General features: G+C 68.1%; 227 protein-coding genes and 1 tRNA gene (2 of these 228 only partly in view). 127 read left to right on the forward strand and 101 right to left on the reverse strand.

The window, feature by feature from the left end:
- The 10 genes from LTA6_RS06695 to pucL all read left to right on the forward strand — a co-directional run.
- Window positions 1-354, forward strand: partial view of a DUF6986 family protein gene (locus tag LTA6_RS06695; protein ID WP_407359002.1) — the 3' portion only. The gene continues 900 nt to the left of window position 1, outside the view; 354 of the gene's 1,254 nt are visible here — the last part of the coding sequence; its start codon lies off the left edge, out of view; the stop codon is at window positions 352-354.
- Window positions 355-384: 30 nt separating this feature from the next.
- Window positions 385-1,212 carry a bifunctional allantoicase/(S)-ureidoglycine aminohydrolase gene (locus LTA6_RS06700; protein WP_407359003.1) on the forward strand — a complete coding sequence of 276 codons (828 nt, stop codon included), beginning with the start codon at window positions 385-387 and terminating at the stop codon, window positions 1,210-1,212.
- Between the two features lie 190 nt (window positions 1,213-1,402).
- Entirely contained in the window at window positions 1,403-2,206 is an 804-nt protein-coding gene (locus LTA6_RS06705; protein WP_407359004.1) for a hydroxypyruvate isomerase family protein, read from the forward strand.
- A gap of 56 nt (window positions 2,207-2,262) precedes the next feature.
- Window positions 2,263-3,141: a 2-hydroxy-3-oxopropionate reductase gene (locus tag LTA6_RS06710; protein ID WP_407359005.1), complete on the forward strand. Its 879-nt coding sequence runs from the start codon at window positions 2,263-2,265 to the stop codon at window positions 3,139-3,141.
- A gap of 23 nt (window positions 3,142-3,164) precedes the next feature.
- Window positions 3,165-4,961 carry a glyoxylate carboligase gene (gene gcl / locus LTA6_RS06715; protein WP_407359006.1) on the forward strand — a complete coding sequence of 599 codons (1,797 nt, stop codon included), beginning with the start codon at window positions 3,165-3,167 and terminating at the stop codon, window positions 4,959-4,961.
- A gap of 1 nt (window position 4,962) precedes the next feature.
- On the forward strand, window positions 4,963-7,443 hold the full coding sequence (allB, locus tag LTA6_RS06720) for an allantoinase AllB (RefSeq protein ID WP_407359007.1): 2,481 nt from the start codon (window positions 4,963-4,965) through the stop codon (window positions 7,441-7,443).
- On the forward strand, window positions 7,440-7,928 hold the full coding sequence (gene bcp / locus LTA6_RS06725; protein ID WP_407359008.1) for a thioredoxin-dependent thiol peroxidase: 489 nt from the start codon (window positions 7,440-7,442) through the stop codon (window positions 7,926-7,928). The genes allB and bcp overlap by 4 nt, the downstream gene beginning before the upstream one ends.
- A gap of 3 nt (window positions 7,929-7,931) precedes the next feature.
- The gene (uraD, locus tag LTA6_RS06730; protein ID WP_407359009.1) at window positions 7,932-8,429 is read left to right on the forward strand and encodes a 2-oxo-4-hydroxy-4-carboxy-5-ureidoimidazoline decarboxylase; all 498 of its coding nucleotides are present in this window, start codon (window positions 7,932-7,934) and stop codon (window positions 8,427-8,429) included.
- Window positions 8,426-8,779, forward strand: a complete 354-nt coding sequence (uraH, locus tag LTA6_RS06735; protein ID WP_407359010.1) for a hydroxyisourate hydrolase — start codon at window positions 8,426-8,428, stop codon at window positions 8,777-8,779. Before uraD ends, uraH begins: the two co-directional genes overlap by 4 nt.
- Before the next feature lie 45 nt (window positions 8,780-8,824).
- On the forward strand, window positions 8,825-9,739 hold the full coding sequence (gene pucL / locus LTA6_RS06740; RefSeq protein ID WP_407359252.1) for a factor-independent urate hydroxylase: 915 nt from the start codon (window positions 8,825-8,827) through the stop codon (window positions 9,737-9,739).
- Window positions 9,740-9,755: 16 nt separating this feature from the next.
- On the opposite strand, the gene LTA6_RS06745 is transcribed toward pucL, so the two are convergent.
- Window positions 9,756-10,673 carry a DUF808 domain-containing protein gene (locus tag LTA6_RS06745; RefSeq protein ID WP_407359011.1) on the reverse strand — a complete coding sequence of 306 codons (918 nt, stop codon included), beginning with the start codon at window positions 10,671-10,673 and terminating at the stop codon, window positions 9,756-9,758.
- Between the two features lie 195 nt (window positions 10,674-10,868).
- Here LTA6_RS06745 and msrA point away from each other — a divergent pair, with 195 nt between their 5' ends.
- On the forward strand, window positions 10,869-11,402 hold the full coding sequence (msrA, locus tag LTA6_RS06750) for a peptide-methionine (S)-S-oxide reductase MsrA (protein ID WP_407359012.1): 534 nt from the start codon (window positions 10,869-10,871) through the stop codon (window positions 11,400-11,402).
- 18 nt (window positions 11,403-11,420) lie between these two features.
- On the opposite strand, the gene LTA6_RS06755 is transcribed toward msrA, so the two are convergent.
- A complete protein-coding gene (locus LTA6_RS06755; protein ID WP_407359013.1) occupies window positions 11,421-12,233 on the reverse strand; it encodes an alpha/beta fold hydrolase in 813 nt (270 codons plus the stop codon).
- A 22-nt stretch (window positions 12,234-12,255) separates the two neighbouring features.
- Window positions 12,256-12,621, reverse strand: coding sequence for a DoxX family protein (locus LTA6_RS06760; RefSeq protein WP_407359014.1), 366 nt, complete (start codon window positions 12,619-12,621; stop codon window positions 12,256-12,258).
- Window positions 12,622-12,682: 61 nt separating this feature from the next.
- Between LTA6_RS06760 and LTA6_RS06765 the strand changes: the two genes are divergently transcribed.
- Window positions 12,683-13,126, forward strand: a complete 444-nt coding sequence (locus LTA6_RS06765) for a helix-turn-helix domain-containing protein (protein ID WP_363549777.1) — start codon at window positions 12,683-12,685, stop codon at window positions 13,124-13,126.
- Window positions 13,127-13,167: 41 nt separating this feature from the next.
- Here LTA6_RS06765 and gnd read toward each other — a convergent pair whose 3' ends face one another.
- Genes gnd through LTA6_RS06780 form a run of 3 tightly spaced genes read right to left on the reverse strand, consistent with a single transcriptional unit; the run spans window position 13,168 to window position 16,226 of the window.
- Window positions 13,168-14,217: a phosphogluconate dehydrogenase (NAD(+)-dependent, decarboxylating) gene (gene gnd, locus LTA6_RS06770; protein WP_407359015.1), complete on the reverse strand. Its 1,050-nt coding sequence runs from the start codon at window positions 14,215-14,217 to the stop codon at window positions 13,168-13,170.
- Window positions 14,218-14,232: 15 nt separating this feature from the next.
- Entirely contained in the window at window positions 14,233-14,820 is a 588-nt protein-coding gene (locus tag LTA6_RS06775; protein ID WP_407359016.1) for a gluconokinase, read from the reverse strand.
- Window positions 14,821-14,822: 2 nt separating this feature from the next.
- Complete coding sequence (locus tag LTA6_RS06780) at window positions 14,823-16,226, reverse strand: GntP family permease (protein WP_407359017.1); 1,404 nt, start codon at window positions 16,224-16,226, stop codon at window positions 14,823-14,825.
- A gap of 168 nt (window positions 16,227-16,394) precedes the next feature.
- Between LTA6_RS06780 and LTA6_RS06785 the strand changes: the two genes are divergently transcribed.
- Window positions 16,395-17,105: an FCD domain-containing protein gene (locus LTA6_RS06785; RefSeq protein ID WP_363549769.1), complete on the forward strand. Its 711-nt coding sequence runs from the start codon at window positions 16,395-16,397 to the stop codon at window positions 17,103-17,105.
- Window positions 17,106-17,195: 90 nt separating this feature from the next.
- Here the strand turns inward: LTA6_RS06785 and LTA6_RS06790 are convergent, their stop codons facing one another.
- From LTA6_RS06790 to LTA6_RS06810, 5 genes are all read right to left on the reverse strand, one after another.
- Window positions 17,196-18,647 carry a catalase gene (locus LTA6_RS06790; RefSeq protein ID WP_407359018.1) on the reverse strand — a complete coding sequence of 484 codons (1,452 nt, stop codon included), beginning with the start codon at window positions 18,645-18,647 and terminating at the stop codon, window positions 17,196-17,198.
- Window positions 18,648-18,714: 67 nt separating this feature from the next.
- Window positions 18,715-19,137 carry a Fur family transcriptional regulator gene (locus LTA6_RS06795; protein ID WP_341976789.1) on the reverse strand — a complete coding sequence of 141 codons (423 nt, stop codon included), beginning with the start codon at window positions 19,135-19,137 and terminating at the stop codon, window positions 18,715-18,717.
- Window positions 19,138-19,198: 61 nt separating this feature from the next.
- Complete coding sequence (locus tag LTA6_RS06800) at window positions 19,199-20,113, reverse strand: DnaJ domain-containing protein (protein ID WP_341976790.1); 915 nt, start codon at window positions 20,111-20,113, stop codon at window positions 19,199-19,201.
- 103 nt (window positions 20,114-20,216) lie between these two features.
- Window positions 20,217-21,203: an aldo/keto reductase gene (locus tag LTA6_RS06805; protein ID WP_407359019.1), complete on the reverse strand. Its 987-nt coding sequence runs from the start codon at window positions 21,201-21,203 to the stop codon at window positions 20,217-20,219.
- Window positions 21,095-21,940 (reverse strand): IMPACT family protein, encoded by an 846-nt coding sequence (locus tag LTA6_RS06810; protein WP_407359020.1) that lies wholly within the window; start codon window positions 21,938-21,940, stop codon window positions 21,095-21,097. The genes LTA6_RS06805 and LTA6_RS06810 overlap by 109 nt, the downstream gene beginning before the upstream one ends.
- Before the next feature lie 118 nt (window positions 21,941-22,058).
- Here LTA6_RS06810 and LTA6_RS06815 point away from each other — a divergent pair, with 118 nt between their 5' ends.
- The 6 genes from LTA6_RS06815 (at window position 22,059) to LTA6_RS06840 (ending at window position 28,694) form a co-directional block, all read left to right on the forward strand.
- Window positions 22,059-24,203, forward strand: a complete 2,145-nt coding sequence (locus tag LTA6_RS06815) for an MMPL family transporter (RefSeq protein ID WP_407359021.1) — start codon at window positions 22,059-22,061, stop codon at window positions 24,201-24,203.
- A complete protein-coding gene (locus LTA6_RS06820; RefSeq protein WP_407359022.1) occupies window positions 24,166-25,431 on the forward strand; it encodes a sensor histidine kinase in 1,266 nt (421 codons plus the stop codon). Before LTA6_RS06815 ends, LTA6_RS06820 begins: the two co-directional genes overlap by 38 nt.
- Window positions 25,428-26,051 carry a response regulator gene (locus LTA6_RS06825; RefSeq protein ID WP_407359023.1) on the forward strand — a complete coding sequence of 208 codons (624 nt, stop codon included), beginning with the start codon at window positions 25,428-25,430 and terminating at the stop codon, window positions 26,049-26,051. The genes LTA6_RS06820 and LTA6_RS06825 overlap by 4 nt, the downstream gene beginning before the upstream one ends.
- Before the next feature lie 75 nt (window positions 26,052-26,126).
- Entirely contained in the window at window positions 26,127-26,558 is a 432-nt protein-coding gene (locus LTA6_RS06830) for a DUF2871 domain-containing protein (protein WP_407359024.1), read from the forward strand.
- 128 nt (window positions 26,559-26,686) lie between these two features.
- Window positions 26,687-28,159, forward strand: a complete 1,473-nt coding sequence (locus LTA6_RS06835) for an MATE family efflux transporter (RefSeq protein WP_407359025.1) — start codon at window positions 26,687-26,689, stop codon at window positions 28,157-28,159.
- Window positions 28,160-28,283: 124 nt separating this feature from the next.
- Window positions 28,284-28,694 carry a hypothetical protein gene (locus LTA6_RS06840; RefSeq protein ID WP_341976799.1) on the forward strand — a complete coding sequence of 137 codons (411 nt, stop codon included), beginning with the start codon at window positions 28,284-28,286 and terminating at the stop codon, window positions 28,692-28,694.
- Window positions 28,695-28,705: 11 nt separating this feature from the next.
- Here the strand turns inward: LTA6_RS06840 and LTA6_RS06845 are convergent, their stop codons facing one another.
- The gene (locus LTA6_RS06845; RefSeq protein ID WP_407359026.1) at window positions 28,706-29,185 is read right to left on the reverse strand and encodes an Lrp/AsnC family transcriptional regulator; all 480 of its coding nucleotides are present in this window, start codon (window positions 29,183-29,185) and stop codon (window positions 28,706-28,708) included.
- Between the two features lie 115 nt (window positions 29,186-29,300).
- Here LTA6_RS06845 and LTA6_RS06850 point away from each other — a divergent pair, with 115 nt between their 5' ends.
- Window positions 29,301-30,530 (forward strand): trans-sulfuration enzyme family protein, encoded by a 1,230-nt coding sequence (locus LTA6_RS06850; protein WP_407359027.1) that lies wholly within the window; start codon window positions 29,301-29,303, stop codon window positions 30,528-30,530.
- A gap of 155 nt (window positions 30,531-30,685) precedes the next feature.
- Window positions 30,686-32,236, forward strand: a complete 1,551-nt coding sequence (locus LTA6_RS06855; RefSeq protein ID WP_341976805.1) for a hypothetical protein — start codon at window positions 30,686-30,688, stop codon at window positions 32,234-32,236.
- A 72-nt stretch (window positions 32,237-32,308) separates the two neighbouring features.
- Here the strand turns inward: LTA6_RS06855 and LTA6_RS06860 are convergent, their stop codons facing one another.
- Genes LTA6_RS06860 through LTA6_RS06870 form a run of 3 tightly spaced genes read right to left on the reverse strand, consistent with a single transcriptional unit; the run spans window position 32,309 to window position 34,823 of the window.
- The gene (locus LTA6_RS06860; RefSeq protein ID WP_363549740.1) at window positions 32,309-33,163 is read right to left on the reverse strand and encodes a metal ABC transporter permease; all 855 of its coding nucleotides are present in this window, start codon (window positions 33,161-33,163) and stop codon (window positions 32,309-32,311) included.
- Window positions 33,160-33,903 carry a metal ABC transporter ATP-binding protein gene (locus tag LTA6_RS06865; protein ID WP_407359028.1) on the reverse strand — a complete coding sequence of 248 codons (744 nt, stop codon included), beginning with the start codon at window positions 33,901-33,903 and terminating at the stop codon, window positions 33,160-33,162. The genes LTA6_RS06860 and LTA6_RS06865 overlap by 4 nt, the downstream gene beginning before the upstream one ends.
- A complete protein-coding gene (locus LTA6_RS06870) occupies window positions 33,900-34,823 on the reverse strand; it encodes a metal ABC transporter substrate-binding protein (protein ID WP_407359253.1) in 924 nt (307 codons plus the stop codon). The genes LTA6_RS06865 and LTA6_RS06870 overlap by 4 nt, the downstream gene beginning before the upstream one ends.
- Before the next feature lie 108 nt (window positions 34,824-34,931).
- Between LTA6_RS06870 and LTA6_RS06875 the strand changes: the two genes are divergently transcribed.
- Window positions 34,932-35,576 carry a ClpP family protease gene (locus LTA6_RS06875; protein WP_407359029.1) on the forward strand — a complete coding sequence of 215 codons (645 nt, stop codon included), beginning with the start codon at window positions 34,932-34,934 and terminating at the stop codon, window positions 35,574-35,576.
- The gene (locus tag LTA6_RS06880) at window positions 35,573-36,169 is read left to right on the forward strand and encodes a ClpP family protease (RefSeq protein ID WP_407359030.1); all 597 of its coding nucleotides are present in this window, start codon (window positions 35,573-35,575) and stop codon (window positions 36,167-36,169) included. Before LTA6_RS06875 ends, LTA6_RS06880 begins: the two co-directional genes overlap by 4 nt.
- A 140-nt stretch (window positions 36,170-36,309) precedes the next feature.
- Here the strand turns inward: LTA6_RS06880 and LTA6_RS06885 are convergent, their stop codons facing one another.
- Both LTA6_RS06885 and LTA6_RS06890 read right to left on the reverse strand, forming a co-directional pair.
- Complete coding sequence (locus tag LTA6_RS06885) at window positions 36,310-36,648, reverse strand: helix-turn-helix transcriptional regulator (protein ID WP_341976815.1); 339 nt, start codon at window positions 36,646-36,648, stop codon at window positions 36,310-36,312.
- A gap of 213 nt (window positions 36,649-36,861) precedes the next feature.
- A complete protein-coding gene (locus tag LTA6_RS06890; protein ID WP_407359031.1) occupies window positions 36,862-37,734 on the reverse strand; it encodes a helix-turn-helix transcriptional regulator in 873 nt (290 codons plus the stop codon).
- Between the two features lie 191 nt (window positions 37,735-37,925).
- On the opposite strand from LTA6_RS06890, the gene LTA6_RS06895 reads away from it, so the two are divergent.
- The 3 genes from LTA6_RS06895 to LTA6_RS06905 all read left to right on the forward strand — a co-directional run bounded on the left by LTA6_RS06895 (window position 37,926) and on the right by LTA6_RS06905 (window position 40,548).
- Window positions 37,926-38,945 carry a zinc-dependent alcohol dehydrogenase family protein gene (locus LTA6_RS06895; RefSeq protein ID WP_407359032.1) on the forward strand — a complete coding sequence of 340 codons (1,020 nt, stop codon included), beginning with the start codon at window positions 37,926-37,928 and terminating at the stop codon, window positions 38,943-38,945.
- A 62-nt stretch (window positions 38,946-39,007) separates the two neighbouring features.
- Window positions 39,008-39,715 carry an HAD family hydrolase gene (locus tag LTA6_RS06900; protein WP_407359033.1) on the forward strand — a complete coding sequence of 236 codons (708 nt, stop codon included), beginning with the start codon at window positions 39,008-39,010 and terminating at the stop codon, window positions 39,713-39,715.
- Window positions 39,712-40,548, forward strand: a complete 837-nt coding sequence (locus LTA6_RS06905) for a sulfurtransferase (RefSeq protein WP_407359034.1) — start codon at window positions 39,712-39,714, stop codon at window positions 40,546-40,548. Before LTA6_RS06900 ends, LTA6_RS06905 begins: the two co-directional genes overlap by 4 nt.
- A 10-nt stretch (window positions 40,549-40,558) precedes the next feature.
- Here LTA6_RS06905 and LTA6_RS06910 read toward each other — a convergent pair whose 3' ends face one another.
- The gene (locus LTA6_RS06910; protein WP_341976822.1) at window positions 40,559-41,470 is read right to left on the reverse strand and encodes a hypothetical protein; all 912 of its coding nucleotides are present in this window, start codon (window positions 41,468-41,470) and stop codon (window positions 40,559-40,561) included.
- A gap of 332 nt (window positions 41,471-41,802) precedes the next feature.
- Between LTA6_RS06910 and LTA6_RS06915 the strand changes: the two genes are divergently transcribed.
- Both LTA6_RS06915 and LTA6_RS06920 read left to right on the forward strand, forming a co-directional pair.
- Complete coding sequence (locus tag LTA6_RS06915; protein ID WP_407359035.1) at window positions 41,803-42,465, forward strand: acyl-CoA synthetase; 663 nt, start codon at window positions 41,803-41,805, stop codon at window positions 42,463-42,465.
- Entirely contained in the window at window positions 42,462-42,815 is a 354-nt protein-coding gene (locus tag LTA6_RS06920) for a hypothetical protein (protein ID WP_341976826.1), read from the forward strand. Before LTA6_RS06915 ends, LTA6_RS06920 begins: the two co-directional genes overlap by 4 nt.
- A gap of 165 nt (window positions 42,816-42,980) precedes the next feature.
- Here the strand turns inward: LTA6_RS06920 and purB are convergent, their stop codons facing one another.
- On the reverse strand, window positions 42,981-44,390 hold the full coding sequence (purB, locus tag LTA6_RS06925) for an adenylosuccinate lyase (protein WP_341976828.1): 1,410 nt from the start codon (window positions 44,388-44,390) through the stop codon (window positions 42,981-42,983).
- The gene (locus tag LTA6_RS06930; protein ID WP_341976829.1) at window positions 44,387-44,908 is read right to left on the reverse strand and encodes a low molecular weight protein-tyrosine-phosphatase; all 522 of its coding nucleotides are present in this window, start codon (window positions 44,906-44,908) and stop codon (window positions 44,387-44,389) included. The genes purB and LTA6_RS06930 overlap by 4 nt, the downstream gene beginning before the upstream one ends.
- Before the next feature lie 133 nt (window positions 44,909-45,041).
- Here LTA6_RS06930 and LTA6_RS06935 point away from each other — a divergent pair, with 133 nt between their 5' ends.
- Complete coding sequence (locus tag LTA6_RS06935; RefSeq protein WP_341976831.1) at window positions 45,042-45,305, forward strand: hypothetical protein; 264 nt, start codon at window positions 45,042-45,044, stop codon at window positions 45,303-45,305.
- Window positions 45,302-46,591, forward strand: a complete 1,290-nt coding sequence (locus tag LTA6_RS06940; RefSeq protein WP_407359036.1) for a hypothetical protein — start codon at window positions 45,302-45,304, stop codon at window positions 46,589-46,591. The genes LTA6_RS06935 and LTA6_RS06940 overlap by 4 nt, the downstream gene beginning before the upstream one ends.
- 11 nt (window positions 46,592-46,602) lie before the next feature.
- Here LTA6_RS06940 and LTA6_RS06945 read toward each other — a convergent pair whose 3' ends face one another.
- Complete coding sequence (locus LTA6_RS06945; RefSeq protein ID WP_341976835.1) at window positions 46,603-47,007, reverse strand: phage holin family protein; 405 nt, start codon at window positions 47,005-47,007, stop codon at window positions 46,603-46,605.
- Window positions 47,008-47,100: 93 nt separating this feature from the next.
- Here LTA6_RS06945 and LTA6_RS06950 point away from each other — a divergent pair, with 93 nt between their 5' ends.
- The 4 genes from LTA6_RS06950 (at window position 47,101) to LTA6_RS06965 (ending at window position 51,713) form a co-directional block, all read left to right on the forward strand.
- Window positions 47,101-48,168 (forward strand): histidinol-phosphate transaminase, encoded by a 1,068-nt coding sequence (locus LTA6_RS06950; protein ID WP_407359037.1) that lies wholly within the window; start codon window positions 47,101-47,103, stop codon window positions 48,166-48,168.
- Between the two features lie 87 nt (window positions 48,169-48,255).
- The gene (locus LTA6_RS06955) at window positions 48,256-49,383 is read left to right on the forward strand and encodes a thiamine pyrophosphate-dependent dehydrogenase E1 component subunit alpha (RefSeq protein ID WP_407359038.1); all 1,128 of its coding nucleotides are present in this window, start codon (window positions 48,256-48,258) and stop codon (window positions 49,381-49,383) included.
- A gap of 11 nt (window positions 49,384-49,394) precedes the next feature.
- The gene (locus tag LTA6_RS06960) at window positions 49,395-50,360 is read left to right on the forward strand and encodes an alpha-ketoacid dehydrogenase subunit beta (protein WP_363551371.1); all 966 of its coding nucleotides are present in this window, start codon (window positions 49,395-49,397) and stop codon (window positions 50,358-50,360) included.
- Between the two features lie 24 nt (window positions 50,361-50,384).
- Entirely contained in the window at window positions 50,385-51,713 is a 1,329-nt protein-coding gene (locus LTA6_RS06965) for a dihydrolipoamide acetyltransferase family protein (RefSeq protein ID WP_407359039.1), read from the forward strand.
- Between the two features lie 208 nt (window positions 51,714-51,921).
- On the opposite strand, the gene LTA6_RS06970 is transcribed toward LTA6_RS06965, so the two are convergent.
- Window positions 51,922-53,142 carry an ROK family protein gene (locus tag LTA6_RS06970; protein WP_407359040.1) on the reverse strand — a complete coding sequence of 407 codons (1,221 nt, stop codon included), beginning with the start codon at window positions 53,140-53,142 and terminating at the stop codon, window positions 51,922-51,924.
- A gap of 98 nt (window positions 53,143-53,240) precedes the next feature.
- Here LTA6_RS06970 and LTA6_RS06975 point away from each other — a divergent pair, with 98 nt between their 5' ends.
- The 7 genes from LTA6_RS06975 to LTA6_RS07005 all read left to right on the forward strand — a co-directional run bounded on the left by LTA6_RS06975 (window position 53,241) and on the right by LTA6_RS07005 (window position 60,842).
- Window positions 53,241-54,548 (forward strand): ABC transporter substrate-binding protein, encoded by a 1,308-nt coding sequence (locus LTA6_RS06975; protein WP_407359041.1) that lies wholly within the window; start codon window positions 53,241-53,243, stop codon window positions 54,546-54,548.
- On the forward strand, window positions 54,545-55,456 hold the full coding sequence (locus LTA6_RS06980; protein ID WP_341976865.1) for a sugar ABC transporter permease: 912 nt from the start codon (window positions 54,545-54,547) through the stop codon (window positions 55,454-55,456). The genes LTA6_RS06975 and LTA6_RS06980 overlap by 4 nt, the downstream gene beginning before the upstream one ends.
- A complete protein-coding gene (locus tag LTA6_RS06985; protein ID WP_341976867.1) occupies window positions 55,456-56,334 on the forward strand; it encodes a carbohydrate ABC transporter permease in 879 nt (292 codons plus the stop codon). The genes LTA6_RS06980 and LTA6_RS06985 overlap by 1 nt, the downstream gene beginning before the upstream one ends.
- A gap of 59 nt (window positions 56,335-56,393) precedes the next feature.
- Entirely contained in the window at window positions 56,394-58,079 is a 1,686-nt protein-coding gene (locus LTA6_RS06990) for a glycoside hydrolase family 13 protein (protein ID WP_407359042.1), read from the forward strand.
- Window positions 58,080-58,159: 80 nt separating this feature from the next.
- Window positions 58,160-59,155: a metal ABC transporter solute-binding protein, Zn/Mn family gene (locus LTA6_RS06995; protein WP_341976870.1), complete on the forward strand. Its 996-nt coding sequence runs from the start codon at window positions 58,160-58,162 to the stop codon at window positions 59,153-59,155.
- Window positions 59,152-59,982, forward strand: coding sequence for a metal ABC transporter ATP-binding protein (locus tag LTA6_RS07000; protein ID WP_407359043.1), 831 nt, complete (start codon window positions 59,152-59,154; stop codon window positions 59,980-59,982). Before LTA6_RS06995 ends, LTA6_RS07000 begins: the two co-directional genes overlap by 4 nt.
- Window positions 59,979-60,842, forward strand: a complete 864-nt coding sequence (locus tag LTA6_RS07005) for a metal ABC transporter permease (RefSeq protein ID WP_363549699.1) — start codon at window positions 59,979-59,981, stop codon at window positions 60,840-60,842. Before LTA6_RS07000 ends, LTA6_RS07005 begins: the two co-directional genes overlap by 4 nt.
- Window positions 60,843-60,848: 6 nt before the next feature.
- On the opposite strand, the gene LTA6_RS07010 is transcribed toward LTA6_RS07005, so the two are convergent.
- Entirely contained in the window at window positions 60,849-62,135 is a 1,287-nt protein-coding gene (locus LTA6_RS07010; RefSeq protein WP_407359044.1) for an ATP-binding protein, read from the reverse strand.
- 215 nt (window positions 62,136-62,350) lie between these two features.
- On the opposite strand from LTA6_RS07010, the gene LTA6_RS07015 reads away from it, so the two are divergent.
- The 10 genes from LTA6_RS07015 (at window position 62,351) to rpsN (ending at window position 69,685) form a co-directional block, all read left to right on the forward strand.
- Window positions 62,351-62,719: a YciI family protein gene (locus tag LTA6_RS07015; protein ID WP_341976878.1), complete on the forward strand. Its 369-nt coding sequence runs from the start codon at window positions 62,351-62,353 to the stop codon at window positions 62,717-62,719.
- 32 nt (window positions 62,720-62,751) lie between these two features.
- A complete protein-coding gene (locus LTA6_RS07020; protein ID WP_407359045.1) occupies window positions 62,752-63,936 on the forward strand; it encodes an RNA polymerase sigma factor in 1,185 nt (394 codons plus the stop codon).
- Between the two features lie 55 nt (window positions 63,937-63,991).
- Window positions 63,992-64,408 carry a transcriptional repressor gene (locus LTA6_RS07025; protein ID WP_341976879.1) on the forward strand — a complete coding sequence of 139 codons (417 nt, stop codon included), beginning with the start codon at window positions 63,992-63,994 and terminating at the stop codon, window positions 64,406-64,408.
- Complete coding sequence (locus LTA6_RS07030; RefSeq protein ID WP_407359046.1) at window positions 64,405-65,433, forward strand: permease; 1,029 nt, start codon at window positions 64,405-64,407, stop codon at window positions 65,431-65,433. Before LTA6_RS07025 ends, LTA6_RS07030 begins: the two co-directional genes overlap by 4 nt.
- Entirely contained in the window at window positions 65,426-66,205 is a 780-nt protein-coding gene (locus LTA6_RS07035) for a TIGR03943 family putative permease subunit (RefSeq protein ID WP_341976881.1), read from the forward strand. The genes LTA6_RS07030 and LTA6_RS07035 overlap by 8 nt, the downstream gene beginning before the upstream one ends.
- Entirely contained in the window at window positions 66,195-68,003 is a 1,809-nt protein-coding gene (locus tag LTA6_RS07040) for a hypothetical protein (RefSeq protein WP_407359047.1), read from the forward strand. Before LTA6_RS07035 ends, LTA6_RS07040 begins: the two co-directional genes overlap by 11 nt.
- Window positions 68,003-68,707, forward strand: a complete 705-nt coding sequence (locus LTA6_RS07045) for a DNA-3-methyladenine glycosylase (protein WP_407359254.1) — start codon at window positions 68,003-68,005, stop codon at window positions 68,705-68,707. The genes LTA6_RS07040 and LTA6_RS07045 overlap by 1 nt, the downstream gene beginning before the upstream one ends.
- Before the next feature lie 263 nt (window positions 68,708-68,970).
- Window positions 68,971-69,207, forward strand: a complete 237-nt coding sequence (gene rpmB, locus LTA6_RS07050; RefSeq protein WP_341976884.1) for a 50S ribosomal protein L28 — start codon at window positions 68,971-68,973, stop codon at window positions 69,205-69,207.
- Window positions 69,207-69,377: a 50S ribosomal protein L33 gene (gene rpmG, locus LTA6_RS07055; protein ID WP_102193483.1), complete on the forward strand. Its 171-nt coding sequence runs from the start codon at window positions 69,207-69,209 to the stop codon at window positions 69,375-69,377. Before rpmB ends, rpmG begins: the two co-directional genes overlap by 1 nt.
- A 2-nt stretch (window positions 69,378-69,379) precedes the next feature.
- The gene (gene rpsN / locus LTA6_RS07060) at window positions 69,380-69,685 is read left to right on the forward strand and encodes a 30S ribosomal protein S14 (protein WP_017829734.1); all 306 of its coding nucleotides are present in this window, start codon (window positions 69,380-69,382) and stop codon (window positions 69,683-69,685) included.
- A gap of 59 nt (window positions 69,686-69,744) precedes the next feature.
- Here the strand turns inward: rpsN and LTA6_RS07065 are convergent, their stop codons facing one another.
- Window positions 69,745-70,572 (reverse strand): alpha/beta hydrolase, encoded by an 828-nt coding sequence (locus tag LTA6_RS07065; protein WP_341976890.1) that lies wholly within the window; start codon window positions 70,570-70,572, stop codon window positions 69,745-69,747.
- Window positions 70,573-70,708: 136 nt separating this feature from the next.
- On the opposite strand from LTA6_RS07065, the gene LTA6_RS07070 reads away from it, so the two are divergent.
- From LTA6_RS07070 to LTA6_RS07080, 3 genes are all read left to right on the forward strand, one after another.
- Entirely contained in the window at window positions 70,709-71,287 is a 579-nt protein-coding gene (locus tag LTA6_RS07070) for a TetR/AcrR family transcriptional regulator (protein WP_407359048.1), read from the forward strand.
- 256 nt (window positions 71,288-71,543) lie between these two features.
- Window positions 71,544-71,831, forward strand: coding sequence for an HU family DNA-binding protein (locus LTA6_RS07075; RefSeq protein ID WP_033105720.1), 288 nt, complete (start codon window positions 71,544-71,546; stop codon window positions 71,829-71,831).
- 190 nt (window positions 71,832-72,021) lie between these two features.
- Window positions 72,022-73,971 (forward strand): cytochrome c oxidase assembly protein, encoded by a 1,950-nt coding sequence (locus LTA6_RS07080; protein WP_407359255.1) that lies wholly within the window; start codon window positions 72,022-72,024, stop codon window positions 73,969-73,971.
- A 7-nt stretch (window positions 73,972-73,978) separates the two neighbouring features.
- Here the strand turns inward: LTA6_RS07080 and LTA6_RS07085 are convergent, their stop codons facing one another.
- Window positions 73,979-75,052, reverse strand: coding sequence for a hypothetical protein (locus LTA6_RS07085; protein WP_341976897.1), 1,074 nt, complete (start codon window positions 75,050-75,052; stop codon window positions 73,979-73,981).
- Window positions 75,053-75,177: 125 nt separating this feature from the next.
- On the opposite strand from LTA6_RS07085, the gene LTA6_RS07090 reads away from it, so the two are divergent.
- Window positions 75,178-76,560, forward strand: a complete 1,383-nt coding sequence (locus tag LTA6_RS07090) for an AAA family ATPase (RefSeq protein ID WP_341976899.1) — start codon at window positions 75,178-75,180, stop codon at window positions 76,558-76,560.
- 27 nt (window positions 76,561-76,587) lie between these two features.
- Here LTA6_RS07090 and LTA6_RS07095 read toward each other — a convergent pair whose 3' ends face one another.
- Window positions 76,588-77,235: a heme oxygenase (biliverdin-producing) gene (locus LTA6_RS07095; RefSeq protein ID WP_407359049.1), complete on the reverse strand. Its 648-nt coding sequence runs from the start codon at window positions 77,233-77,235 to the stop codon at window positions 76,588-76,590.
- A gap of 56 nt (window positions 77,236-77,291) precedes the next feature.
- Complete coding sequence (locus tag LTA6_RS07100; protein ID WP_407359050.1) at window positions 77,292-77,606, reverse strand: DUF2470 domain-containing protein; 315 nt, start codon at window positions 77,604-77,606, stop codon at window positions 77,292-77,294.
- Window positions 77,607-77,702: 96 nt separating this feature from the next.
- Here LTA6_RS07100 and LTA6_RS07105 point away from each other — a divergent pair, with 96 nt between their 5' ends.
- On the forward strand, window positions 77,703-79,010 hold the full coding sequence (locus tag LTA6_RS07105) for a serine hydrolase (RefSeq protein ID WP_407359051.1): 1,308 nt from the start codon (window positions 77,703-77,705) through the stop codon (window positions 79,008-79,010).
- A gap of 49 nt (window positions 79,011-79,059) precedes the next feature.
- A complete protein-coding gene (gene corA / locus LTA6_RS07110) occupies window positions 79,060-80,076 on the forward strand; it encodes a magnesium/cobalt transporter CorA (protein WP_341976907.1) in 1,017 nt (338 codons plus the stop codon).
- An 11-nt stretch (window positions 80,077-80,087) separates the two neighbouring features.
- Here the strand turns inward: corA and LTA6_RS07115 are convergent, their stop codons facing one another.
- On the reverse strand, window positions 80,088-80,582 hold the full coding sequence (locus tag LTA6_RS07115) for a methylated-DNA--[protein]-cysteine S-methyltransferase (RefSeq protein WP_341976909.1): 495 nt from the start codon (window positions 80,580-80,582) through the stop codon (window positions 80,088-80,090).
- A 181-nt stretch (window positions 80,583-80,763) separates the two neighbouring features.
- Between LTA6_RS07115 and LTA6_RS07120 the strand changes: the two genes are divergently transcribed.
- The gene (locus LTA6_RS07120; RefSeq protein WP_341976911.1) at window positions 80,764-81,411 is read left to right on the forward strand and encodes an aquaporin; all 648 of its coding nucleotides are present in this window, start codon (window positions 80,764-80,766) and stop codon (window positions 81,409-81,411) included.
- A 328-nt stretch (window positions 81,412-81,739) separates the two neighbouring features.
- Here the strand turns inward: LTA6_RS07120 and LTA6_RS07125 are convergent, their stop codons facing one another.
- Complete coding sequence (locus LTA6_RS07125; RefSeq protein ID WP_341976913.1) at window positions 81,740-82,693, reverse strand: NADP-dependent oxidoreductase; 954 nt, start codon at window positions 82,691-82,693, stop codon at window positions 81,740-81,742.
- 156 nt (window positions 82,694-82,849) lie between these two features.
- Here LTA6_RS07125 and LTA6_RS07130 point away from each other — a divergent pair, with 156 nt between their 5' ends.
- Together LTA6_RS07130 and ppsA are read left to right on the forward strand one after the other, a co-directional pair.
- Complete coding sequence (locus LTA6_RS07130; RefSeq protein WP_341976914.1) at window positions 82,850-83,698, forward strand: pyruvate, water dikinase regulatory protein; 849 nt, start codon at window positions 82,850-82,852, stop codon at window positions 83,696-83,698.
- Window positions 83,699-83,764: 66 nt separating this feature from the next.
- A complete protein-coding gene (ppsA, locus tag LTA6_RS07135) occupies window positions 83,765-86,149 on the forward strand; it encodes a phosphoenolpyruvate synthase (RefSeq protein WP_341976916.1) in 2,385 nt (794 codons plus the stop codon).
- Window positions 86,150-86,229: 80 nt separating this feature from the next.
- Here ppsA and LTA6_RS07140 read toward each other — a convergent pair whose 3' ends face one another.
- From LTA6_RS07140 to LTA6_RS07155, 4 genes are read right to left on the reverse strand one after another with little or no spacing between them, the layout of a single operon-like run.
- A complete protein-coding gene (locus tag LTA6_RS07140; protein ID WP_341976918.1) occupies window positions 86,230-86,994 on the reverse strand; it encodes an ABC transporter permease in 765 nt (254 codons plus the stop codon).
- Window position 86,995: 1 nt separating this feature from the next.
- Window positions 86,996-87,784 (reverse strand): ATP-binding cassette domain-containing protein, encoded by a 789-nt coding sequence (locus LTA6_RS07145; RefSeq protein ID WP_341976920.1) that lies wholly within the window; start codon window positions 87,782-87,784, stop codon window positions 86,996-86,998.
- A complete protein-coding gene (locus LTA6_RS07150; RefSeq protein ID WP_341976922.1) occupies window positions 87,781-88,149 on the reverse strand; it encodes a DUF1048 domain-containing protein in 369 nt (122 codons plus the stop codon). The genes LTA6_RS07145 and LTA6_RS07150 overlap by 4 nt, the downstream gene beginning before the upstream one ends.
- A gap of 2 nt (window positions 88,150-88,151) precedes the next feature.
- Window positions 88,152-88,514, reverse strand: coding sequence for a PadR family transcriptional regulator (locus LTA6_RS07155; protein WP_341976924.1), 363 nt, complete (start codon window positions 88,512-88,514; stop codon window positions 88,152-88,154).
- A gap of 137 nt (window positions 88,515-88,651) precedes the next feature.
- On the opposite strand from LTA6_RS07155, the gene LTA6_RS07160 reads away from it, so the two are divergent.
- From LTA6_RS07160 to LTA6_RS07175, 4 genes are all read left to right on the forward strand, one after another.
- Window positions 88,652-89,326, forward strand: coding sequence for a hypothetical protein (locus LTA6_RS07160; protein WP_341976926.1), 675 nt, complete (start codon window positions 88,652-88,654; stop codon window positions 89,324-89,326).
- Window positions 89,327-89,368: 42 nt separating this feature from the next.
- Window positions 89,369-89,965: a hypothetical protein gene (locus LTA6_RS07165; protein WP_341976928.1), complete on the forward strand. Its 597-nt coding sequence runs from the start codon at window positions 89,369-89,371 to the stop codon at window positions 89,963-89,965.
- A gap of 108 nt (window positions 89,966-90,073) precedes the next feature.
- Window positions 90,074-91,342 (forward strand): ammonium transporter, encoded by a 1,269-nt coding sequence (locus LTA6_RS07170; protein ID WP_341976930.1) that lies wholly within the window; start codon window positions 90,074-90,076, stop codon window positions 91,340-91,342.
- A 74-nt stretch (window positions 91,343-91,416) separates the two neighbouring features.
- Window positions 91,417-92,019 carry a hypothetical protein gene (locus LTA6_RS07175; protein WP_341976933.1) on the forward strand — a complete coding sequence of 201 codons (603 nt, stop codon included), beginning with the start codon at window positions 91,417-91,419 and terminating at the stop codon, window positions 92,017-92,019.
- Window positions 92,020-92,075: 56 nt separating this feature from the next.
- On the opposite strand, the gene LTA6_RS07180 is transcribed toward LTA6_RS07175, so the two are convergent.
- The 5 genes from LTA6_RS07180 to LTA6_RS07200 form a co-directional block, all read right to left on the reverse strand.
- On the reverse strand, window positions 92,076-92,738 hold the full coding sequence (locus LTA6_RS07180; protein WP_341976935.1) for a response regulator transcription factor: 663 nt from the start codon (window positions 92,736-92,738) through the stop codon (window positions 92,076-92,078).
- Window positions 92,735-94,003, reverse strand: a complete 1,269-nt coding sequence (locus tag LTA6_RS07185) for a histidine kinase (protein ID WP_341976936.1) — start codon at window positions 94,001-94,003, stop codon at window positions 92,735-92,737. The genes LTA6_RS07180 and LTA6_RS07185 overlap by 4 nt, the downstream gene beginning before the upstream one ends.
- 23 nt (window positions 94,004-94,026) lie before the next feature.
- The gene (locus tag LTA6_RS07190) at window positions 94,027-94,734 is read right to left on the reverse strand and encodes a hypothetical protein (protein ID WP_341976938.1); all 708 of its coding nucleotides are present in this window, start codon (window positions 94,732-94,734) and stop codon (window positions 94,027-94,029) included.
- Between the two features lie 102 nt (window positions 94,735-94,836).
- On the reverse strand, window positions 94,837-95,637 hold the full coding sequence (locus LTA6_RS07195; protein ID WP_341976940.1) for an ABC transporter permease: 801 nt from the start codon (window positions 95,635-95,637) through the stop codon (window positions 94,837-94,839).
- Window positions 95,634-96,398: an ABC transporter ATP-binding protein gene (locus tag LTA6_RS07200; RefSeq protein ID WP_407359052.1), complete on the reverse strand. Its 765-nt coding sequence runs from the start codon at window positions 96,396-96,398 to the stop codon at window positions 95,634-95,636. Before LTA6_RS07200 ends, LTA6_RS07195 begins: the two co-directional genes overlap by 4 nt.
- Before the next feature lie 76 nt (window positions 96,399-96,474).
- Between LTA6_RS07200 and LTA6_RS07205 the strand changes: the two genes are divergently transcribed.
- Entirely contained in the window at window positions 96,475-96,996 is a 522-nt protein-coding gene (locus LTA6_RS07205; protein WP_407359053.1) for a helix-turn-helix domain-containing protein, read from the forward strand.
- A 19-nt stretch (window positions 96,997-97,015) separates the two neighbouring features.
- Here the strand turns inward: LTA6_RS07205 and LTA6_RS07210 are convergent, their stop codons facing one another.
- Both LTA6_RS07210 and LTA6_RS07215 read right to left on the reverse strand, forming a co-directional pair.
- Window positions 97,016-97,822, reverse strand: coding sequence for an SDR family NAD(P)-dependent oxidoreductase (locus LTA6_RS07210; protein ID WP_407359054.1), 807 nt, complete (start codon window positions 97,820-97,822; stop codon window positions 97,016-97,018).
- Window positions 97,815-98,504: a hypothetical protein gene (locus LTA6_RS07215; protein ID WP_363549636.1), complete on the reverse strand. Its 690-nt coding sequence runs from the start codon at window positions 98,502-98,504 to the stop codon at window positions 97,815-97,817. Before LTA6_RS07215 ends, LTA6_RS07210 begins: the two co-directional genes overlap by 8 nt.
- A 158-nt stretch (window positions 98,505-98,662) precedes the next feature.
- Here LTA6_RS07215 and LTA6_RS07220 point away from each other — a divergent pair, with 158 nt between their 5' ends.
- Both LTA6_RS07220 and LTA6_RS07225 read left to right on the forward strand, forming a co-directional pair.
- Window positions 98,663-99,838, forward strand: coding sequence for a histidine kinase (locus LTA6_RS07220; RefSeq protein ID WP_363549634.1), 1,176 nt, complete (start codon window positions 98,663-98,665; stop codon window positions 99,836-99,838).
- Window positions 99,835-100,533, forward strand: coding sequence for a response regulator (locus LTA6_RS07225; protein ID WP_407359055.1), 699 nt, complete (start codon window positions 99,835-99,837; stop codon window positions 100,531-100,533). Before LTA6_RS07220 ends, LTA6_RS07225 begins: the two co-directional genes overlap by 4 nt.
- A gap of 26 nt (window positions 100,534-100,559) precedes the next feature.
- Here the strand turns inward: LTA6_RS07225 and LTA6_RS07230 are convergent.
- Window positions 100,560-100,633: transfer RNA gene (locus LTA6_RS07230), tRNA-Gly, on the reverse strand.
- Between the two features lie 94 nt (window positions 100,634-100,727).
- Between LTA6_RS07230 and dcd the strand changes: the two genes are divergently transcribed.
- From dcd to LTA6_RS07245, 3 genes are read left to right on the forward strand one after another with little or no spacing between them, the layout of a single operon-like run.
- A complete protein-coding gene (gene dcd / locus LTA6_RS07235) occupies window positions 100,728-101,333 on the forward strand; it encodes a dCTP deaminase (RefSeq protein WP_341976954.1) in 606 nt (201 codons plus the stop codon).
- A gap of 1 nt (window position 101,334) precedes the next feature.
- Complete coding sequence (locus LTA6_RS07240) at window positions 101,335-102,396, forward strand: hypothetical protein (RefSeq protein WP_407359056.1); 1,062 nt, start codon at window positions 101,335-101,337, stop codon at window positions 102,394-102,396.
- Between the two features lie 14 nt (window positions 102,397-102,410).
- A complete protein-coding gene (locus LTA6_RS07245) occupies window positions 102,411-102,899 on the forward strand; it encodes a GNAT family N-acetyltransferase (RefSeq protein ID WP_341976957.1) in 489 nt (162 codons plus the stop codon).
- Between the two features lie 7 nt (window positions 102,900-102,906).
- Here LTA6_RS07245 and LTA6_RS07250 read toward each other — a convergent pair whose 3' ends face one another.
- Window positions 102,907-103,581: a hypothetical protein gene (locus tag LTA6_RS07250; protein WP_341976959.1), complete on the reverse strand. Its 675-nt coding sequence runs from the start codon at window positions 103,579-103,581 to the stop codon at window positions 102,907-102,909.
- A gap of 118 nt (window positions 103,582-103,699) precedes the next feature.
- On the opposite strand from LTA6_RS07250, the gene LTA6_RS07255 reads away from it, so the two are divergent.
- The gene (locus LTA6_RS07255) at window positions 103,700-104,239 is read left to right on the forward strand and encodes a MarR family transcriptional regulator (RefSeq protein ID WP_341976960.1); all 540 of its coding nucleotides are present in this window, start codon (window positions 103,700-103,702) and stop codon (window positions 104,237-104,239) included.
- Between the two features lie 150 nt (window positions 104,240-104,389).
- On the opposite strand, the gene LTA6_RS07260 is transcribed toward LTA6_RS07255, so the two are convergent.
- Entirely contained in the window at window positions 104,390-105,787 is a 1,398-nt protein-coding gene (locus tag LTA6_RS07260; RefSeq protein WP_407359057.1) for an MFS transporter, read from the reverse strand.
- Window positions 105,788-105,875: 88 nt separating this feature from the next.
- Between LTA6_RS07260 and LTA6_RS07265 the strand changes: the two genes are divergently transcribed.
- The gene (locus LTA6_RS07265; RefSeq protein WP_407359058.1) at window positions 105,876-106,514 is read left to right on the forward strand and encodes a TOPRIM nucleotidyl transferase/hydrolase domain-containing protein; all 639 of its coding nucleotides are present in this window, start codon (window positions 105,876-105,878) and stop codon (window positions 106,512-106,514) included.
- A 154-nt stretch (window positions 106,515-106,668) separates the two neighbouring features.
- Here LTA6_RS07265 and LTA6_RS07270 read toward each other — a convergent pair whose 3' ends face one another.
- Both LTA6_RS07270 and LTA6_RS07275 read right to left on the reverse strand, forming a co-directional pair.
- On the reverse strand, window positions 106,669-107,520 hold the full coding sequence (locus LTA6_RS07270) for an RIO1 family regulatory kinase/ATPase (RefSeq protein WP_341976966.1): 852 nt from the start codon (window positions 107,518-107,520) through the stop codon (window positions 106,669-106,671).
- Window positions 107,521-107,699: 179 nt separating this feature from the next.
- The gene (locus tag LTA6_RS07275; protein ID WP_407359059.1) at window positions 107,700-108,797 is read right to left on the reverse strand and encodes a hypothetical protein; all 1,098 of its coding nucleotides are present in this window, start codon (window positions 108,795-108,797) and stop codon (window positions 107,700-107,702) included.
- A gap of 115 nt (window positions 108,798-108,912) precedes the next feature.
- Between LTA6_RS07275 and LTA6_RS07280 the strand changes: the two genes are divergently transcribed.
- Window positions 108,913-110,103: an MFS transporter gene (locus tag LTA6_RS07280; protein WP_341976969.1), complete on the forward strand. Its 1,191-nt coding sequence runs from the start codon at window positions 108,913-108,915 to the stop codon at window positions 110,101-110,103.
- A gap of 33 nt (window positions 110,104-110,136) precedes the next feature.
- On the opposite strand, the gene LTA6_RS07285 is transcribed toward LTA6_RS07280, so the two are convergent.
- The gene (locus LTA6_RS07285) at window positions 110,137-111,054 is read right to left on the reverse strand and encodes a helix-turn-helix domain-containing protein (protein WP_407359060.1); all 918 of its coding nucleotides are present in this window, start codon (window positions 111,052-111,054) and stop codon (window positions 110,137-110,139) included.
- Window positions 111,055-111,148: 94 nt separating this feature from the next.
- Between LTA6_RS07285 and LTA6_RS07290 the strand changes: the two genes are divergently transcribed.
- Window positions 111,149-111,610 carry a DUF3817 domain-containing protein gene (locus tag LTA6_RS07290; RefSeq protein WP_341976974.1) on the forward strand — a complete coding sequence of 154 codons (462 nt, stop codon included), beginning with the start codon at window positions 111,149-111,151 and terminating at the stop codon, window positions 111,608-111,610.
- Between the two features lie 72 nt (window positions 111,611-111,682).
- Here the strand turns inward: LTA6_RS07290 and LTA6_RS07295 are convergent, their stop codons facing one another.
- The 13 genes from LTA6_RS07295 to LTA6_RS07355 form a co-directional block, all read right to left on the reverse strand.
- Entirely contained in the window at window positions 111,683-112,363 is a 681-nt protein-coding gene (locus tag LTA6_RS07295) for a hypothetical protein (RefSeq protein WP_407359061.1), read from the reverse strand.
- Window positions 112,364-112,404: 41 nt separating this feature from the next.
- Window positions 112,405-113,376: an NAD(P)/FAD-dependent oxidoreductase gene (locus LTA6_RS07300; protein WP_407359062.1), complete on the reverse strand. Its 972-nt coding sequence runs from the start codon at window positions 113,374-113,376 to the stop codon at window positions 112,405-112,407.
- Window positions 113,369-113,698, reverse strand: coding sequence for a ferredoxin (gene fdxA, locus LTA6_RS07305; protein WP_341976979.1), 330 nt, complete (start codon window positions 113,696-113,698; stop codon window positions 113,369-113,371). The genes LTA6_RS07300 and fdxA overlap by 8 nt, the downstream gene beginning before the upstream one ends.
- Window positions 113,695-115,095 (reverse strand): FAD-dependent oxidoreductase, encoded by a 1,401-nt coding sequence (locus LTA6_RS07310; RefSeq protein ID WP_363549595.1) that lies wholly within the window; start codon window positions 115,093-115,095, stop codon window positions 113,695-113,697. The genes fdxA and LTA6_RS07310 overlap by 4 nt, the downstream gene beginning before the upstream one ends.
- A gap of 28 nt (window positions 115,096-115,123) precedes the next feature.
- A complete protein-coding gene (gene cobA, locus LTA6_RS07315; RefSeq protein ID WP_407359063.1) occupies window positions 115,124-116,035 on the reverse strand; it encodes a uroporphyrinogen-III C-methyltransferase in 912 nt (303 codons plus the stop codon).
- Window positions 116,032-116,949 carry an ABC transporter permease gene (locus LTA6_RS07320; protein WP_341976984.1) on the reverse strand — a complete coding sequence of 306 codons (918 nt, stop codon included), beginning with the start codon at window positions 116,947-116,949 and terminating at the stop codon, window positions 116,032-116,034. Before LTA6_RS07320 ends, cobA begins: the two co-directional genes overlap by 4 nt.
- Complete coding sequence (locus LTA6_RS07325) at window positions 116,939-117,778, reverse strand: ABC transporter ATP-binding protein (protein WP_341976986.1); 840 nt, start codon at window positions 117,776-117,778, stop codon at window positions 116,939-116,941. The genes LTA6_RS07320 and LTA6_RS07325 overlap by 11 nt, the downstream gene beginning before the upstream one ends.
- The gene (locus tag LTA6_RS07330; protein ID WP_407359064.1) at window positions 117,778-118,800 is read right to left on the reverse strand and encodes an ABC transporter substrate-binding protein; all 1,023 of its coding nucleotides are present in this window, start codon (window positions 118,798-118,800) and stop codon (window positions 117,778-117,780) included. The genes LTA6_RS07325 and LTA6_RS07330 overlap by 1 nt, the downstream gene beginning before the upstream one ends.
- 98 nt (window positions 118,801-118,898) lie before the next feature.
- Complete coding sequence (locus LTA6_RS07335) at window positions 118,899-120,251, reverse strand: GTP-binding protein (protein WP_341976990.1); 1,353 nt, start codon at window positions 120,249-120,251, stop codon at window positions 118,899-118,901.
- Entirely contained in the window at window positions 120,251-121,156 is a 906-nt protein-coding gene (gene cysD / locus LTA6_RS07340; protein ID WP_341976992.1) for a sulfate adenylyltransferase subunit CysD, read from the reverse strand. The genes LTA6_RS07335 and cysD overlap by 1 nt, the downstream gene beginning before the upstream one ends.
- Window positions 121,153-121,893, reverse strand: coding sequence for a phosphoadenylyl-sulfate reductase (locus tag LTA6_RS07345; protein WP_341976994.1), 741 nt, complete (start codon window positions 121,891-121,893; stop codon window positions 121,153-121,155). Before LTA6_RS07345 ends, cysD begins: the two co-directional genes overlap by 4 nt.
- On the reverse strand, window positions 121,890-123,608 hold the full coding sequence (locus LTA6_RS07350; RefSeq protein WP_341976996.1) for a nitrite/sulfite reductase: 1,719 nt from the start codon (window positions 123,606-123,608) through the stop codon (window positions 121,890-121,892). Before LTA6_RS07350 ends, LTA6_RS07345 begins: the two co-directional genes overlap by 4 nt.
- A gap of 241 nt (window positions 123,609-123,849) precedes the next feature.
- A complete protein-coding gene (locus LTA6_RS07355) occupies window positions 123,850-124,539 on the reverse strand; it encodes a CbiX/SirB N-terminal domain-containing protein (protein ID WP_341976999.1) in 690 nt (229 codons plus the stop codon).
- Between the two features lie 250 nt (window positions 124,540-124,789).
- Here LTA6_RS07355 and LTA6_RS07360 point away from each other — a divergent pair, with 250 nt between their 5' ends.
- Window positions 124,790-125,140: a hypothetical protein gene (locus tag LTA6_RS07360; protein ID WP_341977001.1), complete on the forward strand. Its 351-nt coding sequence runs from the start codon at window positions 124,790-124,792 to the stop codon at window positions 125,138-125,140.
- A 137-nt stretch (window positions 125,141-125,277) separates the two neighbouring features.
- Entirely contained in the window at window positions 125,278-126,567 is a 1,290-nt protein-coding gene (locus tag LTA6_RS07365; RefSeq protein ID WP_341977004.1) for a DUF222 domain-containing protein, read from the forward strand.
- Window positions 126,568-126,645: 78 nt separating this feature from the next.
- Here LTA6_RS07365 and LTA6_RS07370 read toward each other — a convergent pair whose 3' ends face one another.
- Window positions 126,646-127,230: a dihydrofolate reductase family protein gene (locus tag LTA6_RS07370; protein WP_341977005.1), complete on the reverse strand. Its 585-nt coding sequence runs from the start codon at window positions 127,228-127,230 to the stop codon at window positions 126,646-126,648.
- Window positions 127,231-127,373: 143 nt separating this feature from the next.
- Between LTA6_RS07370 and LTA6_RS07375 the strand changes: the two genes are divergently transcribed.
- The 6 genes from LTA6_RS07375 to LTA6_RS07400 all read left to right on the forward strand — a co-directional run bounded on the left by LTA6_RS07375 (window position 127,374) and on the right by LTA6_RS07400 (window position 133,712).
- Window positions 127,374-128,204 carry an alpha/beta fold hydrolase gene (locus LTA6_RS07375; protein WP_407359065.1) on the forward strand — a complete coding sequence of 277 codons (831 nt, stop codon included), beginning with the start codon at window positions 127,374-127,376 and terminating at the stop codon, window positions 128,202-128,204.
- Window positions 128,205-128,332: 128 nt separating this feature from the next.
- Window positions 128,333-130,198, forward strand: a complete 1,866-nt coding sequence (gene dnaK / locus LTA6_RS07380; RefSeq protein WP_341977010.1) for a molecular chaperone DnaK — start codon at window positions 128,333-128,335, stop codon at window positions 130,196-130,198.
- Window positions 130,199-130,200: 2 nt separating this feature from the next.
- Window positions 130,201-130,818 (forward strand): nucleotide exchange factor GrpE, encoded by a 618-nt coding sequence (locus tag LTA6_RS07385; protein WP_341977012.1) that lies wholly within the window; start codon window positions 130,201-130,203, stop codon window positions 130,816-130,818.
- A gap of 6 nt (window positions 130,819-130,824) precedes the next feature.
- Window positions 130,825-131,808: a DnaJ C-terminal domain-containing protein gene (locus LTA6_RS07390; RefSeq protein ID WP_407359066.1), complete on the forward strand. Its 984-nt coding sequence runs from the start codon at window positions 130,825-130,827 to the stop codon at window positions 131,806-131,808.
- 47 nt (window positions 131,809-131,855) lie between these two features.
- The gene (locus LTA6_RS07395; RefSeq protein WP_363549560.1) at window positions 131,856-132,320 is read left to right on the forward strand and encodes a heat shock protein transcriptional repressor HspR; all 465 of its coding nucleotides are present in this window, start codon (window positions 131,856-131,858) and stop codon (window positions 132,318-132,320) included.
- An 18-nt stretch (window positions 132,321-132,338) separates the two neighbouring features.
- The gene (locus LTA6_RS07400) at window positions 132,339-133,712 is read left to right on the forward strand and encodes an FAD-dependent oxidoreductase (RefSeq protein ID WP_341977018.1); all 1,374 of its coding nucleotides are present in this window, start codon (window positions 132,339-132,341) and stop codon (window positions 133,710-133,712) included.
- Here LTA6_RS07400 and LTA6_RS07405 read toward each other — a convergent pair.
- Window positions 133,677-134,360, reverse strand: a complete 684-nt coding sequence (locus LTA6_RS07405; protein ID WP_407359067.1) for a Pr6Pr family membrane protein — start codon at window positions 134,358-134,360, stop codon at window positions 133,677-133,679. The two genes, LTA6_RS07400 and LTA6_RS07405, sit on opposite strands and share 36 nt — an antisense overlap.
- 242 nt (window positions 134,361-134,602) lie before the next feature.
- On the opposite strand from LTA6_RS07405, the gene LTA6_RS07410 reads away from it, so the two are divergent.
- From LTA6_RS07410 to LTA6_RS07420, 3 genes are all read left to right on the forward strand, one after another.
- Window positions 134,603-135,328, forward strand: coding sequence for a DNA-binding response regulator (locus LTA6_RS07410; RefSeq protein WP_407359068.1), 726 nt, complete (start codon window positions 134,603-134,605; stop codon window positions 135,326-135,328).
- A gap of 117 nt (window positions 135,329-135,445) precedes the next feature.
- Window positions 135,446-135,886 carry a DoxX family protein gene (locus LTA6_RS07415; protein WP_407359069.1) on the forward strand — a complete coding sequence of 147 codons (441 nt, stop codon included), beginning with the start codon at window positions 135,446-135,448 and terminating at the stop codon, window positions 135,884-135,886.
- Between the two features lie 80 nt (window positions 135,887-135,966).
- Window positions 135,967-136,989, forward strand: a complete 1,023-nt coding sequence (locus LTA6_RS07420; protein ID WP_341977026.1) for a LacI family DNA-binding transcriptional regulator — start codon at window positions 135,967-135,969, stop codon at window positions 136,987-136,989.
- Window positions 136,990-137,019: 30 nt separating this feature from the next.
- Here LTA6_RS07420 and LTA6_RS07425 read toward each other — a convergent pair whose 3' ends face one another.
- On the reverse strand, window positions 137,020-138,306 hold the full coding sequence (locus LTA6_RS07425) for a glycosyl hydrolase (RefSeq protein WP_407359070.1): 1,287 nt from the start codon (window positions 138,304-138,306) through the stop codon (window positions 137,020-137,022).
- A 158-nt stretch (window positions 138,307-138,464) separates the two neighbouring features.
- On the opposite strand from LTA6_RS07425, the gene LTA6_RS07430 reads away from it, so the two are divergent.
- From LTA6_RS07430 to LTA6_RS07455, 6 genes are all read left to right on the forward strand, one after another.
- Window positions 138,465-139,748, forward strand: coding sequence for an extracellular solute-binding protein (locus LTA6_RS07430; protein ID WP_341977030.1), 1,284 nt, complete (start codon window positions 138,465-138,467; stop codon window positions 139,746-139,748).
- A 38-nt stretch (window positions 139,749-139,786) separates the two neighbouring features.
- On the forward strand, window positions 139,787-140,740 hold the full coding sequence (locus tag LTA6_RS07435) for a sugar ABC transporter permease (protein WP_341977032.1): 954 nt from the start codon (window positions 139,787-139,789) through the stop codon (window positions 140,738-140,740).
- Window positions 140,737-141,642, forward strand: a complete 906-nt coding sequence (locus LTA6_RS07440; RefSeq protein ID WP_407359071.1) for a carbohydrate ABC transporter permease — start codon at window positions 140,737-140,739, stop codon at window positions 141,640-141,642. Before LTA6_RS07435 ends, LTA6_RS07440 begins: the two co-directional genes overlap by 4 nt.
- A complete protein-coding gene (locus LTA6_RS07445) occupies window positions 141,639-143,078 on the forward strand; it encodes a family 20 glycosylhydrolase (RefSeq protein ID WP_407359072.1) in 1,440 nt (479 codons plus the stop codon). The genes LTA6_RS07440 and LTA6_RS07445 overlap by 4 nt, the downstream gene beginning before the upstream one ends.
- A gap of 100 nt (window positions 143,079-143,178) precedes the next feature.
- The gene (locus tag LTA6_RS07450) at window positions 143,179-146,169 is read left to right on the forward strand and encodes an alpha-mannosidase (protein ID WP_407359073.1); all 2,991 of its coding nucleotides are present in this window, start codon (window positions 143,179-143,181) and stop codon (window positions 146,167-146,169) included.
- 75 nt (window positions 146,170-146,244) lie between these two features.
- Window positions 146,245-146,655 carry an MmcQ/YjbR family DNA-binding protein gene (locus LTA6_RS07455; RefSeq protein ID WP_407359074.1) on the forward strand — a complete coding sequence of 137 codons (411 nt, stop codon included), beginning with the start codon at window positions 146,245-146,247 and terminating at the stop codon, window positions 146,653-146,655.
- A 3-nt stretch (window positions 146,656-146,658) separates the two neighbouring features.
- On the opposite strand, the gene LTA6_RS07460 is transcribed toward LTA6_RS07455, so the two are convergent.
- Genes LTA6_RS07460 through LTA6_RS07470 form a run of 3 tightly spaced genes read right to left on the reverse strand, consistent with a single transcriptional unit; the run spans window position 146,659 to window position 148,414 of the window.
- The gene (locus tag LTA6_RS07460; RefSeq protein WP_407359075.1) at window positions 146,659-147,321 is read right to left on the reverse strand and encodes a hypothetical protein; all 663 of its coding nucleotides are present in this window, start codon (window positions 147,319-147,321) and stop codon (window positions 146,659-146,661) included.
- Window positions 147,318-147,782, reverse strand: a complete 465-nt coding sequence (locus LTA6_RS07465; protein WP_407359076.1) for a MarR family winged helix-turn-helix transcriptional regulator — start codon at window positions 147,780-147,782, stop codon at window positions 147,318-147,320. Before LTA6_RS07465 ends, LTA6_RS07460 begins: the two co-directional genes overlap by 4 nt.
- A gap of 41 nt (window positions 147,783-147,823) precedes the next feature.
- Window positions 147,824-148,414, reverse strand: a complete 591-nt coding sequence (locus LTA6_RS07470; protein WP_407359077.1) for a hypothetical protein — start codon at window positions 148,412-148,414, stop codon at window positions 147,824-147,826.
- A 134-nt stretch (window positions 148,415-148,548) separates the two neighbouring features.
- On the opposite strand from LTA6_RS07470, the gene LTA6_RS07475 reads away from it, so the two are divergent.
- Both LTA6_RS07475 and LTA6_RS07480 read left to right on the forward strand, forming a co-directional pair.
- On the forward strand, window positions 148,549-149,781 hold the full coding sequence (locus LTA6_RS07475) for a glycosyltransferase (RefSeq protein WP_407359078.1): 1,233 nt from the start codon (window positions 148,549-148,551) through the stop codon (window positions 149,779-149,781).
- Window positions 149,782-149,783: 2 nt separating this feature from the next.
- The gene (locus LTA6_RS07480; protein ID WP_407359079.1) at window positions 149,784-151,013 is read left to right on the forward strand and encodes a glycosyltransferase family 4 protein; all 1,230 of its coding nucleotides are present in this window, start codon (window positions 149,784-149,786) and stop codon (window positions 151,011-151,013) included.
- Here LTA6_RS07480 and LTA6_RS07485 read toward each other — a convergent pair.
- The 5 genes from LTA6_RS07485 to LTA6_RS07505 are packed head-to-tail and all read right to left on the reverse strand — an operon-like array spanning window position 150,998 to window position 155,388.
- The gene (locus LTA6_RS07485; RefSeq protein WP_407359080.1) at window positions 150,998-151,495 is read right to left on the reverse strand and encodes a hypothetical protein; all 498 of its coding nucleotides are present in this window, start codon (window positions 151,493-151,495) and stop codon (window positions 150,998-151,000) included. The genes LTA6_RS07480 and LTA6_RS07485 overlap by 16 nt on opposite strands.
- 40 nt (window positions 151,496-151,535) lie before the next feature.
- Complete coding sequence (locus LTA6_RS07490; RefSeq protein WP_363549511.1) at window positions 151,536-152,171, reverse strand: LysE family translocator; 636 nt, start codon at window positions 152,169-152,171, stop codon at window positions 151,536-151,538.
- A gap of 23 nt (window positions 152,172-152,194) precedes the next feature.
- Complete coding sequence (locus LTA6_RS07495) at window positions 152,195-153,511, reverse strand: formimidoylglutamate deiminase (protein WP_407359081.1); 1,317 nt, start codon at window positions 153,509-153,511, stop codon at window positions 152,195-152,197.
- A complete protein-coding gene (locus LTA6_RS07500; RefSeq protein WP_407359082.1) occupies window positions 153,508-154,710 on the reverse strand; it encodes an allantoate amidohydrolase in 1,203 nt (400 codons plus the stop codon). The genes LTA6_RS07495 and LTA6_RS07500 overlap by 4 nt, the downstream gene beginning before the upstream one ends.
- Before the next feature lie 9 nt (window positions 154,711-154,719).
- On the reverse strand, window positions 154,720-155,388 hold the full coding sequence (locus tag LTA6_RS07505; protein WP_407359083.1) for an IclR family transcriptional regulator: 669 nt from the start codon (window positions 155,386-155,388) through the stop codon (window positions 154,720-154,722).
- Between the two features lie 127 nt (window positions 155,389-155,515).
- On the opposite strand from LTA6_RS07505, the gene LTA6_RS07510 reads away from it, so the two are divergent.
- Window positions 155,516-156,088, forward strand: a complete 573-nt coding sequence (locus LTA6_RS07510; protein WP_407359084.1) for a HutD family protein — start codon at window positions 155,516-155,518, stop codon at window positions 156,086-156,088.
- Here LTA6_RS07510 and LTA6_RS07515 read toward each other — a convergent pair.
- Window positions 156,079-156,240, reverse strand: coding sequence for a hypothetical protein (locus tag LTA6_RS07515; protein WP_341977063.1), 162 nt, complete (start codon window positions 156,238-156,240; stop codon window positions 156,079-156,081). The two genes, LTA6_RS07510 and LTA6_RS07515, sit on opposite strands and share 10 nt — an antisense overlap.
- 87 nt (window positions 156,241-156,327) lie before the next feature.
- Here LTA6_RS07515 and LTA6_RS07520 point away from each other — a divergent pair, with 87 nt between their 5' ends.
- Complete coding sequence (locus LTA6_RS07520; RefSeq protein WP_341977065.1) at window positions 156,328-157,302, forward strand: helix-turn-helix domain-containing protein; 975 nt, start codon at window positions 156,328-156,330, stop codon at window positions 157,300-157,302.
- Window positions 157,303-157,336: 34 nt separating this feature from the next.
- On the opposite strand, the gene LTA6_RS07525 is transcribed toward LTA6_RS07520, so the two are convergent.
- Window positions 157,337-159,214 (reverse strand): discoidin domain-containing protein, encoded by a 1,878-nt coding sequence (locus LTA6_RS07525; protein ID WP_407359085.1) that lies wholly within the window; start codon window positions 159,212-159,214, stop codon window positions 157,337-157,339.
- 106 nt (window positions 159,215-159,320) lie between these two features.
- Entirely contained in the window at window positions 159,321-160,028 is a 708-nt protein-coding gene (locus tag LTA6_RS07530) for an NRDE family protein (protein ID WP_407359086.1), read from the reverse strand.
- Between the two features lie 122 nt (window positions 160,029-160,150).
- On the opposite strand from LTA6_RS07530, the gene coaBC reads away from it, so the two are divergent.
- Both coaBC and LTA6_RS07540 read left to right on the forward strand, forming a co-directional pair.
- Entirely contained in the window at window positions 160,151-161,368 is a 1,218-nt protein-coding gene (gene coaBC, locus LTA6_RS07535) for a bifunctional phosphopantothenoylcysteine decarboxylase/phosphopantothenate--cysteine ligase CoaBC (RefSeq protein WP_407359087.1), read from the forward strand.
- A 36-nt stretch (window positions 161,369-161,404) separates the two neighbouring features.
- The gene (locus LTA6_RS07540; protein ID WP_407359088.1) at window positions 161,405-163,606 is read left to right on the forward strand and encodes an ATP-dependent Clp protease ATP-binding subunit; all 2,202 of its coding nucleotides are present in this window, start codon (window positions 161,405-161,407) and stop codon (window positions 163,604-163,606) included.
- Window positions 163,607-163,676: 70 nt separating this feature from the next.
- On the opposite strand, the gene LTA6_RS07545 is transcribed toward LTA6_RS07540, so the two are convergent.
- Entirely contained in the window at window positions 163,677-164,264 is a 588-nt protein-coding gene (locus LTA6_RS07545) for a nitroreductase family protein (RefSeq protein WP_407359089.1), read from the reverse strand.
- Window positions 164,265-164,366: 102 nt separating this feature from the next.
- The gene (locus tag LTA6_RS07550; RefSeq protein WP_341977076.1) at window positions 164,367-164,969 is read right to left on the reverse strand and encodes a TetR family transcriptional regulator; all 603 of its coding nucleotides are present in this window, start codon (window positions 164,967-164,969) and stop codon (window positions 164,367-164,369) included.
- A 97-nt stretch (window positions 164,970-165,066) separates the two neighbouring features.
- Between LTA6_RS07550 and LTA6_RS07555 the strand changes: the two genes are divergently transcribed.
- Both LTA6_RS07555 and LTA6_RS07560 read left to right on the forward strand, forming a co-directional pair.
- Complete coding sequence (locus LTA6_RS07555) at window positions 165,067-166,518, forward strand: APC family permease (protein WP_407359090.1); 1,452 nt, start codon at window positions 165,067-165,069, stop codon at window positions 166,516-166,518.
- Window positions 166,515-168,224 carry an amidohydrolase gene (locus LTA6_RS07560; RefSeq protein WP_407359091.1) on the forward strand — a complete coding sequence of 570 codons (1,710 nt, stop codon included), beginning with the start codon at window positions 166,515-166,517 and terminating at the stop codon, window positions 168,222-168,224. The genes LTA6_RS07555 and LTA6_RS07560 overlap by 4 nt, the downstream gene beginning before the upstream one ends.
- A gap of 317 nt (window positions 168,225-168,541) precedes the next feature.
- Here the strand turns inward: LTA6_RS07560 and LTA6_RS07565 are convergent, their stop codons facing one another.
- Entirely contained in the window at window positions 168,542-169,450 is a 909-nt protein-coding gene (locus LTA6_RS07565; RefSeq protein ID WP_407359092.1) for a LysR family transcriptional regulator, read from the reverse strand.
- 132 nt (window positions 169,451-169,582) lie between these two features.
- Between LTA6_RS07565 and LTA6_RS07570 the strand changes: the two genes are divergently transcribed.
- On the forward strand, window positions 169,583-173,029 hold the full coding sequence (locus LTA6_RS07570; protein ID WP_407359093.1) for a bifunctional proline dehydrogenase/L-glutamate gamma-semialdehyde dehydrogenase: 3,447 nt from the start codon (window positions 169,583-169,585) through the stop codon (window positions 173,027-173,029).
- Window positions 173,030-173,132: 103 nt separating this feature from the next.
- Here LTA6_RS07570 and LTA6_RS07575 read toward each other — a convergent pair whose 3' ends face one another.
- The 5 genes from LTA6_RS07575 to LTA6_RS07595 form a co-directional block, all read right to left on the reverse strand.
- Complete coding sequence (locus tag LTA6_RS07575) at window positions 173,133-174,221, reverse strand: ABC transporter permease (RefSeq protein ID WP_341977085.1); 1,089 nt, start codon at window positions 174,219-174,221, stop codon at window positions 173,133-173,135.
- Window positions 174,218-175,114: an ABC transporter ATP-binding protein gene (locus LTA6_RS07580; protein WP_407359094.1), complete on the reverse strand. Its 897-nt coding sequence runs from the start codon at window positions 175,112-175,114 to the stop codon at window positions 174,218-174,220. The genes LTA6_RS07575 and LTA6_RS07580 overlap by 4 nt, the downstream gene beginning before the upstream one ends.
- 97 nt (window positions 175,115-175,211) lie before the next feature.
- Window positions 175,212-176,387, reverse strand: coding sequence for a benzoate/H(+) symporter BenE family transporter (locus LTA6_RS07585; protein WP_407359095.1), 1,176 nt, complete (start codon window positions 176,385-176,387; stop codon window positions 175,212-175,214).
- An 88-nt stretch (window positions 176,388-176,475) separates the two neighbouring features.
- A complete protein-coding gene (locus LTA6_RS07590; protein ID WP_407359096.1) occupies window positions 176,476-177,216 on the reverse strand; it encodes a response regulator in 741 nt (246 codons plus the stop codon).
- A gap of 11 nt (window positions 177,217-177,227) precedes the next feature.
- Window positions 177,228-178,493, reverse strand: coding sequence for a sensor histidine kinase (locus LTA6_RS07595; RefSeq protein ID WP_341977093.1), 1,266 nt, complete (start codon window positions 178,491-178,493; stop codon window positions 177,228-177,230).
- A gap of 136 nt (window positions 178,494-178,629) precedes the next feature.
- On the opposite strand from LTA6_RS07595, the gene LTA6_RS07600 reads away from it, so the two are divergent.
- The 10 genes from LTA6_RS07600 (at window position 178,630) to LTA6_RS07645 (ending at window position 187,767) form a co-directional block, all read left to right on the forward strand.
- Window positions 178,630-179,079, forward strand: a complete 450-nt coding sequence (locus LTA6_RS07600; RefSeq protein ID WP_407359256.1) for a VOC family protein — start codon at window positions 178,630-178,632, stop codon at window positions 179,077-179,079.
- A 1-nt stretch (window position 179,080) separates the two neighbouring features.
- Window positions 179,081-179,776, forward strand: coding sequence for a helix-turn-helix domain-containing protein (locus tag LTA6_RS07605; protein ID WP_363549475.1), 696 nt, complete (start codon window positions 179,081-179,083; stop codon window positions 179,774-179,776).
- Complete coding sequence (locus LTA6_RS07610; RefSeq protein WP_407359097.1) at window positions 179,773-180,408, forward strand: dihydrofolate reductase family protein; 636 nt, start codon at window positions 179,773-179,775, stop codon at window positions 180,406-180,408. The genes LTA6_RS07605 and LTA6_RS07610 overlap by 4 nt, the downstream gene beginning before the upstream one ends.
- Window positions 180,409-180,659: 251 nt before the next feature.
- The gene (locus LTA6_RS07615; RefSeq protein ID WP_407359098.1) at window positions 180,660-182,630 is read left to right on the forward strand and encodes a collagen binding domain-containing protein; all 1,971 of its coding nucleotides are present in this window, start codon (window positions 180,660-180,662) and stop codon (window positions 182,628-182,630) included.
- Window positions 182,631-183,660: 1,030 nt separating this feature from the next.
- Complete coding sequence (locus tag LTA6_RS07620; RefSeq protein WP_407359099.1) at window positions 183,661-184,041, forward strand: DUF6188 family protein; 381 nt, start codon at window positions 183,661-183,663, stop codon at window positions 184,039-184,041.
- A gap of 106 nt (window positions 184,042-184,147) precedes the next feature.
- Window positions 184,148-184,744, forward strand: a complete 597-nt coding sequence (locus tag LTA6_RS07625) for a suppressor of fused domain protein (RefSeq protein ID WP_407359100.1) — start codon at window positions 184,148-184,150, stop codon at window positions 184,742-184,744.
- Between the two features lie 124 nt (window positions 184,745-184,868).
- Window positions 184,869-185,105 (forward strand): hypothetical protein, encoded by a 237-nt coding sequence (locus LTA6_RS07630; protein ID WP_407359101.1) that lies wholly within the window; start codon window positions 184,869-184,871, stop codon window positions 185,103-185,105.
- Window positions 185,106-185,318: 213 nt separating this feature from the next.
- Complete coding sequence (locus tag LTA6_RS07635) at window positions 185,319-185,600, forward strand: hypothetical protein (protein ID WP_363549469.1); 282 nt, start codon at window positions 185,319-185,321, stop codon at window positions 185,598-185,600.
- A gap of 2 nt (window positions 185,601-185,602) precedes the next feature.
- Window positions 185,603-186,916 carry a C2 family cysteine protease gene (locus tag LTA6_RS07640; RefSeq protein ID WP_407359102.1) on the forward strand — a complete coding sequence of 438 codons (1,314 nt, stop codon included), beginning with the start codon at window positions 185,603-185,605 and terminating at the stop codon, window positions 186,914-186,916.
- Window positions 186,913-187,767, forward strand: a complete 855-nt coding sequence (locus LTA6_RS07645; protein WP_407359103.1) for a hypothetical protein — start codon at window positions 186,913-186,915, stop codon at window positions 187,765-187,767. The genes LTA6_RS07640 and LTA6_RS07645 overlap by 4 nt, the downstream gene beginning before the upstream one ends.
- Here LTA6_RS07645 and LTA6_RS07650 read toward each other — a convergent pair.
- The 6 genes from LTA6_RS07650 to LTA6_RS07675 form a co-directional block, all read right to left on the reverse strand.
- Window positions 187,739-188,284 (reverse strand): hypothetical protein, encoded by a 546-nt coding sequence (locus LTA6_RS07650; RefSeq protein WP_407359104.1) that lies wholly within the window; start codon window positions 188,282-188,284, stop codon window positions 187,739-187,741. The two genes, LTA6_RS07645 and LTA6_RS07650, sit on opposite strands and share 29 nt — an antisense overlap.
- Window positions 188,281-188,868 (reverse strand): hypothetical protein, encoded by a 588-nt coding sequence (locus LTA6_RS07655; RefSeq protein WP_407359105.1) that lies wholly within the window; start codon window positions 188,866-188,868, stop codon window positions 188,281-188,283. Before LTA6_RS07655 ends, LTA6_RS07650 begins: the two co-directional genes overlap by 4 nt.
- 2 nt (window positions 188,869-188,870) lie before the next feature.
- Entirely contained in the window at window positions 188,871-190,085 is a 1,215-nt protein-coding gene (locus tag LTA6_RS07660) for a hypothetical protein (RefSeq protein WP_407359106.1), read from the reverse strand.
- A gap of 2 nt (window positions 190,086-190,087) precedes the next feature.
- Window positions 190,088-190,417: a hypothetical protein gene (locus tag LTA6_RS07665; RefSeq protein WP_407359107.1), complete on the reverse strand. Its 330-nt coding sequence runs from the start codon at window positions 190,415-190,417 to the stop codon at window positions 190,088-190,090.
- A 96-nt stretch (window positions 190,418-190,513) separates the two neighbouring features.
- Window positions 190,514-191,323 carry a Cof-type HAD-IIB family hydrolase gene (locus tag LTA6_RS07670; RefSeq protein WP_407359108.1) on the reverse strand — a complete coding sequence of 270 codons (810 nt, stop codon included), beginning with the start codon at window positions 191,321-191,323 and terminating at the stop codon, window positions 190,514-190,516.
- A 10-nt stretch (window positions 191,324-191,333) separates the two neighbouring features.
- Window positions 191,334-192,179 (reverse strand): exodeoxyribonuclease III, encoded by an 846-nt coding sequence (locus LTA6_RS07675; RefSeq protein ID WP_341977118.1) that lies wholly within the window; start codon window positions 192,177-192,179, stop codon window positions 191,334-191,336.
- A gap of 52 nt (window positions 192,180-192,231) precedes the next feature.
- Between LTA6_RS07675 and pyrE the strand changes: the two genes are divergently transcribed.
- From pyrE to LTA6_RS07690, 3 genes are read left to right on the forward strand one after another with little or no spacing between them, the layout of a single operon-like run.
- Window positions 192,232-192,792 carry an orotate phosphoribosyltransferase gene (pyrE, locus tag LTA6_RS07680; RefSeq protein ID WP_341977122.1) on the forward strand — a complete coding sequence of 187 codons (561 nt, stop codon included), beginning with the start codon at window positions 192,232-192,234 and terminating at the stop codon, window positions 192,790-192,792.
- Window positions 192,789-193,691 carry an ROK family protein gene (locus tag LTA6_RS07685; protein WP_407359109.1) on the forward strand — a complete coding sequence of 301 codons (903 nt, stop codon included), beginning with the start codon at window positions 192,789-192,791 and terminating at the stop codon, window positions 193,689-193,691. The genes pyrE and LTA6_RS07685 overlap by 4 nt, the downstream gene beginning before the upstream one ends.
- A 4-nt stretch (window positions 193,692-193,695) precedes the next feature.
- Window positions 193,696-194,847 (forward strand): anhydro-N-acetylmuramic acid kinase, encoded by a 1,152-nt coding sequence (locus tag LTA6_RS07690; RefSeq protein WP_341977126.1) that lies wholly within the window; start codon window positions 193,696-193,698, stop codon window positions 194,845-194,847.
- A gap of 23 nt (window positions 194,848-194,870) precedes the next feature.
- Here the strand turns inward: LTA6_RS07690 and LTA6_RS07695 are convergent, their stop codons facing one another.
- The 5 genes from LTA6_RS07695 to LTA6_RS07715 all read right to left on the reverse strand — a co-directional run bounded on the left by LTA6_RS07695 (window position 194,871) and on the right by LTA6_RS07715 (window position 199,125).
- The gene (locus LTA6_RS07695; protein ID WP_341977127.1) at window positions 194,871-195,806 is read right to left on the reverse strand and encodes a carbohydrate kinase; all 936 of its coding nucleotides are present in this window, start codon (window positions 195,804-195,806) and stop codon (window positions 194,871-194,873) included.
- A complete protein-coding gene (locus LTA6_RS07700) occupies window positions 195,803-196,111 on the reverse strand; it encodes a putative quinol monooxygenase (RefSeq protein WP_341977129.1) in 309 nt (102 codons plus the stop codon). Before LTA6_RS07700 ends, LTA6_RS07695 begins: the two co-directional genes overlap by 4 nt.
- Window positions 196,108-196,908, reverse strand: a complete 801-nt coding sequence (locus tag LTA6_RS07705; RefSeq protein WP_341977131.1) for an ATP-binding cassette domain-containing protein — start codon at window positions 196,906-196,908, stop codon at window positions 196,108-196,110. The genes LTA6_RS07700 and LTA6_RS07705 overlap by 4 nt, the downstream gene beginning before the upstream one ends.
- On the reverse strand, window positions 196,905-197,933 hold the full coding sequence (locus LTA6_RS07710; protein WP_245861205.1) for an ABC transporter permease: 1,029 nt from the start codon (window positions 197,931-197,933) through the stop codon (window positions 196,905-196,907). Before LTA6_RS07710 ends, LTA6_RS07705 begins: the two co-directional genes overlap by 4 nt.
- A gap of 79 nt (window positions 197,934-198,012) precedes the next feature.
- Entirely contained in the window at window positions 198,013-199,125 is a 1,113-nt protein-coding gene (locus LTA6_RS07715; protein ID WP_341977137.1) for a substrate-binding domain-containing protein, read from the reverse strand.
- A gap of 115 nt (window positions 199,126-199,240) precedes the next feature.
- On the opposite strand from LTA6_RS07715, the gene LTA6_RS07720 reads away from it, so the two are divergent.
- Window positions 199,241-200,287 carry a LacI family DNA-binding transcriptional regulator gene (locus LTA6_RS07720; protein WP_407359110.1) on the forward strand — a complete coding sequence of 349 codons (1,047 nt, stop codon included), beginning with the start codon at window positions 199,241-199,243 and terminating at the stop codon, window positions 200,285-200,287.
- 216 nt (window positions 200,288-200,503) lie between these two features.
- On the forward strand, window positions 200,504-203,329 hold the full coding sequence (locus LTA6_RS07725; protein WP_407359257.1) for a GH32 C-terminal domain-containing protein: 2,826 nt from the start codon (window positions 200,504-200,506) through the stop codon (window positions 203,327-203,329).
- A gap of 61 nt (window positions 203,330-203,390) precedes the next feature.
- Here the strand turns inward: LTA6_RS07725 and LTA6_RS07730 are convergent, their stop codons facing one another.
- From LTA6_RS07730 to LTA6_RS07750, 5 genes are all read right to left on the reverse strand, one after another.
- Window positions 203,391-203,552, reverse strand: coding sequence for a hypothetical protein (locus LTA6_RS07730; protein WP_407359111.1), 162 nt, complete (start codon window positions 203,550-203,552; stop codon window positions 203,391-203,393).
- Window positions 203,549-204,118 carry a YdeI/OmpD-associated family protein gene (locus LTA6_RS07735; RefSeq protein ID WP_407359112.1) on the reverse strand — a complete coding sequence of 190 codons (570 nt, stop codon included), beginning with the start codon at window positions 204,116-204,118 and terminating at the stop codon, window positions 203,549-203,551. The genes LTA6_RS07730 and LTA6_RS07735 overlap by 4 nt, the downstream gene beginning before the upstream one ends.
- Before the next feature lie 3 nt (window positions 204,119-204,121).
- Window positions 204,122-204,934, reverse strand: coding sequence for an HAD-IIA family hydrolase (locus LTA6_RS07740; protein ID WP_341977145.1), 813 nt, complete (start codon window positions 204,932-204,934; stop codon window positions 204,122-204,124).
- A gap of 148 nt (window positions 204,935-205,082) precedes the next feature.
- Window positions 205,083-205,712, reverse strand: a complete 630-nt coding sequence (locus tag LTA6_RS07745) for a metal-dependent transcriptional regulator (RefSeq protein ID WP_407359113.1) — start codon at window positions 205,710-205,712, stop codon at window positions 205,083-205,085.
- A 16-nt stretch (window positions 205,713-205,728) separates the two neighbouring features.
- Entirely contained in the window at window positions 205,729-206,028 is a 300-nt protein-coding gene (locus LTA6_RS07750; RefSeq protein ID WP_407359114.1) for a hypothetical protein, read from the reverse strand.
- A 106-nt stretch (window positions 206,029-206,134) separates the two neighbouring features.
- On the opposite strand from LTA6_RS07750, the gene LTA6_RS07755 reads away from it, so the two are divergent.
- The 6 genes from LTA6_RS07755 (at window position 206,135) to LTA6_RS07780 (ending at window position 210,855) form a co-directional block, all read left to right on the forward strand.
- Window positions 206,135-206,545, forward strand: a complete 411-nt coding sequence (locus tag LTA6_RS07755; protein WP_407359115.1) for a hypothetical protein — start codon at window positions 206,135-206,137, stop codon at window positions 206,543-206,545.
- A gap of 35 nt (window positions 206,546-206,580) precedes the next feature.
- Window positions 206,581-207,228 carry a TrmH family RNA methyltransferase gene (locus tag LTA6_RS07760; RefSeq protein ID WP_341977152.1) on the forward strand — a complete coding sequence of 216 codons (648 nt, stop codon included), beginning with the start codon at window positions 206,581-206,583 and terminating at the stop codon, window positions 207,226-207,228.
- Window positions 207,229-207,263: 35 nt separating this feature from the next.
- Entirely contained in the window at window positions 207,264-208,463 is a 1,200-nt protein-coding gene (locus LTA6_RS07765; protein ID WP_407359116.1) for a sensor histidine kinase, read from the forward strand.
- A complete protein-coding gene (locus tag LTA6_RS07770) occupies window positions 208,460-209,116 on the forward strand; it encodes a response regulator (RefSeq protein ID WP_407359117.1) in 657 nt (218 codons plus the stop codon). Before LTA6_RS07765 ends, LTA6_RS07770 begins: the two co-directional genes overlap by 4 nt.
- A 140-nt stretch (window positions 209,117-209,256) precedes the next feature.
- On the forward strand, window positions 209,257-210,366 hold the full coding sequence (locus LTA6_RS07775; RefSeq protein WP_407359118.1) for a hypothetical protein: 1,110 nt from the start codon (window positions 209,257-209,259) through the stop codon (window positions 210,364-210,366).
- A gap of 21 nt (window positions 210,367-210,387) precedes the next feature.
- Window positions 210,388-210,855, forward strand: coding sequence for a VOC family protein (locus LTA6_RS07780; protein WP_407359119.1), 468 nt, complete (start codon window positions 210,388-210,390; stop codon window positions 210,853-210,855).
- A gap of 1 nt (window position 210,856) precedes the next feature.
- Here LTA6_RS07780 and LTA6_RS07785 read toward each other — a convergent pair whose 3' ends face one another.
- Complete coding sequence (locus tag LTA6_RS07785) at window positions 210,857-212,179, reverse strand: MATE family efflux transporter (RefSeq protein ID WP_407359120.1); 1,323 nt, start codon at window positions 212,177-212,179, stop codon at window positions 210,857-210,859.
- 120 nt (window positions 212,180-212,299) lie between these two features.
- On the opposite strand from LTA6_RS07785, the gene LTA6_RS07790 reads away from it, so the two are divergent.
- From LTA6_RS07790 to LTA6_RS07805, 4 genes are all read left to right on the forward strand, one after another.
- Window positions 212,300-212,848, forward strand: a complete 549-nt coding sequence (locus tag LTA6_RS07790; RefSeq protein WP_407359258.1) for a DUF1992 domain-containing protein — start codon at window positions 212,300-212,302, stop codon at window positions 212,846-212,848.
- 151 nt (window positions 212,849-212,999) lie between these two features.
- Complete coding sequence (locus tag LTA6_RS07795) at window positions 213,000-214,964, forward strand: M13 family metallopeptidase (RefSeq protein WP_407359121.1); 1,965 nt, start codon at window positions 213,000-213,002, stop codon at window positions 214,962-214,964.
- Window positions 214,965-215,107: 143 nt separating this feature from the next.
- Entirely contained in the window at window positions 215,108-215,992 is an 885-nt protein-coding gene (locus LTA6_RS07800) for a serine hydrolase (RefSeq protein ID WP_341978307.1), read from the forward strand.
- 33 nt (window positions 215,993-216,025) lie between these two features.
- Window positions 216,026-216,427: a hypothetical protein gene (locus tag LTA6_RS07805; RefSeq protein ID WP_341977165.1), complete on the forward strand. Its 402-nt coding sequence runs from the start codon at window positions 216,026-216,028 to the stop codon at window positions 216,425-216,427.
- A 9-nt stretch (window positions 216,428-216,436) separates the two neighbouring features.
- Here LTA6_RS07805 and LTA6_RS07810 read toward each other — a convergent pair whose 3' ends face one another.
- A complete protein-coding gene (locus tag LTA6_RS07810; protein WP_341977168.1) occupies window positions 216,437-217,906 on the reverse strand; it encodes a peptide MFS transporter in 1,470 nt (489 codons plus the stop codon).
- Between the two features lie 36 nt (window positions 217,907-217,942).
- On the opposite strand from LTA6_RS07810, the gene LTA6_RS07815 reads away from it, so the two are divergent.
- Complete coding sequence (locus LTA6_RS07815; protein ID WP_341977170.1) at window positions 217,943-218,632, forward strand: GNAT family N-acetyltransferase; 690 nt, start codon at window positions 217,943-217,945, stop codon at window positions 218,630-218,632.
- A gap of 88 nt (window positions 218,633-218,720) precedes the next feature.
- Window positions 218,721-220,106, forward strand: coding sequence for a glycine--tRNA ligase (locus tag LTA6_RS07820; protein WP_341977172.1), 1,386 nt, complete (start codon window positions 218,721-218,723; stop codon window positions 220,104-220,106).
- Between the two features lie 17 nt (window positions 220,107-220,123).
- Here LTA6_RS07820 and LTA6_RS07825 read toward each other — a convergent pair whose 3' ends face one another.
- Both LTA6_RS07825 and LTA6_RS07830 read right to left on the reverse strand, forming a co-directional pair.
- On the reverse strand, window positions 220,124-221,686 hold the full coding sequence (locus LTA6_RS07825; protein WP_341977174.1) for a hypothetical protein: 1,563 nt from the start codon (window positions 221,684-221,686) through the stop codon (window positions 220,124-220,126).
- 41 nt (window positions 221,687-221,727) lie between these two features.
- Window positions 221,728-222,619 carry the 3' portion of a WYL domain-containing protein gene (locus LTA6_RS07830; RefSeq protein WP_341977176.1) on the reverse strand. It continues 77 nt past the right edge of the window, so 892 of the gene's 969 nt are visible here — the last part of the coding sequence; its start codon lies beyond the right edge, outside the window; its stop codon occupies window positions 221,728-221,730.

The raw sequence follows: 222,619 nt of genomic DNA on the forward strand, positions 1-222,619 counted from the left end.
GGTGAGCGCGCCGAGGAAGCATGGCAGCTGCACGCGCGGCTCGTCCGGCGATCGCTGGAGCGCGGCTTCTATCAGGGCTGGGATCTGCACCCGCATCAGCTGCCGACGCGCTACCTGGCCACCTACGCCTTCTACCGCGAGGGGTATCCCGAAGCCGCATCGCGGCTGCGCGTCTACCTCGAGCAGGCGACGGGAGCCGTGCTCGATGAACCGGCGACGGCTCGCGCGCTGGCGTGGTTCGTGCTGCGGGGTGCGCAGTGCGGCGCGATCGACGGTGATGAGATCTTCGCCGACATCGGCATCGACATCGACGGCCTCACCGCCCTCGCCCACCCCCGGCTCGTGCACGTCTGACGACCGAACAACCCCACACCGAGGAGAAACATGGGCTACTACACGCCGGCCGGAGGACTACCGGGCCAGAGCGAACTGCTCACCGATCGCGCCATCGTCAAAGAGGCGTACACCGTCATTCCCAAAGGGGTGCTGCGCGATATCGTCACCAGCAACCTGCCGGGGTTCACGAAGACGCGCTCGTGGATCATCGCCCGGCCGATCGCGGGATTCGCGACGACGTTCTCACAGCTGATCGTCGAGATCCAACCGGGTGGCGGTGCTGCGCACCCCGAACCTGAGGCGGCGGTCGAAGGCGTGATCTTCGTCACCGCCGGGGAGCTGACGGTCACCATCGCGGGGGCGCCGCACGTGCTCGGCGAAGGCGGCTACGCGTATCTCGCGGCGGGCGAGAGCTGGTCGCTGTCCAACGACGGGTCGGTGCTGACCTCGTTCCACTGGGTGCGCAAGGCGTACGAGAAGGTGCAGGGCATCGACGCGCCGTCGTCGTTCGTCACGCGTGACCAGGATGTCGAGCCCCGTCCGATGCCGGACACCGGCGACGCGTGGGCGACGACGCGATTCGTCGACCCTGACGACCTCGCGCACGACATGCACGTGAACATCGTCACCTTCCAGCCGGGCGGGTCGATCCCGTTCGCCGAGACGCACGTGATGGAGCACGGACTCTTCGTGCTCGAAGGCAAGGCCGTGTACCGACTCAACGACGACTGGGTCGAGGTCGAGGCGGGGGACTTCATGTGGCTTCGCGCCTTCTGCCCGCAGGCCTGCTACGCCGGCGGGCCCGGCCCGTTCCGGTACCTGCTGTACAAGGACGTCAACCGTCAGGTGCTGCTGACTCCCGGCGGCACCCGGTAGCAGCGGGTCAGTCCCGAGAGCCCTCGAACGCCTCGCACTCCTCGGAGTGCGAGGCGTTCGTGCGTGTCCGACGGAGTCCGGAGCGAGCGTGGATCGGATGGTTGACGCGATCCTGCCCTTCGCCTATAGTTTCATCTAGTAGAAATCTTCTTCCGTATCGTGGAACCGAAAACGTGAAAGCGAGTGAACGATGACGTACACGGTGAACTGCTCGATCCTCCTCACGGAGCTGCCCCTGCTGGAGCGTCCGGCGGCTGCGAAGGCGGCCGGATTCGACGCGGTCGAGTTCTGGTGGCCCTTCTCCACGTCGGTGCCCCTGGATGCCGAGGTCGACGCCTTCATCGCTGCGGTCCGCGACGCCGGAGTGCGGCTGACCGGCCTGAACTTCAACGCGGGCGACATGCCGGGCGGAGACCGCGGCCTGTTGTCCTGGCCGGCGCGCGGCGCCGAGTTCCGCGACAACCTCGCGGTCGTCGCGGGAATCGGCGACATGCTCGGCACCAAGGGCTTCAACGCCCTGTACGGCAACCGCATCTCCGGTATCGACCCCGCGGCGCAGGATGCCGTCGCGGTCGAGAACCTCGCCGCAGCGGCCGCGGCCGTCGCCCCGATCGGGGGCACCGTGCTGGTCGAGCCGGTCAGCGGCGCCGACCGCTACCCGCTGCGCACCGCGGCTCAGGCGCTCGACGTCATCGACCACGTGCGCACCTCGACCGGCGCACGCAACCTCGCCCTCCTCGCGGACTTCTACCACCTCGCCGTCAACGGCGACGATGTGGCGGCCGTGATCGAGGAGCACGCCCCGTCGTTCGGTCACATCCAGATCGCGGACAACCCGGGCCGGGGCGCTCCCGGCACCGGAACGCTCCCGATCGACGCCTGGATCGCCCGCAGTCAAGAACTCGGCTACTCCGGCTACATCGGGCTCGAGTACAAGGCGCCCATCGAGACCGCCTTCACCTGGGCGACCGAGAGCATCAGCGGGACCCGCTGAACCACCCCGACTCTGCGGCAGCATCGTCTGCCGCATCCCGTACAGAAGGAAACATCATGAGCAGCATCGCAGTCATCGGCCTCGGAATCATGGGCCTGCCCATGGCCAAGAACCTCCTCGCCGCCGGCCACTCCGTCATCGGATTCAACCTCACTCAGGACCGCATCGACGCTCTCGTCGAGGCCGGAGGCCAGGGCGCGAGCGGTATCGCGGATGCCGTCGCCGACGCCGACATCATCATCACGATGGTCCCGGATTCGCCGGATGTCGCGGCCGCCGTCCGCGGTGAAGACGGCGTCTTCGCCAACGCCCGCCAGGGTGCGCTGTGGATCGATGCATCCAGCATCCGTCCCGACGTGGCCAAGGAGCTCGCCGAAGAGGCGATCGCCGGCGGTCTTCGCGCCGTCGACGCCCCCGTATCGGGCGGCGAACAGGGCGCGATCGACGCTGCACTGTCGATCATGGTCGGCGGTATCGACGAAGACTTCGCCGCCGCGCTCCCGATCCTGGAATCCGTCGGCAAGACCATCGTCCACGTCGGCCCCGCCGGCGCCGGACAGACGGTCAAGGCCGCCAATCAACTCATCGTCGCGGTGAACATCCAGGCGCTCGCCGAGGCGATCATCTTCCTCGAGGCGTACGGCGTCGACACGGACGCCGCGCTCAAGGTCCTCGGCGGCGGCCTCGCCGGTTCCAAGGTCCTCGACCAGAAGGGGCAGAAGATGCTCGATCGCGACTTCGCCCCCGGCTTCCGCCTCGCCCTGCACAACAAGGACATGGGCATCATCACCGCCGCCGCACGACAGGCCGGCATCACCATCCCGCTCGGCGCCCACGTGGCCCAGCTCGTCGGTTCGACCGTGCAGCAGGGCGACGGCGGCCTCGACCACTCCGGACTTTTCAAGCTGACCGCCGCATTCGCCGGCCGCAGCTGACGTCCAGAAAACAGGAGACTCTCATGACTCGTATGCGTGCGGTGGATGCCGCCGTGGCCATCCTGGTGAAGGAGGGCGCCACCGAGGCGTTCGGCCTTCCCGGGGCGGCGATCAACCCGTTCTACTCCGCGATGCGCGCCAACGGCGGCATCCGGCACACCCTGGCCCGTCACGTCGAGGGCGCAGCCCACATGGCCGACGGCTACACCCGTGCCGCCGACGGCAACATCGGCCTCTGCATCGGCACGTCCGGCCCAGCCGGCACCGACATGATCACCGGCCTCTACGCCGCGTGGGCCGATTCGCTGCCGATCCTCTGCATCACCGGCCAGGCGCCGGTGGCGAAGCTGCACAAGGAGGACTTCCAGGCGGTCGACATCGAGACCATCGCGAAGCCGCTCACGAAGATGGCGATGACCGTCCTCGAGGCGGCCCAGGTTCCCGGCGCCTTCCAGAAGGCCTTCCAGCTGATGCGCGAGGGGCGGCCGGGGCCGGTGCTCATCGACCTGCCGATCGACGTGCAGCAGACCGAGATCGAGTTCGACATCGACACGTACGAGCCGCTTCCGGTGGCCAGACCTGCGGCATCCCGCCGTCAGGCCGAGAAGGCGATCGACATGCTCACCGCGAGCGCACGCCCGCTGATCGTCGCGGGTGGTGGCATCATCAACGCCGGTGCGTCGGAGCAGCTCGTGGAGCTGGCCGAGATCCTCGGTGTCCCGGTGATCCCGACCCTGATGGGCTGGGGCACGATCCCCGACGACCACGAGCTGAACGCCGGCATGGTGGGTCTGCAGACGTCGCACCGCTACGGCAACCAGACCATGCTCGCTGCCGACTTCGTGATCGGCATCGGCAACCGCTGGGCGAACCGTCACACCGGCAGCGTCGAGAAGTACACCGAGGGCCGTACGTTCGTGCACGTCGACATCGAGCCGACGCAGATCGGCCGCGTGTTCGCTCCCGACTTCGGCATCGTCTCGGATGCCGGGTCCGCCCTCGACGCCTTCATCGAGATCGCTCGGGAGCGTCGTGCCGCTGGCACCCTGCCGGACTACTCGGCATGGGCGGCGGAGAGCCGCGCGCGCAAGGCGACGCTGCAGCGCAAGACGCACTTCGACAACGTGCCGATGAAGCCGCAGCGCGTCTACGAGGAGATGAACCGCGCCTTCGGCAAGGACGTCACCTACGTCACGACCATCGGCCTCTCGCAGATCGCCGGCGCTCAGCTGCTGCACGTGTTCGGTCCTCGCCGGTGGATCAACGCCGCGCAGGCCGGGCCCCTCGGCTGGACCGGCCCCGCCGCCCTCGGCGTGGTCCGCGGCAAGCCAGGGGAGACCGTGGTCGCGCTGTCCGGCGACTACGACTTCCAGTTCATGATCGAAGAGCTCGCGGTCGGTGCGCAGCACAAGCTGCCCTACATCCACGTCGTGGTGAACAACAGCTATCTGGGGCTCATCCGCCAGTCGCAGCGCCCGTTCGACATGGATTACCACGTCTCGCTCGCCTTCGACAACGTCAACTCGCCCCACGTCGAGGGCAGCACGGCGAACGGCTACGGCGTCGACCACGTCAAGGTGGCCGAGGGCCTGGGCTGCAAGGCGATCCGTGTGGAGCGCCCCGAGGATCTGGCCGCAGCGTTCACCGAGGCCCAGTCGCTCATCGAGCGGTTCCAGGTGCCCGTCGTGGTCGAGGCGATCCTGGAGCGCGTGACCAACGTGCCGATGGGCGCCGAGATCGACAGCATCAACGAGTTCGAAGATCTCGCGATCACGCCGGAGGATGCTCCGACGGCGATCCTCTCTCTCGCCAGGGTCTGACATGCGGCTGGTCATCGCTCCGGACAAGTTCAAGGGGTCGCTCACGGCTCCCGAGGTGGCCGAACGGGTCGCCTCGGGGGCTCGTCGAGCCGACTCCTCGATCGAAGTCCTCACCGTCCCCGTCGCCGATGGCGGCGAGGGAACGCTCGACGCCGTGCTCGCAGCCGGGTTCGAGCAGCGCACCGCGGTGGTGGCCGGTCCCACGGGTGAGCGGGTCGAGGCGGCGTTCGCCGTGCGCGACGGCGAGGCGGTCGTCGAGATGGCGCGGGCATCAGGACTCGATCTGCTTCCCGAGGGCCGCAAGGACGCCCTCGGCGCGACGAGTCTCGGCACCGGTCAGCTCGTGCGGGCGGCGCTGGATGCCGGATGCCGGCGGATCGTGCTCGGAATCGGCGGCAGTGCGTCCACCGACGGAGGCGCCGGCCTGCTGCAAGGGCTCGGCGCGCGCTTCCTCGATGATGCGGGTCGCGAGCTTCCGCTCGGTGGTGCCGCTCTTGCGCGCCTGGCCGAGGTCGACCTGACTGGTCTCGATCCGCGCATCGCCGAGGTCGAGATCGTTCTCGCCAGCGACGTCGACAACGTGCTCGTCGGGCCGACGGGCGCCGCAGCGGTGTTCGGCCCGCAGAAGGGCGCCTCGCCAGACGATGTCGCTGTGCTGGATGCCGCACTCGCACATCTCGTCGACGTTCTCGGCGCGGCCGGGGGTGCACTGCCGGTCCCGGCCGCTGAGGCGGCATCGCGTGCCGGAGCCGGAGCGGCGGGCGGGGTCGGTTTCGCGGCCATCGCTCTGGGCGCCGTCCGACGAGCGGGCATCGACGTCGTCCTGGAGATGACAGGTCTGGCCGATCGTCTGCGCGGGGCTGATGCCGTCATCACCGGCGAGGGCAGCCTCGACGAGCAGAGCCTGATGGGCAAGACTCCGATCGGGGTCGCCCGTGCCGCAGCCACTGCCGGGGTTCCCGTGTACGCCGTGTGCGGGCGCAGCACGCTCTCCGCAGAGGTTGTCGCCGATGCCGGTTTCGCCGGGGTGCGCGCGCTCTCGGAGCTGGAGCCGGATCCCGAGCGGAGCATGAAGAACGCCGGAGTGCTGCTCGAAGAGCTCGCAGAGAGTATGGTGCGGGCCATGCCGGTGCCACGCTACGACGTCGTCCTTCGCGGCCGCGCGCTCATCGACGGCGCATTCGCGGATGCCGAGATCGGCGTGCGCGCTGGCCGCATCGCTCGGATCGCTCCTGCCGCGGCCGAACTGGATGCCGACCACATCGTCGAACTGGCCGACGACGAGGTGCTGCTCCCCGGCCTCGTCGACACGCACGTGCACGTCAACGAGCCCGGCCGCACCGAGTGGGAGGGCTTCGAGTCCGCGACGCGCGCCGCCGCAGCCGGCGGCGTCACCACCATCGTCGACATGCCGCTGAACAGCATCCCGCCGACCGTCTCGGTCGCAGCCCTCGACGAGAAGCGTGCCGTCGCCGATGGCCGCGTCTTCGTCGACGTCGGATTCTGGGGCGGTGCCGTTCCGGGCAATCTCGCCGACCTGGCGCCGTTGCACGACGAAGGCGTCTTCGGTTTCAAGTGCTTCCTGCTGCCGTCGGGCGTCGAGGAGTTCCCCGACCTGTCGGTGAAAGAGATGCGTCAGGCGATGGCGGTGCTTGCCGGCCTCGGATCGATGCTGATCGTGCACGCCGAAGACGCGCACATCATCGAGGAATCCGTGCAGCCGGGCAGCCGCGAGTACGCGCCGTTCCTCGCTTCGCGCCCCCGGTCCGCCGAGGACGCGGCGATCGCCGAAGTCATCCGCGGGGCCGTCGACACCGGCGTGCGGGCGCACATCCTGCACCTGTCCAACGCCGATTCACTGGGCCGTATCGCCGCTGCCCGCGCCGACGGCGTCGACCTGACCGTCGAGACGTGTCCGCACTACCTGACGCTCGCCGCCGAAGACATTCCGGCCGGGAACACGGCGTTCAAGTGCTGCCCGCCGATCCGCGAGGAGGGCAACCGAGACGAGCTGTGGCGAGGAATCGCCGACGGTGTGATCGACTTCATCGTCTCGGACCACTCGCCCTCCACGCCCGAGATGAAGTTCGCCGGCGACGGAGACTTCGCGGTCGCGTGGGGTGGCATCGCCTCACTGCAGCTGGGTCTTCCGCTGGTGTGGACGGAGGCCCGCCGACGCGGGCTCACGCTCGAGCACGTCGTCGCGCTCATGTCCGAGAAGCCGGCGGATCGCGTCGGATTGTCCGACAAGGGCCGTATCCGCGAAGGCAACGCGGCGGACTTCGCCGTCTTCGCTCCTGACGAGACGTTCACCGTGGATGCTGCGGCGCTCGCGCACCGGCATCCGATCACCCCCTACGACGGCCGCGAGCTGAGCGGTGTCGTGCGGTCGACCTACCTGGCCGGTATTCCGGTCGAGAAGGACGTTCCGCGCGGACGGCTGCTGCGTCGCGCCGGTATCGAGAATGGAGCACGCTCATGATCAATTCCTCAGAAGAACTGGAGGTCGGTCAGTCCGCCCCCGACTTCTCCCTCACCGACGCGACCGGCACGGTGCGCACCCTCGCAGAGCTGCGCGGCACGCCGGTGATCGTCTACTTCTACCCGGCCGCCTTCACCCCGGGCTGCACGACCGAAGCATGCGACTTCCGTGACAATCTCGGCTCCTTCCAGGGGGCGGGCTACGCGGTCATCGGGATCTCGCCCGACCCGGTCGCGAAGCTCGCCGAGTTCGCGGCGGCGGAGCAGCTGAGCTTCCCGCTGCTCTCCGACGAGAGCGCGGACGTCGCCAAGGCGTGGGGAGCGTGGGGGCAGAAGACCCGCAACGGGCGCACCTTCGACGGACTGATCCGCACGACGGCCGTCATCGACGCAGCGGGTGTGGTCACCTCGATCGAGTACAACGTCGACCCGGCAGGGCATGTCGCCCGGCTCCGGGAGTCGCTTGCGATGCAGAGCGGGGTGTGACGGATGCTGCTCGATGAGTTCAACCGCGCGGATCGGAGCGACGCCATCGCCGTGCTCCGGCCCTGCGTCGACGTGACGCGATGGTGTCAGGAGATCGCCGATCGCCGGCCGTATGCCACCGTCGACGACTTCTTGGCTGAGGCCGCTCGAGCCGCCGACCCCTTCACCGCCCAGGAGATCGAGGCCGCTCTGGCGCACCATCCGCGGATCGGTGAGCGTGCCGACGGCCAAAGCCGCGAGGCGACGATGTCGCGTTCGGAGCAGGCGGGCATCGACCCCGCGGACGGTGGGATCCAGCAGGCGCTTCAGGCCGGGAACCGGCGCTACGAAGAGCAGTTCGGTCGGGTCTTCCTGATCCGTGCCGCTGGCCGCAGTGCCGACCAGATCCTGTCGATTCTGCAGGATCGCCTGCAGAATGATGCCGTCGCCGAGGAGCGCGTCGTCGCAGGTCAACTGCGCGAGATTGCGCTGCTCCGATTGAAAGGAACCGTGACCGCATGAGTGCATCGCCTTCCGTCTCGCACATCACGACGCACGTGCTCGACGCCGTGCAGGGGCTTCCGGCCTTTGGTGTGGCGGTCCAGTTGTCCGCTCTCCGCGACGGGGAGTGGCAGCTCCTCGCCGAGGCCGTGACCGACGCCGATGGCCGAGCGAAGCAGCTCGGCCCTGACGCGGTCCCGGCCGGCGCCTATCGCCTCCGCTTCGACACCGGAGCGTACTTCGCGACCCGGAGCATTCCGACCTTCTTTCCGGAGGCCCAGCTCACCTTCGTCATCGATGACGAAGCACGCCACTATCACGTGCCGTTGCTGCTGAGCCCCTTCGCCTATTCGACCTACCGAGGAAGCTGAACCATCATGACCGACACCCTGACTCGCTCGACGGAGACCGAGAACATGACCGAGACCGACCGCATCGTCCTGGGCCACAACCAATACGGCAAAGCGGAGGTCCGCGTCGTCAAGGTGACCCGCGACAGCGAACGACACGAGATCGAAGACCTGAACGTCACCTCGCAGTTGCGCGGCGACTTCCAGGCCGCGCACCTGGCGGGCGACAACGCGCACGTCGTGGCCACCGATACCCAGAAGAACACCATCTTCGCCTTCGCCCGCGACGGCATCGGCTCGCCCGAGAAGTTCCTGCTGCGCCTGTCCGACCACTTCACGGGTGAGTTCGCCTGGGTCGACGGCGGACGCTGGCTCGCCGAGAGTTACACCTGGGACCGCATCCAGGTCGACGGCGCCGGCCACGATCATTCGTTCGTCCGCAACGGCCAGGTCACGCGCACCGCGGTCGTCGTCGCCGAAGGCCAGAGGCGGCACATCATCGCGGGGCTCAAGGGCCTCACCGTGCTGAAGACCACACAGTCGGGCTTCGTCGGGTACCCGAAGGATCGGTACACCTCGCTGCAGGAGACGACCGACCGCATCCTCGCGACCGATGTCACGGCTCGCTGGCGGTATGCCGAGGGTGAAGGTGCGCGCGACCTCGACTTCACCGCGATCTACGACGACGTCAAGCGCCTGCTCCTGGAGGAGTTCACCCGTCGCTATTCGGCAGCCCTGCAGACGACTCTGTTCGACATGGGGCGCCTCGTGCTCGAAGCGCACCCCGAGATCGCCGAGATCCGCCTGTCGATGCCGAACAAGCACCACTTCGTCGTCGATCTCTCCCCGTTCGGACTTGACAACCCGAATGAGGTCTTCTTCGCCTCCGACCGTTCCTACGGCCTGATCGAGGCGACCGTGACCCGCGAGGGACAGGCCGAGGTTCCGCAGGCTTGGGAGGCGGCCACCTCCTTCTGCTGAGTGGTAGGGGTCTCCGTCAGACGTGCACGTCTGCCGGGGACTCCTCGCCCTCGTGGAAGTTCGGCTTCTTGCCCAGCATCCGCACGACCAGCAGTACCAGCCCGACGATTGCGAGGCCCAACGCCAGGCCGGCGATCGCGGAGAAGAGCGTGTCGCCGATCCAGACGATGACGGGCCCGAGAGGTTCGAGGGCGTGCTCGATGCCGTGCAGGATGTCGGCACCGAAGTGCACACCCACCTCGGCGAAGTTCACGAGCACGAGGTGGCCACCGACCCAGAGCATCGCGACGGTGCCGAGGATGCTGATGAAGCGGAACACGGCGGGCATCGAGTTCACGATGCGGTTGCCGGTGCGGACGACGTGCGCGGTGCCGCTCTGGGCCATCCGCAGGCCGATGTCGTCGATCTTCACCAACAGCGCCACCGCACCGTAGACGACGCCGGTCATCAGCAGGGCGATGACCGAGAGTACGGCGAGGGTCATCCAGATGCCCATGTCCGCGTCGAGGCCGGCGAGCGAGATGAGCATGATCTCAGTGGAGAGGATCAGGTCGGTGCGCACGGCGCCGAGGACGAGGCGCTTCTCATCGCGGGACTCCTCCTCGCCGTGTCCGTGCTGCACTCCGAACCACTCCAGCACCTTCTCGGCGCCTTCGAAGCACAGATACGCGCCACCGATGATGAGCAGGTACGGCAGCACGAACGGCGCGAAAGCCGTCAGCAGAAGTGCGGCCGGGATGATGACGAGGAACTTGTTCGCCAACGATCCGAGGGCGATCTTGCCGACGACCGGCAGCTCTCGTGCCGGTGTGATGCCCTGCACGTATTGCGGCGTCACGGCGGCATCATCGATGACGACGCCCGCGGCTTTCGCGGATGCCTTGAGCGCTGCGCTCAGGATGTCGTCGACGACGGCGAGCAGACCAACCGACATGTGTCCCCCTGTGTGTGGATTCGGTTAGCAACTCTATCCACGTCGGATGGCGCGGCGAACGCCGGCGCGTGCGCTCCGAAGCGGGACGCGCAAGACTGGTGACATCGCGGGACCAAAACGAAGCATCCGTGCGTTGTACCCGGTGGTGCCACGAGCCGGCGGCACCAGACTCATCAGCATCGAGGAGCAGACACCATGAGCGACACCGGAAACATCACCCGCACCCCAGGCGCTGAGACGGCGGTCCTCGCCGGCGGATGCTTCTGGGGCATGGAAGACCTGATCCGCCGCCAGCCCGGCGTGCTCGGTACGCGCGTCGGCTACACCGGCGGATCGAACGATCACGCCACGTACCGGAATCACCCGGGGCACGCCGAGGCTGTCGAGATCGTCTTCGATCCGACCAAGACGACGTACCGCGACATCCTCGCCTTCTTCTTCCAGATCCACGACCCGTCGACGCTGGACCGCCAGGGCAACGACGTCGGCTCGAGCTACCGCTCGGCGATCTTCCCGCTCTCGCCCGCGCAGGAGCAGGTCGCGCGCGACACCATCGCCGACGTGGATGCATCCGGTCTGTGGCCGGCGAAGGCCGTCACCGCGATCGAGCCGGAAGGACCCTTCTGGGAGGCCGAGCCCGAGCACCAGGACTACCTGATCCGCTACCCGAACGGCTATACCTGCCACTTCCCGCGCGCCGGCTGGGTGCTGCCGCGACGCGAGGCCTGACCCCGCGCATCGCCGGCGTCAGGCCTCTGCGAAGAACGCCAGCGCCGTCTCGCGGAACGCCCTCGAGCCCGGGGCGTTGAAGTGGTTCCGGTCCGGGATCTCGAAGAAGCGTCCCTGCGGGGCCGCGGAGGCGAGATTCCGGGAGCCCTCGATGATGGCGTCCTTCGAACCGGTGGCGAACAGGATCGGCTGAGGCGGAGCATCCGCCGGATCCGGGTCGATTGTCCGTGACCGCCGCATCCCCTCGGCCAGAGCGACGAGGGCCTGCAGGTCGTTGCCGGCAACCCGTTCGGTGAGGGCGATGTAGTTCTGCGTCGTGGGATCCTGCACCGGCGTGCCGTCGGCGACGAATGCCCGCACCTGGTCGAGATCGAGTCGGGCGAGGGGGATGCCGTCCGGCACACCGCCGAGCACCGCGCGCCCGATCCGCTGCGGCAGATCGCGGACCACTTCCCAGCCGACCCGCGCGCCGAGCGAGTAGCCGACGTAGAACGCGTCATCCACGAGGTACGCGTCCATCACCGCCTCGACGTCGGTCGCCAGGGTGCGGATGGCGTAGTCCGGCGGCAGGTGCGGCTTCTGGCTCAGGCCGTGTCCGCGCTGATCCAGGGCGAGCACGCGGTAACCCGCACGGGTGAGGTCACGCACCCAGCCCGTGAGCACCCAGTTGTCGCGGGCGTTGGACGCGAAGCCGTGCACGGCCACGATCACGGGGGCATCGACATCGCCCCAGGTGTACGTCGCGAGCCTGATGCCATCAGCCGTGTACACATGCTGCGGCTCCGGCATCGTCGTCAGATCGGAGAGAGGAAGGGCCACGTCATCCATCATGGCCCCATCCGGCGGGTACGGCTCAGAGGACGACGAGGAAGCCGAGTACCGCGCTTGCCACACCCAGCAGGGCCAGAACCAGTGCGGGAGTGAACGGCTCTCTGCGGCGCAGGTGCACGACGGTTGCACCGATCATGATGATCGCGAGGCCGACGCCGGCCAGCGGCGCGAGGATCGGCGTGATGCCGGTGAGCAGAGGCAGGATCAGTCCGAGCGCTCCGACGACCTCGAGCGCCGCGATCGCCTTGACGGCGCCGACGGAGAAGTCCTCGGTCCATGCCATGCCTCGTGCGGCAAGTGTCTCCTTCGGCGTGACCAGCTTCATGGCGCCGCCGCCGAGCATCGCGAGGGCGAGCAGTCCGTTGACGATCCACAGAGCGATGAGCATGATTCTCCTAGGTTCCTTCTTGTGTGCTTGTTACGATCAGTAACAAGAATGGAGCACAGCCATGACCGATACAAAAGGCACATCGGTGTCACTGACGCACATGGATGAGAGTGCCCTCGCGGGATTCCCCGACTACGAGAGCTCGTGCTCAGTGGATGAAGATGCCGGACGCGCCATCCGCGAGGTGCTCGATCGGGTCGGCGACAAGTGGTCGCTGCTGCTCATCGCGACCCTGCAGGGCGATCGGCTTCGTTTCAGTGAGCTGCTGCGGCACATCCCCGGGATCTCGCAGCGGATGCTGACGCTCACGCTTCGCCAGCTCGAACGCGACGGGCTGATCACCCGCACCGCTCACGCCGAAGTGCCGCCACGGGTCGAGTACGAATTGACCGAACTCGGCGGCACGCTGATCCTGATCGCTCGGACCATCGGCGACTGGGCCATGGAGAACCACCCGGCCATCGAGAAGTCCCGTGCGCGGTACGACGCGAGGAAGAATCGATGACGTCGTCCTCGATCATCCCGGCTATGACTGAGGTCAGCGCGTCAGTCGGCCTTCTTCCCGCCGGCCTCGAGGACGTCGCCGGCTGGAAGCTCCTGATGTCCGCCGAACTGCTGGCGCATCGCGGAGAGCACCTGGTTGGCGAAGCGGTCCTCATCGCGTGATGCGAAGCGCTCGAAGAGCGACGCGGCGAGCACCGGCACGGGCACACCGATGTCGACGGCGGCCTTGACGGTCCACCGGCCCTCGCCGGAATCGGAGACGCGGCCGGCGAGTCCGTCCAGGGTGGGGTTCGCGTGCAGCGCGGCCGCGGTGAGATCGAGCAGCCAGGAGGAGATGACCGAACCGCGTCGCCACAGTTCCGACACCTTCGCGGTGTCGATGTCGAACTGGTAGAACTCCGGCTCCTCCAGCGGCGCCACCTCGGCGGAGTGCTCCGCCTCGCGGATGCCGGCATCCGCGTTCTCCAGAATGTTGAGTCCCTCCGCGAACGCGGCCATGATGCCGTACTCGATGCCGTTGTGCACCATCTTCACGAAGTGCCCCGCGCCGGCAGGTCCGCAGTGCAGGTATCCACGCTCTTCGGGGGCGAGCTCGCCGTCGCGGCCGGGTGTGCGGGGGATCTCTCCCGATCCGGGGGCGATCGTCTGCAGGAGCGGGTCGATCGTCGAGACGGCTGCGTCCGGACCGCCGACCATGAGGCAGTAGCCCCGTTCGAGACCGAAGACGCCGCCGCTGGTTCCGACGTCGACGTAGTCGATGCCGCGCTCCCGCAGCGCCGCCGCCCGACGGACATCGTCACGGTAGTTGGAGTTGCCGCCGTCGATGAGGATGTCACCGGGGTCGAGGAGCGCGGCGAGTTCGTCGACGACCCCGCCGGTGAATCCTGCCGGGATCATCAGCCAGATCGCGCGGGGTGCGCTCATCGAGGCGACGAGGTCGGCCAGGCTCGTGGCACCGGTCGCTCCGTCGGCGACGAGGGCCGCGACCGATTCGGGATTGACGTCGTAGGCGACGCAGTCGTGGCCATCGCGCATGATGCGCCGCGCGATGTTGGCGCCCATTCGGCCGAGGCCGACCATTCCGAGTTGCATGCCTGCTCCTTCGTCTCAGTCGGCCAGGAGGCCGTCCTCGTTGTATTCGGGTGCCGGGAGCGCCTCGAGGCGCAGCCGGCGCATGATCTCTTTGACTTCGTCCTTCGGCCCGCGGCCGAGCTGGATGACGACACCATTCTCGTCCTCTTCCAGTGGCTCCAACGTCGCGAACTGAGAGCCGAGCAGATTCTGCGGCATGAAGTGGTCGAGCCGGTTGCTCAGCCTGGTCGCGATCGCTTCGCGCGTGCCGTCCAGATGTACGAACGCCACACCGGGTCCGCTCAGCCGGTCGCGGTAGACGCGGCGCAGTGCAGAGCAGGTGATGATGGCCGGGGTGCCCGATGCGGTGTGCAGGTGGATCCAGGCGGCGATCTTGTCGAGCCAGGGCCACCGATCCTTATCGGTGAGCGGCTGGCCCGATGCCATCTTCGCGACATTCGACGCAGGGTGGAGATCGTCACCTTCCTCGAGGTCCCAGCCGAGGCGGCCGGCGAGCATGCCGGCGACGGTGGACTTGCCTGAGCCGGAGACGCCCATCACCACCAGCACGATCGGCGGGTCGGGCCTGACGGCGTTCGCAGATGCTGATTCGTTCGTCGTCATGATCACACCACCAGGTCGAGAAGGAGCACGCCGGCCAGGCCGACGACCGAGATGAGGCACTCCAGCACCGTCCAGGTCTTGAACGTCTGGGGGAGGCTCGTGCCGAGATACTGCTTGACGAGCCAGAATCCGGCGTCGTTCACGTGCGAGAGGAACACCGATCCCGAGCCGATCGCGAGCACGAGGAGCGCGACCTCAGGGCTGGGAAGCGTCGCGGCGACCGGCGTCATCAGTCCTGCCGCCGTGATGGTGGCGATGGTGGCGGAACCGGTCGCGATCCGGACCAGCACTGCAACGAGCCAGCCGAGCAGCAGCACCGAGATGCCGCTCTCGAGGACGGCCCGGGTGATGACCTCGCCGATCCCGGTGTCGATCAGCACCTGCTTGAAAGCGCCGCCGGCTCCCACGATGAGCAGGATCGCCGCGATGGGCGGGAGGCTGCTCTCGAGCGAGTGTGCCACGGACGTGCGGTTCATCTTGCCACCGGCGCCCAGCACGAAGATTCCGAAGACGAGAGTGATGAGCAGCGCGATCGTGGGTGTTCCGATGAAGTCGATGAAGCCCTTCCACGCGTCGGTGGAGTCGGGCGCGAAGACCGCTGCGAGCGCTTTGGCCATCATCAGCACGACGGGGAGGAGGATGCTGGCGAGTGCCGCGATGAACGAGGGGCGCGGACGCCGGGTGACGTCCTCACCCTGATCTTCGGCGGTGACGAACATGTCCGGCACCGGCACCGGGGCCCACTTCGCGGCGAACCCGCTGAACAGCGGGCCGGCGACGATGATTGTCGGGATGGCGATGATCACGCCGAACGCGAGGGTGAGTCCGAGGTTCGCCCCGAGGGCATCGATCGCGATGAGGGGACCCGGATGCGGCGGTACCAGGCCGTGCATCGCGGAGAGTCCGGCGAGAGTGGGGATCGCGATCTTCATGAGTGCGACGCCGGAGCGGCGGGCGACGAGGATGATCACCGGGATCAGGAGGACGAGCCCGATCTCGAAGAACATCGGCAGGCCGATAACGGCGCCGACGACACCCATCGTCCACGGAAGCGCGCGGGGGCTCGATCGCGCGACCAGGGTGTCGACGACACGATCCGCACCGCCGGAGTCGGCGAGCAGCTTGCCGAACATCGCGCCGAGGGCGATGAGGACGCCGACCCCGCCCATCGTCGAGCCGAAGCCGGTCGCGAAGCTGGTCAAAGCCTGGTCGGTCGCCATTCCCGCACCGATGCCGACGCCGAGTGCGCCGACCGTCAGGGCGAGGAACGGATTCACCTTCAGCCAGGTGATCAGCACGATGATGACGGTGAAGCCGATGAGCGCGGCCGTGATCAGCTGCGCATCTGAGCCGACGGGGACGATCGGTGCAGGATCGGCCATCGGCAGAAGTGACACGGGAACCATAGTGTTCCTCTCCATTGAGGGATGTGCAGCGAGAGCGACTGCGCTTCTGTCAGATATTTGAAGCCACGCTAGCCAAATAATACGACTATTGCAAGGATCGGTCTAAAATAACGAGGTTATCGATCGATCAGCTGGGGAAAGATCGGTCTCGTCCCGTACCCTGGCGGCATGGGCCAGACTCCGTTGCACGACGTGATCGTAGAGCGCTGGGGTGCCGACATCGGCGCGGCGCGGCGCCCCGCAGGCAGCCGCATCGTCATGGACCAGGCCGTGCTCGAGTTCGGGGCCTCCCGGAGTGCGATCCGCGAGGCGGTGCGCGTGCTCGAATCGCTGGGCATGGTGGAGTCCCGTCAGCGCGTGGGCATCACCGTGCTTCCACCCGACTCGTGGAGTCCCTATGACTCGCGCGTGCTGCGCTGGCGCCTGGACGGGCCTGATCGCGTCGAACTGCTGCGCAGTCTCAGCGAACTGCGCGGTGCCGTCGAGCCCGTGGCTGCGCGACTCGCGGCCGAGCGCGCCACTCCGGAGCAATGCGGAGCGCTCGCCGCGGCAGTGATCGGAATGGCCTCGACCGCGCGTGCGGCCAACGCCGACGACTACCTCCGCCATGACATCGACTTCCATACCGTGATGCTGCAGGCGTCCGGCAACGTGATGCTCGCCAGCCTCGGGTCCATCGTCATCGCGGTGCTCGAAGGGCGTACGCATCACGCGCTGATGCCGTCCGTCGCCGAGGCGGCGGCCCTCCAGCTGCATGCGGATGTCGCTGCTGCCGTGCAGTCCGGAGATGCGGCGGGGGCCGAGCGGGCGATGCAGGCGATCGTCGCCGAGTCGACAGAGGCCATGGTCGAGATGGCGGTCTCCTCACCGGAGAGCTGACCGGCGGCGCGGAGCGGCTCGAAGTCCCGGCCTGAACGCCGAGAACGCCGGGGGATGTGGATCCCGCCGGCGTTCCCGATCTCGCGAAGGTCAGACCCGCGTGCGCAGTTCCTCGCCGAGCGATGCGTCCACGCTCGTCCAGTACTGGAAGAAGCGCTCACGGATCTCGGGGATCGTGATCGACCGGCCCTGACCGCTGAGCGTCTCGATGAAGCGAGCGCGCTGCTCGTCATCGAAGACCACGCGGTACAGCGTTCCCGCCTGCCCGAAGTCGTCGTCGTCCAGGTGCAGAGTCGCGGCCGAGCGGATCAGCTCGCCGTCCGATTCCCAGCTGGCCTCGACTCCGGCGGCGGGGTCGGCGACCGGGCCGCCGGCCGCGCCGAACGAGTTCGGCGTGTAGACCCGGTGCTCGGGCCCGTTGAACTTGTACTGCATCTGGCCCTCGTGCATGTAGTTGCGCACTTCGGCCGCATGCGGCTGGTTGACCGGCAGCTGGTTGTAGTTCGCACCGATGCGGTAGCGCTGCGCATCCGCGTAGGCGAAGACGCGCGCCATCAGCATCTTGTCCGGCGAGATGCCGGTGCCGGGCACCTGGTTGCCGGGGGAGAAGGCAGCCTGCTCGATCTCGGCGAAGAAGTTCTGCGGATTGCGGTCCAGCGTGAACGTGCCGACCTTGATGCGCGGGTAGTCCTTCTTCGACCAGGTCTTGGTGAGGTCGAACGGGTTGAACCGGTACTCCTTGGCCTCCTCGTAGGGCATGACCTGCACGAAGACATCCCAGGACGGGTGCTCGCCACGATCGATCGCGTCGAACAGGTCGCGACGGTAGAAGTCGGCATCCGAGCCGGCGAGCTGCTGCGCCTCGTCGGCCCCCATGCTCTCCACGCCCTGGTGGGAGAGGAAGTGGTACTGCACCCAGAACCGCTCGCCTTCGGCGTTCGCCCACTGGTAGGTGTGCGAGCCGTAGCCGTTCATGTGGCGCCAGCTGCGGGGGAGGCCCCGGTCGCCCATCAGGTAGGTGACCTGGTGCGCGGTCTCCGGCGACAGGGTCCAGAAGTCCCACTGCATGTCGGAGTTGCGCAGCCCGGAGTCGCCGAGGCGCTTCTGCGAGTGGATGAAATCGGGGAACTTCATCGCATCGCGCAGGAAGAACGTCGGGGTGTTGTTGCCGACGATGTCGAGGTTGCCCTCTGGCGTGTAGAACCGCAGCGCGAAGCCGCGCACGTCGCGCCAGGTGTCCGGGGAGCCCTGCTCGCCGGCGACCGATGAGAAGCGCAGCAGCGTCTCGCTCACCGCTCCGGGCTGGAAGGCTGCGGCGCGGGTGTACGCCGAGACGTCCTCCGTGACGGTGAACGTTCCGAAGGCGCCGCCGCCCTTGGCGTGCGGGTTGCGCTCCGGCACCCGCTCGCGGTTGAACGAGGCGAGCTTCTCGACGAGGTAGCGGTCGTGCAGGACGGTGGGGCCGTCGGCCCCGACGGTCAGCGAGTGTGCGTCGCTGGCGACCGGGGTTCCGGTCTGGGTGGTCGTGGACGGGTCGGTCATATTCTTCTCCTTCTGCGCGCGAGCGCGACGAACAGCCATGTCAGCAGACACAGATGAACGGGGGATGCTACTGCGCGGCGTTCTGGCAACTGGGGCAGACGCCCCAGAAGGTGACTTCGGCTGTCTGGACGGTGAACCCCGCCGCAGAGGACGGGGTGAGGCACGGCGCTTCGCCGATGACGCAGTCCACATCGGCGACCGCACCGCATTCGGTGCAGACGACGTGGTGGTGGTTGTCATCGATGCGCCGCTCGTAGAGCGCTGCGGACCCTGCCGGTTCGATCCGACGGAGCAGGCCCGCCGTCGTCAGGTCCGCGAGGATGTTGTGCACCGACTGGATCGACGTGGTCGGAAGCACGTCGGACACGGTGCGGTAGACCCGCTCCGCATCCGTGTGAGCCATGGAATCCAAGGCTTCCAGAACCGCGATGCGGCCCGCAGTCGCCCTTAGCCCGACGCTGCGCAACGCCGTGTCGAGATCGGTTTCCATGCCTTCACGCTACACGAGTTGTTTTGAATTGCTAAAAATACCAGGCGGGCCGCGAGTCTGCTCAGACGAACCGGACGGTCTGCTGCAGGCGGGTGCGGACGTCGAACAGCTCGTTGCCGCCGATCGCCCGTGCCCCCGGTACGCCCTGGCGCAGCACCATCGCCAGTGCGCTGCGGCGAACGACGACCACCGGCACGCCGCGGATGCTTCCCAGTGGCGTGACCGCGAGTGCGAGGTCGTCATCGGGCAGCACGATGATCGCACCGCCGAAGCGCACCTTGGCCGCGCGCGACAAGGATCGCATGCGGGCGAGCAGCGTGGTGACCGGCGCGCGATGCCCGAGGCTGGGGCCGGTGATCTCGCCCCTGCGGAATCCGACGACGCCGCCGAAGTCCTCCGACATCACGCCGTACAAGCCTGAGGGGCTCAGCACGACGTGGTCGAGCTTGTCTTCGGGATCCGTGCCGACGGCGACGTCGTGCCACACGGTGAAGCCCATGCCGAGGTCGGCGACCGTGCGTGCCGTCGTCTCTTCGGCAAGGGCGTCGGCGAGCAGGCGGCGCAGTTCGCGCGGCGCCTGCCGTACGAGTGCCGGGTCGTACGGGTCGGGAACCTCGACGCCGTGACCGGCCCATTCCCGGATGAGCAGCAAGTAGCGCTCCCGGCGCCATCCGCCCGGATGACCGTACGATCGGGCTCTCGGGCGCGTATCCGTCCGAGCGGCCGGCGGGCGCCATCCGCTCCACTCGCTCTGCGCGGCGAATCCGTGACCGCGGTCGTACGCGGCTCGTCCCTCCGGGGTGCCGACGAGCTCCCAGGCGTACTGCACCTGAATGAACACCGCCGCATCGCCACCGGTGTCCGGATGCGTCTGACGCATCCGGAGTCGGTATGCGCGCCGCAATTCGTCGTGGTCGACCGTGGGCGCGACGCCGAGTACCTCGTACGCCGAGGCGGAGAGCGGACTGTCGAACATCGCTCTCCCTCCGACCGCGGCATCCAGGATATCCCGGCTGCTCGCGGGGCCTTCTCAGGAGACGTGAGACGGGCCGGCGGGCCTCCGGCCCGTCCGATGACCGTCAGCGATCGACGAAGGACATCTGCTGCGCGTTGTAACGGTCGCCGCTCACACCGACCCGTGCGGCGAGGAGGTCGAGGTCGGCGACCTCGTCTGCGGAGAGCGCGACGGCGGCGGCACCGGCGTTCTCGGCGATGCGAGACGTGCGGCGGGTGCCGGGGATCGGCACAATCCAGGGCTGGCGGGCGAGCAGCCAGGCGAGGGCGATCTGCCCGGCGGTGGACTGCTTGGCCGCGGCCAGTCCTGCGATCTGACCGACCAGCGCCTGATTGGCTGCTCTGTTCTCCTCGGAGAAGCGCGGGATCGTGCCGCGGATATCTCCGGCGGCGAAGTCGGTGTTCTGGTCGACCGTCCCGGTGAGGAATCCCTTGCCGAGCGGGCTGAACGGTACGAAGCCGATGCCGAGCTCGCCGAGGACGGGCAGGATCTCCGCCTCCGGATCGCGGGTCCACAGCGAGTACTCGCTCTGGAGAGCAGTCACCGGGTGCACGGCGTGGGCGCGGCGGATCGTGTCGGCGGATGCCTCGGAGAGCCCGAAGTGCCGCACCTTGCCCTCGGCGATGAGCTCGCCCACGGCTCCTGCGACGTCCTCGATCGGAACGGCGGGGTCGACGCGGTGCTGGTAGAAGAGGTCGATGACGTCGGTGCGTAGGCGTCGCAGCGATTCCTCGGCCACCCGACGGATCTGCTCCGGCCGACTGTCGAGTCCGACGCTCTTGCCGTCCACGATGTCCCAGCCGAACTTCGTGGCGATGACGACCTCGTCGCGGATCGGCGCGAGGGCCTCGCCGACGAGTTCCTCGTTCACGTACGGGCCGTAGACCTCCGCGGTGTCGAAGAAGGTGACGCCGAGATCGAGTGCAGAGCGCAACACGCCGATCATCTCCTCGCGCGTGCCGGGATTCGGTCCGTAGCTCTGCGACATGCCCATGCAGCCGAGTCCGATGGCCGAGACCTCGAGGCCCTGTCCGAGTGTGCGCGTGTGCATGAGCGGTCCTTTCGTCGTGGAGATCGTGTGATCCCGACGCTACGCCCGGTCCGTACCGACGCGGGAGGTTCCGCTGGTACCCCTCTATGCGGGAACGTCGACGATGCGCTCGCTGCCGAACACCGGGAGGACCGCCCGCCGGATGTCGCGGCGAGATCCGCCGAGAGCCGGTCGAGTTCCTCGGCCGGAACCCACGCCTCGAGCACCGCGGTGGCGCCGTAGAGCGGCGAGCCGAGGGTCGATCCGTGCTGTGCGACCCACTCCCGCAGCAGGTTGTCGAATCGCCCGGCATCCGCGTGCGCGACCTCGATCGTCACCTGCGTCAGCGATTCCCGGCGCAGAAGCGACGCGCCACCGAGGGCTTCGGAGACGGCCGACGAGTAGGCGCGCACCAGTCCGCCGGCGCCGAGCTTCACGCCGCCCCAGTACCGCGTCACGACGGCGACCACGTCGGTCAGTTCGCGGCGGAGAAGCACCTCCAGCATCGGTACGCCGGCGGTACCCGACGGCTCGCCGTCGTCCGAGGAGCGCGCCTGATCTCCGCGCAACCCGGTGATCATCGCGCTGCAGTTGTGCCCGGCATCCCACGCCCGCTTGCGGATGCCGGCGATCACGGCCTCTGCCTCCGGGACCGAACGGACCGGCTCGATGCGCGCGATGAATCGGGACTTCTTGATGACGATCTCGTTCTCCACGGCGGCGGCGATCGTCGCCGGATAGGAGCTGCCGGAGGTCATCGACGCAACGATACCGGTGCGTGATGCGCGGAGACGGTCCCACATCGTCTGAAAGGTGGAGATCGGGTTCCGCCTTCTCCTCGATCCCCGCCCGCGATGCTCCCGCTGGACTGGGGGAATGCTCCGTGCACTCCGCTCCCTGCCCGAACGTCTCACCTCCCGTCGCGGCGCCTGGATCGCGCTGGCGATCGGGATCCTCGCTCTCGTCGCCGTGATCGGTGCGCTCGGCCGTGCCTCCGTGCCGGCGGGGAACGCCGCCGCGCCCGCCGCATCCGAATCCTCCCTGGCCGCCGCGGAGGCGGAGACCTTTCCGGATGCCGATGAGCAGACCGTCCTCCTCGTGGCGAGCAGAGCGGACGGGGCCGAGCTGACCGCCGATGATCTCGAAGCCTTTGCCGGGCTGCTCCCCGCGATCGAGGCGGAGACCGGGTACGTCGCATCCGGGCCGATCCCGAGCGAAGACGGCGAGGCGGCTGTCCTCCCGGTGACCGTAGAGATCGGCGACGACGACGAGGGCGCCGAGACCGCGGTGCACGGCCTTCGTGCCTTGCTCGAGGAGCACCCGCTCGACGGCTTGACCGTGCAGGTCACGGGCGGGCCCGCATTCGGCGTCGATGTCGCGGCCGCCTTCGATGGCGCCGACTTCACGCTGCTGCTCGTGACGCTCGGCATCGTGGCGCTGCTGCTCATCCTCACCTACCGATCCCCGGTGCTCTGGATCGTGCCGCTCGTCGTCGTCGCGCTCGCCGACCAGGCCGCGAACAAGGCGACCGCGGCGATCGGCACCGCGATGGGGCTGCAGTTCGACTCCGGGATCGTCAGCGTGCTGGTGTTCGGGGCCGGAACCAACTACGCCCTGCTGCTCGTCTCGCGATACCGAGACGAGCTGACCAGGGAAAGCGACCATCGCCGCGCACTCGTCACCGCGTGGCGGCGCACGGGGCCCGCGGTCCTCGCCTCGAACGCGACGGTCGTGCTCTCGCTGCTGACGCTCGTGCTCGCGGTCATCCCCGGAACCCGAGGACTCGGCATCGCCTCGGCGATCGGACTGATCATCGCGCTCGCGGCCGTCCTGCTGGTGCTGCCGCCCGCGCTCGCAGTATGCGGACGCGGTGTGTTCTGGCCCTTCGTGCCACGGGTGAGCGAGGACGGCTCGTCGACGCCGACGGGGGGCCGGGGCTGGCGGGCGGTGGCGACCGGAGTAGCGCGCCGCCCTTGGCTGCCGCTGCTCGGCGGAGTCGCCCTGCTCGGTGTGCTCGCGAGTGGTGTGCTCGGCGCCTCCGTCGGGCTGAGCCAGGCGGAGAAGTTCCGTGTGCCGTCCGAGTCAGCGGCCGGGCTCGAGGTGCTCGGGGAGCACTTCCCGCCCGGCGAGGCGCAGCCCATGATCGTGCTCGTCGACAGCGCGGAAGCGGATGCCGCGACCGAGGCGATCGAGGGTGTCGCCGGCATCATCCGGGTCACGCCGGCCGGCGAGAGCTCCGACGGGGACCGGACGCGGCTGGTCGTCACCGGAGAGCCCGCACCCGGCACCGATGAGAGCCTGCGCCTCGTCGAAGATGTTCGGAAGGCCGCGCACGGCGTCGCCGGAGCAGGCGCCCTGGTCGGCGGACCCGTCGCCGTCGATGTCGACGCGCGTGCCGGCAACCTGCAGGACTTCCTGCTGATCGTGCCCCTCGTTCTGGCCGTCTGCCTGCTCGTGCTCATGATGCTGTTGCGCGCCGTGGTCGCGCCGGTCGTTCTCCTCGTCGTGAACACCCTGAGCGCCGTCGCGGCGATCGGCGCGGGAACCTGGATCAGCCGCACGGTGTTCGGCTGGGACTCCCTCGACCTGCAGGTGCCGCTGCTGTCGTTCCTGTTCCTGGTCGCCCTCGGTATCGATTACACGATCTTCCTCGTGCACCGGGCGCGCGCCGAAGCCGGATCCGTCGGGACGACGGCTGGCATGGTGAATGCCGTCGCCTCGACGGGCGGCGTGATCACCAGCGCGGGCATCGTGCTGGCCGCTGTGTTCGCCGCTCTCGGGCTGCTGCCGCTGGTCACGCTCGGCCAGATCGGGCTCATCGTCGGCATCGGCGTGATCGTCGACACGTTCGTCGTGCGTACGGTGGTCGTTCCGGCCTTGTTCGCGGTGATCGGCGACGCGATGTGGTGGCCTTCTCGGGCACCGCGCCCGCCGCACCAGAGGGAGCAGAGCGAAGCGGGAGCACAGGGGGAAGAATGTGAGGATGCCCAGACGCACTCCTTCCCCTCAGCAGTCCGCTGAGGACGCGGCCATTGTGGCGGAGTCGGGAGCGCGAACGCGCACCTGGGCCGGGCTGGTCGGCGCGATCCGCATCGGGCAGGCCGCGATCGCTCTCGTGCTCACGGCCGTCGGCGCCGTGCGTGCGGCCGGTGACGGCGTCCCGCTGCCGTGGATCCTCGCGGTATCGTTCGTCTTCCTCGGCTGGTACGCCGGCGGCCTGCTGCTGGCCGAGCGCACCGGCGACCGCCGGCTCGCCACGTGGTGGCTGCTGGGGCTGACGCTCATCTGGCTCGGCGCCGTGGCGGTTTCGCCGGAATTCATCTGGCTCGCCTTCCCGCTCTGGCTGCTGGCCGGCTTCGTGATGCGGATGCCGTGGGCGGCGCTGCTGAGTGCGGTCGTCCTCGCCGTCGTGATCGCGGCACCGGTGCTCCATCACGGCGCAACGAGCTACGCGAATGTGATCGGTCCTCTTGTCGGCGGGGTCTTCGCGCTGGGAATCTCGCGCGGTTATCTCGAACTCGTTCGAGACGGCCGCGAACGGCGGCGTCTGATCGCCTCGCTCGTCGCCACGCAGGAGGAGATGGCGGCGCTGCAGGACGAGCTCGCCCGCACGCAGCGCGAGTCCGGGGCGAGCGCCGAGCGCACCCGGGTGTCGCGCGATATCCACGACACCGTGGCGCAGAGCGTGTCCTCGATCGGGATGCTGTCCCGTTCGGCCCTGGAATCTGATTCGGACGCCGACCGCGCCCGCGCGCTGGAGCAGATCGGCGCGCTCGCCGCGGAGGGGCTCGCCGATGCGCGGCGCATCGTGAACGACCTCATGCCGGCGGAACTCGACGGCACGGCCCTCGGTGATGCGCTCCGGCGGATGCTGCAGCGGTTCACCGCCGAGACCGGGATCGCCGCGACGCTGCACAGCGACGACGATCTGCCGTCTCTGGGACTCGATGTCGAGGTCGCGCTGCTGCGCACGGCGCAGTCGGGGTTGGCGAACGTCCGCACGCACTCCGGCGCGGCGCTCGTGGTGGTGACACTGGCGGATGCCGGCGACGCGGTGCGCCTCGACGTGGTCGATGATGGGCGAGGCTTCGATCCGGCGCGGCTGGACGCGCCCGGTTCCGGCGGCGGCTACGGCCTGCGCGCCATGCGGGCGCGGCTGCGGGAACTCGGCGGAGGCCTCGATGTGGAGAGCGCCCCCGGGGACGGCGCCGCACTCTCGGCTCACGTGCCGCTCGGGGGTCGGTCATGACCGCCGTGCGGGTGCTTCTCGTCGACGACCATCCGATCGTGCGCGCCGGCGTGCGTTCGCTGTTCGACCGCCGTGATGACGTCGACGTCGTCGGCGAGGCGGCTTCCGGCGAGGAGGCGGTGGTGCTCGCCCGGCACCTGCATCCCGACGTCGTGCTGTGCGATCTGCGTCTCGGCGACGGCATGGACGGCGTGCAGACGACGGCAGCGCTGCGGTCGCAGCATCCGGCCCCCGCCGTGATCATCCTGACGACCTTCGACCGGGACGCCGAGATCCTCGGCGCGATCGAGGCGGGAGCCGCCGGATACCTGCTCAAGGACGTCGCGCCCGACGACATCGTGCGCGCGATCCGGCGCGCTGCCGCCGGCCAGCTGGTACTCAGTCCCGAACTCACCGAACGTGTCGTGCAAGTGATGCGCGCCCCGCGGGTGCGGCTGACCGAGCGTGAACTCGACGTGCTGCGGCTGCTCGACACCGGTGCGTCGAACCGCGAGATCGCGAAGACGCTGTTCGTCAGCGAGGCCACCGTGAAGACGCATCTGGTGCACATCTTCGACAAGCTCGGTGCCGACAGCCGGGCCCGCGCGATTGCGATCGCCCGCGACACCGGCGTGCTCTGACCGGATCTCAACCGTTCGATGGATTCACGGGACAGGCGCCCGCGGGAGGCTGGATGCAGTCTCGAAAGGATCCCCTTGCGCAAGCTCTTCTATGCCGCGTTCGCCTACATGCTGATCGGCGTCGCCTCCGGCCTCTTCTACCGTGAGTTCACCAAGCTCAACGACTTCCCCGAGGGGCAGCCGACACAACTCGGCCTCGTGCACACGCATCTGCTCGTGCTCGGCTTCGTCGTGCTGTTGATCGTGCTGCTGCTGGAGAAGGCGTTCGGGCTTTCCGAGAGTCGCCTGTTCGGCTGGTTCTTCTGGGTCTACAACGCCGGACTCGTGCTGACTTCGGCGATGCTCGTGTGGCACGGCTGCCTCACGGTGCTCGGTCAGGAGTCGTCGAAGATGATCGCCGGCATCGCGGGTGTCGGCCACATGCTGTTGACGGCCGGGATGGTGATGCTGTTTCTCGCTCTGCGCACGCGCCTGTTCGCAGCGAAGCCCGCCGTCGCTGCCGACTGAACGATCCGCAGGCGGAGCGGAGAAAAACGGATGCGGAGCACCGAATCGATTCGATAAGCTGACGGGAATGCATCCAGTGACGGGTGCATTCCACGATCCGCCCCCGAGTTCTGCGAGCCGCTTCTCTCATGGCCACCCCCCTCACCACGGGCAAACCGTGGCGCGTCATCCTCGCCTTCGCCGTGCCGCTTCTCATCGGCAACGTCGTCCAGCAGCTGTACCAGTTCGTCGACGCGGTCGTCGTCGGCCGCCACCTCGGCGTGGACTCGCTCGCCGCCGTCGGGGCGACCGGCAGCCTGCTCTTCCTGCTCCTCGGCTTCGCCTGGGGTCTGACGAGCGGCTTCGCGATTCCGATCGCACAGGCATACGGAGCGCGTGACGACGCCGCCGTACGCCGTTCGGTTGCGGCCGGGGTCATCCTCACCGGCATCGCGAGCGTCATCCTCACCATCGGTGCGCCGCTGATCGCTGCGCCGACACTGGCGCTGCTGCAGACACCATCGGAGCTGATGGACGAGGCCGTCGTGTTCACCCAGATCAGTTTCATCGGCGCCGGCGCGACGATGTTCTTCAACTACCTGTCGGCGATCATCCGCGCGATCGGCGACTCGCGCACTCCGCTGGTCTTCCTCACGGTCTCCTGCGCGCTCAACGTCGGGCTGGTCATCCTGATGGTCGGCCCCCTCGCCTGGGGCGTGGGCGGGGCGGCGCTCGCGACCGTCGTCGCCCAGGCGGTCTCGGTTCTGCTCTGTCTCGAATTCGTCCGGCGCCGGCTGCCGACGCTGCATCTGAGCGCGCAGGACTGGCGCGTCGATCGTGCCGAGCTCGCCGAGCACCTGCGGCTCGGCCTGCCGATGGGTTTCCAGGCATCGATCATCGCGATCGGGACCCTCACCGTGCAGGTGGCGCTGAACACGCTGGGTGCAGACGCCGTGGCCGCCTACACGACAGCGTCTCGAATCGACGGCCTGGCCGTCGCACTCCTCGGCTCGCTGGGGCTCGCCGTCTCGATGTACGCGGCGCAGAATCACGGCGGGCAGCGGCCGGATCGCATCCGCCGTGGCGTCGTCCAGGCCACATGGATGGCGGTGGTCGCAGCCCTCGTGCTCGGCGGGCTGCTCATCGCCTTCGGGGTCCCGATGGTGCGGTTGTTCATCGGAGACGGCTCCGACGAGGTCGTCGAGCTCGCCCACCTCATGCTCATCGTCAACGGATGCGGCTACTGGGCGCTCGGCGTACTGTTCGTGCTCCGCGGCGCGCTGCAGGGCCTCGGCCACACCCTCGTTCCGACGGTGACCGGTGTGATCGAACTGGTGATGCGGGTGGGCGCAGCGGTGGTGCTGGGCGCGATCATCGGATTCACCGGCGTCGCCCTGAGCAACCCGCTGGCCTGGGTCGGGGCGATCCTGATGCTCGTGCCGGCGTACGTGAGCGCGCACCGCGCACTCGGACGGATGCCCGTGTCACCGGCCGAGCCGACGGCGACGTCGGCGATCGCGATCGTCGGCCCGACAGACGGGTCGATGGTCGTCGATGCCGTCTTCACGCAGCCGGTGCCGATCGTGCGACCTTCGCGCCGCCGTCTCCTGAAGCGACGCTGACCCGCACTCCGATCCGGAATGTCCTCCTACGGGATGACCCTGATCGGCCTTGAGGTGGATGTCTTCGTCACGTACATTTCATAGTGTCGAATGGTGCGGAAGTTCCGCAGACCGGGGGGTCATCATGACAACAACGCTGAGCGTGGCTAACGGACTTTCGGCGATCATGGTGCCGATCGGAATCGTGGGGGCGGCACTCGCCGTGATCTGCGCGATCGTCGCCGGTATCGCGATCATGCGCGGGGCGGCAGGCCTGTGCGGAGGAGCGGTCGGGCTGTGGATCCCGTGCGCGATCGTGAGCGCTTCGGCCTCCTTCGGAAGTCAGTGGATGCCACTGCAGGTGTCCGCAGCAGCGCTGATCGGGATGCTCGTGATCGGCGCCGTCGTGCGTGCGATCGTGAATACGGCGCAGGCCCCAGCGACCGGCAGTGCCGCGACGCCGGTGGTGGCGCCCAAGGCTGCTCGCGCCGCGACCCGCACCGTGGCACCGGTGACCGGAACGCTCGCGGTCCAGAAGTCCGCTCACGCGGCGTAGGGCGCCGCAGGTCACCGCGGCAGCAGCCCGCTGCCGTCGCGCAGCTCGAACACGAGCTGGGTCTCGGTGCCGCGCACGACCGGGTGGATCGTGATGTGCTCGAGCACGATGTCGCGCAGCGCCGTGGCGTCCTGCACCGCCACGTGCACCAGGAAATCGTCGACCCCCGCGACATGGAACACCTGGAGGACCCGCGGGATGCCGACGAGGGCATCGAACAGAGCGATGACCTTCGGTCCGGTGTGATTCGCCAGCCGCACCTTGATGATCGCCTGCAGCGGGAATCCCAGCGCGGCTTCGTCGACGCGGATGCGGGTGTCGCGGATGATCCCGCGAGTGCGCAGCGCACGCACCCGGTGCGCACACGTGGATTCGGCGAGTCCGAGCCGGGTGGCCAGTGCCTTGTTCGTGATGTCGGCATCGCGGGTGAGGACGGCGAGCAGCTCCAGGTCGATCTCGTCGAGAGGGCTCGCGCCTTCTTGTGCTTTCATCAACTCACGCCTCCTCGATACCGCAGATGTTGCACAGAATAGCGGCAATCGCCCTGATTCCAGCGGACTCTGTCGATTCTTACCACTGGCATTGTGTTTCCGGCAATGTGGAGGGATGACCGCACCGCTGCATCCTGACACCGTCGCCGTCCACAGCGGCCGTTCCGACCTCGAGGGACTCGGCGTGCACGCGCTGCCGATCGACCTCTCCACGACGAACCCGCTTCCGGACATCGAGCGCGGCGGCGACTCCTATGAGGCGATGGCGACCGGCGGCCGACCACCCGCCGACGGCAGCATGGTCTACGCCAGGTTGTGGAACCCCACAGTCGCCCGCTTCGAGGAGGCGCTCGCGGAACTCGAGCACGCCGAGGCGGCCGTCGCGTTCTCCTCCGGCATGGCCTCGATGACCGCGGTGATCCTCGCCCACTGCGCGGCGGCGGGCAAGCCTCACGTCGTCGCGGTGCGCCCGCTCTACGGCGGCACCGACCACCTCCTCGGCTCTGGATTGCTCGGCGTCGAGACCACGTACTGTCACCCGGACGAAGTTGCGGCATCCGTCCGCCCGGACACCGGTCTCGTCGTCGTGGAGACGCCGGCCAACCCCACCCTCGAGCTCACCGACATCTCCGAGATCGTCCGGCAGGCGGGAGGCGTGCCTGTGGTCGTCGACAACACCTTCGCGACGCCGGTCCTGCAGAATCCGATCGACCTGGGTGCGGCGATGTCGCTGCACAGCGCGACGAAGTACCTCGGCGGGCACGGTGACGTCATCGCCGGCGTCGTGGCTTGCAGTGAGGAGACGGCCGAGGCGCTGCGTCGCGTGCGCGCCGTCACGGGTGGGCTGCTGCATCCGCTCGGTGCGTACCTGCTGCACCGCGGACTGACCACGCTCCCGGTGCGGATGCGCCAGCAGCAGGAGAACGCACGGCAGATCGTGCAGTGGCTGATCGACCGTCCCGAGGTCGCCGAGGTGTACTACCCGGGCCTCGACGGCGACCCGCACGGAATCGTCGCCCGGCAGATGCGCGGCACCGGAGCGATGATCGCGATGCGTCTCAGTGGCGGTTACGCGGCGGCGAGTTCCATCGCATCGGCGGTGGGACTGTTCACCCACGCTGTCTCGCTCGGCGGGGTCGACTCGCTGATCCAGCATCCTGCCGCCCTCACACACCGCCCGGTTCCCCCCGAGGCTCGGCCGGCCGCCGACGTGCTCCGCCTCTCGATCGGTCTGGAGAATGTCGACGATCTGATCGCCGATCTGCGCCAGGCGTTCGAGGCGGCGCCGGCGGGGCAGGATGCTGCCGCATCCGTCCTCACGGAGGCCCTGCACCCCATTCGCTGAGCCGGGCCGCATTCCGCGGCGTTTGTGCACTCCAGACAAGAAACTCAGTTCCAGGTGCGGTGAAACTTGATGCCGACGGGCAAGGTTCTCACAACCAGGAGGACGGCCCATACGCTCGCCGGTGGCAACGACGCCACTGACCCCTGGAGTCCTCAATGACGAGTACAAGACCCCACGCGCACGGCCTCGGCATGCGCATCACCGTGATCGTGCTCAGCCTGCTGCTGGCTGCAATGGTGATCCTCTATTTCGCCACCACCGGCCGGATCGCCGCCGGCGCTGCCGAACTCGCCGATGGCACGACCTCGGCGCAGGAGGGCTCCGCCCAGCTCGCGGCCGGTGCCGACGACCTCGCCGACGGTGCGGGCGACCTCGCCGAGGGCACCGAGAAGCTCTCGACGGGGGCGACCAACGCCCACGTCGGATCGGAGAAGCTCAGCGCAGGCGCGGCGAACGCCGCGGCCGGGGCGGTGAACCTTGCTGCGGGGGCGGACACTCTCTCGATCGGCGCATCGAACGCCCTCGCCGGGGCGGGGCGGCTCAGCGCCGGCGCGCAGTCTGCCCTGTCGGGTGCGCAGCAGCTGTCATCGGGCATGGCCCGAGCAGATGCCGGTGCAGCCACGGCGCTCTCGGGCGCGCAGCAGTTGTCAACGGGCATGATCACCGCAGACGCCGGGGCGCAGTCAGTGCTCGACGGCGCGACCAGGCTCGCTGCCGGTGTCGCCGGGGCTCACCAGTACTCGTCCGGCGTCCTCGCCAAGGCGTCGGAGTTCAGCACCGCGCTGTCGTCGAAGGTGACGCCGCAACTCCAGGGGCTCGCCGCAGAAGAGACCAGGGTCGCGCTCTCGAACGTCGCCGCAACGGCGCCGGGAAATGCGCAGACGCTCGCGGATTCGATCGCCGCGCTCGCTGCGGCCGATCCGAGCAACGCCCAGCTTCAGGAGCTCGCCAGGCTCGCTGCCGGTGTCGACCAGCAGGTCGACGCGCTGGCGGCACCGGCCGCGACAGCACCCGTGCTCGCTCAGGGCGTGATCGCGGCCTCGCAGGGCGCGCAGCAGCTGGTGGGTGGCGTGAACGCGATCGTCGCGGGCGACCCGACAAAGGGATGGCCCGGCACGGTGGCCCTCGTCGATCCGGCAGCGGCGCCGGCGCTCGTGAAGGGTGCGCAAGCGCTGAAGGACGGCACATCGAAGCTCTCCGCCGGCGCGTCCACGCTCGCATCCGGATTGCAGCCGCTGAAGGATGGCACCGCGGGACTGGCGGGCGGTGCCTCCTCGCTTGCCGCTGGCTTGGAGACGCTCTCGACCGGCGCGATCTCGTTGCACGATGGCACCGCGAACCTCAGTTCCGGTGCAAGCCGACTCAACGACGGTGCGGCGTCCCTCGCAGAGGGCACTGCGACGCTGCACTCCGGCGCAGCCGGTCTCGTGTCCGGCCTCGATGCGCTGTCCGAGGGTGCGACGACGGTCGCGAAGGGAACCGACACCCTGGCTGCCGGGGGCGACAAGCTCGCCACCGGTGCGACCGGCCTCGCCGAGGGCAACGGTCTGATCGCCGAAGGAACCGGAACACTCGCCACGGCGACCGCTGGTGCCGCCCCGACGGTTCTCCCCTGGGCGCTCGGGATCGGACTCGTCGGACTCATCGCGCTCGGATTCTGGATCGGGCACCGCGTCAGTCACCGCAACCGTCTCGCAACGGCGTGACGGCACCCGGAGAATCCGGGTTCCTGCCAGCCGCACTGCCGTTCCGAACCTTCTCGGGACGGCAGTGCGGTCTCAGCTCCGACGCGCGCGCACCAGGCGCTTCCCGATCACGCCCTGCCGCGGACTGAACAAGTAGACGAGGCCGAACACGACACCCTGCACGACGACGACGAGCCCGCCGGAGGCGGCATCGATCCAGTAGCTGAGGTAGATGCCGATGACGCTGGACACCGCCGACATGATCGGCGCGATCACCAGCATCCGCCCGAACCTGTCGGTGAGCAGATATGCCGTCGCTCCGGGGATGATGAGCATCGCCACGACCAGCACCACGCCGACGACCTGCAGAGCGACGACGGCGGTGAGCGCCAGGACGCCGAGGAGGAGGGCGCCGAGCATGCGCGGGGAGAGACCGATTGCGAACGCGTGCGTGGGGTCGAACGCGTAGAGCGTCAGGTCGCGTCGCTTCACGATGAGCACGGTGAACGCGATCGCCGCCAGGATGCTGATCTGCACGAGGTCCGAGACCGAGACGCCGAGGATGTTCCCGAAGATGATGTGGTTCAGATCGGTCTGACTCGGCGTGACCGAGATCAGGACCAGCCCCAGGGCGAACAGGGTCGTGAAGACGATGCCGATCGCGGCATCCTCCTTGATCCTGCTCGTGCCGCGGATGAGCCCGATCAGGGCGACCGCGAGGAACCCGAAGACGAGGGCGCCGAGCGCGAAGGGAGCGCCGAAGATGTAGGCGAGCACGACGCCGGGCAGCACCGAGTGCGAGACGGCGTCGCCCATCAGCGACCACCCGACGAGAACCAGCCAGCACGAGAGGAGCGCGCACACGATGGCGGCGATCACCGTGGTGGCCAGGGCGCGCACCATGAAGTCGTACTGCAGTGGTTCGAAGATGAGATCGAGGATGCTCATGCGGAACCCTCCTCGGGCGCGGGGTCCTCGAGCCCGAAGGCGCGCGCGAGATTCGCGGGCCGAAGGGCCTCCTCGACGGGGCCGTGCATGATCACGCGATGCAGCAGCAGTACCGCCTCATCGGCGAGAGACGGAAGCGCGTGCAGGTCGTGCGTCGAGACGAAGACCGTCTGCCCGGAAGCGGCGAGCTCGCGCAGAAGTCGCACGATCGTCGCCTCCGATCTCTTGTCGACGCCGGCGAACGGTTCGTCGAGCAGCAGGATGTCCGCCCCCTGGGCGATGCCGCGGGCGACGAACGCGCGCTTGCGCTGCCCGCCGGAGAGCTGACCGATCTGGCGATCCGCTAACGCCGTCAACTCGACCCGCTCGAGCGCCTCATCCACCGCGACGCGGTCTGCCGGCCTCGTTCGGCGGGTGAATCCCTGGCGCCCGTACCGTCCCATCATCACCACGTCGCGGACGGAGACGGGGAAGGCCCAGTCGACGTCTTCGCTCTGCGGCACGTATCCGATCAGTCCCCGCCGGCGTGCGGCGGCGGCGTCGACCCCGTCGAGAAGGACGCTGCCGCTGCTGGGGCGGACCATGCCGACGATCGTCTTGAAGAGGGTGGACTTGCCCGATCCGTTCATGCCGATGAGACCGGTGACGCGTCCGGCCTCGACCGTCAGTGATACGTCGTCGAGGGCGAGGACATCGCCGTAGCGGACGGTCGTGCCGCGCACCTCGATCGCCGCGGTCATGGGGTGCGTCCCGTCAGGGCGTCGATGATGGTCTTCGCGTCGTGCCGGATCAGATCGAGGTAGGTCGGAACCGGGCCGTCCGGCTCGGAGAGCGAATCGACGTAGAGCGTGCCGCCGAATTCGGCGCCGGTGGCTTCGACCACCTGTCGCATCGGCTTGTCGGACACCGTGGACTCGCAGAACACCGCGGGGACGTCGTTCTTCTTCACGAACTCGATCGTTCCGGCGATCTGCTGCGGCGTCGCCTGCTGCTCGGCGTTCACCGCCCAGATGTACGCCTCGGTCAGTCCGGCATCGCGGGCGAGGTAGGAGAATGCCCCCTCGCAGGTCACCAGCGCGCGCTCTTTCTCCGGGAGCGCCGAGAGCTCACTGACCAGCTGGTCTTGAACCTCCTGCACCTGTGCCTTGTACGTCTCGGCGTTGGCGGCGAAGTCCTCGGCGTGCGCTGGATCGAGTTCGCTGAACGCCTCGGCCATGTTGTCGGCGTAGAGCTGCACATTCACGGGGCTCATCCACGCGTGCGGGTTGGGCTTTCCTTCGTAGGTGTCCTCGGCGATGTCGATCACGTCGACACCGTCCGACACGACGACGTGCGGCACGTCGACGGACTCGACGAACTGGCCGAACCACACCTCGAGGTTCAGCCCGTTGTCGAGGATCAGGTCTGCGTCGGTGGCCTTGCGGATATCGCCGGGCGTCGGCTCGTATCCGTGGATCTCCGCGCCCGGCTTGGTGATCGACTCCACGACCAGGTGATCACCGGCGACGTTCTCGGCGATGTCGGCGAGCACGGTGAACGTCGTCAGGACGACAGGCCGCCCATCACCTTCGTCGGGTTGGCTGGTTCCGCAGCCCGTCAGGCCGAGAGCGCCCAACGCAGCGACGACGGCAGACACACGACGGACCAAATTTTTAGGCACACCGAAAAGATACCAGTGGTTGCCCTGCTCGGGGTCGGACTGCTCAGGGCAGAACAGCTCAGAGCAGATTCCGCCCCGCGCCTCGGCACGGGCACGCACGATGGGGGCATGAGCGAAGAGAATCCCATCCCGCAGTTCGGCCCCGAAGCGCGCCGCGCCCTGTTCCACGAACGCGTGCTCGTGCTCGACGGCGTGCTCGACGACGACAACGGCACGCTGCTGATGACGCAGTTGCTCGCGCTCGCCGCAGAGGATGCCGTCACCGACATCGCCCTCTGGATCCACTCGCCCGGCGGCTCCGTGCCGTCGATGCTCGCGATCCGCGACATCATGCGGCTCATCCCCAACGACGTCGCCACCCTCGCCCTCGGCCTCGCCTGCAGCGCGGGGCAGTTCCTGCTCTCGGCGGGAACCCCGGGCAAGCGGCGGGCGCTGCCGCACGCACGGATCCTCATGCACCAGGGATCGGCGGGCATCGGCGGCTCCGCGGTCGAGATCGAGGCGCAGGCCGACGATCTGCGGCACATGCGCGACACCGTCCTCGGCCTGATCGCCGGCGACACGGGTCAGCCGCTCGAGCGCATCTTCGAGGACTCCCTGCACGACCGCTGGTACACCGCCAGCCAGGCGCAGGAGTACGGCTTCATCGACGAGATCGTCACGTCGATCGGAGACGTCATGCCGCGCCGACGCGCGCGGGTCGGACTGGGAACGGATGCCGCGGCATCCGCCCCGAAAGGAGCGAAGTCATGAGCAGCTACACGATTCCGAACGTCATCGCGCAGCATCCGCGTGGTGAGCGCATCATGGACGTGTACTCGCACCTCCTCGCCGAGCGGGTCATCTATCTCGGCACCGGCATCGACGCCGGGGTCGCGAACGCGCTGATCGCCCAACTGCTGCACCTCGATGCCGACAGTCCCGAGTCCGGCATCCAGTTCTACATCAACAGCGAGGGCGGCGATCCCGGCGCGGCTCTCGCGATCTACGACACGATGCAGCACATCCGCCCGGCGATCGCGACGACGTGCGTGGGGCAGGCGATCGGGCCGGCGGCGCTGCTCGTGGCGTCGGGCGCGCCCGGTCAACGTGCGGCTCTCGCCCACGCCAGGATCGTGCTGCACCAGCCGGCCGGTCAGTCGCGGGGCGCGATCCCCGACCTCATCCTCGCGGCCGACGAGGTGGTGCGGGTGCGCGCCGATATGGAGGAGATCCTGGCCAGGCACAGTGGTCGCTCGCTCGCAGAATTGCGCGCCGACACCGATCGCGACCGGGTGTTCGCCGCAGCCGCGGCCCTCGACTACGGACTGATCGACAGCGTGCTGGGGGAGCGGACCGTGGCCTGAACCGTGCGGCAGCGGTGCCATCTGCATGACCGGATCACGGATGCAGGACGAAAACCCCTGATTCGGGCTGGCCCAGCTGCATCGGTCCTGCAAGTCGCACGGCGGCGAGCGGATGCGGGGCCAGGGGCCCCGCAGTAACGTCAGGCGGCGAGGGCGAAAGCCGCGCGGCCGGCGGAGACGGCGACGGATGCCGTCGTCGAGCGCAGCTCGTCGGCCACCGCACTGGTCAGCTCGATGAGCGAGGTCTCCAGCGCCCCGCTGATCGCGGCGATCATCTCGCTCGACGGCTCCTTCAGCCCGCGCTCGACCTCGGAGAGGTACTGCGGCGAGACGCCGGCCTTCTCGGCGGTCTCGGTGAGGGTCTCTTCCCGGTCGTGGCGACGGCGGCGCAGCTGGTCGCCGAGCAGTTGGCGCCAGAGCGGCTCGGGATCGGTCGCCTTCGGGCGGGGATTGCGCGGGAGATGCAGGAGCTCGGCCATGCCTCACGGTAACGCCGCGCCCGCCGTCGGCTCCAGTGGTTCTGCTCAGAGCAGAACGCCGGCGTCTCGCGTTCACAACTCAGGAGATTCTTCCCGGTACTGCTGTCGTCCCGGCCGGAGACCCGTGGAATTCCGGGGGCCGTCGGAAGCTCCGCCCCAAAGATTCCTGAATTGTGGACCGATCAGCGGCGCGCACCAGCCAGACGAACAGCCTCAGGCTTCGGTCTTCGTCGATGCCTGGTCGGCATCCGTTGCCGCCCAGCTGGCGAGCATCTTCAGCTTCTCCTCCGAGGGCGTTCCCGGCTCGGCCGTGTACGTCGACAGGTGCAAGCCCGGGTCGGCGGGGAGCTCGAACGCCTCGTACACGATCTCGAGTTCACCGACGATCGGATGCCGGAGCCGCTTCACCCCGCTGCGGTGATAGCGCACATTGTGCGCGGCCCACAGCGTCCGGAATCGCTCGCTGCGCGTCGAGAGCTCTCCGACGAGGTCGCTGAACTTCCGGTCGTAGGGGTTGCGCCCGGCTTCGCCGCGCATCGCCGCGACGAGGTCCTGGGTGACCTGCTCCCAGTCGACGTAGAAGTCTTGCGAGGCCGGATTCAAAAAGGCGAAACGCGCACTGTTCGGCACCGGCTCGGTGAAAACCGGGGCGTACAGCGCGCGGCCGAGAGTATTCGCGCCGAGATACTCGAAGTAGTTGTTGCGCACCAGCGCAGGAGCGCCGGTCATCGCGTCCAGCAGTCGCTGGATGCTGGGGCGGATCGACTGAGCCTTCTTCCGCGGCTTCCGTGCGATCGGCGAGGCGTTCGCGGCGCGGGAGAGATCGAACAGGTGCGCCGTCTCGGCGTCGTCGAGCTGCAGAGCTCTGGCGAGGGCCTCCAGCACGCTGTCGGACACTCCGGAGAGATCGCCGCGCTCGAGGCGGGTGTAGTAGTCCACGCTGACCCCGGCGAGCAGTGAGACTTCTTCGCGGCGCAGGCCCGGTACGCGGCGGTTGCCGCCGTACGCGGGAAGTCCGGCCTGATCGGGGGTGAGGCGTGCGCGCCTCGTGGAGAGGAATTCACGCACCTCGCTACGGGTGTCCATGCCCCGACGCTACGCCGTTGCGACGTAAGAAGGGAGGTTCTGCCGGTACCAGGGTCTGCGGAGACTGAAGCCCGGCCGGACAGGGGTTCCGACAGGCCCTCCCTTCTCGGCCAGGGCGCACCCACACTGAAGATGACGATCTCGGCGAGCACCGACCCGACGATCGAACAAGAACAACAGAAGGAGCACACATGCGCGGAGTAGTCATGCACGGACCCGGTGATGTCCGGGTTGAAGAACGCGAGAAGCCGAAGATCACCAGGCCGACGGATGCCGTCATCAAGATCGCCGCAACCTGCATCTGCGGGTCCGACCTCTGGCCCTACCGCGGTGCTGACGCCGTCGACGCGACGCCGATGGGGCACGAGTACGTCGGAGTCGTCGAGGAGGTCGGCGCGGAGGTGAAGAACGTGAAGGTCGGCGATTTCGTCGTGGGGTCGTTCATGGCATCCGACAACACGTGTGAGATCTGCCAGGCGGGCTACCAGTCCCGTTGCGTACATGTCGTGCCGATGGGCAAGTACGGGACGCAGGCCGAGTACACCCTCGTTCCGCACGCCGACGGCACGCTCGTCGCGACGCCCGGTCAGCCCGATGCGGATCTGATCCCGGCGCTGCTCGCGGCATCCGATGTGCTCGGCACCGGCTGGTTCGCCGCCGTCGCGGCCGAGGCCGGTCCCGGCAAGACCGTCGCCGTCGTGGGTGACGGAGCGGTCGGCCTGCTCGGCGTCCTCGCGGCCAAACAGCTCGGCGCCGAGCGCATCATCGCCATGAGCCGTCACGCCGACCGCCAGGAGCTGGCGCGGACGTTCGGGGCCACGGACATCGTCGAAGAGCGCGGAGACGAGGGCGTCGCGAGGATCAAAGAGCTCACGAACGGGCTAGGCGCCCACTCGGTGATAGAGGCCGTCGGTACGCAGGAGTCGATGATGCAGGCCATCCGTTCGACCCGCGCCGGCGGACATGTCGGATACGTGGGCGTCGCGCACGAGGTCGCGCTGCCGGGCGAGGAGCTTTTCTTCTCCGGCGTGCACCTGCATGGTGGTCCCGCGCCGGTGCGGCGATTCCTGCCGGAACTCATTCAGCTCATCTGGGATCGGAAGATCGACCCTGGCACGGTGTTCGACCTGACGCTGCCGCTCGAGGACGCAGCCGAGGGTTATCGGGCCATGGACGAGCGTCGAGCCACGAAGGTGCTGCTCACGGTGTGAACTGCGGATGCTCGCCGCATCGCCGTGTCGGCCCAGCCCACTCCCGCTTCTATGCTGAACGAATGGCGCGGCGGGTGGTGTTCTGGGACTTCGACGGCACCTTGGCGCGGCGGGACGGACTGTTCGCCGGTGCGCTGATCGACGCGTGGTCGCGCGTCGCGCGCCCGACGGCCACGCGCGAAGAGATCCGCCCGTTCCTCACCGGCGGCTTTCCCTGGCACGCTCCGGATATCGTGATCGAGCCGCTCACCTCTGCACGCTGGTGGGAACGGATGCGCCCGGTCTTCGTCGGCGCGTTCACGGGCGTCGGGGCGAGTCGGGATGTGGCCGAGAGCGCGGCCGCGCTCGTTGCCGCCGAGTTCTATCGGCTCGACGCCTGGGCGGTGGTCGACGGGGCCGAGCACGCGCTGCAGCTCACACGAAGCGCGGGATACGACAATGTCATCCTCAGCAATCACGGCCCCGAACTCCCCGAGCTCGTGGCTGCGCTCGGGCTGAGCAGATGGGTCGAGCGTACGGTCACCAGCGCTGCAGTCGGCGCGGAGAAACCGAACCCGAAGATCTTCCAGCATGCTCGGGTCGTCGCGGATGCCGGAGCAGACGCCTGGATGGTCGGGGACAATCCGCTCGCAGACGTTCAGGGCGCGGAGGGCGTCGGCCTTCGGGCGATCCTCGCCGACGGGGCGTATCCCGACGCTCGAGGCATGACCGTGCTTGAGGCGGCCCGGCGGATCGTGAGCACCGCCACCGCCGGTAGCCTCGCACCATGAGGAACTTCCTGAGTGTCGATGAGCTGACTGCTCTGCTCGCCCAGGGCGCCCCGGTGCGCCTGATCGATGTGCGCTGGCGGTTGGATCGGCCGGACGGCCGCGCCGACTATCTCGCCGGGCATATTCCCGGTGCGGTCTATGTTCCCCTCGACACCGAGCTCTCCACACACGGCCGGGCGGACGAGGGGCGGCATCCGCTGCCGTCGACCGCGACGTTGCAGGAGGCGGCACGCCGCTGGGGCGTCCGCGAAGGCGATGTCGTCGTCGCGTACGACGATGCGAAGGGAATCTCCGCGGCCCGCGCGTGGTGGCTGCTCCGTCAGGCCGGGGTCGATGTGCGGGTGCTCGACGGCGGCCTCGGTGCCTGGACGGCGGCGGGGCACGGACTCACCACAGACGATGTGACCCCAGCCCTCGGAGACGTCGTCCTCGACGAGATCGGCGCGGACGCGCTCTCGATCGATGAGGCCGCCGCGTTCCCGGCATCCGGCGTGCTCCTCGACGTGCGCGCCCCGGAACGCTACCGCGGTGAGACCGAGCCGCTCGACCCGGTCGCCGGACACATCCCGGGCGCGCTGAACCTGCCGACGCTGCGTCATCTGGATGCCGATGGCACGATCCTCGACCCCGACAGCATCCGTGCGACCATCGCAGAGCTCGGCGTGACTGCCGGCACCCCGGTGGCCGCCTACTGCGGTTCCGGCGTCACTGCCGCGCACACGGCAATGGTCCTCGCCGAGGCCGGTGTCGATGCGAAGGTGTTCCCCGGCTCGTGGAGTCAGTGGTCGAACACGTCTGGTCGCCCCGTCGCGATCGGGTCGGAACCGGGCTGAGCGGCCGGGCTCATTCCCGCGGGCCGTACCCCCAGCGCAGCTCTACCGCTCCCGGTCCGAACGCGCGATGCACCAGATGAACCGCGCGCCCGTGCTTCACGGACACCGGAGTGATGACCGACCCTTCCGGCGTCTCCACTCGTTCCTCGCACCAGTCGGGCAGCGCATCAGGGTGGAACCGGATCCACAGCACAAGCTCGCGGCACTGCCTGCTGACGGCGTAGCCGGACTCGCGGGTCGGCGGATAACCCTGCGGATAGGAGATCGACCACTCGACCATCGTGGTGTCGGGCGCCGTGAGCGGCGCGTCCAGGTCGAAGCGCCCGCCGTGCACCTCGCCGTTCGGGTGCGAGTAGAGCGCGTTGAGGCGCCCACCCGCCACAGCGGTGAAGGTCGGAGCCGGCGCGTCGATGCCCGGCGTCATCTCCAGAAAGGGGATCGCATCGACGGTGCCGGTGGTCGCCTGCACGATGCTCCGGATGCTGCACAGCGCGACGTTCCCGTCGGGTCCCACATCGGTGACGGAATGGGTGGTGACTTCGCGAGATGTGCTCGGGTAAGGGACCCCGAGCGCGGCGTACGCATCCGTCACCGCTCGTTCGATGTCGTTGGCATCCAGCGGAAAGTGGGCAGATCCCACCGGACCCGTCCGGTGGCTGCGTCCGAGCAGACGGGTGAGCGCGCCGACTTCGAGGTCGAGCAGTGACTCGATGTCGGTCAGCGCGGCCACGGACTGCGCGCCTTCCGGGCGCCGGGCGCCGGAACGCCAATAGCTCAGCGTTGCCATCGAGACGGTGTTGCCACGTTCTCTGAGCCGCTCGTGCAGCCAGGCCAGCGTGACTCTGCGGGCGTTGATGGCGTCGCGCAGCGCCGGTGCGATCTGCGCCGATTCCGGGTCGTGCTGATCCTCTTCGATCTTCATCACAGACCCCCTCCGGTATGTGAAGAACTCCCGTTTACAGTGAGCATACGACCGTACGGGCGTCTCAAGGGGAGGAGGCGCTGATGTGGGGTCAACAGGCGGTATCCGACGTAGGTAGGGGCCCGACCCTGCGCAGGGATTCAGCCTGACGCAGCGGACACCCACGCTGCGAAACTGAATGAGGCCCGGCGGCGATTCTGGGGAGACCCGCCGGGCCTCATCATGTGCCGCCTCGAGTCTGCGTGTCGCCGCGTGGGCGCCCCGGGCACGGCGATCCGGCGGCGAACGCCCGCGTAGACTGGGAGGAACACCCCGGAGGACTCTGGATCGTCATGTCTGCCCCTGCTCGCACGTTCACGGTACGCAACGTACAGCTGATTCGTGCACTGTTCGCGGCGGCTGCGGCCGTGATGATCACCTTCTCGCCGGACCACTCGGCGGCCGTCGGGCTGTCGGTCTTCAGCGGCTTCGTCTTCGTCAGCGCGTTCGTCCTCGTGCTCGCCGCCTGGCTCGTCCTTCCTGCGGGTTCCCGCTGGTCGTACCTGCTGCTGGCGGCACTCGGTTTCGCGGCCGGAATGGTCAGCGGAATCCCACTGTGGCGCAATGACGATCTGTTCTTCGGTGTCGTCTGCGCATGGGCGCTGATCTCCGGTGGTGTCGAGCTGTTCGCCGGCATTCGTGCCCGCCGCTCCGACGACCCGACTGCCCGTGACGCCATCACGGTCGGCGCCTTCGGCGTCCTGCTCGGCATCCTGCTCCTGCTGATCCCGGCCGGCCTCGTGCAGGAGTACTCGATCGAGAGCGCCGGCACATTCGAACTCACCGGGATCATCCTCGGCGTCGGGATGTTCGGCGCCTATGCGGCGATCGTCGCGGTGTTCCTCGGCATCGCCGGGCTCACGCCCCGAGCCAAGGCAGCAGCAGAGGATGCCGGAATCACCGAACCCGACCAGAGCGCGGCCCCGGAAGCGGCGGACCGTGGAGGAGAGCGATGAGCGACGAGAAACCGACCCGTCGGGACATCCTGCGACCGCTGCACCTTCTCGGCATCGCGCTCGTCTGCGGTGTCTTCGCTATGGTCGTGACGCTGGTTTCGACCGGTGCCTTCACCGCGCGGGTGAATGCGGCGATCGCCGCCGGCACCTATGAGGGGCTGACGCCCATCGCGCTGGGACTCGTCGTCGGCGGTGGCGCGTTCATCGCCACCCTGCTGATCCTGGCCATGCTGATCCTCGCCGTGGATCCCGCCGACGTCACCAAGAGGGTCGATCGCCCGGTGCTCTTCGACAAGGAGCCGGCCGATGACGCGGATGACGTGAATCCCGGGGGCGCTCCGCGCGCGTAGTCTTCCGCGACGCCGCAGCAGCGCCTGCGCGTCGGCCTGCGAGGTCGAGAACGCACGGGCGGAGGTCGATTCGGATGCTTTTCCGACCACCCACCGGCGATGGAGATGGATCACGCCGGTTCAAGCGTGCCTGAACCGGCGTGATCCGTCCCGCAGAGCGGAAACCTACTGCGCGAGACGCTCCGCGATACCGATGTAGGTCGCGGGGGTGAGGGCGAGCAGACGCTGCTTCGCCGCATCGCCGATCTCGAGGCCCTCGACGAACTCCGCCAGCTCCGGCCCGCCGACGCGGTGACCGCGGGTGAGCTCCTTCAGCAGCGCGTACGGGTCGCTGATCGTGGAGCGGCCGGCGACGACCTCGGCACGGATGACGGTCTGGATCGCCTCGGCGAGCACTTCCCAGTTCACGTCGAGGTCGGCGAGCAGCACATCGCGCGCCAGTGAGATCTCGTTCAGGCCGCGGCGCAGATTGTCGAGAGCGAGCAGCGAGTGCCCGAAAGCGACGCCGATGTTGCGCTGCGTCGTCGAGTCGGTGAGGTCCCGCTGCAGGCGGCTGGTGACGAGCGTCTGCGACAGCGAGCCGAGCAGGGCCGCCGACAGCTCGAGGTTCGCCTCGGCGTTCTCGAAGCGGATCGGGTTGATCTTGTGCGGCATCGTCGACGAGCCGGTGGCTCCGGCGACCGGGATCTGCGCGAAGTATCCGAGCGAGATGTACGTCCAGATATCGGTGGCGAGGTTGTGCAGGATGCCGCCGGCGTGACGCACCCGGTCGTAGAGCTCGACCTGCCAGTCGTGCGACTCGATCTGCGTGGTGAGGACGTTGAAGCCGAGCCCCAGCCCCTCCACGTACTCGCGGGCGACCTCGGGCCAGTCGACGGACGGGTCGGCGGCGAGGTGCGCCGACCAGGTGCCGGTCGCGCCGGAGAACTTCGCCAGGTAGTCGGATGCCGCGATCTGCGCGCGCACCCGCTCGAGACGCCACGCGAAGACGGCGATCTCCTTGCCCATCGTCGACGGGGTCGCCGGCTGGCCGTGCGTGCGGGACAGCATGGCGGCATCCGCGTGCTCCACCGACAGCTCGCGGAGCTTGGCGATCACCGAGTCCAGGGCGGGCAGCCAGACGTTCTCGACCGCGCGCTTCACGGTGAGCGCGTAGGAGACGGAGTTGATGTCTTCGCTGGTGCAGGCGAAGTGGGTGAGCTCGGAGATCGAGTCGAGGCCCAGCGTCGACAGCCGGTCGCGCACGAGATACTCGATGGCCTTCACATCGTGGCGGGTGACGGCTTCCTTCTCGGCGAGCCAGTCGATCTCGGTCTGCCCGAAGTCACGGTAGAGGGCGCGCAGGCGCTCCTTGTCGGCATCCGGCAGCGGCGAGGTCTCGAACAGCGAGCGGTCGGTGAGGGCGATCAGCCACTCGACCTCGACCTCGACCCTGGCGCGGTTGAGGCCCGCTTCGGAGAGGAAGTCGGCGAGACCGGCGACGGCGGCGCGGTAGCGTCCGTCGAGCGGGCTCAGGGGCTGCGGCGGAAGCGAAGGCTGGAAAGTCAGGGGAGTCCTCCTGATCGGGCCCGTCAAACGCGGGGCGTGCGGGGGAGACGCAGGGCGGGTTCGAGCTGAAGAAAGAGGCCCCTGGTCGCGGTCTCAATCATACCGAGGACGGAATCGAACATATCCGCGCCCGCGTAGTACGGGTCGGGGACGTCGAGGCCGTCGGCGTTCGCGTCGAAGGAGAGCAGCAGGGTGACCTTGCCCTCCTGGTCCTCGTTGTTCGCCCACTCGCGGAGGACGCGCTCGTGCGTGCGGTCGAGGGCGACGATCAGGTCGTTGTCGGCGAAGGATGCGCTGGTGAACTGCCGCGCCCGGTGCTGCGACCCGTCGTAGCCGCGCCGGGCGAGGGAGTCGATCGTCCGGTGGTCTGCGCGTTCGCCGAGGTGCCAATCGCCGGTGCTGGCGCTGCGGGACACGATCCGTGAGCCCAGGCCCTGTCGTTCTGCCAGATCGCGGAACACGACCTCTGCCATCGGCGAGCGGCAGATGTTCCCCGTGCAGACGAAGATCACGCGAAAGGGATCCGGGGATGTCACAGAGTCCATTGTGCCCGCCGGTGGCGCTTCTGCACAGTCGACTGCGTGCACTCGTTCTGCACCGAACCGATTCCCCGCGGACTCTGCACCGGTCGTGCGGAGCGGGAGGTCGGTCACGGTGGCGAACAAGGATGCTGGGCGCATGTACTCATTCGCAATCGCCGGGGCCGGGTCTTCGGAAGCCCTGTGGGCCTGGTTCGCGGCCCGGCGTGAGATCGAGTCGGCGATCGCCGCTCTCGACGAAGCCGCAGCCACCCTCGTGGCACTGGTCGCGGACAGCGACTGGCAGTCCGACGGCGTGCGCGCACTGCACGCGCTGCTCTCCGATCTCCGGTCGCGTGCGTCCGCGCAGATCGCGAGCCTGTCCGAACGGGCGCGGGAATTGGAGAGGGTCGGGTTCGCATGAGCGATGACCTGGACATCACGCACGGCGGAGCGATCTCCGTCGACACAGAGGTGCTGCGCGACGTCGGGGTGCGTATCGCGGTCGTTGCAGAGCGCCTCGCCGACACCCAGGGATCGATCCGCCGAGCGCACGGGATCATCGTCGACGCCCCGGGGCTCGGTGCTCAGCTCGATACGGTCGCGCTGTGGGCGAGCGCCGATCGGGTGGACGAACTGCAGCGTCGATGCGAAGAGGCGAGCGTCGGCACCCTGTTGATGGCCGACGCCTACGAACTCGTCGAGCTCCGCGCGCAGGCGGAGGGTCTTGCGCTCACCGATGCGGCCGCCGCGGATGCGCTGTACGCGCGGATCGAGCAGCTCGAGGCATCCGATGACCGCGTGGGCGGCATGGCCGACATGCTCATCGCCGGCTGGAAGGACCGGCGTTTCGAAGGGCTGGATTCGCAGTTCGACCTCAGCGGCGCGATGGCGCACTTGTTCGTGGGCGGCGGCCTGATCGGATCGACGCTGGGTCTCGGGAAGGTGCACGCAGGGAAGCCACTGATCGGGAAGGCTGATCCGGTGACGGTGCGGCCGGTCGCGGCGTCCACTCCGGTGGGAACGCCCGCGAGCCTCGCCGATGCCTTCCGCCGCTTCCCGGAAGCGCCAGGAGCGCAGATCAGAGTCGATCGCCTCACCATGGGCGACGGCTCGACGCAGTTCATCGCGTACATCAAGGGAACACAGTCGCCGTTCTTCGGCGCAGGTGAGCCGTGGGACATGAAGTCGAACATCGAGCTCTACGCCGGCAAGACCTCGGCCTCCTATCAGGCCACGCTCGACGCGCTCGCGGCCGCGGGTGCCCGGCCGGGAGATCGAGTTGATCTGTTCGCGCACTCGCAGGCGGGAATGATCGCGTCTCGCCTCGCCATGGAGAGCGAGTTCGAGGTGCAGGTGGTGGCGACGGCAGGCAGCCCCACCGAGCCGACACTGCGTGAGGATCAGCTGCTCGTTCAGCTGATCCATTCCGACGACATCGTGTCCTCGCTCGCCGGCGGAGGTTCCCCCGGCGGTACCGGTTCGCCCGACTCCTTCACGGCAACCCGTGAAGGAGATTCGTCAGACGGTGTGCAGGATGTCTGGGCCGACACTCACTGGATGCACTCGTACATCGAGACCGCCGAGATGGTCGACAGATCCAGCGACTCGCGAGCCGTTGCGCTCGGCGAGTACTGGAAGACGCTCGACGCCGCCGAGGTGATCGAGTCGACGGAGTACCGCGCCGAGCGGACCGGGTGGTCCGGCTGAGCGGATATCGCTCAGTCGCGGCGGGACTTCTTGCGCTGCGGACGCAGGATGAAGCCGAAGATGCCGTTGATGATCGAGATGATGATCGCGGCGACCACGCCCCACCAGAAGTGACCGACGGTGAGGCCCCAGCCGAAGCCGCTCGTGATCCAGGCGGTCAGCCACAGCAGGAAGCCGTTGATGACGAACCCGATGAGGCCGATGGTGAGGATGTAGAGCGGGAAGGCGACGATCTTCACGACGGTGCCGATGATCGTGTTCACCAGGGCGAAGATCGCACCGACGGCGAGCAGCGTGAGGACCAGCTGCAGCGTCTCGGCGGGCGGGAAGGCGGTGATCGCCACCTGCAGCACGGGGATCAACGTCACCACCCAGAGGGCGAAGGCGTTCACGATGACTCGAATGATGAAACGCATGGTCGTTTCAGTGTGGCACGATCGGCGCCGGATGTCAGCGGTTCACCGGGCGGACGCTCGCCAGAGCTCGACGCCCGCTCTTAGACTCGACTCGTGACCGAGCCGATTCTGCCCCGCATCCGCCCCGCCATCGCCGCGCTCGCGCCGTACCGGCAAGGCAAGCAGGCAGGACCCGACGCGTTCAAGCTGTCCAGTAACGAGAACCCCTTCGATCCGCTGCCCTCGGTCGTCGCCGCTCTGCAGCACACGACCCCGATCAACCGCTACCCGGATGCATCGGCCGGCCGCCTGCGTGAGCGCCTCGCCGTCCGGTACGGCGTCGACTCCGACCAGGTGCACGTCGCCGCAGGTTCCGTCTCGATCCTGCACCAGCTGATCCTCGCCACCTCCTCCGTGGGCGATGAGGTCGTCTACGCGTGGCGCTCGTTCGAGGCCTACCCGAGCCTTCCTCTCGTCGCCGGGGCAACGGGTGTGCAGGTGCCGCTGACGGCCGAGTCTCGCCACGACCTCGATGCGATGGCGGATGCCGTCACCGAACGCACCAGCGCCATCATCCTGTGCACCCCCAACAACCCGACCGGCCCGATCATCACGAGCGCCGAGTTCGCGTCCTTCGTCGGCCGCGTTCCGGGCGATGTGCTGATCGTCCTCGATGAGGCTTACGCCGAGTTCGTGACCGCGCCAGACGCTGTCGACGGGCTGAAGGAACGCGCATTCGAAGCGCATCCCAACGTGGTCGTCCTGCGCACGTTCTCCAAGGCCTACGGTCTCGCCGGGCTCCGCATCGGCTACGCGATCGGCAACAGCAAGGTGCTGGATGCCGCGCGCGCCACCGGCATCCCCCTGTCGGTCACGTCCGCCGCTGAGAACGCGGCGATCGCCAGCCTCGACGCCGAAGCCGAGCTGCTCGATCGGGTCGCCGTGATCGTCGAGCGGCGCACGCTCCTTCGCGACGGTCTGCGCGCTCAGGGGTGGGATGTCCCGGACGCTCAGGGCAACTTCGTCTGGCTGCCCGCAGCAGAGCGCACCGATGAGGTGGCCGCCGCCTTCGCTGCGGCCGACGTGGTCGTGCGCCCGTTCAGCGGCGACGGCATCCGCATCTCCGTCGGTGAGGAGGCGTCCATCGCCCGCGTGCTCGAGGTCGCCGCCGCCACCCGCTGATCGGCGCATTCCTCCGGGTTCCCGACAGATACAAGGGCGTCCTAGGTATGCGTGCCCGGGAATGCCGGCGCGGGTAGCGTAAGAGCCGTGACTACCTCCGAGACCCCCCTCGTGCGCGTCCTCGATGCGACCGGACGGTTCACTCCGTCGGGCGCCGCCGAGCCGTACCTGCCCCTGATCGATGCGATCACGGATGCAGAGCTCGAGCAGTTCTACCGCGACATGGTCGTCATCCGCGCGATCGACGTCCAGGCCACCAATCTGCAGCGGCAGGGACAACTCGCCCTCTGGCCGCCGAGCCGTGGCCAGGAGGCCGCGCAGGTCGGCTCGGCCCGCGCCGCCCGTCCGCAGGACACGATCTTCCCCTCCTACCGCGAGCACGCGGTCACCCGCATCCGCGGCGTCGACCCGCTCGACATCATCAAGCTGATGCGCGGCGTCTCGCACGGCGGCTGGGATCCGAGCGATCCGAAGAACGGCAACACCCGCCTGTACACGCTGGTGCTCGGCTCGCAGGCGCTGCACGCCACGGGCTACGCGATGGGCCTCGCCTTCGACGGGAAGTCCGGCACCGGCGACGTCGACAGCGACCAGGCCGTCATCGTCTACTACGGCGACGGCGCTTCCAGCCAGGGCGACGTGCACGAGGCCATGGTCTTCGCGGCGAGCTACAAGACGCCAGAGGTCTTCTTCCTGCAGAACAACCACTGGGCGATCTCGGTCCCGGTCTCCACACAGTCACCGGTGCCGCTGGTTCAGCGCAGTGCCGGCTACGGCATCCCGAGCGTCCGGGTCGACGGCAACGACGTGCTCGCCAGCTACGCGGTCTCCCGTGTCGCTCTCGACGAGGCCCGCAGCGGCCTCGGCCCTCGTGCGATCGAGGCCGTCACCTACCGCCTCGGTGCGCACACCACGAGCGATGACCCGACGAAGTACCGCGGTTCCGACGAGGAGCAGTCCTGGGCCGAGCGCGATCCGATCATCCGGATGCGCGCCTTCCTCGAAGGCCGCGGGGCATCGGCCGCGTTCTTCGACGACGTCGAGACAGAAGGGGCGGATGCTGCAGAGGATCTGCGCTCCCGCACCGTGGAGCTCGGCCCGCCGCCGGCATCCAAGGTCTTCGACCATGTCTACAGCGAGCCGCATCCGCTGATCGACGAACAGCGCGCCTGGCGCGACAGCTATGAGTCGTCGTTCGAAGGGGGCGCGAAGTGACCCTCGAGACGATGCCGTTCAGCAAGGCTCTCAACGCCGGGCTGCGCAAGGCCATGGAAGACGACCCCCGCGTCCTGATGATGGGCGAGGACATCGGCAAGCTCGGCGGCGTGTTCCGCGTCACCGAGCACCTGCAGCGCGACTTCGGCGAGCGGCGCGTGCTGGACACCCCGCTCGCGGAATCCGGCATCGTCGGCACCGCCATCGGTCTGGCGATGACCGGCTTCCGTCCGGTCTGCGAGATCCAGTTCGACGGATTCGTGTTCCCCGCGTTCGACCAGATCACCACCCAGCTCGCCAAGCTGACCAACCGGCATGAGGGTCGGCTCTCGATGCCGATCGTCATCCGCATCCCGTACGGCGGTCACATCGGCGCCGTCGAGCACCACCAGGAGAGCCCGGAGGCGTACTTCACGCACACCCCGGGGCTGCGGGTGGTGTCGCCGTCGACACCGAACGACGCGTACTGGATGATCCAGGAGGCGATCCGTTCGAACGACCCGGTGATCTTCATGGAGCCGAAGAGCCGGTACTGGCAGAAGGGCGAGGTCGACGTCGAGTCATCCGCCGTTCCCCTGCATTCCTCGCGCGTGGTGCGCACGGGCTCCGACGTCACTCTCGTCGGTCACGGCGCGATCGTCACCACGCTGCTGCAGGCGGCCGCGCTCGCCGAGTCCGAGGGCACCAGCTGCGAGGTCGTCGATGTGCGTTCGCTGTCGCCGATCGACTACGAGCCGATCCTCGACTCGGTGCGCAAGACCGGTCGTATGGTCTATGCACAGGAGGCGCAGGGCTTCACCAGCCTCGGCAGCGAGGTCGCGGCGACCGTCATGGAGCGCGCGTTCTATGCGCTCGAGGCGCCGGTGCTGCGTGTGTCCGGCTACGACACCCCGTTCCCGCCCGCGAAGCTCGAGGGCACGTATCTCCCCGATGCCGACCGCATCCTCGAGGCCGTCGATCGCTCGCTGGCCTACTGACTCCACCGTCCGGAAGGACTCGCTATGAGCACGCAGAACTTCAACCTCCCCGATGTCGGCGAAGGTCTCACTGAGGCCGAGATCGTGACATGGAAGGTCGCCCCCGGCGACACGGTTGCGATCAACGACGTCATCTGCGAGATCGAGACCGCCAAATCGCTGGTCGAGCTGCCGTCGCCGCATGCCGGTATCGTCGGCGAGCTGCTCGTCGGTGAGGGCACCACGGTCGAGGTCGGGTCGCCGATCATCACCTTCCTGACGGATGCGGTGGATGCTGCACCCGCCGCTCCGGCACCTGCTGTCGAGGAGGCCGGCGGCTCGGTGCTCGTCGGCTACGGCACCGGGGGAGGCGCCACCTCGCGTCGGCGCAAGCCGCCGGAGCGCTCGGTGCTCTCCTCGGTCGGCGTCATCGCGAAGCCGCCGATCCGCAAGCTCGCCCGCGATCTCGGGGTCGACCTCACCGCGGTAACCGCCACCGGCGGCGACGGCGAGGTCACGCGCGACGACGTCGTGAATCACGCATCTCAGGCCAGCGTCTTCCGCAACATCCAGACTCCGGAGTGGGGAGACGTGCGCGAGGAGACCGTTCCGGCCCCGCACGCGGCACCGGGCGGGATCGCCCGCGGCATCGCGGCGTCTGCGGCATCCGAGGACCGCACCGAATCCATCCCCGTGAAGGGCGTGCGCAAGGCGACGTCGTCGGCCATGGTGCAGAGCGCCTACTCCGCGCCGCACGTCACGGTGTGGAAGGAGATCGACGCCTCCCGCACGATGGAGCTCGTCAAGCGGCTCAAGGCATCACCGGACTACGCCGAGATCCGCGTCTCGCCGCTGCTGATCATGGCCCGCGCGGTGATTTGGGCCGCCCGCCGGACGCCGATGGTGAACGCGGCCTGGGTCGACAAGGATGGCGGCGCCGAGATCGCGGTGCGCCACTACGTGAACCTCGGCATCGCCGCGGCGACCCCGCGCGGTCTGCTCGTCCCGAACATCAAGGATGCGCAGGACCTCGGGATGAAGGATCTGGCCCGTGCCTTGAACCGCCTGACGCTGACCGCCCGCGAAGGAAAGACGACGCCGGCCGACCAGCAGGGCGGCACGATCACGATCACGAACATCGGCGTCTTCGGGATGGATGCCGGCACGCCGATCATCAACCCCGGCGAGGCCGGAATCGTGGCGCTGGGAACCATCAGCCAGAAGCCCTGGGTCGTCGACGGCGAGGTGCGCCCGCGCTGGGTGACGACGGTCGCCGGTTCGTTCGATCACCGTGTGGTCGACGGCGATGGCATGAGCCGGTTCATCGCCGACGTGGCATCGATTCTCGAGGAGCCGGCGCTGCTCGTCGACTGACGGTCCGTTGGCCAGGTTCGTGGCCGGTGCGCGTGCCGTGTCGCAGAAGCTGCGAGTGCTCGGCATCCGCACTGACGATTTCTGTGACGCGCAGTCGACCCGCGGCACAGAAGATGCGGGTTTGCCAGCAACGCACCCGCCGCTTCTGTGACATGGCTGCGGTTCTGACAGACGCCGGACGGATGCAGACCCGGACGGATGCCGCGGCCTACGCCCGCGCGCTCAGTCGCCGCTCGGCGAGCAGCGGCACGGCCTGCTCCCGCGCCGCACGGCGAGCAGTGGCGACGGCACCGATCGACACCACCTCGCCGCCGAGCGTCGAGGCGAGCAGTTCGGGGGCCGGAAGGTGCAGCTGCTCCGGGAGGATCCGGCGAGCGGCGGCGAGCACGGGTTCGATGCTCTCGGCGACGGCGCCGCAGACGATCACGCGCGCCGGGTCGTACATGCTTCCGAGCACGCCGACCACGCGTGCCAGGGTCTCGCCGACCCGGGAGCTGACGAGAAGGGCCTCCGGATCTCCTGCCGCGGCTGCGGTGAGAACCGCGCGCGGGTCGATACGACGGGCGTCGGTGAGCCGGCCCATCGCGCTGCCGCGGTCGATCTCGCCGCTCTCGACACCAGCGCGCACTTGATCCTGCAGGGCGTACCGGAGTCCGAACGCCGAGCCGACGCCGATGATGTGGTCGAAGACGACGCCCTCGCCGACTCCTCCGTGAGCGCCGTGCAACACGTGGCCGTCCACGACGACGCCCCCGCCGAAGCGCTCGCTGGAGAGAAGCGCCACGTAGTCGCGGCATCCGATCGCGGCTCCGGCCGAGCCCTCCGCTATCGCTGCGAGCTGTGCGTCGTTCTTGATCTCCACGACGGGTGCCCAGTCGCGCAGGGCCTCGGCGAGGCCGGGGTTGGTGCGCTCCCAGAAGCCGTCCGGATGCGGCGGTGAGACGCCGTCGCGGTCGACGGGCGCGGCGACGCCGATGCACATCGCGAGGATGTCTCCTCGCGAGCGATCGGCCTCATCGAGAGCGAGCTGCAACTGCCCGATGATCGTCCGGAGTCGCTCGGCCGCCGACTGAGAGGGATCCAGATCTGTGCGGTGGTGCACGAGGGTGCGATCCAGCGGATCGGCGACCGTCACCGCGAGGTGGGTGTCGCCGGCGTCCACGCCGATCACGATGCCGATGTCTGGCGAGAGCGCGAAGCGCCGCGCGGGACGACCGGAACGGTAGCTGCCGGCGGCTCGCGCATTGGGCAGCTCCTGAAGCACCTCGGCGCCGACGAGCGTGTCGATGGCATCGATCGCCGTCGATCGGGTCAGCGAAGTGCTCGCCATCGCCTCTGTGGCGGTGAATTCTCCCGCGGTCCAGGCGAAGTCGAGAACAGCGCCGACGCTCGCGCGGCCGGTGCCGAGGTCTGCGGAAACATCTGCCACAGCTCTTGACCTCGCTCTCCCTCAGATGAGAGAGTACCCTTCATCAGTAGATTTGCTCACTAGATTTAATCCATGAATCTACGCATGAAAGGACAACGGTGTCTCTGAAACGCACACGCTCGATCCGGCTCGCGGCCGGCGCGACCGCCCTCGGGCTGCTCGCCGCATCGCTCACCGCCTGCGCGGCCGGATCGGATCGCGAAACCATCCGCTTCACGTTCAGCAAGCGAGAGGCGATCGAGTTCATGACTGAACTCGTCGCCGAGTACAACTCCGCGCAGGATGAGGTCCGCGTCGAGATCGACACCTCCGGCGTCGATGTCGTCTCGGCGAGCTTCGTGCGAGGCAACCCGCCGGACATCATGCTGGCCAACTACAACATGGAGATCGCGCGCTTCGTGCAGCGCTGCACGCTGTCCGATCTCGCCGGCACCGATGCCGCAGCCAGTACCCGCGAGGACCTGCAGCCGCTGCTCGACCAGTACGGATTCTGCGAGGGGCGCACCAGCGCCCTGCCGTACTCGGTGATGGCGGCATCCGTCATCTACAACAAGGACATCTTCGCGGCCAACGGCCTCGAGGTCCCGCAGACCTGGGACGCGCTGATCGCCGTGTGCGAGCAGCTGAAGGCCGCCGGCATCACGCCGTTCTACGCGACATTCAAGGACGACTGGACGGTCGGCCAGGGCTGGTACGACTACGCGCTGGGCGGTTCGATCGACGTCATCGACTTCTTCGAGCAGCTGGCGGCCGAAGGCGCCGACGTCGGCCCGGATTCGGCCGTCTCGTTCCAGAACGACTTCGCCGAGCCGATCGACAGGATGCTCCAGCTCACGGAGAACTATGTCAACGAGGATGCCTCGAGCCGCGGCTACGGCGACGGCAACCTCGCCTTCTCGAAGGGCGAGGCCGCCATGTACCTGCAGGGGCCGTGGGCGTTCAGCGAGATCGCGAAGACCGCGCCGGACCTTGAGCTCGGCACCTTCCCCCTGCCGATGACGGACGACCCGTCCGACCTCGCGGTGCGCGTCAACATGGACCTCGCCGCGATGATCCCGGAGGGCTCGCGTCATCAGGATGCCGCCCGAGACTTCCTGGAGTTCCTCTACGAGCCCGAGAACATCGAGGCGTACAACGCGTCCCAGCTCGGGTTCACGCCCACGAAGGATGCCGCTGCCCCCGACGATCCGCGGATCGAGGGGATGATCGAGTACTACGACGACGCCCAGGTGTATCAAGGCCCCTCGGTGCTCGTGCCGAAGACGATCCCGGTCTTCAACTACGTGCAGGCGATCGTACTCGGCGCCGACCCCGCCGCCACCCTGCGCACCATGGACGCGGACTGGGCGCGTGTCGCCTTCCGCGCCCCCGCCGTGTCGAGCGAGACAGAGGAGTCCGCGAAATGACCACGACAACGACCATCGTCACCGGCGGCGCGCGCCGGTTGCGCCGCCCTACGAAGCGCGTCGAGCCGATCTACTACCTGTTCCTGGTGCCGACACTGGTGCTGTTCACCCTGGCGATCACCGTGCCGGCGGTGATGGGCATCTTCTTCAGCTTCACCGACTCCATCGGCATCGGGGACTGGAGCTTCAACGGGCTGACCAACTACATCGCGCTTTTCAGCGACCCCGCCATCCTGCAGAGCTACCTGTTCACGTTCGGGTTCTCGATCGCGACGGTGCTCGCCGTCAACGTGGTGGCATTCCTGCTCGCGGTCGGGCTGACCTCCCGCATCCGTTTCAAGACGGGGCTGCGGACGATCTTCGTGATCCCGATGGTGATCTCGGGCATCATCATCGCCTACGTCTTCAACTTCCTGTTCTCCAACTCCCTCCCCGCAGCGGGGGCCGCGACCGGCATCCCGTGGCTCGAGACGAGCATGCTGGCGAACCCCGATCTGGCCTGGGTCGCGATCGTGATCGTGACCGCATGGCAGGCCGTCCCTGGCACGCTCCTGATCTACATCGCAGGGCTGCTTTCGGTGCCGGGCGAGGTGTACGAGGCCGCCGACATTGACGGCGCCAACAAGCTCCAGCAGCTCACCCGCATCACGCTGCCGCTGGTGGCCGGCTACGTCGTGATCAACGTCATCCTCGGATTCAAGGGCTTCCTCGGGGCCTACGACATCATCGTCGGCCTCACCAACGGCGGGCCGGGCACCGCGACGAGAAGTATCTCGATGACAGTGATCGCCGGCTTCAACGGCGGCGACTACGCCTACCAGATGGCGAATGCGACGATCTTCTTCATCGTCGCGATCATCATCTCCCTCTTCCAGCTCTCGCTGACACGCGGAAGGAACGCACTCTGATGTCGACGCAGACGCTCACCACCGTCACCGCCTCCGGCCGCAAACCTCGCATCAAGATGGAACGGGTGAACTGGTCGGGAACGATCATCCTGATCCTGTGCGCCGTCACCGTGCTGCTGCCGCTGTACGTCACGCTCTCGATGGCGTTCAAGACGCAGGCGCAGGCTGTCGACGGCAACGCCTTCTCGTTCCCGGCGCCCTTCAGCATCGAGGGCTTCGTTCAGGCCTGGACCCTCACGAAGTTCCCGGTGGGTGCCGGAATCTCACTGCTGGTCACCGCCGGCACCGTCTTCGCCACGATCGTGCTGGCGGCGTTCGCCTCCTACGCCATCGTGCGCAATTGGGATCGGAAGCTCTTCCGGTACTCGTTCTTCTACCTGCTGGCCGCGATGTTCATCCCGTTCCCCGTGGTCGCGCTGCCGCAGATCCAGCTCACCGGACAGGTGGGGCTGGACAACCCCTTCGGCGTCATCATCCTCGCGACGATGTTCCAGATGAGCTTCAGCGTCCTGCTGTTCACCGCGTTCCTGCGGTCGATACCGCTCGAGCTCGAGGAGAGCGCGCGCATCGACGGCGCGACGACCTGGCAGACCTTCTGGAAGCTGATCTTCCCGCTGCTCGCTCCGATGAGCGCCACCGTCGGGATCTTCGCCTTCCTGTACGCCTGGAACGACTTCATGATGCCGTCGCTGATCATCTCCGACCCTGCGTTGCAGACGCTCCCCGTGCGACAGAACCTCTTCCAGACGCAGTTCAGCAACAACTATCACGTGTCCTTCGCCTCGTACCTGATGGCGATGGCGCCTGCCATCGTGGCCTACCTGTTCACGCAGCGCTGGGTCATGGAAGGCGTCACTCAGGGCGCTGTCAAGGGCTGAGCCGGTCCGGCGAGAACAAGGCACACTCGAAACCCCCACAAGAAGGAGCAGTACCACTCATGACCGACGCGCTACTCGTCGAGACCCGCAAGGCCGATCCCGCCACCTGGTGGCGACAGGCCGCCGTCTATCAGATCTACCCGCGGAGCTTCGCCGATGCGAACGGTGACGGGCTCGGGGACATCCCCGGCATCGTCTCCCGTGTCGACTATCTCGACGACCTCGGCATCGACGCCGTGTGGCTGAGCCCGTTCTATCCGTCGGCGCTCGCCGACGGCGGATATGACGTCGCCGACTACCGCGACGTCGATCCGCGTCTCGGGACGCTGGAGGACTTCGACGCGATGGTCGCCGCTCTCCACGCCCGCGGCATCCGCGTCGTGGTCGACATCGTCCCCAACCACACCTCGGACCTGCACGAGTGGTTCCAGGAGGCGCTCGCCGCCGGGCGCGGGTCGGCCGCGCGCGACCGGTACATCTTCCGCGAGGGCAGTGGCGAGAACGGCGAACTGCCGCCGACCGACTGGGTGTCGGTGTTCGGAGGCCCCGCATGGGAGCGCGTCGAAGACGGTCAGTGGTACTTCCACAACTTCGCCACAGAGCAGCCGGATCTGAACTGGGACAACCCGGAGGTCCGTGAGGACTTCCTGACGACCCTGCGCTTCTGGTCGGACCGCGGCGTCGACGGGTTCCGCATCGACGTCGCGCACATGCTGACGAAGGATCTCACCGAGCCGCTGCCGTCACGCGCCGAGCTCGAGCTCATCCCGCAGGACGGCAAGCATCCGCTGATCGACCGGGATGACGTGCACGAGATCTACGCCGAGTGGCGGAGGGTGTTCGACGAGTACGACCCGCCCCGCACCGCGGTCGCCGAGGCCTGGGTCTCCACGCCCGAGCGCCGTGCGAAGTACGCCTCCGCGGAGGGTCTCGGCCAGGCGTTCAACTTCGATCTGCTGGTCGCGGACTTCGACGCCGGGCAGTTCCGCTCGATCATCGCCGAGAATCTGGCGCAGTCGCAGATGAGCGGATCATCGACGACCTGGGTGCTCTCGAACCACGACGTCACCAGGCACGCCACCCGCTACGGGCTGCCGGCGCTGAACGGGCGCCCGGTCAAGCAGGGCACGGAATGGGTCGCGGCGGGCGGGCCCGAAGACCGGCTCGACCGCGAACGGGGGCGGCGCCGGGCGTGTGCGGCGACGCTGCTCCTGCTTGGCCTGCCCGGCAGCACCTATCTCTACCAGGGCGAGGAACTCGGACTGCACGAGGTCGCCGAGATCGCACCGCAGGAGCGACAGGACCCTGCCTTCTTCCGCGGCGGCGAATTCGACGGGCTCGGCAGGGATGGATGCCGTGTGCCGCTGCCGTGGACGGCGACCGGGTCGTCGTTCGGATTCGGATCCGGCGATGCGCACCTGCCGCAGCCCGCCTGGTTCGCGGAGTACGCGGTGGATGACGAGGCGGCGGACCCGGCTTCGACGCTGTCGCTCTACCGTGAGGCCCTGCGCCTGCGGCATCGCCTGCAGACGGACGAGCGCCTGGAGTGGATCCCCACTGGCCGCGATGACGTGCTGCGGTTCGAGCGCCCCAACGGCTGGCAGATCGTGGCGAACTTCGGCACCGAGCCGTTCGAGATCGGTGCGGATGCCGAGGGCATCGTGCTCTCGAGCGGCACCGTCGACGGACGCTCGGTTCCCGGCGAGACGACGGTCTGGATCGCCCCGGCGGGACTCGTCGGCTGAGCCGCATATTTCTGGGGGCGGGGGAGCAGGGCACCAACGCGCGTTTGATAATGGTTCTCATTAGCGTTTAGAGTGGGAGCATGAAGAAGCCCGCTCTCGCCCTCTCCCTCGTCTCCGTCGCAGCTCTCGCGCTCGCCGGATGCTCCGCTGCACCGGCCGCGGGCGGAGCGGATGACGGCAAGATCCAGGTCGTTGCGAGCACGAACGTCTACGGCTCGCTCGCCGCGCAGATCGGCGGCGACCGGGTCGAGGTCACGTCGATCATCACGTCGGCTGCGCAGGACCCGCACTCCTACGAGTCGAGCGCCCGCGATCGGCTGACGCTGCAGAAGGCTGAACTGGTGATCGAGAACGGCGGCGGTTACGACTCGTTCATCGACGAGCTCCTCGAGGGCGCTGACCCCGAAGTCGTCACGGCCGTCGAGTTCTCGCACGACTTCCCCGGCAACGAGGGACACGAAGCAGAGGCCGAGCACGACCACGCGGACGAAGCGGAAGGCGACGCCCACGCCGAAGAGGGGCACGACCACGAGGGCCACGATCACATCGAAGGGTTCAACGAGCACGTCTGGTTCGACCCGCACACGATGGTCCACGTCGTCGAGGCCATCGCTGACGAGCTGACCGCGCTCGACCCCGAGGGCGAAGCCGACTTCACGGCAGCGGCCGCCGAGATCGTCGCCGACCTCGAGGGCTTCGAGACCGACCTCGACACGCTCAAGACCGAAGCCGCGGGCGCACCCGTCTTCATCACCGAACCGCTTCCCGGGTACATCGCCGCCGCGGCAGGCCTCACCGACGTCACCCCGGAAGGGTTCGCCGAGGCCGTCGAAGAAGGCGCCGATGTCGCACCGGCCACACTGCTCGAGGCGCTCGCGGTGATCGAGAACGGACAGGCGAAGGTGCTGCTCACCAACGCGCAGACCGGCGGATCCGAGACGGAGCGCGTCGAGGATGCGGCCGAAGCGGCCGGCATCCCGGTTGTCGCCTTCAGTGAACTTCTCGAGGACGGATCGTCGTACTCTGAGTGGATGCGCGACGCGATCCAGAACCTCGCCGACGCACTCCACTCGTGAGCGGCGGCGCTGACGCGCGCGCCCACGCACCAGGACCCATCCTCGAGATCACCGGGGCAGCCCTTCATCGCAGCAACCATGAGCTCTGGGCAGGCCTCGACCTGACCGTCGAGCCCGGGGAGTTCATCGCCGTGCTCGGTCCGTCCGGCTCCGGCAAGACCACGCTGCTGCGCAGCATCCTGGGCCTGCAGCCGCTGTCGGCCGGGAACATCCTCGTCGGCGGCGAGAAGGTGCATCGGGGGAATCCGCGCATCGGGTACATCCCTCAGCAGCGACCGATGGCCCCCGACACCAGCATGCGTGCGCGCGATGTGGTCGCTCTGGGCGTGCAGGGCACCCGATTCGGATTCCCGATTCCGCGACGCGGTGATCGAGCGCGCGTCGACGCCCTGCTCGACGGCGTCGGTGCGGCGCACTACGCCGAACGACCAGTGGGGATGCTCTCCGGAGGTGAGCAGCAGCGCCTCCGTGTCGGCCAGGCTCTCGCCGATGCGCCGAGCCTGCTGCTGTGCGACGAGCCGCTGTCGAACCTCGACCTGGCCAACCAGCGCGGCATCACCGACATCATCGATCGGGAGCGTCGTGAGCGCGGCGCCGCGGTGCTGTTCGTGACCCACGACATCAATCCGATCCTCGGCCGCGTCGACCGCATCCTCTACATCGCCGGCGGCCGCTTCGTGCTCGGCACCCCCGACGAGGTCCTGCAGAGCCGCGTCCTCACCGACCTCTACGGAACCCCCGTTTTCGTGCTCCGTGCCGGCGACCGCCTGGTCGTGGTGGGAGTGCCGGATGCCGAGCCGCACCACGACCACGGGGAGATCGCATGAGGCCCCTCGTGGACTGGTCGGACGTGTTCTCGTTCCAGGACTATGGCGCGCTCGTCGCGCTGCTCGCCAACTCGATCCTCGCCGGCGCCGTGCTCGGTATCGTCGGCGGGCTCATCGGCGTCTTCGTCATGCAGCGCGATCTCGCCTTCGCTGTGCACGGGGTGAGCGAGCTCTCGTTCGCCGGCGCCGCCGCCGCGCTGCTGTTCGGCGGGAGCGTGGTCGCCGGCTCGTTGGGCGGTGCGCTCATCGCGGCGATCCTGATCGGGATCCTCGGCGCGAAGGCCAGGGACCGCAACTCGATCGTCGGCGTGCTGATGCCGTTCGGCCTCGGCCTCGGCATCCTGTTCCTGTCGCTCTACGAGGGCCGAAGCGCGAACCGGTTCAGTCTGCTCACCGGGCAGATCGTCTCGGTGTCCAGTCCTGACCTCGGCTGGCTGCTCGGCATCAGCATCGTCGTGCTGCTCGGGCTGCTGCTGATGTGGAACCCGCTGCGCTTCGACTCCCTCGACCCCGAGTCGGCGGCGGCCCGCGGCGTGCCGACGAGGGCCGTGAGCCTCGTGTTCATGGTGCTGCTCGGACTCATCGTCGCCGTCAGCGTGCACATCATCGGGGCGCTGCTGGTGATGGCGCTGCTGGTGACCCCTGCGGCCGCAGCGATGCGCGTCAGCGCCGGCCCGGTCGCGGTGCCGCTGCTCGCCGCGCTGTTCGGTTTCGTCTCGGCCGTCGGCGGCATCCTGCTCGCGCTCGCCGGCACACTGCCGGTGAGCCCGTACATCACGACCCTGTCGTTCCTGATCTACGCCGTGTGCTGGCTGGTGCAGCGGGCCAGGGCGCGCGTGCGCCGCGCGCCGCGTTCCTGAATCCGGTTACACCCGCGCGAGCGCCTCGATGTCTTCCAGGAACTCGGCGGCGGTCTCTGCCGACACGGTCGTGCGGGTGCCCGCGACCGCCTGCAGATAGTCGTCGGTACCCGGTCCGGTTGTATCGGATGCCGCATCCCCGGCGCCGACCGCCGCCTCGAACGCACGCTGCGAGGCGCTGCGCGCGGCGAACTCGATGTCGGCCGGCGAGAACCCGGCCGTGCGCTCGACGAGAAGGTCGATGTCGACGGCATCCGCGACCAGTTCCGGGATGTACCGGCGCCAGATCGACCGCCGCGCGGCCTCATCGGGAAGCCCGATCGGGATCACATAGTCGAACCGGCCGTGCCGGAGGAAGGCGCTGTCGAGCGCGCGGATGAAGTTCGTCGCGCACACGAGCAGGCGTCCTGGCTGCTCTCGGAACGCCGGGATGATCTTCAGCAGCTCGTTCGTCACGCCCTGCAGCGGCGACGGTGGCTCGCCCGACCGCTGCGCGGCGATCTCCTCGACCTCGTCGATGAAGACCACCGCGTGCTCGAGCTCGGAGATCTTGTTGAATGTCTCCCGCAGAGCGCCGGCCAGTCCCTTCGGATCGGCGGCGAGTCGCGAGGGGAAGACCTCGACGAACGACCACTCCAGGCGCGAGGCGATCGCCTTCGCGAATGTCGTCTTGCCGGTGCCTGGGGGACCGAACAGCACCACCGCGCGGGGCGGAACGACGCCGAAGCTCTCGGCCAGGTCGGGTTCAGCGAGCGGCAGCACCAGCCGCTGTTCGAGAATCTCCTTCTCCCGGCGCATCCCCGAGACCGACCCCCACAGGTCGCGCGGCATCAGGCGCCCACCGAGTTCGGCAAGGGAGGAGAGCTCCTGCCGCTGCACCGGGATGCGTCGCTCGAAGTACCGCAGGTGCTGCTTGAGTTCGAAGCCCTGGGCGTCGAATGCGGCGAGGCGCGTCTCCACCTCCGGCATCAGGGCCGACAGCTTGGTGAGACCGTGCTGCGCCATGCTCTTCTCCAGCGCGGCCAGGAGCGCCGATCCGATTCCGCGACCGCGCCAGTCGTCGTCGATGGCGAAGAACACGATCCAGCCCTGGTCGTGTGCTGCCCGGCCGACGATGGCCCCGACGATGTCATCGCCGTGCACCGCGACGATCGCGTGATCCTTCTGGCAGGAGGCCACCACCTCGCTGAGGTCGTAGACCGGTTCGCTGCCGGCGCGCTTGAGCTCCTCCCACAGGTGCAGGATGCCGCCCAGGTCATCGTTGTGGAACTCGCGCAGTCGCCAGCCGGTCATGAGGCTCCTTCGTCTCGATGCGGCAACCATACCGGCGCGGAGAGGCGGCAACCCATTCAGCCGGCATCCACCGTAATGATCCGGTGCACGTGACCCGGGCATGGAGCCTCGCTCCATCGAACTGTTCGGGATTAGTGTCGAGGAACCGGCAACGGCTCCGACCACACAGCGAGGCAGGCGTTTGGCCGCCTCGTGTCATAGAAGGAGAACGAACCATGAAGTACATGATTCTCATGCACGTGAGCCCGGACGTCCTGAACGCGTTGACGGCCGAGCAGCAGCAGGCCATCGGCGCCGGGCACCAGGCGTTCATCGCCAACGCGACCGAGACCGGTGAGATGCTCAGCACGCACGCGCTCGGCGGACCGGCTCAGACGAAGCTGGTGCGCAGCGTCGGCGGCAGAACAGAGGTCGTCGATGGCCCGTTCGCGGAGACCAAGGAGTTCATGGGCGGGTACTACCTGATCGATGTGGATTCCGAGGAACGGGCCATCGAGCTCGCCACGCAGATCCCGGATGCCGGAATCGACGGGCTGGCGCTGGAAGTTCGCCCGGTCATGTTCTCCGCAGGGGCGGACATCTGAGCGAACCGGGCTACGAGGACCTGTGGCGTCGCGTGGCGCCGCAGGTTCTCGTAGCGCTGCTGCGCCGATACGGCACCGGCCAGTTCGACCTCTGCGAGGACGCGTTGCAGGAGGCGCTTCTTGCAGCCCATCGTCAATGGCCACGCGATGGTGCACCGACGGACCCTCACGCGTGGTTGCTGACCGTGGCGCACAGGCGGATGATCGACCGCATCCGCAGCGATCACCAGCGTCGGGAGCGGGAGCGCAGCTACTTCGACGTGTGGCATCCGCTCGCCGATGCCCCCGCCCCCTCGAGGGATGACGGCGTGCGGCTGCTGCGGTTGTGCTGCCATCCTGCCCTCACGCGCTCGTCACAGGTGTCGCTTGCACTGCGTGCGGTGGCAGGGCTGACGACCGCGCAGATCGCACGGGCCTTTCTTCTCCCCGAGGCGACCGTGGCGCAGCGCGTCAGCCGCGCGAAGGCGCGCATCCGTGCGGAGGGCGGCGTCTTTCCCGGCCCGACGGATGGCGTGGACCGACAGGAATCGGTGCTCGCCGTCATCTACGTGATGTTCACCGAAGGACACACGTCCAGCGCCGGTGCGAATGTGCATGACGTCAGATTGAGCGACGAAGCCATCCACCTCGGTCGCGAGCTGCATGAGGATCGCCCCGACGATGTCGAGGTGGCCGGTCTGCTGGCGCTGATGATGCTCACGGACGCTCGTCGGGCGGCGCGCACCGGCGCGCGAGGCGAGCTCATCCCCCTCGACGAACAGGATCGCTCGATGTGGGACCGTGCTGCGATCGACGAGGGCACCGCCATCCTCGACCAGGCGCTGGGTAGGGGCGCGCCCGGCCCCTATGCGATTCAGGCGGCGATAGCGGCGCTGCACGACGCTGCTGAGAACGCCGAGTCGACGGACTGGCTGCAGATCCTCGCGCTGTACCGCATGCTCGAGCAGTCCACCCAGAACCCGATCGCGACGATCAACCGGGCGGTCGCTGAGGCCATGGTGCACGGTCCGGCCGCAGGGCTCGCGGTCGTCGACGAGCTCGCGCAGAGCGGTGTCCTCGCCGACCATCGGCGGATCGCTGCGGTACGGGGTCACCTCCTCGAGCGGGCGGGTCGAGACGGCGAAGCCGTGGAGGCGTACCTCGCCGCCGCGCAGCTGACGCTGTCGATCCCGGAACGCGAGTACCTCCACGCGCGCGCGGCGCGGTTGCGCGACTAGATGGCCGTGATCGCCCTCCCAGCCGCGGGCAAGCCACGCCGCTTAGACTCTCGGTATGGCTCAGCGCAATACCTGGCAGCGTGAACGAGTGCGCGAAGCACTCGGCGACGCGCGCGGATTCGTGAGCGCGCAGAGCCTGCACGCCACCCTCCGCGGAGAGAACACCGGCATCGGCCTGGCTACCGTCTATCGTGCACTCGCCGGCCTCGCCGCCACGGGCGATGCCGACTCGCTGCAGAGCCCTGAGGGCGAGGCGCTCTATCGTGCCTGTTCGACCCAGGAGCATCATCACCACCTCATCTGCCGATCCTGCGGGCTGACCGTGGAGATCGAGGCGAAAGACGTCGAGCAGTGGGCGCATCGCACAGCGGCGCTTCACGGCTTCACCGAAGCCGCGCACGTCGTCGACATCTTCGGCCTCTGCACGCCGTGTGCGAACAAGCGAGACGCCGAGGGAGCGCCGACCGCGTGAGCGTGCTCACCCCGTCACGGCATGCACACCAGACGTCGCGCTCGCCGCGGTCGGCGTGGGTCGGGCTGGGCATCGGCGTCGGCATCCTCGCCGCGCTCTTCCTCATCGACGGGTTCCTGCCGACGCTGTTCACCGCGTCGCTGCCGACGCGGGCCGAGGACGGCCTGACGCTCGCACTCAGCGTGCTCATCGAGGCGCTGCCGTTCGTGATCCTCGGGGTCATCCTGTCGATCGTGGTGCAGGTCTGGCTTCCGGCCGACGTCATCCATCGCTGGCTGCCGAAGCGGGCGTGGGCCCGGCGCGCGGTGCTGTCGCTGCTCGGGATGCTGATTCCGGTCTGCGAATGCGGCAACGTGCCGTTCGCTCGCGGCCTGATGATGCGCGGCCTCGCACCCGCCGAGGCGCTGACGTTCCTGATCGCGGCTCCCATCGTCAACCCGATCGTGATCCTCACCACGCACGCCGCGTTCGGCTGGGACGGCGGCATCCTCGTCGCCCGTCTCGTCGGCGGCTACCTGATCGCCAACCTCATCGGCTGGCTCTACAGCCGGCACCCCTCGCCGAACGCGCTCCTGACCGAACGCTTCGTCGACACCTGCGATCGCGTGACGCACGAACACGGCACACCGGTGCGGCGCAGCCTGACGCAGTTCCTCGTCGAGCTGCGCGCGGTGATGCCGGCGCTGGTGATCGGATCGGCGCTCGCCGGAGCGGTGCAGGTGCTCATCCCGCAGGACGTGCTGATCGCGATCGGATCGAACCCGGTGCTGTCGATCGTGGCGATGATGGTGCTGGCGATGACGGTTGCCATCTGCTCCAACGTCGATGCGTTCTTCGCGCTGTCCTTCCTCTCGACCTTCTCCTCAGGAGCGATCATCGCCTTCCTGCTGGTCGGCCCGCTCGTCGACATCAAGATGCTCGCGATCATGCGCACCACCTTCACCACCCGCACTCTTGCCGGCATCGTGGGCGTGGTCGTGCTCGCGGCGTTCGCGATCGGGATCGGGGTGAACGTCTTTGTCTGATCACGCTCCCTCGCGCGCGCAGGCGCTCGGCTCCCGTTGGCTCGGCGTCGGGCTCGCGGCCGTCATCGCGGTGGTCACTCTCGGACTCGGCATCTCCGGTCGGCTGACGCTGTACATCAGTCCGGAGACGGTGTGGTTCGCGTGCGCGGCTGCCGTCCTCACCCTCGCCGGGGCGATCTGGTCGTGCACGCTCCCGCTCGGCAGCGAGGGAGATCACGGGCACGATCACGGGCATGACGCGGATGCTCCCGCCGGTGCTCCGCGTCGCACCCTCGCCCGCGTCGGCACGGTCTCGGCCGGCATCGTGGCGACCGGAGTCGTCGCTGCGGCCCTCGTGCTGCCGCCCGCGTCTCTCTCGGTCGACCTCGCGATGTCTCGTGCGAGGGTGGACACCACGCTGTTCGCCGGTGCGGATGACGTCACGCTCGGCGTCGCCGACACCACCACCTTCGGGGTGGGGGACTGGGCGAGCGTGTTCGCGACAGCCACCAGGCCCGAGGCGTACGACGGGTCATCCGTCACCCTCACTGGATTCGTGACGCCGGCCGACTCCCGCTCGGACGAGGTGCGGCTCACCCGCATGGTGATCACGCACTGCGTCATCGACGCGCAGCCGGCCGCGGTGTCGGTCAGCGCCGACGCCGGCACCTACGCGACTGGGCAGTGGGTGGAGGTCACCGGGACGGTGAAGGCGGATGCCGACGGCACACTGCGTATCGTGCCGACATCGGTGGTCGAGATCGACGAGCCGGGTGACCCGTATGAGTACTGACGAGGAGCGTCCGGAGGAGACGCCGGCCATCCCCCGAACGCGCGCCGAGATGCGCGCGGCGCGGGAAGCCGCCGAGGCGGCTGCGGCGGCAGAGACCCAAGCCAGCACTCCGGCCCCGGCATCCGACCCGGTCTCGGCATCCGACCCCGACCCGGCGCAGGCATCCGTCCCCGCGGCGGCACCGGAACCCGTCCCGGCATCCGACCCGGTCCCGGCATCTGCCCCCGACCCCGTCCCCGCCCCGGCATCCGACCCCGTGCTGGCCACTTTGTCGGCTGAAATCACAGTTGTCGGCCGAAACGCCGAGGTTCCGACCGACATTCGTGATCTGAGCCGACAAAGTGACGATGCTCGACGCGAGGGCATCCCGGCCGAGGGCGTTCCGCCGGAAGATACACCCCCCGCGAAAGCATCCCCTGTGCGCCCGAACCGTCGGTTCCTGGTCGCGCTCGCCGCCGTGGTCGGCGTCCTGGTGCTCGTCGGCGCCGGCCTGGGAGCCGCGAGCCTGGTGCAGGGGCCACGGCTGACCAGTACCCAGGTCGACCCGGAAGAAGCCATCGACTCCTCCGGCAGCAGGGTCATCCTCACCGCGAATCAGGCGCTCGCCGACATCGACCCCGCGCAGGTCACGGTCGAACCGGCTGTGCCCTTCACCGTCGATGCCGCCGGCCGCGGTGTCGGCATCCGATTCACGGTTCCCCTGGACGACTCGACGAAGTACACCGTGACGGTCAATGATGCGGTCGGTGTCGGCGGCGGCCCGAGCGCCGACCTGACCACGAGCTTCAAGACCCCGGCATCCAGCATCTATCTGCTGCGCCGCGACGCCGACGGCAAGGACAAGATCTTCCGCACCGACTTGAGCGGCGAGAAGGCCGTGCCGGTGTTCTCGCATGAGCGCATCAACGACTTCCGGGCGACGTCGACGCAGCTCGTCGTGTCGGTCGCCGAAGGCAAGGATGATCTCTCCCGGCTGCTCGTGATGGATCGCAACGGCAAGAACGAGCGCGAGCTGTCGCTTCCGGGCGAGGGGTACGTCGGCGCGATCCAGGTGTCCGAACGCGGTGGCCTCGTCGGCTACAGCTACTCCGATCGTGAGCTCAGCGACACCTCCGGCCGCGCCAGTGTGCTGGTGACGCAGTCATTGAACAGCGACGACAAGCCGCAGGTCGTCGAGGTCGGGGACAAGGAAGCGAGCATCTTCTCCTGGCAGTTCGTGCCGGACAGCGCGGCTGTGCTGTTCATCGACTTCGACGGAGCGCTCGCTCTCGTCGACCATTCCAGCGATGCGGGTGTGCAGTCGCTCGGTCTGGCCGCGACGATCCAGGGGATCTCGCGCGGCACCTACACGGCGATCGTGGAACGCGTCGACGGTGCCGTCGTCGAATTGAACCTCGCCGACGGGTCGGAGGAGCCGCTCGAGGCATCCGATCCCGACTACGGCATCGCGACGACCATCACCCCGTTCCCGGGCGGCACACTGCGTCACATCGTCGCCAGGAACGACGTCGGGATGCCGACCGGTCAGGCGATCATCCGCGTCGACGACAAGGGTGCGGCCGAGCCGCTCGTCGAAGTCGGATCCACGGACTCGATCCTGCAGGCGTGCGCCTCACCGAGCGGTCAGTACGCGGCGGTCGTGATCGCGCCGGAACTCGTCGACAATCCCTACGACGACATGCTGCTGCCGCTTCCGCGGACCCTGGAGACCCACCTCATCGACCTCGCCTCCGGCAAGGAACTCGTCGCACTCACCGGGTTCGACGCCTCCTGGTGCCAGACGGCTCCGCGGTTCTGATGGACGCAGGTGCGCTCCGGCGCGCCACCCGCGCCGAACTGAGCGGCCTCCCGCTCGAGGTCGCGCCGCGGTTGCTCGGGGGGCAGCTGCGCACCGTCGTGACTGCGGGGGATGAGCGCGTGGAGATGCGCCTGCGCATCACCGAGGTCGAGGCCTACCACGGGCACGGAACGGGCTCCGAGCCGGATCCGGGATCGCACGCGCGGATGGGGCGCACCGCACGAAACGCGACCATGTGGGGCGAGCCCGGTCATCTGTACGTGTATCTCAGCCACGGCATCCACTCCTGCGTCAATGTCGTCTGCGGGCCGGAAGGGCAGGCGGGCGGTGTGCTGCTGCGCGCGGGCGAGGTCGTCTTCGGGGCGGATGCCGCGGCCGCGCGCCGCGGCATCACCACGCCGCTGAGCCGCACGGCCTTGCGTGACCTCGCGCGCGGCCCCGGCCGACTCGGCCAAGCGGTGGGGCTCCGGCATCCGTTGCACGACGGCATCGACGCGATCTCGGGCATCGAGCTGCACGGGGCTCGGGCCGAGCTCTGGATGCCGCGGCAGCCCGTGGAGTGGAGTTCGGGTCCGCGGGTCGGCGTCGCCGGTGTCGCCGGAACCGCCGCTTTCCCGTGGCGGTTCTGGATCGCCGACGACCCGACGGTATCGCCATTCCGTTGGGGCCGCGGCGCCGCCGAAGCGGCCAGGTCTCTCGACTGATCGGCTCCCGCCCGGTTTTAGGCCCCTCCTCTTGGTTCACAGAGCGCAAACGGCTCGATAACCGGCTCGGATGCAGCCCTTTGCGCTCTTTGAAAGGTCGGCGACGGGGCAGCCGGATCACCGAGCGCGGCATCCGTGCTAAACTGACTCTTTGTCTGCGCACACTCCTGTGCGCAGTTCGTGTGCCGGCCCGCAAGGGCGGCGCGCAGACAAGGGATCTTGGGTGAGGCCGTCCGGTCTCACGGTAATGAAGGAGTCACATCATGGCAGCAGTGTGCCAGGTGACCGGAGCTGTTCCCGGCTTCGGACACAACATCTCGCACTCGCACCGCCGGACGAAGCGTCGCTTCGACCCGAACGTGCAGAAGAAGACCTATTTCGTCGCGTCGCTCGGCCGTAAGGTCACGCTGAACGTGTCCGCCAAGGGCATCAAGGTGATCGACGTGCGCGGCATCGAGAACGTCGTCAAGGACCTCCAGGCGAAGGGTGTGAAGCTCTAATGGCCAAGAAGGCTCAGGACGTTCGTCCGATCATCAAGATGCGTTCGACTGCAGGCACCGGTTACACCTACGTGACCAAGAAGAACCGTCGCAACACCCCCGACCGCCTGGTTCTGAAGAAGTACGACCCGGTCATCCGTCGGCACGTCGAATTCCGCGAGGAGCGTTAATCATGGCGAAGAAGAGCAAGATCGCTCGTAACGAGCAGCGCAAGGTCATCGTCGAGCGTTACGCAGAGCGTCGCGCCGAGCTGAAGAAGACCCTCGTCGACCCGAACGCGACCGATGAGGCCCGCGAGGCCGCTCGTGTCGGACTGCAGAAGCTGCCGCGCAACGCGTCGCCGGCTCGCGTCCGTTCGCGCGACGTCATCGACGGCCGCCCCCGCGGTGTCCTCACGAAGTTCGGCATCTCGCGTGTCCGCTTCCGTGACATGGCGCACCGTGGCGAGCTGCCCGGCGTGACCAAGTCGAGCTGGTAAGCATCGCTTTCTGAAAGGGGCGAGGATCTTCGGATCCTCGCCCCTTTTGCGTGTCCGCATCAGGCCACGGTCACGCCGGCGTGCGACACCGCCCAGTTCAGGGCGTAGTCCGCGATCTCCTCCCAGCCGTCCTGGCTGACGAGCCGGTGAGTGCGGCCGGCGTACTCCTTGTAGTCGACGGTCGCCGGGCTCCCCGAGGAGCGGTACTTCTTCACGATCGCGCGACCGATCGCCGGCGGCACGACATGGTCGATCTCGCCGGTGATCACGAGCAGGGGTGCGCGGTCCTTGCGCGCGTAGTCGACGTGCGTGACGCCGCCCTTCTCGTCGAGCACCGAGCTGACGCCCTCGAAGAACACGCGGTTGTAGGAGTTCACGGCGTACTCCTCCCACAGGGCATCGGATGCTGCGCGGGAGAGGTCGTTGCCGAAGGTGAAGTGGAAGTGCCGCTTCGACAGCGGCTTCGCTCCATTGATGCCGAACGGGTTCGACAGGATCGGCGTGCCGGTCCACAGGGTCGAGAGCGGGAGCGTCGTGATGCCGGCGGTCTGTCCCGGTGCGACGCCGACGTAGGCGGCGCCGAGTCCTCGATCGGCGAGCATCTGGGTGAGCACGCCGCCGAACGAGTGCCCCATGATGATCGGCTTCACCGGGAGGGCGCGGATGATGCGCTCGTAGTTGTCGGCGATCTGCTTCAGTCCGATGCCCTTGAGGGCCTCCGGGTTGCGGCGGATGTCTGCGACCGACCGGTCGTCGATCCCAGGCCACCCCGGGACGATGACCTCGTGGCCCTGTGCGCGGAAGCGCTCGGCCCAGGTGTTCCAGCTGGCCGGGGTCATCCACAGGCCATGGATGAGGACGATGGGGGTCTTCTCGGTGCTGCTCATGGTTCTTCTCCTTTTTCGGATCCCGGGTGTCGGGATTGCGTTACGCTGATAGTAGACCGAACGTTCTATCTACCGCAACCTATTCCCGAAATCGTGAAGATCCGGGAAACGGATGCCACGATGAGGGAGGACCATCATGAGCACCAGCATCCAGAAACCACCGAGCCCTGCCCGCACACGGCTGATCGATGCCGCCACGCGTCTCTTCTACGCCGAGGGCATTCACTCCGTCGGCGTGGACAGAGTGATCGAAGAAGCGGGCGTCACCAGGGCGACTCTGTACAAGCAGTTCGGCGGCAAGGAGAACCTCGTCCTCGCGTACCTGCGCAGTGAGGACGAGCTGCTGCGCGGGATGTTCGCCGCGGCGAGTGCCACGATCGCGGATCCGGGGCACCTGATGGATGCCGTGATCGACGGCATCGCCGCGGATATCCGTCAGCGTCACACGCGTGGGTGCCCGTTCATCAACGCGGCCGCGGAGTTCCCCGACGCGACGGGTGCCGTCCGGCAGCTCATCACCGAGCATCGAGAGTGGTTTCGCGCGACGCTGACGGAGGCCGCGGCTCTCGCCGGTCTCGACGACGCGGCCGCGGTCGCGGCATCCCTCGTCCTGCTCCGTGACGCCGCCCTCGTCGGCGGCTACCTCGACGGCGAGGAAGCGACGACCGCGTTCGAGCGCACCGCCCGATCACTGATCGAGAACCACACGCTCTGAGGGTTCGGTCGCCCGCAGAGGACCTCCCGCACACCGCGCGAAGCCTGCCCACGCACCCCGCCAGGCCCCCGGTCGGCCCCGAAATCTGTTGCCAGAGTGACGAATGTGGCGCGACACGCCACGGAATTGGCCAAAACCCGCGAAATGACGCGGAAATGTGGGTTGTCGTTGATACATTCAAGGCGGTCACTCGACCAGGAGCACCCGCTCCGACACCAACAACGATGCGACGGGAACCTCGTCGCTGGAGGATGACATGGCTGACAAGTCCATCACCAAGACCGAGCTCGTCGCGAGCATCGCTTCCGCCACCGGCCAGAGCCAGGCCACCGTCTCGGGTGTCCTCGACGCGCTCTTCGGCACTGTCTCCGACGCTGTTGCCAAGGGCAGCAAGGTCTCGATCCCGGGCTGGATCTCCTTCGAGCAGGTCGACACCGCCGCTCGTACGGGCCGCAACCCGCAGACCGGCGCCGAGATCAAGATCCCGGCCGGCAAGCGCGTCAAGGTGACCGCTGGTTCCAAGCTCAAGGCTGCCGTCAAGTAAGACTGCTCCTCTTCGAAGGCCGTCTCCGATCCGTCGGGGACGGCCTTCGGCGTTCCCTGGGATCGACAGCGGGCGCCGCCGGCGGCCGCCCCGAGCGGAACGCGACGCCGACCGCGCGGCTTAGGCTTGACAGGTGAGTTCCCCTGCGAAGTCGACCCGAAGCAGTTCGGCGTATCGCGTCGCCGGGATCATGGTTCTGGCGGCGGCAGCTCTCGCGGCGCTCGTCATCGGGCTGCTCGTGGGCGGCGGTGCGGCTCCTCTCCTGCTCGGCGACCCAGGGCCGTTGGTGCGCTGGGCGACGCCGCTCGCGAAAACGGTCATGAACGTCGGCGCAGCCGTGATGCTGGGCTCCCTCGTGCTGGCCCTCTTCGGCCTGCGCAGCGAGGAGAAGCCGTTCGACTTCGCGTTGAACATCGCGTCGATCGGAGCCGCGGTCTTCACCATCGCGTCCGGCCTCGCCGGCTTCCTCGCGTTCATGGCGGCGTTCAACCCAAAGCTCAGCATCGAGCGCGAGTTCGGCAGCCAGCTCGGTCGCTTCCTGCTGGAGCTGCCGCTGGGTCAGTCGTGGCTCATCACGACGATCCTCGGCAGCGTGATCACGGTGCTCGCCTTCGCGTGGCGCACCTGGACGCCCACCCTCCTCACTGCGCTTCTGGCCGCAGCATCTTTCCTCCCGCTCGCCACGCAGGGGCACGCCGGAGACCTCGCCGGACACAACGTCGCGGTCAACTCGATCCTGCTGCACACGATCGGCGCCGCGGTCTGGCTGGGCGGTCTGCTGCTCGTCGTGCTGCTGCGCGGGCGCCGTGACGTCGCCCTCCCGGCGCTGGTGAGCCGCTACTCGACTCTCGCGATCGCCGCCTTCGCCGTCGTCGCCGTCTCGGGCGTGGCGCGCTCAGTGGTGGCGCTCGGCGACTGGAACCAGCTCTGGACGCCGTACGGCACCATCCTGCTCGCGAAGGTCGTGCTGCTCGTCGCCATGGGCGCGCTCGGCGCCTGGTACCGCGCCCGCCTCATCCCGAAGCTCGCGGCCGAGCGTGCCGCCCGCTGGTTCTGGATGCTCGTGCTCTGCGAAGTCGGGCTGATGGGCCTCGCCTCGGGTGCCGCCGCAGCCCTCGCGCGCACTCCGCCACCGACGGGGGAGGAGTCGTTCGCGCAGACGCCCGCCGAGATCCTCACCCGCTCGCCGCTGCCGCCGGAGTTCACCCTCGACCGCTGGTTCACATCCTGGGACCTCGACGTCCTCTGGCTCGTCGTCGCCGGATTCGGGCTCTTCTTCTATCTCGCCGGCGCCTGGCGACTCCACCGGCGCGGCGATCGGTGGCCGATTCACCGCACCGTCTTCTGGGTGCTCGGGATGCTGATGCTGGTGTGGGTCACGGGCGGGCCGATCAACGCGTATCAGGAGTACCTGTTCAGCGTGCACATGCTCGGCCACATGATGCTCTCGATGGCGATCCCGCTGCTGCTCGTATCCGGCGCCCCGATCACACTCGCACTGCGCGCGGTCCGCAAGCGCGACGACGGCACCCGCGGCGGCCGTGAGTGGATCATGTGGGCGGTGCACTCGCCCTTCGCCCGCGTCGTCACCCATCCCTTCGTCGCCGCCGCGGTCTTCATCGTGTCGCTCTGGGCTTTCTACTTCACCGACCTCGTCCGCTGGTCGATGTTCGAGCACCTCGGGCACGAGTGGATGGTCATCCACTTCCTGACATCCGGCTACCTGTTCGTGATGAGCCTCATCGGCGCCGACCCGGTTCCTTACCGGCTGCCCTACCCCGGGCGCCTCATCACGCTCATCGCCGTGATGGCGATGCACGCCTTCTTCGGCATCGCGATCATGATGCAGGAAGGCCTGATGGTCGCCGACTGGTTCGGCGCGATGGGCCGCACCTGGGGGCCCGCGCCCATCGACGATCAGTACGTCGGGGGCGGCATCGCCTGGTCGATCGGTGAGATCCCCACGTTGATCCTGGCGATCACCGTCGCGATCCAATGGAGCCGCAGCGATACGAAACTGCAGCGCCGCCGGGACCGCCATGCCGACCGTACCGGCGAAGCCGAGCTCGAGGAGTACAACGCGAACCTGGTGGCGCTCGCCGAGCGCGAGCGACGTCGCGAGGAGCGCGCGGGGCGCTGAACGCCGGTCAGTCCGGTTCGGGCACGTCGCTCGGGGATCCGACCTTGATCGAGGCCGACCCATCAGGGAGGATCACGATCGTGCCGTTCACCTGGAAGGGCACATCCTCGGAGATCGGGTCCACAGAGCCGTCGAACAGCGACTTGACGTCGACGTCGATGTGGGCGACGGCATCCGCCGCGGGGATCATCCAGTGCGCGCCGTCCGGGGCGACGGTGACCTCCGGCTGCGCGGTGATCGTCCACTTCGGGGCGGACGCGATCCGGTTCGCCACCTCCATGCCGAACGGGCAGGCCGTGGGCTGCAGCACTTCCTGAGCCGTGCACTCGACGAGGAACTCCTCGACCCGTTCCTGCACGACGGCGACGAACTCCGCGGTCGGTTCGGTCTGCAGCTCGATGGGGGTCGTCGCCAGGGGGGCGTCCGCGAGCACGCTCACTCCGGGTGACGTCGAGATCGGCGTGTCGACGGTGACCGAGTACAGGCCGGGGGTGAACACCAGGAGCGGGAGCGGGTCGAGCGGTGCCGCCTCCGTACCCGCCACCGAGACCTGACGCCGGTCGATCTCGAAGCCGTTCACGGCGAACTGGTCGGCGCCGCGCACGGTCAGCTCGATGGCCGCGAGCGGGCTGGTGGAGAAGCGCCAGTTCGGTGTGACGCCCACCCACCCGTCCTGTTCGACGGTGAAGGTGGTGGATCCCTCGTGCTTGCCCGCCCGGTAGGACACGGCCACGGATGTGATGCCGTCGACGGTCTCCTCGGAGACGATCTCGGCTGCGGTGAGCGGCGCGAGCGCCGTCTGGCGCAGGAGGGCCTCGGAGGCCGCGGGGTCGATGCCGGCCGTCGCCAGCGTCTCGCGGTCGAGTGCGACACCGGGCACGTGGAGCGCATCTGCGGCGCGTCCGGACGAGAGGAGGTCGAGATAGCGCTCCACGAAGGCTGCAGGCCCGTAGAACTGCTGGTAGAGCGTTGCCCCGCCGGCGCCGATGGCGGCGATGAGCATCACGCCGACGAGGGCGAGGAGCGCGAGGTCGACGCCGAGACGGGAACGCCGAGGCGCTTTCGTCTCTACCGGCTTCATGGCGCCAGTCTAAGAGGGCGGCCTGAGACGATGCCGAGCGTCGCGGGTGTCGGGCGGATACCGAGGTGCCGCCGCGCCGTAGCATGGATGGGCATCCGCATCCGCCCGCTCCCCGTGAGAGATCCGTGTCCCTTCCCGCCCTGTCCGAGGAACAGCAAGAGCTGTTCCGTCTCATCGAGGACACCAGCGAGCACGTCTTCATCACCGGACGCGCCGGCACCGGCAAGTCGACGCTGCTGCAGCATTTCGCGTGGAACACCAAGAAGCAGATCGCGATCTGCGCGCCGACCGGAGTGGCGGCGCTCAACGTCGAGGGGCAGACGATCCACTCACTGTTCCGTCTGCCGATCGGCCTCATCGCCGGCGGCGACATCGATCAGAACGACGCCACCCGACGCATCCTGAATGCGATCGAGACGCTCGTCATCGATGAGATCTCGATGGTGAACGCCGATCTCATGGACGCAATCGACCGTTCGCTGCGACAGGCTCGAGGCCGTCGAGGAGAACCGTTCGGGGGCGTGCAGGTCGTGATGTTCGGAGACCCGTACCAGCTGGCTCCGGTGCCGCCGCGCGGCGACGAGCTGCGGTACATCAAGGATCACTACCGATCGTTCTGGTTCTTCGATGCGAAGGTGTGGGCCGGGTCGTCGGATGCCGAGGGCGGACTCTTCGACCTGGGGCGACATGGTGCCGAGCTGCACGTCCGCGAACTCGTGCAGATCCACCGCCAGTCCGACGACGGATTCAAGGCGATGCTCAACGCCGTGCGATACGGGCGGGTCACCGCCGAGATCGCCGGTGTGCTGAACACGCAGGGCGCGCGGACTCCGCCGGATCCCGACCCGGGCGAGACGCCGATGATCACCCTCGCCACGCGCAACGACATCGTCAACAACATCAACGGGCGCCACCTCACCGCGCTGCCGGGCAAGGAGCAGACCGCGCGCGCCGAGGTCTCCGGCGACTTCGGCCGCGGAGAAGCGGCGCTGCCCGCCGAGGCCGAGCTGAAGCTGAAGGTCGGCGCGCAGGTGATGTTCCTGCGCAACGACACATCGATGTCCGGGGAGCCGCCGCGCTGGGTGAACGGCACGATCGGCACCGTGACCCGCATCCTCGGCGGCGCGGTGCGCGTCGACATCGACGGCGAGGAGGTCGACGTCGAACCGGCCGTTTGGGAGCGGTATCGCTACGCCTACGAGCCGTCGACCAAGAAGCTGAGCCGCGATGTGGTCGCCGAGTTCACGCAGTTCCCGCTTCGGCTGGCCTGGGCGGTCACCATCCACAAGTCGCAGGGCAAGACCTATGAGCGCGCGATCATCGATCTCGGCTCGGGGGCGTTCGCGCCGGGACAGACCTACGTGGCGCTGAGCCGACTCACGTCCCTGGACGGCCTCTACCTGTCACGGGCGCTGCGGCCGAGCGACATCCGTGTCGACGAAGACGTGCGCCGATTCATGCGGGAGGCGTATCTCGCGGCATCCACTCCGGAGATCCCGAAGTCCTGACCTTTCCGCGCGCCGACGAGGCGAGCGTCAAGCGGCCGCGCGGGCGCGGTCGAGGTCCTCGAACAGCTCGGTGTTGAAGCGGTAGGCGAGGAGCACCTCGTCGATCACGCGTTCGCGCTCGGCCTCGTCCCACGGGGCGGCGTCGAGCTGCTCGCGGTAGACGTCCTTGAAGGCGGACGGGTCGGCGATGTCGTCGAAGAGATAGAACCCGACGCCGTTGGTCTGGAACCCGAATCGACGTGCCATCACTCGGCCGATGAAGACGCCGCCGGAGAGATCGCCGAGGTAGCGCGTGTAGTGGTGGGCGACGAAGCCGCCCGGCCACGTCGCGCCGACCTGACGGATCCGATCGACGTAGCGCCGCGTGGTCGGGAGGACCGTGATCCGTTCGCGCCAGTCCGGGCCGACGAGGAACTCGAGGTCGGCCTCGAGTGCGGGCAGGCGGGTGAGCTTGTCGCTGAGGAAGACGGATGCCACGGCATCGTGGCGCATCCGCTCGGCGGCGCTCTCCAGAGCCTCGTAGATGAAGTAGTGCTGCGCGACGAGCGCGGTGTAGTCATCACGCGATGCGTCGCCGCTCAGGAGGCTGGCCATGAAGCCGGCGTGCTCGCTGGTGGAGTGCGATCCGGAGGAGCGCTCGCGCAGGGCCGCGGAGAAGGAGAGGAGCTCGGACATGGCCCCAGTGTAAGGCTCACCTAACTTCCAGCCAACCCTTTGGCTGGACTGAGACTTCAGGCGTGCGGGCGGGGCTCGATGCCCAGCCGTGCGCACGCGGCGTCATAGATCGCGACGACCTCGCGCCGCACGGCCGGTCGATCCGAGATCCGGCCGCCCGGCCATGCCACCCGCAACTCGCTCACGGCTGCGTCGCGCGTGACTTCCCAGACGCCGCCGTCGCCGTCGAACCCGATCATCACGGCATCCGTCACGGCGCCGTCTCCGGTATCCGCGAACGCGCGAGCGATGAGACGGTTGTCATCGGCATGATCGCCGTTCATGTGGCGAAGGACGGGGGTCACCACGTCGGCATCGAAGATGTGCGGCACGAACTCACTGTACGGGTGTGCCGGAGACCCCTTCCGATGTGATCTCTCAGGATCCGCGTTCTAGACTCGGGGAACACGTCTCCGGGGGTTACATCCATGCAGCTTCTCTCGTCGCGCAAATGGCGCGCGGCCGCGGCCGGTGCCGCCGCACTCGCGCTCATCCTCACGGGCTGCGCGCCCGGCGACAGCACCTTCACCTACACGCCACCAGCGCAGGTCGACGGCGACCTCGCCGAAGAGACGGTCGTGCCCATGCAGGACGCCGTCAACGCCGCCATGGCGGCGGCGGGAGCATCCGGGGCCATCGTCGGCGTCTGGGTTCCGTGGAGCGGCAGTTGGGTCGCCGCCACGGGGACACAGGAGCCGGGCGGAGCCGAACTCAGCACCGACATGTCGTTCCGAATCGCCGACGTCACTCGTCTGATGACCTGCGACGTGCTCTACGGTCTCATCGACGATGGTGTCGTGAAGGCGGACGCCAAGGTGCCCGCCTACGTCTCCGGCGTGGCCGATATGAAAGACGTCACTCTCCTCGACCTCTGCAACGGCACCAGTGGGGCCGGTTCGTCAGAAGACGTCGTGAAGTCCTCCTGGCTGAACACTCCGGAGCGCGAATGGTCGCCGCTCGAACTCGCCAGTTACGGGCTCGGCCGCGCTCGGGTTCCGGCGCACACCACCTACCGTGACTCCGACGCGGGCTATCTCCTGCTGGGCCTCGCCCTCGAGCGCGCCTCCGGGATGAGCGCATCGGCGCTGATCGCCAAGTACGTCACCGGCCCCCTCGATCTCAAGAACACGTCGCTGCCCGGCAGGACGGCGGCGCCGCCGTCGACGGGACCCGTGCTGAACGGCCACTACTCCAACCCCGTCGAGGGTGGATTCGACTGCGCTGCTCCCGCGGACATCACGACGCTGTCGGCGAGTTCCGGCTACACCGATTCCGGAGCGGTCTCCACGATCACCGATCTCGGTCGCTATGCGCAGGCGGAAGCCGCACAGGTGCTGCGGTCGAAGAAGACGCCGGACCGCTTCGCCGCTCCGCTGCCGGCCTACGACGGCGCCCCCTCCTGGCATCAGGCGACGGGCGGCGCCCAGATCGTCGGATCGATGATCGGGCAGCACGGCTGGACCCCCGGTTACGCGACAGCGGCCTATGCGGATCCGGCGACCGGCTTCACCGTCGTCGTGGTGCTCAACAACTCCACGACCGGCGGCAGCATCGCCGGAAACCTCGCTTGGGAGCTCGCGGCGATCGCCTCCAAGGCCCCGGCGGCTTCCGGCCAGACCGTCCCGGAGTTCGGCCTGCCGTTCACCGCAGAGCAGTTCCACCAGGCGATCGCGGAGCGGGCGCTGCCCTGTGTCGCACCGCCGGCGGAGGAGCCCGCAGAAGAGCCCGAGGGCTGAGCCGTCTGAGCCGAGCCGCCCGCTGGGCGGAATGTGAAGGGGTGGCGCGATGGCGATCATCGACAACGCGATCTACGTCAACGGCATCCGCACGGAGAATCCGCAGAGCCTGAGTGAGACGTTCGAGCGGATGCGCGAACGCGGCGGCATGAGCTGGATCGGCCTGTACCGACCGAGCGCGCAGGAGATCCGCGAGGTGGCCGATGAATTCGGCATCCACCAACTGGTCGTGGAGGATGCCCTCGCCGGCCATCAGCGGGCGAAGCTGGAGCGCTACGGCGAAGTGCTCTTCATGGTGCTCCGCCCCGCCCGCTACCTCGATGCCGTCGAGGAGGTGGAGTTCGGCGAGGTGCACGTGCTCGTCGGACCCGACTTCGTCGTCACCATCCGGCATGCGGAGTCGCCCGACCTCGGGCGGGTGCGCCAGCGGTTGGAGGGCGACCCCGAGCTTCTCGCTCGAGGCCCCGAGGCGGTGCTCTACGCGATCCTGGATGAGGTCGTCGACGAGTACTCGCCGGTGCTCGCCGGACTCGAGAACGATATCGACGAGATCGAGAGCCAACTCTTCGAGGATGACGTCGACGCCACGCAGCGCATCTATGAGCTGGGTCGCGAAGTGATCGACTTCCAGCGTGCGACGCAGCCGTTGTCCGGGATGCTCGATGCGCTGTTGCGCGGATCCGAGAAGTACCAGGTCGACGTGGAACTGCAGCGCTACCTGCGGGACGTGCTCGACCACACCCTGCGGGTCACCGACCGCGCCACGACCTTCCGCACGGTGCTGGACAACGCGCTCACCGTCGAGTCGACGATCGTGGCGCGCCGGCAGAATGAGGAGATGCGACGGATGACGGAGCTGAGCATCCGTCAGAACGACGAGGTCAAGAAGATCTCGGGCTGGGCGGCGATCCTGTTCGCGCCCACCCTGATCGGCGGCATCTACGGCATGAACTTCGACGTCATGCCCGAGCTGCACTGGGCGTGGGGGTATCCGATGGCCATCGGCCTCATGCTCGCCATGGGGATCGGACTGTACGCGGTGTTCAAGCGCAAGGGCTGGCTGTAGAAGCTCTCGTGTCAGAAGAGCGGCGCCGGGAGTGCACCCTCGAGTTCGAGCAGGGCGCGCTTCGTTTCGAGCCCGGCGCCGGTGTCGCCGCCTGAGTATCCGCCCAGGCCGTCGCTTGCCAGCACTCGGTGGCACGGAACGATGATCGGGATCGGATTCGCGCCCATGATCGCGCCGATGCCGCGGGCCGGCACGCCGGTGCCGCTCAACGCCGCGAGCTCGCCGTAGGTGACTGCTTCGCCGTAGCCGACGCCCTCGAACAGGGTCGTCAGCACCGCGCGCGTCGTGGCGGACTGCTCTCCGAGATCGACCGGCACCGTGAAGTGCTGCAGTTCGCCGGAGAAGTAGGCCGTCAACTGCTGCAGTGCCTCAGTCAGCAACGGGTCGGGTTCATCGGAGGCGTCGTCGGGCCGCGTCGGCCGCCAGCTGACGCGGGTGATCGCCGCGCCATCGGACACCACGCCGATCGTGCCGACCGGCGTCTGCAGCGTGCCGAAGTATCGCATGTGCTGAGCCTACGGTCCGTCTCCGACATCCGCGGAGCTGCCGCTCGTCCGCGCGGCGCACCAGCAGCCCCGCGAACTTGCCGATATATTGTCGACGCGTCGGAGGCGGGTGTGCCGGCCGAGGCACGAGGGCGGCGGTGCGACCGTCCTCATCATCACCTGACAAGAAACGAGCATTCTCATGACCGGTACAGCACGAAAGGTGGTCGCGGAAGCGGTCGCCACGTTCCTCTTCGTCTTCAGCATCATCGGTGCGATCAACAGCGGAAGCCCTCTGACGACCCTCGCGATCGGTCTCGCGCTCGCGGTACTCATCTACTCGGTCGGTCACATCTCGGGCGCTCATCTGAACCCGGCCGTCTCGTTCGGCGTCTTCCTGCGCGGTGGCATGAGCGTGGTCGACCTGATCGCGTACGTCATCGCACAGTTCGTCGCTGGCGCGCTCGCGGCTCTGGTCAGCAGCGTCGTGTGGCCGGCAGGCGAGAAGGCGATGGTCATCGAGGTCGGCCCGGCGTTCCTGGTCGAAGCGCTGTTCACCTTCGTGCTCGTGTGGGTGGTGCTGAACGTCGCGACCACCAAGGCGAACGACGGCAACTCCTTCTACGGTCTCGCCATCGGCGGCACGGTCTTCGTCGGCGCGACCACGGTCGGAGCCATCTCGGGCGGCGGCTTCAACCCCGCGGTCGCTCTCGGTCTGTCCGTCAGCGGACACTTCGCGTGGAGCTCGCTGTGGCTGTACATCGTCGCGCCGCTCGTCGGTGCTGCCTTGGCTGCGCTGCTCTTCCGCGTGATCAACACCGACGACGCGAAGAAGATCGCCGGCGAGTAAGACCTGCAACGAAGAACGCCGCGTGCTCTCACGAGTACGCGGCGTTCTTCGTTGCAGCGCTGTCGCGGTGCGGTCAGCCGGAGAAGAGGCCCCAGGCTCTTCACCTGCCGGGGTAGGCATGTTACTTTAACCGCGGGGAGGCGACCCTCTCCGTCGGAAGCCTATTCGGGGGGAACACTATGTGCAGAGACACGTCATGGGGACTCGCTTTCGGACTGCTCGGTTGGGCCCTCATTCATGACTACTGCCTCTACAGCTGATCTCGCCGCTTCTCGCACCGTCAATCTGACGGGTCTTGCGGCGATGGGCACGCCTGTGGCGCTGCTCGTCAGGCGGCCTCATCCGTCCCCTCGGTGACGATGACGATCTTGCCGGTGGCATGGCCGGCGATCGAGCGGACGTAGGCGTCGCGCACTCGCTCGAGCGGGTGCACGGAGTCGATCGGCAGGTCGAGGTCGCCGTCGGCCAGCATCTGCCCCACGATCGCGAGTTCAGCTGCTCCTGCCGCTGCGCCGCCGACTCCGCCGACGGGATGCCGATGTCTGGCGTCGTAGTCGGCGACCGTGTTGATCCGCTCCGGGCTCACGCCGAGTCCGAGCGCGATGTCGACCGTGCCGTGGCCGACCGTGTCGAGGACGGCCGTGAACCCCTCGGGTGCGGCCGCTCGCAAAGCTGCGGAGAGGTCCGCGCCGTAGGCGACGGGGGCGATCCCCAACGAGCGGAGCCTGTCGTGGTTGCCCGGACTCGCGGTGCCGATCACGCGCGCGCCACGGAGGACGCAGAGCTGAGCCGTGAGGATGCCGACGCCGCCGGCGGCTCCGCTGACGAGCACGGTGTCGCCCGCGCCGATGGACTGGGACTCCACGCTCGCGAAGGCGGTGCGCCCGACCACGTTCAACGCCCCGGCGATGATGAGCGACAGGCCGGTCGGAACGCGGACCAGCAACGAGGGGTCGATCACGAGGTGGTCGGCCTGCGCGTGGAAGCGCAGCCCGCCGAACACGCGTTCCCCCACGCTCCAGTCAGTGACATCTGCGCCGATCCCGGCGATGGTTCCCGCGAAGTCGTAGCCGTTGCCCGAGGGCAGGCTGCGCTCGTAGGGATCGTGCATGGGCTTGCCGCTGAAAAGCTTCCAGTCGACGGGGTTCACTCCGGCGGCGGCGACGCGCACGAGAACCTCGTTCGATGCCGGAACAGGTGTCGGGCGCCGCTCGATCTCCAGCACTTCGGGTCCGCCGAAGCGTCGGAAGACCACGCGTCGCGAGCTGTCGCTGAGGGGCATGGCTCCACCCTAGGATCCGCAGAGGTCATCGGGGCGGTTCGAACGTTTGCCGTGATGATAAATGTGGTAATTCTTATCGTCGACTTCCGGAACGCTGACCGCACTTCTTTCTTAGGCTCGACCTAGTTCCCGTTCCCGAAGTGAGGTTCGCCCACTGTGTCTCTGACGAATCCCGTGCAGCCCCTCGGCGTTGTCGTCGAGACCCGCGACGCCTACTTCGTGTCCGACAGCACGGGTATCACCGCGGAAACCCTCGGCAACGCGCTGCTCGCGAACTTCCCGGGCGTGCGGTTCCGTCGGCACACCGTGCCGTTCGTCGACACGGTCGAAGGCGCGCAGAACGTCGTCGGCAGCATCCGCTCGAGCGATTCGGCTGGCGGCGTCCCGATCGTCTTCACCACCGTGAAGTCGGCGAAGATCCTCACGGCACTGGGCGAGTCCGGCGCGGTGATGATCGATCTCCTCGGCGGGCACCTGCGTGAGCTCGAAACGAGCCTGGGCAGCGCGGCATCCGAGCAGTTGGGGCAGTACCACGGCGTGGGCGACATCGAACGCTACTTCGCCAGGATGCGCGCCGTCGAGTACGCGATCGAACACGACGACGGGCAGAGCATGCGCGCCCTCGACATCGCCGACGTGATCATCATCGCGCCGTCCCGCTGCGGCAAGACCCCGACGACCATGTACCTGGCCCTGCAGTACGGGCTGCTCGTCGCGAACTACCCGCTCACCGACGACGACTTCCCCGCCGATGCGCTGCCTCGTACCGTCGCGAAGTTCGCCGCCAAGTGCTTCGGCCTGACCACCACGCCGCTCCGGCTCAGTCAGGTACGTCACGAGCGACGCCCGGACAGCACCTACTCGAGCCTCGCCCAGTGCACGCTCGAGATCCGTCGCGCCGAAGATCTCTACCGCCGCAACCGCGTTCCGTTCCTCAACTCCTCGACGAAGTCGGTCGAGGAGATGTCCGCCGTGATCATGCAGTCCATGCGACTGCGCAGCTGACCAGCCCACGCAGCATCCACGTTTCATCCTCGACCCGCGCACAACGCACACCTCTCAGGAGCCCTCATGACCAACATCCTCTGGTTCACGCAGATCGGTATGGCCGACGTCGCCCAGGTCGGCGGCAAGAACGCCTCGCTGGGCGAGATGGTCTCCAACCTCTCGGGGGCGGGAGTGAGTGTGCCCGGCGGCTTTGCCACCACCGCAGACGCGTACCGCGAATTCCTCGCAGCGGACGGCCTGTACGACCGCATCCGCACAACCGTCGAAGCCCTCGATGTCGATGACGTCGCCGAGCTCGCTCGCGTGGGGGCGACCGTGCGCGAGTGGATCGAGAACCAGCCGCTCCCGTCCGCGTTCGAGACCGACATCCGCGAGGCGTACGCCACCCTGGTCGCCGCCGACCCGCAGCCGGAATCCGTCTCCTGGGCCGTCCGCTCCAGCGCGACAGCCGAGGATCTTCCCGACGCCTCGTTCGCCGGGCAGCAGGAGACGTTCCTGAACATCAGCGGAATCGACCACATCCTCGCCGCGATCCGCAGCGTCTTCGCCTCCCTCTACAACGACAGGGCGATCGCGTACCGGGTGCACCACGGGTTCGATCACCACGACGTCGCGCTGTCCGCCGGCATCCAGCGCATGGTGAGGTCGGATGTCGGTGCGTCCGGCGTCCTCTTCACGGTCGACACCGAGTCGGGTTTCGACCGGGCCGTGTTCATCACCAGCTCCTACGGTCTCGGTGAGGCCGTCGTGCAAGGCGCGGTGAACCCTGACGAGTTCTACGCCTACAAGCCGGCCCTGCGCGAGGGGCGCCCGGCGATCCTGAAGCGGTCGGTCGGCGAGAAGGCCGTGAAAATGGTCTACGCCGACGGCACCCACGCGGGCGCCAGCACGGTCTTCACCGATGTCGCGCCGGCCGAGCGTGCGCGCTTCAGCATCACGGATGCCGAGGTCGAAGAACTCGGGCGGCAGGCGTTGACCATCGAGGCGCACTACGGACGTCCGATGGACATCGAGTGGGGCAAGGACGGCGTCGACGGGAAGCTCTACATCCTGCAGGCACGCCCCGAGACGGTCGTCTCACGCACCGATGGCAACGTCACGCGCCGCTTCGTGCTCGAGGAGCCGGGTTCGGTGATCACCGTGGGGCGCGCGATCGGGCAGAAGATCGGCGCGGGTCCGGTACGGGTGATGACCTCGCTGGAGCAGATGGACGCGTTCCGGCCCGGCGACGTGCTCGTCGCCGACATGACCGACCCCGACTGGGAGCCGATCATGAAGCGCGCCTCGGCGATCGTCACGAACCGCGGCGGACGCACCTGCCACGCGGCGATCATCGCGCGCGAGCTCGGCATCCCTGCCGTCGTCGGCACCGGCGATGCCACCGCCGTACTGCGCGACGGACAGGATGTGACCGTCTCCTGCGCCGAGGGCGACAACGGCTTCGTCTACGAGGGCATCCTCGGGTTCGAAGAGGTCATCACCCGGCTCGACGAGATGCCGGAGAGCCCGACGAAGATCATGCTCAACGTCGGAACCCCCGACCAGGCGTTCGCGTTCTCGAAACTCCCGAACAAGGGCGTCGGCCTCGCGCGCCTGGAGTTCGTGATCAACCGCCAGATCGGCATCCACCCCCGTGCGCTGCTCGACCACGCGACCCTGCCCGCCGAGCTGCGTGCTGACATCTCCGAGCGGATCGCGGCGTACGACTCACCGCGCGAGTACTTCGTCAAGCGCGTCGCCGAAGGCGTCTCGATGATCGCCGCGGCCTTCGCGCCGGAGCCGGTGATCGTTCGGCTCAGCGACTTCAAGTCCAACGAGTACGCGAATCTCATCGGCGGCGACATCTACGAGCCGCACGAGGAGAACCCGATGCTCGGGTACCGCGGCGCGTCCAGGTACATCTCCGCCGACTTCCGCGAGTGCTTCGACATGGAGTGCGAGGCGCTGCGGTTCGTACGCGAGGAGATGGGTCTCACCAACGTCGAGATCATGGTGCCGTTCGTACGCACGGTCGGCGAGGCGCACGCGGTCACCGAGCTGCTCGGCGAGAACGGGCTGCGCCGCGGCGAGAACGGCCTGCGCGTCATCATGATGTGCGAGCTGCCGTCGAACGCCGTGCTGGCCGACGAGTTCCTCGAGTACTTCGATGGCTTCTCGATCGGCTCCAACGACATGACCCAGCTCACTCTGGGCCTGGACCGGGACTCCGGTCTGGTCGCCGCGACCTTCGACGAGCGCGATCCCGCTGTGCTGAAGATGCTGTCGATGGCGATCGAGGCCTGCCGCCGTGCGGGCAAGTATGTCGGAATCTGCGGTCAGGGCCCGAGCGACCACCCCGACCTCGCCGAGTGGCTGGTCGGCCGGGGCATCGAGTCGATGTCGCTGAACCCCGACACCGTCGTGGAGACCTGGCTGCGGCTCGCGAAGCTCGGGGTGCCTGCGGCCTGAGCTGGCGTTCACAGAGCACAAACGGCTCTATCCGAGGTGCGGATAGAGCCGTTTGCGCTCTGCGAACAGGAGCCGCGGCGTCAGCTGATCTTCTTGCGGTAGATCGCGATGGCGAAGGCGTAGGCGACCACGAGGATGCCGACGCACCAGGCGAGGGCGATCCAGAGCTCGTTGCCGACCGGCTGCTGGGCGAACAGCGCCCTGATCGAGTTCACGATCGAGGTCACCGGCTGGTTCTCGGCGAACCAGGCCACCGGTCCTGGCATCGTGTCGGTGGGCACGAACGCCGAACTGATGAACGGCAGGAAGATGAGCGGGTAGCTGAACGCGCTCGCGCCGTCGACCGTCTTCGCGGAGAGTCCGGCGATCACTGCGAGCCAGGTCAGGGCGAGGGTGAACAGGACCAGGATCCCGGTCACGCCGAGCCAGGCGCCGACGGATGCTCCGGTGCGGAACCCCATCAGCAGGGCAACGCCGATGACGATCGCAACCGACACCAGGTTCGATACGAGCGACGTGATCACGTGCGCCCAGAGGACGCTGGACCGGGCGATCGGCATCGACTGGAACCGCTCGAAGATGCCGCCCTGCATGTCGAGGAACAGCCGGTACGCGGTGTACGCGATGCCGGAGGCGATCGTGATCAACAGGATGCCGGGAAGCATGTAGTTGATGTACGACTCGTCGGATCCGGTGTTGATCGCGCCTCCGAGCACGTACACGAACAGGAGCATCAGGGCGATCGGGGTGACCGCCGTGGTGATGATCGTGTCGGGGCTGCGGAGGATGTGGCGCAGCGACCGGCCGGTGAGGACGCGGGTGTCGCTGAGGACGTGGGAGGCCATGTCATTTCCCTTCTACTGCTGCAGGCTCGCCGACGCCGGTCTCGCCGACGAGGGCCAGGAAGACATCCTCGAGGGAGGGCTGCTTCTCGACGTACTCGACCTTGGCGGACGGGAGGAGCTTCTTCAGCTCGGCGAGGGTTCCGTTCTGGATGATGGTGCCCTTGTGCAGGATCGCGATGCGGTCGGCGAGCTGTTCGGCCTCATCGAGGTACTGCGTGGTCAGCAGCACGGTGGTGCCGCCGTTCGCGAGCTCCTTGACGGTCTGCCACACCTCGATGCGCGCCTGCGGGTCGAGTCCGGTGGTGGGCTCGTCGAGGAAGATGATCGGCGGGTTGCCGATCAGGCTCATCGCGATGTCGAGGCGTCGGCGCATGCCGCCGGAGTAGGTGCCGGCCTTGCGGCTGCCGGCATCCGTCAGCGAGAAGCGGGCGAGCATGTCGTCGGCGATCGCACCCGGATTCTTCAGGTGCCGGAGCTTCGCGACCAGCACGAGGTTCTCCCGACCACTGAGCACCTCGTCGACGGCCGCGAACTGCCCTGTGAGGCTGATCGACTGACGAACGTCGTTCGGAGCCGCAGCGACATCGAAGCCGTGGACGACGGCGGTGCCGGCATCCGCCTTCAGCAGGGTGGAGAGGATGCGGACGAGCGTGGTCTTGCCGGCGCCGTTGGAGCCGAGGAGGGCGAAGATGCTGCCGCGCTTGACCTCGAAGTCGACGCCGCGCAGCACCTCCAGCTCCTTGAAGGCCTTCGTGATGCCCTGGACGCGGATGGCGGGCGTGGTGGTCATCGCTGCTCACCCCGCTTCGCGTCGCCGATGTCCTTGAGCAGACGGGCGCGCTCCTTATCGATCCAGTGCTTGCCTCCGTAGGACTGCGCGAAGGTCTCGGCGAATTCGACGGGGTCGTCGCCGACGATGTCGCCGACCGGAGTGCCGTCGACCGCGGCGCGCTCCCAGAGGTCCGCCAGATCGGTGAACATCTTCATGAGCGTCTCGCCGTCGGTGATGCCGCCGAAGTACATGAAGTACCGGTGCATCGCCTTGGCTGCCGTGGCGTACGGCTCGGGAAGGCCGTCGATGCGGGCCTTGTCCTGCTTGTACTGCTTCTTCTGTTCGAGTGAGCCGGTGAGGGCTTCGATCCATTTCGCGGCCATGATTACTCTCCTTCGTCCTGCGAGTTGTCGTGTGTGCGTGCGATGTGCTGGTGGAGCTGTTCGATCCGTTCCGAGAGGAAGCGCCATGTCTTCCAGAACTCGTCGAGCTGTTCTCGCCCCTGTGTGTTGAGCGAGTAGACCTTTCGTGGGGGGCCCTTCTCGGACGGGACCTTCTCCACATCGACGAGACCGCGCTGCTCGATCCGTACGAGCAGGGCGTAGATCGTGCCCTCGGCGATCTCGGCGAATCCTTCGTCGCGAAGCCGTGCTGTGATCTCGTACCCGTATGCCGGGTGTTCGGACAGCGTCGCGAGGACGATGCCCTCCAGAGTGCCTTTCAGCATCTCCGTCATCTGGTTGCCCATTCGGATCACCTCCTTCTACTTAGTGTTGCTGGCTACTGGTAGACGGTAACACTAAGTACCGGTAGTTAGCAACACTGAATAGCAAAAAACTTCTGGAGGTCCCGGGCGTGCGGAAGTCGCGCCGCTACGGTGAGAGCATGCCCGCCGAAACATCCATCTCCGTGCCCGCACTCCGCGAGGGTGAGTTCATCCGCTTCGTCAGCACGCCGCAGGAGCAGTCCGGCGCGGCCAGCCGACACCTGCGCATCCTCATCGCTTCGATCGTGATCCTGGTGCTCGCCGGACTCGCGTTCCCGTTCTTCCCTGGCCAGCGTCCGCTCCTGATCGTGGTCGCGGTTCTGGCCGTCGTGAGCGCACTGCTCTTCACGCTTCTCTTCGTCGGCGCCCGCAAGGCCGCTGGCCTGACCGGCGACGACCTCATCGACCTGATCGTGGTGCCTCAGGGATTCATCACACAGGGCGGGTTCGTGATCCCGTGGCAAGAAGTGAGCAAGCTCGAGGTCGTCACCTTCGTACCGAGGTCGGTGCGCGGAAGCGTTCCTGCTCAGGCGGGAGCTTTCCTCGCTTCGCGGCTCGCTCAGCACGAGGGCGCGGACATCGCGGTGCGGATCCACCTGCATGACTGCAAGGCCGCCATCGCCCGTGCGACCAAGATGCAGAAGCTCGCCCTCATCGATGACATCGGCGGTAAGGCGGGCTATGCCCAGTGCGCGCTGGGATTGAAGCCGGCGGCAGAGATCAGCCCGCTGCTGCCGATACTGGAACGCGAAGCCGCGTCACACCGAGTTCCCCTGGAGTTCACGACGGTCTGATCTGATGATCTGACCCCGGGCTCGGGGCGGATGGAGGCGGTCGTGGACGAAGAAGCACCGGTCGGGCACGTCGTGCACCTGGTTCGGGCATTCGACGAGAGCGGGGCGCCGGCTCGTGCGGGATTCGGTACGCGGTTGCGTCCGACCACGCGGATGGTGCTCTGGATACTCGTCGGTCTGGCCGCCATCGGGACGGTCTTCATAGTCGTCATGCTGTGGACGGATGGCCCGCCCTGGTGGTTCGGTGTGATCTTCACCCTGATGCCCGCATTCTTCGTCTTCGGGTGCGCGGTCGCGCTGGGGGAATCAGGGCGTCTCTCTCGTCGTGAAGGGCGGCTCGCCGAACGGTGGGCGCTGACGCGAGAGCGCGCGACCTCGACCGGAGGACGCGTCAGCGATCGTGAAGTGTCTCTCATGGAGCACGGCGGGGTGTCGGCCTTCACGTTGACTGTTGCCGGCGATGCCGGCTGGTCGATCCGCGCGCGCTGGCATCGCAGCAATCCGGACAATCGCGATGAGACCCTGCTGCAGACGCAAATCCCCGCGATCGGTTCCCGAGTGCGGATCTGGAGCGTCGGGATGCCGGACGACGACGCTCCCGTCATCGTGCAGGCGCTCGACGCGAGCGTGGTGGCGTGATCTTGGAAATGCGACTGTAACGAACCGGACCTGGTCACGAAACGACGGTGCGCCACTCTGAGACTCACCCGACGCCTCCGTGCGTCCTCGGAGAGAGGCTCGACCGTCATGGATCAAGGCAATACCGCGTTCATTCTCATAGCTGCCGCACTCGTGCTGTTGATGACGCCAGGACTGGCGTTCTTCTACGGCGGCCTCGTGAAAGCCAAGAGTGTCATCAGCATGATGATGCTCAGCTTCGGTGCGCTGGGGCTCATCGGAGTTCTATGGGTGCTGTACGGATACGCGATCGCGTTCCCCGGCGCCGAGGGCACCGTGGCGCCGTGGTCGATCGACGCGGCGGCAGTGGGGCTCAACAGCCTCCTCGAGACGCCGGAGGGCGCCGCCTACCCGCCGCTGGCGTTCGTCGCATTCCAGGCGACCTTCGCGATCATCACCGTCGCACTCATCTCGGGAGCGATCGCCGACCGCGCGAAGTTCGGCTCCTGGATGATCTTCGCCGCAATCTGGGCGACGATCGTGTACTTCCCGGTCGCGAGCTGGGTGTTCAACTTCGGTCTCGCAGACGACGGCAGCTTCGCGTACGGCGGCTGGATCACGCACGGACTCCAGGAGACCTTCGGGCTCGGCGCGATCGACTTCGCCGGTGGCACGGCCGTCCACATCAACGCCGGTGCCGCGGCTCTCGCTCTGGCGCTCGTGCTCGGCCGCCGCGTCGGCTTCCAAAAGGGCGCGCACGTGCCGCACAACCCGCCGTTCGTCCTGCTCGGTGCTGGTCTGCTCTGGTTCGGCTGGTTCGGCTTCAACGCCGGTTCCGAGCTCGCCGCCGACGGCACTGCGGCTCTGGCCTTCGTCAACACGATCGCCGCTCCCGCTGCGGCGCTCCTCGCCTGGCTCGTCGTCGAGAAGTTCAAAGACGGCAAGCCGACCTCGGTGGGTGCTGCGTCTGGAGCTGTCGCCGGACTCGTCGCGATCACACCCGCGTGCGCGTCGCTGCACCCGGTGTGGGCGATCCTCCTCGGCTTCATCGCCGGTGCCGCCTGCGCCCTCGCCGTCGAGCTGAAGTACAAGCTGGGCTTCGATGACTCGCTCGACGTCGTCGGCATCCACCTCATCGGCGGCCTCATCGGAACCCTGTACCTCGGCTTCTTCGCCAACGGCACCGGCCTGTTCATGGGCGGCGACGGAACCCAGCTGCTGGTCCAGGCGATCGCCGCATTCAGCGTGATGATCTACTCGTTCGTACTGGCCTTGGCCATCGGCTTCGCCATCCAGAAGACGATCGGATTCCGGGTGAAGAACGAAGACGAGGTCGCGGGAATCGACACCGTCGTGCACGGAGAAGAGGGCTACGTCCTCGACCCGATCCGCGCATAGCTCGCTCGCGGTGTCACTGTGCTGGACGCCGCCGCGCGTCCAGCACAGTGACACTCTGTATTTGACGAGGCAACGTGACACACGGATCCATTCGCGGCGGGAGTGACTTCGCGATGTCATCGGCGGGGGTTCAACGGTTCGCAGAGTCTCCACGGCACGCGCTCGCCGCCGGGGCAGGCGGTGTCCGCGACCTGTGGGTCGAGCGGGATGACGTTCGGGGCCTTCAATGGCAGTTGCAACTGGTCGAACTGCGAGGGCCGCACGGACTCATACAGTTGCCGGAGGACACGGACCAGCTCATCGTCGGAATCTCCGGCGCTCAGGTGAATGTTCAGGCCGACAACACAAGACCTGCTCCGCTCCGCCGCGACCAGGCTCTCCTCAGCCATGCCTCGTTCGTCGACTTCCATCGACCGGGCATCCGCGGCATCGGTCTCAGCCGGGTGCTGGTTCTCAGTTCCGCCGCCTCCTTGGCTGACGCAACGTTCGACGCCACCGCGGCCGACGGCGACTTCCGGGTGTCGCCGAGCACACTCGCTCTCGTCGTTCTGCGCGGCGGCGTCAAGGTCGGGTCGGTGGCTGCGGGCAGGGAGTCCGCGATCATCTTCGACTCGGCAGAGCCCCTGAGTGCAGTCGCCACGTCTGCGCAGGTGCTCAGGTTCGCGAGGCCCTCGTAGCGCCCCGACGGATCTTGGCTCCGGAATCGTGGCCGGCGCCCGTCATGGACCCGGGTTCAGACCAGCCCGATCTCGTACGCGAGAATGACGGCCTGGACGCGATCGCGGAGGTCGAGCTTCAGGAGGACACGGCCGACGTGAGTCTTCACGGTGGACTCGCTGACGAACAGAGCCTCACCGATCTCCGTGTTGTTGAGGCCCTTCGCCATGGCGAGGAACACATCTCGCTCCCGTTCGGTGAGGACGTTCAGGCGAGGATCGTCGTCTGCCTTGGCCTCACGGGGCAGCCGAGTCGCGAAGAGATCGAGCATCGCGCGGGTGACTCGGGGTGAGACGAGGGCGTCGCCCGCAGCGATCGCCCTGATCGCAGCGGTCAGCTGCGGGGGAGGAGTGTTCTTCAGCAGGAATCCGCTGGCACCAGCGCGCAGGCTGCCGAACGCGTACTCGTCGAGGTCGAACGTCGTGAGCACGAGGACCTTGCTCGACGGGGAGCTCCTGGCGATGCGCCGTGTCGCCTCGATGCCGTCCATCTCCGGCATCCGGATGTCCATCAGCACGACGTCGGGGGAGAGTTGCGCGGCCAGGTGCACAGCCTCGGCGCCGTTCGACGCCTCGCCGACCACACGCAGATCGTCTTCGGCATCCAGGACCATCTTCATGCCGCGACGGATCAGCTCGTGATCGTCGACGAGCAGCACGCGAATCGGCTCGGTGTTCATTCCTTCTCCTTCGCGGCGGGGATCTCGGCCTGCACGCGCCAACCGCCGCCGGCGCGCGGACCGGTCTCCACGAATCCCTCGTACAGCCGAACCCGCTCCTGGATTCCGATGAGTCCACGCCCCGAGCCGACGGACGGTTGCGCCGGTCCTGCTTTGCCGTCGTCGGTCACGGTGATCGTCGTTCCGGTGCTCTGATAGTCCAGCCGCACGAGGACGTCTGTCGGCTCGCGCGAATAGCGCAGCGCATTGGTGAGAGCCTCCTGCACGATCCGGTAGATGGCGTTCTGGAGTGCCGGCGACGACGGTGCGTTCCCCTGGGTCTCCACTCGGACCGGAAGCCGCGCGGCCCGGAACGTGCCGAACAGATCAGCGAGGTCGTCGACGCCGGGGTTCGGGCGCAGCAGCGTCGGGTCGCCGTCCGGGTGCTCATCGCCGAGTGCCCCGAGCAGCCGACGCATCTCGGCCAGTGACTGCCGCCCCACATCGCCGATCTCGCGTACCGCATCCTGCGATCGGATCGCATCCTTCTGCGCCAGCGCGACGGCGCCGTCGGCGAGCGACACCATCACCGAGAGGCTGTGCGCGACGACGTCGTGAACTTCTCGCGTGATCCGTGCGCGCTCGGCGAGTGTCGCAAGTCGGGCCTGCTGGTCGCGTTCCCTGGCGAGTTGATCGGCACGCTCGAGGAGCGCACTGATGTACCTCCGACGGTCACCCACCGTGACCCCTACGAGGGCGGCGATCAGCAGCACGATGAGCAGGAGCGACCCCGCCGGATCGAAGGTGACGGGCGGTGCAGATCCTGTCCGGATGACGTGGGAGGTCGCGGGAAGGAGAACGACCATCAGGGTGGCGGCGATCGCGAAGCCGATCCACCCGCTCCGGTTCGATCGGTAGACGAACAGCGCGTAGAGAGCAAAGGCGAGGCCGAACGGCTCGACCGCAGTATCGGAGAGGCTCGCGATCGCCGCGATCGCGATGAGGACGGAGAACGAGATCCACGGATGGCGGCGGCGGAAGAGCAGAGCCACCGCGGCCAGGACTACTCCTGCCACCGGCGCGATCACGACGACGATCGGCTCCCACACCCCGGATGACAGCGGCGTGACGAGCGCCCAGAATGCGGCGATGACCAGATATCCGCCAGCCAGCAGTGAGTCGACGAGCCAGGGGTGCGCACGCCAGAATCGACGGATCGGGCCGGTCGGGCGTGGAAGCTCTTCCGGTCGATCCGTCGTGCGGGAAGCACGGGGCGTAGCGCGCATGGGACGACTCTACGCACCCGGCCTCAGGCGCGAGCAGCTGCCAGCTCCGGCATCGCGGCCAGTCTGTGTGCGCTGCGCGTTTCGGCTCGCGCTTCGGGCGAGAGAGCGGTCGCGAGACCGAAGATGATCAGCCATCCCATGCCGATGGTCGTCGCGACGAGTTCGAGCATGCTCCCGATGTCGGTGCGGAACTGCAGGAGAGACAGGATGCCGCCCGCCGCGGCGACGAGAGCGGTGGCGATTCCGGCGCCGAGGGAGAGCCGGCGCAACGTCGTGTGGCCGCTGACGAAGGACGTCTGCAGCATCGCCCAGGCGGCGAAGGCGAAGGCCAGCACGGCGACGGTCGTGTGGATCAGATCCTGCCAGGTGAAGGTGGGGCCGACAGGCAGCGGGCAACCAGTGGTGCAGGGCGCCTGGGATGCGACGAGGAACAGGCTCGACGCGATCGCGACGGAGAGTGACGGGGTCCAGAGCCGGAGCAGAGTCGCGGTCGAACGCAAGCCCTTCGTCACCCACGAGACCATGAATCCGCCCGCGACGAGCAACAGCAGCGCGGCCTCGAACCACCCGGCGGTCGGCTCGCTGTGCGCGCCGAGCCCGCTCACGTAGATCGGGCGATCGACGCTCAGGCGTGCCACCCAGATGATTGCGAGGGCGACGCCGACGAAGGTGCTTCCGATGCCGGCAACGGCATTGCGGACAGGGGTGGAGACGGTCTCGAAGAAGGGCATATCAAGACGGTAGAAGTGGGGGTATCGCCCTCGCGTCGGACTCGGGTGCCCACCTCATTCCGCCGTCGTACTGGAGTACGACGGCGGAATGGGCGGTTGGCTTCAGCGAAGGTCGCGCCGCAGGGGAGCGGCGATGGCAACGACGATGGCGACGGCGGCGTAGGCCAGGAGCACGATGCCCCCGCCCAGAGGCGTGAGGCCTGCGGGCGGCGCCGCGGCCGGGAGCTCCGCCGAGAGGGCGTCGCGGAGGAACGTGAAATCGGTGAGCGCGGCCGTCGCGCCGCCTGGGAGGAAGGGGTAGACCGTGTTCACTCCTGGGATGAGCATCAGCACGTACTCGAGCACGTAGAAGTATCCCAGAGTCACGCCGATCGCGATCAGCTGGTGGCGGGCGAGGGCACCGATCGCGACGCCGATGATCATGTAGATCGCCGCCGCGAGAGCGAGTCGGACGAGGAGCGGGACGAGCTCGCTCCATGGCATTCCGAGCGTCTCGCCGTGGAGTGCGGCGCCACCGGCGACTGCCGCCGCCGCGGAAGCGGATGCGATCATGCCGTAGGCCAGACCGAACAGCGCGTAGACCACCAGCTTGGCGAGCACGACACCGACGCGGCGAGGCGCGAGGAGGAAGGTCGTGCCGACGGTGCGATGCCGATACTCCGAGGTGATCGCGACCGTGCCGATCAGGGCAGGAACGAACAGGAGGACGGAGGTGAGGCTGAGCAGCATCTCGACGCCCGCGCCCGTGTCGAGTCCTGGTAGCGGAGGGTTGGCGTTCTCGGGTCCGATGACGGCGATGAGTCCGGGCAGGAGCCCACCGCACAGGGCGGCGGTGAGCAGAGACCACCAGACGAGACGTGTGGCGAACAGCCGGCGGAACTCTCCGCGGACGAAGGGGATCATGACGTGTGCTCCAGCGTGGGGGCGACGGGTTCGAGGTTCTGAGTGGCGCGCAGGAAGGCTTCTTCGAGAGTTCCGCCCTCTGCGATGAATTCGGGGAGGGATCCCGCCCACGTGATGCGGCCGCGGTCGATGAGCGCGAGGTCGTCGATGCACTGCTCCAGCTCGGACAGCACATGACTCGAGAGCACGACGGTGCCTCCACGGGTGGCGAAATCACGGAGGAAGGATCGCAGCCAGGCGATTCCCGCGGGGTCGAGGCCGTTCGACGGTTCATCGAGGACCAGCACCTTCGGATCGCCGATCAGGGCGTTCGCGATTGCGAGTCGTTGCCGCATGCCCGTCGAGAAACCGCGAATACGACGATCGAGGAACTCGGTGATGCCTGCTGTCTCCGCCACCTCTTCGATGCGACGATCGCGGACGCCGGCGAGGGCTGCGCTCACGCTGAGATGTGCTCTGGCCGTCATCGCGGGGTGCGCTCCCGCGATGTCGAGGACGGCGCCGACCGTCCGCGCCGGTGCGGGCAGATCGCGGTAGCGGACCCCGCCGATGAGGGCGGCTCCGCCATCCGGGCGGGTGAGTCCGAGCAGGATGCGCAGGGTTGTCGATTTGCCGGCGCCGTTCGGGCCGAGGAATCCGGTGACCCGACCCGGCTCGGCTGTGAACGTGATGTCGTCCACTGCGGTGACCCCGGCGAACGCCTTCGAGATCCCGCGGACTTCGATCCGCACGGCTTTCGCCTCGACGGGGATAGTGGCCATGTTGCCTCCTCGGTTAGTCTTCAGACATGAGAACAATGCGAATGTTCTCATCATGAGAATAATGAAACGAGAGCCGATGCGCAAGACGACACCGATCGCCGACGTGATCATGCACCCCCTGCGGATGCGGATCATCCAGCACATCGGGACGCACGAAGTCACGACGACCGCGCTGCGCGAGGCACTCCCCGACGTCGCGACGGCAACCCTTTACCGTCATGTGGCCGCGCTGGTCGATGCCGGCATCGTCGCGGTGGTCGGCGAAAGGAAGATCCGCGGCGCGGTCGAGCGGACACTCGCGCTCGGAGAGCGGATGGCGCATGTGGACCGCGACGAACTGCAGGCGATGGGTGCTGAGCAGTTGCGCCACGCTTTCCTCACCTACTTGGGGCAGGTGGCTGAGCGCTTCTACGCTTCGCTGGCATCAGGCGAGGCGCAGGCGCGAGATTATCTCGGCTTCGGGATGACTCAGCTCCACGTCACCACGGACGACCTCGCCGAGTTGCAGATGCGCCTCGGGGAACTGCTCGCGCCCTACGCCGATGCCGACAGGAAGGGTGCTCGAGCCGTGACGCTCGCCACGATCCTGTTGCCCTGAATGGAGCTGACACGCGTCGTCAATCGACAAGCGCGCCGGCGGAGAGGTTGATCACGGTTCCGGTCACCGAACTCGCTCGATCCGACGCTAGGAAGACCGCCATCTCCGCGACCTCCGCGAGAGTGGGGAGACGCTTCAGGAGGGTTCCCTGCGCGAGCGCGTCCGCGAGGAATCCCTGGACTGACGTCCCGCTCGCCTCGGCGAACTGGTGGAAGAGCTCACGAGTGTAGGAGCCCGCGGCCGGAGCATCGACGATCGCGTGCGGACGGATGTCCACGACCCGGATGTTGCTCGGCGCCAGCTCAGCTGCGAGCAGCCGCGAGAACGCCTCCTTGCCTGCTGCGCTGACGCCGTGCCCGAGGATTCCGGGCGCCGCGAGCTTGGCGCCCGGCTCGGAAAGCGTGAGGATGACGCCTGGGCGTTCACGACCCATGAACGGCGCGACAGCCTTGCTGGTGATGAACAGCGCCCGCAGGAAGCCGTCGATCGGCTCCATGAACGCTTCCACCGAGAGATCTGCCAAGACCGTGCCCTGATCGTGCGGGATGCTCACCGCATTCATGGCGATGTCGATGCCCCCTGCGGTCGATGCGACCTGCTCGGCATGCCGCTCGACCGCGCGCTGATCGTGCACGTCCAACTGCGCGGTCACAACCGTTCCGCCTTCGGCTGCGATGGCGCTCGCGAGGGCGTCGAGACGCGCCGGCGTCCGTCCGGCGATGAACACCCTCGCACCCTCTCGGGCGAACACCCGTGCGGTGGCGCCGCCGATGGCACCACCTCCGTAGATCACGGCGGTCCTGTCGGTGAGCAGTCGATCATTCATGTGCGTTCCTTCCTGCAGTGGTGTTCGAGTTCGTGGGCCGGTCGATCGTCACGTCGTACGATCCGTCTCGGCCACCTGCTGCTCGCGCGGTCAGCGCGAGCCCGATGAGGATGATTGCGAGCGCAACGACCTCCGTCGGCCGGGACTCGACGACCCTGGCCACACCCATGAGTGAGGCGCCGGCCACGAGCATCCATCCCGGCACCCGCTGCAGGCGCGGGCGAAGGACCAGGAGGATGCCGAAGACCGCGAGTCCTGTGAACAGCAGCGCGGGGCCGACGGTGTAGAAGATCAGATCCAGCGGCGCAGCACTCTGGATCCGATCGAACAGGCGATCGACAGCCTCGGCATCACCGTCACCGAGGCGGATGACGACGAAGTCGATGACGAACTGGCCGGCCAGCGCCAACGCGCCCGCCGCGGTCAGTGCGAGTGCTGTCCGGCCGGGCCAGGCCGAACGCCTGTCGGCACACAGACCGATCAGCGCGAGGCCGGTCAACAGCATCGCGAGACTGCCGGCGAGGAAGACCAGGTGGGACAGCGTCCAGAACCCCGGGAGGATCATGAGCACCACGCCGACGAGGAGCAGGGCGGGCCCGGTGACCAGGGCAGCCGCCCGTGTCGCACGGGACGGTTCCTGGCGAGGCGATGATGACGTTGTGGACAGGTGATTCGATGACATGACGACTCCTCCGCTGGATGGGACACCGCCCACAGTGCTCGTTCCGAGGGGAGAGCGGATCGCCGGTGCGACCGATCTCCTCCCTCCCTCGCACGAGTGAGGACGGCAGGTCGCCACGGGAGTAGCGTCGGTCGCAGGCGCGATCCGAGGAGGAGTCGATGTCCGACGGTTCAGCGATACGACGTGCGTTGCACGGGTGGTCTGCGCGCCTGCGTACGCTTCCCCCCGCCGGTGTCGACGCGGCGCTCACGGTGCTGGCTCTGGCCGGGCAGGTCACGCCGTTCCTGGCCACTACCCGCAGCGACGGCCGCCCGTGGACCGCCGCTGAGTTCCTCCCGGTCCTGCTCGTCTCGCTTCCTGTCCTCGGTCGACGCTACGCACCGATCGTGTGTCTGCTGATCTCCGCGGCGGGGATCGGCGTCTACGCCGTCGTCGGAAGCGAGGGGCCGGAGCAGCCGATCTGGTACGGCGCGCTCACGCTGATGTATGCGGTGGCGGATCGGGCGCCGCAGCGCCAGCGACGGATCACCCTCATCCTGGCGGCGGTCGGCATCACGGTCATCGGCGGCGTGTTCGGATCGCTGGCGGTCGGGATCCGGGAGGCGATCCTGTGGGGAGCCGCCTACGCGCTGGGCCGAAGCGCGGAGCTGCACCGGGAGAACACGACGATGCTCGAGGAACGGGCGGCGCGGGTGGCGCGCGAGCGTGCGGTGGAGACGGAGCGCGCGGCCGAGCGGGAGCGCGCCAGGATCGCCAGGGATATGCACGACATCCTCGCCCACGCAGTCAGCCTGATGGTCGTGCAGGCGGAAGCCGGCGCGGCGGCCGGGGCCGCTGTCGCCGGGCGCACCGAAGCCATCTTCGACGCGATCGCAGAGGCAGGCCGCGACGCGATGACGCAGTTGCGAAGAACACTGGGACTGCTCGCCGAGCCGGACCTCGCCCGCGCGCCGCAACCGACCCTCGCCCGGCTCCCCGACCTCGTCGCCGGCGTCGGCCTGCACGGGACCCTCCAGTCGAGCGGCACCCCACGTGCCCTGCCGCCCGACGTCGAGGTGGCGGTGTACCGAATCGTCCAGGAGGCGCTCACCAACGTGATCAAGCACGCCGACGCCGAGAGCGTCGTGGTCGGGCTGCGATGGGAGGATGCCGAGCTCAGGATCTCGGTCGTCGATGATGGCGCCCATGCCGCCGTGCCTGGAGAGGACATCGGCAGCGGGGCTGGACTGATCGGCATCCGGGAACGAGCGGCGGCGTGCGGCGGATCGGCGCGGTTCGGTCCGCGAGTGGGTGCGAACGGGTTCGAGGTCGTAGCCAGGATTCCCACCCCATGAGCATCCGGGTGGTCGTAGCCGATGATCAGGAGCTGGTCAGGACGGGCTTCGTCATGATCCTCGACGCCCAGCCGGACATCGACGTCGTCGGAGAAGCGAGCGACGGGTTGCAGGCGATCGCGGCCGCCCACGTGCACCGGCCCGATGTGATGCTGATGGACATCCGGATGCCGCAGCTCGACGGCATCGCGGCGACGAAGGCCATCTGCGCCGCCACGCCGACCCGGGTCATCATGCTGACCACCTTCGACCAGGACGACTACGTCTTCGACGCCCTCCGCTCCGGAGCCAGCGGCTACCTGCTCAAGGATCTGCGCCGCGACGACCTCGTGCATGCCGTACGAGTGGTCGCCGCCGGTGACGCGCTGATCGCGCCCTCGGTGACCAGGCGCCTCATCGAAGCGGTGGTGCAGGGGCGGCCTCTTCCCGATATCCCCGTGCGGTACCGAGACGTGCTGACCGCGCGAGAGCTGGAGATCCTCGTCCTGCTCGGCCGCGCCCTCTCGAACGCGGAGATGGCCGCAGAGCTCGTGGTGAGCGAGCACACGGTCAAGACGCACGTGAGCAACGTGCTGACCAAGCTCCATCTGCGCGATCGGGCCCAGGCGGCCATCAGCGCGTACGAGATGGGACTGATCGTTCCCGGCTCCGCCGGTGATGCGCCGTCGGCCGGGGCCTTCGACCGGCCCAGCTGACGGTCGCTGCGACAGGAAACATCTCGTGGAGGGACTGACGGGAATCGAACCCGCGCTATCTGCTTGGGAAGCAGAAGTTCTGCCATTGAACTACAGTCCCGGACCCGGTCCCGAGGGATCAGGTGAAGGCAAGCCTACCTGCCGCGTCGCGGATGGCAAAAGCGCCGGGCGCCATCTGCCCGTAGGCTGGGGCCGTGCTTCTCAGCGACCGCGACATCAGGGCAGAACTCGCATCAGGCCGCATCGGCCTGGACCCGCACGAGCCGGAGATGATCCAGCCGTCGAGCATCGACGTGCGCCTGGACCGCTACTTCCGCCTGTTCGACAACCACAAGTACCCGTTCATCGATCCTTCCGAGGATCAGCCCGAACTCACGCGGCTGATCGAGGTCGATCCGGACGAGCCGTTCATCCTGCACCCGGGGGAGTTCGCGCTCGGCGCGACATTCGAGCAGGTGACGCTGTCGGATGACATCGCCGCGCGCCTCGAGGGCAAGTCGTCACTCGGCCGTCTCGGCCTCATCACGCACTCCACGGCCGGATTCATCGACCCGGGCTTCACGGGGCATGTCACGCTCGAACTGGCGAACGTCGCGACGCTGCCGATCAAGCTGTGGCCAGGGATGAAGATCGGTCAGCTCTGCTTCTTCCGCCTCACGTCGCCGTCTGAGAACCCCTACGGTTCCGGCCCCTACGGCAACCGCTACCAGGGGCAGCGCGGGCCGACGGCATCCCGCTCCTTCCAGAATTTCCACCGCACCGACGTCGGCACCACCGATGTCGGCTCCCTCGGAGGCTGACATGAGCGGCGACAGTACGGATGCTCCGCAGGACTCGAATCCGGATGCTGCCGCCGCACCTCCGATGCCGGTGGGCGAGCCGGCTCTGACGGCCGCGAACCCGCCCGTGGTCGAGCCGGACCTCGCCGACCCGAATTCGGTCGTGCCCGACTTCGAGGTGCCGGCTCCGCCGACGTTCGGCAGCGCAACGTCTGCTCCGGGCGCGGAGACGGTCGTCCCGGATCCGATCATCCCGGAGCCGGTGCTCCCCGCATCGGCTCTGCCGGAGCGAGTCGTACCACCCGCACCCGCGGCACCGCCGGCCCCGCCCGCTCCTGCGCCGGTGACCCACGAGGCCATCGCGGACTCCCCGACTGAAGCCGTCTCGAGCGGCTACACCGACGCGAATCCGTACCTCGTGCCGGGGACGGCGGCTCCCAACAGCTACCGCGGCTGGACGATCGGCATCTTCACGGGGCTCGTCGTGCTGCTCATCGGCGCGGTCATCGCGCTCGTCTATCTCTTCAACAACGCTCCCTGGGAGTTCGCGGCCCAGGAGCCCTCGGCGATCGAATCGTCGACGGCGGAGCCGAGCGCTGCACGCCCCGTCGAGACCACGGCCGCCGAACCCGTACCCGTCGCACAGCCGGTTTCAGAGCAGTGCGGCGAGCTCTGCGTCGAGGTCTCGTCCGTGGTCGGTGAGAGCGTGACCGGTGCTGATGGTGCGGTCACCTGGCAGCTCTCCGACGCATGGGAGACCGCCGACGTCGCCGTGGTCCCGGCCTCGGAGACAGCTGGAGCGAAGTACGAGTCGTCGGTCGGCACGATCAGCTTCACCGTCTGGGGTTTCGACAACGATGCGGGAGCCGATGCGGCGTACGCGACGCTCGCCGGCGAGCGCGGCGAAGCCGACGTCACTGACGAGGTCTTCGAGGGCAAGGGAATCCGGAACGACTATCTCGGGGCCGGATCACTGAGCATCCTGTGGTCCGTCACCGGTGACGAGTCACAGCCCTGGGTGCTGTTCGTCGAAGGTCCCGACGATGAGGCCGTCCGACAGTTCTACTATTCGCTGCCGATCTGAGCGGGGCTCGAGGCATGTGGAGCCTGCGGCCGAGTGCAGCTGCGGATGCCGGGTGGATCGCTGAGCTCCGTGCTGTCGTCCTCCTGGATGACCTGCAGAGGCTGGGGCGCTACGACGCGGCCCGAGTCCGGCAGCGGTTCATCGACGCTTTCGTTCCTGCGCGGACGCGCGTGATCGTCGTGGACGGCACGGACGCCGGCTCGATCTCGATGCGCCCCGACGGCGACAGCGTCTGGCTGGAGCACTTCTACCTCCGACCCGAACTGCAGGGGCGCGGGATCGGGGCTGCGATTCTCGCGGCCGTGCTGGCGGAGAACGCCGGGCAGTGCGTTCGCCTCAATGTTCTCGCCGGGAGCCCGGCGCGTCGGCTCTACGAACGGCACGGCTTCGTCGTCGACGCGGAAGACCCCATCGATGTCTTCATGAGCGCGGTCGTACCGGTATCCGTCGGTGGAAACACCAGGGGGACGGATGCCGCAGCATCCGTCCCCCTGGATTCATGAGTGTCCGTCAGGCGTCGCGCCCGCGGGTGAAGCCGGCGTCGAAGCCCCGCTCGTAGGCCCCCTGCGCGACGTGCGCGAACGGGGGCCGCCCGTGGCGGCGACGGTCGCCGTGGCCGTGGCCGTGGCCATGGCCGCCCTCGGAGGCCTGGTCGCAGTGGCCGTGGCCGTGGGGTCCGAACCCGCGAGGGTCGAAGCCGTGCGGGCCGAAGCCGTGCCGTCCGAAACCGCGAGGACCGAATGCGAACCGGCGGCCGCGACCGCGACCGCGAGGAATCTCTGTCTCCTCGTCCCAGCCGAAGGCCTTGGCGATCTTCTCGAGCGAGGCGAGGGTGATCGCCATGTCCTCTGGGGAGACGGCATTCGAGACGCGGGCGCGGATCTCGTCGACGGTCGCGCCGAGGCGCTCCTTGGCCGCGCGGCCGTCATCGGTGAGTGTCCAGCCGTCGCCGTCGGCGACGACCCACTCGCGCTCCACGAGTCGGTGCAGCTTGTGCTCGTTCACGGGGCGCCGCGACGGAACCGTGCCGTCGATGATGTTCAGCATCCGCCAGTCGCGCCGGGTGATGCCCTCGGACTCGAAAGCAGTGATGAACTCGGCGGCCATGAGCCGGTCAGCGGCCTTCAGCCAGTAGCCGAAGGGACGGGACGTGTGGTCGGGGTTGTGTGTGTCGGTGGTGTTCATGGGTGAAATCCTTTGATCTCGATAGTGAATGTCAATGTGCATGTGGTTGTCACCATGCATGTATATGTAGTGTGACATGCGATGTGAATGCATGTCAAGTCGCATGTAAAGTCAGAGGGTGAGTTCCGAAGAGATCGACCCCGCTGAAGCAATCGCCCAGGCGTTGTCTCGTCTGCGCGGACGCCGCCCGCAGGGGCGCGGCCACGGTGGTCCGCACGGCTGGCATGGTGGCCCGCACGGGCATGACGGTCCGCGCGGCGAGAAGTTCGGCCGGCATGGGCACCCGGGGATGCCGCCGTGGATGGCCGAGGGGCCGGGACGACTCGGCGCGCCCGCGCGGCTGCGGATGCTGGAGGCGCTCGCCGCCGCATCCACCCCGCTCAGCGTCAGCGCGCTGGGAGAGGCGATCGGTGTCGATCAGCCGCGTGCCTCACGCCTCGTGCAGCAGGGCGTCGAACTCGGCTACGTGCGTCGCGAGGCCGACCCCGACGACGCCCGTCGAACGCGCATCGCGCTCACCGATGAGGGGCGCAAGCTCGCGAGAGGGATGCGGGGAGAACGGCGCGAACTGCTCGGTCGCGCGCTCGCGGCGTTCACCGACGACGAGCAGCGCGACCTCGCCCGCCTTCTCGGCAAGCTCGCCGACAACTGGGACTGAAGTCGGAGCGGCGCCCCGGTACGCCGAGGCCGGTACACCTGTCGGCTCAGAATCACGGATGTCGGCCAGAATCGGCCGTTTCGACCGACATTCGTACTTTTCGACCGACGGATGTACCACCTGGCGCCGCCGGACGGCCGGAGGTCCGACTCAGCGGGCCGCCTTGACCGGGAGCAGCAGGAGGAATCCGGCCAGGAGCACGATCACGATGCCGAGGATGCCGAACGAGGTCTGGTGGGTGAGGGCGATCAGCACCGTCCAGGCTCCCGACGCCATCCAGCTCGCGGCCCGGCCTGTCGTCGCGTAGAGGCCGAAGATCTCGCCCTCGCGTCCGGCCGGAGTCACTCGGGCGAGGAAGGAGCGAGACGCCGCCTGCGCGGGGCCCACGAAGGCGCACAGGATCAGGCCGCCGATCCAGAACACCGTGGTGCCGGCATCCACCAGGAAGAACACGGCGAGCCCGGCCACGACCATCGACGCGAGCGACACCAGAATGATGGGCTTCGGCCCGAACCGGTCGTCGAACCGGCCGGCGATGATCGTCGAGACGCCGGCGATGAGGTTGGCGGCGATGCCGAAGATCACCAGCTGCTGGAACTCGAACCCGAACACGGTGCCGGCGATGACCGCGCCGAACGCGAACACACCGCCCAGGCCGTCGCGGAAGACGGCGCTCGACAGCAGGAACCAGAAGGTCGGCCGCGTCTCGGGGTCGCGGTACAGGCCGACCACATCGCGCACGAGCAGCCGGTACGACGCGAAGAATCCCACCTTCCGGTCGGGGCGCCCGAGCGACGGCTCCGGCACATTCAGGAAGATCGGGATGCTGAACACGATCGCCCACACCGCGCAACCGACGGCGATGAGCCGGAACGGCAGGCCGTTGTCGGTGGACATCCCGAGCCAGTCGACGGCGTCGAGCACGACGACGATCACGAGCGCGACGATGCCGCCGAGGTAGCCGAAGCCCCAGCCGAGGCCCGAGATGCGTCCCACGGTCTTCGGGTTGGCGATGCCGATCAGCATGGCGTTCGAGTTCACCGCTGCGATCTCACCGAACACCGATCCTGCCGAGATCAGGGCAACGCCCACCCAGAACAGGCTCGGCACAGGTTCGACGAACCACAGGCCGAACATGCACAGCACGAGGGCCCCGGTGCCGATGCCGAGCCAGAGCTTCTGCCGCCCGGCGGCATCCGCCCGCTGGCCGAGCACCGGAGCGACGAGCAGGATCGCGAAAGCGGCGATGGTCGACCCGAGCCCCAGGCCCGAGGTGAGTTCGGCGATCGCTGCTTCCTTCACCGGGTCGTTCTTGTCGAGCGCCGCGATGTCGGCCGGCAGGAACGCATCGGTGACGAGGTAGAGCGCAGTGAAGATGAACGTGAGGATGACGGTGTTGAACGGCTGCGTCGCCCAGTCCCACAGAGCCCAGGAGTAGACCTGCTTCTTCGGCGCCGGTGTCTCGCCGCGCAGGTCCAGCCCGATCACGCCGACGGCTCCGCTGTTCGCGGGTGCCTGCGGCTTCGGGATCATCGCATCGTCGCTCATGATCGAAGTCTGGCGCTGCCCGGTGAACGGCCGGTGACGGCGCGCCGCGCGCAATCCGGCCGGCATCGGGCTCAAGTAGTGTCGACGCATGCCGAAGACGGATGCCGCGTCGCACACGGTCGTGCTGTTCGAAGGAGAGAGCGACCTGCTCGCCTTCGAGGCGCTCGGGCGCCGGTTCGACGCGGTGATCGATCCGAAGGCGGTCAGCCTCGTCAACATGGGCGGCATCACGAACCTTCGTCGCCGACTCGCCGAGATGCGCCCTGCCGCCGGTTCGGCAGGGGAGTCCGGTTCGACACGAGTGCTCGGTCTCTACGACACCGCTGAGCGGCGATACGTGGTCGGTGTCCTCGTCGACTCGGGGATCCTCGAGGAGGGCGGCGAGCCGGATGCCGCAGGCTTCTTCGGCTGTGAGCGCGACCTCGAGGATGAGGTGATCGCGGCCGCAGGGTCGGACCTCGTGCTGGACACCCTCGCCGAGCGTGGCGAGCTTGCGCGATTTCGTGTCTTCCAGGATCAGCCGGCGCAGCGCGCCCGCACGATCCAGGCGCAGTTGCATCGCTTCGCCGGTACGGCCGCGGGGCGCAAGGCACGGTTCGCGGCCGACATCGTCGATGCGCTACCGGTCGAGCGGATGCCGCCGCCCCTGGTCGCCCTGCTCGATGCGGTGCTGCAGCATCCGGAATCCGTCGAGAACGCGCCAACTGCTCTCAACCGACGGGAATGAGAGCAGTTCCTGCGTTCTCGGCGCCGGACGAGCCCGTGAAACGGGTCGCGGAGCGTGCATCCTTCGTTCCCGTCGCAGAAACAGCCCGGTATGGCAGCCGAATACCGAGCTATTTCGCGACGGGAGCGGTGGGGAAAGGGTGGATGCCGAGGCCTCACGTGTACGACGCTGCGAGCAGTTCGGCGAACAGCTCCTCGGCATCGCACTCCACGCGGCGGCGGGTGAACCAGTCGCAGACGTTCACGCAGTCGCGGTGCAACAGGTCGAGTCCCTGCGGATTCGCGATGATGTCGACGATCTGCGGCAGATCGATGACCCGCACTCGGCCCTCGTGCACGAGAAGGTTGTACGCCGACAGGTCGCCGTGGGCGAAGCCGGCGGCGGCGAAGATCCGCATGAGGTCGACGATCTGCACGAAGAAATCCGCGAGCTCGGCGCGGTCGCTCCGCACCTGTGCGAGGCGCGGAGCGGCGGTGCCGGTCGTATCGCCGAGGAACTCCATCAGCACCTCGGTGCCGCTGACCTGCACCGGGTAGGGCACCGGCGCGCCGAGCTCCCACATCCGGCACAGCGCCTCGAACTCGGCGAACGACCAGGCGCCGGCTGCGACCTCACGGCCGTGACTCGACTTCTTCGCGAGCGCTCGGGTGTCGCGGGTGTTGCGGGTGCTGCGGCCCTCCGTGTAGACGGCCGAGCGGTGAAAGCTCGAATGGTCGCTGCTCCGGTACCGCTTCGCCGCCAGCAGGGTGCGCTGGGTGGGGTCATCCGGCACCGCGCGCTCGAGCAGGAAGACATCCGCTTCCTTGCCCGTCTTGAGGATGCCGAGCTCGGTGTCGAGTGCGCCGGCCGACGTCACGACCCATGACGGGCGCGGCTCCGGTCCGCGCTCGGACGGGGTGACCGCCGGCCAGGTGGTCCAGCGTTGGCCCTCGCCGGGTTCGACGTCGGCGAAGGCGAGGGTGGTTTCGAAAGGGGATGCGTCGAAAGACGCGAAGAGTTCTGACAAGGGGTGGCTCCAGGAGAAGGGCCACACCGCGGAACAGGAGCGGGCGGCCTCAGGGAAGGATGTCGGCGAGGGGCGCGACAAAGACGGTGTTCATGTCCTCGGCTCCTCTCGCTCTGGCCTTCCGGGCTCATCCCGGTGCGTCGTCGAGCCTAGGCCCTGACGAGGTCGGGTGTCCAGAGTCAGTCTGCCGGCGGTGTCAGTCGCACGAGCACGCCGTCACCCTCGCCGCCGATCGCCACCACCCACGACGACCCGGTCCAGACTGCTGCGTTCGCGCCGCAGAGGAAGGGCAGCGGATGCTCCGCCATCCCGTCCGTCATCCGCAGGGCATCTGCGCGGTACAGAGGGGGCTCGGCGCATCCTTCGCGGAGCTCGATCGAGGCGCGCGCCTCGCCCGAACCGCCCACGATCACTCCGTTCGCGGCGGGTGGGCCCGGGGCGCCGCCCCACCACAGGGCCACTCCGTCCGGACGGACGGCGACCCGGGCGAGATCGGCGTCCTGCCGTTCGACGATTCGCTCGGTGCCGTCCGGGTCGAGCACGATCCGGGCCGTGGGGGTCGCGAGATAGATGCGCCCCGAAGCGTCGACATCGACGTCGATCGGAGGAACGGCGGGAGGTGCGGCATCCGCTTCCGACAGCGCGAGCGGCCGGCCGTACAGCAGCTCGCGCTCGCCGTCGTCCAGGTCGATGCGGAGCACCTCGTAGTCCATGTACGCGGGTGGCCGGGGCTGGTAGCGCACCACGATCGCGCCGCCGTCGTGCACGGCCACATCGCCGAAGACGAAGTCGCCGAAGTCGGGGAACTCGGTGGGCGGCTCGCCGGGCAGGTCGCGCATCGTCATTGTCGTGGTGTCGAGCACGGCCAGCACCGGGTGCCCGTCGTCGCGGACCACCGCGAGCTCGGTGGAGGAGAGCGCCGAGATCGCCTTGATGCGCGTGAGCGGATCGTCGAACTCGGTGTTGAAGCGTGCCAGCTTCTCGCCATCAGCTCCGAGGTGCAGCCACGAGCCGGCCGACATCGCCCAGAATCCGCCGGTGCCGTCTGCCGCGAGCATCGACATGCCGAAGGCGACGTCGATCCGAGGCTCGTTCGCGAACGGGGTGTCGCCGAAGAACGTGTCGCCAGGGCGTCCGGTCATCTGGTTGTGGAAGCCGATCGGCTCCAGCGTCCAGTCATCGTCCCCGACCTGGGGAGCGCACGCCGAGAGGACGAGGCCGGCGGTCGCGAGCGCGGCGAGGCGCAGCATCCGTCGCCTCCGCCCCGTCATGCGCACCCGCTCACTCTTGCGGCCCCGCCTGCGAGCCTCCTGAAGGCGGCGCCGGACGAATGGTCGGATGCGGTGGACGACCGGTCGGGTGGAGGCATCCGTTCAGTGCGAACGTGGAACCATGACGATCACCGCTCCTGTTCCCACCGCCCCCGCCTCCCGTGCGGAGAGAATCCGCTACGGCGGGCTCATCGTCGTCATGCTGATGAGCTTCCTACTGGTGACCGCCGAGTTCCTCCCCAACGGCATGCTCACCGAGATGGCGGAAGCCCTCGGCGTCACGCCAGGACAGGCGGGCCAGACGGTGACGGTCACCGCGCTCGTCGGCTTCATCGTCGCGCCGACGGTCGGACTGATGTTCCCGCGGCTGGATCGCCGTTCGCTGCTCGTCTGGATGGCGCTCGCCGCGGCTGTCTCCAATCTCATCGTCGCCATCGCGCCGAGCCTGCTGATCGTGCTGCTCGCGCGATTCCTGCTGGGTGCGGCGATCAGCGCCTTCTGGTCGATGTCGATCACGGTCGCGGTCCGGATCGCCGGTCCCGAGCGCCTCGGCCGAGCGGTCATGTTCACCTCGGCCGGTGCGTCACTGGCAACCGTCGCCGGCGTCCCGCTCGGTGTGATGCTGTCAGAGCTCGCCGACTGGCGCGTGGTCTTCGCGGTTGCCGGCGTCGCGACCGGGCTGCTGGCCATCGGCCTGCGCACGCTTCTGCCCTCGGTGCCGGCCGCTCAGGCGTCCAGCATCCGCCTGCTCGTCGACACCGTGCGCCGGCCGGGCGTCGGTCTCGGCCTCATCGGCCACGTCCTCGTCGTGCTCGGCCACTTCCTCGCCTACACCTACGTGCGCCTCGCGCTGGAGCGCATTCCCGACGTCGATGCCTCCACGATCGTGGTGCTGCTGGCGCTCTTCGGCGCCGGCGGACTCGTGGGCAACATCATCATCGGCATCGTGATCGACCGTTCCTTCGAGTTCTTCGCGGTGCTCGCGCCGGTGGTCATCGCGGTGGCCGTCGCAGCGATGATTCTGCTCTCCGGAACGGTGGTCGGGCTCGGGATCGTCGTGACCGTCTGGGGCTTCTTCTTCGCCTCGTGGCTCATCGTCGTGAACACCTGGGTGGGACACCGGATGCCGGACCGGCTCGAGGCCGGAGGCAGCCTCGTGGTGGTCGGCTTCCAGGGAGCGATCATGGTCGCCGCCGGCGTCGGCGGGCTGCTCGTCGACACTCTCGGTGTGGAGCTCGTGTACATCGCCGGTGCAGCAGCGCTCATGGTCGGTGCGGTGCTGTTCGGGCTGTCGAACCGGATCCGGGCCTGAGGGGCGCGGGGCGGATGCCGCGGGCCCTTGCCGCTACGCCGGAACGGCGGTGCGGTGCGCCATCCGCCAGGCGGAGGGCGTCAGCCCGGTGCGACGGCGGAAGGCGCGGCTGAAGCCCTCATCCGAGGCGTAACCGAGGTCGCGCGAGATCGTCGAGACGGGGTGGCCGGCGTCGAGCATCCGCTTCGCAGCGTCGACACGCACCTCGGTGACGTAGTCCGCCGGGGAGCGACCGAGGGCGCTGCGGAAGCGCTCGGCGAACACCGAGCGAGACATGGCCCCGACGCTCGCGAGGCGTTCGACGGTCCAGTCCCGACCCGGTTCGTCGTGGATCGCGTCGACGACGCGGTCGAGGAACGGATCCTTTGACAGGGAGGGCCAGCCCTCGGGAGCGCATCCGTTCTCCGCCCATGCGCGGATCACCGAGAGCAGCACGGTCGTCGCCATCATCCGGCAGATGACGGGGTCGCCTTGGCGCACCGGACACGCGCCGGCATCGACCTGGCCCATGTTCTCGGCGAGGGCCGCGGCGGCGGGCTCGAGAGCATCGAACCCGGTCACGGTGATGTTCTGCGGCAGCACGGAGCCCAACTGCGCCATGGCGTCCGAGAGCTCGAGGTCGACGATCATCAGGGCCGCATCGGCGTCGGCTTCCAGCGCGAAGGGCCGTTCGCCCAGGGTCAGGAACGCGTCACCGGCGACGAGGTGCTCGCGGTCGCCCCGCAGGTCGACGGCGACGTGCTGCGATGCGCGGTCGACATCGAGATGGCACCCGGTGCTCAGGGGCGGATGCCCGTGCACGCTGCCGGCCGCGACGTAGATCAGAGTGGCTGCCCCGGGCGCGAGCGGCAGGAGCGAGCCGGTGGACAGGCTCACGCGGCGAGCCACGCCGACGCTGAGGTCGACGGAGCCGAGCACCTGGGAGAGGGCATCCGAGTCGACTGTCGCCATGACGTGAGGAACGTCGGCGGACGGCAGGTTATTCCGCCCGAGCTGACGCATAGCTCCGCTCCTCTACGCTGACAGAAACCACCCGAGGAGTGCCGTGTTCCGTACGCCCGACCGTCTGTTCCGTGTTCTTGCGATCGCGGAGGCGATCACCTGGACGATCTTGATCTCGGCGATCATCGCCCGCGCGCTCGGCGCCCCCGGTGTCGTGGTCACGATCGGCGGCGGCATCCACGGTTTCGTCTTCCTTGCCTACGCCGCGACGGCAGTCCTCGTCGCCATCAATCAGCGCTGGAAACTGAGTGTCGCCGTCCTCGCCGTCGCGAGTGCGATCGTGCCCTACGCGACGATCCCCGTCGAGATGTGGCTGCACCGCACCGGGCGTCTGCGCGGCGCATGGCGCCTGGAGGAGACCGACGATTCGCGCGACCGCCGCTGGTTCGACCGGCTGATGCGCTGGTTCCTGCGCCGCCCGTGGATGCTCGCGGCCCTCCTCGTCGTCGGGATCGTCGCGCTCTACGTCATCCTGCTGCTGGTCGGTCCGCCCGGCGGGAAATGACCGATCGAATAGCGCAAAGGGCTCTATTCCGAGCCAAAATGCAGCCGTTTGCGCTATTCGAACGGCGTCGGGTCAGGGAGTGACGACGATCGCGTTCTTCTCGACGACCTCCGCGAGCACGGCGTTCGCGTCGCCGCCGGTGCAGTCGACGATGAGATACAGCCCGACGCCGGTGGCGGTGAACGCGCGAGCGGCCATGATCCAGGACCGATCGCCCTCCATGCCGAGCACCTGACGGTTCTCGACGCCCCCGTCTCCACCGGGCTGGTAACCGAACTCGCCGGTGGTCGCGGCGGGCGTGATGGTGGCGGTATCGGTCTTCAGGAGCACACCGAGGATCGCATCCGACGACGCGCTGTCGTCGCCGGCGACGACAGGAACGTCGGCGATGAAGCCCTGCCAGAACTGGGCGGTGCAGGTGCCGTCGGCCGTGCCGTACTTCCAACCGCCGTCGCCGTTGTCGGGTGACACGACGGTCCAGCCATCGTCGGTCATGAGGCCGTCGCCCCACTCGATGTACGCGGTCGAGGGGAGTTCCTGGCCCTGGGCGAATGACAGAGCGGCGGGGAGTTCCCCGGCCGGCTCTTCGGACGGCTCGTCGCTGGGCTCCGGCTCTTCGGCAGGCTTGTCGACACCCGGATCGTTCGCGGGGATCTGACCGAACACGCACCCGCTGAGCGGCAGAGCCAGGGCGATCACCGCAGCCACGGCCATGAGACGGAACGTCGTCGGGACCTCGTCGGTGCGTGTCATGCCGGTCAGCCTATCCCTCGGCCTCGGCGAGCAGGGCCGCGTCAGTGCGCCGTCGCGACGCCGATCGTGTCGTGCACGATCACCGCGGCGACCCGCGCGCCGGCTCCGGCCGCGACGATGAGCTGCTGAGGTCCGGGAGCCGCGACATCGCCGGCGGCGTACAACCCAGCAACCCCGGTGCGCCCGGAGCGGTCGGTCAGCAGATGCCCCGCGTCGTCGAGCGGCGGCGTGATGCCGTCGAGGAACGACAGATCCGCCTCCCAGACGGGGCGCACGAATCCGCCGTCGAGGATGACCTCGCTGTCGTCGGCGAGGCGCACGGCCTCGAGCCGGCCTCGGTCGCCGACGAGTTCGGTGATCGGATGCCGCTGCACGGCCACTCCGGCCGCGGCCAGTTCGGCCTCCTCGGTCGTCGTCACCGTATCGGCGCCGTTCGTGAACACGGTGAGGCTCTCGGTCCAGCGTCCGATGAGCCGGGCGCGATCGGCGAGATCCGTGGATTCTCCGATCAGGGCCAGCCGCCGCCCTCGCAGCTCCCAGGCATCGCAGGCCGCGCAGCTGAACAGGCTCATGCCGTAGAAGCCGCGCAGATTCGGCACATCCGGCAGCGTCTCGCGAAGCCCGGTGGCCAGCAGCACCGACCGCGCCGAGACCACTTCGGTGGGCTCGCGCCGGCCGATGGCGGCTGTGAAGCCGGCATCCGTCTTCGCCAGCGACGCGACCCGCACCCGGGTCCGCACCTCGACGTTGGGGTAGGCGGCGAGTTCTTCCCGCGCGAGTCGGCGCAGCTCGTGCGGGGGCACACCGTCGCGGGTGAGGAAGCCGTGCGAGTTCAGGGTGGCGGCGTTCCGCGGGCGATCCGCGTCGATGACGAGCACGCGCACCAGAGAGCGTCCGAGGTTGAGGGCGGCGGAGAGTCCTGCCGGTCCGCCGCCGACGATGAGAACGTCGTACTCTGTCGGCGGGTCGGCGGCGGGGCCGGGTGGCACCTCGGCCGCGGCCGTCTCAGCCATGCTCGCCGTCCTGGGGCGGGAGGGCCGCGATGACGGGGTGGTCGAAGGTGAGGACGCCGGTCTTGGCCGCGCCACCAGGGGAACCGATCTCGTCGAAGAACTCGACGTTCGCCTTGTAGTAGTCGGCCCACTCCTCGGGGAGGTCGTCCTCGTAATAGATCGCCTCGACCGGGCACACCGGTTCACAGGCACCGCAGTCCACGCATTCATCCGGGTGGATGTACAGCGAACGCTCGCCCTCGTAGATGCAGTCCACGGGGCACTCGTCGATGCAAGCACGATCCTTCACATCGACACACGGCAGAGCGATCACATACGTCATTGCACCAGCGCTCCGTCGCGGGACACCGCCACCTGCTCATCGCGGGGCACGACCTTGACGCGCTCGCGGGTGTGCTCGTGGTTCTCGCCGAGGTGACGCTCGTGCGCGTCGAGGGCGAGCCAGCCGTCCCACGTCGTGAACTCGGTCTCGCGCTCCTCCAGAACCGTGAGGACGTCTTCGGAGTCGTCGGGCGCGGTCAGCAGCCCCGCTTCGGCATCCGCGACGACGTTCGAGATCGTCTCCAGGGCATCCGACTTCGTGTGCCCGATGAGGCCGACCGGTCCGCGCTTGATCCAGCCGGTCGCGTACAGCCCCGGCTCGCCGTCGACCCGGCCGCCGTCGTTCGGCACGACACCGCGCTTCTCGTCGAAGGGCGCTCCTGCGACGCGGGTGCCGTAGTAGCCGACAGCCCGGTATACGGCCTGGATCGGGTAGTCACGGAACTCGCCCGTCGTGACGAGGGTGCCATCGGCGCCGGGAGCAGTGCGCGCGAAGCGGATGCCGGTGACGCGATCGTCACCGGTGATCTCCACCGGAGCGTGCCAGAAGTGCAGGTGCAGACGGCGGGATGCTCCGGACTGGGGGCGGTCGCGCCAGCCGTTCAGGGTGCGCAGCATCACCTTCAGCTGGTTGGTCGAAGCGGATGCCGGGTCGACACCGTCGAAGTCCTCGTCGTAGAGCACGATGTCGACGTCGTTCACCTCGCCGAGTTCACGCAACTCGATCGGCGTGAACTTGATGTCGGCGGGGCCGCGGCGGCCGAACACGTGCACGTCGGTGACCGCCGACGACGCGAGGCCTTCGAGCACGTTGTCCGGCACCTCGGTGGTGCGCAGGTCGACCGCGTGCTTCGCGAGCACGCGGGCCACGTCGAGGGCGACGTTGCCGTTGCCGATGACCGCGACCGATTCGGCATCCAGGGGCCAGGTGCGCGCCACATCGGGGTGCCCGTCGAACCAGGCGACGAAATCGGCGGCGCCGTAGGAGCCGGGAAGGTCGACGCCTGGCACGTTGAGCGCGGCATCGCGGATCGCGCCGGTGGCGAGGATCACGGCGTGGTAGCGCTCGCGCAGCTCGTCGATGGAGATGTCGCGGCCGACCTCGACGTTGCCGATGAAGCGGATGGTGCGCCGCGTCGCCGCCGGCTCGTCATCGGATGCCACGGGGAAGGCGTCGAGCATCTCGTGCAGCGAGTTGACGATGCCCTTGATGCGGGGGTGATCGGGAGCGACGCCGTAGCGGATGAGGCCGTACGGGGCCGGAAGCGACTCGAACAGATCGATCTCGACGCGACGCCCGCGTTCGGCGACGGCTCCGGCGAGCAGATTGCCCGCGTAGATGCCGGCGGGGCCGGCGCCGACGATCGCGACGCGCAGGGTGGGAGAGGAAGAGGTCATGACGAAGGAGGCCTTTCGGGCTGCAGGCTCAACGGGTGCGCGAGAAGAGGGAGGGGGAAGAAGAACGGGGCTGGCGATCAGACGGCGGATTGAGCGTGTCGACGGCCTGGATCAGGCCGGTGTCGGCCGCGAGGCCGGCGTCGAGGGCATCGGTCCAGCGCGAACGAGCAGGGCGCGCAGCATCCGCGGCCACCGGAAGGGCCTCGGGGGCCGCGAAGTCCGCATCCGGGCTGAGACGGACCACATCGCCGATGACGACTACCGCGGGGGAGCGCACCTGTCGTGCGGCTGCGAGGTGCGCGATCGTGCCGAGTGTTCCGAGGGTGATCCGTTGCCCATCACCGAACCCGTCCTCGATGATCGCGACCGGGCAGTCGGCGCCACGTGGTCCTGAGGCGAGCACATGCGCGGAATGCGCGAGGCTGCCGACGCCCATCAGCAGCACGACGGTGTGTTCGCCGCCACCGCGGACCTGCTCGATCTGGTCGTGGCCGCTCACCACGGTGAAGGATGCGGCGATGCCGCGGTGGGTGAGTGGGATGCCGGCGACGGCCGGCACCGAGACGGCGCTGGTGACGCCGGGCACGACGTCGACCGGGATGCCGGCGGCCTCGCAGAACAACTGCTCCTCGCGGCCGCGGCCGAACACGAACGGATCGCCGCCCTTCAGACGGACGACACGCTTCCCGGCGACCGCGAGCTCGACGAGCAGGGCGTTGATGCCGTCCTGCGGAATCGGGTGGTGGCCAGGGAGCTTGCCGACGTCGATCACCTCGGCGTCGATCTGCTCGCCCTCGTCCACGAGCTGCTCCAGCACCGTGCGCGCGCCGAGTCGGTCGGCGACGATGACGTCGGCCTCCTGCAGAGCGCGGAGCCCGCGCAGCGTAAGCAGCCCGGCATCGCCCGGCCCGGCACCGACGAGAGTGACGCGGCCGGTCATCGCGAACCGCCCAGCATCAGGCCGCGGTTGCGGAGCATCCGCCGCTCGATCGGGCCGAACAGTGCCAGTTCGATCAGAATGCCGATCGCGAGGATGAGCAGGATCGTGGCGAGCACGCCGGCGAGATCCGCGAGTTCGCGCGACTGGTTGAGCATCGTGCCGAGGCCGAAGCCGATCGTTCCGCCGCTGGTGATGATCTCAGCCGCCATCAGTGACCGCCAGGAGAAAGCCCAGCCCTGCTTGAGGCCGGCGAAATAGCCGGGGAGAGCCGCGGGGAGAGTGACGGAGGTCGCGAGTTGCCAGCGGCTCGCGCCGAGTACGATGCCGACTCGGCGCAACTGCGGCGGCACCTGATCGATGCCGGAGAGGAGGCCGTTCACGATCGAGGGGATGGCGCCCATCAGGATGACGAAGTATGCGGTGGCATCGCTGAGCCCGAACCAGATGATCGCCGCGGGCACCCAGGCGACCGAGGGAAGCACCGTGAGGCCGGAGATCAGCGGACCGGCGGCGCGACGGAGCAGCTTCCACTCGGCGAGCAGCATCCCGAGCACAGTGCCGACGAGGATCGCGATCAGGAACCCGATGACGCCGCGCTCGAGGCTGGTGGTCACCGCCTCCTGCAGGCGGCCGGACTCCCAGGAATCGCCGAGGGCGCCGGCGACTGCCGCAGGGCTCGGCGCCTTGTCGGGGCGCGGGTTCGCGATGACGATGTAGAGCTGCCACACGGCGAGCAGGGCGAGCAGCAACCCCACCGGCGGCAGGGTCTTGCTCAGCACCTCACGCCAGAGCGACCTCTGCGGTGCAGTGTCGGACTGCAGGCGGTCCAGGCCGGCGGAGAGGGTGGCCAGGTCGTCGTTCTCTGTCTGAACGGCGGCCTCGCTCTGCACGACGGATGCGGCTTCAGGAGGCATTGCGGCGGATCTCCTTCCGGAGCTCGGCGGTGATCTCGGTGGCCAGCGCCGCCACTTCGGGCGACTCGATGCGCCGGCCGCGGGTCGAGGCGACCTTCCACTCGCCGGCCACACGGCCGGGGCGACTGGAGAGCAGGATGACGCGCTGGCCGAGCCGGGCAGCCTCGCGCACGTTGTGGGTGACGAACACGATCGTTCGGCCGGTCGCACGCCAGACGCGCTCGAGCTCCTCGTGCAGGAGGTCGCGGGTGATCGCGTCGAGCGCCGCGAAGGGCTCGTCCATCAGGAGCACGGAGCGGTCCTGGGCGAGGGCGCGGGCCAGGGCGACGCGCTGCCGCATGCCGCCGGAGAGTTCGTGCGGGCGCTTGTCCGCAGCCTCCGACAGGTTCACGGTTCCGAGCAGGCGCTCGGCCTCCTCGCGGCGCTCGCGGCGCGGGACGCCGCGAAGGCGCAGCGCGAGTTCGACGTTGTGGCGCGCAGTGAGCCAGGGCATCAGCGCGGACTCCTGGAACATCACCGCGGCACCGCCGGCGGGAGTGCCGATCGAGCCGGAGGTCACCGGCTCGAGTCCGGCGATGAGGTTCAGCAGCGTCGACTTGCCGCAGCCGGAGGCGCCGAGCAGGCAGACGAACTCGCCAGGGGCGATGTCGAGCGAGACGTCGTCGAGGACGACCGGCCCGGATCCGTAGCGCTTGGTGACGTTCGAGATGCGCACCGCGGGGTCGACGGGGGGTGCCGGTGCCGTGACGGGCGTGACGCTGTCGAAGCTCGGCGTCAGCCTGGTCACGGGCGCCTCCGCACCCACCGTCTTCCCCGCGGGCGCAGTCATCATTCCTCCCCGAGGTCGGCGGCGGAGACCGGCTCCGCGCCGTCCTTCTCGAGGAGGGCGTTCAGCGCGCGCAGGTCGAAGAGGCCCTTGATCGAGCCCTCCTTCTGCGTGCCGGCGGCCAGTCCGTTCTCGACGAGCGTCTCGAAGGTCTCCGCATGCGGGTCCACCGTGAAGGTCACGTTCTCCAGTGCCCTGGTGAGCACTTCGTCGGCGAGCCTCTTGCCGGTGGCCTCCTCGAGCGCGTCGTTGATGACGGTCGGTGCCTCTTCCTTGTTCTCATCGAGCCACTGCACGGCGGCGATGTGTCCCTCGAGCAGTTCTTCGACGACAGCAGGGTGCTCCGCGGCGAACTCCGCGCGGACGAGCAGCACCGTGGTCGGGAAGTTCCCGTCAGGCCAGAGGTCCTGCTCATCGACGAGCACGTGCGCCCCGGCCTCGACGACCAGTCGCGAGACCCAGGGCTCCGGCAGCCAGGCGCCGTCGAGCTGCCCGTCCTGGAACAGGGTCAGGGTCTGCGCGTTCTCGGTCGGCGTGATGGTCACATCGCCGCCACCCGAAGTCGATGTCTCGAAGCCCTCCTCGGCGAGCCAGCTGCGCAGCGCCACATCCTGCGTGTTGCCGAGCTGCGGCGTCGCGATGTTCTTGCCCGCCAGGTCTTCCGGAGTATCGATGCCATCGCGGACCACCAGGGCCGCTCCGCCGGACGTCGCGCCGGCGATGATGTGTGCGGACTCACCGCCCGACTGGATGAAGGTGTTGATCGACGGGTTCGGTCCGATGTACGTCGCGTCGATCGCCCCGGCGGAGAGCGCCTCGATCGCCGCGGGGCCGGCGTTGAACACCTCCGTCTTCAGGTCGACGTCGCCCAGAGCATCCTGGAACAGGCCCTCCGAGAGGCCGACCAGGGCCGGAGCGTGCGTCACGTTCGCGAAGTAGCCGAGGCGGACCTCGGTCAGATCGTCGCCCGTGGCCTCGCCGGAGCCGGGGTCTGCGGATGCGGAGGCACAACCGGCCAGCATCATTGCGGTGATTCCTAGAGCGGTGAGTGTCGTTGCGGTGCGGTTGATCTTCACGGTTTCGCCTCCTTCAGGGTGGGTGTTTCAGTGGGGGATTGAGCAGGTCAGGGTGCGTCGATGACGGTCGCCGCAGCGAGGGTCGCGCCGTCGGCGGGGTGGATGAGCAGCAGGGCGCCGCCCTCGCGGCCCCGCGCATAGGGCTCCAGCGGCAGCTCGGATGCGAGACGGAGCCGTACTCGGCCGATCTCGTTCACTGCGAGGGCGTCGGCATCGTGGTGCGCCAGCGTCTCCAGGTCGTACCGGGAGAGCACCTCGGCGATGACGGCCTGCACCGTGGAGGTGCCGTGCTTGACGAGAACCCGGGTGCCGGTGGTGACGGCGCGCGGGTCGAGCTGGAACAGCTCGACCACGGCTTCCTTCTGCCCGGTCGGTGCCGTGCCGGCTCCGACGATGAGGGCGCCGCGCGCGGCATCCACGTCGTCGGCGAGCGTCAGTGTCACCGACTGCGAGGTCGTCGCGGCATCCGTCTCGTCGCCGGCGACATGGATGCCGGTGACCGTGGTCGCGAGTCGCCCGGGGAGCACCTCGACGCGATCGCCGATGCGGACCGTGCCGGAGCTGATCCGGCCGGCGAAGCCGCGGAAGTCGCGATACTGCTCGGCCTGCTCGGCGGGGATCGTCGGCGACAGGCCGCCCTGCGGCCGCAGCACCAGCTGCACCGGCAGCCGGAACTCGGCGGCGTGCGAGACCGTCTCCTGCTGGCTGGGGAGCGTCTCCAGCAGCTCCAGCAGGGTGAGGCCGTCGTACCAGGGGGTGCGCGAGGAACGGTCGACGATGTTGTCGCCCTCCAACGCCGAGACGGGCAGCACCCGGATGCCGGAGAGACCGAGCTCTGTCGCGACGCGACCCGCTTCGCGTTCGATCTCGTCGTATCGTGCCTCGTCGAAGTCGATCAGGTCGATCTTGTTCACCGCGATGATCACGTGTGCGACGCGCAGCAGCGACACCACGGCGAGGTGGCGCCTGGTCTGTTCGACGATTCCCTTGCGTGCGTCGACGAGCACGATCACCGCGTCGGCGGTCGCAGCGCCGGTGACCATGTTGCGGGTGTACTGCACGTGGCCGGGGCAGTCCGCGAGGATGAAGCTGCGGCGGCCGGTGGCGAAGTAGCGGTAGGCGACGTCGATCGTGATGCCCTGCTCGCGCTCGGCACGGAGTCCGTCGGTGAGCAGCGCGAAGTCGAAGTCGCCATGGGCGAAGCCGCGGTCGCGGGAGGTCGCGGCGACCTGCTCGAGCTGATCGGCGAGGATCGCCTTCGCATCGTGCAGCAGTCGGCCGACGAGCGTCGACTTGCCGTCGTCGACAGAGCCGGCGGTCGCGAAACGGAAGAGCGTGGAGCCGTCGGTGAGCAGGGCGGACGCCTCGCCTGGTGCGTCGAGAATCGAGGTCTCGGTCATCAGAAGTACCCGTCCTTCTTGCGATCTTCCATGGCGGCTTCGCTGATGCGGTCATCCGCCCTGGTGGCGCCGCGTTCGGTCAGCGTCGAGCGGGCGACCTCGGCGACGACGGATGCCGTGTCCACAGCATCCGATTCGACCGCGCCCGTGCAGCTCGAGTCGCCGACCGTGCGGTAGCGCACGACCCGGCGTTCGGTCTGCTCGCCGGCCCGCGGCTGCGAGAACTCGCCGACCGCCCACCACATGCCGTCGCGGCGGAACACCTCGCGCTCGTGCGCGTAGTACAGCGGAGGCAGCGCGATGTCCTCGCGGGCGATGTAACTCCAGATGTCGAGCTCGGTCCAGTTCGAGATCGGGAACGCGCGCACGTGCTGCCCAGGGAGGTGGCGGCCGTTGTACAGGCTCCACAGTTCGGGGCGCTGATTGCGCGGATCCCACTGCCCGAACTCGTCGCGCAGCGAGATGATGCGCTCTTTGGCGCGCGCCTTGTCCTCGTCGCGTCGTGCGCCGCCGAACACCGCGTCGTGCTTGCCCGCGGCGATCGCGTCGAGCAGGGGCTGCGTCTGCAGGGTGTTGCGGGTGCCGTCCGGACGCTCGGCGAGGCGGCCGTCATCGATGTAGTCCTGGACGTTGGCGACTTCGAGCCGGATGCCCAGACGTGCGACGGTCTCATCGCGGAACGCGATGACCTCGGGGAAGTTGTGGCCGGTGTCGACGTGCAGCACCGGGAAAGGCACCTTGCCCGGTGCGAATGCCTTGGCAGCGAGGTGCAGCACGACGACGGAGTCCTTGCCGCCGGAGAACAGCAGCACGGGTCGCTCGAATTCGGCGACGACCTCGCGGATGATGTGGATCGCCTCGGCCTCGAGCAGGTCGAGGGTGCTCAGCGACGTGATGGTGCTCATAGGTGCAGCCCGCATTCTGTCTTCGAGAGTCCCGCCCAGCGGCCGGATCGCGGATCCTCGCCGGGGGCGACCGCCTTCGTGCACGGCGCGCAGCCGATGGAGGGGTAGCCGTTCGCGACGAGGGGGTTCACCGGCACTTCGTGCACGGTGGCGTAGTCGATGAGGTCGTCGAAGCTCCAGGCGGCGACCGGGTTGACCTTGACCAGTCCGTTGCGCTCGTCCCAGACGATCAGCGGGGTGTCGGCGCGCGTCGGGCCCTCTTCGCGGCGTACACCGGTGAACCACAGTTCGTAGCCGCCGAGTGCCCGCTGCAGCGGCTCGACCTTGCGGCGTGCGCAGCACAGGCCGGGGTCGCGGGCGAACAGTTCGGCGCCGAACTCGGCGTCCTGCTCGCGCACGGTCTGCTCGGGCTTCACGTCGACGATGCGCACGTCGAGCGCGGCGGCCACCTCGTTGCGCGTGAACGTGGTCTCGGCGAAGTGGTAGCCGGTCTCGAGGAAGAGCACGTCGACGCCCGGCAGGCTCTGCGCGACGAGGTGCGGCAACGCGGCATCCGCCATCGAGCACGCGACGGCGGCCTGCGCGACGGCGAAGTTCTCGGCCACCCACGCGACGACCTCGGCAGGGCTCGCCTCGTCGGCCGCGCGGCTGCGCAGCTCGATCGCGCCGCGCTCAGCGAGGGCCTTGAGCTCTTCGGTGGAGCGGCGTGCAGGACGGATGTCGACGAGGGTGCTCACTGCAGGGCCTCCTCGTCCGCTCGGTGCGCCCACTGCGCGAAGCTCTCCGCGTTCTCGCGGTCGGCGAGATAGCGGCGGATGACCCGCTCGGCGTAGTCGGCGATGCCGTCGGCCGCGACCTTCAAGCCGCGCACGGTGCGGCCGAGACCGGCTTCTTCGCGGTCGACGCCGGCGAGACCGCCGCCGAGGTGCACCTGGTAGCCGGGTACCTGCTCGCCGTCGATCAGGACGAGCTGGCCCTTCAGGCCGATGTCGGCCGTCTGGATGCGGGCGCAGGAGTTCGGGCATCCGTTCACGTGCAGGGTGATCGGGCGGCCGATCTCGGGCTCGAGGGCTCCGAGGCGCTCTTCGAGTTGGAGGATAGCCTGGGCGGCGTTCGCCTTGGTCTCGACGATCGCGAGCTTGCAGTACTCGATGCCGGTGCAGGCGATGGTGCCGCGGCGGAACAGGCTGGGCCGGGCTGACAGTCCGATCTCGTCGAGGCCCTTCACGAGGCTTTCGACGTTCTCTTCGGGGATGTCGAGGACGATGAGCTTCTGGTACGGCGTGGTGCGAACCCGCTGCGAGCCGTGCGCCTCGGCGAGGTCGGCGAGTGCGGTGAGCGTGGTGCCGGAGACGCGTCCGACGAGGGGAGCGGCGCCGACGAAGAAGCGGCCGTCCTTCTGCGCGTGCACGCCGACGTGGTCGCCGATGCTGGTCGGCTTGGGCGCGGCCGGTCCGTCGGGGAGAGGGCTCTCGAGGTACTCGGTCTCGAGCACCTCGCGGAACTTCTCGGTGCCCCAATCGGCGAGGAGGAACTTCAGGCGGGCCTTGTTGCGGAGGCGCCGGTAGCCGTAGTCGCGGAAGATCTGGGTGATGCCGTGCCAGACCTCGGCGACCCGCTCGGGGGCGACGAAGGTGCCGAGGCGCTCGCCGAGACGGGGGACAACGGAGAGGGCGCCGCCGACCCACAGGTCATAGCCGATGCCGAGCTCGGGGTGCACGACGGCGACGAAGGCGCAGTCGTTGATCTCGTGGACGACGTCCTGGCTGGGGTGGCCGGTGATCGCGGTCTTGTACTTTCGGGGGAGGTTCGCGAGCGTCGGGTCGCCGATGAAGCGCTCGGCGATCTCGTGGATCTGCGGGGTCGGGTCGATGATCTCGTCGGCGGCGATGCCGGCGACCGGGGAGCCGAGGATGACGCGGGGCACGTCGCCGCAGGCCTCGGTGGTGCTCAGGCCGATCCCCTCGAGGCGGCGCCAGATCTCGGGCACGTCCTCGACACGGATCCAGTGCAGCTGCACGTTCTGGCGGTCGGTCATGTCGGCGCTGTCGCGGGCGAACTCGGTGGAGATCTCGCCGATCACGCGGAGCTGCTCGGTGGTGAGCTGGCCGCCGTCGATGCGGACCCGCAGCATGAAGTACTCGTCCTCGAGCTCGTGCGGCTCGAGCTGCGCGGTGCGGCCGCCGTCGATCCCGGGCTTGCGCTGCGTGTAGAGGCCCCACCAGCGGAAGCGTCCGTGCAGGTCGGTCGGATCGATCGAAGCGAAGCCGCCCTTGGCGTATTCGTTCTCGATGCGCTCGCGCACGTTGAGCCCGTTGTCGTCGAGCTTGAACTGCTCGTTCGCGTTGAGGGGCTCGGTGCCGTCGACGAGCCACTGCCCGTGCGGCTTCGTTGGTACGCGGGCAGTGCGCGTGCGGGCACCGCGGACTGGCGTCGGCTGCTCGATGGTCATGGGTCTGCTCCCTGGATGGCTGTCTCTCAACCTAAGGAGTGGGACCTTGTTCATTAACAGGGGGTGACTCAGTGCGTCAAGCAACGTCATATGGCGTCATGCAGCGCGAAATATGACGCCGAACACTGGTGCTGAAGCGTTGTCATGTGCTTCGGCTGCGGGGTCGCGCCTGCTCCGGTCGCACTTTGTGCCGCTTCTCGGCGTCCGGAGCCACACGAACTGCGACCGGAACGGGCGGGAGTCAGTCGTCGAGACGCGCTTCGGCGTCGACGTAGCGGGCCACGACGAGGTCGATCAGGGCCTGGGGAACGGGGCCGCCGTCGAGGAGGGGGAGTGTGATCGTGCGACCGGGGGCTTGACGCTCGGCCAGGTCGAAGAAATAGCCGCGGGCGAGCAGGTAGATCGACACGACCGCGTCCGGGTGGTTCTCGAGGGCGGTCGGCAGGTCGGGTTGGCGTGCGGCGAGATACGCGAGTTCGACGGCTCGCCCGAGGTGCTGCTGCAGCAGAGCGGCCATGCCCTCGGCATCCGTCAGCGAGCGCGGATCGCGGGAGCCCGCGACGGCGAGGATGACGGGGCCGTCGGATGCCGGGGGCAGGTGCGCAGCGAGCCGCTCAGCGAGCACTTCGGCGAGGCGGGGGTCCGGTCCCATCGGGTCGGCGACGACGGCATCCGCTCGCTTGCCGGCGATGCCGTGCAGGTCGTGGTGCACGTGGAATCCGCTCGACAGCAGGAGGGGCACGATGACGACCGGCCCTTCGATCGCGGGTACCGCGTCCTTGGCGTCGGGTTGCTGCACGTCGACGAAGGCGGCTCTGACGGCCACGTCGGGCAGCGCATCGGCGACGCGGTCGACGAGCTCGGCGATCGTGCGTGCGCCTTCGGCATCCGACGTCCCGTGAGAGACGGCGAGCAGGGTGGGGCGGGGCATGCGGTCAGCCTAAGCGGTGCGTGTGACGGCGGTGTTTCCGGGGTGGGGGAAACCGTGGCGCGTGTCGCGACGTTGTGGCAATGACGGTGCTCGTGGTTCGCGGGCGCCGTCCTCGAACGATCATCGTGGCGTTGACTCCCATTGCCGTGGTGCTCTTGTCCCGGATCATCGCCTTCCTATGATTGATTCCGACTCGTCGCCCGCTGAGATCGCACGATCACCCGGACACACTGACGGGAAGGAAGCAGTCGTGCCTCAGGAATCACGCCGTCATACTCCGCAAGAGAAATCGGCAGTGGGGTTCGTCCTCTACGTGTTCGTATCGCTTGCGGCGGGCTTCGTGACTTTCTTCCGCCAGTTCGAAGGGGTGACGTGCAGCGCGACGGGCACCTGCGACGGCGTAGTCATGTACTACGCGGTGCAGCCATTCCTCTGGATCAATGGGGTCCTGCTGGTGCTGGTGGTCAGCGCATCCATCGTGCTCTGGGTGCGGCGGACTTCAAATGTCTGGCTTCCCGTGTCCGCACTGATATTCATCAGCGTCTACGCCGTGATCGCGAACATCGTGTTCACTGTGGCCAAGACAACGGGTAACGGATAGCTGCAGGTATCAGCAAGAGGGGTTCGGCCCGACAGGGATCGGGTGCAAGAGACTGTTATGGATCCGTGACTCGATTGCGAATTTTTGCCCCCTGATCTGGGGTTGGAATGTCGGTGGCCCCTGGTGTACTGGGGGTTATGACGGCGTTGATGGATGCGACAGTGGAGCAGGTGGCGACGCTGGGCGCGCTCACCGACTCGGTCGTGGAGATCGAGCGCACGATCAGTTCGTTGCAGGCGGCGCGGGATGGTCTCCTCGCTCTCGGGTCCCGGTTCGCGCTCGACGTCGCCCAGCAGGCCGAGCATCCCGATTTCGGGGATCTGGCGTTGCGGTCGGTCGCGGCGGAGATGGGGGCGGCGCTGCGGGTGAGCGACCGGACGGTGCAACGACGGATGTCGGAAGCGTCGTTCCTGGTGGAGCAGTTCCCGTCGGTGTGGCAGGCGCAGGGTGCCGGGCGGATCAGCGCTGGACATGCCCGAGTGATCATCGACGCCGGCGCACATCTCGACGATGCCGCGGATCGGGATGCGTATGCGGAGCAACTGATCGGGTTCGCGGAGACGGAGTCCCCGAATCGGGTGGCCCGGATGGCGCGCCGGGTCGCGGAACGTTTCCAGCCGCGGTCGATCGATGAGCGACACCAGGATGCCCGCGACCGGCGTGGCGCGTGGACGAAAGGTGCCGTCGATGGGGCCGCGACCTTCGGATTGTCCGGACCGGCAACCCTCGTGCACGGCGCGTTCGATCGCCTTACGCAGATGGCGAAAGTCGTAAAGGTGACGTCCGGCGAAGGTGACGACGCCGATCCGCGGACGATCGATCAGATCCGCTGCGATCTTGCCCTTGACCTCCTCCTCACCGGAACCCCCGCCGGGCACGACACCCCCGACGGGCTGCTCGCCGCGATCACCGCACACGTGTCCGTGACTGTCCCGGTCACGACCCTGATGGGCGCCGATCAGATGGGCACCGAAACGACACCGGCCGAGCTGAATGGACGCTGCCCGATCGACACCGCCACTGCGAAGGAACTTGCCGGAGCGGCATCCGGGTGGGATCGGATCCTCACCCACCCGATCACGGGCGCCGTCCTCGCCGTCGACCGCTACCGGCCCAGTGCGCACCTCAAACGACACCTGAAAGCCCGCGATCAACGCTGCCGATTCCCGACCTGCGGACTCCCCGCCCGAGACTGCGACATCGACCACCATCAAGACGCCGCCCTCGGCGGTGCGACCACCGTGAACAATCTCGGCGACCTCTGCCGCCGACACCACGTCCTCAAACACCACTCCCCGTGGCACATCGAACAACTCGACACCGGGGTCTACGCCTGGACCAGCCCCACCGGCAAGGTCTACCTCGACCGACCCCCACCCCAGAACACCGTCACCTTCACCGAAGACGACACCCCACCACCGTTTTAGGGATGGGGTCGGGAGCGAGACTGGCGGGGCGATAGAACCGGGCGGCATGCCGCCCGACGCCCGAGCCTCATCCGTCTCTCAGCCGCGCGCCGGCTTCACGTCGTAGACGAGCTTGAGGACTCCGTTGGAGTACGACTCCGATTCGCGCAGGGAAAGCGCGCGACGGTCGGCACCGCCCGCTCCGAAGATGGTCTTACCGCCGGGGAGGAGGTACGGGAACATGAGTAGGTTGTAGCGGTCGATCAGCCCTGCCTCGCCGAGGTGGAGAGCGAGCTCGGCGCTGCCGTGGATGAAGATGGCGCCGCCTTCCGTCTGCTTGAGGTCGGCGATGTCCTGGGTGTTGCGGAGGATCGTCGTCGGGCCCCAGTTGTCGACGATCGCGTCCTCTCCCAGTGTCGATGACGCCACGTACTTCGGCAGATCGCGATAGTCGGCGTGATCCTCCGACCCGGGCCAGAAGGCCGAGAACGCCTCGTAGCTGCGGCGGCCGAAGAGCAGGGCGCTCGTCTCGGCGAGCTCCTCGCCCTTGAGCGCGAACGCCTCCGGCACGAAGTCGGTGTCGAAAACCCAGCCGCCGCCAGGGTGCCCCTCAGCGGTGCCGCCGGGGGAGTCGACGACGCCGTCGAGGGTGATGAATCCGGTGTAGACCAATTCACGAGTCATCTGCTTATCTCCTTGTCGCGGCCCCGCGAATGCGCGGCCTTCATACAGACGTCGAACGGCGACGCCGTGGATCGACAATGCCCTCAATCTTTTCCGAGTATCCCGGATCTCGCCATGTCGGCGGTCTCGGCAAGGATGAAGTGATGGCGACGCGACGATTGACGAAGACGTTCCATTGGCGGGGCCGCGAGGTGGCGTATGACAGCTGGGGCTCGGGGCCCGATGTCGTCTTTCTGCACGGAACGCCGTGGTCCTCGGCCCTCTGGCGGCCGATCGCGGACGCCCTGTCGGTGCGGTACACGGTGCACGTCTGGGAAATGCCCGGCTACGGCCAGTCCTCGAAGGAACCCGGCCACGAGGTCGATCTCGGGTTCCAGGGCGAACTGTTCGCCCGTCTGCTTCAAGAGTGGAACCTCGAACGACCGCACATCATCGCGCATGACTTCGGCGGAGCCGTTGCGCTGCGCGCGCGACTGCTGCACGGCGCGCGCTACCGATCGCTCTGTCTCGTCGACGTCGTCGCGCTGAGCCCATGGGGCTCGCCCTTCTTCAGCCTCGTACAGCAGCACTCAGACGTCTTCACGCAACTGCCCGCCGCGGTGCATCGGGGTGCCGTCGAGGCCTATGTGCGAGGAGCGAGTCACCGCGGCATCCGCGACGACGATCTCGCAATGCTCGTCGATCCGTGGATGGGCGTCCACGGACAATCGGCGTTCTACCGGCAGATCGCGCAGGCAGATGAGCGGTACACGACGGACATGGAGCCCTTGTCCCCGACGATCGACGAGCCGGTTCACATCATCTGGGGCGCGGATGACACCTGGATTCCGCTAGATCGGGCGCACCGGCTGAACTCGATGATCCCGGGATCGACGTTGACGGTCGTCGAGCGAGCGGGTCATCTCATCCAGCTCGATGCGCCTGCTCAATTGGGCTCGGAACTCGGCCACTGGGTCGATTCCCAGCAAACTTGAGCCGTCTCGTATCAACTTTGTTTTGACACGCATCGAGTGTGCGAGTACCGTTGAGTCATCGCGACTCAGGTTTGCTGAGTTGCCGCAGATTTCCGAACCACACAACCTCAGCAACAAAGGAGAAACACATGGCACGTGCTGTTGGAATCGACCTCGGTACGACGAACTCCGTCGTCAGCGTCCTCGAGGGTGGCGAGCCGAAGGTCATCGCCAATGCCGAGGGCTTCCGCACGACCCCGTCGGTGGTCGCCTACACGAAGGACGGGGAGGTGCTGGTCGGTGAGACCGCGAAGCGCCAGGCCGTCACCAACGTCGACCGCACCCAGGCGAGCGTCAAGCGCCACATGGGCACCGACTGGACCGTCGAGATCGACGGCAAGAAGTGGACGCCGCAGGAGATCTCCGCGCGCATCCTCATGAAGCTCAAGCGCGACGCCGAGTCCTACCTGGGCGACACGGTGACGGATGCCGTCATCACCGTTCCTGCATACTTCAACGACGCCGAGCGTCAGGCCACGAAGGAGGCCGGTGAGATCTCCGGTCTCAACGTGCTCCGCATCATCAACGAGCCCACCGCCGCGGCACTCGCCTACGGCCTCGACAAGGGCAAGGAAGACGAGCTCATCCTGGTCTTCGACCTGGGTGGCGGAACGTTCGACGTCTCCCTCCTCGAGGTGGGCAAGGACGACGACTTCTCCACGATCCAGGTGCGCGCCACGGCAGGTGACAACCGCCTCGGTGGAGACGACTGGGACCAGCGTCTCGTCGACTACCTCATCAAGCAGTTCAAGGACACCTCGGGTGTCGACGTCTCGGGCGACAAGATCGCGCTGCAGCGTCTGAAGGAGGCCGCAGAGCAGGCGAAGAAGGAGCTCTCCTCCTCGACCAGCACCTCGATCAACCTCCCGTACCTGTCGCTCACCGACTCGGGCCCCGTCTCCCTCAGCGAGACCATCACCCGCGCGAAGTTCGAGGACCTCACCAAGGACCTGCTCGACCGCACCAAGAAGCCGTTCGAGGATGTCATCCGCGAAGCAGGCATCAAGGTCGCCGACATCGACCACATCGTGCTCGTCGGTGGATCGACCCGCATGCCCGCCGTCGCCGAACTCGTCAAGCGCGAGACTGGCAAGGAAGCGAACAAGGGCGTCAACCCGGATGAGGTCGTCGCCGTCGGCGCCGCCCTGCAGGCCGGTGTCCTCAAGGGTGAGCGCAAGGACGTGCTGCTCATCGACGTCACCCCCCTGAGCCTCGGTATCGAGACCAAGGGCGGCATGATGACCAAGCTCATCGAGCGCAACACGGCCATCCCGACCAAGCGCAGCGAGACCTTCACCACCGCAGACGACAACCAGCCGTCCGTGGCCATCCAGGTCTTCCAGGGCGAGCGCGACTTCACCCGCGACAACAAGCCGCTGGGCACCTTCGAGCTCACCGGCATCGCCCCGGCTCCCCGTGGCATCCCGCAGGTCGAGGTCACCTTCGACATCGACGCGAACGGCATCGTGCACGTGTCCGCCAAGGACAAGGGCACCGGCAAGGAGCAGTCGATGACGATCACCGGCGGCTCGTCGCTGTCGAAGGACGACATCGAGCGCATGGTGCGCGAGGCCGAGGAGAACGCGGCCGACGACAAGAAGCGCCGTGAGGCCGCCGAGGTCCGCAACCAGGCCGAGACCCTCGCGTACTCGATCGACAAGCTGATCAAGGACAACGACGACAAGCTTCCCGCTGACGTCAAGGAGTCCGTGCAGGCTGATGTCGACGCCCTCAAGACGGCGCTTGCCGGCGAGGACGACGACGCGGTCAAGACGGCGTTCGACAAGCTCAACGAGTCGCAGACCAAGCTCGGCGAAGCCATCTACGCCCAGTCGCAGGCGGACGCCGCAGCCGGCGCCCCCGCCGACGGCGAGGCCCCCGCGGCCGATGACACCTCCTCCGACGAGGACGTCATCGACGCAGAGGTCGTCGACGACGAGGACGAGAAGAAGTAGTCATGACGGACAAGAACTTCGACGACAACGCCGAGGTTCCCGGTGAGGGGTCGGATGCTCAGGCATCCGGCCCCGCGCCGCAGAACCCGGACTCCACCGAAGCGATGGGCGCCGAAGGCTCTGACGACGACCTCACGGTCGACGACATCCTGAACGCCGAGCAGACCGGTGAAGCCGCTGCGGAGGACGCGGTGCTGGCCGACCTCGAGTCGACCCTGCTGAACGACCTCAAGCGGCTGCAGGCCGAGTACGCGAACTACCGTCGCCGCACCGAAGAGCAGCGTCAGGTCGAGATCGAGCGCGCGAAGGGCGAGGCCGCCAAGGGGCTCATCCCCGTGCTCGACGACCTCGACCGTGCCGCTCAGCACGGAGACCTCACCGACGGCACGCCGTTCTTCGCGATCGCGGAGAAGGTGCGCCTCGTCGCCGAGCGCATGGGCATGGTCTCCTACGGCGAGAAGGGCGAGGAGTTCGACCCCCAGCGCCACGAGGCGATCTTCCAGCAGCCGACCCCCGGCGCCGAGAAGACCACGGTGCTCGAGGTCGTCGAGGTGGGCTACCGTCTCGGTGACGTCGAGCTGCGCCCGGCGAAGGTCGTCGTCGCGGTGCCGGCCGAGTAGGCGCCGATGGCTAGCCAGGACTGGTTCGACAAGGACTTCTACAAGACCCTCGGGGTCTCGAAAGAGGTCACTGAGGCCGAACTGAAGAAGGCGTATCGCAAGCTCGCGCGCAAGTATCACCCGGATTCCAATCAGGGGGATGCGAAGGCCGAGGCGACGTTCAAGGAGATCAGCGAAGCGTACTCGGTGCTCTCCGATCCTGAGCAGCGCAAGGAGTACGACGAGATCCGCGCGATGGGCTCCGGCGCCCGCTTCACCGCAGGCGGCGCCGGCGCTGGCGGCTTCGAGGACGTGTTCAGCCGGTTCGGTCAGCAGGGGCGCGGCCAGTCGGCCGACTTCGAGGACATCTTCGCGATGTTCAACCAGGGCCAGGGCGCCTCCTTCGGAAACGGGCGGTTCGGGCAGACCTCGGGCGGCTTCCGCGGTTACGGCGGTCCGCAGCGCGGTGCCGATGTCACTGCACGGACCACCCTGGACTTCGCGACCGCGGTGCAGGGCGAGACGATCAGCCTGCAGGGTGAGGACGGCAAGCCGTTCAAGGTCAAGATCCCGGCCGGCGTCGCTGACGGTCAGAAAATCCGGCTGCGCAGTCGAGGCCGGCCATCGCCGGACGGCGGAGAGAACGGCGACATCGTCGTGCAGATCGCCGTGCGACCGCATCCGGTGTTCACGCGCGACGGGCTCAACCTCCGCATCACGGTGCCGGTGACCTTCACCGAGGCTGCGCTCGGCGCCACCATCGAGGTCCCCACGCTCGGCGGCGACGTCGTGAAGCTGCGCGTCGCGCCTGGCACCCCCTCCGGGCGGGTGCTGCGCGTCAAGGGCCGCGGCGTGGCGACGACGAAGGGCACGGGCGACCTGCTCGCCGAGCTGCAGGTCGCGGTGCCGACGCACCTCGATGAGGCCGCTCGCGAGGCGCTGCTCGCCTTCCAGGAGGCCGAGCCCAAGGAGAACCCGCGCACCGAGATGATGGCCAAGGCGCGACGATGAACATCGCGACGGCGACGACGGAACACCGGGGGCAGAGGTGAGGGATCATGGCTGAACGGCGCATGGATGCCGACACCCCGGTGTTCGCGATCGCCGTCGCGGCCGAGCTCGCGGGCATGCACCCGCAGACGCTGCGTCAGTACGACCGCATCGGCCTGGTCGTCCCCGGCCGCACCTCCGGTGGCTCCCGCCGGTACTCGACGCGCAACCTCGAACAACTGCGTGAGGTCGCGCAGCTCTCCTCAGAGGGCATGAGCCTCCCCGCGATCGCGCGGGTGCTCGCCCTGGAGAACGAGAATCGGATGCTGCGTCGCCGCGTCGCCGAGCTCGAGAACGCGCTCCGCACCGAGCGCGAGAACCGTCCGGGCATGCGCGTGTTCGCGGCAGGATCGGCCGGCGTCACACCGATGCTCGGCGGCCGCCGCATCCGTCGTTCCACCGAGGTGATGCTGTGGAGTCCGCGCGCACAACGCAACGCCGACGAGAGCGACGGAGATGAGCGGGCGCGATAGTGTGGCGACACGATGAGGATGACCCGTCGAACGCTGCTCGCCGGCGCCGGAGCCGGCGCCCTCTCCGTGCTGCTCGCTTCGTGCACACCGGGACCTGATCCGACACCCGGGCCGACGAAGACCACTGCGCCCACACCAGGGCCGACCCCGTCGAACGGCGTTCCGCTGCCGACCGGCGTCGTGCGAAGCGCGTGGTCGACCGATCCTTTCGCGCGCGGAGCTGCGAGCTACATGCCTGTGGGCGCGCAACCGGGAGTTCGGGAAACGCTGGCGGGCCCCGTCGGAGGTCGAATCTTCTTCGCGGGTGAAGCGACGAGTGCGGATGCTCCGGGCACGATGCGCGGTGCGCTCCGCTCCGGCCAGCGCGCCGCAGCCGAGTTGCTGGAGGTCGGCGGCGGAGGTGAGCGGATCGCGGTGATCGGTGCCGGGCTGGCCGGTGCCGGCGCCGCGGCGCGACTGCGGGACGTGGGGCTCGACGTCACCGTTCTGGAAGCTCGGCCTCGTGTCGGCGGCCGGGTCGAGTCATGGTCCGATGATGCGTGGCCGGTGCCCGTGCAGTTCGGTGGATGGCTGCTCGACGGCGCGGATACGAACCTCCGTGGAGATCTGGAAGCATCCGGCATCCCGATCGCTGATCTCGTGCCGGCCGGATGGTTCTCCGCCGAGGGCGAGATCGAGCCCGTCGAGGTGCAGCCGGTGCGGTCGGCCCTCGACGCCGCGAGCAGTCTGCTCGCCGACGTCCCCCTCGCCGATGCCCTCTCGGAAGCCGGAGTGGACCCCGCCGATCCCGGTATCGCCGCGCTGCTCGCGTTCGTCGCTGCGACGTCAGGTGCTGACGCCGCCGAGGTGTCCGCGTGGTTCCCGCCCGCACTGATCAGCGGTGACCTCGCCGCACCGACCGGCGATGTCTCCGCGCTCTTCGACGGTCTGCTGGATGGGTCGCAGGTTCGGCTGTCCTCCCCGGTCAGCCACGTCGCCTACGACGACACCGGCGTCAGCCTCCGCCTCGGAACCGGGGAGTCGCTGTCGTTCGATCGCGTCATCGTCACGGTGCCGCTGGGCGTGCTGCAGCAACAGGCGATCGAGTTCGATCCTGCTCTGCCGCTCGCGCACCGAGGTGCGATCACCGCGCTCGCCATGGGCCACATCGAAACGGTGTGGCTGCAGTTCGAGGAGCCGTTCTGGGACGCCGAGGCGAGCATCTGGCACGTCGTCGGCGGCGAAGCGACGATCCGCACCTGGATCAACCTCTTCCCGACGACCGGCGAAGCCGTGCTGGTGGGCATCGTCGGCGGAGCGGCCGCCCAGGAGTTCGCGGCGCTCAAGCCGGATGAGGCGATCGCCGCCGCGGCCGAGTCACTCGGCTCCTTCGTGCGCGCGGACAGCCCCTGAGCGCATCCGCACGCTCCATGACCAGCTGAGCGGCCGTACTCGACTGATGATCACGAGCACGGTCGCGACGAGGGCGAAGATCGCCAGTGCGATGCCGGCGGTGACGACGAACTCCCCGAACCCGCTGACCTGCCGCGGGTCGAGGAAGTAATACGGGTACCAGCCGATGAGCGGGCCCCGCCACATCGTCACCGCACCCCACAGCAGCGGATACGCCAGTGAAGCCGGAACCACCCACCACGGCACCCGGCGGTGGCCGGGGGTCAAGATCCACGCGAGCGCCGTGCAGGCGGGCAGCCAGAAATGCATCAGCTGGTCTGACCAGGGGACGTCGACGCGGATGCCGCGGATCCCCGCCTGCCAGACGATCAGGGCGAAGGCGAGACCGGCTGTGATCGTCCAGGTGAGCACCATCGCGAGGGCGACGGTGAGCCACCGAGGATCGGCCGGGCGGCGGTAGGCGATGACGCCGGCGACGATGAACAGCAGGACGAATGCGCAATTCGACTGGACGGTCAGGTAGGCGAAGAAGTTCTGCCCCGCGATCGTCTGCGAGCTGAGACCCCATGCCAGTCGATGGATCAGCGCGGCCAGACACACCGCCGCCGCGGCGAGACGGGTCAGCGCAAAGGTACTTCGTGCCGTCACCGTCCTGTTGCCTCCTGTCGCGTCGCGGTTCTCGCGCTCTCTGGCGAGTCTACGGAGCGTTCACCCGCCGGATTCGACGGGGTCACCGTCGAATCGGCAGCGCACGCGTCACTATTCGCAGGGAACGCACACCTTCTCTGTATGACGGATCTTCCTCGGCGCGCAACGACGGCTGACAGCACGAGAACTTCTCGGGCATCGGGCGACGCGCGGTGCTGAGCACGCCCGCGGATGCACACCGTATGCGTCGCGCCTTGATCGTCGATGAGTTCGTCATACAGCGCGCCCGCATCGAACAGCTGCTGACGGGGATCGCGGGCCTGGAAGTCGTGGGAGTCTGCAACACGATCCGCGAGTTCGTGGAGTGGCTGCGTCATACCGAGAGGACGCGATGGCCGCATCTGCTCGTTCTCGGGATCCCGTTCGATTCCTGGTCGCCGAACGACATCTCGGCACTCACAGCCTTGCGAGAAGCGGGCATCCGTGTCCTCGCCCTCACGACACCGACCGCGCGGATGACAGCGCGTCGTGTCGCCGACGCCGGCGCTGAGGGGTTCATAACCACCGCCGATTCGGAAGACGACCTCGTCGCTGCTGCCGAGATCGTGCTGAGGGGAGGAACGATCATGACCGCGCGCGCACACGCCATCATCCGTGTCACATCCGAGGGCACGCGTCTGAGCGCGCAAGAGGCACGGGTGCTCGCGCTCTATGCGGGTGGTCTGACCATCGGTCGAGCGGCTGATGTCATGGGCATACGCCACGACACGGCGCGAAAGTACCTGAACCGCGTCCGCGACAAATTCACATCCGCGGGTCGCCCGGCCCGATCGAAGCTCGAACTCGCGCAGATCGCGTGGGCCGACGGCTACGCCGAGCCCTCGCTGCGACCAGGACCCGGCATCCAACAACACCTTGTGTCGACGCGAATGCCGAAAAGCGGAGGCCGGTCTGCCGATTCCGCGTGACGACGAAACACGGCGACACCTATTCAGCGGAATGAAAAGTGAAGTTCCTACGGTGAGAGCAGGGAACCTCCCTGCTCCGCGCTTGGCGCGTGTCCTGCCACGAAGGAACCACTCCTCATGACGAACACCTCCGCCCCCTCCGCTGCTGCGTCGCTGGGACTTCTCGTCCTCCGCGTCGTGGTCGGCGCCATCTTCATCGCCCACGGTGCCCAGAAGATCTTCGAATTCACCCTCCCCGGCACGATCGAGAGCTTCACCGCGATGGGCGTACCACTGCCCGCCATCGCCGCGACTGTCGTCGCCTTCGTCGAGTTCGGCGGGGGCATCCTCCTCGTGCTCGGCTTCTTCACCCGCCTCGTCGGGATCCTCCTGGCGATCAACATGGTCGTCGCGCTCGTCCTCGTGCACCTTCCTGCCGGACTCTGGGTCGACAACGGAGGCTACGAGTTCGTGGCCGTGCTCGGAGCCGCCGCTCTGGCACTGGCGCTTATCGGTGCCGGCCGGCTCTCGCTCGACAGGGCACTGCTCCGCGGGCGCGTTCCCGCCTGGCTGACCTGATCGCGCATCGCGCATGAAGGAAGCAGGGGATCGGCGTCGAGCCGGTCCCCTGCTTCGTCCCCGATAGCTACAGTTGGGGAATGTCCAAACCGAAGCGCGTGACCATCACGGATATCGCGCGTCTGGCCGGGGTGTCGCCGGGTGCGGTGTCCTTCGCTCTGAACGGTCGCCCCGGGGTCAGCGAGCAGACGCGGCAGCGCATCCTCGAGATCGCCGAGGCGCACCAATGGCTGCCGAGCTCGGCGGCACGAGCGCTGGTCGGTTCGCGAGCCGGGGTCATCGGCTTCGCCGTGAACCGCTCGGCAGGGACCCTCGGGGCCGAGGCCTTCTTCACCGACCTCATCGCGGGTGTGCAATCGGCGCTCGCCGAGAACCGCATCGCGATGCAGATGGTGCTGGTCGCCTCGATCGAGGAAGAGGTGGCGACCTACCGCCGCTGGAGCAGTGCCAATCAGGTCGACGGCGTGATCGTGATCGATCCGCGAGACGACGACCCGCGTCTCACTGTGCTCCGCGATCTTGCCCTACCGGCCGTCGTCATCGGAAGCCATGCGTCCGATGACGCCCATCCCGCGTCGATCTGGCTGGACGACAGCCAGGTCGCACACGCCCTCTTCGACTACCTGGTCGCGCTCAGGCACCGTTCGATCGTGTACGTCGCGGGTCCGGCCGAGTTCCAGCACACCCGGATGCGCACCGAGGTGCTCCTTGGCCAGCAGGATCGCGGCGTGGTCGGGGAAGTGATCGCCACCGACTTCTCGCCGGGCGAGGCATCGACCGCGATGCGCCGCCTGCTCAGCCGTCGGGAGCGGCCGTCGGCGGTGGTCTTCGACAACGACGTCATGGCGATCGCCGGCATGCGGGTCGCGCAGGAGATGCGGATCTCGGTGCCGGACGAGCTCTCCATCGCATCGTTCGACGATTCCGTCGTGGCGGGGCTCGTGCACCCGTCGATCACCTGCATCACCCGCGACACCTTCGGTCTGGGTGCGGATGCCGCCGAATTCCTGCTCGATCAGATCGACTCGGCCGAGATCCTTCCCGATCGGATCGGGCCTCTGCCAAGCCTCACCGTGCGCGAGAGCACCGCGGCGCCGCGCTGACCCTGCTCGCGACCGGACCCGGCTGGATGCTCAGACGACGGTGTTCTGCGACGTGTAGTCCTCGCCGCTGAGCGCGGGGCGGACGAGCTCGGTGATGCCGCGCGACGCGAGCACCTCGGGCTTATCGGCATCCAGCGACGTGACGATGGCCGGGTCGACTCCGGCCGTGCAGGCATCCACCCACGCCTGGAAGATCGAACCGCCGGGGCTCATCGCCGCGCGACTGATCGGCGTCTCGTTCTCATCGACCTCGACGACGATCCCGAGCGAACGGGGCGGTGCAGGCTGCCGTTCGCGCAGTTCGGGGATGATCTCGGCGAAGCGACGGCCGATCGGCTTCGCCGCGCCGTCCTGATCGACGAGGCCGAGCGTGTACTCCAGCTCCGGGAAGTCGGCCAGCGCTCGGCTCACGTCGTGCGAGCACCACCAGGTGACGCCCCAGAGATTCTCGGTGCGGGCTGCCGAGCGCACGGTGGCCTCGAGGAAGTCCGGCGTCTCTTCGGGCGTCAGGCAGTTTGAAGGGGCGCCGACCTCCTGCAGCCAGATCGCGCGATCGGGATCGGTGGCGAAGCCCCGCGCCAGCTCGATCATGTACTCGGCGTGCCGATCCGACGCCACCGAGCGTCCGCCGTAGCGCTGCGCCGTGCCGTTGAAGATCCACGAGTGCACCGTGCTCATCGCGCCGAGGCGGGAGGCGAGTGCCGGCGTGAAGCCGTGCCCGTCCATGTACCAGGCGGCGTCGTATTCGCTGTGCACGTGCTGCTGTGCGGGTGCGGCCTTCTGCGCCGCATCCAGAAGCGTCGTGATCCAGTTCGCGGCCTCGGCCTCGGTGACCGGCCACGGCGACGGGTGCGTCTTCGCCGAGAACTGGTTCGTCTCGTTGCCGAGAGTGAAACCGAGGAAGTTCCCGGCATCCCCGAGCCGTGCGCCCAGCCGCTCGACGAGGGCCACCTGCCCGCTGAGGGCGTCGGGGTGCGTGAACATGTTCTTGTCGTGCCAGGTGAACAACCAGGACGGGACGAAGTCGAAGCTCGAGAGGTGACCCTGGATGACGTCGACGCTCGCGTCGAGTCCGAACTCCGCGGCGATGTCGACCACGGCACGGACGTCCTCGACGGCTTCGGCGCGGATCAGCGTTCGGTTCGGCTGCAGGACCGTCCACAGCGGGAAGATCCGCACGTGGTCGAGGCCCAGGTCGGCGAGGGCGGCGAAGTCGCGGCGCACCTCATCGAGATCCAGCGACATCCACGCGTGCATCCACTCGGAGCGTGGCGTGTAGTTGGCGCCGAAGCGCAGGGGGGCGATCGCGGTCGACATGGCGATCCTTTCGTGGAGTCTGGTGCCGGTCGGCGGCGACGGTGTGGGCGAATCGGCGGTGCTTATGGCATGCTATGGTCACTATATCGTTTTAGTAGAGGCTGTGATGGCGACTCGGACGAGGCGCAGCGGCCGGACCACTTCGAAGGAGAACGTCCATGAAGATTCGTACGACGGCCGCCGCGGGCATTGCGGTTGCGGCATCCCTCGTTCTCGCCGGATGCACCGGAGGCGCTCCGGCGCCTGCGGGCGGCGATGGTGAGATCAAGGGTGAGATCGACTTCCAGACCTGGTCTCTGAAGAACGACAAGTTCACTCCCTACTTCGAGGACGTCATCGACGCGTTCGAGAAGGAGAACCCCGGCACGACGGTGAACTGGATCGACCAGCCGGCCGACGGCTACGAGGACAAGATCCTGCAGCAGGCCGAATCCGGCGAGCTGCCCGACGTCATCAACCTTCCGCCGGAGTACGCGTACGCTCTCGCCGAGGCCGGCCAGCTGCTCGACCTCGGCGGCGCATCCGACGTGATCGACGACTACGTCGACGGCGGTGTCGCGGCGTACACCTACGACGGCATCGACGGTTCGTTCGGGTTCCCGTGGTACCTGGGCACCGAGCTCAACTACTGGAACAAGGCGCTGCTCGCGAAGGGCGGCGTCGACGCGACGCCGACCACTTTCGAGGAAACCCTCGATGCTGCGGAGAAGCTCGCCGCAGTCGGCATCCAGACGATCTCGGATGTGCCGAGCCCGAAGTCGCTGCAGATCATGGTCACCGATGGCGGAGGCACTCAGAGCGTCTACAAGGACGGGGAGTTCGGCTTCGACACTCCCGAGGCTGAGGCGATCATCGAGCGCTATGCCGAGCTCTACAAGGCGGGAGCGATCTCGCCGGAGGCCCTGCAGAACGCCGGCACGGCGAACGCCAACATCAACAACTTCAACAAGGGCACCGTCGCTTGGGCGACCGCCGGGCCGAACTACATCGACAAGGACATCGCCGTGAACGCGCCGACGCTCCTGCCTGACGTCGACGTCACCAACGGCTTCGGCAACCCGCCGCTGTTCGTGCAGGGGATCAGCGTGTCGGCGAACTCCACCAACTCCGCAACAGCCCTTGCCTTCGCCGAGTTCCTCACGAACACCTCGAACCAGATCGAGTTCGTCAAGCTCGCCACCGGCTTCTTCCCCGGAACCAAGGCGGCGAACGAGGACCCCTCTGCGTTCGCTGAGACGGCTCAGAACGAGATGCAGGCCGTCGCGAACGAGCTCGCTGCCTCGCAGATGAACGACGCCCAGCTCATCGGCGCCCCGCAGTTCACTGAGGCGATGGAGACCTTCGCCAAACAGCAGATCGCCCTGGCGGTCAAGGGTGAGATCTCCGCCAAGGAGGCGCTGCAGAAGTCCGTCGAGTACGCGGAGCAGAACGTCGTCGGCTGATCCGACGACGACGACGAACGAAGGGGCCGGGACTCACTATGAGACATCAACGCTGGTACACGCCGTATCTGCTCATCCTCCCCGGTGTGATCTGGGTATTCGTGTTCGCCCTGTGGCCGTTCGTGAACACGATCGGACTCGCGTTCACGGATGCCCGGCCCCTTCGTCCCGCGGAGTTCGTCGGGCTCGCGAACTTCGCGAAGCTGTTCGAGGATGAGCGATTCGCGTACGCGCTGACGACGTCGCTGGTCTACGTCGTCGTGTGCGTGCCGCTGCTCACCTTCATTCCGCTCCTGCTGGCACTGCTGGTGCACGCCAAGATCCCGGCGATCGGGTTCTTCCGCACGACGTTCTACTTCCCGGTGATCGCCTCAGCGGTCGTCGTCGCGATCGTGTGGGAGTTCCTCTTCTCGGGCAGCGGAACCGTCAACTCGGCGCTGAGCTTCTTCGGCCTCATCGATCGACCGATCGAGTTCCTCTCCGATCGCTGGCTGCTGATCGGATGTGCGATCGGGCTGACCGTCTGGAAGGGCCTGGGTTACTACATGGTGGTCTACCTCGCCGCCCTCGGGAATGTCGGCCGCGAGCTGCACGAGGCAGCCGCGATGGATGGGGCAGGGCGGTGGCGCCGGTTCTGGTCGGTCACTGTTCCCGGCGTGCGCGGGCCGATGATGCTCGTCTCTGTGCTGGTATGCGTCGGCGCGATGCGGGTCTTCACGGAGCTCTACGTGCTCTCCAACGGTTCCGGCGGTCCCGGCGGTAGGGCCATGAGCATGGTGATGCTCATCCAATCGATGGGCAAGGGGCTCAACGGGCAGGTGGGCTATGCATCTGCGATCTCGCTCGTGCTGTTCCTGTTCACGCTGGTGCCGCTGGCGATCGTCGGCATCCTGAACAACAGCGATGCGATCAAAGAAGCGCTGTCGTCCAGGCGGGCAGGGAAGGCCGCGAAGGCCGCTCGCCTCTCGGTCGCAGAGGGAGCCGTCCGATGAGCGTCACGAAGGCCGCCGGCGACGTGAAGCTGCCGCGGGACAAGCCGTACCGCATACGGGGCTCCGCCGACATCATGAAGCCGTCGCTTCCCGGGCTCATCGGCAAGTACGCGTTGCTGCTCGTCGTGCTCGCCGTCATGGTGTTCCCGTTCCTCTGGCAGATGTCGACCTCTTTCAAGGGCGCGACGGAGAACATCTACGACTTCCCGCCATCGCTGATCCCGACGGCTCCCACTCTGGACAACTACGCCGAGGTGTTCCGCACCATTCCGGTGCTCGACTACGCGTGGCACTCCCTGCTCGTCGGCGTCGGAACCGTGATCACCAACGTCGTCTTCGCGACGATCGGCGGCTATGCGCTGGGCACCATGAAGTTCCGATTCAAATGGGTCTTCCTGGCGATCTTCTTCTCGACGCTGCTGCTTCCCGGCGAGGTCACGCTGACCAGCCAGTACCTCACGGTGAAGTCGCTCGGGCTCGCCAACACCCTCTGGGGCGTGTTCCTGCCCGGTGCGATCGCGGCGATCAACATCCTGCTGATGATGGCGGCCTGCCGGATGATCCCGGCGGACACCCTGGCCGCGGCCACGATCGACGGCGCCAACACGATGCAGCGACTGCGCCACATCGTCTGGCCGAACGTGCGCGGCATGGTGTCCGTCGTTGCACTGTTCGCCTTCATCGGCGCATGGGACGACTTCCTGTGGCCGCTGGTCGTGCTCTCGGATCCGGCGAACTACACCCTCACCGTCGGCATGCAGTATCTCAGCTCGAACTTCGCCGCCAATCCTCGAGTGATCGCGGCAGGAACGATGATCGCTCTGGTGCCGATCATCGTGCTGTTCGCGGTGCTGCAGAAGCAGTTCTTCAAGGGCGTCGAGGAAGGAAGCGTCAAGGGATGACGGATCCGACGGATGCCGAGGCGGGCGGTCTTGAATGGCTCGCCCTCCCGCAGCCGACGACAGCCGCTCTGACCGGAGGGGAATGGCGGCCCTCGTCGGTCCTCGTCGCCACCGACGTGCCGGAGTTCGCCGCGGAGGCGGCGCGTCTGGAGCGCGAACTCGTGGCGCTCGGTATTCCGCGGGGCGACGGGGCAGTCATCCGACTGCGCACAGGCGAGCCCATCGGTGAGGCGTTCCGGCTCACCGTTGGCGACCACGTCGAGGTTGTCGCGGGGGCCCCGGTCGGGGTGTTCCGAGCGACGCGCCAGCTGCTGCACAACCTGCGCGCCCAGGGTGCCGTGCCGCACGGTCGTGTGCAATCGGCGCCGGCGGTCGAGGAGCGGGGCTTCCACCTCGACGCGGCGCGGAAGTACTTTCCAGCGGACTGGATGGTCGACCTGCTGCATGCCCTCGCGGATGTCGGGATCAACAGCTTCCAGTGGCATCTCTCCGAGAACGAGGGCTTCAGGATCGGCTCCGACGCCTTCCCGGAGATCGTGTCGGCGCAGCATGTCACGCGCGACGAGGCGCGGCGGGTGGCGGACGCTGCCGCTGACCTCCACATCGATCTCGTGCCATCGCTCGACATGCCGGGGCATCTCCGGCATGCTCTGGCCGCGCACCCGGAGTTCCGGTTGGCGGCCGCAGGTGGACTCGAGACCGACCATGCGCTGGATATCGCCAACGAGGATGCGGTGCGTTTCGCCCAGGCGCTGATCGACGACATCGCCCCGCTCTTCCCGCGCAGTACCAGCTGGAACCTCGGTGGCGACGAGTTCGTCGACTTCGCCCGGATCCACGAGTATCCGGCTCTGGTGACGGCCGCGCGCGAGCGGTATGGGGCGGACGCCACCGGGTTCGATCTGCTCACCGCGTTCGTGAATCGCATCAGCGCGCATCTGCGCTCGCGCGGGTTCGATCCTCGCGTGTGGAATGACGGGATGCTGCGCAGCAGCGCCGTGGAACTCGACCGTGAGACCGTCCTCACGTGGTGGACGAACTGGCACGCTGAGATGCGACCGCTCGCGGACGCCATCGCTTCCGCGCACGGGCTCGTGAACTTCAACGATTCCCTCTTCTACTACGTGCTCGGTGAGAAGGCCGGGTACGAGTATCCGACGAGCGAACGGATCTGGGGCGCCGACTGGCATCCGGGGCTCTTCCCGTCCCTTCCCGGTGGCGTGGTGCAGGAGATCCCCGCTCCGTACCCTGCGCAGCTGATCGGGGTGGCCTTCTCGGTCTGGTCCGATGCCGAGGAGGCGCAGACGCCGCAGGAGGTCGCCGCAGGCATCCGCCGGCCCCTCCGTGCGATGGCCGAGCGGGCGTGGAATGGCGGGAGTAGTGTGACGCACGACGCATTTTGCACAATCGATGTGCAAATTGGTCTTTACGCGTGACTCGACGACTTCCGGCGGGTAGCGTCGACCGCGACGCACTGTCCTAGACTCATCTACTAGATCGTTTTAGTTACCGCCCAGCTCGGAGACCGAATCACACATGCATGACGACACCTCGCTCACAGTCGGCCGCGTCAAGCGAGTGCTCGACGAGCGCATCCGCCCGGCCATCCACTCGGCATCGACGCCGCTGACGGTCGAGATCCACGAGCTGCCCGGCGAGCCGATCAGTCCCGTCGACGGCCTCGCGCTCGACTTCGCGCCGACGACGGTGCCGGCACAGTGGGGACCGGCCTGGGGGACGACGTGGTTCAGGCTCACCGGTCGGGTGCCCGCAGAATGGGCCGGACGTCGGGTCGAGGCGGTCATCGACCTCGGCTTCGACATCAACATGCCCGGCTTCCAGTGCGAGGCGCTCGTCTACCGGGCTGACGGGACACCGGTGAAGAGCATCAATCCGCGCAACCAGTGGCTTCCGGTCGCCGCGGACGCGCACGGTGACGAGCCGGTCGAGCTGTACCTCGAGGCGGCGGCCAACCCGGTGCTCCTCGACTACCACCCCTTCCTGCCGACGCAGGAGGGCGACATCCTCACCTCATCGCCGGAGCCGCTCTACCGCACCCGGCGCATGGACCTCGCGGTCTTCGAGCAGGATGTCTTCGAGCTCTCCCTCGACCTCGAGGTGCTCTTCGAGCTGCAGGCCGAGCTGCCGCCGACCTCGCCCCGCCGGATGCAGATCCTGCAGGCGATGGACGACGCCCTCGACGTGCTCGACCTGCAGCGCATCGCCGCGACGGCATCCGACGCGCGGGCGAAGCTCGAAGGCGTGCTCGCCGCCCCGGCCGAAGCGAGCGCCCACCGCATCTCGGCGATCGGCCACGCGCACATCGACTCCGCCTGGCTGTGGCCGGTGCGCGAGACGATCCGCAAGGTCGCCCGCACATCGTCGTCGATGACGGCGCTGCTCGAGGAGCAGCCGGAGTTCCAGTACGGCATGTCCAGCGCACAGCAGTACGCCTGGCTCAAGGAGCATCGACCCGAGGTGTTCGAGCGGGTCAAGGCCGCCGTGGCCGAAGGCCGGTTCCTGCCGCTCGGTGGCATGTGGGTCGAGTCCGACACGGTGATGCCGACGGGGGAGTCGCTGGTGCGTCAGTTCTCGTACGGCCAACGCTTCTTCGAGCGCGAGTTCGGGATCCGCTCCAAGGGCGTCTGGCTGCCCGACAGCTTCGGCTACTCGCCGGCGCTGCCGCAGCTGATGCGCCGGGCCGGATTCGAATGGTTCTTCACGCAGAAGATCTCCTGGAACCAGCAGAACGTCTTCCCGCACCACACGTTCCTGTGGGAGGGCATCGACGGTTCGCAGATGTTCACGCACTTCCCGTCGATGGACACCTACAACTCGCAGCTGAGCGGCATGGAGGTCGCCAAGGCGTCGCGCCAGTTCAAGGAGAACCGGCTCTCATCGCGCTCGATCGCCCCGGTGGGCTGGGGTGACGGCGGCGGCGGCACGACGCGGGAGATGACCGGACGCGCGCGGCGCCTCAAGGATCTCGAGGGCAGTGCGCGGGTGGAGTGGGAGCACCCCGACACATTCTTCGACGCGGCGAAGGCGGAGCTGCCGCATCCGGCCGTCTGGGTCGGCGAGCTGTATCTCGAACTGCATCGCGGAACCCTCACCAGCCAGCACGGCACGAAGTCGCGCCACCGCTGGGCCGAGCACGCGCTCGTCGAGGCCGAGCTGTGGGCGGCGACGGATGCCGTCCGCACCGGCACCGCGTACCCCGCGGCCGAGTTCGACACGCTGTGGGAGCAGGTGCTGCTGCACGAGTTCCACGACATCCTGCCCGGCACTTCGATCGCCTGGGTGCACCGCGAGGCGGTCACCGTCCTCGAAGACGTCATCACCAGGGCGCGCGCCATCTCGGATGCGGCGCGTCGCTCGCTCGCCGGCGAGGGCGAGCGCGAGCTCGTCTTCTCGCCGTCCTCCGTCGCGGGGCCGGCACCGCTCGGCGCTGCCGTCGCACTCCCGGTCACGGATCGGGTGACCGTCGACGACAGCGGTGACGGCATCCTGCTCGAGAACGCGCTCGTGCGTGTGCGGATCTCGGACGAGGGGCTCATCGTCTCGGCCGTCGATCTCGCATCCGGCCGCGATGCCGTGGCATCCGGCCGAGAGGCGAACCTGCTGCAGCTGCACCAGGACTTCCCGAACATGTGGGATGCCTGGGACATCGACCGGTACTACCGCAACAGCGTGACCGACCTGCGCGATGTCACGTCGTTGACGGCACGGCTGACGGATGCCGGCGCCGAGGTCGTGATCGTGCGCGAGTTCTCGCAGTCGACGATCACTCAGACGCTCACGCTCGCACCGGATTCGCGGACCGTGAAGATCGTGAACGACATCGATTGGCGGGAGACCGAGAAGCTGCTCAAGCTCGCCTTCCCCCTCGATGTGCAGGCCACGCACTCCGAGGCCGAGACGCAGTTCGGGTACCAGGCTCGCGTCACGCACACGAACACGAGCTGGGAGGCGGCGAAGTTCGAGACCTCGATGCACCGTTTCGTGCTGGTGCGCGAGGCCGACTTCGGCGTCGCGCTCGTGAACGACTCGATCTACGGCTACGACACCTCGCGTGAGGTCTCGGATGACGCGGTCACGACGACGGTGCGCCTGTCGCTGCTGCGTGCGCCGCGGTTCCCGGACCCCGACACCGACCACGGCAGGCACGTCATCACGACGGGCCTGGTCATCGGCGCCGGTCCCGCCGAGGCGACGCGCGCCGGCATCGAACTGAACGCGCCCGCCGCGGTGCTGCGGGGCGCACGCGATGTCGCACCGCTCGTCTCCGTGCAGGGCGGCGGCATCGTCGTGTCCGGTGTGAAGCTGGCCGACGACGGGTCCGGCGACGTGATCGTGCGCGTGTACGAGTCGCTCGGACGACGGGTGTCCGGGGCGCTGGCCGTCGACTTCGAGCATCGTGAGGTGCGCGAGATCTCACTGATCGAGGATGCACTCGACGACGCCCGCGTCGGCACCGAGCTGCACCTGCGTCCGTTCGAGGTGCGCACGCTCCGCATCGTGCGCTGAGGTCGGAAGCATTTCTGACCTCGCACGGGCCGGGAGGTGCTTGAAACGGTCGCCGGCCTGCGGGACGATGGCGGGATGGCGACGATCGAGGACGTGCGCGAGATCGCACTCGCGCTTCCCGGCGTCGAGGAGCGGATCAACGGCCACACCGGTGAGCCCGCCTGGCGTGCGGTGAAGGGCGACATCGCCTGGATGCGCGGACCGAGTGCCCGGGATCTCGCCCAGCTGGCCGACCTCGGTCATGACTGGCCGAAAGGCCCGGTGCTCGGTGTCCGCGTCGCGAGTGTGGAGGAGAAGGAGGCCCTGCTCGCCGCCGAGCCGGCGGTCTTCTTCACGATCCCGCACTTCGACGGCTACCCCGCCCTGCTCGTGCGCCTCGAGGACGTCGACCGGGAGCGGCTGGCCGAGATCATCGACGACGCCTGGCTGGTGCGCGCTCCGGTCAAGGCGGCGAAGGCCTGGCTCGCGGAGCGCGGGCTGGAGTGAGGGTCAGTCCGCGATCAGGAAGGGCCGGGCGGCATCGAGGAAGGCGCGCGGGTCGTCGGCCCACAGACGGATGCTCGTGACCTGGTGCTCTCCGCCCTTCGGTGCCAGCCCGGGGAGGCGCACGACGAAAGGACGCTCGAGTTCGATCTCGAGATTCGTCTCGTTCTGCATCCGCTCTGCGTACTCGGCGCCGGCCTCCCGCTCGGTGATCCGAGGCTGCTTCGGCTCGTCGACCCGGCGACTGATCGCGACCGAGGCGATCACCTCCCAGGGGACAGGCACATCGATCTCGAGTCCACTGCGGACCCGGATGCCCTCCGGCCCGACCGTGTGCGGACGCATCAGCATCGCGAAGAGGTAGCCGAGCATCCAGGTGACGCCCCAGATTCCCAGGATCAGCATCGTGATCCGCACGACAGGCCACTGGTGCACGATCAGATCGAAGATGGGGATCTCGACCGCGGAGAGGCCGATGAAGATGAACAGGATGGTGAGCACGGGGCGGTGATAGCCGACGCCGGTGGCGCCGGCGGGGATCGCGGGGCGCCGCACGATCGCGCGGCCGATGCTCGAGTAGACGCGGAGCTCGGCGATGAGGGCGCGATGCAGCATGTTCAGCACGCGCGCGGTGCGAGAGGGGGCGGCGGTGCGCATCTGGGTCGTCATGGCAGCGCCCTCACGGTATCCGCCTGCGCCGCGGCATCCGTCACCAGGGACTGCAGATGCGTCGCGATCGCGATGATCCCGCGCTCCACCGCGGCGAGATCCGCCGGCGCGACGGCGGCGACCAGGGTCGCGTTGAGTTCGTCGTGCTCCTGCTGCATCCGGGTCATGGTCTCGGTGGCATCCGCAGTCAGCTGCACCAGCACGGCGCGGCGGTCGGTCGGATGCGGCGCCCGGCGCACATGCCCGGTCGCCTCGAGTGCGTCCACGAGGCCGGTGATGTTGCGGGGGCTGACCTCGAGGAGTTGCGCGAGGGCCTGCTGCGTCGACGGCCCGGCGTGCTGCAGCACCCAGAGCAGGTGCACGCGGGCCGGGGTAAGTCCGGTGCCGTCGAACGCGCGTGTCATGTCCTTCTGGAACAGGTCGGCGATCTGGAGCAGGCGGTCCAGCAGCAGAGGCGTCATATAGTTACCCTACTACATGATTACCCAACTTCATCAAATGCTCAGGCCGGGTCAAGCCTCAGGATGTCGGGGGATTCCCCGCCGGTCACGTCGTCGGCGACCCGGATGCTGCGGGCGAGGTCATCCAGAACGCCCATCAGCGTGCCGAAGCGCTCGCGATCGCTGCAGATCGCGGTGAGCGTGACGAGATGCGTGCCGGTGTCCCAGGTGTACGAGGCGAACGGCGGCGACGCCGGCGTCTGCGGCACCGGCACGACCAGCTTCTCGCCGACGCCGAGGCCGCTGCTGCGGAACGATTCGGTGTCGTCGTAGTCCATCGGCATCGACGCCCGCGCGATCCGCAGATCGGGAGTCAGGGCCTGCGCGGTCGCCATCGCGACGATCAGGTCGGGCTCCGCCTTCCAGGTCCACACCAGCACCCGGCCATCGGCCCGCTTCATGAGCAGCGGCGCCGCCTGGCTCATCGCCCACGCGCCGAACTTCGACCCGGGTCGCTCGACCGCACCCATCGCGCCGTTCATCTGGCTCAGCAGCATCCGGATCGCCGCCTTGCGATGCCGGCGTCCCTTCCAGCCCAACGAATCGGTCACGGGGATCCACAGCGCGGTATCGGCGTCGGAGGTCAGTCGCATACCCCCACGGTACGCGGAGAACGGATGCGGAGGCTGGGGGCGCCGGAATGGCGGGGCGGCGCGAACAGGCCCCTCGGGTAGAGTGGCCAGCGCCCCGACCAGGGCTTCCCTTGGCCGCCGTACCGTAAGGCAGCATGTCTGTGACCTCCTCCGACGATCCGATCGACTCGATCGCCCCGTCGAGTGCCCCCACCCCCGGACGCCCTCTGAAGATCGTGCTCGGCTGTGACACCTTCGCTCCCGACATCAACGGTGCCGCCCGCTTCGCCGAGCGTCTCGCCGCCGGTCTCGTCCAGCGCGGCCACGAGGTGCACGTCGCCGCCCCCAACCAGGCGTATCGCCGCGCCCAGCCGCGCACCGAGGTGGTCGAAGGTGAGCCGATGACCCTGCACCGGTTGCCGTCGGTGCGTTGGCCTCCTCATGACTGGCTGCGTTTCGTCTGGCCGTGGCGCGCGAAGCACTATGCGCGCAAGGTGCTCGATCGGGTGCAGCCCGACGTCGTGCACATCCAGTCGCACATCATCATCGGCCGCGGTCTTGCCAGGATCGCCCAGGAGCGCGGCATCCCGGTGATCGCGACGAACCACGTGATGGCCGAGAATCTCCTCGACCACTCGATCTTCCCCGACGTCATCGACCGCAATATCGTGAAGTTCGCCTGGGCCGATGGGCGTCGCACCTTCGGGGGCGCCCGCGCCGTCACCACGCCGACCCGCCGTGCCGCGGACTTCCTCGAGCGCACGATCGGCATCGAAGGCGTGATCCCGATCAGCTGCGGCATCGATCGCAATCAGTACACGCCGGTGATCGGCGTGCGCGAGAAGAACCGCGTGGTCTTCGTCGGGCGACTCACCGCGGAGAAGCAGATCGACGTCATCCTCAAGGCGATCGCATCGCTCGACCCGACCCTCGAGGTCACCTTCGACATCGTCGGCGGCGGCGATCAGCGCAAGGCTCTCGAACACCTCGCCGCTCAGCTCGGGCTCGCCGATCGCGTCGTCTTCCACGGGCGCATCGATGACGCCGAACTGCGGGCGCTGCTGTCCAGGGCGTCCGTGTTCGCGATCGCGTCGATCGCCGAACTGCAGTCGATCGCCACGATGGAGGCGATGGCCTCGGCGCTCCCGATCGTCGCCGCCGATGCCGTCGCCCTCCCGCACCTCGTGCACGACGGCGAGAACGGGTACCTCTTCCAGCCGGGCGACGTCGCAGAGCTGACCGCTCGCCTGACCGACGTGATGACCGCGGAGCCCGCCGAGTACGAGCGGATGCAGCAGGCATCGCTCGACGGTGTCGCGATCCACGACATCAACCGCACCCTCGACACCTTCGAGGCGCTGTACCGCGACGAGCCGCTGCCCGCGTAATCATGCACATCGTCTTCTTCGGCGATCAGCACCTGGAGTCGCTCGGCGGTGCGCAGGTGTCGATGCGGCTGCAGCGCGAGTTCCTCGAGCGTGCCGGTCATACGGTGTCGGTCGTCGCGCCGCGGATGCACGGACCGCGATCCGGTGCCGTCGATGCGGCGTATCTGGATCTGCCGTCGGTGCCGATCACGCTGGACCGCGAATACTCGATGAGCTGGCCAGGACGCCGCACCGACCGATTCCTCGATCGTGCGCTCAGGCATCGCCCGCCCGTCGATCTCGTGCACGTCCAGGCCGACTTCTGGGGCGCCTTCGTCGGTCATCGCTACGCCCACCGGCACGGCATCCCGGTGGTGCACACGATGCACAACCGCGTCGATGTCGGCATCGCCGCGGTGACGCCGCTGCATCGCCCGGTGCTCGCGGCGTTGAATGCCTGGCGGCGCCGCGCCTTGCGCGGAATCGGCGCACCGGTCTCCGGCAGCGACGGCTGGGCGTACCTGCGCGGCCTCGCGGTCGGTGCCGCCGCGGTGACCGCCCCCTCGACGCATTTCGCCCACCGCCTCGAGCGCAACGGCGTCTGCGAATCGGTCGACGTCGTCTGGAACGGAATCGATGACGACGTGCGGGCCGCCACCCTCGCGGCGGCCCCCGCCGAACGAGTCCCGGGACGGCCGCGCTTCATCTGGCTGGGACGGATGAGCCCGGAGAAGCGCCTGCTGCCGTTCCTGGAGGCCTTCGTGGCCTCTGGGGTGGATGCGGAGCTGGAGATCATCGGCGGTGGCGCGCAGCGGACGGCCGCCGAGAAGATCGTCGCCGGGCTGCCGAACGTGCGCTTCGCCGGTCGGCTCACCTACCCGCAGACGTTGGCACGCATCGCCGCGGCCGACGCGCTGGTGCAGACGTCGATCGGCTTCGAGACGCAGGGGATGACGCCGTTCGAGGCCGCGACCCTGGGAACGCCTTCGGTGATCAGCGACCCCGACATCGCCGCGGAGCTGGGCGGCGGCCTCTGGGCCGTTCCGGATGCCTCGTCGAGTTCAGGAGCCGAGCGGGAAGCCCAGCGTGCGGCAGCGCTCGCCGAGACGCTGCGTCACGCGGCATCCGACATCGCCGAAGGCGCTGCGCCCACGCCCCTGCCGGACGTGGCCGAGGCATTCCTGCAGTCGTCTCGCACCGCAGCGATGATCGAGATCTACGAGCGAGTGCTCGCCGCTCAGATGAACCGGTAGAAGAGCGTCGCGATCCACGCGACCGCGGTGCCGACGACGCCGCTGCCGGCGATGCCGATGGCGATCCCGGCGAGGATGTGCGGAGCGGGACGACGCAGGGCCACGATCCCGAGGACCAGTGCGGCGGCATATCCGATCACCGAGATCAGGCCGCTGGCGCTCGTGATGATCTCGACGAAGACGGTGCCGATGCCGACGGTGTACACGAGCGGTATCGCCAGTGTTCCCAGGAGCCCGATGCCGAAGGTGATCAGCGCGATGAGGAACGCGGCCCTGCCGAGCGCATTGCCGGACGCCGCGGGCGGCTGCGCGCCATAGGTCGGGTGGGTCGGATAGGTCGGGTGAGCGGGCTGGGGCTGGCCGGCCAGGGGAGAGCCCGGCTGCGGAGGGGCCGGCGGATAGGCGGGCTGCGGTGTCGCGGGCGGGTACCTGTGATCGCCCGAGGCGTACGGGGAAACGGGGGGCTGCTGAGGGTCGCTCATGCGACGAGCGTAGTCCGCTGCCCTGGCCGGTGGGCCTTCATCAGCTCTTCGCACCGGTCAGCGCGAGGGTGCCGCCGAGTCCGATCATCATCACGCCGCCGGTCCCGGACAGCGCAGAGATTCGTCGGGGCGACCGGGCGAACCACGTGCGCGCGGTTCCGGCAGCGAGCGCCCAGACGCTGTCGCAGACGAGTGCGAGCGCTTGGAAGGTCAGCCCGAGCAGCAGCAACTGCATCCACACCGGCCCGGCGGCGGCGTCGACGAACTGCGGAAGGACGGCGACGAAGAACGCGATCGTCTTCGGGTTCGTCAGGCCGACGATGAACCCCTGCAGGAGCAGCTTCACGGCTGACGTCGGAGCACTTCCGATCGCACCGGTCGAGTGGTCGTTGCGGTGCCTGATCGCCTGGATGCCGAGCCAGACGAGGTAGAGCGCTCCGACGATCTTGATCACTGTGAACGCGACAACGGAGGACGCCACGATGGCGCCGACCCCGAATGCCACGGCGAGGACGGCCGGAACGGTGCCGAGTGCGTTCCCGATCACGCTGAGCACGCCCGCTCGGCGGCCGAGGGCGATCGATCGGCCGATGACGAACAGCACGCTCGGGCCGGGGATCACGATGATCACGACAGCGGTGACAAGGAACGCCAGCAGGTTGTCGAGCGGGATCATGAATCGACGATATACCCGAGGTTTCACCCGTGCGTTCGGGCATCCTCCCCGAACAGGGACGAGATCGAGCGTGCGAGGCGCGCGGCGGTCGCATGCGCATCGATCGGGATGGGATGCCCGCCGATGATCACGCGGCGCACGTCCGATGCCGTCGCCGTGAGGGGAAGCTGCTCCGCTCGACTGCCTGACGTGCGAAGGGACATCGTGTCGAGCTCGACGAGGTCGAGGGGTCCGCCCACGCGCGCTGCGGGTGCCAGGCCGAGTGAGGAATAGCCACCCGCCGACCCGATGCTCCACAGGGTGGCCGGCGCGATGCGACCGCGCTGGAGCGACCGCAGGCGCTCGCCGGCCTCCAAGCCGCGCAGCTCCAGGAGGGGGTCGACGACGGCGTTCTGATCCGAGCCGACCGCGAGTTTCGCTCCGGCGACGGTGAGTTCGGTCGCCGGCCCGATGCCGTCGCCGAGGTCGGCCTCGGTGGTGGGACAGAAGACGGCGTGAACGCCCGCGTCGCCGAGCAGCCGGATGTCGTTCTCGGTGAGGTGCGTCGCGTGAACCGCGGAGAGGCGCGGCGCCAGGAGTCCCTCGGCGGCGAGCAGCTCTGTGGGCGTGCGACCGTACGCCGCCACGCAGGCCTCGTTCTCGGCCGGCTGCTCCGAGAGATGGATGTGCAATGGCACGTCGGCGGGGAGCTCGCGCGCGATGCGGGCGAGCTCCTCCCGGGGGACGGCCCGCACGGAATGCACGGCTGCTCCCAGGGTGACCAACGGCGCGCGGTCGGCCAGGGCATCGCGCAACGCGTGCCAGCGACACAGCCATGACGCGGCATTCCCATCGCCGAAGCGCGCCTGCTCCGGAGAGAGCGGGGTGCCGATCCCGCCGGTCAGGTAGCACGTGTCCAGCAGCACGAGGCGGATGCCGGCATCCGTCGCCGCATCCGCGAGGGCGAGCTCCATCGCATGGTTCTCATAGGGGGTGCCGTCCGGCCGATGGTGGACGTAGTGGAATTCGCCGACCGCGGTCCACCCCGACGCCACCATCTCGGCGAAGACGCCGGTGGCGAGTTCGCGGTAGTTGCCGGGGTCGAGCCGTCCGGCGGCCCGGTACATGAGCTCGCGCCACGTCCAGAACGAACCGGACTCGTGCGTGCGACCTCGCAACGCACGGTGGAACGCGTGCGAATGCGCGTTCGCGAAGCCCGGGGCGGCGAGATCGAGCCGGAGAGCTTCGGCCGGCGCTTCGGTCGTCGTCTCGGAGAGCACCGTGCCCGCGTCATCCGCCTCGAACAGCACCCCGCGCTCGAGGACGCCGTCGCGGATCAGTCGATCGACCCAGACCCTCACGCCAACTCCTCGATCGTGCGCACGAGCGCGTCGACTCCTGCCTCCACGGCCGCGTCGTCCGCGCCCTCCTCCGGTGCGTGCGAGACGCCGGAGGGATTGCGCACGAACAGCATCGCGGTCGGCACGTGAGCGGCGAGAACGCCGGCGTCGTGACCGGCGCCGGTCGGCAGCACTGGAACGTTCCCGAGCGTCGCGGCGATGCGATCGCGCAGCGCGGGATCGAAGCGCACCTCGCCGCTGTACGACTCCTCGACGACGCTGGCAGTGCAGCCCTCGGCCGCGGCCGCGTCGATGACGGCCTGCTCGACCTCGGCGATGATGTCGCGGGTGTCGCGCTCGGAATCGGCGCGCACGTCCAGCCAGGCTGATACCCGAGAGGCGATGACGTTCGTGCCGCCGGGGACCGGCTCGATGCGGCCGATCGTGGCGCGTGATCCCGCGCGTCGTGACGCGGCCCTGCGGGCCGCGAGCACAGCTTCGGCGGCGGCGAGCATCGGGTCGCGTCGATCGGTGATCTCGGTGGTGCCGGCATGGTTGCCCTGGCCGCGCACGTCGATCCGCCATCTGCCGTGCTCCAGGATCGAGGAGCCGACGGCCACCGGAGCATCCATGTCGATGAGCCCCTTGCCCTGTTCGACGTGCAGCTCGACGAACATGCCGATCCGGCTGAGCGCCTCGGCGTCTCGTCCTGGGGTCGGCAGGCCAGCTGCGCGGGCGACATCGGCGAAGCGGTTGCCGCCGGCGTCCTTCAGGTCTCCCGCCCGCTCGGCCGAGATCGCGCCGCTGAGCAGCCGCGAGCCGAGGCACGCGATACCGAAGCGCGAGCCCTCCTCTTCGGCGAAGACGGTGACCGCGAACGGTCGGTTCGGCACGAAGCCCCGCTGCTGAAGTCGGTCGACGGCGGCGAGAGCGCTCACCACGCCGAGGGGGCCGTCGTGCGCGCCGCCACCGGGCACGGAGTCGAGGTGGCTGCCCGTCACGAAGGCATCGGGGCCGGGTTCGCCCCACCACGCCCACAGGTTGCCGTTTCGATCGGGGATCACGTTCAGTCCGAGACGCTGTGCGCGCTCGATGAACCAGTCGCGCAGGTCGTGCTCGGCAGCATCGAAGACGTGCCGGGAGTAGCCGCCGCGGTGGGGGTCGCGACCGGTGTCCTCGATCTCACCGAGGAGCCGGAGTGCGCCGAAATCGTTCGTCATCAGTTTCTCCTACTGCTTCTCGAGGGTGGTGCCGTTGGTGAGCCCGGCCGAGAGTCGGTGGGCGGCCGACGCCAGCAGCAGTCCGCACTGCTCTGCCGATTGCGGCGTCACACGGTAGCTGGGCACCAGGATGCTGAGTGCGGCGATGATGCGGTCGGAGGCCATCACCGGTGCGGCGATCGCTGTCACGTCGCGTTCGATGCCCCGCTCGACGATCACGTATCCCGATTCCGGCGTCTGCCCGCGGAGGGCGAGCCCGGCCGCCGACCCGTCGAGCGGAATCGTGCGGCCCACCCAGGTCGTGTGCCGGACGGAATGCGACCCCTCGACGATGCTGATGTAGAGGGCGGATGCCGCGTGACCCTCCACGCTCAGGTACACGGATTCGCCGGTGGCCTCTTCGAGACCGACCATCTCGTCGTGGCAGATGGTGATGAGCGACTCGTGGCCGAGCGCCTGCGCGCCGAGCTGCATCAGTCGTGATCCCGCTCGGTAGGTCGCCTCGTCATCGCGCCGCACGAATCCGGTCGCCTCCAGAGTGCGCAGCAGACGCAGCGCGGTACTGGGGGAGAGGTCCACGGCGCGTGATGCCTCTGCGAGGGTGGCGCTGCCCCGGTCGCAGACGATCGCGAGCAGTGAGAGTGCGCGTTCGACGGTGCGCGTGGACTGTTCGCTCATGTGTCTCCGGATCGACTTCTTCGACGATGAGAACGGGGGACGTCTCCGCAGTGTTCTCGAAGTATTGCCATTAGACAAAATACACGTGCCACTAGATGAAATCAAAGATCATGCTTAGAGTGTGTGCGTGAGCACGACGGCCTGGCGAGTGATCCACCCGAGTGGGGTGGCGTCGACGCGTTGGGCAAACGGGCTCGGTACGACCAGGGAACTCGCCAGCGGCGGCGACGGAGCGTGGCGGCTCAGCCTGGCGGACATCGGCGCCGAGGCGGAGTTCTCATCTCTGCCGGGGATCGACCGGCTGCTCATCGCGCTCTCGGGTGGTGTCGTCCTGCGGGTGGCCGGCGTGGAGAGCGAGTTCGGACCGGGCGATTACGTAGAGTTCCCTGGCGAAGCATCGGTCTCGGGGTGGGCGCTCGCCTCCGAGGCCTCGGTGATCAACCTGATGGTGGCGCGCGATGCTGTGCGTTACGAATTCTGCATGGAGGGGTCCGCGCGGGAGATCGCTCTGCCCGCGCTGTCCGACGAGTTCGTCGTGCTGCTCGGCGACGGTCAGACCGCCGCGGGCGAGCGTCTGGAGCGGGGGACCGTGCTGCTTCCTGGGGCGGCGTCTCCCGACGCGGCTTCCGTCGTCTTCACCGAGGGCATCCCGATCTGCCGGGTGCGCCTCAGCGCATCGGCCGGGAGCGTTCAGCGGTAGACGTGTCCGGACTCGGCCTGGTGCAGTGAGTCGCGACCGGCGACGCGGCTCCAGTCGGTGGCTGTCGGACGGTAACCGTCGCGGCGGACTTCGAGGACGGTCGCGACGGTCGCCCAGGCGGCGATGGCGATGAGTGCGATGAGGAGTATCATGGCAGTAACGCTACGATCGAAGCCGTTCCGCCACGAGTGGCGGAAATGACTATGATCGTTCGAAAACTGCCAAGCATGGGAGAACGCATGAAAACGGTTGCCTGCGTAGTCCAAGACGGCTTCGCCCCGTTCGAGTTCGGTGTCGCCTGCGAGGCTTTCGGTCTGGACCGTTCGGATGACGGCGTGCCGAACTTCGACTTCCGGATCGTCACGCCGCGGCCGGGCGTCGTGCAGTCGAAGATCGGCTTCTCGATCAATGTCGAGCACGACCTCTCGTTCGCATATGAAGCAGACCTCGTCGTCTTCTGCCCGATCCCGCGGGACTACTGGGGCAAGATCGACCCGCTCCTCCTCGATCTCGCTCGCGACGCGGTCGCCCGCGAGGCCTGGGTGCTCACCGTGTGCAGCGGCTCGTTCATCCTCGCGGCCGCCGGTGTGCTGGACGGACGCCGCGCGACGACGCACTGGATGTATGCCGACGTCATGGCATCGATGTACCCGCAGATCGACGTCGATCCTGACGTGCTGTTCGTGCAGGACGGCCGCATCATCACCAGCGCCGGCACCGCAGCCGGACTCGACGCCTGTCTCCACCTGCTGCGCCAGGAGCTCGGTGCCGAGGTGACGAACCGGATCGCCCGCCGCATGGTGGTGCCTCCGCAGCGCGACGGCGGTCAGGCGCAGTACATCGACCGACCGATCCCCGTCGTCGAGAGCGACTCGCTCGCGAGCGTTGCCGACTGGGCCGTCGAGCATCTCAAGGATGACCTCGCCGTCGACCTGCTCGCCGCCAAGGCGCTGATGTCGCCGCGCACCTTCGCCAGGCGGTTCAAGGCGGAGTACGGTGCGACACCGGCGGCCTGGCTCGCGCGGCAGCGCATCATCCACGCGCAGCGGATGCTGGAGCGCACCGACTTCGGCCTCGATCAGATCGCCGAGGAGTGCGGATTCGGTTCGGCCGCAGTGCTGCGGCAGAACTTCGCCCGTGTGCTCGCCGTGACGCCGACCGCCTACCGCGCCCGCTTCTCGTGTGCAGACGAAGAACGGATGCCGGCGGCCTGATCGCCCGCCGGCATCCGTTCTGGTCGTCGGTTCTCTAGCTGCAGTTCATCGACCCCGCGCGCAGCGCGTGACCGTCGGTCTCGCCGTCATCCGCCCACACGACGACACGCGAGCCGCCGACGCACTGCGGGGCGAGCGCGAAGCCCTCGTTGTTGAGGTTCGGCATGCCGGAGGGGCGATCGTTGTGCGCGATCACCGTGAAGGCGCCGGCGGTGACCTTGAGAGCGGCGAGTTCGCCGTCGCAGGTGTCATCGCAGACACTCCACAGCGTCTTCGTGCTCGGGTCGTACTCCAGCTCCATCACGCTCGCCAGGCCCGACGTGAACTTCGCGATCCGGGTGAAGCTCGAGCTGCCCTGGTTGAGCGCGTAGGCGTACACGTCACTGGTCTCCTCGACGCCGACGAAGAACAGGCCGGTGCCGTGGTTCGCGTAGTTCGCGGGGTTGTACGCCGAGCCGGTGCTCTGGTCGACCAATCCGGCGGCGGTGAGGTCGGCATCCGGAATCCAGGCGATGGACTCCAGGCCGTCGTTCGATCCCACCGACGGAATGTCGCTCGTGAGGTTCCACTCGCGGCTGGCCGTGATCGTTCCGGTACCGCTCGTTGCGTACTTCAGGACCGACAGGCGGCTGGTGCCACTGCTGGCGCCATTGCGCTCTGAGGCGACGAACACGTCGCTGCCGACGACGGCGACGCCCTCGGCATCCACCGTTCCGGAGCCGGTGGGGAAGCGCAGCGTGCGTCCGCCGGACCATCCGGAGGAGGGCGCCCAGTTCGAACCCTGCTTCGTGAGGCGGTGGAGTGTGCCGCTGCCGTTGTTGACCGCCCACAGCACCGTGCCGTCGGCGGAGAACGCGAGCCCGCTCATATCGCTGCCGAAGGTGCCGGAGGCGTCGACGGTCGAGATCGATGAGTTGCCGGGCCAGGGGCCGTCCGTCGGCTCGGTGGGGTTGCCGCCGCCGGGGGTGCCGGCGGTGCCGTAGGCCTCGAGCTCGAAGAGCGAGTAGCCGTAGGCGGTGCCGCGCTCGGTGGCGTTGATGCGGAGGTAGCGGCCCGTGCCGTTGAGGGCGGTGTGCTCGTCGGTGGCGCCGTTGCCGGCGGTCTCGGCCTTGAGCGGCGTCCAGGTGGTGCCGTCGTTCGACATCTCGATGGTGTACTTCTTGGCGTACGCGGCCTCCCACTTGAGGACGACCTTGTTCACCTTCGCGCCGGTGCCGAGGTCGACTCGGATCCACTGCGGTGTGGCGCCTTCGACGCTGGCCCAGCGGGTCGTCGCGTTCGCATCGACCGCCTTGCCGGCCTCGTGGCCTGCGGCCTCGACCGAGGAGGCCGTGACCGGCTTGCCCGTGGTGATCAGCGTGTCGGTGGGGTTCGGGGTCGGCGTCGGAGTGGGGGTTGGCGTCGGGGTCGGCGTGCTGATGACGCCGGCGGTGCCGTACACCTCGACCTCGAAGAGCGAGTAGCCGTAGCTGGTGGCGCGCTCGGTGCCGTAGACGCGCAGGTAGCGTCCGGTGCCGTTCAGGCCGGTGTGCTCGTCGGTTCCGCCGTCGCTCGCGGCCTCGTGCGTGAGAGTCGTCCAGCTGGAGCCGTCGGCGGACATCTGCACGTCGTAGTCGGAGGCGAACGCGGCTTCCCAGTTCAGTACGACCCGGTCGACCGTGGAGCCCGCGCCGAGGTCGACCTGCACCCACTGATTGTCGACGCCCTCGGTGCTCGCCCAGCGCGTGGTCGCGTTGCCGTCGAACGCCCGGGATGCCTCGAAGCCTGCTCCTTCGGTGGTGGAGGACGATGACGGACGATTCTTCGAGATCAGGGTGGGCGTATCGGCCTGGGCGGACATGGCCACGATGCCGGTGAGTGGGATGGCGATGGCGGCGGCCAGAAGGCCGAGAAGTGGTCTACGTTGACGCATGATTCCTCCGGTGAAGGTTATTAGGAAATCTTCTTTACAAAGATCATGCATCGAGGCGCACGGTATGCGCAATGGTGAAGAGCGGAGGAGCCGCGGTTCTTCCGGGTCAGGAAGAGGCTGCCCAGTGCCCGGGCGAGGGCAGGGTGACGTCGCGCACGTCGATTCCGTCAGGCGTCACGGATGCCGTGCAGTACAGCAGTGACTGCGTCGGATAGCCGTGCGGTCGGTTGTCGCGGATGATCGCCCTGTCATCTTCCGGGGGGAGCTGCGCACTCCTGGCGAGCAGTTCGATCCACGGCCGGGCCCAGTCGGCGTCGCCCTCGTTCCGGGTCAAAGCCTGGAACTCGGGGAGCCACGCGGCGATCCGCGGGGTCGCATCGTCGTCGAGATCGTCGTGCGCGATCATGTGCACGCCGGCGGAAACCGGGGTCGCTCGAAGATCCGCACCGTCCCAGGAGAGGACGCGGGCGGCATCGGGGCCGACCTCGAGCAGGTTGAAGCCGTGCATCGGCAGGGGCGCGGCCGGTGACCGTCCGACCACGGACTCGAGCGCGAGCGATCCGCGGGAGAGCACCTGGTCTTCCGGAAGACCGAGGACGTCGGCGCGATTGAGCAGCACAGCCAGTCGGCGTTCCGCGGGGTTCGCGGCGAGCCAGGCGCCGCCGGCGCGGCGATCCCGGATGCCGATGACTCCCGGGTACCGCTCGGGCCACCAGGCGCCGAGCGAATCCCACTCCCGCTGCGGGTCCTCATCGCGTACGGCGAGGAGGTGGGCCGTACCGGCATCTGCGATGTCAATGATGACCGTGCACACATCGTCAGTCTAGGAGCGAGCCATCGCTTCACAGAGCGCAAACGCACCAATACTCGCCGGATATCGAGCCGTTTGCGCTCTCTGAAGGCCCCGGTCGCCCTGCAGTCAGGCAGAATCGAACCGTGAACATCGTCGTCGGAGTCACCGGTGGTATCGCCGCCTACAAGACGGTGCACCTGGTGCGCCTCCTCACCAAAGCCGGGCACGAGGTGACGGTGATCCCCACGGAGGATGCGCTGCGCTTCGTCGGCCTCCCCACCTGGGAGGCGATCAGTCGGCATCCGGTGACGACGAGCGTGCACGAGGACGTCGCCAAGGTGCGGCACGTGGCCCTCGGTCAGGCGGCCGAGCTGGTGATCGTCGCGCCGGCGACCGCGAATACGATCGCGAAGATGACGGCCGGGCTCGCCGACGACCTGCTGGGCACCACGCTGCTGGCGACCGTCGCGCCCGTCGTGATCGCCCCGGCGATGCATGCCGAGATGTGGCAGCATCCGGCGACGCAGTCGAACATCGCGACCCTGCGTGAGCGCGGTGTGCGCATCGTCGGACCTGCCGACGGCGAGCTGGCCGGTGGCGACAGCGGACCAGGGCGGATGTCGGAGCCTGAGGAGATCTTCGCGGCGGCGCTCGCCGCGATCACGCCGGGTGATCTCGACGGTCGCCGCATCGCCGTCTCTGCGGGCGGTACCAGGGAGCCGATCGATCCGGTGCGCTATCTCGGGAACCGTTCCAGCGGCCGGCAGGGGGTCGCCCTCGCGGTGGAAGCCGCCGAGCGCGGTGCCGAGGTGGTGCTGGTCGCGGCGAACATCTCCCACGATGTGCTCGCGGCCGCGCAGCATCCCCGCATCCGGGTCGTGGGTGTCGGTGCGGCGGCCGAACTCGGTGCCGCCATGCGCGAAGCGGCTGCGGAGGCGGATGCCGTTGTGATGGCGGCGGCGGTCGCGGACTATCGTCCCGCCGAGGTCGCCGCGCACAAGCTCACCAAGGAATCGGGGCCTCTGACCTCGATCGAACTCGTCGAGAACGAGGACATCGTGGCCGGGCTCGTGCGTGACCGTCGAGCAGGGCAGGTGATCGTCGGGTTCGCGGCGGAGACCCCAGTGGCAGGCGGCGGGGTCGACGACGCCGAGCTGATGGAGCGCGCGCGTCGCAAGCAACAGCGCAAAGGGGTCGATCTCCTGGTGGTGAACGAGGTCGGCTGGGACCGCGGGTTCGAGGCAGCGGAGAACGCCGTACGCATTCTCGGGTCAGGCGGTGCGGTCGTCGGTTCCGCTGCCGGGTCGAAGAGAGAGGTCGCCCGAGCGATCTGGGACGCCGTGGTAAAGTTGAGTCAATAAGACTCAACTTTTAAGGAGACTCCGCAGGAGGAAGAAATGGCAAACCCCGCACAGGAAGATCAGCGGTCCGCGCTCGAGCAGTTCGGAGTCAATCTCACCGACCGCGCCCGTCAGGGCAAGCTCGACCCGGTCATCGGACGAGACAGCGAGATCCGTCGGGTGAGCCAGGTGCTCACACGGCGAACCAAGAACAACCCCGTTCTCATCGGTGAGCCGGGCGTCGGCAAGACCGCCGTCGTCGAGGGGCTCGCCCAGCGCATCGTCGCCGGCGACGTCGCCGAATCGCTCAAGGACAAAGAACTCGTCTCGCTCGACATCTCCGCCCTCGTCGCCGGGGCCATGTACCGCGGCCAGTTCGAAGAGCGCCTGAAGAGCGTGCTCAAAGAGATCACCGAGTCCGAGGGCAAGGTCATCACCTTCATCGATGAGCTGCACGTGCTGATGGGTGCGGGCGGCGGCGAGGGGTCGGTCGCGGCATCCAACATGCTCAAGCCGATGCTCGCCCGCGGTGAGCTGCGCATGATCGGCGCCACGACCCTCAACGAGTACCGGGAGTTCATCGAGAAGGATGCCGCGCTCGAGCGCCGCTTCCAGCAGGTGTACGTCGGCGAGCCCAGCGTCGAAGACACGATCGCGATCCTGCGCGGGCTCAAGGGCCGTTACGAGGCGCACCACGGCGTGACCATCTCGGACAGTGCGCTCGTCGCCTCCGCGGCGTTGTCGAACCGGTATCTGCCCAGTCGCCAACTGCCCGACAAGGCCATCGACCTGATCGACGAGTCCATGTCGCGGTTGAAGATGGAGATCGACTCCTCGCCCGTCGAGATCGACCAGCTCAAGCGGCAGGTCGATCGGATGCGCCTGGAAGAGCTCGCGCTGAAGAGGGAGAAGGATGCCGCGTCGAAGGAGCGGCTGAGCACTCTGCGTGAGCAGCTCTCCACGATGGAGAAGGAACTGGCCGCGCTGGAGGAGCGCTGGGCGCGCGAGCGTCAGGGCCTCAACCGGGTCGGCGACCTGAAGAAGCAGCTCGACGATGCGATCACGCAGCGCGACCTCGCGATGCGCGAGGCCGACTACACGCGCGCGTCGAAGCTCGAGTACGAGACGATCAAGCGCCTCGAGCGCGACATCGCCGAGGCGGAGCAGGCGGAGGCTGCGACGTCGACCGAGGGCCGGATGGTCAACGAGCAGGTCACCGACGAAGACATCGCCGCGGTGATCGCGGCGTGGACCGGCATCCCGGTGGGCCGGCTGCTGCAGGGCGAGAGCGAGAAGCTGCTGCACCTGGAGTCCGAGCTCGGCAAGCGCCTCATCGGGCAGAAAGAGGCCGTGAAGGCGGTGGCCGATGCGGTGCGACGCTCGCGCGCCGGCATCAGCGACCCCGGTCGTCCGACCGGCTCGTTCTTGTTCCTCGGCCCCACCGGTGTCGGAAAGACCGAGCTCGCCAAGGCTCTGGCCGAGTTCCTGTTCGATGACGAGCACGCCATGGTGCGCATCGACATGTCGGAGTACGGCGAGAAGCACTCGGTCTCCCGCCTGGTCGGGGCTCCTCCCGGGTACGTCGGCTACGAGCAGGGCGGTCAGCTCACCGAGGCCGTGCGGCGTCGCCCGTACAGCGTGATCCTGCTCGACGAGGTCGAGAAGGCGCATCCGGAGGTCTTCGACGTCCTGCTGCAGGTGCTCGACGACGGGCGCCTGACCGACGGTCAGGGGCGCACGGTCGACTTCTCGAACGTCATCCTGATCCTCACCAGCAACATCGGGTCTCCCATCCTCATCGACCCGGCGCTGTCGCTGGAGGTGAAGCGCGACGCCGTCATGACGCTCGTGCGGCAGTCGTTCCGCCCCGAGTTCCTGAACCGGCTGGATGACATCGTCATGTTCCAGGCGCTGTCGGAGGATGACCTCGCCCAGATCGTCGAGCTCTCCGTCGACCAGCTGCAGAAGCGGTTGCACGACCGCCGCCTCGCGCTGGCGGTCACCCCCGATGCGCGGACGTGGCTCGCCGAGCGCGGCTACGACCCGATGTTCGGTGCGCGTCCGCTGCGTCGCCTCATCCAGTCCGAAGTGCAGAACAAGCTCGCGACGGCGCTGCTGTCCGGCAGTGTGCACGACGGCGATACGGTGCGGGTGGACATCGCGGCGGACGGTTCGGGCCTCGTGCTCACGGCGGCCCCCGCGCCGGTGGAAGACGCGGGGGACGACGACGTGATCGAGGCCGAGCTGCTCGACGACTGAAACGACGGATGCCGCGGCATTTCTGCCGCGGCATCCGAAGTCGTGCTGCCGGGAGGACCCGGCGGTGGCGTCAGGCGCTGAGGATGACGGTCTCGTCGATCGCGCGGCGCACGCGCGGGGCGGTCTCGCCCTGCTGGATGCCCTCGGGAAGAGCCTCGGCATCGCCGAGTTCACCGATGGCGATGACCGTGGTGGCGGCGAAGCGCGGGGGGAGGTCGGCGAACTCGCGGACGACCTCGGGGTCGAAGCCGCTCATCTGGTGCACGAGCAGGCCGTCGTGGTGGGCCTGCACCGAAAGGTGAGCGACAGCCTGGCCGAGGTCGTAGACCGCGTGGCTGATCGCCGTGCCGTCTTCGGCTTCGGTCTCGGCGACGGCGACGATGAGCACAGCGGCGTGAGGAGCCCACAGCTGATTGAACTCGACGAGAGAGTCGACAACCTGCGCGTGCAGCGCGGTGCCACGGCGGGCGATGATGAAGCGCCACGGCTGCAGGTTGTAGGCGGAGGGGCTCCAGCGGGCTGCCTCGAGGGCTGCGGAGAGCTTGGTTTCGTCGATCGCCGAGTCGGCGTCGAAGGCGCGCGGGCTCCAGCGCCCGGCGAGGACGTCGAGGACGTCGTGCTCGGTCGGGGCGGTGCGGTCGATGATGGGAGTGCTCACAGAAGTGCCTTTCGGATGGAGTCGATCGGACTCCATCGTCCGGGTACCTCAGGGCCAACCGATTCATTCGCATGCATATTCCCGCGAATTCGGATCGGCCGATCAGGCGTGCGTCGGGCACCCCAGCTGCTCGGCGACCGCGCGCATCGCTGCTGCCGCCTTCGGTACCGTCATCAGCGCGTTGCCGCCGACGATGTGCAGGCCATAGGCGTCTTCGAGGGCGACGAAAGTCATCGCGAGCTGCTCGTCGTCGAGTCGCGGGGCGAAGACGCCCGTCGAGCGTCCGTGGGCGATCACGCCGCGGTAGGTCTCGAGCTGTCGCAGGTACAGCTTCTGCACCAGCTCGTCGTGCAGGGCCGAGTTGCCGGCGAGCACATCGAACTCGTAGAGCAGGCTCATCAGGGCGTCATCCGGCCCGTCCGGCAGGCCGGCGTCGATGGCGGCGCCGAACTGCTCCCGAGGGTCTTCGATCTCCGCCAGCACCGCGTCTCGCTCATCGCAGAATCTCTGGATACCGGCGGCATGCGCCTCGACGAGGAGGGCGTCGAGGTCCTCGTAGTAGTACAGGATCGCGCCGCGCGTGAGTCCGGCGGCCGCAGCGACATCCGTCAGTGACAGCGACCGGAGCCCGTGCTCTCGGCCCGCGGCGTAGGTCGCGTCGATGAGGGCTGCGCGGCGTTCTTCCTGTCGTCGTGGTCGCGCCATTCCTTGACACTACCCGAGGAGAGTGTCACACTCGGGTAATTCTTTGACATTGGAGTCAAAGAATTACCCGACTCGGATCCACGACGAAGAGAGCCCGATGATGTCCCACCCGAACCCTGCGGCGAGCGCCGCTCCGCCGGCCCTCGACACCGCGGCGACGACGACGCACGGAGGACAGCTCTCCCGCTCGCTCGGCGTCGGCGGCAACGTGCTCATCACCCTCTCCGGCATCTCGCCCGCGTCGAGCGTGTTCATCCTCGGCGGTGCGGCATTCGCCGGTTACGGCACTGGCGTCTTCTGGGGATTCATCCTCGCCGGTGTCATCAGCCTGCTCATCGCCCTCTGCTACGCGGAACTCGGCTCGCGGCATCCGCTCGCCGGCGGCGACTACACCCTGGTGAGCCGCGTTCTCGGCCCCGCCCCCGGCGCTGCCGTGTTCTTCATCAGCCTGATCTCGCTTCCGCTGATCATCGCGATCTTCGCCCTCGGCGTCGCCGACTACCTCGGTGTCGCGATCGCCGGACTCGACCCCCTGTGGACCGCCGTGATCGTGATAATCATGGCGACCATCACGGCGTGCTTCAACATCCGCACCAACGCCTGGGTCACCGGTGCGTTCCTCTTCATCGAGATGGCGGCCCTCGTCTACCTCGCGTTCCTCGGCATCATCCAGATCGAGCGCCCGATCACGGATCTCTTCGACCCGCAGGCGCTGGATGCCGCCGGCGGCCTTGCGCCGCTCGGCATCGCCGGCCTCGTGCTCGCCGTCACGCAGGGCATCTTCGCCTACAACGGCTACGGCGGGGCGATCTACTTCGCCGAGGAGACGAAGGACGCCCGCCGCACGATCGCCAAGGCCCTGCTGTGGAGCGCCCTGATCACCGTGATCGCCGAGATCGTCCCGCTGACCGCGATCCTGCTCGGTGCCGAATCCCTGGAAGAGCTCTTCGGTGCCGACCTTCCGGTGGAGTCCTTCCTCTCGGCGCATGCCGGTGACACGGTGTCGACGATCATCCTGATCGCCATCGCGCTCGCGATCATCAACGCGATCATCGCGATCGCGCTGCAGGCGGGACGCCTGCTGTTCGCCGCAGCGCGCGATCAGGCGCTGCCCGCCGCGCTCGCTCGTCCTCTCGCGCGCATCTCACCCAGAACGAAGATGCCCGTCGCCGCCACCATCACGATGGGCGTGATCGCACTCATCGCCTGCTTCGTCCCCTTCGACGTCCTGTTGAACGCGACCGGCTCCACGCTCGCGTTCTCCTACGGGTTCATCGCGCTCGCCGCTCTGGTGGTCCGCAAGCAGTCCGGCGCCGCCCCCGGCAGCTACCGGATGCCCGTCTGGCCGGTGCCGCCGGTGGTCGCGCTGCTCGCCATCGCGACGATCTTCGTCATCGGCATCCTCGACCCGGCGCAATGGCTCAGTCTCGGAATCGCCGGAACCATCGTGGCGGCTGGATTCCTGTACTACGCGCTGTACCTGCGGACGCACCCGGGCGCGATCCATCTGCTCGAGGCGGATGCCGAGACGGACGAGGTCGTGGCATGACCGTCGACACGCTCATCACCGGTGCCCGCGTGCGCACCTTCGATCCGGAGCAGCCGTGGGCGGAGGTCGTCGGCATCGACGGTGACCGGATCGCCTTCGTCGGATCCGCCGAGGATGCTCCGGCCGCGCGCCGCACGATCAACGCCGAAGGACGGCTGCTCACACCGGGCGTCATCGACAGCCACAATCACCTGCTGCTCGGTTTCGACGAGGACGCGGTGTCTCTGGAAGGTGCGACCACGCTCGCGGAAGTGCGCCGTCGCATTGCCGAGTTCGCCGACCGGCGCCCAGAGCTGTCGTGGATCTGCGCGGAGAACGCGGTCTACTCCGTCGTCGAGGGGCGCCGCCCCCGAGCATCCGACCTCGACGGGCTCACCGACCGGCCGGTGTTCGTCACCACCTACGACCAGCACTCGGTGTGGCTGAACCGGGCGGCGCTGAGCGTGCTCGGCATCGCCACCGGGGCCGACGTCGCCTGGGGGCGTCCGGAACGCGATGAGCGCTCCGGCGAGGCGACCGGCTGGGTCACCGACTTCTACACCAGCGCGATGACGACCGCCGGTCTCGCCGAACTGCAACGGGACATCCCGATGTATTCGCCGGAGCGGCGCTACCGCAAGCTTCTCTCCAGCATCCGCATGGCCACCGCCAGCGGCATCACCACCGCGGTCGAGCCGCAGGTGCCGCTCGCCGAGATCGGGCTGTTCCAGCGTGCGCTCGCCGCAGGAGAGCTGTCATCGCGGGTCATCACGGCGCTGTTCCATCCGGTCGGCGCCGACGGCGCCTTCCGTCAGGCATTGCGGCAGGCGGTGAGCGATGCGAGCGCCCATGCCGATGCCGATGGCCTGTTGCGGCTCGGGCCGCTCAAGCTCTACGCCGACGATGTCATCGAACCGCACACCGCGCTGATGCTCGACGACTACGCCAACCGGCCTGGTGTCCGCGGGCGCCCGAGCTATCCGGGACGTGAGCTCGTCGAGGTGATCAGCGAACTCGACCGGCTCGGCTTCCAGACGCACACCCACGCCACGGGAGATGCGGGCATCCGGCTCGCCCTCGACGCGATCGAGGAGGCCGGCCGCCGCAACGGTACGCAGGATCGGCGTCACGGCATCGTGCACGTCGAGTGCCTGCATCCGGAGGATCTGCCGCGTTTCCGGCAGCTCGGGGTCACCGCGGCGATGCAGCCGCGGCACTGCTCGCCCGACCTCGTCGCGGGAACCTGGATGGAGAACGTCGGAGAGGAGCGCTGGGATCGAGCCTGGCGGTTCCGGAGTCTGCTCGACAGCGGCGCGACGGTCGCGTTCTCGAGCGACTGGCAGGTGGGGGAGATGGATCCGCTCATCGGCCTGTACTCCGCGGCGACGCGAGCGGGTCTGGACGGCACGGATGCCTGGACGTCCGCGGAGCGGGTCGGTATCGATCGCTCGCTGGAGGCGTACACCGTGCACGGCGCACGTGCCTGGCACGCGGAGGGGGATCGCGGCCGGGTGCGCCGAGGGATGCTCGCCGACCTCGTCGTCTGGTCGGGCGATCTCTACCGGCACGAGTCGGAGCCATCGGGATTGCTCGATGAGCATGCCGAGATCACCGTTGTGGGTGGGCGCTTCGCGCACTCGGCCGGCGCCCTCGTCGAGCCGACTGCGGATCGTGCGGACGACCCGGTCGCCGCAGGCCACGGCGCGGAGCACGTGCACGTGCACTGAGTGAGGGGTCTGGAGGGTGTGGCGAGTGGAGGGGTCGCAGATGGCCGCTTCCCTCAGGAAATGGCGACCATGTTCGACCCCTCGTGAGGCGGAGGGGTCGCAGATGGCCGCTACCTTCAGGAAATTGCGACCATGTTCGACCCCTCCTGCGGGCGGCTGGTTGACGCCCTGGGCGGGGGTCGCAGATGGCCGCTTCCCTCAGGAAATGACGACCATGTTCGACCCCTCGTGAGGCGGCGGGGTCGCAGATGGCCGCATCCCTCAGGAGATTGCGACCATGTTCGACCCCTCGCGCGCGGGGTACGAGGGGTGGGTCATCAGTCGGGGAGGATGCGGGCGGCCGCATCCTCCAGAGCCCGCCGCACGGCACGGATCGAGGGGGCGGCGGCGGAGACGCGTCGCGCGGAGGAGAAGATCTCGCGCCGCGGCGTCTCCGGCAGGGCGTCGAGATCGACCGACGGGCTGTCGCCGCCCCAGACGAGTTCCGGCAGCAGTCCGACCGCGAGACCGGCGTGGATCAGTCGGACGTGAGCGGTGAGGTCGGCGATCTCGTAACGGACGTCGGGCTCGAATCCGGCCGTGCGGCAGAGCTGCTCGGCCCAGGCGCGGGATGCCGTGCCGGCCGGCTCCAGCACCCAGGGCTCGTCACGGGTCGACCACAGGGCGGCCACCGCATCCGCGTCCCCGGCGCTGCCGGCTCGACGGGCGAGAGCGATCGCGTCGTGGGCGAGGACCACCCGGTCGAGGTCGGCGTGGATCGGCCGGGTTCGGCCCGGGTACTGCTCGGCGAGGATGAGGTCGAAGTCGCGGCTGGAGACGCCGACGAGGCCGGTCTCCGGGTCGCACTCGGTCACCTCGACGCGCAGGGCGGGATGCTGTTCCTTCAGCGACTTCAGGGAGCTCGGCAGCAGCGAGTGCGCTGCGGATTGGAAGACCGCGACGCGCACCGTGCCGGTGACCTCGGTCAGCGATTCAGCGACGGCGATCCGCGCGTGCTCGAGCTGATCCAGGATGCCGATCGCTTCCGCGACGAGCACGTTGCCCTGCGGAGTGAACTGCACCCCGCGGCCGACCCGGCGCAGCAGCGGCACCCCGACCTCGCGCTCCAGAGCACTCAGCTGCTGCGACACCGAGGCCTTGCTGTACGACAGGGCGTCGGCCACGGCGGACAGGGTTCCGCGGCGGCTGAGCTCCACCAGCATCCGCAGTCGATTGACGTCCAGCATCCGCGTCCCCATTGTTCAGCAAACATGAACAGAATTCATGCAAATCGGTTGATAGACGGAGCCTACCGAGCGGGATGAGAATGATCCAGCCGCACACGACCCGGGTGTGCGATCCCTGGAAGGTTCCCGCCAATGACCGTCGTCGACACCACCCCCCGTACCGAGGACGTCGCTGCCCTCGTTCAGCGCTGGCTCACCGAGAGCGAGACGCACCCCGTCGAGCCCGCAGCGCAGCGTCTTTCCGAGGTCCTCAAGGACCCGAACGGCCTCGCATTCACCGTTGGATTCGTCGACGGCGTGATGCGCCCCGAAGATCTCTCGGTCGCGGGCCGCAAGCTCGCCGAACTCGCCACGATCACCCCGAAGCTGCTGCCCTGGTACCTGCAGTCCGCGATCCGCGTCGGCGGTGTCATGGCTCCGAAGCTTCCCGGAATCGTCGTGCCGATCTCCCGGCGCGTCCTGCGCGCGATGGTCGGCCACCTCGTGCTGGATGCAACGCCCTCCAAGCTGGGTCCGGCGATCGCGAAGCTGCGCAAGAGCGGCAACCGCCTCAACCTCAACCTGCTCGGCGAGGCTGTGCTCGGTGAGCGCGAAGCTGGTCACCGTCTGAAGGGCACCTACGACTTCCTGGCGCGCGACGACGTCGACTACGTGTCGATCAAGGTCTCCAGCGTCGTCAGCCAGCTCTCGATGTGGTCCTTCGACGAGGCCGTCGCCGACGTCGTCACGAAGCTCACCCCGCTCTACGAGCTCGCCGCTAAGGCAGAGGCCGCGGGCAAGGCGAAGTTCATCAACCTCGACATGGAGGAGTACCGCGACCTCGATCTGACGATCGCTGCCTTCACGACCATCCTCGACCAGCCGCAGTTCCAGGACCTCGAGGCCGGGATCGTGCTGCAGACCTACCTGCCGGACGCGCTCGCCGCGATGCAGCACCTGCAGGAGTGGGCGACCGCGCGCCGCACGAAGGGCGGGGCGCCGATCAAGGTCCGCGTCGTCAAGGGCGCGAACCTCGCGATGGAAGAGGTCGACGCCGCGATCCACGGCTGGCCTCTCGCCACGTACTCGACCAAGCAGGACTCCGACACGAACTACAAGCGCGTGCTCGACTGGGCGATGACACCGGAGCGCCTGGATGCTGTCCGCATCGGCGTCGCCGGCCACAACCTCTTCGACATCGCTTACACCTGGCTGCTCGCGCAGGCGCGCGGCGTGACCGACGGGGTCGAGTACGAGATGCTCCTCGGCATGGCGACCGGCCAGGCCGAGGCGGTGCGCAAGGACGTCGGGCGCCTGCTGCTGTACACGCCCGTCGTGAACCCGGCCGAGTTCGACGTCGCGATCGCCTACCTGGTGCGACGCCTCGAGGAGAACGCCAGCCAGGAGAACTTCATGTCGGCGGTGTTCGAGCTGGCGACCGACAGCACGCTGCTGCGTCGGGAGCGCGAGCGCTTCGAGCGTTCCCTGGCGGCGCTCGAGGTCGACCGCTCGGTGCCGCAGTCGAACCGCATCCAGGACCGTGCCGCCGAGGCGGTCGCGCAGACATCCACCACCGAGGGCTTCGAGAACCAGCCGGACACCGACCCCGCCATCGCCGCGAACCGCGCGTGGGGTCGCGACATCCTCCGCCGCTCGGTGGCCACGACACTCGGGCAGGATGCCATCGCCGATGCGCGCGTCGAGACCGGCGCGCAGCTCGACGAGGTGTTCGCCGCCGCCGAGGCCGCAGCCGCGAAGTGGGCGGCCCTGCCGGCACGGGATCGCGCCGCGGTGCTGCACCGTGCAGGCGACGAGCTCGAGGCCCGCCGTGGCCAGCTGCTCGAGATCATGGCCAACGAGGCCGGCAAGACGATCGCCGAGGGTGATCCAGAGGTCAGCGAGGCCATCGACTTCGCGCACTACTACGCCGAGCGCGCTCTCGACCTGGAGAACATCGCCGGCGCCGAGTTCGTGCCGTCGAAGGTGACCGTGGTCACCCCGCCGTGGAACTTCCCGGTGGCGATCCCCGCCGGTGGCGTGCTCGCCGGTCTCGCCTCGGGTTCGGCAGTCATCATCAAGCCGGCCAAGCTCACCCAGCGCTGCGGTGCCGTGATGGTCGAGGCGCTGTGGGCTGCCGGTGTGCCGCGCGACCTGCTCGCGCTGGTCGACCTCGCCTCGCGCGACCTCGGTACCAGCCTGGTCTCGAACCCGGTCGTCGACCGGGTCATCCTCACCGGCGCCTACGAGACCGCGCAGCTGTTCCGCTCGTTCCGGCACGACCTGCCGCTGCTCGCCGAGACCAGCGGCAAGAACGCGATCATCGTCACGCCTTCGGCAGACCTCGATCTCGCCGCCGCCGATGTCGCGCGCAGCGCCTTCGGGCACGCCGGGCAGAAGTGCTCGGCGGCTTCCCTGGCGATCCTCGTCGGCTCCGTCGGCGACTCGCAGCGCTTCGAGCGCCAGCTCGTCGACGCGGTGACGTCGCTGAGTGTCGGTGTGCCGTCCGACCCGACGACGCAGATGGGGCCGATCATCGAGCCCGCATCCGGCAAGCTGCTGAAGGCGCTCACCACGCTCGACAAGGGCGAGCGCTGGCTGGTGAAGCCCGAGAAGCTCGACGCCGACGGCAAGCAGTGGACGCCGGGTGTGAAGACCGGCGTCGTCGCGGGCTCGACCACGCACCTCACCGAGTTCTTCGGTCCGGTGCTGGGCATCATGCGCGCGAAGAACCTCGACGAGGCCATCCGCCTGCAGAACGCGGTCGACTACGGCCTGACCGCCGGCATCCACTCCCTCGACTCCGAAGAGGTCTCCACCTGGCTCGACCGCGTCGAGGCCGGAAACCTTTACGTGAACCGCGGGATCACCGGCGCCATCGTGCAGCGCCAGCCGTTCGGCGGCTGGAAGCGCTCCGCCGTCGGTGCGGGAGCGAAGGCCGGCGGCCCGAACTACCTGTTCGGACTCGGTGACTGGGTGCCGGCCGAGCTGCCGGCCGCGGCCGCGGGTGCGGCGGTCGTTCCGGCCGTGCAGTCGTTGGTGCAGGCGGCCTCCGGCGATCTGGATGCGGTCGAGAACGAGTGGCTGCAGCGGGCAACGGCATCCGATGAGCGTGCATGGGTCGACGAGTTCGGCGCCGTGACCGATAAGTCGCAGCTCGGTGTCGAGCGCAATGTGTTCCGCTATCGCCCGGTCGACGTCGATGTGCGCATCGCTGAGCACGCACCGCTCGTCGAGACGGTGCGCGTGCTCGCCGCCGCTTTGCGCAGCGGCAGCTCCTTCACGGTGTCGGCACCGGCACTGCCCGGTCGGGTCGAGAAGGCGCTGCGTGCAGAGGGCGTCACCGTGAAGCACGAGTCGGATGCCGCCTGGGTCAAGCGGTACGCGAAGGGCGAGCGCAGCTGGCAGCGGGTGCGTCTGGTCGGCGGCGACGCCGGCGCCCTGCACACCGCCCTCGGCGGTTCGCCGGACGTGGCCGTCTGGTCGCACGCCGTCACCGGCGCCGGCCGGGTCGAGCTGCTGCCGTTCCTGCACGAGCAGGCCGTCTCCATCACGAACCACCGTTTCGGGAACCCGACGACGCTCGCCGATGGCGTGATCTGAGCAGACCGCGGTTCGCCGAGACCCCCGCTTAACGCCGAGACCCCCTGCTGCAGCAGGGGGTCTCGGCGCTATCTGGGGGTCTCGGCAGGGGCAGAACCGCGCATCAGCCGCGCAGCGCCTCCGTGAGCTTCACGCGCGCCCCCATGCGCAGCAGTGAATTCTCGTAGATCTTCGCGCCGACCGCGATCGCTGCGACGCAGCTCACGATCAGAATGAGCAGCGACAGGATCGGCTCCCACCACTGCGCCTCGCCGACGAAGAGGCGCATCGGCATCCCGACCGGTGCCGAGAACGGTACGTACGACATGATCGTCAGCACCACAGGGTCGTTGTTGAAGAAGATCACGAGGAAGTACGGTGCCATCACGAGCATCGTGATCGGCGTCGTCGTCGCCCCGATGTCCTCCTGTCGAGACACCATCGATGCCGCAGCGGCGAACAGCGATGCCAGCAGGATGAAGCCGAACAGGAAGAAGACGGCGAACCAGATGATCGGTGACCCGAGTGTTGCGAGCACCTCCGTCTGCCCGGTGACGATGAGGCCGACCGTGGCGATCGCCGCCAGCGCCAGAATTTGAGCCATGGCGAGAACGGTGTTGCCGACGACCTTGCCGGCGAGCAGCGTGCGAGCCGGGATCGCCGAGATGAGCAGCTCCACCACTCTCGTCTGCTTCTCCTCGACGACGCTCTGAGCGATCGTGCCGCCGAAGGTCGAGGCCGCCATCAGGAACACGATCCCGAAGCCCAGGGCGATGAGGTATCGCAGCGCGGGGTTCGTCGTCGCCGGTTCGAGGATCTCCACTTCCGGTGCCTCCGCGAGACCCATCACGATCGAGTCCGGAGCATTCTCCAGCGCGATCACCGTGTATCCGAGGGGACCGTCGCCGGGGAGGACCGCGGCTTCGACCTTCTCGGAGCGCAGGAGCTTTTCGGCATCCGCCCGATCCGCGACCTCGGTGATCGCGACGTTGGGCAGGGCCTCGACGACGGATGCCGTCTCCGAGGTCACCGCGATCTTCGTGGCCTCCGGGTTCTTGCTCGCGAAGCCGCCGATCAGGATGCCGGCCAGTGCGATCAGCAGCAGGATGCCGGTGGAGATCATGAAGGTCTTGCTGCGCAGCTTCGAGCCGATCTCGCGCTCGGCGACGAGCCAGATGGCGTTGGTCTCGCGGACGGGGGCAGGAGTACTCACTGGATGACCTCCTTGAAGATCTGGGCGAGGGATGGATGCTGCGGGGCGAAGCTGGCGACGTCGCCGCGTTCGACGGCAGAGCGCAGTACCCGCTGCGCGGTCTCTGCGCCATCGGCGTCGAACAGTGCGTATCCGCCCTCGAAGTCGACGACGGTCACGCCGGGCTCGGCGCGCAACCAGCCGGCATCGCCGGCGGAGACGAGCTCGTAGCGGTCGTTCGCATGCTCGGCGCGCAGGGCATCGCGGGAGCCGGATGCCCGGATGGTGCCGCCAGCGAGGATGATCAGGTCATCGCAGAGCCGTTCGACCACGTCGAGCTGGTGCGATGAGAACAGGATGGCGGCGCCGTCCGCTGCACGGGCCTGCAGCACGCCGGCGACGACGTCGACGGCAAGCGGGTCGAGGCCGGAGAACGGCTCGTCGAGGATGAGCACCTTCGGGTCGTGCACCAGGGCGGCGGCGATCTGCGCGCGCTGCTGATTGCCGAGCGAGAGCGACTCGATCGTGTCGTTCAGGCGCTCGCCGAGACCGAGTTCGGTGAGCAGCTCGGTTCCCCGGGCCGTGGCATCCACCTTGCTGAACCCGTGCAGGCGGGCGAGGTAGACGATCTGCTCGAGCACCTTCATCTTCGGGTAGAGCCCGCGCTCTTCCGGCATGTAGCCGAAGCGGCGGCGGTCGTCGGTGGTGACGGGCGAGCCGCCGAGATCCACGCGCCCGGCATCCGTGGCGAGCACGCCGAGGATGATGCGCATCGTGGTGGTCTTGCCGGCTCCGTTGCCGCCGACGAAGCCGGTGAGTCGCCCGGGGGCGACGGGGAACGAGACGTCATCGAGCACGCGCCGCGAGCCGTAGCTCTTGGTGATGCCGTGGAGTTCGAGCTGTCCTGTGGTCATGTCTCCACGCTAGGGATGCGGGGTGTCGCCGGCATCCCCCACGCGGTTGATCGTGTGGCGTCCCCCGTGCGGTGGACGGCATCCGACCGAGTCGGATTCAGCGGCGACCGGCGTGCAGCACGGTGCGCACGATGAGCCCGGCGACCAGGGCCCAGAACGCGGCGCTGACCCCGAGGATCGCGACGCCGGATGCGGCGACCAGAAACGTCACGACGGCGGGGATGCGCTCACCGGGGTCGTCGATCGCCTGCTGCACCGCGGAGCCGAACGCACCGAACAGCGCGAGACCGGCGACGGCCGGGATCACGGCCTCCGGCGCGAGCAGCACGAGCGCGGCGAACGCCGCCGAGAACCCGCCGAACACGAGGTACGACGCTCCGGTCGAGACGCCGGCCACCCAGCGTCGCGCAGGATCGGGGTCGGCATCGGGCGATGCCGCGAGTGCGGCGCTGATCGCCGCGAGGTTGATCGCGTGCCCTCCCGCCGGTGCGCCGATCGCGGTGCCGAGACCGGTGACGAGCATCGCTGGGCGCCACGGAACTTCGTAGCCGTAGCTGCGCATGATGGCAATACCAGGGACGTTCTGCGAGGCCATCGTGACGATGAACAGCGGCAGCGCGAGGCCGACGAGGGCGCCGACGGTGAACGTGGGCGCGGTCAGTTCGACGTGCGGCAGCAGCAGCCCGAGCTCGACGGGCGCGCCCTTCTGGACGAGCGAGATTGCGACGACCGCCGCGGCGGCGACGAAGGCGAGCGGCACAGCCCAGCGTGGTGCGAGCCGAGCGAAGATCAGCCAGGTCAGCACCACCGGCACCACGCCCCAGGGGTTCGCGACGATCCCGGTGATCGGTGCGAGGCACAACGGCAGCAGCACGCCGGCGAGCATGGCCTGCGCGATCGACGGAGGGATGCGCGCGATGAGCCCTCCGAGCGCCGGCCACAGTGCGGTGAGGAGGATGAGCACCGAGGTGACGAGGAACGCGCCGACGGCAGCCGGCCAGCCGCCATCGACCGTGCCGGTGGCGGCGAGGAGCGCGGCGCCCGGTGTCGACCAGGCGACTGTGATCGGCATCCGGTACCGCCAGGCGAGCACGATGCACGCGAGTCCCATGGTCAGGCTGACCGCGAGGAGGCCGCTCGCGGCTTGGCCTGCGGTCGCTCCGACCGCGCTGAGTCCGGTGAGGACGACAGCGAACGCGCTCGTGAAGCCGACGAGCGCGGTGACGATTCCCGCGAGGATGGGGCGGGAGAGGGGAGCTGCGGCGGTGGTCATGGATGCCTCGACGTGGAACGGATGCTCCGAGGCTATCGGTCGTTCCGACAGCTTCCGCGTCGATCTCGGCCGTTGCGGGAGGAACCGCTCAGGCCATTCCCCGCCGGTGCGCGAGGACGACGGCCTGCACGCGATCGCGGGCGCCGAGCTTCTGCAGGACGCGCGACACGTGCGTCTTCACGGTGGCTTCGCCGATGAACAGCGCGGCTGCGATCTCGGCATTGCTGCGGGCGTCGGCCAGAAGCGTGAGCACTTCGGCTTCGCGGTCGGTGAGCGGCTCCGGAAGCGGATCGGGGAGCATACGGGCCGTGCCCGCTCCGGTCGCACTCTCTGCGGGTACCCGGGGTGTTGAAGCGGCAGGAACTGCGACCGGAACGGATGCGGGGTCGGCCCCGGCCGCGGCGAATCTCGCCAGCACCCGACGGGTGACTTCGGGCGCCAGCATCCCATCACCGGCGGCCAGCGCGCGCACGGCCGTGATCAGATCCTCGGCTCCGGCGTTCTTCAGCAGGAAGCCGCTCGCTCCGGCATCCAGCGCCTGATAGAGGTAGTCGTCGCGGTCGAAGGTGGTGACGATCGCGATCGCCGCAGAGACCTCCGGGTCGCGGACGATCAGCCGGGTGGCTTCGATGCCGTCCATGTCGGGCATCTGCACGTCCATCGTGATGACGTCGGGGCGGAGGGCGGATGCCTGGGCGACGGCCTCGGCGCCGGTCGATGCCTCACCGACAACGGTGATGTCCGGCTGACTGTCGAGGATCGTGCGGAAGCCGGCGCGCAGCATCGCGTGGTCGTCGACGAGGAGCACACGGATGGGGGAGTCGGACATGCGGGTGGTCCTCACGCGGTGGTGGTCGTGGTCGGGCGGGCCGGCAGCGGGACGGTCGCCCGCACCCGGAAACCGCCGAGTGGGCGCGGGGCGAGGTCGATCGTGCCGCCGGAGGCGATGGCGCGCTCGCGCATGCCGAGCTGACCCAGGCCGGGCCGGAGCGCCGTCACCGCCCGCCCGGTGTTGACGATCTCGACTTCCACGTTGTCGTCCGCGTATCGCACGCGGACGTCGGCTGTCGCCCCGGCGCCGGCATGGCGGCGGGCGTTGGTCAGCGACTCCTGCGCGATGCGGTACAGGTTGACGGCGACGAGCGAGGGCACCGGAATCGGCTCGCCGATCACCGTGTAGTCGGTCGGGAGCCCGGCTTCGGTGGATGCCTCAGCCAGATCGCCGATGTCATCGAGGCCGAGTGTGGAGGCGGCATCCGTCGTCTCTCCGCCGGGCGTGCGGAGGGTTTCGAGAAGCTGTCGGAGTTCGTGGATCGCGTCGCGGGCCGACGATTCGATGCCGGTGAGGATGCGACGCGACTGCTCCGGGTCCTGGTCGAGCACGATCCGCGCGGCCCCGGCCTGCACCCCCATCACCGAGACGTGGTGGGCGACGACGTCGTGCAGTTCGCGGGCGATCTTTACCCGGTCGAGTGCGACGGCCTGCGCGGCGGTCACCTCGCGCTCGCGTTCGAGCTCGATCGTGCGGTGCTCGAGCGCCGTGCGCTCGGAGGCAGCGATCCAGGAGCGCTCGCCGAAGTAATAGGCACCGCCGAAGTAGAGCACGTTCAGAAGGATCTGGATGAGCATGAACGCGACGTAAGGCGAGAATGCACCGGCGGCGATCTCCGCCTTGTTCGCCTCGTCGATCGCGTCGCGGTACATGACGATGATCAGCCAGACGAACATGCCGAGGATGATGGCGATCCGCACGATGAAGGCGCGACGTCTGTTGTTCATCCAGGCGCCGACTGTGTAGAGCGAGACGAACATTGCGATGTTGCCGACGTAGATCTCCGGCACCTTGAACGTGATCGCGAAGAAGTAGGCCAGCACCACGACGACGGCGACGATTCCGGGCCAGCGGCGACGCACGGCGAGCGGGGCGGTGACCGCGACAGCGTAGACGAGCGCCGTCCACGGCTCGGCTTGTTCCTTGCCGTACATCTCGGCGATGGTCGACAGCGCAGCGCTGAGGATCGCCCCGATGAACATCACCGTCGCGAGCACGAGGTCGCTGCGCAGCTCTCGCGGGGTCGGGGTGCGGGTGAACGGGGCGGTGGGCATCCTTCCACCGTATGCGGGACGGATGCCGCCGACATCCCCCACGCGACGGATTCGCGTCGGACTTGCTATTGACAAGCTTGGTTGTTTTTTGCAAGTATCGATCCTGTCCGGACCGGACATCACCGACAGAGGAGTCATCGTGACCAAGATCTTCGTCAACCTGCCCACCGCCGACCTCGAGCGCAGCAAGGCCTTCTACACAGCGCTCGGATGCGAGCTCAACCCGCTCTTCACCGACGAGAACGCGGCCTGCATCGTCTGGAGCGAGGACGTGTTCTTCATGGTCCTCACTCGCGAGTACTTCGGCACCTTCACCGAGAAGACGGTCGTCGACGCGAAGGAGAGCGCCCAGGTGCTCGTCGCCCTCAGCCGCGACTCGCGTGATGATGTCGACGCGATTCTCGCCGCAGGCCTCGCCGCAGGCGGGATCGAGCCGAAGGACGCACAGGACTACGGCTTCATGTACTCCCGCGACCTGGAGGACCCGGACGGCAACGTGCTCGAGTTCCTGTACATGAGCGAGCAGGCCGGCGAGCAGGGGCCTGAGGCCTATTTGGCCGAACAGGGCGCCACCGAATCGGTCTGAGATGGCCGCGCGCAGCTACGGCCAGTACTGCGGTGTGACGACGGCCGTCGAGCTGATCGGGGAGCGGTGGGCGCTGCTCATCGTCCGCGATCTGCTCGTCGGTCCCCGTCGCTACACCGATCTCAAGCAGGGCCTGCCGCGCATCCCCACCAACATCCTGTCCACGCGTCTGAAGGAGCTGCAGGAGGGTGGGGTGGTGCGCCGCGTTCCGCTGATGAACTGCGGTCTCGTCTACGAGCTCACCCCCTACGGGCGTGCGCTCGAACCGGTCGTCCTCGCGCTCGGCCGGTGGGGTTTCCAGACGATGGGTGACCCCTCGCCGGATGACGTGGTCACGGCTGACTCGCTGACGATGGCGTTGCGCACGGCGTTCCAGCCGGATGAGGCGACGGATGCCGAATACGAACTGCACGTCGGCGAGGTCGCGTTGCGCGCTTCGGTGCGCGACGGTGCGCTGCGTGTGTATCAGCTCGCTCCGCCCGCCCCACCGGTCGGTGGAGCATTGCCGTCGAGCGAGGCCGATGCCGTGATCGTCGCCGGTCCCGGCATCCGTCACCTGATCGGCGGCGACGTGACGCCGGCCGAGGCGATCGCCCAGGATCTCCTCGCCGTGGTGCGCGGCGAGGTCTCGTGGCTGGAGTCGTTCGCCCGTACCTTCCACATCGCACCGCTGATCGCGCAAAGGAGCGTGGCATGAGCACTGCAGAATCCGGACGGATCATCATCGATCTGTTCACCACTCTCGACGGTGTCGCCCAAGGACCGGGTGGCACCGACGAGGACACTTCGGGCGGCTTCCGTTTCAGCGGCTGGCAGGCCGGACACCCGAGTTCGGGCGTCGGCGACCAGGTGATGAAGGGGATGGCCGGCCTCGACGCGTTGCTGCTGGGGCGGCGCACCTACGACATCTTCGCCTCCTACTGGCCGCACCACACGCAGGGCGAATCGGGCGACATCGGCAAGCTCTTCAACCGTGTGCCGAAGTACGTCGCGTCGAGGGACGCCGGCATCGGGCTCGAGTGGGAGGGATCCTCGCGCGTCGGGGCCGACCTGGCCTCCGAGATCGCCGACATGCGTGCCCGTCATCGGGAGGTGCACGTGATCGGCAGTGTCGACTTCGTGCACACGCTGCTCGGCGAAGGTCTGTTCGACGAGCTCAATCTGTGGGTGTATCCGATCCTGCTCGGCGCAGGCAAGAAGGTCTTCGACGACGGCGCGATGCCTTCGGTTCTCGAACTGCTCGAGCCGCCCGTCGCCGATGACGGGGGAGTCACGTTGCTGCGCTTCGGGCGGACCGATCGGGTGCCGGGGGTGGGGACGTTCGAGTGACTTTCAGCTGATCTCGGGTGATCTCGGTGAGGTCGATCACATTTGAGAAATTTCTTTCTCAAATGTGTGGACTATCCCCTAGGTTGGGGATCAGCACAGTGCCGCGCGATCGGCGAGTGACTCATTCAGATCGGCGCACGCACTGTTGACGCGCGTCGGCGGACTCTCGAGGGGGAAGAGCCTTGACTCTACGACGCACGGTTCGACGGGGAGCGCTTCGCGCGCTGCTTGCGGGGACTGCAGTCCTGGCGATGGTGTTCACAGGCGCGGTCACGGCCGTCGCCGAGGATGCCGCGGCAACGGCGACCATCACCGGCCATGTCACCCGTGAGGGCGACGGGTCGCCGGTCTCGGGTGCGGCCGTTTACGTGAGCCCCACGGCCGGTGGATTCTCACACAACGGCACGACCGATGCGAGCGGCGACTACAGCGTCACCGGGCTCGCGCCGGGCGAGTACACCGTCCGTTTCGAGGCGATCGGCACCGGACTCATCACCGAGTACTGGAACGGTGTCTACGACTGGATGAGTGCTCAGCGCATCGTCGTCGGCGATGGCGAAACAGTCACGGGGATCGATGCTTCGATGCAGTTGGGTGGGTCGATCACGGGCCAGGTGACCCGTGAGAGCGATGGTTCTCCGGTGTCCGGCGTGACCGTCCAGGTCTCGTCCAACTCGCCAGCCGCTCCGAAGTACGCGTGGACGGGCATGGATGGGACCTACCGCATCTTCGGGATTCTGCCCGGCGACTACACGGTGAGGTTTACCCCACCGGCCGACAGCGGGCTCGGGAGCGAAGCCTGGAACGGGGTGCTCGACGGAGGTGCAGCCACGCCCGTGACGGTTGTGGCCGGAGACGTGATCGAAGCGATTGACGCTTCTCTGGTTGCGATGGCGACGATCAGTGGACACGTGACGCGTGAATCTGACGGCAGCCCGGTACCCGGGTTCGTCGACGTGCTGCCAGTCGGTTCCGTCGGTGGTCCGAGCGCAGCAATCGGCGCTGATGGGAGCTACAGCATCGGCGTCAGCCCCGGCACCTACATCGTGCGCTTTCGCCCACTCGACGAGGGACTGTTCTCGGAGTTCTGGGAAGACGCGCGCTTCCAAGAAGACGCGACATCCATCACCGTCGCCGCTGGCGATCGGCGCACGGAGATCGATGGGCAGCTGAGCTCCAGCACGGCGATCACGGGGACGGTTCGCGCCGATGGAGACGCCGTCGCAGATGTGGCTGTGACGGCGTACGACGGTGATCAGTTAGCGGGCAACGCCTATACGAACTCGGATGGCGAGTATTCGCTCACGCTTCCTGCCGGCGATTACACGGTGGTCGCTCGGGCGCCGTTCTACAACCCGATCCATGCCACTCAGTACTACGAGTCCGCCGCGACCCGGGACGAGGCGACGCCTGTGAAGCTGGGGGCGGACGCTGACCGTACGGGCGTCGATTTCGACCTCGTTCCCGGAAACGACATCCGCGGCACGGTGGTGGCCACGGGTGAAGATCTTTCTCAAGGAGAGGGTGCGGCGGTCATCGCCTACCGCGCGGGTTCCGACGGGTGGCAGGAGATCGCACGGGTGCCTTCCTGGGGTGACTTCTCGTTCAGCCCGAATCGGGCGGTCGACGGTGGTCCGCTGCCGGCCGGGACGTACACGATCGGAGTGGAACTGCCCGGCTTCTGCACCCAGTACTACGGCGGTGCTGCGACGCTCGAGGAGGCTGAGGCGTTCGATCTCACCGAGGGGGAGACGTTCACAGCTGCTGACGTGGTTCTGACCGTTGACTGCCCGGCGCCGAAGCCGACGCTCACGCTCTCCGCTACATCCGTCAAGGCAGGCGGCGACATCACGGTGACCGGCGAGAACTTCGCCCCCGGTGAGAAGGTCGCGTTCGAGCTTCACTCGGATCCGATCTCGCTGGGCGAGCTTGTGGCCAGCGAGAACGGAACGCTGAGCGGAACTTTCCGCATCCCGTCGACGGTTCCTGCGGGCGCGCACCACATCGTCGCCCTCGGTGAGGAGTCCGCCGTCGAGGTGAGTATCGCCATCGAGGTGACCGCGGTCGCTGGTGGAGGTGGAACCGGAACGGTCGGCGGTGCGGGAACCGGCTCAGGTCTGGCGAACACCGGTGCGAGCGTTCCAGTGACCGCTGCTCTGGCTGGGCTCTTCCTGGCTGCACTCGGCGCTTTCTTCCTCCGTCGCCGGCGCTCTGCTAGATAGCCAACAGAGGACTCAATGTCGGACCTCGATAGTCAGGCACCGGAGGAGCTTCTTACGACCAGGCAGGCGTTCCTCGCGATGACCGATTTCATATGGGAGTTCGCACAGCGCGCTGGCGACGACTTGATGACGCTTATCGGCGACACCGAAATCGAAGCGGATGGCGACCCTACGGATCCCGCGGCTTGGGATGACTGGCGTGCAAGCGTTGCCAAGATCAGATCAGGGCAGACGCCACGATAGGACGGTTTTAAAAAGAGGAAGGCCGGTGCCATGGGCAGCGAGCTTGTGACGTTCCGAATAGAGGTCCTGCTTTCTCTGCAGCGCGCGCTATGGGAGATCGTGACGCCAGCGCTGAGGGCAGTGGCGGTGCAGGCCGCTTATCCGCGAATCGTCGTCAGGTTCGTTTACGAAGAGCAGGTGCCTGAATCGGCTGAACTTCCTGACGAGGCCGGGACACACGTTTGCGCGGATTTTCTGCCCCCAGTCACCGTTGAAACAGTGATAGTGGTCCAACACGTAGGCGTGCCCTTGCTCCTCGGTCCTGGCGAGGAATGGGTGTTCATGCGTCGTGAACCGCTAGTCGAGCTTCCGCTCCCACCGAGGGGTGCTCGATGAATAGGGGTGTCAGCTGTTCGGGCGATGCAGCGCTGCTTCGGCGAGAGCCTGGCGCGTCTCCAAGGGAGTCACAGTGAGCGGCCATATTTGCCCAGTTTGTGGGTACTCACAACTCACAGAGCCGCCTCGGACTCAGGGCGGGGGCTCTTTCGAGATCTGTTGGTCATGCGGCTTCGAGTTCGGCGTCACCGATGATGACCTTGGTCATTCCTACGAATCGTGGCGCCTGCTTTGGATCGGGCGAGGTATGCCGTGGGATAGCCACTCTCTACATCCTCGACCCCGTGATTGGGAACCAGGCCGACAGCTTGAGGACTTGCTCGGAGGCGAGGTTGAATCGTAGCTCGGGGGTTGGGCGGTTATGGTGACGAGTGAAAACGCCGACTACTGGGTTCCGGGGGATGGTGAACACATGCGCATTGATATCGACCCCCAAGTCGTCGAGAGCGTCAGCAGGGAGTACGCGGTCGTCTTGGGCTTGTCGGGTGGGTCAGCGCTTCGCATCGAGACCCTTTTCGAGCTCTCTGAGCCGGGCTGTGCGCCGATCGTCATCGACCCCGAGAGTCCGGACGCCGACAGGAAACTTGAGCGCGCCCTTCTCGGTCGCACAGTCATCCGCGCGATCGCCGGAACGAGTGACGGCTCACTCGCGATGACTCTTGACGGCGAGACCAGCCTGCGTGTTCCCTCCGACTCTGACTTCGAGGCGTGGTCGGTGACGCACTCGGATGGGCGCTTGGTGGTGGCCCTTCCGGGTGGTGGGCTCGCTCGATGGGGCCCGCGGCCTAGCTGAGCAATGAGGTTTGATCAGGTGGCTGGGGTTCCCAAACTGGCGTCACCGCAGTGTTGACCTGACGCTTCCTGACCGCCTTCGATCTGCAATCACATGGGAGACAACGATGACGCCCGCTTCGGACCACGACGCACTGAGCCTGATCGAGCACTTCGAGCGCACTCTGGGACCGATTCACTCCGGTTGGTCGGTTGACCCTGATGGTGCGGAGATGCCCTTCCAGCTCGTTCGATTCGCGGGTGGGTCGGACGCTGGCTCGGTAGCCTATGCGACGCTCGGTCTGAGCAGGCAGGCGCTGTCGTCGCCCGATCCGGGGCGCTTCATACGCCAAGAGCTGCTGATCTTGGCCCCAGACGCGCTAAAGCCGGACCTTGTGGCATCTCTGCTGCTTCAGGTTGGCTCGATGGTTATCGGGACGCGTCGTGCGCTACTGCGTGGCAACGTGATCGGTCCGGCAGGGCCGTTGGTTCCCGAGTCGGATTTGACGGCACTGTACGTGACGGTGCCGGTGTACTTTCCCGATGAGTTCGCCACGTTCGAAGGGGATGACGGCGACGTCGTTATCGCTTGGCTGGTCCCAATCACCACGGGCGAAGCGGACTTCATCTCGCGGCACGGTTGGGATGCATTCGAAGACAATCTCGTCGACCAGGATCCCGATCTGGTCGACTTCGGACGCTCGGAGATGAAGCTGTACACCTGACTTCATAGGAGGCGTATTTTCTGATCCCTGCCGGCGAGGGAAGCATTGGGATCGGACAACGCAATCGAGGCTGTCTTCCGCCCGACCAACGGCTGGGACTTTTTGGAACTGAGATGAGGCACTAATGAGGATGCTGCGCTCGGACTCTGCGCGGGTCGGAGACTCGGGAGTCGCCGACGATGAACTGGTGATTGCGACGACTCGCGACGAACTCGCCGCCTTGGCTGGAGCGATCAACGAAGCGCTGGAGGCTGTTGAGGAGTGGGAGTTCGATACCAGGCTGGGAATCACGCCTGATCAAGCGAGGAGGCTCGCTGCCCGCATTAGCGACGTCCTGCGGGATGCCTTCCGCCCGGAATAGGGCCCTGATGATCGGCATTCGCGGTCGAGAGTCGTTCGCCGCGTATCTGCCCCGTTCCGGATTCTTCCTGGCTGCACTCGGCGCTTTCTTCTTCCGTCGCCGGCGCTCCATGAGCTGACCACTCGCCGTTCACACCGATGGGGACTTCTCCCCATCGGTGCGGACGACCACGTCGGGTAGCGTCATCAATGACGACGCGCGGGGGGTGCGGGAATGAGTGCAGACAAGGTCATCATCGATTACGACCTCTTGACGGGGGTCCGTGATTCCATCAAGACGGCGATCGCCGAGCTGGAGGATGCGCCCGAGCGCAGCGCCGACATCGCGGGCGCGATCGACCTGCCGTTCGACAAGGCAGAGCTGAGCGGCCTGGCCGGCGACTTCTGCGGCTCGTGGGAGCCGAAGCGCGAGGATCTGATCTCGACGCTCGAAGACATCTCGGCCTACATCGGCGATGTCGTCGACTCGTACTACGGACTGGACAGGTGGTTCTGACCGTGGCTGCGAACGTCGAACCAGGTACCGCAGGCGAGGCCGCGGGCACGGGCGAGCAGATCCGCTCGATGAAGGGCGAGCCCGACACCGTGTCGTCGAGCGGCCGCAAGATGGCCGATCACGGCAACGTGATGACCCAGCTCGCCTCGCAGCTGCGCACGATCAAGGACTCCGAGATGTCCGACTGGCGCATCACCGGGAAAGCCGCCGAGAAGCTGCGATCCTCGATCGGCGACGCCGCCGAACGGATCGCCGTCGCCGGCGCCATCTACGGACCCATCGGGAACGCGCTGCACACCTACGGCTCGGATACGGTCGGGTGTCAGGAGGGCTTGAACGCCCTCGCGGTGCAGTGTCAAGAGCGCTGGACGACGTTGAAGGACCTGCGGAGCGAGTACGCCGAGGGTGAGATTCTCATCGAGGGCGACCCCGATTACGACGATCAGGTGGAGAAGCGTCAGCAACTCGAAGCAGACATCTGGGATGCCCAAGCAGCGTGGGACGAGGTCGCCGCGAAGTGGAACAACATGTTCGTGGACTGGCGATCGGTCTACGACCAGGCGGTTTCCTGCCTCTCAGACCCTGATCTCGAAGCCATCCGGTCGGGAGAGAAGCTCCCGGGCGCGTCGGGCCTGTATCCGAACGGCGACCCCGACCCCGAAGACGTCCACCAGGGCGGCGCGGGAGACTGCTACCTGTTGTCGGTGCTCGCCGGCCTCGCCGATGGCGACCCGCAGAAGATCAAGGACATGATCACCGTCAACCCTGACGGCACGTACACCGTGCACTTCGCCGACGGCGACATCACGGTCAGCAGCGATCAGCTCCTGGACAACGACCAGGCCGACTGGGTGCGCGTCATCGAAGCCGCATACGTCGTCCACGAGGGCAGCTACGACGAGTTCAACAACGGCGGATGGCCCCACGACGTCATGGAGGACATCTTCGGCCACGGTGCCGACAAGAAGGACGATGAATCCGGCTTCTGGGACTTCGCGACCGGCGGAAACGACATCGAAGACAGTTACGACGCGGTGCAGGACGCCCTCGACGGCGGACGCCCGGTCGTCGCCACCGCGTCGAACGGCCAGCTCGGGTTCGAGGGTGGCGGCCATGCGCTGACCGTGACCAAGACGTACGAGGTCGACGGCGAGCAGTACGTCGTGATCCGCAATCCGTGGGGCCACAACAACAATCACCAGTCCCAGATCACCGACGCCGGTGGTGTGCTGAACAACCCCGACGACGGATACTTCACTATGACCATGGAGGAGTTCGCGAACTCGTTCTCCGACGTCGCGATCGCGAACCGATGAAAACGTCCAAGTGGCAGGGCCTCGCGGCGATCGTCGCCGCACTGATGGTTCTCACCGCGTGCAGTCCCGTTCCTGAGGAGGACGCAATGCCCACCCCGCAGCCATCGACGACACAGGGCGTCTCCGCTCCGAATCCCTCCGAGCCCATCAGTGAACTGGTCACCGGCGCCGACGTGATCGCCTTCGGCACGGTCGAGTCGGTCGATCCGGTGGTGGAGGATGCCGATGCCGACGAATTCCCCGCGCAGACGGCCGTCGTGCGAGTCGACGACATCCTGAAGGGCGATGCTGCGGCGACGATCACCGTGTCGAAGCCCGCCGGCACCGCGTACTACCTCACCGACCAGTCGACGTTCTCCTACGACTCCCGGCACGAGGGGATATTCGTGCTCAAGGGCGCAGGTGACGCCGGGTACGAGCTGTTCGGCAACCTCGGAGTGCATGACGATTGGGGCAACTGGCAGAAGTTCGAACGTGTGCTCGCGGGACTCCCGGAACACGCGCCCGGCGCGACGAAGGACGAGTTGGCGGCATGGACCGCGCAGGCAGACATCATCGTCTTCGCCAGCGCACGCGGCGCCGACGACGACATCGTGGTGCACACTCCGCCGGCGGACTACGCAGCATCGGCGACCCTGAAACCGATCGAGGTGCTCAAGGGAGAGATGCCCGAACCGCTCGATGTGGTGCAGGGGCCGCAGCCGGATGTGGCCGGCGGCACGTGGGCGTTCCCGGTGAAGGACGAAGGGCAGACCGGCGTCTTCTTCATCGATACGTCCAGCGGCACCCCCACGGTGATCAACACGGTCAATCCGAGTTCGATCAGCACCAACAAGGTTCCGGTGGGCTGACCGGAACCGCGGTCACTTGCCCGCCGGGCATGCGCCACGAGCCCGAGGCGATGATGCCGTCGTACAACGTCTCGAGCGGCTGAAGCTTCTCGTCGGGCAGCGCCGGGAACGCGACGAGGAACTCCACGCCGCGACGACGCCCAGAACCGGGAGTCGCGAGCAGGTAACGCACGACGTAGCCGTCGACGTCACCCGCGGTCTCCCGCGCGCGGTGCCGCAGAATCGCAGGATCGCCGAGGGTCGACCCGGCGCCATCGGCGAGACGCTCCTCGACGAGCGCATCGAGCGTGCCGAAGTTCTCGCCGCGAACACGCCTCTCCAGGATCGGAAGAGCCAGCGGCGACTCTCCGCCCGCCGGCATCATGACCACCTCGATAGAGCTCAGTGCGTCGGCGCCCTGGGGCAGGCGATCGGCCACCCGGGGGTCGGTCGCCGGTATCCGCTCCCACCCGTCATGCAGTGGCAGTTCGTAGCTCGGATCGACGGGGGTGAGCAGCTGGCGGAGCGAATCGCTCATGCCGACGTTCCCGAGAGGTGAGGCCAGCTCTCCTTCGCGACGATCACGCCGGAGGCGAGCCTCTCGTCGGCGCGCCAAGGCTCGGCATCCGCCGCGATCACGAGCGACGGGAGCACTGCGCTCTCCACGAGGGCGCGTCTCGCGACGAGATCGGCGAAGGACGGCGCGGTCAGGGTCACGTTGACGAAGAGGTCGTCATCGGCGAAGACCGCCGACCACCTCGGAGTCGATTCCTGATCGGCTGCCGGCGAGAACCATTCGAGCCCCTCGCCGATGAGCTCGGCGCGCAGCGGACCGATCCAGCCGTCCGCTTCGTCCTTCACGAATGCGCGGGCGAGCCGGATGCTCGGGATCGGCGTGATCTGGATCCACAGTCCGAAGGGGCCGAAGTCCTCTTGCCAGACGAGCGCGACGGTCGCATCGGTGTCGGCAGCATCCTGTGCCATCGCCGTCAGCACCCTGACGCGCTCGGCATCGGGAACGTCGTCGGGGAGCTGCGACTTCGCGTTCTCGAAATCGTCAGCCGCCTTCGGCGCGATGAGAACCCCGCGCGGCGGGGCGAACAGCAGAGCCTGGGCCGGCACGATCAGCGCTTGCCCTGCCTGCGGGCGATGCGCTCGGCTTCACGACGCAGATCTTCGACCTCGCTGGCCGGGGGATACTCGGGTTCGGGGACTCGTGATTCAGCGATCGTCTTCCCCTGCTCCTCGAGGAATGCTTTCAGCGAATCCCGAATCCGCGGATCGGAGAAGCCCTCGGTCCGGACCGCGTGGCCGTAGTCTCGCTTCCACTTGTCCAGAAGCGCTTGGAGTGCCTCGTCGTCGATGTCGAGACCCTTGCCGCCGGCCTTGACCAGTTCCTCGGCCACTCCCGGCACCTTCGTGATCTGCTTCAGCAGGGCGATGTCGGTGATCGGGATGACGCCGATTCCATCGGCGATGACCTCGCCCCAGGTGCCGGTGCCGTCCAGAACGTGGTCGGCGGAGATGTAGAGGGCGACGCCTCCGGCCGACAGCGCGACGACGCCGAGCACCTCTTGAACGCCGGGAATCGGGACGAGCGCGCCGATTCCCGCATAGGTGGCGATCCACGATGCCCATTTGTGGACGTCGTCCGAGACCTTATTGATGACGTCCTTCCACTCGAGGTCGCCCAGTCCCTCCTTGACCGCGCTGTTGGCCGCATCGTGGATCTCGATCCAGTTGTTCCACAGCAGGTCGACCCGCTCTGCCTTCCCCTCCCATGCCGCGACGGCGTTGTCGAGTGCCAGGTGCGCGGCCTTCATGTCCTTCTCGGCATCGCTGTCAGGCTGATACGGCCCGTACCCGTATTGCTCGAACGTCGCGGTGTAGGTCTCGTTCGCGTTCCACACCGGGGTCCAGAGCTCGTCGAGGCGCTCACCGACCTTGGCAGCTTTCGGGATGATCTCGCCGATTCCGTAGCCGTAGACCAGCAGTCCTGAGCCGATCTTCGTCAGGGCATCGCTGAGCGGTTCGAATTGCTCGGCGAACTGGCCGGCGTGCGAGCGCAGGTTGTCGAGAGAGTCGCCGTCGCCGAGATCTGTCGCGGTGCTGATCTTCGTGAGGGTCGTCCGGGCGCTCTGCATGGCCCAGGCGAGGGCGATGAGCTTGGATGCCTGTTCCTGCATCTCCTCCGCGTCTGCAGGATCCGTCTGCGAGTATGGGCGACCGAACTGATGCACATCGGAGGGAATGGGCGAGCCGGCCTCGGTGTCCCAGGGCATGCGGTCGGGCACGGCGGTGACATGCGTGCCGGACTTCACGATCCCGTAGTCGGACACGCTCAGTCCTCACCCTTGAGCGTGGCCAGCGCCGCATCGAGCTCGGCCCAGGAATCGCGTACGTTCTCGACCTCATTGAAGAAGGCGGCGAGGTCGAGCTTGAGCTCGGTGGCCATGTCCTTGACCGAGTCGGAGAGGTCTTGCAGCGTGAACTCGAGCGCGCCGCTCGTGTCATCATGATCGCCGAGGTTGCTCCAGTACGGCACGTTGGATGCCAGGTTCGTGAACGTCGTCTCGACGTTGTCGAACAGGGCGAGAGTCTGCGCCAGCGTCGTGAGGGTCGCGGTGAGCTCCTCTTCGCTGATCTTGACGCCGTCGTCTCCGCTGCCCATATGGTCCTCCCCGGGGTGCATGGGTGTAGTTCTGCGTCGTCAGTGTATGCGCGCGACGGGGAAGGGGCGATGGGCAGAATTGCCCATCGAGCGGGGTCAGCCCAGCAGCCGTTCCACGACTCGGGCGAGCCCGTCGTCGTCGTTCGATGCCGCGATCTCGTCGGCGGCATCCTGTACGACCAGATCGGCACCGGCCATCGCGACGCCGTGACCTGCCCAGCGCAGCATCTCGACGTCATTGAGCGCGTCTCCGAAGGCGACGACATCCGCGCGTGAGATCCCGAGATGCTCGCACAGGCGCGCGAGCCCCGTGGCCTTGGTGACGCCCTCGGCCATCACCTCGACGAACGGCGCACCCGACAGGGTGGCCTCGAAGCCGACCAGGCCGAGAGAGCGCAGCTTGTCGAAGAGCGCCGACGGCGCCAGCTCGGGATGGCGGATGACCAGCTTCAGGCTGGGAGCGGCCAATACCTGATCGAGCGGCACGCCGCCCATCGTGCGCGGATCGCGCTTGTGATCGGTCAGCTGCGCGATCTCGGCGTAACCGTGCTGGGCGACGAACGTCTCGCCGCCTTCGCGCACGCTCGCGAAGAGGAGACCGGGGATGCTGGCGCGCAGCGCTTCGGCCAGCGTGCGGATCGTCTCGGGAGGCAGCTCCTCGGCGAACAGCATCCGCCCGCTCGTCAGGTGCACTCCGTAGGCGCCGTTGCCGCACAGGGCCCAGCCCTCGAAGCCGGCTTCGGCGGCGATCGCGCGCAGGCCGATCGGCTGCCGGGCGGTGACCGGAATCACATGGATGCCGCGGGACCGCGCCGCATCGAGAGCATCCCGCGTGCGGGGCGTGACCGTGGATGCCGAGTCGAGGAGAGTCCCGTCGAGATCGGTGGCGATCAGCCGCACAGTCACAGGCAGCGGCTCACGAGAAGATCATCGGCAGATCGTCGTCGTCTTCCGCGGATCCGAACGAGAGGTCGGCGACGACGGGCACATGATCACTGGGCTGTTCGCCCTTGCGCTCGTTGCGGTGGATGGATGCGCCGGTGACCGCATCCGCCAGCGTCCGCGAACCGAGGATGAAGTCGATCCGGATGCCCTCGTTGCGCGGGAACTTCAGTCGCTGGTAGTCCCAGTACGTGAAGCCCTCGGGAAGGAGCGGGCGCACGACGTCGGAGACGCCCGCGTCTGCGAGCGCGAAGAACGCGTCGCGCTCGAGCGGCGACACGTGCGTGGACACGCCTTCGACGATGTCAGGGTCGCCGTTGTCGTGTGGGAACGGGATGATGTTGAAGTCGCCGACCAGCGCAAGGGGCAGCTCGGGGTTCGCCGAGAGCTCGGCCGCGGTCGAGGTGCGAAGCGCCTCGAGCCAGTGCAGCTTGTAGGCGTAATGCGGGTCGTCCAGAGAGCGGCCGTTCGGCACGTACAGGCTCCACACCCGCACGCCGTCGACCATCACACCGAGCGCGCGGGCCTCGAGCGGAGCGTCTGGGCCCTCATGCCCCTTCGCGAAACCGGGCATTCCGGCGAACGCGGTCTGCACATCGGTGATCGGGAGGCGGCTCGCGATGGCAACGCCGTTCCACTGATTCAGGCCGTGCACCTCGACGTGGTACCCGGCCTCTTCGAACTGCGCATACGGGAACTGCTCCGGCTTGCACTTGATCTCCTGCATCGCCAGCACGTCGATGTCTTCGCGCACGGCGAATTCGACGGTGCGGGTGACACGGGTGCGGATGGAGTTGACGTTCCAGGTGGCCAAGCGCATGCGTCCAGCCTAGTTGCGGGGTCTGACCTTCTCGCCTTCTACACTGGATGCCGTGACCGCACTCGACGCAGACCGCCAGTCCCTCCTCGACCTCATCAAGGCGGAGGCGGTGTTCCACGGCGACTTCACCCTCTCCAGTGGCAAGCAGGCGACCTACTACGTCGACATGCGCAAGCTCACGCTCGACCATCGAGCCGCCCCGGCCATCGGCCGCATCATGCTCGAGCTCGTCGGCGACCTCGACATCGCCGCCGTCGGAGGTCTGACGCTCGGCGCCGACCCGATCGCGAACTCGGTGATGCACGCATCCGTCGAGACCGAGCGCCCGCTCGACGCCTTCGTCGTACGCAAGGAGCCGAAGGATCACGGCCGCGGACGCCAGATCGAGGGCGCCGACATCGCGGGCAAGCGCGTCGTCGTGCTGGAGGACACCTCCACCACCGGCCAGTCTGCGCTCAAGGCCGTCGAAGTGCTGCGTCGCGAAGGAGCCGAAGTCATCGCCGTCGCGGTGATCGTCGACCGCAAGACCGGCGCGCAGGCCGCGATCGAGGCCGAAGGCCTGGAGTGGCGCGCCGCCTTCGACCTCGACGACCTCGGGCTCGACCCGCAGTGACGCGCTTCGCGCTCGCTGTCGACGTCGGCGGCACCAAGATGGAAGCCGCGCTCGTCGCCGACGACGGCACGCTCGTGCCGGGCAGCCGCAGTCGGCAGCCGACGGGTCGCGAGGCGACAGTCGAGACGCTCGACGCCGCGGTGGCCGCGATCATCGGGCATGCGCTGGCGCAGCTGCCGGACGATGCCGAACTGGTCGGCGCTGGCGTCGGCAGTGCCGGCCCGATCGATCGGGACAATGGCCGGATCCTCCCGGTGAACATGCCTTTGGCCGACGGCTACGGCCTGGCCGGCGCGGTGCGGGATGCCGCATCCACGGTGCTCGGACGTGCGATCCCGGTCGTGTTCGGACATGACGGCGGCGCACTCGCGCTCGCCGAATCCTGGCTCGGTGCGACGACCGAGGCGCGCGCGTCGCTGTCGATCGTCGTGTCCACCGGCGTCGGCGGAGGCTTCGTCGTCGACGGTGCCTACATTCCTGGAGCATCCGGCAACGCGGGTCATCTCGGGCAGGTGCGCCGCGAAGGCGGGTTGACTCTCGAGCAGATCGCTTCGGGTCCCGCGAGCGCGGCCTGGGCGCGCCAGCAGGGGTGGACCGGCGAGACAGGGGAAGACCTCGCCAGGGATGCGGCCGCCGGCGACACCGTCGCGCGCGCCGCGATCGAGCGCTCGGCGAAGGCCGTCGGTGAGGCGCTGGCGGATGCCGCCACCCTCGTCGACCTCGATGTCGTCGCGATCGGCGGAGGCTTCTCGCGAGTATCTGATGACTACATCGAACTCGTGCAGCGGGCACTGACCGCCAGCGCGGCCCACGACTACTCACGCCGGACACGCGTCGTGCGCTCCGGCCTCGGTGACGAGGGGCCGCTCATCGGCGCCGCGGCGTTGGTGCTGCGGTAGCCGGATGCGCATCCTCGGCCTGCTCTCCGGCACCTCGCACGATGGGATCGACGTGACCGTCGTCGATTTCGAAGAGCGCGACGGCGCACTGCGCGGAACCGTGCTGCACGAGGACAGCGTCCCGTACGCCCCCGAGCTGCGGGCGCGTCTCGTCGCCGCGCTCCCACCGGCGCCCACCACGCTGGCCGAGGTCTGCGAGCTGGACACCCTGATCGGCCAGGCCTTCGCCGAGGTCGCCGCTGACGCCGCGGCATCCGTCGGCGGAGTCGATGCAGTCTGCACCCACGGCCAGACCGTCTACCACTGGGTCGACGGGGGCCACGCGCGCGGCACACTGCAGATCGGCCAGCCGGCGTGGATCGCCGAACGCGTCGGCGCTCCGGTGATCTCCGACGTGCGCATTCGCGACATCACCGTCGGCGGGCACGGCGCACCGCTGGTGTCGTTCCTCGACGAACTGCTCCTGCGCGGACGCGCGGGAGTCTCGGCGGCGCTCAATCTCGGCGGCATCGCCAACATCACCGTCGTCGGCCCCGAAGGTGTCTCGGCCTATGACGTCGGCCCGGCCAATGCTCTCGTCGATGCGGTGGTCGTCGCGGAGGGGCTGAACGACGTCGGCTACGACGATGACGCGCGGATCGCGCGCGAGGGTGCCGTCGACGAGGCGCTGCTCGCCCGGCTCCTGGCCGACCCGTACTACGCGCTCGCCGCCCCCAAGAGCACCGGCAAAGAGCACTTCCATCTCGGCTACGTGCGCGAGAACCTCGTGGGACGGGAGATTCCCGTCGCCGATCTCGTGCGCACCCTCACCGAGCTGACGGTGCGCACCGTGGCGCAGGATGTACGGGCCGCCGGCATCGGGTTCCTCGCCGTCTCCGGCGGCGGCTGCCACAACCCGCTGATCATGGAGGGACTGCGTGCGGCCCTCCCCGACGTGGCCGTCGTCCTCGCCGACGAGCTCGGAGCATCCGCAGACAGCAAAGAGGCGATCCTCTTCGCCCTGATCGGCTGGTGCACGCTCCATGGTGTGCCAGCGGTGGTCCCGGGTGGAACCGGAGCCCGGGAACCGCGGATCCTCGGAACGATCACCCCCGGCGCGGGCCCGCTGCGGATGCCGGAGCCGGTCGCGGAAGTGACGAGTCTCACCCTGACCTGAACCAGGGTGGTGCGCGGCGCCGCTCAGTGCGAGAGCGGCGCCGCGAGCAGTTCGGCCAGACGGGGCGGGTCGGCACCCGGCCGCGAGACGGTGATCGCCGCGGCGCGCGCTCCCAGCGCGAGAAGGCCGGTGACGGCATCCGTATCGATACCGCGGAGACGATCGCGCGTGGTGACTCCGGAGAAGCCGGTCTCGATGAGGCCGTGGATCAGGGCGCTCATGAACGTGTCGCCGGCGCCGACGGTGTCGACGACGTCGACGCGGTGCCCGCGAACGCGGGAGACGCCGTCGCGAGAGACGGCGAATGCGCCGCCGGCGCCGATGGTCACCACGACCACCGCTGGTCCGGTCTCCAGCCACGCACGCGCGACATCGAGCGGATCGGCGCCGGGGTACAGCCAGGCAAGATCCTCGTCGCTGGCCTTGACGAGATCGGCGAGCGCGACGAAGGATTCCACGTCGCGCCGCGCGCCGTCCTGGTCGGAGAGCAGGGCCGGACGGACGTTGGGATCGTACGTGATCAGCGCCGTCGCGCGCAGGGTGGTGAGGATGCTGCGCACAGCATCCGCCCCCGGATCGAGCAGCGCCGCGATCGAACCGGTGTGCACGATCGAGGTGTCGTCCGCCGGCACTTCGGCAGCGCGCCCGCCCAGGGTCCAGGTGATGTCGAAGTCGTAGCGGGCGGAACCGTTCTCGTCGAGGTGGGCGGTCGCCGTGGCGGTACGCGGAGCCGGTGCCGCGATGATCTCGACATCAGAGCCGTCCAGCCACTCCCGGATCCGCCGACCGTGCGCGTCGTCGCCGAGCTGCGTCAGCAGCCGCGGAGAATCGCCGAGCCTGCCCAGCGCGAGGGCGACGTTGGCCGGGCTGCCGCCGGGAGCCTCATCGACCCGCCCACCCGAGCGGTGGACGATGTCGACGAGAGCCTCACCGATGACGAGCACGCGCGCGCGGCTCACGACCCTGCGCTCGGCGTCAGGAACGACAGCGCGCTCTGCGGTTCGACGATCATCGGCGTGAGCGTCGCGTTGAACGCCCGTCCCGCCTCCCCGCCGAGGTGATCGTCGAAGGCGGCGCGGTCGCGGTACACCTCGAACACGAAGAACCGTTCCGGTGCCTCGACCCGGCGGTAGGCGTCGAACACGACGTTCCCGGGTTCTGAGCGAACGATCTGCGCGTACCCCTGGATCAGCGCCTCGACGGCGTCCGCCGAGCCCGGAACCGCGGTGAACTCCGCGTACAGCACCACCCGATCGGAACTCACGCCTGCGCCGCTCCCGTCATGATCGCCACCGCATCGGTCATGTTGTGCGACTGCGGCGTGATGGTGGCTGCACGCTTGCCCAGACGCTGCACGTGGATCCGGTCGGCGACCTGGAACACGTGCGGCATGTTGTGCGAGATGAGGATGACGGGCACGCCGTTTCCGCGCAGGTTCTCGATCAGTTCGAGGACCTGGTTGGACTCGCGCACACCGAGCGCCGCCGTGGGCTCGTCGAGGACGACGACCTTCGAGCCGAACGCTGCGGCTCGCGCCACCGCGACGGCCTGGCGCTGACCACCGGACAGGTTCTCCACCGAGACGGTGACGTCCTGCAGGGTGGAGATGCCGAGCTTCAGCACCTGTTCGCGCGCTTCCTTCCGCATCCCCGAGGTGTCCAGGGCGCGGAACACCGAGCCGAGGATGCCGGGCTTGCGACGCTCGCGCCCGAGGAACAGGTTCGAGGCGACGTCGAGCGCCGGAGAGACGGCGAGGTTCTGGTACACCGTCTCGATGCCGGCGTTTCGCGCGTCCTGCGGACCCTTGAAATGCACTTCCTGACCGTCGAGGAGAAGCTGCCCCTCGTCGGGGATGTAGGCGCCGGTGAGGCACTTGATGAGTGTCGACTTGCCCGCGCCGTTGTCGCCGATGACGGCGAGCACTTCGCCGGCGTGCAGCTGGAGGCTCACGCCGTCGAGGCCGACGACGCGGCCGAACGTCTTCACGAGGCGTTTGGCCTCGAGCACCGGGACGCCGGTGCGGGCCGGAGCCGAGGCTGATTCCTGAGCCGTCTGGGTCACTTTCTTACCTTTCTGATCCACTGGTCGATGGCGACCGCGACGATGACGAGGATGCCGATGGCGAGGGTCTGGTACAGACCGTCCACCCCGGCGAGGAAGAGGCCGTTGCGGAAGACTCCGACGATGATCGCGCCGAGCAGCGTGCCCCAGATGATTCCGCGGCCGCCGAAGAGCGAGGTGCCGCCGATGACGACGGCGGTGATCGAGTCGAGGTTCAGATCGGCACCCGCGTTGGGGCTGGCAGCGCCCGAGCGCCCGATCTGGATCCAGGCGGCGACCGCGAGGATGGCCCCGGCGGCGATGTAGACGCTCAGGAGCACCTTCTTGGTCGAGATGCCGGCGAGGCGGGCCGCGTCTTCGTCGTCCCCGACGGCGTAGACGTGGCGACCCCATGCGGTGCGGCCCAGGATGTAGGCGACGATCGCGTACAGCACGAGCATGATGATGACGCCGACCGTGAGGCGCACATCGCCGAGCGGAAGAGCGGTGGCCGTCCAGGTCATCAGTTCGGGCATATCGGTCTTGCGGATCGTCTGACCGCCGCTGTACAGCAGGGTCAGAGCGATGAAGACGTTGAAGGTTCCGAGCGTCGCGATGAACGGCGGGAGCTTCACCCGGGTGACGAGCAGGCCGTTGAGCGCGCCGGCGGCGAGTGCCGCGACGAGACCGAGGAAGAGGGCGACGGGAGCAGGGAGGCCGTTGTTCGCGGCCGTCTGCGCCATCACCATCGACGTGCCGATCATCAGCGCGCCGACCGAGAGGTCGATTCCCGCTGTGAGGATGATCAGCGTCTGGGCGATCGCGACCGTGCCGACGACCGAGACCTGGTCGAGCACGAGAGAGAGGTTCGCCGCGGCGAAGAAGCGCGGGTTGATCACGCCGAAGACGATGACGGCGATCACCAGAACGACGGCGGGGCTGATGGCGGGGTAGCGGTGGAGGACCCCGCGAAGTCGGTCGACCGGCGTACGCCGATCGAGGAACTCGGCGGCGAGATCCAAGGTTGATGTAGCTGGTTGCGTCACGGTTTCACTTCCGTCAGTAGGTCCGGGGATGCCGCGGCCGGGCGAGATCGCTCAGCCGCGGCATCCGCAGGTCAGGTGCTTACTTGCCGCCCCAGCAGATGCTGGAGGCTTCGGCGGTGTCGATCGATTCGACGCCATCGACCGGCTGGTCGGTGACGAGCTTGACGCCGGTGTTGAAGAAGTCGAGCCCCTCAGAGACCTCGGGCTTCTTGTCGTCCTTGACCAGCTCGACGATCGCCTTCACACCGAGCTCGGCCATCGCGACCGGATACTGCTGGCTGGTGGCGTCGATGATGCCTTCTTCGACCTGGCCGACGCCGGCGCAACCGCCGTCGATCGAGACGATGATCACGTCGTCCTTGGTCTTGCCCGCGGCCTCGAGCGCCTGGTAGGCGCCGTATGCTGCCGGCTCGTTGATCGTGTAGACGACGTTGATGTCGGCGTTCTTGGCGAGGAGGTTCTCCATCGCGGTGCGTCCGCCGTCCTCGGCGCCCTGAGACGCCTCGCTGCCGACGATCGTGTATTCGCCCCCCTTGCCTCCGGAGTACGAGCCGCTCGGCTTCTCGTCGCCGTTGACCTCATCGTCACCGAGCTCGATGCCGAGACCGTCGAGGAAGCCCTGGTCGCGGTTGTAGTCGACGCTGACGGCCTTGTCGTCGAACAGGTCGATGAGCCCGATGACGGCTTCGGCGCCGTCGAGCTTCTGGGCGGTCCACTGGCCGATGTACTGGCCGGCGAGGTAGTTGTCGGTCGCATAGGTGATGTCGACGGCATCGGCGGGGTCTGGCACGGTGTCCAGTGCGATGACGAAGATGCCGGCGTCGCGGGCCTTCTCGATCGCGTCGAGCACGGCGGGGCCGTTCGGGGTGATCAGGATGCCCTTGTCGCCCTTGGAGATCGCCGCCTCGATGGCCTGGATCTGGGTGTCCTCGTCGCCGTCCTCTTTGCCGGCGGCGAGGGTCAGCGTGACGCCGTCCTTCTCAGCAGCGGCCTTGGCGCCGTCCTGCATCGCGATGAAGAACGGGTTGGAGTTGGTCTTCACGATCAGCGAGACGCCGATCGTGTCGCCGGCGGGCTGGTCGCCGGATCCGGCGTTGGTGCCGCCCGCGCAGCCGGTCAGCGTGAGCGCGAGCGCTGCGGAGGTGGAAACGGCAGCCAGAAGAACGCGGCTGCGTCGGGTGATGTTCTTCATTGAATTCCTCTCGGCGGTCGTCGCCTGGTTGACAACGATGTCAAAGGTAGTTCTAGTCGAAGGTTGAACTAGAGTCAAGGTGACTTTCGAGGAATGAGATCTAACCGTGACATCGATGTCGGCGCCCATCCCGCCGCGTGGCCGAGCCACGATGAAAGACGTAGCCGCGCTGGCGGGCGCGGGAGTGAAGACCGTCTCCCGGGTGATCAACAACGAGCCGAACGTCACGCCGGCGATGGCCGAGCGCGTGTGGGATGCCGTGCGGGAACTCGACTACCAGGTCGATCTGCAGGCAGGCAGCCTGCGCCGCGCCGACGGTCGCACCCGCACTCTCGGACTGCTCGTCGGCAGCGTGGACAACCCGTTCGCCGGTGTCATCCATCGGACCGTCGAGGATGCCGCGGCCGAACGCGGTGTCGCGGTCTTCGCCGCGAGCATGGATGACGATGCCCGGCGGGAATCGGATGCCGTGCGGACATTCCTGCAGCGCCGCGTCGACGGACTGATCCTGACGACGGCGGTCAGTCACCCCGAGTACCTGGGGTTGATCCGTGATCGCGGGGTGCCGGTCGTGTACGTGGACCGCGAGCCGGAGGAATCCGACCTCGACACCGTCGCCAGCGCCAACCGGGAGGGCGCGGAGATCGGCACGGCGCACCTCATCGCGCACGGGCACCGGCGCATCGCGCTGCTCGCGGATCGCCTGGAACTCGTCACCGCGAGCCAGCGCCGCGACGGTTACCTCGACGCGCTCGCCGCAGCCGGAATCCCCGTCGCCGAGGACATCATCGTCACCGAGCTGGCGGATGCCGAGGCGGCAGCGACGGCGCTCGCCGTACTGCTTGCGCAGCCGGACCCGCCCACGGCGGTCTTCAGTGCGCAGAACATCATCACCATCGGCGCGCTCCATGCGCTTCGGGGCGCCGGGCTCTCGCAATCGGTCGCCCTCGTCGGGTTCGACGATCTTCCGCTCGCCGACCTCGTCGAGCCGGGGGTCACCGTCGTCGCCCAGGATCCGAACCGGATCGGGATGCTCGCGGCGGAGCGGATCTTCGCTCGCCTCGAGGGTGACGACAGCGCCCCGAACCGGATGCGAGTGCCGACCACCCTCATCCCGCGCGGCACCGGCGAGATAGCGCCCCGCGGGCGATCGCTGCCCTGACGCCCGTGTGAACTGACACGGTTGCGCTTTCGTGCGGAGAGCGCATATGCTCTCGCGTTGACGATTGACATCGATGTCAATCTTCGGATCCTCCCCGACGACGCAGTAGGACCGCACAAAGGAGCGCGCATGGTGCCCGAAGCAATCCGCACACGACCGATCAGATCCCGCCGGCCGGCCCAGATCATCCTCGGCGGTGCGATCAGCGCAGCGCTGATGCTGAGCTGCACGATCCCGGCGATGGCTGTCGAGGTGACGCCCGGCGACGAGCAGTATCGTCCGCTGGCGCACTTCACGCCGGAGAAGAACTGGATGAACGATCCGAACGGCATGGTCTATGCGGGCGGCAAATACCATCTGTTCTTCCAGCACAATCCCGCAGGGAACACCTGGGGGAACATGAGCTGGGGTCATGCGACATCGACCGATCTGCTGCACTGGGAGGAGCAGCCGCTGGCGATTCCGCAGACCTTCAACGACGCCGGTCAGTCGATCGAGGACATCTTCTCCGGCTCCATCGTGGTCGATGAGAACAACACTGCCGGATTCGGTCCTGACGGCTCCAGTCCGCTCGTGGCGATCTACACCTCCGCGTACACGCCGCAGCATCCCGAGCATCCGGGAATCCAGGCGCAGTCGCTCGCCTACAGCCTCGACGAGGGCCAGACCTGGGTGAAGCACGATGGAAACCCGGTCCTCAATCGCGACTCCGGCAACTTCCGCGACCCGAAGGTGTTCTGGTACGACGGGCCCGCCGGCGCGTACTGGGTGATGACCGCGGTCGAGGCGACAGACCACAAGGTGGTCCTGTACAAGAGCACCGACCTCAAGTCCTGGGAGCACCTCTCCGACTTCGGCCCGGCCAATTCGACCGGCGGCATCTGGGAATGTCCAGACCTCTTCGAGCTCCCTGTCGACGGCGACCCCGGCAACACCAAATGGGTCATGGTCGTCAACCTCAACCCGGGTGCCGTCAACGGCGGAAGCGGCGGTCAGTATTTCGTCGGCGAGTTCGACGGGGTGGCCTTCACCTCGGAGTCCACCGACGGGCAGGCCGCACCGCCGGCGGGCACCACCTTCGCGGGGTTCGACAACGGCGACTACGAGGGGTGGACGGTTTCCAACGAGCCGGGGAACTGGGCGGGCGGGCCGTGGGGCACCGTACCGGCTGCGGGTGCGCTCGAGGGGCAGAGCCCGGTGACCGGCTTCGTCGGGTCGGGTCTGGTGAACAGCTTCCTCGACCGCGACTGGGCCATCGGCCAGCTCGAGTCACCGGCGTTCACGATCGATGACGAGTACATCAACTTCCTCGTCGGCGGCGGAAAGCATCCGCACGTCCCCGGTGGTCAGCTGGAGAACAACCCTCCCGCGGGCCGGACGGTCTTCGATTTCGAGCTCCCGGACGGCGAGACGCTCGCCGGTGCCGGTTGGGAGATCACCGGCGACTTCGCCACGGATCCCGGACGGAATCCGTCGACGAGCGGCGGCGACTACTACCTCGGCGCCAAGCGGGTGAACACCTGGGAGGGCGGACCGAACGGTGACGACAACGTCGGCACGTTGACCTCGCCGGAGTTCACCATCGACGGCGACTACGTCTCGTTCCTGATCGGCGGAGGGCGACGAGACGATGGCACCCTTCAGGCCGAGCTCGTCGTCGACGGTCAGGTGGTCCAGACGCAGAGCGGGCGCAACGACGGGGCCCTGGACTGGGTGGCCTGGGATGTCTCTGCGTACGACGGCCAGCAGGCGCGGATTCAGATCCGCGACGAGGCGACCGGCGGGTGGGGCCATCTCACCTTCGATCACGTCGTGGTCGGTGACGAGCCGGCGCAGGTGCGCTCCGACGAGACCAGTGTGAACCTCATGGTCGACGGGCAGGTGGTGCGTACGGCCACCGGCTCGAACAGCGAGAACCTCGACTGGACGTCATGGAACGTCGACGAGTTCCACGGACAGGAGGCGACGATCCGCGTCGTCGACAACAACCGCGCTGGATGGGGGCACGTACTGTTCGACCAGGTGATGTTCTCGGATGCTCCGGCCACAACGGCGCTGGAAGGATACGACTGGCTCGACTGGGGTCGTGACTACTACGCCGCAGTCTCGTACTTCGGAACCCCGTCGGGCTCGAAGATCATGCAGGGGTGGATGAACAACTGGGACTACGCCAACGACATTCCCACGTCGCCGTGGCGCAGCTCGATGTCGCTGCCTCGTGAGGTCACTCTCGTCAGTACGCCGGACGGCCCTCGACTGAAGCAGGAGGTCGTCGCGCAGATCGACGGCCAGCTCGACACCGCGGCGTCAGAGTCGCTCACCGATGTCGCGGTGAACGGCGAGACCACGCTGGGATTGTCGGGCGATGTCGCGAAGGTCGACGTCGTGCTGCGCCCCGGCGATGCGACGAAGGCCGGCATCACCGTCTTCTCGAACGGTTCGACAGGGACCAGGATCGGCTACGACAGCGAGCTCAAGCGCGTCTTCCTCGACCGGACCAACTCCGGCAACGTCGGTTTCCATCCGTCGTTCCCGTCTGTCGAGGATGCCCCCCTCGCGCTCGAGGAGGACGGCACGATCACCCTCGAGCTCTACCTCGATCGTGCGTCGGTCGAGCTGTTCACGAAGGGCGGGCAACTGACGATCACCGATCAGGTCTTCCCTGAGGCGGGCGCGGACACGATCTCGGCGTGGTCCGAAGGCGGCGAGGCGACGATCGAGAGCATCACGGTCACCCCACTGGTGCCGACGATGTGGAAGGTACCCGCGCCGGCCGTCGAGGTCAGCGCGGAGTCGGTTCGTGCGGGCGGCGTCATCACGGTCTCCGGCACCGGCTTCGATCCGTCCGAGAAGGTGACGATCGAGTTGCGCTCCGACCGGAGCAAGGCCAAATCCGCGACGGCCGACGAGGACGGCGCCTTCAGTCGCACGGTACCGGTGACGGGTAACACCACGCCGGACGAGTACACAATTGCCGTGGTCCGGGCCGACGGCACCGAGGTGACGGTGCAGGTGACCGTCACCGCCCGGGGCCGGGGCTGAGATCGTCGGATACGCATGAACAATTCGTGGGTCGGGGGAGTCTTTCCTCCGGCCCACGGACTCAGCGCGTGTCGTCGTCCCAGGGGCCTTCCCACCAGTTGCCGGATCGGCCGTCGTCGTCGTCGCGGCGGCGGCGCGAACGCACGAGCTGCACGATGAACACCGAAAGCGCCGATGCGCTGATGGCGATCATCACGATGAAGAAGACGTCGCGTTCGGTCACGGCCGCTTCCCCTCTGCGGCATCCGCCACGATCTTCGCGATGCGGCTGCTCCGGGTCTCGGGGCGCTTCGCCGTCGCGATGAGCGTGAGACCGAGCTTCTTCACCGATTTCGGGAACGCGTCCCACGCGGCACGGGCGGCGGGGACGGCATCGAGCGCGGCGGCGAACTCGGCCGGTTCGATGCCTGCCTCAGGTCCGTCCAGCACCTCCCAGGCGCCGTTCGCCTTCGCGACCTCGATCGCCCGGATGCCCGCCGGCGCGAGCAGCCCCGCGGCCTCCAGCTCCGCGAGCCGCGCTTTGTTGGTCGCGGCCCAGCCGCTCGACGCGCGGCGCGGTGAGAACCACTGCCCGACGGACTCGTCGTCGAAGGTGCGGACGGGGCCGTCGATCCATCCGAAGCACAGCGCCTGACGCACCGCGTCCTCGTAACCGACGCCGATCGCGCTGTTGCCTCGCACGCTCAGCAGCCACACTCCGGCAGCGCGCGCGTGGTTCTCGTCGAGCCAGGAGCGCCAGGTGTCGGCATCCGCGGCCCTGACCCTTTCGCCTTCGTCAAGAACACCCATGCGTCACTTCTTCGTCTTTACGGTCGTGATCGTCTCGGTGATGCGCGGAAGCAGGTCGGCAACCGACTGTACGATCTCGTCCGGGCGGAACGGGTACTTCTGGATCTCGGCGTCGTCGCTGATGCCGGTGAGGACGAGCACCGTGTGCAGGCCCGCCTCGATGCCGGCGACGACGTCGGTGTCCATGCGGTCGCCGATCATGCCGGTGCGCTTCGAGTGCGCGCCGATCTTGTTCAGTGCCGAGCGGAACATCATCGGGTTCGGCTTGCCGACGACGTACGGCTCCTTGCCGGTCGCCTTCGTGATGAGGGCGGCGATCGCGCCAGTCGCGGGGAGGGGACCGTCGGCGCTCGGGCCGGTGGCGTCAGGGTTCGTGACGATGAAGCGCGCGCCGCCGAGGATCAGGCGGATCGCCTTGGTGATCGCCTCGAACGAGTAGTTGCGTGTCTCGCCGACCACGACGAAGTCGGGATCGGTCTCGGTCATGATGTATCCGGCGTCGTGCAGGGCCGTGAGGATGCCGGCCTCGCCGATCACGAAGGCGGACCCGCCAGGCAGCTGGGAGTGCAGGAAGTCGGCCGTGGCCAGCGCGGAGGTCCAGATGCGATCCTCCGGCACGTGCAGGCCGCTCGTGCGGAGGCGAGCCGACAGGTCGCGCGCGGTGAAGATCGAGTTGTTGGTGAGCACGAGGTAGGGGATGCCCGCGCTCTCCCAGCCGGCGAGGAGCTCGGATGCGCCGGGAATGGCGACGTTCTCATGGACGAGCACGCCGTCCATGTCGGTGAGCCAGCATTCGATGTCATCACGTTGTGCCATGCGCACAGCCTAGAGCGCGCGGGTTACGGGCGTGCGTCGAGTGGTCGATTGTGCACGTCGACCGCGCTGCGGGCTCAGAAGTGCACCGGAATCTCGCCGCGCAGATGCGAAATCGACCTCGCAGTGGCGAGGGGAGTCCGATCGTGACTCAGGTGCTGAGCCAGACCGAGCGCGCGGCGCCGTCGACGTCGATCTCGTTGCCTTCGATAGCGATGCCGCCGGCCACGACCTCGATCTCGGCACCGACGGTGACTCCTGCCGCTTCCAGCGCGCGCAGCAGCGCCGGGTCGCGATCGTCGACACGGAGCACGCGGCCGCTGTGCCCCGGCGCGGCATCGGCGAGCAGCACGAACGGCTCGCGTTCGACGTCGCCGTCGGCATCCGGGATCGCATCTCCATGCGGGTCGAACCGCGGGCGGCCTAGACGCGTGTCGATGCCTTCCAGCAACCGGTCGCTGATGGTGTGCTCGAGCACCTCGGCCTCGTCATGCACCTCGTCCCAGGCGTAGCCGAACTCGCGCACCAGCCAGGTCTCGATGAGTCGGTGCCGCCGCAGCATCGCGAGGGCGCGCCGGGTTCCGGCATCCGTCAACCGCACCGCCCCGTACGGCACGTGCGAGACGAGCCCTGCGGCGGCGAGCTTCTTCACCATCTCGGTGACGCTCGACGGTGCGATGCCGAGTTTCGCCGCCAGGACCGACGGGGTGATCGGCGCATCCTGCCATTCGGTGTGTGCGTACACCGTCTTCAGGTAGTCGTCCGCTGCGGGGGATTCCACGACTGGGGCCTCCGTCTCAGGAGCCGGCGGACATCAGGATGCCGAAGGCGACCTGACCCGCGAAGAACACCACGGCGAAGCCGAGGAGGGCGGCGAGGAGCGAGAGGCGTCCGTCGAAGTTCGGGACCTCGGCGATGCCCGCCTTGCGCGCGCGGAACGCGAGGATCAGCGTCGCGATGCCGAGGGCGAGTTGCACCCAGGGGCCCCCGAAGGCCAGCGCCTTCGGGAACGCGATGAGCAGACCACCGATCACGCCGGTCGCGAGCCCGGCCCACGTGAGGATCCGGACGGAGCGGCGTGCGGTTTCTGCAGACATGATGTCGAGCCTAATCGCCTGTCACGCCCGGATCAGCCCAGCCGGAGCACCCGCTCAGCAGGTTCGCATGCTACAAGAGAGGTGACCGCACGAGGGGGAGGCCGACATGCCGGTGAAGCGAGCGAGTGCGACCTGGTGGGTGCTCCTGCTGCTCGCGGTGCTGTGCGTGTTCCCGGTGGCGACGGCCGCAATCTCGCAGGCCGGGGATGCCGGTGCGGATGTCGTGGACTCCTGCCGCGACAGCAGCGATACGCGCGACCGTGAAGTCAGCAGCGCAGAGATCACGGCGATGCCCGCAGGACGCCACTGCGAGTGGAGGAGCGGGGTCGAGACGCAGACCGGCTGGCCGGTGACCGTCGCCGCGCTGATCGGATCCGCGATCTGCCTCATCGTCACCGCGTTCGCACTGCGTCAAGGCGGGTGGGGGAGAAGGGTCATGTCTCTCCTGCCGCTCATCGCGATCGGCGCGATCTGGTTCGTGATCTGGTCGAGCACGCTCTTCGTGATCGTCGACTGACCTGGCGCCGCGCTTCTGCCGGATAGCCTGGCGGGATGGATGAGCAGACGCCCGAGCGCACCACCCACGGCGTCGGCCCCTGGCCCGGCGGACCTTCGGAATGGCCGGACGGCGAGCAGTACGACCCGGAGATGCTCGCCAACGGCGACACCCGCAACGTCATCGACCGGTATCGGTACTGGCGGATGGAGGCGATCGTCGCCGACCTCGACACGAAGCGGCATCCGTTCCACGTCGCGATCGAGAACTGGCAGCACGACATGAACATCGGCTCGATCGTGCGCAGTGCGAACGCGTTCCTCGCCGACACCGTGCACATCATCGGCCGCCGCCGCTGGAACAAGCGCGGCGCGATGGTCACCGACCGCTATCAGCACGTCGTGCACCACGAGGACATCGCGACCTTCGCCGCGTGGGCGGCCGCCGAGGGTCTTCCGGTCATCGCCGTCGACAACGTCGACGGCGCCGTGCCCGTCGATCGCGCGGACCTGCCGCAGAGCTGCGTGCTGCTGTTCGGGCAGGAGGGGCCGGGGTTGTCCGAAGAGGCGCTCGCCGCGGCATCCGGGCACATCGAGATCACCCAGTACGGTTCCACCCGCTCGATCAACGCGAGCGCTGCGGCGGCCGTGATCATGTACGAGTGGTGCCGCCGCTACGCCGATGGAGATCACCCGAACGGGTGATCCGCGTCTCGAGGCCGCGTGAGAGCATGAGCAGGATGCACGCGGAATCGGATGCTGCGCGGTCGACGCGCGGGTGGCGCGCCTGGCTGCGCGTCGATGTCCTCGTGGCGCTCGTGGGTCTGGTCGTACTGCTGCCGGCGAGTATCGCCGTCCTCACCCAGCCGGAGACGCGCCCCGACGCCCCGATGACAGCGCTGGCGATCGGACTGTTCTCCGGTCTGCATCTCCTGTCCCTGCTGGCCGTTCGATACCCGCTCGCCGCACTCGCGGGGGCGAGCGCCATCATGAGCGCACTCGCCCTGGTGCCGGGGCTGCGCGACGTCTCCGGTGCGCTGTTCCCGTCGAGTTTCGTCTACCTGCTCGTGCTCGGTCAGGTCGCACTGCAGTGCCGACCACTCATCGGCCTGCTCGGGCTCGGGAGCGGTGTGTTCGGGGCGGCGCTGATCGCCTCCACCGAGCTGGAGTTCCATGACGGCCCGCGCTTCGGTGCGTTCATCGGCCTGACCGGTGCCGTCAGCGCCGCGTGGGCGGTCGGGCGGCTGCTCCGGCTGCGCCGGACGCAATCGGAAGAGCGGATGCAGGCGGGTGTCGAGCGGGCGATCGCCGACGAGCGGATGCGGATCAACCGCGATCTGCACGACATCGTCGCCCACTCGATGACTGTGATGATCGCCCAGGCTGAAGTGGCACGAGCGTTGATCGACGACGATCCGATTCGCAGCGAACGTGCGCTGGGAATCGTGGTGGACACCGGGCGGGAAGCCCTGCGCGGCATGAGATCCGTTGTCGCGGCGGACGGCGACGCACCGCTGCGGCCGCTGCCGACCGTCGACTCTCTCTCCGAGCTGGTCGAGGCGGTGCGCCGGCCGGGCAGCGAGGTCGACTTCGTCGAGGTCGGCGACCGCGCGGTTCTTCGGGCCGGGGCCGCGCTGGCGCTCCATCACGCCGTGCGCGAGGCGCTCACCAATGCGGTGCGGCACACGGAACCGCCCGTGTGCATCGACGTGCGGCTGGCGTGGTCGCCGACCGGGGTGCGGGCGACGGTGACCGATGACGGAGGGGCGGGCCCCGCACGCGGCGACCTCGGCGGTGAGCTCGGAACCGGGACCGGGCTGATCGGCGTCGCCGAACGCGTGCGCCAGGCCGGTGGCGCGCTGGCGACCGAGGAACTCGCCCCGCGCGGCTGGACCGTGCGGATCGACCTACCCGTTTCGCTGCAGAAGGGGGAATCATGAGCATCCGCGTCCTGCTCGTCGACGACCAGGAGCTGTTCCGCGATGCGGTCGCCGTGATGCTCGCCCGTGACGAGCGGATCGCCGAGGTCGCCACGGTCGGATCCGGCGAGGAGGCCATCGAGCATGTCCGCGCGCACACCGTGGACGTGGTGCTGATGGACATCCGGATGCCGGGGATCGACGGAATCGCCGCGACCCGTGAAGTGCTGCGCGTCCGCCCCGGTCTTCGGGTTCTGGTGCTGACGACGTTCGACCTGGACGAATACGTGTATGCCGCGATCCGGGAAGGAGCCAGCGGCTTTCTCACCAAGGATGCGAGCGCCGCCGAGCTCGCGGATGCCGCGGTCGCGGTCGCCGCCGGCGAGCAGGTGCTGTCGCCGCGCGCGACGGCTGCGGTGATCGGCTTCGTCCGCGGCGGGAGCCCGAAGGTCGACCCCGACGTCGCTCTGGCGGGGCTCAGCGCGCGTGAGCAGGACGTCGCGCTCGCGCTCGCGACCGGAGCGTCGAACGAGGAGATCGCGAGGACCCTGTTCCTCTCGGTCAACACCGTGAAGACCCATGTGAAGGCCGTGCTCGCCCGGCTCGGGGTGCCCGACCGGGTGCATGTCGTGATCTGGGCGTATGAGAACGGCGTGCTGCGACCGAGGGCCTGAACTCGGTTCAGAAGGCGCGAATGGCTCGATCTCGGGCCGAAATGCAGCCCTTTGCGCTCTGTGAAGGCTCACCCGCGCGGGTGACAAGGTCGACCCGCACGGGGGATGGCGGCGCTCGAGTGGGTTCCTAGCGTGGAAGCATGTCAGATCGGTCTCGTGTTCTCGTCCTTCTCGCGACAGTCGCAGCAGCATCCGCGGTCGCCGTGCTCTCGCTGCTGCGGATGCTCATCCCCACGTTCTTCAGCACCCTCCCCGTCAGCCTGCTGGGCCGTCTCGGCAGCGGGGTCGAATTCGCCGTCGCGCTCAGTGGAGCGCTCGGCGCTGTCGTCGTGGCGGTCGTCGCTCTGGCCACCCGGCGCTCCGCCGACAGGCGAGTGCGCGTTCGAGGTGTGCGCGTCGTAGCTCTTCTGGTCGCCGCCCTCCTGGCGGCGACCACCCCGGGAGGCGTGATCCCCGCCGCCGGTTACGCGTTCATGCTCGCCGTGCTCATCGGGGTCACCGCGTTCGTCACCCTGACCGTGCTGCGCAGGCCATGGCTCGGCCTCGTGCTCGCCGCCGTGCTCGTCGGTCTGGGCGCCTACGCCGTTCTCCACCTCGAAGCAGCCGTGCTGCTGCCGAAGATCGTGGTCTCGTTCGGGTCGGTGCTGCCTCTGGCCTCGATCGCGCTCGCTCACGTCATCGCGGCGGCAGGGCTCGTGGTCTGGGCCATCACCGCGGCCGCGACCCCCGGTGCGTTCGCACGTGGCGTGCGGCGGCACCGGGTGGCGATCACCGTCGTGGCCGCGGCCTGCGCGCTGCCGTACGCGGTGGCGCGGGCATCATGGCTGACGCCGTGGCCGCTGCTCGGCGGCGGTGCCGAGGTGCTCGCCGCCGAGCCGGCGATGCGGCTCACCGGGCTTCTGCTCGGCTTGGCGATGCTCACCGGGGGCGTGCTCACCCTTGGCCTGATCTTGCCGTGGGGCGAGCGTTTTCCCCGGTTCCTCGCGGGTATCGGTGGCCGCGCGGTGCCGGTGGGGCTCGCGGTGATCCCCGCGACCATGGTGAGCGTGCTGTTCACGGCGGCCGGGATCGAGTTCGCCATCGAGGGAGTGGGGCCCGCGACCGGTGAGACTCTGCTGCTCTTGGCCACGTTCCCGTTCTGGCTCTGGGGCCCGCTGCTCGGACTGTCCACCTGGGGCTACGTCATGCATCGCCGGGCGGTCGACGTCGTCGAAACCCCTCGACAGCTCGAAGCGGCCGGCGTAGCGTGAGTGCCGATCAAGGAGGCCGTCATGGCAGATCTCACCCCCATCCGTCCGTATCTCTGGTTCGAGACCAACGCGCAGGAGGCGATGGAGTACTACGTCTCCGTCTTCCCGAACTCCTCCATCGACCAGGTCGTCACCTATCCGGATGAAGCGCTCAGCGAGCACTTCGAGGGGATGAGCGGCAAGGTGATCAACGGTGAATTCACGCTCAATGGGGCGCCGTTCGGCTGCATCGACGGCGGCCCTGCGTTCACCTTCAACGAGGCGGTCTCCTTCGTGATAACGTGCGCGGACCAGGCCGAGATCGACTACTACTGGAGCGCGCTCTCGGCCGTTCCGGAGTCGGAGGCGTGCGGCTGGTGCAAGGACCGGTTCGGTGTCAGCTGGCAGGTGATCCCGCACGATCTCGGCCGGCTCATGGAACGCCCGGAGCAGATGCAGGCCCTGATGCAGATGAAGAAGATCGTGATCGCGGAACTCGAGAACGCCTGAGTCAGCTCCCGGCAGTCACCCAGCGGCCGGAGCGCACTCGCCAGCCGAGCGTCGCGAGGCGTGCGAGCAGATAGACGCCGAAGAATGCCACGGACAGCCAGATGAGTCCGACGCTGCCGGCGACCCCGGTCGCGGCGATGATCCACAGCGCGGGCAGGAACGGCACGAGATTCAGGCCTCCCGCGATCGCGAGATAGCGGGCGTCGTTCGCCCCCATCAGCACCCCGTCGAGAACGAACACGACACCCGCGATCGGCTGGGCGACGGCCAGTACGAGAAGCGCCGGCTGGACGAGTGCGGCGATCTCCGCATCTCCGGTGAAGACGATGCCGAGCACCCCGGACAGCGCCGCGATCAGCGCGCCGACGATGACGCCGAACCATGCGCCCCAGGCCACGGTTCGCCGCAGCACGCGGTGCACCTGCCGCTCGTCGCCGGCGCCGAGCTCCTTGCCGATGAGGGCCTGAGCAGCGATCGCGAGAGCATCCAGCGCGAACGCCGCCGCCGAGAAGATCGTGAAGACGATCTGCCATCCGGCGAGTTCCGTGGTGCCGATTCCGGTGGCGATGCCCACAGTGACGAGGAGCGCGACGCGCAGACTGACGGTGCGCAGGAACAGCCAGCCGCCGGAGCGCGCAGAGCTGCGGATGCCGCCGCCATTCGCCCGCATCGAGGCCTTGTGCTTCGTGGCGAGGCGCCGGATCACGATGACGTAGGCGGCGACCATTCCCCATTGCGCCGCCACGGTGCCGAACGCGGAACCGGCGATGCCCCACCCGAAGCCGTAGATGAACAGGACGTTCAGCACGGCGTTCGCGCCGAAGCCGAGGCCCGCGATCCACAGGGGTGTCACGGTGTCCTGCATGCCGCGCAGCAGGCCGGTGGCGGCGAAGACGATGAGCATCGCGGGCAGGCCCCACATCGACACCACCAGGTAGGCGTTCGCCTGGGCGGCGACCGCGTCGCTCGCCCCGAAGAGCGAGACCAGCCAGGGTGACGACACCGCGCCGACGATCGCCAGAACGGCGCCGAGGCCGAGCGCCAGCCACATCCCGTCGATGCCCGCCGAGACGGCATCCCCGGGCTTTCCGGCTCCGAAGCGCCGCGCGACGGCCGGCGTGGTCGAGTACGCGAGGAACACCATCAGGCCGACGATCGTCTGCAGCACGGCGCCGGCGATGCCGAGGCCGGCGAGCGGGGTCGTGCCGAGGTGGCCGACCAGAGCGGCGTCGACGATGAGGAAGGCCGGCTCGGCGACCAGAGCGCCGAGCGCGGGGACGGCGAGGCGCAGGATCTCTCGATTCAGGGAGGAGCGCGTGGTCACCCGATGAGCCTAGGGGCTGGTGGAGACACCGCGGTCGTGGACGACACGGACGGATGCCGGACCCGTCGTCGTATTCTGAAGGGACACCGGACGCAGCCGGAGGTGCCCGTGTCAGATGCCATGAACAATGCCGCCCGTTACCGCGCGCAGCGACAGGCCGGCGAGGATCCCACGTCGGAAGCCGAGGAGGAGCAGCCGGCGTCCATGACGCTGAACGCCGAGAACAAGGCGGCCTTCATCGAGACGGCGATCCAGCTCGCGATCCGCCGAGGCGAGTTCGATGATCTCCCCGGCGCGGGCAAGCCGCTCGAGGGGCTCGGTACGCACCAAGACCCGGACTGGTGGATCCGCCGCAAGATCGAGCGGGAGAATCTCACCGGTCTCGGCCCGCCGGCGATCCTGCTCCGCACCGAGGACCGCGAGTTGAACGATCAGCTCGACCTGCTCGGCCGTGAGTCCGACGTACGTGAAGTCCTGGAGGACTTCAACCGCCGGGTGATCGAGGCGCGGCGGCAGCTCCAGGGTGGACCGCCGGTCGTCACATCGCCCCGTGACGTGGAAGCCGAAGTCGTTTCCTGGGCCGCGCGCCGCGCGGCCAGACGTGCATCCGTCCCGGAACCCGCCCCACCCGCTCCTCGCCGCCGCTTCGGCATCCGTCGCCGTCGCTGACTGTTTCGAGCGCGGGCGCGTCGCGCGGTGAATGCGCTTCCCTCGGCCAGATTCTCGGAATTCGGCCGAGCGAAGCGCACATCTCCGAGCCAGGTGCTCGCCCGTACATCCGTCCGGCCGCGTGTCCGCCTCGGGCCATAGGCTGGGACGCATGACAGATGTGCTCACCTCCGGCCTCGCCACTGAAGAGTTCAACGCCGACATCCGCCCCCAGGACGACCTGTACCGCTACGTCAACGGGGCGTGGCTGGATCGCACCGAGATTCCGGGGGACAAGGCCCGCTGGGGCTCGTTCCACCTTCTGGCCGAGCAGGCAGAGGCCGACGTCCGCACGATCATCGAGGAGTCGCAGGGAGCCGAGCCCGGCACCCTGGCACGCAAGATCGGCGACCTGTTCGCCAGCTTCATGGACACCGGGCGCATCGACGCGGCCGGCACCGCACCGCTCGCGGAGACGTTCGCCGAGATCGACGCCATCGACAGCATCCCGGCGTTCCTGCGCACCGTCGGCGCCTACGACCGAGACGGCCGCGCGCACCTGATCGGCCTGTACGTCGATGGCGACCCGGGCAACCCCGAGCGCTACATCCCCGTTCTCGTGCAGTCCGGCCTCTCGCTGCCCGATGAGAGCTACTACCGCCTCGACACGTTCGAAGAGACCAGGGCCGCGTACCGCGCGCACCTGGAGCGCCTGCTCACGCTCGCCGGAGTCGCGGATGCCGTCACCGAGGCCGACCGCGCGATCGCCGTCGAAGCCGAACTCGCGACCCACCACTGGGACAACGTGCGCAGCCGCGATGCGGTCGAGACCTACAACCTGAAGACGTGGGCCGAGATCCTCGATCTCGCCGGAGTCGACCTCGCGCCGTGGCGCGAGGCGGTCAGCCCCTCGAACCCCGATGCGTTCGATGAGGTCGTCGTCTCGCAGCCGAGCTTCTTCGAGGGCCTCGGCACGCTGTTGACCGCCGAGCGCCTCGACGCATGGAAGTCCTGGTTGCGCGCCCAGGTCGTGCACGCCGCCGCCCCTTACCTCACCGACGACATCGTGCAGGAGAACTTCTCGTTCTACGGCACCGAGCTCTCCGGAGTCCCGACGATCCGCGAGCGCTGGAAGCGCGGCGTCTCGTTCACCGAGGGTGCCCTGGGTGAGGCGATCGGCAAGGTCTACGTCGAGCGCCACTATCCGCCGACGGCGAAGGCAGCGATGGACGAGCTCGTCGCGAACCTCATCGAGGCGTACCGGCAGAGCATCACCGACCTCGAGTGGATGAGCCCGGAGACGCGCGAGCGCGCGCTCGCCAAGCTCGATGCCTTCACCCCGAAGATCGGCCACCCCGATGTGTGGCGCGACTACTCGACGCTCGACATCGACCGCGCCGACCTGTTCGGCAACGTGCGTCGCGCCGCGGTGTTCGAGCACGACCGTCACGTCGACAAGGTGGGCAAGCCCATCGACCGCACCGAGTGGCACATGCCGCCGCAGATGGTCAACGCGTACTACAACCCGTCGATGAACGAGATCGTGTTCCCGGCGGCGATCCTGCAGTACCCGTTCTTCGACGCCGCGCGTGATGCGGCCGCGAACTACGGTGGCATCGGTGCCGTCATCGGCCACGAGATCGGCCACGGCTTCGATGATCAGGGCAGCCGCTACGACGGTGCCGGCAAGCTCGAGGACTGGTGGACGGACGCCGACCGCTCGGCATTCGAAGAGCGCACGAAGGCCCTCATCGCGCAGTACGACGCGCTCGTTCCGCTGGGTCTGGACGCCGAGCACCACGTCAACGGGGCGCTGACCATCGGTGAGAACATCGGCGACCTGGGTGGGCTCGGGATCGCCCTGAAGGCGTACGAGCTCTCCCTCGACGGGGGAGAAGCTCCGGTGATCGACGGGCTGACCGGTGTGCAGCGCCTGCTGCTGTCGTGGGCGCAGGTGTGGCAGCAGAAGAGCCGTGACGCCGAGACGCTGCGGTTGCTGACCATCGACCCGCACTCGCCGAACGAGTTCCGTTGCAACCAGATCGTGCGCAACATCGGCGCGTTCTACGAGGCCTTCGACGTGGCCGAGTCCGACGCGCTGTGGCTTCCGCAGAGCTCGCGTGTGACGATCTGGTGACCATCTCCTGAGTTCGTGAAGGTTCCTCACCCGGTGGGGGTTACGATAGCCGTGCCGCCGGGGGATGAGCCCCGCGGTATCCCGCTATCCACCCCCCTCGGTAAGGATCACGCGTGGGCACTCCCCCCGAGCCTTCGCACGCCATGCTGCGCCGTTCCCAGCGGACCAGCAGGCGTCTGCCGCGTCGTGCCGCCATCGGCCGCCGGTCGTTCACATCGACGCTGCGTGCGCTCGAGATGCTGGCGGATGCCGGCGCCCAGGTCTCCGTCCACGTCGTCGATCTCGACAGCGGCGATCCGGTCCTCTCCGGTGACGACCACGTCACGATGCCGATCGCCGGTCTGGGCGTGGTGCCGCTGCTGATCGAGGTCGCGGCGGGCTTCGAGAGCGGGTCGCTGGATCCCCTCGAGATCATCGAGCGGAACTCGGTCGATCCGGTGTCCTCGTCCGGGTTGTGGCGTCATCTGCGTGCACCGGCGCTGCCGCTCTCCGATCTGGCTGTTCTCGCGGCGACCGCCGGCGACCCGATCGCCGTGAACGCGCTGTTGCAACGCGTCGGTCACGAACGAGTGCGTGAGCGCAGTGATGCCCTCGGGCTCGTCAGCACGGCGCTGCTCGACCGCTTCCGCGACAAACGCGGCCCCGACGACGCCCCGCAGGTGGCGGTGGGTTCGGCGCGGGAGATCTCCGGCCTGTTCTCCGCCCTGGTCAACTCGGCAGTCGTCGACGCGGCGGTCAGCGCACAGGTGTCGGAATGGCTGAGCCTGAATCAGGATCTCAGTCTCGTCGCGGCATCCACGGGCCTTGATCCGTTCGCCCATGATCACGACGCGCACGGCCTGTTGTTCATCAACAAGACCGGGCGTGACCGCGGGGTACGGGCGGAATCGGGTGTGCTCGCGGGCCCCCGCTCCGGCGTCGCCTACACGCTGATCGTCTGCTTCGACGATCTCTCGATCACGCACCGCCTGCGCGCCCACGACGCGTTCCGAGTGCTCGGTGTCGAGCTCATGGAGTACACGCACTGAGATCCGCTCGCGTGCCCCGATTAGGCTCGTGAGATGACCCGCGCAGACTGGACCCCGCACCGCCGTGATGACGGCGAACTGCTCGGGTGGATCCATCCGAAGGGCGACGACTGGGCGGCGGTCGACGTGCTCGGGCGCCCGGCTTCGGCGGCGACCGAGTGGCTGGATGCCGAGGCGGCGCTCGAGGAGCACGGCATCGCATGGCTCGCCGACGCCTGGATGCTGGAGGGGGAGAGCGAGCGTCCGTTGCGCGTGCGCATCGTCGAGGTGACACCCGACGACGACGGTGCGCCCGGGCGCATCGTGGTGAAGGTCGACGACTTCGGCGATGTCACACGGCCGCCCACGCAGCAGTTCGTGCTGCCGTGGCCGATTCCGGATCGGCTGCGCCCGCCACGTGACGGCGATCCGGACGCGTTCACGATCTCGCGTTGACGGCGAGTCTCAGCGCACGCCCTTCATGAGCGCGAGCACGGGTTTCACCGACACGAGAAGTCCCGCGCCGACGACGATCGCGATGCCGCCGAGGATCGAGAAGTACGGCACCTCGTTCTTCGGGTCGTAGAACTGCACGAGCCACCCCGAGATCGCGGTGCCGAGTGCGATCGACAGGAAGAACAGGGCGACCATCTGCGTGCGGAACGCTGCCGGTGCGAGCTTGGTCGCCACGGAGAGGCCGACCGGCGAGATCAGCAGCTCGGCGATCGTGAAGACCAACAGGATGCCGACGATGGCGAGCAGCGGCGTCGAGTTCGCACCGCCTCCGGCGAACGGCAGGAACAGCAGGAACGCCGCACCCATGATGATCGTGCCGAGGGCGAACTTCACCGGTGTCGCGGGCTGACGCGTGCCGAGACGTGTCCAGATCGCGGCGAAGACGCCGGAGAGCACGATGATGAAAACCGGGTTGATCGACTGCACCCACGAGACCGGCATCTCCCAGCCGAACAGGTTCCGGTCGAGCTGCTTGTCGGAGTAGACGGTGAGCACCGTGAACTGCTGCTGGTACAGCGACCAGAAGGCCACGCTCGTGACGAACAGCGGCAGGAACGCCCAGACCCGCGAGCGTTCGGTCGCATCGATGCGCCGGCTGCTGAGGATCACCGCGAAGTAGGCGATGGTGGCCGCCAGGGTGCCGAGGATCACGATGGTCGCGAGGTTGTCGGCGCGGATCACGCCCAGCAGCACCAGGAGGACGATCAGCGCGATCCCGGCTACGGCGATGATCGCGATGAGCGGGTAGCGCGCGGCGGGAAGCGGGTTCGGCACCTGCCTCGCCGCCTCCGGCAGTGCCTTCCTGCCGAAGGAGTACTGCACGAGCCCCAGGGTCATCCCGATCGCGGCGAGCCCGAAGCCGAAGTGGAAGCCGAGCGAGGACTGCAGAAGTCCAGTGAGGATCGGACCCATGAAGGCACCGAGGTTGATGCCGAGGTAGAACAGCGAGAAGCCGGCATCGCGACGCGTATCCTCCGGGCCGTACAGGCTCCCCACGACCGAGGTCGCGTTCGCCTTGAGCCCTCCGGAGCCGAGGGCGACGAGGACGAGTCCGACGCCGACCCCGATGAATCCGGGAAGAACGGCGAGAGCGATGTGCCCGGCGACGATGACGATCGCGCTGAGGAACAGAACGCGCTCGGAGCCGAGAAGGCGGTCTGCGACCCATGCGCCGAGGATGGTCGACAGGTACACCGAACCCCCGTAGGCGCCGACGATGCCGCCGGCCACCGCCTCCGGCAGCCCGAGTCCGCCCTGGGTGACGGAGAAGTACAGGTAGATGAGCAGGATCCCCTGCATGCCGTAGAAGCTGAACCGCTCCCACATCTCGACCCCGAACACGTGCACCAGGGCCCAGGGCTGACCGAAGAAGCGGGTGTCTTCCGAGGTCTGCGGCGACCCGGCTTTCGATGAAGGCATGCCACCACCGTACGCCCGCTCGGATAGCCTGGGTGGGTGCGAACCATCCGCGATCTCGACACCGTTGAACTCATCATCGACGCCCAAGGGCTGCTGGATTCCATCCGGGGCCGGGAGCGCGTCATCGACGCCGGCACGCTGCGGGCGCTGCAGCAGTCCGGCAACTATGTCGTCGGACTGTTCGACGGTGACGGTGATGATGCGCGCATGGTCGGTGCATCGATCGCGTTCTTCGGCGAACCGGGCAACCGCGCGATGCACTCGCACATCACGGCCCTGCTGCCGGAATACCGCGGCCGAGGCTGGGGGCGCGAGCTCAAGGAGCACCAGCGCCAGTGGGCCTTCTCGCGCGACGTCGGCCGCATCACCTGGACGTTCGATCCGCTCGTCGCGCGCAACGCGCACTTCTTCCTGACGGTGCTCGGCGCCCGCGTCACCGGCTACGCCGTGAACCGCTACGGCATCTTCGGTGGCGGTGATGCCGGAGACGAGAGCGACCGGCTCGACGTCGCGTGGGGGCTGGCGGACATCGCGAAGCCGCCGGCGCCCGACAGCGTCGTCGCCACACTGGAGATCCCCGCAGACGTCGAATCCATGCGTGCCACCGACCCGGATGCCGCCCACGAGTGGCGGCTGCGGCTGCGCTCCGAGATGGAGGAGCTGCTCGGCCGTGGCCTGCGCATCGCCGGATTCGACGTCGAGCGCGGTTACCTGTTCACAGAGTGAGGGCGTTGCGTTTCCGCTGTCGCGGATAGAATCGGGGATGCCCGTGATCACGGGTATTTCCCCGCAGCATCCGACCATTGGAGCCACCATGGCCGAACAGTCCCGCCTCGACAAGGTCATCGCCCTCGCCCGCCACCGCGGGTTCGTGTTCCAAGCGGGTGAGATCTACGGCGGTTCGCGTTCAGCCTGGGACTACGGCCCCCTCGGCACCGAGCTCAAGGAGAACATCCGCCGGCAGTGGTGGCAGTCCTTCGTCCGCGGTCGCGGTGACATGGTCGGCCTCGACTCCTCGATCATCCTCCCCAAGCGCGTGTGGGAGGCATCCGGTCACGTCGCGACCTTCACCGACCCGCTCGTGGAGTGCCTCAGCTGCCACAAACGCTTCCGCGCCGACAACCTCATCGAGGACTTCGAGGCACGCAAGGGCCGCAAGGCCGAGAACGGCCTCGCCGACATCCCCTGCCCGAACTGCGGCAACAAGGGGCAGTACACCGAGCCGAAGGCGTTCTCCGGCCTGGTGAAGACCTACCTCGGCGTCGTCGACGACGAATCGGGCCTGTACTTCCTGCGCCCCGAGACGGCGCAGGGCATCTTCGTGAACTTCGCCAACGTGCTCACCGCGAGCCGCAAGAAGCCGCCGTTCGGCATCGGCCAGGTCGGCAAGGCCTTCCGCAACGAGATCACCCCCGGCAACTTCATCTTCCGCACCCGCGAGTTCGAGCAGATGGAGATCGAGTACTTCACCCCGCCCGCCGAGGCGCAGGAGTGGTTCGAGCACTGGGTCGAGGTCTGCTGGGCGTGGTTCATCGATCTCGGCATCAACCCCGAGAACATGCGCCAGTTCGACGTCCCCGAGCACGAGCGGGCGCACTACTCTGCCGGCACGATCGACTTCGAATACCGCTTCGGCTTCCCCGGCAAGGAGTGGGGCGAGCTGATGGGCGTCGCCAACCGCACCGACTACGACCTCTCCAGCCACGCCGAGGCGTCCGGCCAGAGCCTGTCGTACTTCGATCAGGCATCCGGCGAGCGTTACACGCCGTACGTGATCGAGCCGTCGTTCGGCCTCACCCGCTCGATGATGGCGTTCCTCGTCGACGCCTACCGCGAGGAAGAGGTGCCGAACGCCAAGGGCGGCACCGATATCCGCACGGTGCTCAAGCTCGACCCGCGGATCGCGCCGGTGAAGGTCGCCGTGCTTCCGCTGTCGCGCAACGAGAAGCTGTCACCGCTGGCCCGCGAGGTCGCCGACGGACTCCGTGGCCGCTGGGCGATCGACTTCGATGACGCGGGTGCCATCGGACGCCGTTACCGTCGTCAGGATGAGATCGGCACGCCGTTCTGCGTCACGGTCGACTTCGACTCGCTCGATGACCGGGCCGTCACCGTGCGCGACCGCGACACGATGGCGCAGGAGCGCATCTCGATCGACGACCTGCACGAGTACCTCGCGGAACGCCTCAAGGGCGCCTGAACGGGCGCCCGCGCCGGTCAGGGCGAGGGAGCAGGGCTCGGCGAGGCGGATGCCGCGCCCGGCGCAGTCGCTGCGACGGCGTCGGCGATGAGCGCCTGCACCTGGGCGTCGTCGTCCAGCATCCCCGCCGACGGTGAGACGGTCTCGAAGATCTTGTCCGCATATTCGTCGGAGAGGTCGGCGAGAGCGTCGTACTGATCGTCCTCGTCCGGATTGGCTTCGAGGGCGTCGGCGACGTCTTCGTTCGCCTCGGCGAGGAGCGCGAGCAGTGCATCGAAGTCTGCGGCGACCTCGGGGAGCAGCGGGTAGGTGCGAATGCGCTCGCCGTAGGCGACGATCTCCTTCAGCAGCGCGAGCGTCCGTTCGTTCTCGGCGGCGTCGAACCCCGGTTCGAACGCACCGGTGTACTCCTCGACGACCAGCAGCATCCGGGTCGCTCCGGGGCGGAAGTCCTCGCCTTCGCCCTCCTCGATGCTGCGGTTGAACTCCTCGAGCACGGCGGAGCGCGCCTGTGCGTACGCGGCATCCGGTGTGCTCTCGAGTTCGCGGATGCGCCACAGCAGCCAGAGTCGATCAGCGGTGCGCTCCTGGGTTTCGGCGGGGTCGCCCCAGGGGAGGTACCCGTCGATCAGTGCCTGCCGGTACGGATCGCCGATTGATGCGAGATCCGGGGGAGCGCTCGGGGCCGGCGAGGCCTTCGTCGCATCGGCCAGGGTGGCGGACAGGTCGGCGACCTGCGCGGCGAATGCCGGGCGGAGCGAGGACGCGTACTGAAGTGGAGCCTCGAAGACCGAGTTCAGATTGCCGTAGTTCCAGTACGAGTTGTACGGGTCTCCGATCGCCTTCCACGATTCGAGTTCCTCGACAGCATCCTTCTGGAACGCCTCCTCCTCGTGCAGCCAATCGAGGATGAACGCGCCGACGGATACTCCGAGCGCGGACTCGGGGATGATCTTGGTCTCCTCGTCGCCCAGAGCCACACCTTCGAGGGCCGTGACCGCGACGCCGAGGAGGTCGAGCCGTTCCTCGGCGAACGCCGCGCCAGCCGTTCTGTTGATCTCGTAGTACTTCGCCGGGTCGTCTGACACGTAGTCCAGGGAGTCCGTCGACGCGTTGACCCGGTCGGCAGCGGGCCCGCCGAGGGTGTTGTAGTAGAGGTCGGCCAGCGGCCAGTAGCTGTGGAAAGAAGCGAGGCGCAGCGTCAGGAGCGACTCCGGCTCCAAACCGGCGAGCTCCTCGACGATCACCCCCACCTGCTCCTCGACGGCTGCGGCGGCGAGATATGTCGGCGTGTTCTCCACGGCCCCTTTGTCGAACTCTTTCAGCGCGGGTGCGTTCTTCAGGGCTTCGCCGATCCCGACCTCCGCAAACGGAAGTTCCTCCACTCCGTCGGGCAGGGCGGCCCACTCTTCGCTGGTGCCGGTCCTGGCCTTCGCCGTAGCCGCCGTGAGCTCTTCCGCCCACGCGGTGAGCTCTTCGCTGTACTCCGCCGCCGCTTTCACCGCTTCCTGGTTCGGCCCGCTGGTGCAGCCGGTCAGCAGCCCCACCGCCAGTGCCACGACCGCAGCGGACGTCATCATCCTGCGCATCTCGGCCTCCCCCGGTATCGCCTAACGAAATACTAGGTCGTGCCCGCTGAGCCGGCCACGGCGCGGCTGTATCTCTCCGACAACAACTGGAGCCTTGGAATCAGCTCGGCCGGTGACTCGACGGTGAAGTCCATCATCAGCATCCCGATGTAGGCGGCGACCGTGTCGAGGCTGTCGGCTCCGGTGACCAGGATGCAGTGGTCGTCGTCGATCGGTTCCACCACTCCGACTGCCGCGTGGATCCGGTCGAGCACGGCCTGGGCTGGAGCGTCGATGCGCAAGCGGGCGTGCACGACCCAGCCGCTCACGGCAATGGTCCGCATGGCGAACGCCGTGTAGTCGCCACCGGGGAGTGGTTGCGGTTCGAACCGGCGGTGGGTCGCCATCCGCAGTTCCATCCAGTCGACTCGGTGCGTTCCCCATTCTGCGGTCTGGGGGTCGCGAGCCACCAGGTACCAGCGCCGGTGCCAGGTGAGGAGCCGGTACGGCTCGACCAGTACGGGCCGTCCCTCGTAGTCGAAGCGCAGCCATTCCTGGTTGCGGATGGCATTCGCGACGGCCTGCAGGACTGCGGCATCGACTTCGGGATCCGGAGCATCGGTGTCGTTGTTCTCCGGGGCGCGGTCGACGCTCGATCGGAGAGCCTCGACCGTCGGACGCAGGTGCGATGGCAGTACCTGCTCGAGCTTTGCGAGCGCCCTGGCGCCCGACTCCGCGACCCCGGCGATGCCGGCGGCGGCGCGGAGTCCCACGGTGACGGCGACCGCTTCCTCGTCATCGAGCAGCAGCGGAGGCAGCTTTCCGCCGGCGCCGAGGCGGTAACCGCCGATCGCGCCGCGCGTCGCGTCGACGGGATATCCCAACTCGCGGAGCCGGTCGATGTCGTGCCGTACTGTGCGTGTCGAGACCCCGAGACGCTCGGAC

Origin of the sequence: Microbacterium sp. LTA6 (assembly GCF_045690355.1) — a bacterium.
Lineage (GTDB): Bacteria > Actinomycetota > Actinomycetes > Actinomycetales > Microbacteriaceae > Microbacterium.

What these genes read in the sequence shown, in the direction of transcription:
- LTA6_RS07480 (WP_407359079.1), top strand. Translation starts at nt 149,784, where the DNA reads ATGCACATCGTCTTCTTCGGCGATCAGCACCTGGAGTCGCTCGGCGGT.
- LTA6_RS07080 (WP_407359255.1), top strand. Translation starts at nt 72,022, where the DNA reads ATGGTTCTGGCGGCGGCAGCTCTCGCGGCGCTCGTCATCGGGCTGCTC.
- LTA6_RS07040 (WP_407359047.1), top strand. Translation starts at nt 66,195, where the DNA reads ATGAGTACTGACGAGGAGCGTCCGGAGGAGACGCCGGCCATCCCCCGA.
- LTA6_RS07190 (WP_341976938.1), bottom strand. Translation starts at nt 94,734, where the DNA reads ATGCCCTTCTTCGAGACCGTCTCCACCCCTGTCCGCAATGCCGTTGCC.
- LTA6_RS07215 (WP_363549636.1), bottom strand. Translation starts at nt 98,504, where the DNA reads ATGTCATCGAATCACCTGTCCACAACGTCATCATCGCCTCGCCAGGAA.
- LTA6_RS07220 (WP_363549634.1), top strand. Translation starts at nt 98,663, where the DNA reads ATGTCCGACGGTTCAGCGATACGACGTGCGTTGCACGGGTGGTCTGCG.
- LTA6_RS07805 (WP_341977165.1), top strand. Translation starts at nt 216,026, where the DNA reads ATGACCCGCGCAGACTGGACCCCGCACCGCCGTGATGACGGCGAACTG.
- LTA6_RS07295 (WP_407359061.1), bottom strand. Translation starts at nt 112,363, where the DNA reads ATGACACGCACCGACGAGGTCCCGACGACGTTCCGTCTCATGGCCGTG.
- LTA6_RS07260 (WP_407359057.1), bottom strand. Translation starts at nt 105,787, where the DNA reads ATGAGCGACGATGCGATGATCCCGAAGCCGCAGGCACCCGCGAACAGC.
- gnd (WP_407359015.1), bottom strand. Translation starts at nt 14,217, where the DNA reads ATGCAACTCGGAATGGTCGGCCTCGGCCGAATGGGCGCCAACATCGCG.
- LTA6_RS07605 (WP_363549475.1), top strand. Translation starts at nt 179,081, where the DNA reads ATGGCCGCGCGCAGCTACGGCCAGTACTGCGGTGTGACGACGGCCGTC.
- LTA6_RS06935 (WP_341976831.1), top strand. Translation starts at nt 45,042, where the DNA reads ATGTACTCATTCGCAATCGCCGGGGCCGGGTCTTCGGAAGCCCTGTGG.
- LTA6_RS07720 (WP_407359110.1), top strand. Translation starts at nt 199,241, where the DNA reads ATGTCGGCGCCCATCCCGCCGCGTGGCCGAGCCACGATGAAAGACGTA.
- LTA6_RS07735 (WP_407359112.1), bottom strand. Translation starts at nt 204,118, where the DNA reads ATGGGTGTTCTTGACGAAGGCGAAAGGGTCAGGGCCGCGGATGCCGAC.
- LTA6_RS07365 (WP_341977004.1), top strand. Translation starts at nt 125,278, where the DNA reads ATGACGGCGTTGATGGATGCGACAGTGGAGCAGGTGGCGACGCTGGGC.
- LTA6_RS06995 (WP_341976870.1), top strand. Translation starts at nt 58,160, where the DNA reads ATGAAGAAGCCCGCTCTCGCCCTCTCCCTCGTCTCCGTCGCAGCTCTC.
- LTA6_RS07525 (WP_407359085.1), bottom strand. Translation starts at nt 159,214, where the DNA reads ATGCGTCAACGTAGACCACTTCTCGGCCTTCTGGCCGCCGCCATCGCC.
- LTA6_RS07715 (WP_341977137.1), bottom strand. Translation starts at nt 199,125, where the DNA reads ATGAAGAACATCACCCGACGCAGCCGCGTTCTTCTGGCTGCCGTTTCC.
- LTA6_RS07540 (WP_407359088.1), top strand. Translation starts at nt 161,405, where the DNA reads ATGGCAAACCCCGCACAGGAAGATCAGCGGTCCGCGCTCGAGCAGTTC.
- LTA6_RS07195 (WP_341976940.1), bottom strand. Translation starts at nt 95,637, where the DNA reads ATGATCCCCTTCGTCCGCGGAGAGTTCCGCCGGCTGTTCGCCACACGT.
- allB (WP_407359007.1), top strand. Translation starts at nt 4,963, where the DNA reads ATGCGGCTGGTCATCGCTCCGGACAAGTTCAAGGGGTCGCTCACGGCT.
- LTA6_RS07590 (WP_407359096.1), bottom strand. Translation starts at nt 177,216, where the DNA reads ATGTCCGACTCCCCCATCCGTGTGCTCCTCGTCGACGACCACGCGATG.
- LTA6_RS07800 (WP_341978307.1), top strand. Translation starts at nt 215,108, where the DNA reads ATGCTGCGCCGTTCCCAGCGGACCAGCAGGCGTCTGCCGCGTCGTGCC.
- LTA6_RS06760 (WP_407359014.1), bottom strand. Translation starts at nt 12,621, where the DNA reads ATGCTCATCGCTCTGTGGATCGTCAACGGACTGCTCGCCCTCGCGATG.
- LTA6_RS06880 (WP_407359030.1), top strand. Translation starts at nt 35,573, where the DNA reads ATGAGCAGCTACACGATTCCGAACGTCATCGCGCAGCATCCGCGTGGT.
- LTA6_RS07320 (WP_341976984.1), bottom strand. Translation starts at nt 116,949, where the DNA reads ATGCCTCCTGAAGCCGCATCCGTCGTGCAGAGCGAGGCCGCCGTTCAG.
- LTA6_RS06905 (WP_407359034.1), top strand. Translation starts at nt 39,712, where the DNA reads ATGAGGAACTTCCTGAGTGTCGATGAGCTGACTGCTCTGCTCGCCCAG.
- LTA6_RS07010 (WP_407359044.1), bottom strand. Translation starts at nt 62,135, where the DNA reads ATGACCGGCTGGCGACTGCGCGAGTTCCACAACGATGACCTGGGCGGC.
- LTA6_RS07435 (WP_341977032.1), top strand. Translation starts at nt 139,787, where the DNA reads ATGAGACATCAACGCTGGTACACGCCGTATCTGCTCATCCTCCCCGGT.
- LTA6_RS07120 (WP_341976911.1), top strand. Translation starts at nt 80,764, where the DNA reads ATGACCGGTACAGCACGAAAGGTGGTCGCGGAAGCGGTCGCCACGTTC.
- LTA6_RS07205 (WP_407359053.1), top strand. Translation starts at nt 96,475, where the DNA reads ATGCGCAAGACGACACCGATCGCCGACGTGATCATGCACCCCCTGCGG.
- LTA6_RS07650 (WP_407359104.1), bottom strand. Translation starts at nt 188,284, where the DNA reads ATGAGCGATTCGCTCCGCCAGCTGCTCACCCCCGTCGATCCGAGCTAC.
- LTA6_RS07825 (WP_341977174.1), bottom strand. Translation starts at nt 221,686, where the DNA reads ATGATGACGTCCGCTGCGGTCGTGGCACTGGCGGTGGGGCTGCTGACC.
- LTA6_RS07180 (WP_341976935.1), bottom strand. Translation starts at nt 92,738, where the DNA reads ATGAACACCGAGCCGATTCGCGTGCTGCTCGTCGACGATCACGAGCTG.
- LTA6_RS07770 (WP_407359117.1), top strand. Translation starts at nt 208,460, where the DNA reads ATGAGCATCCGCGTCCTGCTCGTCGACGACCAGGAGCTGTTCCGCGAT.
- LTA6_RS07740 (WP_341977145.1), bottom strand. Translation starts at nt 204,934, where the DNA reads ATGGCACAACGTGATGACATCGAATGCTGGCTCACCGACATGGACGGC.
- cysD (WP_341976992.1), bottom strand. Translation starts at nt 121,156, where the DNA reads ATGAGCACCATCACGTCGCTGAGCACCCTCGACCTGCTCGAGGCCGAG.
- LTA6_RS07285 (WP_407359060.1), bottom strand. Translation starts at nt 111,054, where the DNA reads ATGGCGACAGTCGACTCGGATGCCCTCTCCCAGGTGCTCGGCTCCGTC.
- LTA6_RS06810 (WP_407359020.1), bottom strand. Translation starts at nt 21,940, where the DNA reads ATGACCTCCGGCAGCTCCTATCCGGCGACGATCGCCGCCGCCGTGGAG.
- LTA6_RS07755 (WP_407359115.1), top strand. Translation starts at nt 206,135, where the DNA reads ATGCCGGTGAAGCGAGCGAGTGCGACCTGGTGGGTGCTCCTGCTGCTC.
- LTA6_RS06795 (WP_341976789.1), bottom strand. Translation starts at nt 19,137, where the DNA reads ATGGAAACCGATCTCGACACGGCGTTGCGCAGCGTCGGGCTAAGGGCG.
- LTA6_RS07485 (WP_407359080.1), bottom strand. Translation starts at nt 151,495, where the DNA reads ATGAGCGACCCTCAGCAGCCCCCCGTTTCCCCGTACGCCTCGGGCGAT.
- LTA6_RS06920 (WP_341976826.1), top strand. Translation starts at nt 42,462, where the DNA reads ATGAGCGACGAGAAACCGACCCGTCGGGACATCCTGCGACCGCTGCAC.
- LTA6_RS07810 (WP_341977168.1), bottom strand. Translation starts at nt 217,906, where the DNA reads ATGCCTTCATCGAAAGCCGGGTCGCCGCAGACCTCGGAAGACACCCGC.
- LTA6_RS07200 (WP_407359052.1), bottom strand. Translation starts at nt 96,398, where the DNA reads ATGGCCACTATCCCCGTCGAGGCGAAAGCCGTGCGGATCGAAGTCCGC.
- LTA6_RS06785 (WP_363549769.1), top strand. Translation starts at nt 16,395, where the DNA reads ATGGGCCAGACTCCGTTGCACGACGTGATCGTAGAGCGCTGGGGTGCC.
- msrA (WP_407359012.1), top strand. Translation starts at nt 10,869, where the DNA reads ATGAGCGACACCGGAAACATCACCCGCACCCCAGGCGCTGAGACGGCG.
- LTA6_RS07750 (WP_407359114.1), bottom strand. Translation starts at nt 206,028, where the DNA reads ATGTCTGCAGAAACCGCACGCCGCTCCGTCCGGATCCTCACGTGGGCC.
- LTA6_RS06865 (WP_407359028.1), bottom strand. Translation starts at nt 33,903, where the DNA reads ATGACCGCGGCGATCGAGGTGCGCGGCACGACCGTCCGCTACGGCGAT.
- LTA6_RS07430 (WP_341977030.1), top strand. Translation starts at nt 138,465, where the DNA reads ATGAAGATTCGTACGACGGCCGCCGCGGGCATTGCGGTTGCGGCATCC.
- LTA6_RS06800 (WP_341976790.1), bottom strand. Translation starts at nt 20,113, where the DNA reads ATGTTCGACAGTCCGCTCTCCGCCTCGGCGTACGAGGTACTCGGCGTC.
- LTA6_RS07455 (WP_407359074.1), top strand. Translation starts at nt 146,245, where the DNA reads ATGGCGACGATCGAGGACGTGCGCGAGATCGCACTCGCGCTTCCCGGC.
- LTA6_RS07820 (WP_341977172.1), top strand. Translation starts at nt 218,721, where the DNA reads ATGGCCGAACAGTCCCGCCTCGACAAGGTCATCGCCCTCGCCCGCCAC.
- LTA6_RS07595 (WP_341977093.1), bottom strand. Translation starts at nt 178,493, where the DNA reads ATGCCCACCGCCCCGTTCACCCGCACCCCGACCCCGCGAGAGCTGCGC.
- LTA6_RS07390 (WP_407359066.1), top strand. Translation starts at nt 130,825, where the DNA reads ATGGCTAGCCAGGACTGGTTCGACAAGGACTTCTACAAGACCCTCGGG.
- LTA6_RS06855 (WP_341976805.1), top strand. Translation starts at nt 30,686, where the DNA reads ATGACGAGTACAAGACCCCACGCGCACGGCCTCGGCATGCGCATCACC.
- LTA6_RS06815 (WP_407359021.1), top strand. Translation starts at nt 22,059, where the DNA reads ATGCTCCGTGCACTCCGCTCCCTGCCCGAACGTCTCACCTCCCGTCGC.
- LTA6_RS07095 (WP_407359049.1), bottom strand. Translation starts at nt 77,235, where the DNA reads ATGTCCGAGCTCCTCTCCTTCTCCGCGGCCCTGCGCGAGCGCTCCTCC.
- LTA6_RS07505 (WP_407359083.1), bottom strand. Translation starts at nt 155,388, where the DNA reads ATGAGCGAACAGTCCACGCGCACCGTCGAACGCGCACTCTCACTGCTC.
- LTA6_RS06985 (WP_341976867.1), top strand. Translation starts at nt 55,456, where the DNA reads ATGTCGACGCAGACGCTCACCACCGTCACCGCCTCCGGCCGCAAACCT.
- LTA6_RS07470 (WP_407359077.1), bottom strand. Translation starts at nt 148,414, where the DNA reads ATGCGACTGACCTCCGACGCCGATACCGCGCTGTGGATCCCCGTGACC.
- LTA6_RS07170 (WP_341976930.1), top strand. Translation starts at nt 90,074, where the DNA reads ATGGATCAAGGCAATACCGCGTTCATTCTCATAGCTGCCGCACTCGTG.
- LTA6_RS07025 (WP_341976879.1), top strand. Translation starts at nt 63,992, where the DNA reads ATGGCTCAGCGCAATACCTGGCAGCGTGAACGAGTGCGCGAAGCACTC.
- LTA6_RS07330 (WP_407359064.1), bottom strand. Translation starts at nt 118,800, where the DNA reads ATGATGCTGGCCGGTTGTGCCTCCGCATCCGCAGACCCCGGCTCCGGC.
- rpmB (WP_341976884.1), top strand. Translation starts at nt 68,971, where the DNA reads ATGGCAGCAGTGTGCCAGGTGACCGGAGCTGTTCCCGGCTTCGGACAC.
- LTA6_RS06885 (WP_341976815.1), bottom strand. Translation starts at nt 36,648, where the DNA reads ATGGCCGAGCTCCTGCATCTCCCGCGCAATCCCCGCCCGAAGGCGACC.
- LTA6_RS06710 (WP_407359005.1), top strand. Translation starts at nt 2,263, where the DNA reads ATGAGCAGCATCGCAGTCATCGGCCTCGGAATCATGGGCCTGCCCATG.
- LTA6_RS07520 (WP_341977065.1), top strand. Translation starts at nt 156,328, where the DNA reads ATGAAAACGGTTGCCTGCGTAGTCCAAGACGGCTTCGCCCCGTTCGAG.
- LTA6_RS07570 (WP_407359093.1), top strand. Translation starts at nt 169,583, where the DNA reads ATGACCGTCGTCGACACCACCCCCCGTACCGAGGACGTCGCTGCCCTC.
- LTA6_RS07450 (WP_407359073.1), top strand. Translation starts at nt 143,179, where the DNA reads ATGCATGACGACACCTCGCTCACAGTCGGCCGCGTCAAGCGAGTGCTC.
- LTA6_RS07150 (WP_341976922.1), bottom strand. Translation starts at nt 88,149, where the DNA reads ATGGCCGCGAAATGGATCGAAGCCCTCACCGGCTCACTCGAACAGAAG.
- LTA6_RS06990 (WP_407359042.1), top strand. Translation starts at nt 56,394, where the DNA reads ATGACCGACGCGCTACTCGTCGAGACCCGCAAGGCCGATCCCGCCACC.
- LTA6_RS07580 (WP_407359094.1), bottom strand. Translation starts at nt 175,114, where the DNA reads ATGACCACAGGACAGCTCGAACTCCACGGCATCACCAAGAGCTACGGC.
- LTA6_RS06825 (WP_407359023.1), top strand. Translation starts at nt 25,428, where the DNA reads ATGACCGCCGTGCGGGTGCTTCTCGTCGACGACCATCCGATCGTGCGC.
- LTA6_RS07065 (WP_341976890.1), bottom strand. Translation starts at nt 70,572, where the DNA reads ATGAGCAGCACCGAGAAGACCCCCATCGTCCTCATCCATGGCCTGTGG.
- LTA6_RS07465 (WP_407359076.1), bottom strand. Translation starts at nt 147,782, where the DNA reads ATGACGCCTCTGCTGCTGGACCGCCTGCTCCAGATCGCCGACCTGTTC.
- LTA6_RS06930 (WP_341976829.1), bottom strand. Translation starts at nt 44,908, where the DNA reads ATGGACTCTGTGACATCCCCGGATCCCTTTCGCGTGATCTTCGTCTGC.
- LTA6_RS07645 (WP_407359103.1), top strand. Translation starts at nt 186,913, where the DNA reads ATGAAAACGTCCAAGTGGCAGGGCCTCGCGGCGATCGTCGCCGCACTG.
- LTA6_RS06840 (WP_341976799.1), top strand. Translation starts at nt 28,284, where the DNA reads ATGACAACAACGCTGAGCGTGGCTAACGGACTTTCGGCGATCATGGTG.
- LTA6_RS07440 (WP_407359071.1), top strand. Translation starts at nt 140,737, where the DNA reads ATGAGCGTCACGAAGGCCGCCGGCGACGTGAAGCTGCCGCGGGACAAG.
- LTA6_RS06745 (WP_407359011.1), bottom strand. Translation starts at nt 10,673, where the DNA reads ATGTCGGTTGGTCTGCTCGCCGTCGTCGACGACATCCTGAGCGCAGCG.
- LTA6_RS07565 (WP_407359092.1), bottom strand. Translation starts at nt 169,450, where the DNA reads ATGCTGGACGTCAATCGACTGCGGATGCTGGTGGAGCTCAGCCGCCGC.
- LTA6_RS07675 (WP_341977118.1), bottom strand. Translation starts at nt 192,179, where the DNA reads ATGCGCTTGGCCACCTGGAACGTCAACTCCATCCGCACCCGTGTCACC.
- LTA6_RS07125 (WP_341976913.1), bottom strand. Translation starts at nt 82,693, where the DNA reads ATGCCCCTCAGCGACAGCTCGCGACGCGTGGTCTTCCGACGCTTCGGC.
- gcl (WP_407359006.1), top strand. Translation starts at nt 3,165, where the DNA reads ATGACTCGTATGCGTGCGGTGGATGCCGCCGTGGCCATCCTGGTGAAG.
- LTA6_RS07555 (WP_407359090.1), top strand. Translation starts at nt 165,067, where the DNA reads ATGATGTCCCACCCGAACCCTGCGGCGAGCGCCGCTCCGCCGGCCCTC.
- LTA6_RS06805 (WP_407359019.1), bottom strand. Translation starts at nt 21,203, where the DNA reads ATGCACACGCGCACACTCGGACAGGGCCTCGAGGTCTCGGCCATCGGA.
- LTA6_RS06960 (WP_363551371.1), top strand. Translation starts at nt 49,395, where the DNA reads ATGCCGTTCAGCAAGGCTCTCAACGCCGGGCTGCGCAAGGCCATGGAA.
- pucL (WP_407359252.1), top strand. Translation starts at nt 8,825, where the DNA reads ATGACCGAGACCGACCGCATCGTCCTGGGCCACAACCAATACGGCAAA.
- LTA6_RS06705 (WP_407359004.1), top strand. Translation starts at nt 1,403, where the DNA reads ATGACGTACACGGTGAACTGCTCGATCCTCCTCACGGAGCTGCCCCTG.
- LTA6_RS07075 (WP_033105720.1), top strand. Translation starts at nt 71,544, where the DNA reads ATGGCTGACAAGTCCATCACCAAGACCGAGCTCGTCGCGAGCATCGCT.
- LTA6_RS07385 (WP_341977012.1), top strand. Translation starts at nt 130,201, where the DNA reads ATGACGGACAAGAACTTCGACGACAACGCCGAGGTTCCCGGTGAGGGG.
- LTA6_RS06965 (WP_407359039.1), top strand. Translation starts at nt 50,385, where the DNA reads ATGAGCACGCAGAACTTCAACCTCCCCGATGTCGGCGAAGGTCTCACT.
- LTA6_RS07490 (WP_363549511.1), bottom strand. Translation starts at nt 152,171, where the DNA reads ATGATCCCGCTCGACAACCTGCTGGCGTTCCTTGTCACCGCTGTCGTG.
- bcp (WP_407359008.1), top strand. Translation starts at nt 7,440, where the DNA reads ATGATCAATTCCTCAGAAGAACTGGAGGTCGGTCAGTCCGCCCCCGAC.
- LTA6_RS07400 (WP_341977018.1), top strand. Translation starts at nt 132,339, where the DNA reads ATGACCCGTCGAACGCTGCTCGCCGGCGCCGGAGCCGGCGCCCTCTCC.
- LTA6_RS07475 (WP_407359078.1), top strand. Translation starts at nt 148,549, where the DNA reads ATGTCTGTGACCTCCTCCGACGATCCGATCGACTCGATCGCCCCGTCG.
- LTA6_RS07375 (WP_407359065.1), top strand. Translation starts at nt 127,374, where the DNA reads ATGGCGACGCGACGATTGACGAAGACGTTCCATTGGCGGGGCCGCGAG.
- LTA6_RS07690 (WP_341977126.1), top strand. Translation starts at nt 193,696, where the DNA reads ATGCGCATCCTCGGCCTGCTCTCCGGCACCTCGCACGATGGGATCGAC.
- LTA6_RS06945 (WP_341976835.1), bottom strand. Translation starts at nt 47,007, where the DNA reads ATGCGTTTCATCATTCGAGTCATCGTGAACGCCTTCGCCCTCTGGGTG.
- LTA6_RS07145 (WP_341976920.1), bottom strand. Translation starts at nt 87,784, where the DNA reads ATGACCACCACGCCCGCCATCCGCGTCCAGGGCATCACGAAGGCCTTC.
- LTA6_RS06820 (WP_407359022.1), top strand. Translation starts at nt 24,166, where the DNA reads ATGCCCAGACGCACTCCTTCCCCTCAGCAGTCCGCTGAGGACGCGGCC.
- LTA6_RS07515 (WP_341977063.1), bottom strand. Translation starts at nt 156,240, where the DNA reads ATGATACTCCTCATCGCACTCATCGCCATCGCCGCCTGGGCGACCGTC.
- LTA6_RS07045 (WP_407359254.1), top strand. Translation starts at nt 68,003, where the DNA reads ATGGACGCAGGTGCGCTCCGGCGCGCCACCCGCGCCGAACTGAGCGGC.
- LTA6_RS07665 (WP_407359107.1), bottom strand. Translation starts at nt 190,417, where the DNA reads ATGGGCAGCGGAGACGACGGCGTCAAGATCAGCGAAGAGGAGCTCACC.
- LTA6_RS07725 (WP_407359257.1), top strand. Translation starts at nt 200,504, where the DNA reads ATGCTGAGCTGCACGATCCCGGCGATGGCTGTCGAGGTGACGCCCGGC.
- dnaK (WP_341977010.1), top strand. Translation starts at nt 128,333, where the DNA reads ATGGCACGTGCTGTTGGAATCGACCTCGGTACGACGAACTCCGTCGTC.
- LTA6_RS07780 (WP_407359119.1), top strand. Translation starts at nt 210,388, where the DNA reads ATGGCAGATCTCACCCCCATCCGTCCGTATCTCTGGTTCGAGACCAAC.
- LTA6_RS07240 (WP_407359056.1), top strand. Translation starts at nt 101,335, where the DNA reads ATGAGCGGCGACAGTACGGATGCTCCGCAGGACTCGAATCCGGATGCT.
- LTA6_RS06790 (WP_407359018.1), bottom strand. Translation starts at nt 18,647, where the DNA reads ATGACCGACCCGTCCACGACCACCCAGACCGGAACCCCGGTCGCCAGC.
- LTA6_RS07500 (WP_407359082.1), bottom strand. Translation starts at nt 154,710, where the DNA reads ATGACGAACGATTTCGGCGCACTCCGGCTCCTCGGTGAGATCGAGGAC.
- LTA6_RS07395 (WP_363549560.1), top strand. Translation starts at nt 131,856, where the DNA reads ATGGCTGAACGGCGCATGGATGCCGACACCCCGGTGTTCGCGATCGCC.
- LTA6_RS07630 (WP_407359101.1), top strand. Translation starts at nt 184,869, where the DNA reads ATGAGGATGCTGCGCTCGGACTCTGCGCGGGTCGGAGACTCGGGAGTC.
- LTA6_RS07790 (WP_407359258.1), top strand. Translation starts at nt 212,300, where the DNA reads ATGAACAATGCCGCCCGTTACCGCGCGCAGCGACAGGCCGGCGAGGAT.
- cobA (WP_407359063.1), bottom strand. Translation starts at nt 116,035, where the DNA reads ATGACCGGCCGCGTCACTCTCGTCGGTGCCGGGCCGGGCGATGCCGGG.
- LTA6_RS07005 (WP_363549699.1), top strand. Translation starts at nt 59,979, where the DNA reads ATGAGGCCCCTCGTGGACTGGTCGGACGTGTTCTCGTTCCAGGACTAT.
- corA (WP_341976907.1), top strand. Translation starts at nt 79,060, where the DNA reads ATGGCGATCATCGACAACGCGATCTACGTCAACGGCATCCGCACGGAG.
- LTA6_RS07585 (WP_407359095.1), bottom strand. Translation starts at nt 176,387, where the DNA reads ATGACCACCGCCGCAGCTCCCCTCTCCCGCCCCATCCTCGCGGGAATC.
- LTA6_RS07410 (WP_407359068.1), top strand. Translation starts at nt 134,603, where the DNA reads ATGCGTCGCGCCTTGATCGTCGATGAGTTCGTCATACAGCGCGCCCGC.
- LTA6_RS06850 (WP_407359027.1), top strand. Translation starts at nt 29,301, where the DNA reads ATGACCGCACCGCTGCATCCTGACACCGTCGCCGTCCACAGCGGCCGT.
- LTA6_RS06775 (WP_407359016.1), bottom strand. Translation starts at nt 14,820, where the DNA reads ATGACGACGAACGAATCAGCATCTGCGAACGCCGTCAGGCCCGACCCG.
- LTA6_RS07085 (WP_341976897.1), bottom strand. Translation starts at nt 75,052, where the DNA reads ATGAAGCCGGTAGAGACGAAAGCGCCTCGGCGTTCCCGTCTCGGCGTC.
- LTA6_RS07070 (WP_407359048.1), top strand. Translation starts at nt 70,709, where the DNA reads ATGAGCACCAGCATCCAGAAACCACCGAGCCCTGCCCGCACACGGCTG.
- LTA6_RS07160 (WP_341976926.1), top strand. Translation starts at nt 88,652, where the DNA reads ATGCCCGCCGAAACATCCATCTCCGTGCCCGCACTCCGCGAGGGTGAG.
- LTA6_RS07335 (WP_341976990.1), bottom strand. Translation starts at nt 120,251, where the DNA reads ATGACCGAGACCTCGATTCTCGACGCACCAGGCGAGGCGTCCGCCCTG.
- LTA6_RS07775 (WP_407359118.1), top strand. Translation starts at nt 209,257, where the DNA reads ATGTCAGATCGGTCTCGTGTTCTCGTCCTTCTCGCGACAGTCGCAGCA.
- LTA6_RS06860 (WP_363549740.1), bottom strand. Translation starts at nt 33,163, where the DNA reads ATGAGCATCCTCGATCTCATCTTCGAACCACTGCAGTACGACTTCATG.
- LTA6_RS06890 (WP_407359031.1), bottom strand. Translation starts at nt 37,734, where the DNA reads ATGGACACCCGTAGCGAGGTGCGTGAATTCCTCTCCACGAGGCGCGCA.
- LTA6_RS07225 (WP_407359055.1), top strand. Translation starts at nt 99,835, where the DNA reads ATGAGCATCCGGGTGGTCGTAGCCGATGATCAGGAGCTGGTCAGGACG.
- uraH (WP_407359010.1), top strand. Translation starts at nt 8,426, where the DNA reads ATGAGTGCATCGCCTTCCGTCTCGCACATCACGACGCACGTGCTCGAC.
- LTA6_RS06765 (WP_363549777.1), top strand. Translation starts at nt 12,683, where the DNA reads ATGACCGATACAAAAGGCACATCGGTGTCACTGACGCACATGGATGAG.
- LTA6_RS07425 (WP_407359070.1), bottom strand. Translation starts at nt 138,306, where the DNA reads ATGTCGACCGCGATCGCCCCCCTGCGCTTCGGCGCCAACTACACGCCA.
- LTA6_RS07265 (WP_407359058.1), top strand. Translation starts at nt 105,876, where the DNA reads ATGCCGAAGACGGATGCCGCGTCGCACACGGTCGTGCTGTTCGAAGGA.
- LTA6_RS07185 (WP_341976936.1), bottom strand. Translation starts at nt 94,003, where the DNA reads ATGCGCGCTACGCCCCGTGCTTCCCGCACGACGGATCGACCGGAAGAG.
- LTA6_RS06780 (WP_407359017.1), bottom strand. Translation starts at nt 16,226, where the DNA reads ATGGTTCCCGTGTCACTTCTGCCGATGGCCGATCCTGCACCGATCGTC.
- uraD (WP_407359009.1), top strand. Translation starts at nt 7,932, where the DNA reads ATGCTGCTCGATGAGTTCAACCGCGCGGATCGGAGCGACGCCATCGCC.
- LTA6_RS07325 (WP_341976986.1), bottom strand. Translation starts at nt 117,778, where the DNA reads ATGACTGCGCCCGCGGGGAAGACGGTGGGTGCGGAGGCGCCCGTGACC.
- LTA6_RS07625 (WP_407359100.1), top strand. Translation starts at nt 184,148, where the DNA reads ATGACGCCCGCTTCGGACCACGACGCACTGAGCCTGATCGAGCACTTC.
- LTA6_RS07280 (WP_341976969.1), top strand. Translation starts at nt 108,913, where the DNA reads ATGACGATCACCGCTCCTGTTCCCACCGCCCCCGCCTCCCGTGCGGAG.
- LTA6_RS06910 (WP_341976822.1), bottom strand. Translation starts at nt 41,470, where the DNA reads ATGAAGATCGAAGAGGATCAGCACGACCCGGAATCGGCGCAGATCGCA.
- LTA6_RS06835 (WP_407359025.1), top strand. Translation starts at nt 26,687, where the DNA reads ATGGCCACCCCCCTCACCACGGGCAAACCGTGGCGCGTCATCCTCGCC.
- LTA6_RS07370 (WP_341977005.1), bottom strand. Translation starts at nt 127,230, where the DNA reads ATGACTCGTGAATTGGTCTACACCGGATTCATCACCCTCGACGGCGTC.
- LTA6_RS07310 (WP_363549595.1), bottom strand. Translation starts at nt 115,095, where the DNA reads ATGACCTCTTCCTCTCCCACCCTGCGCGTCGCGATCGTCGGCGCCGGC.
- LTA6_RS06755 (WP_407359013.1), bottom strand. Translation starts at nt 12,233, where the DNA reads ATGATGGATGACGTGGCCCTTCCTCTCTCCGATCTGACGACGATGCCG.
- LTA6_RS07355 (WP_341976999.1), bottom strand. Translation starts at nt 124,539, where the DNA reads ATGCCCCGCCCCACCCTGCTCGCCGTCTCTCACGGGACGTCGGATGCC.
- LTA6_RS07105 (WP_407359051.1), top strand. Translation starts at nt 77,703, where the DNA reads ATGCAGCTTCTCTCGTCGCGCAAATGGCGCGCGGCCGCGGCCGGTGCC.
- LTA6_RS07610 (WP_407359097.1), top strand. Translation starts at nt 179,773, where the DNA reads ATGAGCACTGCAGAATCCGGACGGATCATCATCGATCTGTTCACCACT.
- LTA6_RS07140 (WP_341976918.1), bottom strand. Translation starts at nt 86,994, where the DNA reads ATGGCCTCCCACGTCCTCAGCGACACCCGCGTCCTCACCGGCCGGTCG.
- LTA6_RS06980 (WP_341976865.1), top strand. Translation starts at nt 54,545, where the DNA reads ATGACCACGACAACGACCATCGTCACCGGCGGCGCGCGCCGGTTGCGC.
- LTA6_RS07155 (WP_341976924.1), bottom strand. Translation starts at nt 88,514, where the DNA reads ATGGGCAACCAGATGACGGAGATGCTGAAAGGCACTCTGGAGGGCATC.
- LTA6_RS07635 (WP_363549469.1), top strand. Translation starts at nt 185,319, where the DNA reads ATGAGTGCAGACAAGGTCATCATCGATTACGACCTCTTGACGGGGGTC.
- LTA6_RS06940 (WP_407359036.1), top strand. Translation starts at nt 45,302, where the DNA reads ATGAGCGATGACCTGGACATCACGCACGGCGGAGCGATCTCCGTCGAC.
- LTA6_RS07015 (WP_341976878.1), top strand. Translation starts at nt 62,351, where the DNA reads ATGAAGTACATGATTCTCATGCACGTGAGCCCGGACGTCCTGAACGCG.
- LTA6_RS06900 (WP_407359033.1), top strand. Translation starts at nt 39,008, where the DNA reads ATGGCGCGGCGGGTGGTGTTCTGGGACTTCGACGGCACCTTGGCGCGG.
- LTA6_RS07460 (WP_407359075.1), bottom strand. Translation starts at nt 147,321, where the DNA reads ATGACGACCCAGATGCGCACCGCCGCCCCCTCTCGCACCGCGCGCGTG.
- LTA6_RS06915 (WP_407359035.1), top strand. Translation starts at nt 41,803, where the DNA reads ATGTCTGCCCCTGCTCGCACGTTCACGGTACGCAACGTACAGCTGATT.
- ppsA (WP_341976916.1), top strand. Translation starts at nt 83,765, where the DNA reads ATGACCAACATCCTCTGGTTCACGCAGATCGGTATGGCCGACGTCGCC.
- LTA6_RS07550 (WP_341977076.1), bottom strand. Translation starts at nt 164,969, where the DNA reads ATGGCGCGACCACGACGACAGGAAGAACGCCGCGCAGCCCTCATCGAC.
- rpmG (WP_102193483.1), top strand. Translation starts at nt 69,207, where the DNA reads ATGGCCAAGAAGGCTCAGGACGTTCGTCCGATCATCAAGATGCGTTCG.
- LTA6_RS06845 (WP_407359026.1), bottom strand. Translation starts at nt 29,185, where the DNA reads ATGAAAGCACAAGAAGGCGCGAGCCCTCTCGACGAGATCGACCTGGAG.
- LTA6_RS07560 (WP_407359091.1), top strand. Translation starts at nt 166,515, where the DNA reads ATGACCGTCGACACGCTCATCACCGGTGCCCGCGTGCGCACCTTCGAT.
- rpsN (WP_017829734.1), top strand. Translation starts at nt 69,380, where the DNA reads ATGGCGAAGAAGAGCAAGATCGCTCGTAACGAGCAGCGCAAGGTCATC.
- LTA6_RS07250 (WP_341976959.1), bottom strand. Translation starts at nt 103,581, where the DNA reads ATGAACACCACCGACACACACAACCCCGACCACACGTCCCGTCCCTTC.
- LTA6_RS07115 (WP_341976909.1), bottom strand. Translation starts at nt 80,582, where the DNA reads ATGCGATACTTCGGCACGCTGCAGACGCCGGTCGGCACGATCGGCGTG.
- LTA6_RS07765 (WP_407359116.1), top strand. Translation starts at nt 207,264, where the DNA reads ATGCACGCGGAATCGGATGCTGCGCGGTCGACGCGCGGGTGGCGCGCC.
- LTA6_RS07210 (WP_407359054.1), bottom strand. Translation starts at nt 97,822, where the DNA reads ATGAATGATCGACTGCTCACCGACAGGACCGCCGTGATCTACGGAGGT.
- LTA6_RS07445 (WP_407359072.1), top strand. Translation starts at nt 141,639, where the DNA reads ATGACGGATCCGACGGATGCCGAGGCGGGCGGTCTTGAATGGCTCGCC.
- LTA6_RS07795 (WP_407359121.1), top strand. Translation starts at nt 213,000, where the DNA reads ATGACAGATGTGCTCACCTCCGGCCTCGCCACTGAAGAGTTCAACGCC.
- LTA6_RS06875 (WP_407359029.1), top strand. Translation starts at nt 34,932, where the DNA reads ATGAGCGAAGAGAATCCCATCCCGCAGTTCGGCCCCGAAGCGCGCCGC.
- LTA6_RS07415 (WP_407359069.1), top strand. Translation starts at nt 135,446, where the DNA reads ATGACGAACACCTCCGCCCCCTCCGCTGCTGCGTCGCTGGGACTTCTC.
- LTA6_RS06895 (WP_407359032.1), top strand. Translation starts at nt 37,926, where the DNA reads ATGCGCGGAGTAGTCATGCACGGACCCGGTGATGTCCGGGTTGAAGAA.
- LTA6_RS07350 (WP_341976996.1), bottom strand. Translation starts at nt 123,608, where the DNA reads ATGACCATCGAGCAGCCGACGCCAGTCCGCGGTGCCCGCACGCGCACT.
- LTA6_RS07615 (WP_407359098.1), top strand. Translation starts at nt 180,660, where the DNA reads ATGGTGTTCACAGGCGCGGTCACGGCCGTCGCCGAGGATGCCGCGGCA.
- LTA6_RS07620 (WP_407359099.1), top strand. Translation starts at nt 183,661, where the DNA reads ATGCGCATTGATATCGACCCCCAAGTCGTCGAGAGCGTCAGCAGGGAG.
- LTA6_RS07760 (WP_341977152.1), top strand. Translation starts at nt 206,581, where the DNA reads ATGGATGAGCAGACGCCCGAGCGCACCACCCACGGCGTCGGCCCCTGG.
- LTA6_RS06700 (WP_407359003.1), top strand. Translation starts at nt 385, where the DNA reads ATGGGCTACTACACGCCGGCCGGAGGACTACCGGGCCAGAGCGAACTG.
- LTA6_RS07420 (WP_341977026.1), top strand. Translation starts at nt 135,967, where the DNA reads ATGTCCAAACCGAAGCGCGTGACCATCACGGATATCGCGCGTCTGGCC.
- fdxA (WP_341976979.1), bottom strand. Translation starts at nt 113,698, where the DNA reads ATGACGTATGTGATCGCTCTGCCGTGTGTCGATGTGAAGGATCGTGCT.
- LTA6_RS07300 (WP_407359062.1), bottom strand. Translation starts at nt 113,376, where the DNA reads ATGGCTGAGACGGCCGCGGCCGAGGTGCCACCCGGCCCCGCCGCCGAC.
- LTA6_RS07245 (WP_341976957.1), top strand. Translation starts at nt 102,411, where the DNA reads ATGTGGAGCCTGCGGCCGAGTGCAGCTGCGGATGCCGGGTGGATCGCT.